This is a genomic window from Malonomonas rubra DSM 5091, from assembly GCF_900142125.1.
Taxonomy (GTDB): Bacteria; Desulfobacterota; Desulfuromonadia; order Desulfuromonadales; family Geopsychrobacteraceae; genus Malonomonas; species Malonomonas rubra.
This window is the reverse complement of the sequence record NZ_FQZT01000004.1, coordinates 1-230,686: the sequence shown is the minus strand read 5'-3', so window position 1 is coordinate 230,686 and position 230,686 is coordinate 1. Positions and strand designations below refer to the sequence as shown.

Here is a 230,686-nt window from a genome sequence, read left to right as displayed (position 1 = left end):
AAACGGCAAAAGCCTAGTCGCTGCTATCTTCACTGTCAAGCGGTGCGGGCACCTGCTCTTCGCGACGCCGATCCAACTCCTCGCCAACAGCGTGAACCAATTCTTTCAGCCCTTCGCCAGTAACTGCGGAAATCTGAAAAACCGGGTAGCCGAGCGACTCGAAATGCATCGTCATCTCCTGCGCCAGTTCTTTGGCCTCAGGAACATCCATTTTCGTCAGAACCACCATCTGCGGCTTTTGCGACAGGCTGTCATCGTAATTCGTCAGCTCGTTGTTGAGCATCTGAAAATTTTCGAAGGGATCACCTTCCTGCATGCAGGTCAGATCGACCAGATGCAGGAACAGATCGGTCCGTTCGACATGGCGCAGAAAACGCGTCCCCAAACCGTGCCCCTCACTGGCCCCCTCGATCAGGCCTGGAATGTCGGCCATGACCATGGTCTTGTAGCCGCCATAGGGAACCACGCCGAGGTTCGGCACCAGGGTAGTGAAGGGATAATCGGCCACTTTAGGCTTGGCTTTGGAAACCGAAGAGATCAGGGTCGATTTGCCCGCGTTCGGCAGTCCGACCAGGCCGACATCGGCCAGCAGCTTCAACTCAAGTCGCAGCGACTTTGCCTCCCCCTCAATTCCCGGTTGAGCATGACGCGGTGCCCGGTTGGTGCTGGTGGCGAAACGAGCGTTGCCACGACCGCCCTGACCACCAGCGAGAAACAGAATTCGTTCTCCCGGTTCAGTCAAATCGGTCAACAGTTCGTCGGTTTCATCATCATAAACCAGGGTTCCTGGCGGTACCCGCAACTCGAGCGACTCACCGTTTTTGCCATGCATGGTTTTGCCCAGCCCCGGCATACCGTTCTTGGCCTTGTAGTGATGCATGTAACGGTAATCGAGCAGGGTGCTCAGCGCGGAGTCGACAACGAAATAGACGTCACCCCCCTTGCCGCCGTCCCCCCCGTCGGGGCCGCCCTTGGGGATAAACTTTTCCCGCCGAAAGGAGACGCAACCTCGACCACCGTCGCCCGCTTTGACTTCAATTCTGACCTGATCTACGAACTTCATTTTCTCTTCTATCTGACAAGGGGGAAAAGCCCCCCTCACCCTAACCCTCCGCCCTGGGGAGAGGAAATTATTTACCACCTTAGCGCGAAACGGTTTTCCAGTTGTCGCGCTAAGGGTGTTTGTCGCCCGGATGGCGACAACAAGCTCCAGGGATGGATTTACGCGACCCTTTGCGGGATAACCGGAAAACCGTCAATCACCACCGTAGGAAACAGAAAAACCCGGCAGTCTACTGACTGTCGGGTTTCTCCGGTTGTTTCTTTGGATCCGCTTTAGTCAGCGTAAACGCTGATCTGCTTGCGACCCTTCGCCTTGGTTTCGAACTTGACGACGCCGTCAACCAGAGCGAACAGAGTGTAGTCCTTACCACAACCGACGTTGTTGCCGGGGTGGAAGGTGGTGCCACGCTGGCGAACCAGAATGGAACCGGCGGTTACTTCCTGACCGCCAAACCGCTTGACCCCGAGGCGCTTACCAGCGCTATCGCGGCCGTTCTTGGAACTACCGGCAGCTTTCTTATGAGCCATGAGAGAGCCTCCTTAAGCTTCGATTGCCGCGACTTTAAGTCGGGTAATAGGTTGACGGTGGCCGTATTTTTTACGATACCCTTGGCGCCGCTTGGATTTGAAGACAAGGATCTTCTTGTCTTTTTCCTGGGCAACGATCTGTGCCTTAACCTTGGCACCTGGTACGAGAGGTGTTCCGAGTTTTACCTCTGCGCCACCGACCATGAGGACTTGATCGATTTCGACAGTCTCACCGACTGCGCCTTCGATCTTTTCGACCTTGAGAAGGTCGCCTTCGGAAACTTTGTACTGTTTTCCTCCGGTCTTGATCACCGCATACATGTTGCTACTCCTATCAACGAATTAAACAATCTGCAGACGCACCTATAGCGCTGCGACGGAGCAATATAACCGCAGCTCGCAATACTGTCAACTGTTTTTCACCCAGAATCAATCAGTTCAGCGAATCTTCGGTTTCAACATTGGTCGCCGGATCATACTGATAGAGATCGTCAATCACATCCACAACCTGCAAAGTCACCGCTCCATCAACTTTGAATCGCGGCGACAATAAAGTCACCTTGCCGTCGGCACCAGTCGAACCGCTTGCCGAAGCGTTTACCGTTCCACTCCAGACAACCGAAACCGTCGCCCCTTCAACCGGCTGGCCGAGAGAATTCAGGATGGTCACCAAGCCGCTCACCTGATAATTACGTCCCCGCATAGTCTTGCTCAGCGTGATATCGGCCACCCCCATAGTGACACCAGCGTCATACACCGTCACATCTTTCGTCACGCTGTTGACGTCACCACCATCATCGGCCACTGTCAGTGTCACGGTATAGGTTCCGGGAAACAGATAAGCATGCACCGGGCTGTTCTCGCTGGAAACTGTGCCGTCACCGAAATTCCAACTCCAGGCAACAATTAATCCGTCCGAGTCCTGACTTTGATCGGCAAAAGCAACCTGCAGGCCATCGGCTGTAAAGCTGAAATCGGCCTGCGGTGGAAAATTGTCCGGTTCGGAACCGGCAACGGCAGCCACCGCTGCTGCAGCATCAAGCAGTCCGTTGCCGAACAGGTCATCCCGCCCGGATGTGCCGATATCCTCCGCTGTCGCCTCAAGCAGGCTGCGTAGTTCGGCATTGCCGATGGCTGGAGCGAGCCCCTTCACCAGTGCTGCCACTCCGGCGACGTGCGGCGCCGCCATCGAGGTTCCGACGAAGAAATAGTACCCTTCGGACGTTCCGCTGAAAGTGTTCTGCAGAATCATGTCGTCGTAACCGTCACCATTGTAGTCACCGCTGTCTCCACCCGGCGCAGCGATATCGATGGTCGAACCGTAATTGGAGTAAGACGCCAGGGTGTCCTGCGAGGTCGTTGCGCTGACCGACAGGCAAACATCGTAAGCAGCCGGGTAGGAAGGTGCAGAGGTTGCCTCATTCCCCGCCGCAACGACCAACAGAACCCCGTTGTTCCAGGCGTACTCACAGGCATCCTGCAAAACCTGCAGAGACACCGGGCCACCCAAACTCAGGTTGATGATATCGGCCCCCTGATCCGCCGCCCAGACAATGCCATCAGCGATATCATCGTAAGTACCGCTGCCACGATTATTCAGCACTTTGACCGGAAGAATGCTCGACTGATGGGCAATTCCAGCTACGCCGATGCCGTTATTCGTAGCCTGGGCGATGGTTCCGCAGACATGCGAACCGTGCCCCTCGTCATCAGTCGGATCGGTGTCCTGGTTGACAAAATCATAACCGGGCAGAAAAACGGTTTGAGCCAGATCCGCCAGCGATTGCCGCACACCGGTGTCGATCACCGCGACCACCGCACCGGCTCCGTCGGCAAGTTCCCACGCCGACCCCATCCCAATCCGCTGCATGTGCCACTGGTAACCATAATAGGGGTCGTTCGGCACCACTGAACTGGCATAGGCATAGGCATTCTGCTCGGCATAAACAACACCTGGAATGGCCCGCAACGACTTCAGTACCGCCTGCGGACGACCATGCTTGAACACAGAAAATGCTCCCGGGTGCAAACTGTCACGTTTCTTTTCCAACCCGAACCGCTTCTGCACCCCCTGTTTCTCAGTGATAGAGAGATCAGCTGCAAACTTGACAATGATTTCATCAGCGACCCGCTCCGGGCCACGCAGTCCTCTTTCCTGCCCTGCCGATGCAACCAGCGGCAACAGCAGTAGCAACAGCAACAACGCACGCTTCAACATAAACAACACCTCTTTTTCATTTCGATTATGACGATTCCTCGCTCGCGATCAGCAGAGAATCAGGATGGAACCTTGTGCAGAGTCCTGAGAGCTAAACATAGTTTTCCCGTCATCGCATCTTGCCAAGCCCAGTTTCATGCGACCCTGATATCGCTTTTATTCGGCCGCAAAAAAGGGACTGCCCTTTCGGCAGCCCCCTTTTGTTTGCAACATAATTTATTCCCGAGCAATGCAGACTCAACGTTATTTCAGGTTCCGCTCACCCGCCTGACGCGACTTACGCTTGCGCAACCGCTGAACTTCATGCTGCCGTTTATCCGCCAGCTTGATCAGTTTTTCCTGGCAGCCATCCTGCCCTTTGCGCGCGCTCGGGTTGACCAATTTGTACTCGCCGTCCGCATGCAACTCCCAGGCAGTGACCCGATCGTCAAATTGCAGGTCGAGAAACTCCCGGACCTGTTCGCGCAGCGGCCCTTCCGGCACCGGCACCAGGGTTTCAACCCGGTGTTCGAGGTTGCGCTTCATGGCGTCAGCAGAACCGATCAGAAACTCTTCTTCGCCGCCATTGCGGAAATAGAAGACACGTGCGTGCTCAAGGAACTGACCGACGATGGAAAGCACGCGGACATTCTCCGACAAACCGGGCAGTCCGGGCCGCACCCGGCAGCTGTCGCGGACCAGCAGCTCGACCTTCACTCCCGCCTGCGATGCCTGATAAATGGCACGCGCGATATCGATATCCTCAAGTGCGTTCATCTTCATGCGGATCAGGCCGGGCTGGCCGCCCTGATGGACAGTTATTTCCCTTTCCACCTTGTCGAGCAGAGCCCGCTTCAGAATCTTCGGCGCCGGCAGCATCTGAGAGTAGCTGCGCTTGGGGGTAAAACCGGTCGTCAGGTAATTAAACAGCTCGGTCGCATCGCGCCCTACGGCTTTGTCGTACAGGAACATCCCCAGATCGGAGTAGAGTCGCGCGGTTCCCGGGTGATAGTTACCGGTACCGACGTGCACATAGCGGCGCAAACCTTTATAATCCTGGCGTATGACCAGGATCACCTTGGCGTGAGTTTTCAGGCCGACCACGCCGTAGGTGACATGGACGCCCGCCTCTTCCATCCGGCTGGCCAGCTTGATATTGGCCTGCTCATCAAAGCTCGCCTTCAACTCGACAACAGCCGCCACCTGTTTGCCATTCTGTGCCGCGCGGATCAGGTAATCGATAATCCGGCTGTCGGGGTCGGTTCGATAGAGGGTCATCTTGATGCCGCGCACCTTCGGATCGGTGGCCGCTTCGTAAAGAAAACGTTCGACGGACGACGAGAACGACTCATACGGGTGCTGCAGCAGGATCGCTTTCTGATCACGGATGACATGGAAGATGTTGCGATCTTTGCTCAACTGTGGATGATCAATCGGATGGTGCGGTACTTCTTTCAGCTCTGGCAGCTCAAGCCGGTACAGTTCCCAGAGGTCACGCAAGCCGAGCATGCAGTGAGAAACAAAAACATCCCGCTCTTCATCCAGTCCCAGTTCTGAGGCCAGACGCCCGCGGTGCTGCGGCCCCATATCAGGCTCAATCTGAATCCGCACAATCGGCGCAAATTTGCGGTGATGCAGCGCCGTCTCGATCATCTCCATCAGATCGTCAGCGTGCTCTTCCTCTTTACTCGTGTTGGCATTCCGCGTCACGCGGAACAACTCGCAGGAGAGAATTTCCATACCGGGAAAGAGCAAGTCGAGGTTGTGCTCCATCACCTCTTCCAGCAGGACGAATCGGTGACTGTCACCGATCTGCTGAAAGCGGTTGGCTCCAGCCCCAACCGGCACCTTCACCCGAGCCAGAGCCTCTTCCTTTTCTCCCGGGTAACGTAATGACACCAACAGGTTCAGCGAAAGATTTGAAATAAAAGGGAAAGGGTGCGCCGGATCAACCGATTGTGGTGTCACCAGCGGAAAAATGTTGTCATAAAAATCGTCACGCAAAACCGACTGCTCTTCGTCGCTTAACTCAACATAGTGCAGCAGCTCGATCCCCTCTTTCACCAAATCGGCCAGAAGATCATCGAAGACCTTCTCTTTGCGACGAAAATAATTCTGTACGGCCTCACAACATTCATCAACCTGCTGCTGCGGAGTACGTCCATCGACCGTTGTTTCCTGCACATTGGCGGCAACTAGTTGCTTGAAGCCACCGATCCGCTTCATGAAAAACTCGTCCAGGTTAGAGCCGGCAATCGCCAGAAACTTGAGGCGCTCCAATAGCGGCTTACGCTTGTCCGAGGCTTGGAACAGAACCCGGTCGTTGAATTTGAGCCAGGACAGCTCCCGATTAAAGTAGAGGCTAGGGTCGTTCAAATCGATTTTCGGCACCGTCTCCTCACCAGTTCCTGCCGACGCAATTCCGGCTGCTGTCATATGCATTTCCCCATCCTGCTCAGAATCGATAAAATCAATCATTCGCCTACTCCTCAACGTCAGAACTAAAGCATAACTGAGGAATATTAATTGACAAATATGAGCAAAGGATGAGCGTTATCCAACTCGTGCAGTCAAGATTAGCTCACAAAAAAATAACTATTTTTTCTTCTTGCTGCATTTACACTTATCCGCATGCGAATTCTTTTTGCACTTTTCAACGTTGACCGGCTTGCAGACATGACCTTTTTTCTCGACCATGGCACCACATTTTTCGCACTCGAATTTCGCTTTTTTCTGTTTGACCTCGGATTTACCTTTGAGACAGCCCATCGCTGCACCTCCAAAAAAAGTTGCCCAAAATCGTATATACTTTGTTATACCAGAAATAAATACTAACCAAGCTGGTCGCATTTAACAAGGCCGGATCGCAGGACGAGTAGATGAAAGAATCAGTCAGCAGAATTCCATTGACCATCGCCGCTCCGCCGCGACTTGCGGCGATCGACATCGGTACAAACTCCTTCCGCTGCATCGTTGTAGAAGTCGACCCACAGGAAGGTTTTCGCATTCTGGATGACGAAAAAGCGCAGGTGCGCCTCGGCGAAGGTCTGAATAATAGCGGAATTATTTCACCAGAAGCACAGCAGAGGGCGATCGAGGCCCTGCAGCGGATGTGCAAAATCATCTCGGGCCTGGGCGCACAGATGGTCGAGGTTGTCGCTACCAGCGCAGTGCGCAAAGCGAACAACCGCGACCAGTTTATCCGTGCAGTAAAAGATGCAACCGGGCTCGAAATCAAAGTGATCGACGGTGATGTCGAAGCGGATCTGGCGACCCTGAGCGTGCACCACAACTTCGCCATGGAAAAGCAGCGCTTTGCCGTGGCCGACATCGGCGGCGGCAGCGTCGAGATCGTCATCGCCTCGGGGCGCCACACTGAAACTGTTACATCCTTGGAGCTGGGTGCTGTTTTTCTGACGGAAAAATTCATCCACAGCAACCCGCCGAGTGAAGAGGAGCTTAAACAGTTACGCAAATATATCCGCAAATCGCTGAAACAGGCTGGCATCGGTGACGGCCTGCCGGTCAGCTGTCTGGTGGGCTCCGGCGGCACCATGACCAACATCGGTTCGATGGTCATGGCGATGCGTGGCGAAGATTACGAATCGGTGCATCGTTACGAAGTGCTGCACTCCGAGGTCGTCCACCTGCTGGCGATGCTGACGCGAAAAAACCAGAAGGAGCGGCAGAGCATTACCGGCCTCAGCCCCGAACGGGCCGATATCATCATCGCCGGCATGGTCCTGACCGATGAACTGATGCGACGGAGCAAAACCAACCTGCTGCGGATCAACGCCAAAGGCATCCGAGAGGGTTTGATTCTGCAGAGCCTGCAAAAACGGGGGCTGCTGCCGGTCACCAGACAGCCACGCGACTGGCGCAAATCCGTGATTGACTTCGCCCGTTCCTGCCGCTTCGATGAGCAGCATTCAGAGCAGGTCTGTCGACTCGCATGCCAGATCTTCGACACCATCGCCCCGCTGTCCGGTCTGGGCAAAAGAGAGCGCGAGCTGCTTGAAGCCGCTGCCCTGCTGCACGACATCGGCTATTTCATCAGCTACCACCAACACCACAAACACAGCTACCACCTGATTCGCCACGCCAACCTGTTCGGCTTCACTCCGCGCGAGCGTGAGATCATCGCCAACCTGGCCCGCTATCACCGCAAAGCAAAACCGAAAAAAAGCCATAGCAATTTCTGCGTTCTGTCCGAAGAGGATCGGCTGTTGGTGCGACAGCTCGGGGCTGTCCTGCGACTGGCCGACGGCCTTGACCGGCGCCGCAACCGACAAATTTCTGACCTTGACTGCCAACTCGACAAGACCAGCCTATCCCTCACATTAAGCGGCAACAGCGATCTTTCAGTTGAGGCTTATGGCGCTGAAACCAAAGGAGATCTATTCAGCGATGTTTTCGGTTACCGGATAAAGGTGAAAACGGTGACCGTGCAATGAAAAAACTGACCTTGATCCGGCACGCCAAGTCGGACTGGCATTCCAGTGCAAACACCGATTTCGATCGGCCGCTCAACGAACGGGGCAAAAAAGCTGCGTCACTGATGGGCAAACGGCTGGCTGAACGTGGCTGCGCCCCCGAACTGATCATCAGCAGCCCGGCCAGACGCGCCCGGCAGACGGCCAAGCGGATCGCCAAACAGATCGGCTACGCTGCAGGCGATATCGTTTTCCGCGAGCAGATTTACGATGCCGAACTGGCAACCCTGCTCGAACTGATCCAGCAACTTGATGACAGGTACGACGACATTATCCTGATCGGCCACAATCCCGGCTTTTCCGAGCTGGGAGAGTGGTTCACCGACGATGCCCCGGAATGGCTGCCTACCTGTGGAATATTGGAGTTGGAACTCGCCTGCGACCTCTGGGCTGTGACCACGGAAGGCTGTGCCCAGTTGGTTCGATACGACTACCCCAAAAAACCATTTTGAGACGGGAACGGTAACTCTCTTGTCAGAGACATGAATGCCCTAGCAAAGGTGATTTTTATGCGAATATTCCTAATTTCAAGCGTCTTCATTCCCCTGTTGTTCAGCGGCGTTGCAATCGGCTCTGGCGTCGATGAAGGCAAACGCCTTTTTCATGACACCACTCTCGGCAGTAGTGGAAAAAGTTGCGCCAGCTGTCACAAAAACGGCAGCGGCCTGGATAGGGCCGGAGAATACTCTCCTGAAATGCTACAGGAATTTATGAACTTCTGCATTCGCGACGCCCTCAAAGGCAAACTGCTGCCACCGACCGACCCAAGATTGGCCGCGCTGGAAAAATACGTACGGACATTTTACAAGAAAAAATAATTAGCAGGCTGACAATAGCTGCATCACATCGGCCCCCGAAAAGGCTTTTCGGGGGCCGATGTGCTATCCGAAGAGCACTGCCCCGACTGTTCCAAAGACAACATCGTACAACGACCAACAAGCCGGAAATGTCAGCTTTCCTCAGAGACTGTTCTTCTTGTTTATAAGCCTTTATTTAGCACGAAAAACTTTAGCCCAACTGCTCACCCACAAATAATCTCCCTGCAAAGTTTCGTTAACACAACTCCTCAATACTTCAACACGCTATAGCATCCCGCAAGGGAAGAGTCCGGACTTTGCAAAGAAGCAGAGCAAACAGCAGCAGCCAACCCACAAATTTTAAATGACTAACGGAGGATGAAGTGAAGAAAGCAGCAATAAAGAAGATTGCCGTGGCGGCATCGATGTTCATCGCCATGGGAGCAGCCAGCGCAACGGCTGGCGAGTATCAGGCCGGTGACTTCCACCAGCACAGCCTTTACACCGATGGCAGCTACCCGTTCATGCAGGTCATGGCTGAAAATGCCAACTACGGCCTCGACTGGTGGGCCAACTCCGAGCACGGCGGCGAGCGTAACCGTGACGGCAATGGCAACTACTGGGATGATACATCTGTTTATCCGATCAATCCGATCCTCGGCGATGCCGAGTACAGCGGCGGTCACCAGGAAATGTGGCGCTGGCAAAGCCTTCGCGACTTTGTCTACCCGGACATCAAGATGACCCGCGAAAACTACCCGGACAAGACCGTTATCAGCGGTCTTGAGCAGAATGTTCCGGGCCACGAGCACTGCTCCACTGCGATCCACCAGTATGACGGCACTGCCACCGCCATCAGCGAATTCGAATATCGCTTCGACCGCAGCGATGACGACACCAGCCGTGATGGCGAAATCGGGCTTTTGGGCGACGTTCTGAGCAAAACCAACGACGACAAAGAGGATGCAATCCTCGGCGTCAAGTGGATGCAAGCAATGAAAGACCAAGGTCTCGGTGATGCCTGGGTGGTTCCAGCTCACGTCGAGCGCGCATGGTCTTACCTGATCGAAGACTTCCGCAACTGGATGGACGCCGGCCCTGACGTCGCCATCGGTTTCGAAGGAGCTCCGGGGCACCAGACTTCCGGCGATCGTGGCTTCAGCCGTGGCTCCCTCGGTGGCGGCACTTACGGCGGTACCGGTTTCTTCGTTTCCCAGGTCGGCGGTCTCTGGGACGGCCTGCTGGCTGAAGGTCGCAAATTCTACAACTTCGCCAGCTCCGACTACCACAACCACTGGTCGACCGGCGGTTCCGACTTCTGGCCGGGCGAGTACCAGAAGAACTACACTTACATCGATACCGATGCTGAAGATAAAATTCAGGCCGTATTCGACGGCAACCGCTCCGGTAACTCCTGGAACGTACAAGGTGACCTGATCGACGAATTGGAGTTCACCGCGCAAAGCAAGCACAACAAGGCAATGATGGGCGAAACTCTGGTCGTTAAAAAGGGTGACCTGATCAAGATCAAGATTAAAGTTCATGATCCGGCGGAAGCCAACAACTGCCCATTCGATTTCGAAAATCCGTCCCTGGCTCAGATCGGCATTTCGCAACCACTCAACAAGCCGGTACTCGACCACATCGACCTGATCGCTGCGACCGTTACCGGTAACGTGCCGATGAGCAACGCAGAGGACGTTGTCGCCACCGATTATCAAACCGATGCAAAAGTCATCGCCACCTTCGAGCGCCGCGGTGGCATCGACAAAGATGGTTACATGACCTTCGTCACCAAGCTGAAAGCCGACCAGCCGATGTTCGTCCGCCTGCGTGGCACCAACATGCCTGCTGGTGTTCCGTTTGAAACCGATGAAGCTGGCAACCCCCTGGCTGACTACGAAGCGAGCGATGCACTCTACGCCACCATGGACGCTGAGGAACTGGAAGCCAAGCTGATCGAAGGCACCACCATTGCCACCAACAGCAAGCTCGACGAAGTTGCTGAGGCCTATGCTGACCTTTGGTTCTACAGCAACCCGATCTTCATCGACGTTGTCGACAAAGACCGAAAGCACAAGCACCACAAACACCACAAAAAATAAGCGGTTTTATTTGCAATTTTTGAGGGGGCCACGTGCCCCCTCATTTTTCTTTCTGCAGGGAATCAGACTATGTCATACCGGGTTTTGCTCTACCTGTTGTTTTTTCTCTCCGGGGTCGCCGGCCTCGGCTATGAAATTCTCTGGACACGGATGCTCTCGGTCGGCCTCGGCCACGAGATCATCAGCATGTTGGCCGTGGTCAGCGCCTTTTTCAGCGGTATCGCCCTCGGCGCATGGGGCTTCGATCACCCAGTCAGTCGCAGTAAAAATCCGGCCCGCTGGTATGCTGCGTTTGAACTGGCAATCGGTGTTTGGGCAATCCTCCTGGTCTTCATCCTGCCCTCGGCCACCCCCGCTATCTCCAGCTTGATCGGCATTTCTCCTGCTCCTCTCTGGCACTGGTCCCTCGCGTTCGGTTACCCCTTCCTGCTCCTGCTGCCGGCCACAGCGGCCATGGGCGGGACCCTGCCGGCAATGGATCGCTTTTTCACTCGCCTACAGCAGGGAGAGCGGGTCGCCGGTCTGTACAGCGTCAATACCCTGGGAGCTATGGCAGGAACTTTCTTGGTCACCTTCTGGTTGCTGCCAGCCATGGGGATGACATCCACGTCTCTTCTGCTGGCACTGCTGAATATCTGCGGGGCGCTGGCGGTTCTCTGGGTAAAACAGAAGGCACCCACAACCAATATCGATATGACCTCGGAGCAAACGCCAACATCATCTATACGCCTTTATACTGTTCTGCTGATAACCGGCCTGCTGGGGATCGGATTCGAAGTGATCATGGTTCGAGCGCTTAGCCAGATTCTCGAAAATACAGTTTTCTCTTTTGCCGGCATGCTGCTGACGTACCTGTTCTGAACCGCTTGTGGAGCGGCCCTCTACCAACGCCGGCAGCATAAGCTCGAATTGGACAAAGGCCTGGTATTCCTGCTCACCGGTACAGCTCTGGGTTGCCTGACAAGCATCTACCTGCTGCGCTTCATACCTCGGCTTTTTTCAGCACTGCAAAGTTTTATCGGTGATGGATTCGGCAGCGCTATTTCCGCGGAACTGCTGATCGCCCTCTGTGTTTTCCTGCTACCGACTCTGTTCATGGGAGCGACCTTCAGCCACCTGGCACAGCATCTGCGCTGCGCGGATGGCGGTGTTGGCCGGGCCCTCTGCCTGAACACCCTCGGCGGTGCCCTGGCGCCACCGCTGTTCGGCGTTTTGCTACTCCCCCTGCTGGGCCTGAAAATTATCCTGCTGCTGATCGCTGTCGGTTACCTGCTCCTGTTGCCCCGCCTTTTCCGCAACCTTCTGCCTTTGACCGCAACAGCAATAGCAGCTGTCGCGCTGCTTCTGGTCAGTCCCTTCGACTACCGTTTAGTCGACATGCCGGAAGGGAACAGCATCATCTCTCATCAGGATGGAGTGATGGCCTCGGTAACGGTCGTGAAAGATCAACAGGAGGGTTTACATCTGAAAGTCAACAACCGTTTCCAGATGGGTGGTACCGGATCGATCTATTCCGATCTGCGCCAGGCCCAGATCCCGCTGATTCTGCATAAGAAGCCGCAATCAGCGCTGTTTCTCGGGCTCGGCACCGGGATGACTTTTGCCGGAGCAGCGAATTACCCTGATTTACAGGCCGACGGGGTAGAACTGATCCCTGAAGTGATCGAAGCGATCCCCTACTTCAAAAAGGCAAACGAGGAGATCAGCAAGGCTGAGAACCTGAAAATCATCGCAGCAGATGCCCGGCGCTATGTCTCTGCGAGCGAGAAAAAATACGACGTCGTGGTTGCCGACCTGTTCCATCCGGCTCGTGACGGGGCGGGCTATCTTTACACGATCGAGCATTTCGCAGCGGTGAAAAACCGGCTCAATCAGGAAGGGCTTTTCTGCCAATGGCTACCGCTCTACCAACTCGACACCGACACCCTGAAAATCATCATGCGCAGCTTCCTGGAAGTCTTTCCCAATAGTCAGGCTTACCTGGCACATTTCAGCCTGCAACAGCCGATCATCGGCCTGATCGGTGCAAATGAAAAGCTGCGATACCCGGAGCGCTGGTTCCGCGACAAAATGCAGGACCCGGCTATCAGAGAAAAAGTTTTGCCATTGCGATTTGACAGTTACTACAGTCTGTTTGGTACCTTCCTCGCCGGCAGTGAGCAGCTCAGAACCTTCTGTGCCGACAGCCCACTGAATACTGACGATCACCCCCTGGTGCTGTTCCGGGCACCGGCTTTTGTCTACTCGGAGCAAAAACCAGTGCAGGATCGTCTTGTCGCGCTGGTCGAAAAACTCTCACCCGCTGATCCCGAAGAGATCGTGGCTGAATACGTCACGGAAGAAGATTACCTGGCACCGGAAAGGCTGAGTGCCTACTGGGTGGCAAGAAACAATTTTTTGCGGGCAGGGATGGAGATCGAACAGACAACAGATGTCAGGAAACTATATGAATCGGCGCGGAAACCTTTGCTTAATGTCGTGCGCGAAAGCAGGGATTTTTCCGCCGCTTATTTCCCGCTACTGTCGATAGCTTACGAGATCTACCCAATCGATCAGGACGCGTCTTACCAGCTGCTGACAGATCTGGTGCGCGCCAACCCGATGCGCCGGGAGGCCTACATGCTGAGATCAAAACTTTTCAGCAGCACTAATTGACAGATTTTAGCCGTTTGAGTTAGCAGACAGTAAAATCGTTGCGGGTCGTAACCTTTTCCCTGCCGCACAAAATAACATATTTAACCTTAAAGAAGAGACAGTTTGCGATACAGAATTCTTGACTATAAAGCTAAATAATTATATATTGGCACTATCTTCCAACCATTTTGAGGATATTGCCGATGAAACAAATTCTGGCGACAGCCATCTTCCTCGTCACTCTTTTTCTCGCCGGTTGCGGCGGTGAAAAGTATGGCGCCGGTGTCGATCACGATGCGCAAAAGGTTCAGGTCAAGGACGTCTTCCTGCAGCCGCAGTTAATCGGCCAGAAGGTCCAGCTTGAGGGCAACATCGTCACTCAATGCCAATCGAACGGCTGCTGGTTTTTCCTTCATGACGGCAGTGGACAGATCTATATCGACCTTGCCAAAAACCAGTTCACCCTGCCATCTCTGCCGGGCAGGCAAGTCAGTGTCAGTGGCGTCGTTTCCAGAGAAAAACAGAGCCTTTACCTTGTCGCTGACGGAGTCGAAGTGAAATGAGCGGCTTTCTGAATCTTTCCTGGCAGAACCTGCTACGGCATCGCACCCGCAGTATTCTGACCATGCTTGGCATGGCCGCCTCGGTCGGCGTGCTGTTCTCGGTGCTCTCCTTCAACCAGGGCTTCAACCAGGGACTGGAAACAGAGCTCGAACGAACCGGGCTGCACTTCATGATCGTTCCTTCCGGCTGCGCTCACGAGGTCGCCTCACTGGTTCTGCACGGGGCGGTGATTCCCAAGTTTCTCGATACCAAGGTGATGCAGCATGTTCGCTCCACCAGTGGCATAAGCTTGGCGACACCGATCCTGGTCGCCCAGTTGCCCGATCCACAGCGAGGCAAGATCGACCTGATTTACGGCGTCGACATGGCTGCGCTGTCAGCGATCAAACCGGGATGGCAGATCGACGGCAAAACTCCCACGCAAGAGAACGAAGTCCTGCTCGGGTATGAAGTTGCCCAACATGAAAAATTGCAGCCTGGAGATACCCTCAGAACAACCGAAGACGGCAGAACACTGATTGTCGGCGGGATTGTCAACCTGACCGGCAGTCAGGATGACGCCTTTGTCTACCTGCCGATCGAAACCGCGCAAGCGCTGCTCGATCACCCTTCGGCAGCGACCGCTATCGGTGTCAAGGTCGATGATCCGTCCAAAATGGTTGAAATTATCGAATCGCTGTCAGCCGCTGTTCCCGGCATCCAGATCGTGACCATGGGCGAGGTGATGAACTCGATCTCCAACCTGGCCGCTTCGGCCAAAGCACTGAGCCTGTCGATTGTGCTGATCGCAATCCTGATCAGTGCCGTCGGCGTGATGAACTCGATCCTGATGGCGGTTTTCGAGCGCACCCAGGAGATCGGCATGATGCGCGCGGTCGGAGCTTCGCGCTTCGACATCTTCCGCATCATCCTCGAAGAAACGACAATCATTGCTCTGGTCGGCGGGCTGATCGGCATTTTCCTCTCGGTGCTCGGCTCGCGCCTGATCGAAACCTTTGTCCGCTCGGTGGTGCCCTATGTTCCATCTGGCGAGCTGATCAGCTTCGACCCGAAAATTGCCGCGGGCAGCGTGCTGTTCATCTTTATCATCGGTATTGCTGCCGGGGTTTACCCGGCCTGGAAAGCTGCGAAAATTAATCCTATCGAGGCGATTAAAGGATGATTGAACTCAAACAGATCGAAAAAAACTACCGCAGGGGGGCCGAGGAGGTCCACGCGTTACGCGGCGTCGATCTCAGTATTGCTGCTGGTGAGCTGCTGGCGATCACCGGTCCTTCGGGAGCGGGTAAAACCACCCTGCTGCACATCCTCGGCTGCCTCGACCAACCGAGCAAGGGAGAGGTTCTGTTCGATGGCGTAAAAGCCTCCAGTCTAGCGGAAAACAAATTGGTGAAACTGAGGCGTGAGAAAATCGGCTTTGTTTTTCAGCAATTCTATTTGATCCCGCGCCTCAGCGTGTTCGACAACATTGCACTGCCGCTGCTGTTCAGCAAAAAATCGGCAGATCGCAACAAAATTCTTGAACTGGCTGCACTGGTCGGTCTCGAGCACCGGCTCGATCATTCGCCGGCCCAACTCAGCGGCGGGGAGATGCAACGCACAGCCATCGCGCGAGGCCTGGTGAATGGGCCCGAGATCCTGCTGGCTGACGAGCCGACCGGCAACCTCGATACCGAAAACAGCGAGAAGATTTACAAGATCCTGCGCAGCCTCAGCGAAAACGGGCTGACAACAGTCATGATTACGCACAACCCGGAACTTGCTGCCCGCGCTGAAAGGGCTATCCAGATTCGAGACGGGCTGATTCATTCATAACCAACAACTTCCTAGTTCAACATAAAAACGGCCCCTGAAATCAGGGGCCGTTTTATTACTTTTTCTTCTTCTTATCAGACTTTTTATCCTTTTTATCCTTAACGGATTTTTTGACTTTTTTATCCGGCTTGTCATCTTTTTTCTTTTTCGCCGGTTTATCTGTTTTTTTCTTTTTAACTGGCTTTTCTTCCTTCTTCGCCTTCTTTTCTTTCGGCTTGTCTTTTTTCTTTTCCTTTATCTTTTCTTTCGATTTCTTTTTATCGGCTTTTTTCGCCGGTTTCGTTTCGGCTTTTTCCTTCGTTGCAGCCTTCTCCACCGTTTTCGCCGCTTCTGTAACCGGCGCCGCTTCCGCAGACAGCAGAGACTTGGCAGCATCAATCACCCGGGCAGCCCTGATTTCGCTGAAAGTCTTGATCGAGGCAACCTGGCGCAAAGTCTGTGTCGCCAGCTCTTCAGCAGTAGTGATCCCATTTTCGGCCAGAATAGTTGCGGTTGCGGGGCCGATGCCGCTAACCTCTGTAATTGGTGTCGCCATGAGTGTCCTCCTGTCGTGAATATCTATGCGTTCCCGTTAGTTTGTAAAAACTGCTTGATAAAGCGGCGGATCTCCCGCGCAGCACTGGTATCCAATTCTTCGCAGAGGTCAACGAACTGGTCACGCTGCTCACCGTTAATGCGGATCACCAGCTGACTGTCTTTTTTAGTTTTCTTGCTTTTTTTTTCTTCCATCATCCCTCCAGCTTGCTTTCGATTTCTTTCCACAAAGCGAAATAGGATTTATTCGCCAGTCGCCCGCGAGCAAAAATATCAATCGGCGCGCGGTATTTCCCCATCTTTTCGACATCAGTCGAATAAGGGATGGCGTGCTTGAGGAAATACTTATAGCGCTTGCGCATAGCTGTGGCAGTTTCCCGGTGTAGTTGTTTGCGCCCATCCGCCATGGTGAAAAACGGCAACAGCTTTTTGCGGCTGTAATCCTGCTGCTTGAAAAATTTGAGCAACTGCTCGAAGGTGCGCTCGGAAAGTGTGGTCGGAATCACCGGAACCAGCACGATATCGGACGCGTTGAAGATATTCTCCGCCAGACGACTGATGGTTGGGGGACAATCGAGAATAATCAAGTCGTACTCTTTTTTCAGTCCTTTGAGAGCCTGGCTGAGTCGATTCTTGCGCTTGCCGATTTCATCAAGGAGGATATCGAAATTACGGAACGACAGGTGCGCCGGGACCACATCGAGGTTCTTGTAATCGCTCTCTTTCACCTGCTTGAGAACTTCCCCGTAAGCTTTCAGCAGGCGCTTGCCCCAGTTCTTTTTGACCGGTGATTTAACACGAAAATAGAAGGATGACGCCCCCTGCGAGTCGAGGTCGAGCAGCAACGTACGATAACCGGATTTGGCCGCCCAGTAGGCCAGGTTGACTGCCGAGGCGGTCTTGCCGACGCCCCCTTTGATACTGTAACAGGCAAGAACTTTCATCAGGATGACTCCTCGTCACTCAGGGCAAAAATTTGTTGGAATTCGTCTCTGACCCCGGGCGCGGTAAACTTGTCGATATTGGCTACAACCAGACTGCGTTCATGCAGCTGCTTATTGAACAGCACCGCTGTCAGGCCATTGATGCTGGCCAGCTGCTCTGCAGAAATGGTTTTGCCGATTCCAAGTCCGCTCAAAAACTCGCGCTGAACGGAAAAATCGTTGAAACGGCCGAGGTTGTCCTGCAGGCCTTTAAGGTGACGAATCAGCTGTTTGACCTTTTTCTTGCCGAACAGCTCGCTGAAAAGCTCCAGCAGATAGCGCAGCTTTTTGCATTCGATGCGCAAGTCATGCACCGCTTCGTCCGGCGTCTGCTCATCAATGATATCGCCATTGGCGCAGATCCGCTGGTACTGGGCCAGTACTTTTTTAGCGACCAACTGCTGGATTGGCATCTGAGACTGCTTGCTGAGCCAATCCGGCTCGGTATCGAACAATTCAAACAGGTGATCGACTTCGGCTTGATAGGCATCGTCCTGCAGCGAGGCAACAACCTTCTTCAACGCCATCGTCCGCCGTCGTTTGATCCGGGTGAAAACCTGCGTCATGCCAGTTTGCAGTTCAGCTGGCAGCATCTCACGGTAATAATCTTCATCGAGCAGGAAAACATCAAGGTCACGCAGGTCGTTAGTGCGGCTTCCAAGGACCTTAAGTTCGGTTTTGAGAGCCTGTAACCGCTCGCTCGACAATGTCTTTTTGAACAAGCTGATCAACGACCGGCTTTTGCGGATATTAACCCGGTACTGGTGCACGAACTCGGTGTCGATATCTTCAACAATCCCCTGCTCGTACTGCCGCGCCGTCACCAGCATCCGCTTTGCCATTTTGCAGATCGCCGCTTCCGCCGGCTCTGCAGGGTTGAGAAGAAAGCTGTCTTTTTCATCAGGGGGATCAATATGCAATCCGCCGGCAAGCAGCAGGGTCCTGAGATCAAACGACTCAACCTCGACCGACGATAGCAGAGACAGCGCTTGGAGGGTGACGGTGTAATCGTCTCCATAACCGCGCAATGGAGAGATCTCGGCAAAAGTGCTGCTCGGCAAATTCTCTCCATTGAGGGTCAGAAGCTTGACCCGGGTGACGATTTTTTCGTCGGAGTTGATGATGGCAAGGGGCTCACTGATCAGGCGACATTCCGCTTTCGGGACAAAAGCATGCAGATCGAGAAGTTCACGGAGGTGGTCACTCAGAGCACCGGAAGGAAGTTGCCACCAGAAACGGTTTTCAGGCGAATAAGGAACTGTAGGGATTTCTTTTGCGATCGACAAATTCAGCAGTCCCTGCTGCGGATCGGCAGTCAGCAAACCACCTGATTGCCAGATATGCCAGTGAAAATCGTCCAGCACAATCAGTCCCCGACTGCTCTTCTCGAGAACACGGCAACGCAGTTTTTTCGGCAAAGCCTGCTCTATTTCGGCAGGGGTCACAGCTGTTGTGAATTTCCAATAAGTCGCTGAAGTCATGTGGCCTCTGAAAATTGTCGGCAGAACATCAACAAAAAGATACACAAAGATTTAGCTGCATAAACGGGAAAATACAATAAAGGCACTACGCGCTATACGTAATGCCCTTATTGATGAGGCTACAAAATTGCGACCTCCCCTGAACTGGAATCAGGCTTTTTTCAGAGCTTTCTTAAGCTTCTTCAGTTTGCCTTCCTGCTTGGCGATTTTGGCTTTTCTAGCTTTGATTTCTTTTTTCAGTGCTTTTGCTTTTGCCTTGGCCATCGTTTTTCCTCCTTTTACGGGGTGACTGCGAACCACACAGAAGTGCGTGGCTTGATATACATTGTATATACATCGGCCAGTCACAAAATCAAGGCTGCGTTAAAAAACTAATTTCACGAGGAAATAGCTCCTCACATTGTAAGTATAAAGTGTCAAATGTTTTTATTTGCACACTGCTGGAAACCTGACATAATTGCAATTTGACATTTCTAATCTGGGATAAGTTCGGGGATCATTATGAACTATAGGTCTTTTCTAGCAGCACTAGTGATTTCCTGCCTGCTGGTTTCAGCAACGGACCTGCCGGCAACTGCAGCGGATGAAAGTATCAGGGTTGCCAGTTTTCCCTTCAAACCCCTTATTTTTTCTGATGACGCTGGTGCTGTAAAAGGGGTCAACGCCGACCTGTTGATGCAGATCGGCAAATTAAACGACTGGCAGCTGGAATTTGTCCACGGCTCGTGGAACGATGGTCTCGAGCGCGCCAAAGAGAAACGTGTCGACCTGCTGACATCGGTGATGTACACCGAAAAACGTGACAGCTTTCTCGATTACACCAAAGAGCCTTTCTTCACCGTCTGGGGGGAAGTCTACGCCCTGTTCAGTTCCCGCGTCGAAAACATCTTCGACCTGCAGAACCAGACCATTGCCATCATGAAAGAAGATCTCAGTGGCAAAAATTTCCGCAAACTGGCGGACAGTTTCAGCATCGACTGCGAATACATCGAGGCGGCCTCGCACAACGAGGTCTTTACCCTGGTGCAGCAGGGTCACGCCCGCGCCGGCGTCGCCCCGAACATCTTCGGCCTGGCTAATTCCGGCCAGTACGGTGTCACCCGCACACCGATCATCTTCAGCCCGAAACCGCTCTATTTTGCCGTGCCCGAAGGACGCAACCAGGAGCTACTGAAAACCATTGACCAGACACTGCAGCGCTGGAAGCAGGACCAGAACTCCTTTTACTACCAGACACTCAATCGTTGGCTTTCCGGAGAAACCGGCAGACAGGCAAAATGGCCGAAGTGGGCGTCTGTGGTTATCGGTTGCAGCATACTGATCGCCCTGCTGGTCCTCCTCTGGAACAAAACGCTCCACGCACAGGTGAAGCAGCAGACAAAACGGCTGTCGGAAAGTGAGCGTCGTTTCCGGACACTGTTCAATGAAGCCACCATCGGCCTTGGCATGGCCGATGCGAAAACCGGGATTATGCTCGCCATCAACGCCGAACTCGCCAAAATGGTAGAACGTACGCCGGAAGAGATGGTTGGCCAACCGCAATCGCTCATCCACCCCGAAGCGGTTGAAAAGGACGGTATCACCAACCATTTCCGCCACCACCGGGACGAAGCCTCGGGTGAAGTCGTCGAAGCCATGCTGGTGACCAAAAACGGTCGGGAATTCCCCTGTGAAATTCAGGCAACGATCATCGAACTGGAAGGGCGTGAGGTCATGTTCGGTTCCTTCCGCGACATCTCCAAACGTAAAGATGCGGAAGAAAAAAAACAGGAACTGGAGATCCAGCTGCGGCAGAAGTTCAAGATGGAAGCGCTCGGGGTCATGGCTGGCGGCATGGCGCACAACTTCAACAACAACATGACCATCATCCTCGGCAATATCGACCTGGTCATGCTGCAGAACAGCGAAAACAGCGAACTGGTCCGGCAGCTGCAAAACGCCAAGATCGCCCTGATGCGCTCGCGCGACCTGGTCAGACAGATCATGGGCTACAGCCGGCAGGAAGAGACGGAGATGAAACCAGCGCAGATAGCGCAGCTGCTGGATGAAACGCTCAACCTGCTGAAATCGACCCTGCCGAGCAGCATCGAACTGCACAAGCAGATTTCACCACAGGCTGCAGAAACCACCATTATCGCTGATGAAACCCGGCTGCAGGAGGCCTTGATCAACCTCTGTACTAACGCCAGTCACGCCATGGATGAGAAAGGCGTTCTCGGAATCGATCTGAAAATTGTCGACCTGTTGCGAGACGAAATACCAGCCCAGTTCAGCTGCTCTCCCGGCCGCTATCTGCAGCTGAGCATCAGCGATACCGGGTGTGGCATTCCGGCGGAAAATGCAGAAAAAATATTTGACCCCTTCTTCACCACCAAAGACGTGGACAAGGGAAGCGGTATGGGGTTGGCCACGGTCCGCGGCACCATCGAGCAGCACCATGGTCTGATCAAACTGGAAAGCAGAATCGGCGAGGGCAGCACCTTCAAACTCTATTTCCCTGCTGTCGCTGCCGCACAAAAAGTGGAGAACAGAAACCAGGTGGAAATCATCGAAGGCTCGGAGCGGATTCTGCTGGTCGATGACGATGAAATGTTAGCCACCGTCAGCGAGACGATGCTGCGCCAGCTCGGTTACCAGGTGACAGCCTTTTCCAACGCCGTGGAAGCGCTGAATCACTTCCGCCAGGACCCTGCTGCTTTCGACCTGCTGCTGACCGACAAGACCATGCCGGAATTAAGCGGGATCGAGCTGGCACAAGAAGTCAAACGGATCAGACCGTCATTGCCGGTGATCCTTTGTACCGGCTACTCTTCGAAAGAGAGTGAAGAAAGCAACATCGACGCCATAATCGATGCTTTCTGCAACAAACCGCTGGAGATGGCCGAGCTGTCCCAGATCGTCAGAACGACCCTGGACAGTGCTAAAGAGTCCAGGTAATCGCTGTTACTGCAATCCCTGCACCAGATCTTCGGCCAGTGCTCGCAGCAGCTGAAAGTAGAGTTCTGGCCCGACGACCAGATCGGTTCCGACCGGATCGAGCTGGCCGGTTCTGGCGTTGCTTCCTTCAGTGATCGTTGCCACCAGTTTCGGTTCGAACTGGGGTTCACTGAAGACGCAGCGTGCTTCAAGTGTTTTTATCTTCTCGCGCATTGCAAGCAGACGCTTCACACCTGGTTTCCGCTCCGGATCGATAGTAATCGAGCCGACCGCGTTCAACCCGTAGGCGGCTTCGAAATAATGATAAGCGTCGTGGAAAACCACGTAAGGAACAGTTTTCACCGGTGCCAGCATTGCTGCTAAATCCCGGTCGAGCTGTTGCAACTGCTGCTGCAGCTGATCAGCATTGTGTTGGTAAATGCCGCTGTTGCCAGGGTCGATAGCAGCCAGTGCCTGCGCCGTTTCCTCTACGATCAACTGCGCCAATTTCGGGCTCAGCCAGAGGTGGGGATTGTATTTTGTCTCTTCGTCTCCATCCTGGTGATGCTCGGCATCCTCGTGATGATGCTCGGCTTCGTCGTGATGGCGCATGTGCGACTCCCAGGTTCCACCAGTGCGCACCGGCAGCAACGAACCCTCCAGCGCCTCACTTAACTCCAGCTGTCGTGCATCTTTCGCCACCGTCTCCAGTGGCTTCTCCAGGAAGCTTTCCAGGTTATGGCCGACCCAGACCACCAAGTCGGCTTCTGCCAGCAATCGTGCCTCTGAAGGACGCAGCACGTAGCCATGCGGAGACCCACCCCCCTTCACCAGCAGCTGCGGTTCGGCAACACCCTGCATTACGCCGGCAACCAGCGAATGAATCGGCCGAATACTGGCAACAACCTTGGGGGAATCAGCAGCGAAGGAGGTCACAGCCAACGGCAGCAAAGCAACAAAAAGCAGAAAAGTTTTTTTCATCATTCGGTATCTCCAGCAGAGAGTTTGACGATTCTTTATGAAACGTTATAATGTAACATCAATGAAAATCAAGCCGGCAGGAGAAAAATTATGTCAGACCCCTCGGCGACCATGCTGCGATGCGCTCAAGGAGATCATCAGCTCTGCATCAAGGCTGCGATAAATAAAGCGGAGCAGCTCTGCGCACAGCAGAACCAGCGCTTCACCGCTATTCGTCGCCGCGTTTTGGAACTGGTCTGGCGCCAGCATAAACCGATCGGTGCTTACGAAGTGCTCGACCTGCTGCAGAAAGAGAATCGCACCGCGCCACCGACTGTCTATCGCGCGCTCGACTTTCTCCAACAGATGGGACTGGTTCACCGTATTGAATCGCTCAACGCCTATGTTGGCTGCAGCCACCCGGAGCATCCGCACGACGGCCAGTTCCTGATCTGCAAACAATGCCACAGTATGGCCGAACTGGACATACCGGAGGTTGCTGACGCGATAGAAAAGAGCGCCGCTGCCTCCGGCTTCATTGCGGCCAAGAAAACGATTGAAGTCATAGGGCTCTGCTCCGCATGCCGCAACCGAACGGACAACGCATGAACAACCTGCTGGAAATAAAAGATGTCGACCTGATTATCGGCCAGCGCCAGCTGCTGCAACAGATAAACCTGCAACTGGCGGCGGGTGAAATCCTCACTATCATCGGCCCGAACGGTGCCGGCAAAACCACCCTGATCCGTGTCGCCCTTGGCTTGCTGGAACCAACCAGCGGCAGCGTTATCCGCCAAGCAAACATGAGTATCGGTTACATGCCACAGCGACTGCATCTCGACCCGACCTTTCCACTGACGGTGAAGCGTTTCCTCAGCATGGATCGAAAGCGGCCTGCTGCAGAGCTGGAAAAAGCCTTGACCGAAGTCGGTGCCGCCCATGTTCTCGCCTCACCAATGCAGGGTCTCTCCGGCGGGGAGTTGCAGCGGGTCGTGCTGGCACGGGCGCTGATGCGCAATCCCGACCTGCTGGTACTGGACGAACCGGTGCAGGGGGTCGACGTCCACGGCCAGATCGAACTCTACCAACTGATCACCAGGATCCGCGACCAACGTGGCTGCGCTGTGATGATGGTTTCCCACGACCTGCACTTGGTGATGGCGGCAACCGACCGGGTCATCTGCCTCAACCAGCATATCTGCTGCAGCGGCACACCCGATTCGGTCACCAACGATCCTGCCTATGTCGAGCTCTTCGGCCCACAAGCAGTCAAGCAGCTGGCCATCTACACCCACGATCAAAACCACCATCACGATGCCTGCAGCGACTGCTGCCATAGAGGAGAGCGCTGTGCTCGATGATTTTCTTTTCCGTGCCCTGATTGGCGGCCTCGGCGTCGCCCTGATTGCCGGCCCTTTCGGCTCTTTTGTCGTCTGGCGGCGGTTGGCCTACTTCGGTGACACCCTGGCCCATTCGGCCCTGCTCGGTGTCGCCTTCGGTTTTCTGCTCGAAATCAACTTGACCTTCGGCACCCTGATTATCTGCCAAGTGCTGGCCCTGTTGCTGTTCGTCAGCCAGAAACAGCGCCTGCTCTCCGGCGACACACTGCTCGGAATCCTCTCCCACGGAGCATTATCCCTCGGCCTGGTGGCGCTTGCTTTCATGGAAGATGTCCGGGTCGATCTGGTCGCTTACCTGTTTGGCGATATCCTCGCCATCGGCACTGCTGATCTGGGCTGGATTTTCGGTGGCGGCGGATTGGCGCTTGTCGGCCTTATCATCCTCTGGAAGCCACTGCTGGCGATCACCGTGCATGAAGACCTGGCGCAGGTCGAAGGGATCGCGGTTGACCGCATCAACTGGACCTTCCTTGCCCTGATCGCCTTGACAGTCGCCGTTATGATGAAGGTGGTCGGCTTGCTTCTGGTCACCTCACTACTGATCATCCCGGCAGCCACTGCCCGCCGCTTTGCCGGCAACCCGGAAATGATGGCGGTCGCCGCCAGTTTGATCGGCTGTATCGCCGTCGGCGGAGGACTGATCGGCTCTTTTTACTGGGACACCCCGGCCGGACCATCGATCGTCGTTGCAGCCTGCCTGATTTTTATTGCCAGCCTGCTGCTGCCGAAGCGCGTAGGTTGAGTCAACATACTAAAAGGTACGCATCAACTAAAACTCCCATCGCAACTCTCCCACAACACTATGACTGGAGAACCCATCACGAAATTCACCACTATACTGTATGGCTGGGGTAAACCCGTTATGCCCGAGATAAGTTACGCCGACCCCGACCACAACACTGGAGTTATCAACTTCACTCCCCTCGATAGTAAATGAGGTTCCTGGCTGATCCACAAATGATGATTGAATTTTGCGGTCATCAATCTCGAAATCGTATTGCAGGGCAAGACTGGCTTCTGGAATCAGCTTGCCAGGTTGCAGCTGGATGACTGGACTGATGCGCACCCCCAGCTGAGAAACCAGCGAGTTGGTTTCTCGATCAGCCAAAACCTGGCTCAATGTTCCTGCCCCCTGCTCGGTAAAACCATCCTCACTGAGAACAGCATAGGCAAGGTTGGCAAAGGGTTGCAGGATCCAGGGGCTAAAGTTGAAATTATAGCCCCCTTCGAGGAATACCGAGTAAAAATAGCCATCATGTTCGCCCCGAGCGACCTCATTGATCGCCCCAATCCGGATATTCCGCGTACTCTCGTATTCCTGCTGGCCGTAAGCCAAAACTCCATCCAGGTAACCTTTTTCGTTGAAAAAGCTGCCGTATATAGAAAGATTCAGGCTGTCGACATCAGCATCACCCTGGTTCTGATCCATATCGACCCTGGTGCTCGAATAACCGAGACTGAAACCAAGAAGAGAGTGATTATTCAGAAGGTAATCAAGGCCTATCGCGGCGCCGTAATGATTGAATTCTGAGCCGACAAAACCGTTTTCCGCATCCTGCTCCCCCCACTGCCCGTAGCTCTCCAGCCACATTCCATATTCCGCGGTCGGCTTGTTCTCAGTTGGGAAAAGTTGGGCAATGCTGTCAACCGGACCGTTGAAAGCAAGCAATATCGGCTTGTCGCCGGACGAGAAATAGCCTTGAGCACCCTGTGTTGTCGTTTCTCCCAGCAATCTGACACTGTGGATCCGCTGCAGGAGGGTCTGACTGTACTGCTGGCTGGCCACAGAAGTCGCCTGCGTCAAGCTGTCGTACTGACCAGGACTGAAGCCGAGAAAAGCTTCTGCAAATTCGTCCGAATTCAGTGTCTGGAATTCTCCTAAAGCCTGCTGTAGCTCCCCGGTTGCATTAAGCATCCAGGTATCCATCTGCCGGCCCAGAGCTATCTCCACCGGATTTCTGGCAACACTGGTATAGCTTTCAACCTGCGCTTCTACTGCAACCAATGTCGGTTGTTGTTCCAGGTTAAAGCTAACAAGTCGCGTTGCGGTCGGCAGGTTGACCTCACTGAAGGAGCTATTGATGCCGTCCGTCCCTTCGATGATGTCATACTCCGTTCCATCGATATATGGTCCTGCCGAATCGCGCAGCACAGACAGGTCACCGGCGAGGGTGGTCGTGCCTTTTACATACAGCTTACCGTGGCTACCGTCACTGTTAACCTGAGTTTGCAGAAAGCCAGCTTCGGCAAATTGGTAATTGCTGTCGGTCTGCAAAGTGCCAGCTTCGATCTCAATCCGTTGCATCGTCGGCAGGCTCGGCACCTGATAAGTTCCAGCTCTCAGCTTCTTCGCGTTTTCAAATCCATTCAATGGCCTCTCAAAAAAACCATCACCTTCGAAAATCAGTGAATCTACGCCGTCATCAACCTCCCCGAGGGAAATATCCCCCTCAACAATGGGAGTACCGATCAGATGGAGGGTATCGTCACCGGAGCCAAAATCAACATCCCCCTTAAGAGAAATGAACAGTGACTCGCCTGTCTCTGGATGTACGACATCCACCGCATCAGACAGGGTGACGGTGTCATTACCGGCACCGGTCTTGATTGCGGTGCCATTCGAACGCTCAGTGCTTCGCACGATATCGGCGATAATGGCGCCACTGTTGATGACGGTGTCATTGCCGGATCCGGTCAAAATACCGATCGCCGAAATTGACTCTTCAAAGTCTGGTGTTGATGAGTCATCGCTGGCGTTCAGTAAATTACGACAGGTATCCGTATCGCACTCCGAACTCAGGGTGTAGGCCGATACGGTCAGTATGCCGTTATTGACGACGGTGTTGCCACTTTCAGCATCACCAAGACGGATACCGTAAGCGTCTGCGCTGGAATTGACATAGAAATACTCTTTATCTTCCTTTCGTACAATTGCCGCGTAGTCAAAGTTCAGCCGATCATCAAAGCGAAGATCGGGCCGAGCACTCACATTGATTTCACCATCGTTGACGATCAAGTTGTTGCCGTTTTCCGCCTGTATCCCGGAGGCTTCTGCGGTGAAATAAGCATCCGCGGTGCCGATTCCGTCTCCACCAGCACCGCAATGCCAACCGAAGAACCAGATGCAGTAATCACCACCTGAAACATCGGTCCGCGCCTGAGCAACCGGAATGGCGCGGACATCAAGCGTGCCGAAATTATAGATGTTGTTGTTGCCAGCACCAACCTGCATACCAAGCGCCCTTGCGGTTGCCTGGGAAATCGCAATTCCCCGGGCATCACCACTGGAATCGCCGTCAGCGCCCACGTTGACAACTGCATCTGCCTGTGCCTTTACGCTGATGTTGCCGTAATTTTTGATGCTATCATCACCATCCCCCAACTGCACCCCATGACTTGTCGCCGTGGCGGTTGCCCCCGCCTCAGCATATCCGTCGCCATCCGGGAAGCCATTGCCATTGGCAAAAGCATATGACGGGAAGCCTGATTCCTCGATCAAAACCTCTTCTTCCACTATGCGGTCGGTCGGTTCCCATGAATAGACGAGGACGGGATCCGTATCACTATCATCGTCGTCATCTACAAGTTCACTGACGACAATCATATACGAACCGGTACCAACCTCATTCGGATCATCAGGGGCATCAGTCCCGTTCCAGAAAACAACAGTGTCAACTTCGTAACCTTCGGAACCGGCCTCCGGAAGCACGTCCTCGGAGATTGTCTCGACCATCGGCTCATCGCTGTTTTCATCCGTCGTTCCGATGACCCTGTAAACGGTCACCGTGGTACTGATCGTCTTGGCAGTGGTCGCAAAGGCATCAACAAAGATATCGCCATTTACGGCAACCTGGTCTCCTGCATCGCCACCTGTAATTCCAGCAGCTTCGGCAATTGATGTCGCCTCGACCCAGGCCTTGCCATCACCATCAAACGAGAATTCTGCGCCGCTTGAAGAGGAAAGACCATAACCAATACTCGTAGCATCAACATCCAGAAGGCCATCGACAAACATTGAGTTGCTACCATTGCCGCCATCAATACCGACTGCGAGCGCCGCGGCACTGGTAATTGAGCCAGCAACCGTATCACTCGTAAAGGAAATGCTGTTGTTGCCGCGGTTGAAGGCTTCGGCGGTACTTCTGGAATTCACGCTAAGTGACCCATAGCTCTCCAGAACATCATCGCCCTCGCCACCGTCCAAACCGACAGCCGTCGAACCAGCGACCGAACTGCCCGTGGCATCCGCCCCACCCGAAGCGGTAATGGTTGATTTGGCACCGCCGGTAGAGGTCAGGACCGAGTCGGCAAGCACAGATATCGTGCCTTCATTTCTCAATCGATCGTCACCCGACTCGCCTTTGAGGCCCGTGACGACAGCATTCCCGGACAACATCGTATCGGTTGCCGAACCGCCGGCAAACGAGTAGGACAAGGCTGTGACATCCACGTCCGTTTCGGCTGTAACAGTCAGCTTGCCATCTTCACCGTTTTCCACGTAATCATCTCCCGCACCACCGGAAAAGCCGGTCGCAAAGGTCCTTCCTCCAGAGGTAACACTCGCAACGCTGCCGCCGAACGAGGCGGAAGAGCCGTTTGATGACTCCATAATGGATGAGGCGATTACATCCACGGCCCCATTGCTGGCAATAAAATCATCTCCATCGCCTCCTTGAAGCGCTTCTAAAGATGTCATCGCGGCAAGAGTTCCTCCTGAGCTCGAACTGCCGGCGAAAGAGTAAGAACCACCTTCCATTCTCAGCTCGGAGGTTGCCTCCAACTTCAAATCTGCAGAGTTGTTGATCAGATCATTTCCTGCGCCACCATCAATGCCACGCGTGAAAGTTGTCGATCCTGCAATCCCCTCAGCACTGCTCGAACCGAATATTTGCACGGAGCCCGATTTGGTGACCGACAGTGAATTGGCGTTGACGGTAATGTCACCTAGATTGTTAATCGTATCTGCCTCATCCCCGCCATCGATACCGGTTGCTTCTACCGAGGCAGCAGCTGACGCCTCGGCACTTGAAGCTCCGCCCAATCCCCCGCTTTTAGCTGAACCACGTAAGACCGCCATATATCGTTCATCGCCAATCGCATCGGCCTCCGGTCCAACCCAGAGACTTCCACTGTTTTCAATATAATCGCTGCCGGTGCCACCAGCGATTCCAATCGCTGTAGACTCAACCTCGGTTCCCGCTTTCGCTGTCGTAGCGCCGAGAAAACTGACTGACGCACTGTCCGAAGTGCTCAGGGCTTGCGTCCGCACTCCGAGCAGACCTGCGTTCAGGATCATGTCATCACCCTCATCCCCCTGCATGCCGATCACATCAGCGAGCACCAGGCTGGCGGCTTCCGCGGCAGCGACCCCACCGACCGTAATCGAGACGCTCAGAGAAGAAGCATCTCCTTTGGCCAAAAGTTCAATCTCTCCCTCCTCCTGGTTTATAATGGTGTCGTCACCATCCCCCCCGGCCATCCCGCTGACCGAAACATCTGCAGTGGTATTGGCTTTTCCGACGTTATAGCCAAGCTGAGAGACGGCTATCGAGGTCGCGTCGGCATCGGTCTCCGCAGCAATTGTCACCTTACCGGAATTGAGCAATGTATCTGTACCGTCTCCACCGCTGATACCGGTTGCCACGGATCCTGCTTCAGAGTTCGCTTCCCCAAGGTTATATCCGAGCTGAGCTGCTGAAATCGAAGCGGCCTGAGCCGTAGCAAAAGTATTGATGGCCACCTCCCCGGAGTTGTCCAGCCGGTCATTCCCGCCGTCTCCGCCCAGGCCGAGGCTATCGGCCTGCGCTTCGGCGCTTGCCTTGCCGATGCTGGCACCGACCAGAGTCACCGAGACCGATTGCCCGATCGCTGAGGCCGTTGATGTCAGATCAACCGAGCCACGATTGTAAACATCATCATCCCCGTCTCCTGCGGTGAACGCCTGGCTTATCGCTTGACTGCCCGCATTGGCATTGGCGATGCTGGCCCCAAGGCCGGCAAACTGGATACTGCGGGCGATCGACTGCGCATCACTGGTTTGCACCAGGGAGCCGTTGTTTTGGAGCAGGTCATTCTCGCTGCCGCCATCGAAGCCGATGCTGGTCGCTGAGCTGCTGCTGTTAGCGTTGGCGCTGGCGATGCCGCCACCGTAAGCGATAGACACTGCCGTCTCTCTGGCGCGCGAAGTGGAATTGACAACCATCGCTCCGCCAGTTTCATTACCAAGGAAATCGCCACCGCTGCCACCTGACAGGCCAATCGCCCGCGCATCAGCGACCGTGGTGTTAATCCCGGGAGCACCCGAAACCGCCGCGCCGAATCCGGAGAAGCTGATACTCACCCCTTCGGCCTCGGCCAGCGCATTCGAGTTGACCGTTCCCATGGTCAAAATTTCATCCTCTCCGTCTGCGCCGCTGATTCCAGTCGCGGTTGCGGTAGAAGTTGACGCCGCCACGGCCCCCGCCAGCCCACCGGAGCCACTGACCGCAACAGCTGCTGACACAGTGTTGGATGCCGCGTCAGCAGATATCCCGACCAGGTTGCTGAGTTGATCGTTACCACTGCCACCATCAATCCCATAAGCGTCTGCTGTTGCTTTGGTCCCGCCATCCCAGAAAGCATCACTGGCCCCGGCACCTCCGACACCGCTCAAGGCAACGCTCACGGAATAGGCCTCGGCATTGGCCTGACCGGACAACTCACTGGCATTGATAACAGTATCGTCGCCACTGCCAGCATCAATCCCCCGACCGGCAGCACTTGCGGTACCGGTACTGACCGCGGCACTGACCCCTCCGGCGGTGACTGAAAGGCTGTTGGTCGAAACCAGCGCTTCGGCTACAGCATCAACATGGTTCACTTCTGCCGCGAGCGGAAGGCCCTGTTCATCAAAATGTCCGCTGCGAATGATATCCTCACCTTCACCGCCGCTGATCCCGCTGGCATTCGCGGTAGCAGTGGTCCCGCCATCCCACACCGAATCCCCGGCTGCTGCGACCCCGATTCCAGCAAGTGCCAGGTTCGCGCTGATCGCGTTGGCGTTAGCCATAACATCCAGATTGCCGCTGTTGTCGATCAGGTCATTTTCGTCTCCGCCATCAATTGCATCTGCGGTGGCTGAGGCCGTCGATGTCGAGACTGAAGCGCTGACACCGCCGACAGTAAAAGAGATGGCTGTTGAGGTGGATATGGCAACCGCATCGCTGTTGATATTGCTGCTGCTGATGATCTGGTCAAGACCGCTGTCGCCGGAAATACCTGACGACGCTGATGTGCTTTTGGCGCCGCCATCCCAGACGCTGTTGCCGGCAGCAGAAACACCAAATTTTGAATCCGCGTTGGTCAGCGTGTTCCCGTTGGCCAAGGACTTCACTGTTATACTGCCCGCGCTATTGATGCTGTCATCTCCGGTTCCGGCATTGATCCCCAAGGCTTTAGCATTGGCATCTGCAGACGCGATGGCAGCGGCGACACCGGCAACAGCAATTGCGACACTGCTGCCGGTGGCGCTTGAGGTCGAATCTGCATTAATTGAACCGGTATTCGTCACCGCATCATCCCCGCCACCCAGGATTATTCCCTGGGCACTGGCAGTTGAATTGGTTCCTCCTGACCAAGAAGAGTCCCCAGCCACAGCGACCCCTGCAGCGGTAAAGGATACGGCTGCTGAAGCCGTAACCGCTGAAGAAACAGCGTCAATATCGGCAGTGTTTACGACAGAGTCGTTAAAATCGCCCGTACCGACATCCAGCGCCGCCGCATCCGCGGCAACCGATGAAGACGCGATCGCCCCGGCAACCCCACTCACTGCAACACTCAGATTCGCCGATGCCGATTCGGCGATTGCCCGGCTGATGATATCTCCGGTATTTTCAATTTCGTCACCGCCCTCGCCAACTTCAATCCCCCGCGCCCGGGATTCAGCCTCCGTTCCACCATCCCAGACATCCCCGGCAGCAACGGCAACTCCTGCCGTAGTTACGCTGACCGAAGTCGTTGCGGCTAACGAATGTGCCGTTACATCAAGAGCGCCACTGTTACTGACCAAATCAGCTGACGTGTCGTCCCCGGTATCAATCGCGCTGGCGTCCGAACTGCTGGTCGCTGTCGCCACACCCGCCGCGACCCCGGAGACTGCCACAGCAACTGCCGCTTCCGCTGCGTCTGAGTTCGACCGGACAGTCATCGCTCCAGAATTGTCGATAAAGTCTGAGCCTTCACCAGCTTCGATGCCCCTCGCCTGAGCATTTGCCTTGGTACCACCGGACCAGGCGGCACCCCCGGCGACCGCGACTCCGGCGGTCGTTACTGAAACCGTGGCGGTGGCCGCCAACGCGTCTGCTTCGGCAGTCAAATCTCCACTGTTGATGACCGTGTCGTCGGCATCATCCTCCTCGCCGGCATCAATCGCCGTTGCTGAAGCTTCCCCGGTTGAGGTGGCGATGGCGCCAGCGACGCCAGTCACCGCAACGCTAACCGCCGCCTCGGCCGCCTTGGAAGTTGCTTTGGTGGTGACTGCACCGGTATTTTTGACTGTATCCTGTCCCGCCCCGGCAGCAATCCCTTTTGCTACTGATTCGGCACCGGTCCCGCCATCCCAGACTGCCCCGGCAGCGATCGATAATCCCTCATTAACCACCGAAACCGAGGCAACTGCAGCAGTAGCGTCCGACTTGGCGCACAGGGCGCCATTATTGTTCAGGGTGTCATCATCCTCTCCTTCGCTGGCGTCAATCGCTACAGCATCGGCCTTGCTGGTCGCTGTCGCGCTGGCTCCAGCCACCCCGGTCATGGTCGCCGCGAGGCTGGCTGATGCAGCTAGGGCATGGGCCAGAGCATCGATCTGACCGTCGTTGGTCAAGGTTTCGCCACCGACGCCAACGTCGATTCCGCGCGCTTCGGAGTTCGCGCTGGTCCCACCATCCCAAACGGAATCGGCAGAGAGCGCCAAACCTTGGTTGGTTACACTGACCGAAGCCGCCGCGGCGCGGGCACTCGATTCCGCCTTCAATTTGCCGGAATTATAAACTTCATCAACACTGTCATCACTGCCGGCATCAATAGCGGCTGCACGCGCTTCTGCAGTTGCGGTCGAGGTTGCAACGCCAACCCCTTTGGCGGCAACCGCAACACCGACAGAACCAGCATTGGCGTTTGCATCAGCATTGATTTCCCCACGATTATCAATTTTGTCAGAACCGCCAGCGACTACCGTTTCCTTGCGGAAACTCATATCGTCGGTACCGATCGACAGATAGGTCATCCGCGTCAGGTCACCACCATCTCCGGCAATCCCGACGGCCGACGCATCAGCCTTGGTCCCACCGTCCCAGACCGCATCTGCGGCCGCAGCCACGCCTTTGTTAACCACAGCCACGTTGGCTGAAACGGCATTCGCGTCGGCAGTGGCATTAAGCAGACCCGTATTCAGCAGCTCGTCATCCCCGTCCCCACCGCGGATTGCCGTGGTTTGCGCTTCCGCCGATGAAGTTGAAACCGCCGCGGCGAGGCCGGTTTTGTTCTCCTCGCCCAGGTTGACAGCAACATTCAACGAGGGCGCCAGGGCGAACGAACTCGCGTCGATTTGCCCGGAGTTATTCACCCGATCGTTGCCGGAGGCTGCTTGAAACTGGTCGGAATAACGGACATAGGCAATGTCCGCACTGGCCTCTGCATCGACCTGTTTGGTGGTGATACTCCCACTGTCGGCAGCGATTCCATTCGCTGTGGCCGTGGCCTTGGTCCCGCCGTCCCAAACGGCATTGGTCGCAACAGCCAACCCTTTGCCGACAACGGCGACATTCGCTAGGACGGCCGTCGCTGAAGCTTCGCTGGTCAAATTTCCATGATTGTCGATAACATCGTCGAGGTTGCCCGACTCGATGGCATTAGCGCTGGCTTCAGCTTGGGTACGCCCGATCGACAGTGCGAGTCCCTCGCCGCTGACACCTGCGGTTACCTCCGGGGCGAGCGCAGAGCTGTTCGCAATGATATCGCCGCTATTATAGATTTCATCCGTCCCGTCACCGCTGAGGCTGTCGGTGATCCCTTCATAGCTGGCCGTCACACCGATATTTTTGAAGTCGATAAAGCCTTTGACTTTCGTCGTTTTCTGATAATCCCCGCCGGAGCTGCTGATGCCGATGGCAGCGGCTTGAGCCTTGTTGCCGCCATCCATAAGCCCGGCATTGGTGACCGCATTGCCATCGCTGGTCACAGCCACATTCAAAGTGGCCGAGGTAGCATCAGCCGTGGAAAGCAGCTCTGCGCTATTATGAACCGTATCGCTACCGCTACCGGCATCCAATGCTGTCGCATTGGCGGTTGCAGTTGAGTTGATATCAGCGCGCGCCGCTCCATCGATCGAAACTGCCACCGCAAGTGCACCGCTGCTGGCTGTCGCGGCGCTGGTCACCGCCCCCGTATTGGTCAGCTCGTCATCACCGCTGACTGCAGTTGACTGATCCGTATAATCGACCAACAAACCATCGCCATCAATGGTAACAGCAAGAGTCCGCAGTTTATCTTCCAGCCCGCCGTCAGCATTGATCCCGGTCGCCTTGGCTTCGGCGACGGTCTTGGCCTCAACCTTGGTTTTTGCGCTGCTGCTGTCATTGGTTTTCTTGCCGACACCAACCGCCAGAGCGGCAGCGGTCGAAGCGGCCGAAGCTTCAATATCTGCAGCACTGAGCAGCTGATCGTTACCACCTCCGGCTTCTATTGCTGTTGCCTGACTTTTTGCGGTCGCCGTCACTTCGGCCTTTGCCACTCCGTCGATCGCCATAGATACGCCGAGTCCGCCAGCGGCCGAGGTCGCAGCGGCATCGATAGCAGCAAAGTTCTGAATCTCGTCGTCTCCCCTGGCCGCGATCTGTTCGCTCTGGTAGCTGGTCACAAGGCCATCTCCGCTTATCGACAAGGCGATATCCAGCCGCTGGTCGGCACCACTGTCACCACGGATACCGACAGCCGTAGAGTCGGCCGTTGCCCCAGCTTCAAGCTCCACCTTGGTTTTCGATTTTTCTTCCGATTTCTGCCCGAAACCCAAGGCGATAGCGCCACTGACAGCATCTGCCGTTGCATTCAATTGTCCCGCTGAAGAAACCAGATCGGCACCACCACCCGCATCCACGGCAACCGCCTGAGAACTTGACTTCGCTGTCACTTCAGCTTTAGCCGCGCCATCCAGAGAAACTGCGCCACCTCCAGCACCAGAGACACTTAAAGCATTCGCCGAGACCGACCCGGTATTGGTGATAGTATCCGCGCCCTCAGCGGCAAGCTCTTCCGAAGAATAGAGAAATGCGATTCCATCAGGGCCGATACTCAGGCTGGACACGAGGGTTTCAGCTTCACGCCCGCCATCACCACCAATTCCGGTCGCATTTGCTTCCGCCGTTGCTTTGCTGTCTACCTTCGATTTCACAGCCGGGCCGTCTGGCTGAGTAAAACTGACCGAAACCGAGCCAGCTTCAGCATCCGCCAATGTGCTGACAACTCCGGAGTTACTGATCTGATCGTCAGCGCCGCCCGTCACAATCCCTTTGGCTCCGGCTTTGGCGGTCGCGTTGCTCTCGGCAGACGCGGTGCCCTCGGTGTTGACCTTGACATCAGCGGCACCGGCAAGCGTTTGTGCGCTTGCAGAGGCATCTAAAATACCACTGTTGACAACCTGGTCATCGCCGGCAGTTGAAGAAAAATCCCGCTCAACATCGATCAGCAGCCCGTTGCTGCTGATGTTAACACTCAACTGATCAGCCTGCCGGCCAGCGTCCCCTTCGCTATCGATTCCGGAAGAATAAGCTGTTGCTTCGGCATTGGCCGCGCTATTGGCCCCGGCAAATTTTTCTTTGATTTTTTCCCAGGCGCTTGGTTTCTGGCCCGTGTTGTCAGTTGGCTGGGCGATACTCACCGAAGCCGACAAGGCCGTAGCGGTGGCAGTGGCGGCGCTGGAAAGAACACCCTGATTCTCGATCTGGTCAGAACCGCCACCGGTCAGAACCCCACCAGCGTGGGCGCTCGCCTTGGAGTTGGCCTCGGCGTCAACAGAACCATCAGCATTGATGCTGATACCGGCACTGGTCGCACCACTACTGGCAACAGAATCGGATGTAATTGCACCAGTGTTGCTGACACTGTCGACACCGGCCAGGGATTCTTTTTCCAGGCTCAGCTGGTAGGTCAGTTCACTCCCGGTGATCTCCAGTGTGTTGAGGGTGCTGCGCAGGTGGTCTTTGCCCTCTGCATCGATGCCAGTTGTGGTCGCCTGGGCGGTAACGCTACTGTCCACCTTGACATTGGTCTTGTCCTGCTTGGTAATGCCATCATCGCTGACCGTTTCACCCTCTGGTGGCTTCGTCACTGACAGGCCTAAACTGACAGAGTCCGCAACCGAAACAGCATCGACGAGCAACAGTCCACTGTTGATAACAACGTCATCTCCGGCACCGGTTGCGACCCCCTGCGATTCTGCCTCAGCGTGTGCTTTGGAGGTCGAATTGAGCGAACCGACAGCATCAATCTGAATGCTCGCGCTGGTCGAGTCGGCAGTGCTTTGACTCCCCGCTGAAATTGCCAGGGTATTGTTCACCCAGTCGTCGCCCGCAGCCAATTGACGTTTATCCAAGAGACTGAAGAAAAGCCCCCCATCGCTGATTTGCAAGGAACTGGCAAACGTGCTGTTTTCACCGGGGCCGTCGCTGTCGATTCCAAAGGCGCGTGATTTGGCGTTGACGTCGGTTTCTGTCTTGCTGGCAAGTTTACGGTCGTTTGCAGCAGGGGGATCTTCGCCCTCCGGGGTATCCGCAACCGGTTGGCCAATCGCCAAGCCGACACTGACGGCTGTTGCGCTGGCTGTTGCCTGACTGTTCAAAGCACCAAGGTTTGTTATGCTGTCGCCGCCGAAACCGGTCGAAACGGCCGCACTGTACGCATCAGCCGCAGCCTTGGCCTTGGCATCCACTGATCCACCACCACTGATATTCACCCCGATAGAATCGGTCAAAGACTTAGCTAAGGAAAAAGACTGGATGGCAAAATGATTGGTGACGCTATCGTCACCAGCCATCTGTTCAATAATTTTTTGAATTTCAAGCTGCAATATTCCGTCGTCTAAGCTCAGAGAGCCAGTGAGGGTTTCAGTCCGCGAACCGCCGTCACCACTGATGCCGACAGCCGACGCCTTTGCTGAAGAACTGGCTTCGGTGCTGCTTTTGTTCTGTCGATCTTTGGACGGAGTGGTCGTCGTATCCTCATCGGAAGCCCCAACTTCGACCGAGATCGCCAACGCACCGGACGTCGCACTGGCGGTCGACAGCAACTCGCCGGCATTGATAACCAGATCGTTGCCACCACCTGCATTGACCCCGACGACCGAAGCCTCGGCAGTCGACTTTGCTTCGGTCTGAACACTGCCATTCACCTTATTGCTGATAGCCCCTGCCCCGGCACCACTGACAGCGACTGCATCCCCGGTTAATAAAGCATTGTTGGTAATCTGATCATCGCCACTGACAGTGGTAAGCGATTTTAGAAAAGTAACACCCAGACCGTTTAAGCCGAATGGAGAGCTGTTTTCTTCACTGCTGGCATCTTCATCAGCATCAGCCTGTATACCGCTCACACTGGCTGTTGCTGATGAATTAGCCAGCAAAGAGAGATTCACCTTCTTATCTTCAGCGGCTGAATTCTCTGGTGCCACCAATCCAACAGCAAGAGCACCACTAGTTGAAGTTGCCGACGTTGTAAAACTGCCATCATTTCTAATCCGGTCTTCGCCATTACCGGCCTGCAACCCGGTCGCTGAAGCATTGCTTTTAGATTCTATTTTGACCGAGGAGGACTCTCGAATTGTCGCTGTGAGTTGGTTTGCTGTTCCACCACTGGTGGCAGCACTTTGCAGGGCCAAGAGTCCCGAATTGGTGATGCTATCAATCCCCCCACCAGTTTTTACTGCTGTCACCTCTGTAGATGCCGAGGTTGACGCATCAACTTCCTTTTTTGTGGTGCCGTCAGAATCGTTCTCCGATGGAGGCTGATCAAATTCCAAGGTGTCACCATACAGGCTAAGAGACGCCCCCAAAATATCGATAAGTGTATTGGTGGTGACCGTATCGTTCCCATCTCCCGCAACTATTCCAATACTTGTTGCGTTCGCTTCAGTGGCCTTTTCCGGAGTGTTCAAAAGCATTGCTGTGGCAGCCACCGTTGAAATCATTGGAATGCCGACTTCGATCCTGTCGTCACCAGCCAAGCTATCGATCCCGGTTGCTGATGCCTCGACCTTTTCGCTGAACTCGGTTTCAATTTCAGCAGAAAAGAGAAGGCTATCCAGAATTGTTGGCGAGATATAGTCCGAACCATCAGTTCCGGTGAGAGTGACGACCGTTTCCTGATCGTCAGCTGCCGAAAGGCAGGGAAACAACGACCAAAAACTTACTAACAGCAGGACAAATAAAGACAGAGGAGTGAGACGTTCAACAGAAGGATTCCAGAAAACTGACATAATGCCCCCTTGAAGAACAACAAACAAAAGTTAATAGAAAAAAAGGCCGGGTACTGCCGAAGATTTCATCCTTCGGCAGCCCGGCCTTCTTAAATAAAAGCCCCGTAGCTTTCCGTGCCCCCCTCTCAGAGGGTTTGGCTTTTCGGGATTCAAGATATTTTTCGTTTCGTTATTAGATAAATACCACTTATTAATGAGGATACAAGGAGCGGGGAAAAATTATTGATTAGTTGCTATCATCATAAAAACCTGAGGCCCGAAAATCTCAAACAGAAGGATAAATAATTTTTTCTGCGAAGCTACGAAGATAAAAATAACAGGGTGACACCAAGCTATTGGACGATGTTCTTTGCGGAGAGAAGGCTGCTCCATTTCCTCGACCGAACGATAACGCCTGACGGAAAATGCTCCCTGTGGGTCAACCCGCAAACCACTCTCCAGGCTGAACTTTTCAGCATGACATTAAAAACGCCCTTCTCCATCCAGGCCGCTAGCAGCGAACCCTTTTCAGCGGGAACTCCTTTCAATTTCTTCAGCGTCCGCTAGAATTCCTAGAGAGATTAACCCTTTAGCCGGGAGTATCCTGATGGGAAACAACAAGCATAAGTACCGACGCGGTAACCCGAAATCGGACAAGAAGCGTCGTGCAGCCGATCGTGAAGCGCCGAAGAGGACCATCAGCACAAAAGATTATGAAAAGGCACTGGCCAAGTTGCAGATTGAACTGGTCAAACTGCAGGAGTGGATAAGACATGAAAAGCTGAAAGTGGTGGTGATCTTCGAAGGGAGGGATGCCGCCGGCAAAGGCGGTTCGATCAAACGGATTACCGAATGTTTGAATCCACGCGTTGTCAAGGTGGCGGCGCTGCCAGCGCCGACCGAGCGGGAATCGACCCAGTGGTATTTTCAGCGTTACGTTCAACACCTGCCGGCGGCCGGCGAAATGGTGCTGTTCGACCGCAGCTGGTACAACCGCGCCGGGGTCGAGAAGGTGATGGGCTTCTGCACGGAGGAAGAGCATGCCGAGTTCCTGCGCTCCTGCCCGGAGTTCGAGCGGATGCTGGTGCGCAGCGGCATCATCCTGATCAAGTACTGGTTCTCGGTCAGCAACGAAGAGCAGGAGCGTCGTTTCCAGAAGCGGATCCATCACCCGACCAAACGCTGGAAGCTGTCGCCTATGGATCTGGAATCACGCTCGCGCTGGGTTGAATACTCGATCGCCAAAGACGAGATGTTCGCCCACACCGACATCAAGCAGGCGCCCTGGTACGTGGTCGACGGTGACGTGAAGAAGCGCGCCCGGCTCAACGTCATCAGTCACCTGCTGAGCATGATTCCCTACGAAGACCTGACCCCGGAGCCGATCGAGCTGCCACCGCGCCAGGAAGAGATCGGCTACGTTCGGCCGCCACTGTCGGAGCAGACCTTCGTACCGGAAGTCTACTGATTTACTATAGAATTGACTTGACTCTGCTGATCAACTCCTTAAAGATAACCGCACACGTTATCTTTAAGGAGTTGTGTTATGCGCCTGCTGGTCCTGCTCTGTCTGCTGCTTTTGCCCCTTTCCGCTTTTGCCGAAGCACCCCGCATCCTTTTCGATGAAGGTCACAGGCAAGCTTTTCTGATCGAAAAAGAAGGTCCACTGCAGCTGAGCAAGCTGGCCGGGCTTTTCCAGCAACACGGCTGGCAGGTCGGTGTCAGCAATGGCGTACTCACTGAGCAAACCCTGGCGGCAACCGATGCGCTGGTCATCTCGGGAGCCTTCGCCCCGCTCTCACCACAAGAGCTCGACAACCTCACGACTTTCCTGCAGAACGGTGGCAAGCTGGCGGTGATGATTCACATCGGCCAGCCGATTCTACCACTGCTGCACAAGCTCGGCGTCGATGTCGCCACCCGGGTCATCAACGACCCGCAACAACAGCCGAACGGTAAAACCATTGATTTCTCCGTAAGTAACTTTCAGCCTCACCTCTTGACTGAAGGGCTGGAGCAGTTCAACATCTACGGAGGCTGGCCGCTGCAGGTGTTCGAGCAAAGCGGCAAAGCGATCGCTCGTAGCAGTGCCAAATCCTGGGTCGATATCGACAACAACAAGCAACTGTCGCCGCCTGATGTCGTCAGTTCCTTCGATGTCATCATCTCCGGCGACTATGGCCAGGGCGGTTTTGTCATTTTTGCCGACGATGCGATCTTCCAAAATCAATTCCTGCAAGACGGCAACCGCAAGCTGGCAGAAAACCTGATAAGCTGGTTTGGCCAGGTGAAAATATAGCAGTTGTTACGCTACCAATATCATTAAAATCCTGCTATAGTGCCTCTCCAGAATTCAACCGGGAGAGGCACTTTTTTGTTCCGATTCATCCTGATATCTCTGCTGCTCTGTCTTCCTCAACAGCTGCTCGGATCCGATTTCAGCCTGCACCAGCAACAGGGGCGCCAAGCCGGCCCGACCCTGCTGGTCGTCGCCGGCATTCAGGGCGATGAACCGGGCGGGTTCAACGCCGCCGCGCTGCTGGCAACCCGCTACCAAGTCGAGCGTGGTAACCTCTGGGTGGTGCCCAATCTTAATTTCCCCAGCATCATCAAACGTACCCGCGGCCTACACGGCGATATGAACCGCAAATTCCTTCACCTGTCGCCGCGCGATCCGGAATTCCCGGCGGTCAACCGGATCAAGAAAATCATCAGCGATCCTTCCGTCGATGTGGTCCTCAACCTGCACGATGGCAGCGGCTTCTATTCGCCCCAGTACATCGACAAACTGCGCAATCCGCAGCGCTGGGGACAGAGCTGCATCATCGACCAGGTGGCTCTTCCGGGGGCTCGTTTCGGCCAGCTGGAACAGCTGAGCCAGGCAGTGATCGCTCAAATTAACCAGCAGACAATCGACCCTGAACATCTTTTTCACCTGAAAAATACCGACACGGCCGACTCCGACCCGGAGATGCAGCAGTCGCTCACCTACTACGCGCTAAACCAGAACAAACCGGCCTTCGGCATCGAGACCAGTAAAAGCTTCCCCACCCACCTGCGCGCTTTCTACCACCTGGCGGCGTTGGAAGGATACATGCAGCAGCTCGGCATCCGTTTTTCGCGCGATTTCCAGCTGACCCCACAGGGAGTCAAGCGAGCATTGAAAGAGGATATCCTGGTGTCTTTCGGCGACGGTCGCATCCGGCTGGAGCTGCACAACTTGCGCCAGACGCTGAAATACTTCCCGCTGCCGAAAGGGGATCTGCAGTTTGAATCGAACAACCCGCTGGTGGCGGTGATCCCGTACCGCAACCGTTACCGGATACATTATGGCAACAACCGGCTGAGCTTTCTCAAGCCGCAGTTTTTCGACTACGACCAGAGCCTCGATGAGGTCGAAATGCTGATCGACGACAACCTGGTGCGGGTTCCTTTCGGCTCGCGTATTGCGGTCAACAACAGCTTTCAGGTCCTGAGCCCGAAGGGCTACCGGGTCAACGTCATCGGCTTCCGCAAAGCGGGGCAGCGCGATGAAAATCGTTTGCCGATTATCCGCAGGCAGCTGAGCCCTGAGCATTCCATCGATAAAGATGGTAAAATCTTCCGCGTCGAGGTCTACCACGATAAACGTTTCAGCGGCATGGTGCTGGTCGACTTCGGCAAGCACGCTAAACAACAACTGGTTTCCCTGAGCGAACGAACGGTCAACTAAATTGAAACGCTACTGCCTCCTCCTCTTCCTGCTTCTGTTGCCGGCCTTCTGCCTTGCTGAAGACTTTACCCTGAAAACACTGAACAGCGACAAACCGGGGCCGACGCTGCTAGTCATCGGCGGTATCCACGGTGACGAACCGGGCGGATTCAATGCTGCCGCGCTTCTCGCCACCCGCTATCGTTTAAGAACGGGGCAGCTGTGGATCGTGCCCGACCTCAACCGCACCAGTATTTTGCGCCGGGCGCACGGCTGGTACGGCGACATGAACTATAAATTCAACGGCCTCGATAAATCGGACAGGGATTACGCTCTTGTCCAAAAGATCAAAAAACTGATCACCGACCCGCAGGTTGATCTGATCCTCAACCTGCACGACGGCAGTGGCTATTATTCACCGCAGCGCCAGTCGAGCAAACGCAAGCCCAGCCGCTGGGGGCAAAGCAGCGTCATCGATCAGGCGGAACTCATCGGGGCAAAGTTTGGCCAGCTTGAGATGCTCAGCGGCAAGGCAACTGAGCGGATCAACCAAATGCTGTTGCACGCCGAGCACCGTTTTCATGTCAAAAACACCCACACAGCGACCTCCGACAAGGTGATGCAGAAATCTCTCACCTACTACGCCTTGCGTAAGGGCAAACCAGCGATCGGCCTGGAAGCGAGCAAATGCCTGCCAACCCACCAGCGTGTGTACTACCTGTTGACTGCGTTAGAGGCCTATTTCGCCGAAATCGGCATCGATTTCGAGCGTGATTTCCCGCTCACCCCGAAAGCGGTGAAAAAAGCGCTGACCGAGGATATCGAACTGGATCTGGCGGACGGCAGAATCAAGCTGCAACTGACTAACATGCGGCCGGAGCTGAAACACTTCCCGCTGGAAAAAGGCATACCGCTGAGCTACAGCGCTGACAATCCGCTGGTCAGCGTGAGAAAAGACGGCGAGCGCTACCGCATCTATTTCGGCAACAACCGCTTCTCCTACCTGGATCCCTACTATGTGACATATGATGACAGCCTGCAGGAAATACAGGCGCAAATTGACAAGCGAGTAGCAGACATTGCCCTCGGTGACCACATCAAAGTTAAAGATAAGATTCTTCTGCAGCCCTCAGAAGACTATCGCGTCAACCTGATCGGTTATCAGCATCAGGAGAACACCAGAGATGACAGCGGTCAGGAGATCACTCTAGCGGCCTGCAACAGCAACTATTCTGTCGATAACGATGGTCGGATCTATCGACTCGAAGTTTATCGGCAGGATAAATTTTGCGGCATGATATTGGTGGAGTTTACCGCCAGATAAAAGGGCTGCGTAAACTTCAGCCCCTTTAATAGCGGGACCATCTTTATCTCCTGATCCGATTCATCAACTTCTGAAACCGATCTGCCGTTTTCTCATCCTTTTTCGCTTTCAGCTGCAACCGCCGGACAGCGGAACTAAGGGAGGAAACATCCCGCCCCAGCTGTTCACCGAGAGCGGTCAAGGTGTCACAACCGGTTTCGAGATAAAGCCAGGCGAGATAGGCTCGGGCTTCGGCACAGTGGCGATTTTTGCCGGGTGCAGCCAGCTCATCTTCGGTCAGTTTGTAGCGTTCCAACACGATCCTCTGCACCTTTTCCGGATTCACTTTCGGCTTGTATTTCTGCCGTGACAGTTTAAAGACGCCACGGACGAAATCGTCGCTGCCGAGAACCCGTGGATCGTAGGCGCTGCCACGCGTGAAATCCTCAGTCGCCTCCTGCTGCGAACCCTCGTTGACATAACTGTGGAATCTCATCAATGCCTTGATCCCGGTTTCTTCGATCTGCAACATCGGGCGGTCGGTCGACAGCCAGATCACTTTCTCCCGCCCGCAGTAAGCGCGGTGGCTCGACCATGCAAAACGCATCGGGTCGCTCTCTTCACCGTTGCGCACCGGGGCAAGGTGGACTTCACGCACCAGATTAAGCAGATGCACTTCCGGATCGATCAGGATTGCTTTGTAGCGCCCCTGGAACAAGTGGCCATTCTGTTGGTGATAGTCGTTGTACCAGCGGGTGTAGCGGAAACCGAGCTGTTGCATGATGCGCGAAAGGGGAGTTTCATCAACCTCTATCACAAGTTGCAAGTAGCTGGGGTGCAGGCAGTAGGCATAAACTTTATGGCCGAACTTTTCGATTCCTTCCTGGATCAGCAGCAGAAAGCGGGTGCGGTCAGTGTCGTCAGAAAAGATCTGCTGGTTGCCGTTACCGTGCAAGGTGACATGATAAACAGCGCCGGGGAAATGCAATCTTGGTTTGCGTGCCATGAAGCTTCCTCCTGAAAAGTTAAATCACAAGCCTGCCCCCACCCAGACTGATCATAACAAAACCGGTTGAGAACGCAAGCTGAAAGAGAAATGTACGTATACGGCAGCAATTCAACACAACAGAACAGATTTTTCTGGGTCGCAATGAAAAACACCCCCTTTCACATAAAAAGAAGTGCAAAGAAGAAATAAAAAGAGTATAAAGCGCCACCTTTTTTTTCTGATCGGTTATTATCTAAATAAAATGGTGAAATCTATGGAAAAATTATCAATCGGTTGGCGCGAGTGGTGTTCCCTGCCAGAGTTGAACATTCCACATATAAAGGCTAAGGTCGACACCGGCGCGAGAACTTCCGCGCTGCATGCTTTTTTTGTTGAGCCTTACGAAGAAAACGGCCTGCAGATGGTTCGCTTCGGTGTTCACCCATTACAGAAGCGCGTCGACACAGAAATTATCTGTTGCTACCCGGTCAAGGATTTCCGCGAAGTCAGTGACTCCGGCGGGCATCGTGAAATGCGCTATGTCATCGAAACGTTGGTCAATCTCGGGGATCGGAGTTGGCCGATCGAGATGACCCTGACCAACCGGGACAGCATGAAGTTCCGCATGCTCCTCGGCCGCACCGCAATGGCGGGGATGCAGGTGCTACCAGACCAGTCTTTTCTGTTCGGACGACCGGACTAAAATAATTGCATGAAAGTGAGGTACACATGAAAATTGCTGTTTTGTCACGCAACGCTGAACTCTACTCGACCCGTCGGCTGGTTGAAGCGGCAAAGCAAAAGGGGCATGACGTCCGTGTCATCGATCCCCTGCGCTGCTACATGACCATCGCTACCCAGCGCCCGACGATTCACTACAAAGGGGAAGAGTTGATCGGCTACGACGCAATCATCCCCCGCATTGGCGCTTCGATCACCTTTTACGGTACCGCGGTAGTACGCCAGTTCGAAATGATGGGGGTCTACAGCATCAACGAATCGGTGGCGATCAGTCGTTCGCGCGATAAACTGCGCAGTCTGCAGTTACTGGCTCGCAAGGGAATCGGCCTGCCAGTCACCGGTTTTTCCCACTCGACACAGTATACCGATGACTTGATCAAGCTGGCTGGCGGAGCCCCCCTTGTGATCAAACTGCTGGAAGGGACACAAGGGATCGGCGTTGTCCTGGCTGAAACCAACAAGGCGGCCGAGTCGGTCATCGAAGCCTTCCGTGGGCTGAAAGAAAATATTCTGGTGCAGGAGTTCATCAAGGAAGCTGGTGGTTCCGATATCCGCTGCTTTGTCGTCGGCGATAAGGTCGTGGCTGCAATGAAGCGGCAGGGCAAAGAGGGCGAATTCCGCTCCAACCTGCACCGGGGAGGATCAGCCAGCATCGTCCGGCTGACCCCGGAAGAACGTTCCACCGCTGTCCGCGCAGCTCGCATCATGGGCCTGAATGTCGCCGGGGTGGATCTCTTGCGCTCCAATCATGGGCCGGTGGTGATGGAAGTCAATTCCTCTCCCGGGCTGGAAGGGATCGAGGTAGCAACAGAGAAGGATGTCGCCGGGATAATTATCCAGTTCATCGAAAGGCAGGCCAAACCGGGAAAAACCCGGACCCGGGGGAAAGGATGAAAAGGACCCTAGCGCCGCCCTTTGAATTTGGCGGATCGACAATTAAGCCAGGAGAACGCCTGACTGTCGAGCTGCCTATGGCGCGTCTTTACACCAGCAACGAAATGACTCTGCCGGTGCAGGTTGTCCATGGCAAACGCCCTGGCCCGACGATCTTTGTCAGCGCAGCCGTTCACGGCGACGAAATCAACGGTGTCGAAATCATCCGCCGGCTGCTGGCCGGAAAATCGCTGAGAAATTTACGCGGCACCCTGCTGGCCGTTCCGGTCGTCAATCCTTTCGGCTTTATTCAACGCTCGCGCTACCTGCCGGATCGACGCGACCTGAACCGCTCTTTTCCGGGGACCGCCAAAGGGTCTCTGGCGGGCAGGCTGGCACACCTGTTCATGAATGAGGTTGCTTCCCGTTGCGACTTCGGCATCGATCTGCACACCGGCTCGAACTTCCGCAGCAACCTGCCGCAGATCCGCTCGAGCATGGACGATCCACTGACGCTGGAGCTGGCGAGGGCATTCGGCGCGCCGATCGTGGTTCCTTCTGAACTGCGCGAAGGCTCACTGCGCGAAGCGGTTGCATCACTCGGCAAACCGGTCCTGGTTTACGAGGGGGGCGAAGCCCTTTATTTCAGCGAGCCGGTAATCAGGGTTGGACTGCGCGGCATCATCAACGTGCTGCGCCATGTCGGCATGTTGCCGCCTGTGAAACGAACGAAGATAACCGAGCCGATCGTGACAAACCGCAGCAGCTGGATCAGGGCGATGATGAGCGGCCTGTTTTCGCGCCGGGCCAAACTGGGAGAAATGGTCAAGCGGGGTGACCTGCTCGGGGTGTTGAGCGATCCCCTTGGTGATGACCGGGAAGAGGTTTACGCGCCATTCAGAGGTGTCGTGATCGGGCAGCTCAACCTGCCGCTGGCACACGAAGGGGACGCCTTGATCCATCTGGCCCGGGTTGTGGACCCCGACGAAGCGGAAGAAGCACTCGACATTTACAGCTCCTCTTTGACGGATGAGGACTTTGGCCTCGAACGCTGAGCAACTGTTTTTTGAGAGCCTCAGGAGATTCCTCGGATGAAGATTTTCAACCCGCTGCAGACAGTCACTTCGTTGTCCCGCAACGAGCCGAAAAAAATCGGGCTGTCTCCCGGTTCGCTGGTTCACGTTGGCGAGCAGAAGGTCGAGCGCCCGATCTTCTCGTTTATCGACTACACCAGCGAAGAATTTCAACTGGCCAAGGATGTTCCTTTTGCGGAATGCCTGCGGCTGAAAGATAAGGCCAGCGTCAGCTGGATCAATCTGGACGGCGTTCACGACCCTTCACAGGTAGAGGCTTTCGGCAAAGCTTTTGACCTTCACCCATTGGCCTTGGAGGACATTCTTAACACGGGGCACCCGCCAAAGCTTGAAGAGTACGACAATTGTGTTCTCATCATCACGAAACTGTTCTTTTTTGACCAGCAGACCTGCCAGATTCAAGCTGAGCAGATCAGCCTGGTGCTGACTGTCAGCAATGTCCTCACCTTCCAGGAGCAACCGGGCGATATCTTTGACGAACTCCGTGAACGGCTCAAACGTAAAAGTGGCAGAATTCGACAGCGGGGAGCCGATTATCTTGCCTATACAATGATCGATTCGGTGGTTGACAGCTACTTCCATGTGCTGGAAAAAATAGGGGACCGGCTCGATCAGTTGGAAAATGAATTGATCAGCCAGCCGAGCCAGGAATTATTGCAGCAAATCCACCAGATGAAAAGCCAGCTGATCTTTCTGCGTAAGTCAATCTGGCCGATGCGCGAAGTCGCTGCCAAAATGCTGCAAAATGAATCTGAACTGTTTGACGAGTCCACCACAGTATTTCTACGTGACCTTTACGATCATGCCGTTCAGGTTCTGGACACGGTGGAAAGTTTTCGTGAAACTGCGTCCGGGCTTGTCGACCTTTACATGTCAAGCGTCAGTCAGCGGATGAACGAAGTGATGCGGGTGTTGACTGTCATGGCCTCGATCTTCATCCCCCTCACCTTCATCGCCGGCATTTACGGAATGAACTTCGAACTGATGCCAGAGTTAAAGTGGCGCTATGGTTACCCGATGGTCTGGGGACTGATGGTGCTCTGTGCCATGGGGTTGCTCTGGTTTTTCAAGAGGAAAAAATGGTTCTGAGAGTTATCTTTCTGATTATTGTTTTTTTCAGCCTCATTGTCCCGCCCTGCCTGCTCGCTGCCGAGCCCCCGGCAAATGCCGAGACCGCTGTTGCGGTTGAAACTCCCGGGCTCAGTGAACTGGGAGCGCGTGTCAGCGCACTGAATGATTTTATCGCCGCATCGGAAGAACGCTTGATCCAGCTGTCTGAGTTAGCCGGGCAACATGAAGCGCTCAATGAAATAGCTCAACAGTTCACCCAGGTGAACGGAGAGATGCAGCTGTTCGGCCCCCCCGAGGATTGGTATGTCGATCGTCTCAATCATTTCCTCAACCGCTTCAGCCAATTGCAGCAGAACTTAGCAAGCTTGCAGCAACGCCTGACCATGCGTCAGCAGGAAACGGAAAAGATCCGTACCCAACTGCAAAAAAATCTCGATTTCTGGTCTGGCTGGGAAAAAGATCTGAAAAAGCAGGATGTGAATCTCCCCAAACAGACAATTTCTGAAGCCAAGCAACAGCTGGCCGAATTACAAAAGAAGCTGAAAAAAACGTCCGATCTACTGCTGCTGCTACAGGAAAAAATTGGCGTTTCCCAGAGGGAGGTTATGCCTGTCATCGATCGGTTGACCACTGCTCTTAGCAAACTTCGGCAGGCCACTTTCCGCCGCAATGCATACTCCTTTTTCTCTGCCGAATATTATCAACAGTTCTCCGCTGATCTTGGTTTGCAAGTCAAGGAGGGTGCCAAAGCCGCGTTAAAGATCGACCGGCACTATCTCCAAGACAATGGCTGGCGGCTCGGCTTCCTCGCTGGCACCATGGCCCTGGTTGCCTGGGGCCTGCTCTATTTCCGGCGGCGGCATACAGCAACTGAGGACTGGCATTTTATTCTTAGGCGACCTTTGGCTGCAGCCGGGTTTGTCACCGTTTCTCTCAGCTGGCTTTGGCTACCGACACCCCCGGCTTTGTTGCATTTTGCCTTGGTCTGTTTTGCTGTTTTGACCGCAGTTGCCCTGGCCATGTCGTTGCTCGAAAATCGGCGACAGGTTCGTTTCCTGATGATGGCTGCGCTGGTTTTTTTGTTGACGAACCTTTTCCTGCTGATCTCCTTTCCACAACCCCTGTTCCGGATCTACATTCTGGCCCTGGCAGTCATCTTTGTCCCGGTTCTCTCCCGTCAGGTCGGTGAATCGAGGCAGCGCTGTGCCTCCGGCCAAGGCCGCTTCTATCGGATGTTACTCAGGATTGCCATCCTGGTTCTCTGTCTCAGTTTTTTTGGCCAACTTGCCGGCTTGATGAATTTTTCCACCTGGTTGATCCAGGCGACATTTGAAACAGGTGTAGTCGTTCTGTTCGCCCGTATGGTGGTGCGCCTGCTCAGTGGCGGGATTGAACTGACCAACGATACTCTGGCCCAATCAAAGCTGGCATTTTTTCAGGAGTATGGAGCTGAGCTTGGGGCACGGCTCAAACGCCTGATCACCTTTTTCGTGTACGGGTTTTCGGTTTTTTACCTGCTCCCGGTCTGGCGCCTGTTCGCCACCCTCAACGAGGGCTGGCAGTTTTTCAGCGATCTGTCGATCGAGATCGGAAGTTTCGCGTTGACGGCGCAAATGTTCGGTTCGGCACTGATCGCTTTTTATCTGGCGATGCAGGTTTCCTGGGTGCTGCAGGCAGCAACTGAAACACAAGTCCTGCGCAGGAAAAATGCTGACCGCGGCGTGCAGGATGCCGTCAAGAAACTGATTCACTATGCCATTGTGCTGATCGGCTTTCTGCTTGCCCTGAGCATGCTCGGGTTGGGCGTGCAGAATTTTGTCGTGCTGCTCAGTGCTTTCGGTGTCGGTATCGGTTTCGGCTTGCAGGATATTGTTAACAACTTTCTCTCCGGCCTGATTCTGCTGTTTGAGCGACCGATTAAAGTTGGAGATGGCGTCGTCATCGATGGTGAATATGGCACGGTCATGCGCATCGGTATGCGATCTACGGTTGTACAGAATCTTGATGAAGCAGAACTGATCGTTCCGAATTCGCAGATGATCTCTCAGAAGGTGACCAACTGGACGCTGACGAACCGACGGGTGCGTATCGTTGTCCCGGTCGGGGTCGCTTACGGCAGCGATCTGGAAAAGGTGCTGGCTATCCTTGAAGAGGCCGGTCAGAGCCACCCCGAAGTTCTCGGCTTCCCCAAACCAACCCCATTTTTTGTTCAGTTCGGCGCCAGTTCACTCGATTTCGAGCTACGGGTCTGGATCGCCAACGTCGACAACAGACCACGCATCAAGAATGAATTGCTGCTCTATATCGATAAGCGATTCCGCGAAGAAAAAATCGAAATTCCGTTCTCCCAGCACGATCTGCATATTCGCTCGGTTTCACCCGGAGTTTTACCAGGGGCTCCGGTCGAGGCAACAGAGGAATAAGAAAAGCTCCCAGCTATCGCTGGGAGCTTTTCTTACGATGAGATACTAAACAATAAGCCGCAGCAGGGTTATTTCTTGTCGAGCACCTGCCTCACGGTTTTCAGTAATTCCGGCAGTTCCATCGGCTTCATCAGAAAGATGTCGGCCCCGAGCTTTTCGGCTTCGGCTTCATCAACCTTGCTGCTGTAGCCAGTGCAGATAATTGTTGGGATATCTGATCGCACTTGCTTTAACTGCAGAATCAGGTCACGACCTGTCATCTCTGGCATGGTCTGATCAGTAATAACCAGGTCGAATCGGCCAGGATCATCCGTAAAAAGTTTGAGTGCCTCATGGCTATCTGTCAACGTCGTCACCTGATAGCCCATCCCTGACAGTGCACTTTGCGCCATGGAGGCGATCATCTCATCGTCATCGACGAACAAAACACTTTCTTTCCCTTTGAACGGTTCAATGTCGATAGTCCCGACCTGTTTCCCTTCGTTCTGCTCAGTGACGGGAAAGTAAAGATGAACGGTCGTCCCTTCCCCAATTTGACTTTCTACGCGAGTCACGCCGTGCAGGTGCCTCATAATGCCTTGCACCGTGGATAATCCCATGCCAGTTCCTTCATGCAAGGCCTTGGTGGTAAAGAAAGGATCGAAGATCTTGTCCAGCAGGTCCGAAGCGATGCCACACCCAGTATCCTGAACCCAGAGGTGCAAATAAGAGCCTGGCTGGCCGAGGGAATTGGCCGGGATCTGCCGCCGATCTAATTCGACGGTATCAAGACCAATGGTTAGCGTTCCCTGTTCATCCATGGCATGGACAGCATTGTTACAGAGATTGAGCAGAATCTCCTGAATCTGTGTCGCATTAGCGTGAATTGTCTGTGTGATACTAGCGGGACTTAATTTTTGCTGGATATAAACACTGCTGGGGATGGTCGACTTGAGCAGCAGCATGACCTCTTCGATTGTGACTGCAAGCTGCAGAGCCGTCTTATCCTTCTCCTCTTTGCGGCTGTAGGTCATAATCTGCTTGATCAGATCGCGGGACCGCAAAACCGCTATTTTGGCATGATCGAGAAGTTCATCGATCTCGCTCGCCCCGGTTAATTTCATTTTGGCCAGTTCCAGGTTGCCGAGAATAACGGACAGATTATTATTGAAGTTATGCGCCATGCCACCGGCCATAACCCCAATGGCTTCCATTTTGTACTTCTGTCGGAGCTGCTCTTCCATCGATTTGATATGGCTGATATCGGTAGAAATCTGCAGGTGAACAAGTTGCCCATCTAGCCACTCGATAGCCCGGTCATGGTTAATGTAATATTTGCCAGTGATCGGGTTCTGATTGTCCCAAACAGACCCATCAGTCGGTTGCCCGTTCTCATCAACCAGCAAATCATTTTTGCAGGCAGGACAAGGGCCTGACTCTCCCCGGAAAACCTTCCAGCAGATTTCACCCGTCAGATCCTGGCCAAAATCCTGAATCATGTTGTTGTTCATAAACAGGATTTCATAGCTTTCCAGGTCGGCGACATAAACATTGGCATCGATACTGTTCAATATGGTAATGAGCTGCTGCTGGTTGGCTTTGTCTTTTCGCTCTGCCATTTTGCGCGTTGTTATGTCTTGGGCGAAAGCGAAGTAGTAAGTAGGTTTTCCGTTGCTATCAAAGCCACCGGAGACCGTCATTTCAACGGGTAGAATTTTGCCATCTTTGCAGAGAAACTCTTTTTCGTACTGAACAATTCTCTTCTGCGGATTAAGCCGCTTCAGCTCTTCTTCTTCCAGAGCACGCCATTTTCCCGGGGTGAGCATGTCATTCCATCTCACTGTCTCCAGCTCTGCCGTGGAGTAGCCTGTCATCTCAGAAAAGTTGGCATTGCAGATTTCCAGGGTGCCATCAGGGTAGCCGGTCGCGATGCCGACTGGTGCGTTGCGCACGATATCAGCCAATTCCTGCTCACGACGGGAAACAAGCTGGAGTTTTTTTTCGGTGAGAAAATGTTTTTTCCGGACTCCCAGAAGATAGCCCAGCAACATTGTCCCCAGAGGGTAAATAAAAATAGCCGGGATAACGAGAACTTTGAGGGTTTTCTGGATAACTTCAGCCGGCAAAAGAAACATACACAAGAGCATGACGGCATGTACCGTAAAACCAAAAAGGTAGAGTTCTTTCAGGGAGTATAATTTATCTTCCCGGTATCTATAACGATTCCAGAGAATGCCGATTGTGCCCGAAGTGATAATTGTAGCGGCTCCAGCAATGGTTCCGATGCCACCAATATGATAGCGATAAGCGATGGCAACGAGCATTGCAATCACCGTTGTCAGAGGGCCAAAATAAAGACCGGTCACACAGAGCAAAATGGTCCGGGTATCAAAAATAATTCCAGGGGAAAATTTAGCCGGAGTTGACATCAGCACGATTGAAATAAGGCCGATGCCCAAACCAAAAACGAGCGGCATGGGAGATAACTGATTTTCCGTTTCCCTGCGGGAGGAGATATCGTAGAGCAGTCCGAGAGTAATCAGCAGAGCAACATTGTTTATGAGTTCAATCAGAAAATTCATATTCACTCAAACACGAAGAATCTATAAAGATCAATCAAACTAAATAAGGGCATAGTCTACTGAAAAACCTAAAACATCCATATGTAGTTTATCTAGCTGCCTGATATTGTCAAAAGCTTAAACCTGCCGGGCAGAAAACGCGCGAACCGACAAAGGTTAACGTCCAGCTGCTCATTTCGATAAAACTACCCTGTTCTCAACAAAAAACGGGGGCAGAGTTAAACTCTGCCCCCGTCGTGATTGCGCTGAATAGTTTCTCAACCGACCGCAATCTCGTACTGCTCGATATGGAAACCGGGTCGCGAGTTAATGCTGATGTGGCGGCCGTAGCGCTGTTCCAACTCGTCGATTCCGGCACGCTCTTCATCGACCAGCAGGCTGGCGATATCGGGATGGGCCAGCAGGGTGACATGGCCGGCGGGCAGATCGGCCAACTCCCGGTGCAGCTCACGCAATACTTCGTAAATAATGGTCAGCTGACCTTTGACATAGCCCTTGCCCTCGCAGTAAGGGCAGGGTTCGCAGAGGGTGCGGCCGATCGATTCGCGCACCCGCTTACGGGTCATCTCGACCAGGCCCAACTCGGAAATCTTCAGGATGTTGGTCTTGTTCTTGTCGCTCTTCAGCGCCTCTTCCAATGCGGCGTGGACCTTTTCGCGGTGCGCCTCTTTCTCCATATCGATAAAGTCGATGATAATCAACCCACCGATATTGCGCAGCCGCAACTGGAAAGCGATCTCTTTGAGCGCTTCAAGATTGGTTTTGAGAATCGTGTCCTCGAGGTTGTGCTTGCCAACGTAGCGTCCGGTGTTGACGTCGATGGCGGTCAGCGCTTCAGTCTGCTCGATGATGATGGAACCACCACTCTTCAGCCAGACTTTACGCCCCAGCGCACGGGAAATTTCCACCTCCAGCCCGTAGGCGTCGAAGATCGGTTCGTCGCCATCATAGAGTTCGATGCAGTAGTTCAGCTTCGGCATGAAGGTGCGAATGAAGCGAACGATCTTGTTGTACTCTTCCTGGTTGTCGACAACGATCCGCTGAATCTCTTCGGTCAGGATATCACGCAGCACCTTGCTGGTGACGTCGAGGTCGGAATGGATCAGGCTGGGTGCTTTGCGCTCATCGATATTGCTGCTCAGATCGTCCCACAGGCCGACCAGGAACTCCATATCACCGCGCAGCTCCTCCTCGCTTTTGCCTTCGGAGACAGTACGGACGATAAAGCCTGTGCCCGGCTCGCGCATCGATTCGACGACATTTTTAAGTCGTTCTCGCTCTTCTTCACATTCGATGCGGCGGGAGATACCGACATGATCGACCGTCGGCATGTAGACCAGGTGGCGGCCCGGCAGGGAAATATGCGAGGTGATGCGTGCCCCCTTGGTGCCGATCGGCTCCTTGGAAATCTGCACCAGCAATTCCTGGCCTTCTTTCAGCAGATCCTCGATCGGCGGCAGAGTGGCCAACTCGCTACCATCCGACTGCTCAAGTCCGGGGTCCTCCCCCTCGATGGTGCGTTCGACCTGCTCCATTTCATCAAGCACGTCAGCGACATACAAAAAGGCCGCTTTCTCCAGCCCAATGTCGACAAAAGCCGCCTGCATGCCAGGCAGCACACGGATAACCTTGCCCTTGTAAATATTCCCGACGATTCCCCTCTCACGCTCGCGCTCAATATAGAGCTCAGCAATGTGACCGCCTTCGAGCAAAGCCACACGGGTCTCGTGGGAGGTGGTGCTGATGACCAACTCCTTACGCATAATTTTTCTCCAGATTCTGTATATATTTCAAAGCGAAACTTTAAGTTTTTTGATCTGAAACCCTAATAAAGATCTCTGCCACCAAGGCACAAAGAGCACCAAGAAGGTCCGAACCTAATTCTAGGGTTTTCCCTAAAAAGAGCTCTTCTTGGTGTACTTGGTGGCCAACCTTGTTTTGGGTTTTTGAGAGGGAAGTCGCGTGCAACCTCAACCCCTCACATAATCCGCGAAAAACATTATTCTTCCGCAGAATTTTTAAGGATAATACCGATCTTGCGAACCTGCAAGCGCCGAATTTCTTCGATCTCCATTTCCAGCAGATAAGCGGCAACTTGCAACGGGCTGCCCTTTTTCAGCAGCAACTCCAACTCACCATCAACCAGGCTCATCTCCTGCACATCGGCGCGCAAATCAACCTGCTTTTCGCGTCCTTTTTTCATCAACACAACGGTCACCTGCTCCGCCTGCAGGAAGGCTTCGATCCGTTTTTGCAGGTCAAGTGGCAACTTCGCCGGCAAAGGCACACGGTAGCGGCTGGAAGCGACCGCAGATGAAGGAGAAAGAGACTTCCAGGGAATTTCTTTAGCTTCAATTATTTTGAACCCATCCGGAAGTTGAACATTCAAACTAGACAAAACATGATCAACATCAATTTTTTGAGTCAATTCGAGGTCGATCAACTCAGCTTCGCTAGAAACACCCATCGGCAGCGCTTCCAGATAAGAGACCTTCGGTTTCGGATGAAACCCACCGGAAAAACGCACCGGCAAGCCCGCCCGGCGCACTGCACGCTGGAACATCGCCAGGTATTCGAGATGAGCAACCATGCGTGCGCGCCCCTGCTTGGTCAGGGTCAGGCGGACGCGGGTCAATTCTTCTTCGCTTTCGCCTTCCGCTTGCTGCGCGGGCCTTTCAGCTTCTGAATCGGTCAAACGCATTCTGCGTTCTTTGAAATCGCAAACACCGCAGGCGTGGCAATCGCCGTCGCGACAATCTGGTGTGGCATCACCCTCAAGGGCTTTATCCAGTTCGCTGCGGAAAAAGCTTTTCGGCAGGCCACAATCGATATGATCCCAGGGCAGCACTTCATCAAAATCGCGCTGACGCAGATACCAGAACGGATCGATGTCGCAATCGGCGAAGGCCTGCATCCATTTTTCGAAATCAAAATGCTCACGCCAACCGTCGAAACGGCAACCGAGTTCGACGGCCCGCTCCAAAACTTTTGCCAGCCGCCGGTCGCCGCGCGCGAACACCCCTTCGAGAAACGAGAGCTCCGCTTCGTGATACTTGAAGCGCAGCTTTTTTTTGCGCAACCCTTCTTTCAGCATCTCCTGCTTCCGCCGGGTTTCTTCGATATCGATCTGCCCATGCCATTGGAACGGCGTGTGCGGTTTCGGCACGAAGGTCGACACCGCGACATTCACATCGTTGCCGCCGGTCCCCTTGCCACTTCGCTTGACCTGTGTCGCCAGTTCGATCAACTGCTGCAGGTCATCGTCGGTTTCGGTCGGCAGTCCCATCATGAAGTAGAGCTTGATCAGCCGCCAACCGAGCCGGTAAGCGTTGCCGGTAGTTTCGAGCAGATCGTCGGCACTGATCCCTTTATTGATCACTGCCCGCAACCGCTCACTGCCCGCTTCAGGCGCGAGAGTGAAGCCGGTCTTGCGCACCTTCTTCACCTCTTCCATCAGCTCTTCGGTCAGCGAACCGACCCGCAGGCTTGGCAGAGACACAGCTACCCGGTCGGCGGCATGCTCCGCCATCAAACTGCCAAGCAGGCCTTCGATACAGCTGTAGTCGCCGGTCGACAGCGAAAGCAGGGAGATCTCCTCAAAACCGGAATTTCCCAGCGACTGGTTGATCAGATTGCGTATTGTTTCCGGGCTGCGTTCACGCACCGGCCGATAGATATAACCTGCCTGGCAGAAACGGCAGCCACGGGTGCAGCCACGGGCGATCTCCATTGCCACCCGGTTGTGGACCGTCTGCATATAAGGGATGATCGGCTGGGTTGGAAAGGGTGCGGTTTCCAAGTCGTTGAGGTAACGGCGACCGACTTTTTCATAGCCATCACGCCGCGGAGAAATTTCAGCAACAGTCCCCTCGTCGTTGTAACTGACAGCGAAAAACTGCGGCAGGTAGAAGCCTTCGATCCCGGAGAGGTGCTCCAGCAATTGCAAGCGGCTCCAGTTTTCCCGTTTGCTGCGTCGCACCGCTGCGGCTAGCTCGACAATCGCTTCTTCGCCGTCACCGATCAGGGCAACATCGAAAAACTCGGCCAGAGGCTCGGGGTTGTAAGCGCAGGGGCCGCCAACAACAATCAGCGGCGCGGACTCATCTCTTTGCTCGCGCCGAAGCGGCAAGCCTGCCTGCCGCAGCATGCCAAGCAGGTTGGTGTAACTGAGCTCGTACTGGAGGGTGAAGCCGATGATGTCAAACTCGGCCAGAAGCCGGCTGCTCTCCAGTGAGCAGAGCGGCTGGTTGTTCTCCTCCAGCCACTGCGCCATATCGGGCCAGGCGGAATAAACCCGCTCGGCCGCGGCCCAGTCGAGGCTGTTGAGAATATGGTAGAGGATCGGGAAACCGATATGACTCATACCGACTTCATAGACATCGGGGAAAGCCAACGCCATCCGCACCTCGATGCCATCATCCAGCTTACAAATCGACCCCAGCTCGCCACCGAGATAGCGGGAGGGTTTGGTCACCTGCAGCAGCGCTTCTGTCTGATCAATTTTTGACAAAGGACAACCTTCTTTAGGAAAGAAGCAAAAAGGGGGCTAAATTATCACCCCCGGAAAATCAAGACAAGCGATTTAAAAGGTTTTTCTCTTGCCCGCCTACCACTGCGAGCAACCACTGAGCGTCCGCTCAATCGAATCCCGTCAACCAAGGCTGCAAAAACTCAATCTAGCCGCTAAATTATTCATCAGAAAACAATGAACATGCTATGATTGACAAAACTTTTCTATATTAGTCATCATTTCACTCTCCCCAGCAGAGACAGGGGCTCAGCTATGCCGATTCGTATTGCCTGTAATCACGTCACTGACTATAAATTTGATCGCCCGGTTTCTCTTTCGCCCCATGTTTTGCGTTTGCGACCGGCGGCACACTGTCGGACACCGATCCTTTCCTACTCTCTGAAGGTCCTCCCGGAAGAGCACTTTCTCAACTGGCAGCAGGACGCCTTCGGTAACTACCTGGCGCGTTTGGTGTTTCCGGAGAAGACCCGGCAGCTCCGCTTCGAGGTTGAAGTCATCGCCGACATGGCGGCTTACAACCCGTTCGATTTCTTCATCGAAGAATATGCCGAAAACTATCCATTTACCTACAGCAAGCAGGAAAAGACCGAACTGGCTCCCTATCTGCAGAAAGTTGTCACCGGCCCGCGCCTGGAGAAATGGCTACAGCGGATCGATCGCAGTGAAACACGAACCGTAGATTTCCTGGTTGAGGTCAACCGCCAGGTTCAGGAGTCCGTGAACTACTCGGTGCGGATGGAACCGGGGGTACAGACCTGCGAAACGACGTTAAAGCGTCAAATCGGCTCCTGCCGGGATTCGGCCTGGCTGCTGGTGCAGGTCTTCCGTCATCTCGGCCTGGCGGCGCGCTTTGTCAGCGGCTACCTGGTGCAGCTGACTGCCGATGAAAAATCACTCGACGGACCCTCCGGGCCGGAAACCGACTTTACCGACCTGCACGCCTGGACCGAGGTTTATGTTCCGGGTGCCGGCTGGATCGGCCTCGACCCGACCTCTGGCCTGTTGGCCAGCGAAGGCCACATTCCCCTCGCCTGCACGCCGCACCCGGTCAGTGCCGCTCCGGTCACCGGGGCGATGGACAAATGCGAGGTCGAGTTTGAACACAGCAACAAAGTCAGTCGAATTCACGAAGATCCTCGGGTCACCAAACCCTACAGTGACGAACAGTGGGACCTGATCAACGCCCTCGGTCAGCAGGTTGACGAGGAACTCGTCGCCGGGGATGTGCGCTTGACCATGGGCGGCGAGCCGACCTTCGTTTCCATCGACGATATGGAGAGCGCGCAGTGGAACGTCAGCGCCGATGGGGAACACAAGCGGGAACTGGCCTACGATCTGACCCTGCGCCTGCGCGATGCCTTCACCGTCGGCGGGCTGCTGCATTTCGGCCAGGGCAAATGGTACCCGGGCGAACCACTGCCACGCTGGGCCAACGGCTGCTTCTGGCGCAAAGACAAACAACCGATCTGGCAGGATCCCAAGCTGCTGGCCGATATCAACAAGGACTATCAGGTCACCCACAAGGATGCGCAAAAGTTCGCCGGGCAGCTGGTACAGGCCCTCGGCATCGGCAACGATTATCTGGTGCCCGGTTACGAGGACACCCTCTACTGGCTCTGGAAAGAAGGCTCGGTGCCGGCCAACCTGGACTCTGAGAAGGCCAGCCTGAAAGACTCCTCGGAGCGACGTACTCTGGCGCAGGTGCTGCAAAAAGGTTTGGGCGATCCGGTCGGCTACGCCCTGCCGCTGAAGTGGGATCTGGCCGAGTCCTGCTGGACCAGCAGCCCCTGGGAGTTCCGCCGCGAGCAGATGTACCTGATCCCCGGCGACTCTGCCATGGGACTGAGATTACCGCTCGATTCGCTGCCCTGGATAGCGCCGGAGAAGCGCGAGCCCTTTGTCGAGCAAAGCCAGTTCCAGCCGCTGCCGGAGTTGGACAATTACCACGGTCTCTGGGCTGGTAAACTGGTGCCGGAACCTGAGCTGCAGACCAGCGCCAGCCAAAGAGAAAAGGCAGAAAAAGAAACTGAAGAAAAGGAACCGCAGCAGGTCGAGGTGACCCATACCGCGCTCTGCGTCGAAGCCCGCAACGGCCGGCTACATATCTTCATGCCGCCGCTGGGCCGGCTGGAAGAATACCTCGACCTGATCGCGCTGATCGAAACCACTGCTGCTGAAATGGAAATTCCGGTGGTCATCGAGGGCTACGAACCACCGCACGACTGGCGCATCCAGCGGCTTTCGGTCACCCCCGACCCGGGCGTCATCGAAGTCAACATTCACCCGGCCGAAAGCTGGCAGGAGATCGTCGACAACACCGTGCGCCTTTACGAGGAAGCCCGTCAGTGCCGCCTCGGTACGGAAAAGTTCATGCTCGACGGCCGCCACACCGGCACCGGCGGCGGCAACCATATCACCCTCGGCGGGTTGACCCCGAGCGACAGCCCGATGCTGCGCCGCCCCGACCTGCTGCGCAGCCTGGTCACCTTCTGGCAGCATCATCCGGCACTCTCGTACCTCTTCTCCGGCATGTTCATGGGACCGACCAGCCAGGCACCACGGATCGACGAAGCCCGCAACGACTCGCTCTACGAGCTGGAGATCGCTTTCCAACAGGTCCCAGAGGGAGAAGTGCCGGCACCATGGCTGGTCGATCGCCTGCTGCGCAACCTGCTGATCGATGTCACCGGCAACACCCACCGCGCCGAGTTCTGCATCGACAAGCTCTATTCGCCCGACAGCGCCTCCGGCCGCTTGGGACTGCTCGAACTGCGCGCCTTCGAGATGCCACCGCACGCGCGCATGAGCCTGGTGCAGAACCTGCTGCTGCGCACCCTGATCGCCTGGTTCTGGAAGCAGCCCTACAAGCAGGACCTGGTGCGCTGGGGAACCTCCCTGCATGACCGCTTCTTGCTGCCCTATTTCGTCCGCCAAGACATGCAGGATGTCGTCGCCAGCCTGCAGGAAGCGGGTTATCCGTTCCAGCTCGACTGGTTCGATCCGTTCTTCGAGTTCCGCTTCCCCCGTTACGGCACCACCCGGATCGACGATATCGAGCTGGAGCTGCGCTTCGCCATTGAGCCCTGGCATGTGCTCGGCGAAGAGGTCGGCAGCCAGGGAACTTCACGCTATGTCGATTCTTCTGTCGAGCGTCTGCAGCTGCACGTCACCGGGCTGACCGAAGGCCGGCACGTGATCGCCTGCAACGGCCGCCGGGTTCCGCTACGCCAGACCGGGCGCAAGGATGAGTTCGTCGCCGGGGTACGTTACCGTGCCTGGCAACCACCCTCAGCGCTGCACCCGACCATCAAGCCGCACTCGCCGCTGGTGTTCGATGTCATCGACACCTGGAACGGCCGCTCGATAGGTGGCTGCAGCTATCATGTTTCGCATCCGGGCGGCCGCAACTACGAGGATTTCCCGGTCAACGCAATCACCGCTGAAGCACGTCGCGATGCCCTGTTCCACGTAACCGAGCACACCCAGGGACCACTGCAGCCGCAGCCGGAGTTCTCGAGCCTCGGCAAGTTCTTCCCGGAAGGAAACCTGCCGGGACCGATGGAGCCACCGCTTGAGGAACGCAACCCGGAATTCCCCTACACCCTCGACCTGCGCCTCGGACGGAATTAGGCCTACGATAAAATTCTCAAAGAAACGATGTTAAGTGAGAACGACGTGAATTCAGACATAAAACAGTTTCAGGAACAACGGCAACACAGCGGGGGACAATCTTTTGCCCGGGAGCTGGGCCGCTTTGACCAGACCAGTGAGCCGGGTCAGTCGCGCCCAGCGCACGATAACCAGCTGCTACAGACGCTGAATAAACTCGGCAACAAACGCTTGGACAAACGACGCAAAGAGGCCCAGCGACTGCTGCGGGAAAATGGCGCGACCTTCAACGATTTCGAAACGTCCGATACCTCCCGTTCCTGGCAGTTCGACCCGATCCCTCTGATCATAGGCCGGGAGGACTGGGCACAGGTTGAACAGGGTCTGGTGCAGCGGGCCGAACTGCTAAACCTGATCCTGCATGACATGTACGGACCACGCGAACTGCTCGCCAAAGGTTTACTGCCGCCGGAACTGGTCTACACCCACAAGGGGTTCCTCTGGCCCTGCGTCGGGCTACTCCCCCCCGAAGAGAAATATCTCAACCTTTACTCGGCGAACCTCGCCAAAGGCAAAGACGGCCGTTTCTGGGTGTTTGAAGATTTTGCCCAGCCTCCCTTCGGCTCCGGCTACGCGCTGGAAAACCGGATTGTCATGACCCGTAGTTTTGCCCGCCTGTTTCAGGATTTTCAGGTCCACCGCCTGGCCATGTATTTCCGCACTCTGCGCAACCGATTGGCGCAGTTGGCCCGCCACAACCGTGCCGAGCCAACCATTGTCGTCCTCACGCCGGGACCGGAGCACCCGCTCTATTTTGAACACAGCTACCTCGCCTCCTATCTCGGTTGCCCACTGGTGCAGGGAGCCGACCTGGTTGTCCGCAACGGCTGTGTCTGGTTAAAGACGGTCAGTGGCCTGCGGCAGGTTGATGTGATCCTGCAACGATTGGCCGATGATCTCTGTGATCCGCTTGAATTGCGTGCCGATTCGCTGTTCGGAGTTCCCGGCCTGCTCGAAGCGATTCGCCTCGGCAACTGCGCCACCGCCAACGCTATTGGCAGCGGTGCCCTGCAGAACCCTGCACTACTCTCATTCTTACCAAGCCTGGCGAAAGAACTTCTGGGGGAAGAGTTGATCCTGCCGTCGGTTGCCACCTGGTGGTGCGGCCAACCCCGGGAACGGGAATTTGTGCTGCAGCACCTCAACCAACTGATCATCCGGCCGATCCATCCACTCCCCGGACTGCCCGCGTCAATCCCGGGTCGACTGAACGAGTCACAGCTCGCAGAATGGCGCCAGCGGATCATTGCCAACCCGCATCTTTTTGTCGGCCAGGAAATTTCCAGCCTGACAACGGCCCCCTCTTTCGTCAGCGGACAAATCGAAGAGCGTCCCTGCGTTTTGAGCACCTACCTGACAGCCAAAGACGATTCTTATGTCGCCATGTCCGGCGGGCTGGCACGGGTCGATGATGACGAGGCAAAACTGCTGGTGGCACAAAGCGGCGGCTACAGCAAAGACACCTGGGTTTTGACGGCAGAACCCAAGAAAGAAGTTAATCTCTGGCGGCTGGCCCAACCAGACCAGCTGATAGAGCCACTGCTCGGTCCTCTGCCCAGCCGGGCAGCGGAAAACCTGTACTGGGCCGGGCGTTACGCCGAACGCTCTGAAGCGACGGCCAGGCTGCTGCGCTCAATTCTTATCAAGTTCCGCGAGTACAGCGAGTTCCGCGACCCGGACGATCGCCTCAGCCTGGAGCACCTGCTGCGTGCGTTAACTCATGTCACCGTGACCTATCCCGGCTTTGTCGGTGAAGGTGGCAGGAAAAAACTTGCTGATCCCCGCTCCGAGCTGATGTCGTTGGCCCGCGATGTCGATCGCCCCGGCAGCCTGCGCTCATCCCTGCGCGGCTTCGGCCAGGCGGCCTACATCGTCCGGGACCTTCTGCCGACCGATGCCTGGCGGATCGTTGATAACATTCAGCAGAACTGGAACCCACGCTTCTCGATCACCCAGATCGGCAGCGGCCGCTTGCATGACAGCATCAACCAGTTACTGGTACAACTGTCGGCATTCAGTGGCCTGAACAACGACAACATGGCGCGGGAAACCGACTGGCTGCTGCTGAAGATCGGGCGCAGCCTGGAACGAGCCCTCAACCTGATCGCCCTGCTGCGCGCGACCCTGGTTCCCTATTTCAAGCCATCGATGGAAGCACAGATGTTCGAGACGGTTCTGGCCAACAGTAACAGCCTGATCACCTACCGGCGACGCTACCGCTCTTTCATGCAGCTACCAACAATTCTGGAGCTGCTGCTCTGTGACGAAAACTATCCACGTTCGCTGGCCTACCAGCTGCGCCAGTTGGAACGGATGATTGCAGAGCTGCCAGCCGAACGGGAACAATCGCAGGCCGACCCTGACACCCTGTTAATCAGCGAGGTGCTGGCGACTCTTCGTGGTTCAGAACCGAAAGCGCTTGCCCAACTGTCGCGCAACAACGATTGCTACCCGCTGCTCGAAGAGCTTTTGACCCAGCAGAAAGATCAGCTGGAGCGGCTTTCCGAGGCGCTGATGAATCTCTACTTCAGCCCGAGCCTGGTCCCGCAACAGCTCGGTTCAGCACGCTTGGACAGAGCCTCATGAGATTCAGGGTCACGCACATAACCGCCTATGAGTACAAGGACGCGGTCGCCTTGTGCCGCAACCAGGCCTATCTGCTACCGCGCCAGACACCGTGGCAGCATTGCCTGATAAGCACCCTGGAAATCGACCCACAACCGGTCGATTTACGGGAGCGGCTTGATCCCTTCGGGAACCGCGTCAGTCATTTTGCCTTGCAGCACGCACACAAAAAGCTGACGGTAACCGCAAAGAGTGAAATCAAGATAAAAACGGATCCGGAACGCTTCGCCGCAGCCAACCGAAACAGCTGGGACCAGTTGATCCCCCAGTTGCGCAGCAACAAAAGCCCTGAAATCCTGGCGGCATTGCCATTTTTATACGATTCTCCGCTGGCAGGATCATCATCGGCGCTAAGCGACTATGCCCGGCCATCATTTCCGAACGGAAGGCCGTTGGCAGACGCGGCCATGGACCTGATGAGCCGCATTTATCAGGATTTCACCTATCAGCCGGGCGTCACCACGGTGGCGACCCCTCTTTCGCAGGTGTTGAAAACACGCCAGGGCGTCTGTCAGGATTTCGCTCACCTGGGGGTCGCCTGTCTGCGCTCACTCGGGCTGCCGGCACGATATGTCAGTGGTTACATCGAAACCCTGCCGCCACCGGGACAGCCGCGACTGGTCGGTGCCGACGCCTCGCATGCCTGGTTCTCAGTTTTTACCGGCGATGCGGGCTGGCTCGATTTCGACCCGACGAATAATCAACTGATTGCCGACCAGCATGTCACGGTCGCCTGGGGGCGTGATTTCGATGATGTATCACCCCTGCGCGGAGTCGCACTCGGCGGCGGTGAGCACAGCGTGCAGGTTTCGGTCGATGTCGAACGAGTGAGCGAAATGCCAACGTAATTTTGCCCCCATGTAGGTCTTTGCTATGCTTTGAGTGCTGGCAAAATTTTCTGTATCGGAGGAAAGTCCATGAGATTTGACGGTTATGACACTGAAGGTTTTTACGATGAGCTGTTCGACCCCGCAGGAAAACCACGGGCAGGCGCCGACCTGCTGATCGAGCGGATCAATGGTTTGCCGGAGACGGAGCTGCAGCGCCGGCAGAAAGCCGCCGAACACGCCCTGTTGAATCTGGGAATTACCTTCAACGTGTACAGTGACGAGGCGCAGACTGAGAAGATTTTTCCTTTCGATATCGTTCCACGCATTGTCCAGGCCTCTGAATGGGATGTCTTGGAAAAAGGTCTGAAACAGCGGATTAACGCGCTGAATACTTTCATCGACGATATCTACAACGCGCAGAAGATCATCAAGGATGGCGTCATCCCGAAAGATCTTGTGCTGTCGGCTGATGGCTTCCGCGAGGCCTGCATCGGTGTCGAACCACCCTGCGGGATCTGGTGTCACATCACTGGAACCGATCTGGTGCGTGACGGCTCCGGCGAGTTCTTCGTGCTGGAAGACAACCTGCGCTGCCCGTCCGGTGTCTCCTATGTGCTGGAGAACCGGCTGATCATGAAACGGACCTTCCCGATGGTCTTCGACGCCTGCAGCGTGCAGCCGGTGACCGACTATCCAAGCCGCCTGCTGGAGATGCTGCAGGAGATGGCGCCTCCCGGTGTACGCGCCCCGGTGGTGGTGGTCTGGACGCCGGGCATTTACAATTCCGCCTACTTTGAGCACAGCTTCCTGGCCCAGCAGATGGGTGTGCCGCTGGTTGAAGGAGGCGACCTGGTGGTGCATCGCGGAGAAGTGATGATGCGCACCACCAAGGGGCTTGAGCGGGTCGATGTCATCTACCGCCGGGTTGACGACGATTTCATGGATCCGAAAGCTTTCCGGCCCGACTCCCTGCTCGGGGTCCCCGGCCTGATGAAAGCCTACCGCAAAGGCAAAGTCGCGCTGGCGAATGCTCCGGGAACCGGGGTCGCTGATGATAAAGCTGTTTATGCCTATGTGCCGGAGATCATCAAGTATTACTTGGGCGAAGACCCGATCATCAACAATGTTCCGACCTACGCCTGCTGGCGCGAGGATGATCGCAAGTACGTGCTGGAGAATCTCGACAAACTGGTTGTCAAGGCGGTCAACGAATCGGGCGGTTACGGCATGCTGATCGGGCCGCACGCGACGGCCGCCGAACGGGCGGAATTCGCTACCCGGATCAAGGCCAAGCCGCGCACCTACATCGCTCAGCCGACGCTGGCGCTGTCACGGGTTCCGGTGCTGATGGACGATCATTTCGAAGGCCGGCACGTCGACCTGCGCCCCTATATTCTGTTCGGCGCCAAAAGCACTTACGTGTTGCCGGGTGGCTTGACCCGGGTCGCGCTGAAAAAAGGGTCGCTGGTGGTCAATTCATCTCAAGGTGGAGGCAGCAAAGACACTTGGGTCCTGAACCACGAGGGCGGAAGTTCGCCGGAATCGACATTGTCGGAACAGTCGCAGAGCCAGGAGGGATAACCATGTTAAGTCGTGTCGCCAATTCCATCTACTGGCTGAATCGCTATATCGAACGAGCAGAAAACGTCGCTCGTTTTATCGACGCCAACTATCACATGACCCTCGACATCCCTGACAGCGCCAGCACCCAGTGGCAACCGCTGATCAACACCACTGGTGACCACGAACTGTTTGCCGAGCTGTACGGCGAGGCCAATCAGGAGAACAGTATCGAGTTCCTAGTCTTCGACCGTAACAACCCCAACTCGATCTACTCCTGTGTCCGGGCGGCGCGGGAAAATGCCCGTTCGGTGCGTGAATACATCAGTTCAGAAATGTGGGAGCAGATCAACACCTTCTATTTGATGATCAATTCAGCAGCCAGAGACACCTCGATGGATCTGCCGCACCAATTCTTCGTCGATATCATGACCGCCAGCCACACCTTTATCGGCATCACCGATTCCACCATGGATCACGGAGAAGGCTGGCATTTCGGGCGGATGGGACGGATGCTCGAGCGGGCGGATAAAACCACCCGGATTCTAGATGTGAAATACTATATTCTGCTGCCTTCGGTCGATTATGTCGGCAGTTCCTACGACAACCTGCTTTGGGGGGCGCTGTTGCGCTCAGCCAGTGCTTTCGAGATGTATCGTAAGCGCCACGGCAGAATAAACCCTGACAAGATCGTCGAATTCCTCCTGCTCGATCCGCGCTTTCCGCGGGCAGTGCATTATTCGATCGTGACCGCCATCATCTCGATGAACAACATTACCGGCAGCCCGCGTGGCACCTTTGCCAATAAAGCGGAGCAGAAACTGGGACGGCTGCTGGCCGAATTCAATTTCGGCTCGCTGGACGAAGTTTTCGAGATCGGCCTGCACGAGTATCTCGATCAGACCCAGACCCGGATCAACGAGGTCGGCGCTGCGGTCCAGAACAATTTTTTCAGCCCCTAGTTCTTTAGAAAACAATCAGGGCCTCCCGCTTGGCAGGAGGCCCTGAAATTGCTCACCGGTGACAAGTCTAGAACCTGCCCTCGAAAACTACTCCGCTTTTTATCAAATATCGTCGCCCCAGAGTTTCTCACTCCAGAACTGCTCTCGCAACCGCTCCTCAGGATACTGATCCAGAAATTGCTCGCGGGAAAAATCGAAACGGTAATCGCCAACGTAGGTGCTGAGAATTTTGTAAGCCGCGTTTATGCGGCGGATCCTGTCCGGATCAGCCTGTTCACCTTTATCAGGATGATAACGGCGCACCAGCTCACGATGCCGTGCCTTGATTTTCTTCCAGCTCGTCTGCGACGACAGATCGAATTCATCCAGCGCAGCCTGCAGATCATCGAAAGTCATAAACCCTCCGAGGCAAATTTTCCGTGACAAGGGATCTCAACGGCAGGCAGTATACCCCAGAAAAAAATCGGACAAAAGGGGCAGCCACATCAATTGACAGTTTCAGCTTTTTCGGCATAGGATAACCGCTTGTTTTGACTTTTAGAAACCGATCTCAACGGAGCGGCAGTGGCCAGAAAAAAAACCGTTTTCAGCTGCACCCAGTGCGGCTTTCAAAGCCCGAAATGGCTCGGCAAGTGTCCCGACTGCAACCAGTGGAACACCCTGATCGAGGAGCAGCCGGTCGAGCAGACTAACCACAGCCGCGCCCTCGCTGCTCCAGGCAAGCCGCAGAAATTCTCTGAAATCACCAGCCGCGAGGAGGATCGCCTGCGCTGCGGTATCGGCGAGCTCGACCGGACCCTCGGCGGCGGCGTAGTGCCCGGTTCGCTGATCCTCGTTGGAGGCGACCCCGGCATCGGCAAATCGACCCTGCTGCTGCAAGCGACTGACCAGCTGGCAAAACAGGGCACCGCCCTCTACGTCACTGCTGAGGAATCGGCGCGGCAGGTCAAACTGCGCGGCGAACGGCTCGGCGTCAATACCGATAATCTTTACCTGCTGGCAGAAACCTCGCTGGAACAGATCAAGGCGCGGATCAAAGAGCTGAAGCCCGATTTTCTCGTCATCGACTCGATCCAGACCATCTTCACCAGCAGTATCGAGTCCGCCCCCGGCAGCGTCAGCCAGGTGCGCGAATGCACCGGTCAGTTGATGATCCAGGCCAAGGGCGACGGACTGCCGACCTTTCTCGTCGGTCACGTCACCAAGGACGGCGCCATCGCCGGACCGCGGGTGCTTGAACACATGGTCGACACGGTCCTCTACTTCGAAGGCGATCCCGGACACCCCTACCGGATTCTGCGCGCGGTGAAAAACCGCTTCGGCTCGACCAACGAGATCGGCGTCTTCGAGATGCAGGAGCAGGGTCTGCGCGAAGTGAGCAACCCCTCGGAGCTGTTTCTCGCCGAGCGGCCGGAGAAGAGCGCCGGATCAGTTGTCGTTCCTTCACTGGAAGGCAGCCGGCCGATCCTGGTCGAGTTGCAAGCGCTGGTTTCCAGCAGCTCCTTCGGCACACCGCAACGAACCGCTATCGGCCTCGATCATAAACGGGTCGGCCTGCTAGTGGCGATTCTGGAAAAAAAGGTCGAGCTATCGATCGCCGGACAGGATATCTTTCTCAACGTCGCCGGCGGCGTCCGGCTGGACGAACCGGCGGTCGATCTCGGCGCCATTGCTGCGCTGGCTTCGAGCCATTTGAATAAAGTGGTCGACCCACAAACAGTGCTGTTCGGTGAAGTCGGCCTGACCGGCGAAGTCCGTGCTGTTTCGCAACCGGAACTGCGAGTGAAAGAGGCGAGCCGGCTCGGTTTCAACCGCTGCGTTCTGCCACAGAGCAGTCTGAAAAACCTGGATGCGCCGAAAGGGATGCAGTTGATCGGCGTGCGTCACGCCAGCGAAGCGCTGGACGCGATTTTCATTTAAGAAAAGAGAGAACAGATGCCTGATGAATTGACCCATTTTGATGCCGACGGCAAAGCTATTATGGTTGATGTCGGCGATAAAGCGATCACCAAGCGGGAAGCACTGGCGGCCGGAGAAGTCAAAATGAACCCGGCCACGCTGAAAAAAATCCTCGACAACACGATGAAAAAAGGGGATGTGCTGGCGGTCGCCCGTCTCGCAGGAATCATGGGCGCTAAGCAGACCTCCAACCTGATCCCGCTGTGCCACCCGCTGCCGATTACATCGGTTGAAGTCGATTTCGAGTGCGAACCTGAAAAGGGTATTGTCCACATCGGAGCGCTGACAAAAGTTACCGGGCAAACCGGCATCGAGATGGAAGCACTGACGGCTGTTTCCATTGCCGCGTTGACCATCTACGACATGTGCAAAGCGATTGACAAGGAGATGGAAATCGGCCAGATCCGTCTGCTGAGAAAGAGCGGCGGCCGCAGCGGAACTTTCGTCCGTCCGGAGCTGAACAACTGAGCAATTAACTTGGAACAATTAACAACATCTGATAAATTTAATCCTGTTGACTTGAACAGGGAACCTTGGACAATCATTTTATGGAAACTCAAAGTTTCAGCATCCGCAAAAGCTTTCTGCTCCCGCTCGGGTTGGTGGTACTCCTTACCCTGACCCTGCTGGTTTGTTGTATCCTGCTGCAGGTGCCGCTGGCGAAAACCCTGATTCTGGCTGCATTCACCATCCCGGTGATTGCCCTGTTCATCGAAAGTTCCCTGCGCCGGGTCACGATAGATGAAAAAGGCGTACAGATCGATAAACCACTGCGCAGCAAACGGATCGACTACGGGGAGTTAACGGCGGTTGATACTGTACTGGTGCGCAAGCGGGCCTTTATCAGCCTCAGCAGCGAGGCTGATTTTATCATTATCTCCAACGGCTACGCAGACTTTGGCCGCCTGGTCAACCTCCTGTTGGAGAGGTCACCGGAAAAAACCATCAGTGACGAAACCCGGCAGATGGCAAACAATCCACCGGAAAAGAGCAGTGACGTTTTCTCGGCCTGGATTGCCGTCGCGGTACTGGTGCTGATAATTTATGTCCAACTGAGGGGCGCATTTTAATTGCCCTTTAGGTTATGATAGCGGCTGAGATACTGCCGTCAGCGAGGAAGGATATGTGTTATGGATGAAACTACTCTGGCTGAATTCAAAGAGCTGCTGCAAAAGCAGATGGACGACCTGCTGCAGAACGTAGGGGAAACGGTTTCAGAAATGACCGAGGAAAAAACCAATTTTCCCGACCCGACTGACCGGGCCTCGCTCGAGTCGGATCGCAACTTCGAGTTGCGTATCCGCGACCGCGAACGCAAGCTGATCAACAAGATCCGTGAAGCGATCGAACGCATCGATGACGGCGAGTTCGGCTTGTGCGAAAGCTGCGAAGAACCGATAAGTGTTGAGCGCCTGAGAGCCAGACCTGTCACGACCCTGTGCATCGAGTGCAAAACCGAGCAAGAGCGGCAGGAAAGAATCGGTTGATCAAATCTTTATATTCCGAAACGGGGGCGGTGAAAACTACCCCCGTTTCTTTTCTCCGGAACCTTCTGACGGCGGGACGTAACCATGGATTCGACCAATCGTCGTTTGGCTCAATTAACCCTGTTAACCCAGCTGGGGCAAGCCCTCAACGCCGCCAATAGTCTGCACTCACTCTGCACCGTCACCAGCCAGTTGCTGCTCGACTGTGAACAGGTCACGGGCGTCATCATTCGCCCACGCCTTTACGGCAACCCACCACCGAGAAATTGCTACTGCCAGCTCGAATCGACTGATCCTGCCTTGAGAATCTTCCTGCAGCAGCAGGATTGCCAGCTCAGCAACCAGGTTCTGCACCAGGGCAAGCAGCGGCTCTATTATCCGCTCTCCAATGTCCGCCATGAACAATTGCCGGCATCCATTTATTCACTGCCGTTACGAATTCACGACCGCAATTTCGGCACCCTCAGTTTTTTCGGCGGCAGCCCGAATGGTCACCTGCCATTCGATGAAGAACAGATCCAATTTTTCCAAACTTGCGCTTTCCAGATTGCCCAGGCTTTTGAACAATTGGTCACGGTCGCCCGCCTGCGTCAGGTTTCGGCATCCGATTTCAGGCGACTGCAGGACCTTTCGCTGCTCTACCGCATCACTCAACTGCTGCACAGCACCCTGTCGCCAAACGAGCTGCTGCACCTGATCCTGTCGCTGCTGGTTTCCCCGGATGGAGGCAGTTTCCATCGTGCCATGCTGTTCATGGTCAACCCCCGCAGCGGCACCATGCAGGGAATTCTCGGCGTCACCCGCGAAAGCGTCCGCTGGCTGCTGCCGGACGGACTGCCCCCCGTTGGCGAACCGGCCGTAAATATCCCGGAAGAGGCCCAACAAGCGCAGCGGGAAGATCCTTTTTCCCGCAAAGTCATGCAGCAGCGGATCGATATCGCCAATAACAATAGTTGCCTGGCTATCGCCGCGCGTGAAAAAAAAGCAATGCTGATTACCCGCGAGCAAATTCACGCCGGGCTGGTCGACCCGCTCTGCGAAAAACTGCACAGCGGCCATCACGCAACCATCCCCCTGCTCAGCCGTGGTCGCACACTCTCGGTTCTGGCAGTCGATAATGGCGACAGCGGCGAGGCAATCGATGCCGAAAGGCTGCGTTTTCTCGAGATGTTTGCCGGTCAGGCTGGTATTGCTCTCGACAACGCCCAGTTGCTTCAGCGAGTCGAAACCGCCCATCGCAATCTGCGTGAAACCCAGGAGCAGTTACTGCAGAAAGAAAAACTGGCCACCATCGGTGAAATGTCCGCATCAATCGCTCATGAGCTGAAAAATCCACTGGTTTCTGTCGGCGGCTTTGCCCGCAGGCTGACCAAATCTCTGGATGAGCAGAGCCCGTCCTATAAGTACGCTGACATTATTCAGCAGGAAAGCGAGCGGTTAGAGAAAATGCTGGACAACATCCTTTCTTTCTCCAAACAGCACCTGCTATGTATCCGTGAATATCGGCTGGAGCAGGTTCTCGATCGAACCCTGGTCATGGAAGCAGAAAAACTGCAGCGGGCGAACATTGAACTGCAGCTCGATTTGATCGATGAATTACCACAAATGCAGGGGGATGCGGAACAACTGGAACAGGTTTTCATCAACCTGATCACAAATGCCAAACAGGCAATGAATGAAGGAGGTATTCTGCAGATAAAATCATCTATGAGCCGGCTGCGTGGAGAGCCGGCCGTGCGGATTGAATTTCACGACAGCGGCGGGGGCATCCCGCCAAAATTGATGCGCAACATCTTCAATCCGTTTTTTACCACCAAGGAGGAAGGAACCGGCCTCGGCCTACCGATCAGCCACCGTATTATTGAGCATCACCAGGGGGAGATCGAAGCCATCAACACCGCATCCGGAGCCTGTTTCAGCGTTATTCTCCCGGTTCGGCTAAATCAGATTTCCGCCGACCCGGTCGGGCAGATGCTGGGTTAAAGGCCATAAAAAACAGGGTCCGACCACGCGAACCCTGTTGAGAGACTAATCTTTCCGCTGCTCCGCGTCCGGCCAGGGAGCGCGCCTTTCCGGCCCAGGGTAGGACGTCGCATTACGATAATCCCGCAAACTAGCATGGTCACGAATGATATCGACCCAACCGTCACTGCGTTTAAAGCACTTTATTTTTCCCGTTGCGATCAGCACATCGAGCACATCGTTACTGACCACCCCGGTGGTCCCATCCAGATAGACAACTTTGATTTGCGTAATTTTCACTTGATTCCCTCTGCAGCTATTGAAAATATTGGCAAGCACAAAGATTACAAGATTCAAATATTTTTTTCCACTGCAAAGGCAAAAAGGTGAATCAACAGAGACAGAAACCGTGCTGCATTTTACCGGTTCAGTCCGTTTCTCACTTGACCGATCAATATTTTTTCAGTTAGGATTTTAATCACAAAAAGGTGACTTGTTCACCTGAAAGCCCGGTGCTCCCCCCCCTCCAGCACCGGGCTTTTTTATTGATTAAATGGCTTGCAAAGATGACCGGCAAACGCTATTGATGGCTGCACCATGAGAAAACACTTAAACATCTGCATCCAGATAGAAAAGACCGTCGCTCAGATCTACCGCAAGATGGCCGAGTCTAGCAAGCTCTCACCTGCTGTTCGTACAGGCCTCTTGGAGTTGGCTCAGGAGGAAGATGATCACGCCAGTCAACTGCAATTTGCCCTGCGCTTCCCAGATGGTTCGATCGTCGACAGTCTGCCGGGAATGCTGCAGGAAGCAGAGCGGTTGTTGCAACTGGCACAAAAAGCCTTACAGCACGTGGAGCAGAATGTTGTCAGCGACCAGCAAGCCGTCAATATCGGCGTTGAACTGGAGAAAAAATTCTGCCAGGCCCACATCGGAAATTCCTTCCAGTTCAAGGAAGAACATTTAAAAAGCATGTTTTCAGCAATGGCTAAGGATGATGAACGACACTGCAAAAAACTCGAAGAGCTAAAAAAGCAATGTCAGCCATAACCAAAGATAAAAAACACCAGCAGTAACAGATTTTTTACTCTCCAACACCCTGGCCCCTGTACCCATTCAGCAAATTCGCGGCAATTGCTCTCCGGCTAACATCTCAATCGCCCTCATTCCGCCGATTGCGGTCTGCATCATCACCCGGCCGCTCGATTTTTCGACCACGTCTCCGATGATCGCAGCACCTCCACCTTCAGGCTGACTGCGCATCAACGCCAGTGCGGCATCAGCCTTTTCAGCATCGATAATTGCCAGCAGCTTGCCTTCGTTGGCGACAAAAAGCGGATCAAGGCCCAAAATTGAACAGGCTCCGGCGACTGTCTGTGTGATCGGCAGTTCAGTTTCCTGCAAACAGATATCAACCTGCGACTGCAGTGCTATTTCCTTCAGGGTCGTAGCAACGCCACCACGAGTCGGGTCGCGCAGCACGTGGACATTCTCGCCAAATTCTGCCAGAAGTTTCGTCACCAGATGATTCAACGCCATTGAATCGGTCGCAATATCGCTCTGCAGATCGAGCCCTTCGCGGCTGGCCAGCACCGCCATACCGTGATCGCCAATACTGCCGTTGATCAGAATCTTGTCACCCGGTTTGGCGGCATTCCCGAGGATTTTCAAATCGTGATCAAAAACACCGATCCCGGAGGTATTGATGAAAATCTTATCCCCCTTGCCGCGCGGCACCACCTTGGTATCGCCAGTGACAATTTTTACTTGCGCTTTATCGGCCGCAGCCTTCATCGCCTGCAGCACTTCACGCAGCTCGGCAAGCGCCAACCCTTCTTCGAGGATCAGCCCGACACTGATCGCCAGCGGGCGGGCGCCACTCATCGCCAGGTCGTTAACCGTGCCGTTGATCGCCAGGTCGCCGATGTTGCCGCCGGGGAATATGATCGGATCGACGACGTAGGAATCAGTGGTGAAAGCGAGACGGGTGCTGTCGATTCCTTCGAGAATGGCAGCATCGTTCTGGTCCGACTGAGCCACTTGCGACAGGGTCGGGATAATCAACTCGTCGAGCAATTGGTGACTCAGCTTGCCACCACTGCCGTGGCCGAGGAGGATGACGTCAGTGTTCAATTTTAATTCCTTCGCAAAGAAAACCTCCCCTCCCCTGGAGGGAGGGGATTGAGGGGAGGGGGGATTGTCGAGCATCACCCCCACCCTAGCCCTCCCCCCTCAAGGGGGAGGGAAAAGATCTCAGGATAAAATCAATCCGTTCCGTACTTATATTCCGCCGCACAAGTTCCTTCCGACGACACCATACACGCTCCGACCGGGTTTTCCGGGGTACAGGCTGTGCGAAACAGTGGGCAATCCTTCGGCGTCACTTTCCCTTTGAGGATTTCTCCACAGAGACAGCCTTCGTGCTCTTTCGGCTCTTCAACCTCGACCGGAATCTGCTTCTCGGCATCAAATTCAGCGAACTCATCCCGAATCCGCAAACCGCTGCCGGGTATCATGCCGATGCCTCGCCAACCGGTATCGCAGAGCTCGAAAACATCTGCCAGCAGCGCCTGTGCTTTAGCATTACCTTGCGGCTTGACAATGCGCTGGTATTCGTTCTCCACTTCGGCGCGGCCATCCAGCACCTGCTGCACCAACATCTGCACACCGCGCAGCATGTCGAGAGGCTCAAAACCGGTTACTACGCAGGGAACTTTGAACTGCTCGGCCAACGGCTTATAGGCTTCGGCACCAATTACCGCGCTAACGTGGGCCGGGCAGATATAGCCGTCGACCTGCAGCTCGGGGTCACTGGTCAGCGCCGCCATCGGCGTTGGCATGGTCTTGTGCGCGCAGAGGACAAAGTAATTTTTCAACCCACGCTTTTTCGCCTCAACGATGGAACCGGCAATGGTCGGTGCGGTGGTTTCGAAACCGACCCCGAGGAAGATAACAATCTTCTCCGGATTTTTTTCCGCCAGGGCGACTGCGTCGAGGGGCGAGTAGACAATCTTGATCTGGGCACCGCTCGCCTGTTCGCGCAGCAGGCTGCTGCTGGAACCGGGCACACGGACCATATCGCCGAAGGTAGCGATAACGACATCCGCCTGCCGGGCGTAAGCGACCGCTTTATCGACATATTCGATCGGCGTGACACAGACCGGGCAACCGGGGCCGGAAATCAATCTGATCTGTTTTGGCAACAGGTTGCGGATCCCATGCTGGTAGATCGACATGGTGTGGGTGCCGCAAACCTCCATTAACGTGATGACACCCGGATAATCGGCCACTTGCTTTTCGATGGTCGCCAGCATCGCTTTGGCCAGAGCGGGATCGCGGAATTCTCCAGCGTATTTCATTCCGCGCCCAATCCTGCATCCAAAGCTTCCCGGAAAACTTGCAGCGTCTTCTCCGCTTCCTCCGGATCAATCTTCTCGATGGCAAACCCGGCGTGCAGCAGCACATAATCACCGACCGCAACATCGTCGAGCATCATCAAACTGCCTTCACGACGCACCCCGTCGATTTCGCAGACTGCGGTCCCCTCTTCGATTTCGACCACCTTCATCGGTACGGCTAAACACATATTCCTACTCCGCACAAAGAGAATCAGGATACCCATGAAAGAGGTGTTTGCCGCCCGGATGGCGACAATCAAGCCCCAGGGACGGGTTTATGCGTCCTCTGGAATGGGTGCCTTGATTCGCAATTTATTTCTTCGCCGCCAACTTCTCCCGCAACCAGTCGTACCACTTATCCAACCCTTCACCGCTGTAGCAGGAGAGCTCGATAATCTCGATCTCGGGATTGACCCGCTTGGCGTACTCGCGGCACTTCTCCAGGTCGAAGCGCAGGTGCGGTATCAGATCCATTTTGTTGATCAGCATCAGCTTGCTGTTACGGAACATCTGCGGGTACTTGAGCGGCTTGTCCTCGCCCTCGGTGACCGAGAGCACAGCCACTTTGCAATCCTCACCCAGATCGAAAGAGGCCGGGCAGACCAGGTTGCCGACGTTCTCGATCATCAGCACATCGGTCTTATCCAGGTCAAAATGCTCGACACCGTGACCGACCATGTGGGCATCGAGGTGGCACCCGGCACCGGTGTTGATCTGGTGAGCCGGCACGCCGGTGGCAGCGATACGGTCGGCGTCGTTACTGGTCTGCTGATCACCTTCCAGCACGGCGAAACCGAGCTCGCTCTGCAATTCTTTCAGTGTTGTCTCGAGGATGGTGGTCTTGCCGCTACCGGGCGAGCTGACCAGGTTGAGTACCAGCAGTCCCTTCTCCTGAAACAGCGCCCGGTTGTTTCCGGCCAGGCGGTTATTCTTGGAGAGCAAATCCTCTTCGATGCTGATGGTTTTGCCCTTAACGTGATCGTGGGAATGATCATGACTGTGGTCATGGTCATGATGGTGATGATGATCGGCACTGCTGCCGCAACCGCAATCGATACACATGGTCAGTCGACCTCCATTTCCTTGATGCGCAACTCTTCGCCGGAGAGCAGTTCACTCGCGGCGCTGTCACACTCGGGACAACAGGCCAGCAGCTCTTCCAGCGGAAACTCGTAAGAACAATTCAAGCAACGTGCTCTCGCAGGGATCTGTTCAATCAGCAACGCGGCTCCTTCCAGCATCGTCCCTCTGGTGCAGGCTTCGAAGCAAAATTCCATCGCCTCCGGCACGACGCCGGAGAGGCTGCCGACCTCGACCGTCACTGATCGGATCACCTCTGCCTGCTGCTCCCTGGCAGCGCGTTCTGCTATTTCGACAATGCTCTGAGTGATTCCCAGTTCGTGCAAAAAATTTCCCTTTGACAGAAAAAGCAAAAAGTGTCTTTCTAGAGAAACGAGACAAAATGTTACATTTTGTTTACAATTTGCTCACTATAGGCAAAACCGACAAAAAAGCAAGTTGGGGCGAAGCCGTATACGGTACAAGCATTCGATACATGTTACCCACTTCCTGAATCAGTATGGGACAAAATGATGCACAGCGGCAAAATTTACATCTGTGACGGCGATAAAAACTCCCGGCGCTTCCTCGAAGAAACCCTGAAATTGCAAGGCCATCAGCTGACCAGTTACGCCCAGGGCAATCAATTGCTGCAGGCGCTGGAAGAGCAACAGGACGAAGCACCCGACCTGCTGCTGATCGACATGCACCTGCCCGACATCAGCGGCTTCGACCTGTTGCGCCGCATCAAACGCCTGCGCCCACAACTGCATGTCATCCCGATGAACGCCTTCGGCACGGTACGCGGTGCGATCGAAGCAATGAAGCAGGGCGCTTACGATTACCTCCTCAAACCTTTTACTGCCAGCGAGCTGAACAGCCTGGTAGATAAACTGATCGAACACAACCGGCTGGTCTCGGAAAACCGCTCGCTGAAAGCAGAAATCCGCCGCCGCTTCGACCCGGAGCAGGTGGTCTTTAAAAGCCCCTGTTTTGCCCAAGTGTTCGAGCTGGCGAAAAAGGTCGCCGCCGCCGATGCCAGCATCCTGATCATGGGAGAGAGCGGTGCCGGCAAAGAAATCATCGCCTCGACCATCCACTACAGCAGCGGGCGCCGCGATCAGCGCTTCCTCACCATCAACTGCGCCGCGCTGACCGACACCCTGCTGGAAAGTCAGCTGTTCGGCCACGTCAAAGGGGCCTTTACCGGCGCTGTCGGCAGCCAACGTGGCCTGATCGAAGAAGCGGACCTGGGCACCCTGTTTCTGGATGAAATCGGTGATATCAGCCCTGGCCTGCAGGCCAAGCTTTTGCGCGTGCTGCAGGAAAAGGAGTTCATCCCGGTCGGCTCGACCAAAGTCCGGCGAGCCAATGTTCGCTTCGTTGCCGCCACCAACAAAGACCTGCAGGAAGAGGTCAAAGCCGGTCGCTTCCGCGAAGACCTGTTCTATCGCCTCAACGTCGTCACCCTGCAGGTGCCAGCTCTGCGCGAACGGCCGGAAGACATTGAACCGCTGGCAAAACTGTTCATGGAGAAATTTGCCGGCCGCGGCAAACTCGAGCTGACCCGCGAAGCGGTCGCCTTACTCGCTGGTTACAGCTGGCCCGGCAACGTGCGCGAACTGGAAAACGTCATCGAGATGGCGGTTATTTTGGCCGACCAAGGTGTGATCGATGCCGCCCAGTTGCCACCCAAGTTGACCACCGACCAAGTGACGCCGATGCCGACACCGAAAGCGGGAATGACGCTGGAAGACGTGGAAAAAATGTACATTGAACAGATTTACCGCGAAACCGGCTATCATAAGCTGCGCACTTCGCAGATCCTCGACATCGCCCGCCGCACCCTCGACCGCAAGCTGCAGCAGTACGGTATTCAGAAAGATGCAAGCTGACTAAAACCAATCCGGTCAGCTTGCACGCCAAAATGACCCACCCTGTTTAATTCTGTCCGTATACGCAATTCCACAACGAAACCAATCGCTTATCCGTAAACGTATACACCTATTCATTCCAGAGCCTTAGCCCTGTTTACGTTTTTTTGGGCACAGTCCTTGCCGAATGCTACCGGCTAATGTGTCTTCCTGTCTTTCATTAACACTAGAAGCCACAGCTGCAATGCCACCTTTCAATTACACATAGGCCGGCCAGTGCAGTATTGACCGACCCATCAATTTAACAAAGGGCACTATGCCCTCACTTAGAGGAGAGAAGAGCATCATGGCAAAAATCGTCATCGATCCGATCTCGCGCGTCGAAGGCCACATGAAAGTGGAGGCCGTCGTCGAGAACGGTGTCGTCAAAGAAGCAAAAAGCTCAGGTATGATGTACCGGGGTCTGGAGAACATCCTGATTGACCGCGATCCGCGCGATGCCGCCCGCATCGTTCAGCGTATCTGCGGTGTCTGTCCGACCTCCCACGGTCTGGCCGCCTCCTTCGCCCTCGACGAAGCTTACGGTGTTAACGGTAACATCACCGATAACGGCCGCATCCTGCGTAACCTGATCCAGGGCGCCAACTTCGTCCAGTCGCATATCCTGCACTTCTATCAGTTGGCCGCCCTCGACTATGTTGATGTCGCCGCCTGCGCCGACTACACAGGTGGCGATCCTGAGCTGACCAAGATCAAAGACTTCATCGCCCGTGGCCACCTGGGTCCTTTCGTGCCCCGCTACGAAGGCGACTACCGCCTGAGCAAAGAAGAAAACATCGCTGCGGTTTCCCACTACGTCAAGGCGCTCAACATGCGTCGTCTGGCACACGAGACTGTCGCCGTTTTCGGCGGCAAGATGCCGCACAACATGTCGATCGTTGCCGGTGGCGTTACCGCCGCACCTTCCGTCGACAAGATCGCCGCCTTCATCTGGCGCATGGAGCAACTGATCGACTTCATCGACAGCTGTTACATTCCTGACGTACTGCTGGTCGCCAGCCGCTACAGCGACTACTTCGGCATCGGCGCCGGCTGCAAGCAGTTCATGTCCTTCGGTGTTTTCGATATGGACAGCGACCCGGACCTGACCAAGCGTCACCGCTACATCCCACAGGGCATTGTCAGTTCCGACCTGAAGATGACCCGCCTCGATCCGAACAAGATCACCGAGGAAGTTCAGAGCAGCTGGTTCCAGGACCACGGTGCGCAGCACCCCTACGACGGCACCACCATCCCGGATCGCGAGAAGCCTGGCGCATACAGCTGGATCAAGTCGCCACGTTACGACGGTCAGGTACTGGAAGTCGGCCCATTGGCGCGGATGCTGGCCAGCTACGTTGCCGGCGACAAACAGGTTCAAGGCATGATCAACGGTGTCCTCGGCAAATTCAACGCCGGTCCGGATGCCCTGTTCTCGGTTCTCGGCCGGCACGCCGCCCGCGCTATCGAGACCAAGATCGTTGCCGAGAAGTGCAAAGAGTGGGCACTGCAGCTGCAGCCGGGTCAGCCAAGCTTCACCGACTTCAACCTCGACGTCACCAGCCGCGGCATGGGTCTGCACGAAGCACCGCGCGGTGCCCTGGGACACTGGATCGTTGTCGAAGGTGGCAAGACCAAAAACTACCAGGCCGTGGTTCCGACCACCTGGAACGCCGGCCCGATGGACGCCAAAGGCCAGCCGGGTCCGATCGAGCAATCGATCATTGGCACCAAGGTCAAGGACGCCAAGAACCCGTTCGAACTGGTTCGTATCGTCCGCTCCTACGACCCTTGCCTCTCCTGTGCGGTTCACGTCGTCACCCCGAAGGGTGAAGACCTCGGCCGTTTCGTCGTCGGAGCGCAGTAAATGGAAGCCGCAGCCCTGTTCGCAGAAGAGCGCGCGCCGCTGCTGGTGATGGCGGTCGGTAACATCCTGAAAATGGATGATGGCTTCGCCGATGCAGTGCTTAACCATCTGGCAGAGATGGAGCTGCCAGAAGATGTCGAGCTTTTCGACGCCGGCACCAGCGCCATCGATCTGATGGAAGTGTTCGATCGGCGCGAAAAACTGATCGTCATCGACGCCGTGCGCGGTGGCCAGGAGCCAGGCACCCTCTACCGCTTCAGCCCGCAGGAAGTGGAAGATGGGGCCCTGCCGATGAACTCACTGCACCAGGTCGGCCTGCTGGAAACCCTGAAGCTGGGCGAGCTGGTCGACTGCAAACCGAAATCGACGGTGATCATCGGCTGTCAGCCGCAAGATACCGGCCTCGGCATCGGCTTAAGCGAACCGGTAAAAGCGCAGATCGAGCGGGCCAGCGAACTGGTGCTGAAAGAAATCAATCAATTTATTGAATCGAATTTATAGGAGAAATGACAATGGCTTTAACCCGACGTTCCTTTTTGAAAACGTCCGCAGCGGGCACCGCCGCACTCGGTGTCAGCCTGTTCGACAACCCGACCATGCGCAGCGCTTTTGCATCCGCTGTCCAGGAGACTCCGGTGGTCTGGCTGGCCTCCGGTTGCTGTTCCGGTTGCTCGGTTTCGCTGCTTAATTCCTTGAGCCCGCGCATCCAGGATGTCCTGCTCGACCAAGTTCTGCCCGGACATCATATCTCGCTCAACTTCCACCCAACCGTCATGGCTGCCTCCGGCGACATGGCGATGCAGGCGATGTACGACACCGAAGAGAAACCGTTCGTACTTGTGGTTGAAGGTTCGGTCATGACCGCCGACAGCGGTGTCATGTGCGAGGTGGGTGAAGACCACGGCCACGGCATTCCCGGTGTCGAGCATATCCGCCGCATGGGCAAGAAGGCGAAAGCGGTCATCGCCGCCGGTTCCTGCGCGGCTTTCGGTGGTGTCAATAAAGCCAACATGAACCCGAGCGGTTCGATTGGCGTGAAAGAATTCTTCGCCCAGGAAGGGATCACGACCCCGACCATCAGCCTGCCCGGTTGCGCCATGCATCCCGACTGGTTCGTCGGCACCTTGGCAGCTGTTCTGCTGCATGGTCCGGAAGCGATCAAGGTCGACCAGTACGGCCGTCCGGAAATGTTCTACCGTAAGCTGATCCACGACAACTGTCCGCTGCGCGGCCAGTTCGACAAAGGCGTTTTTGCCGAAAAGATGGGCGACGAAGGCTGCCTCTACAAGCTCGGCTGCAAAGGTCCTGTGACCCACTCCGACTGTGCTGAGCGCAAGTTCAACTCCGGCACCAACTGGTGTATCGACAACCGCCACCCTTGTCAGGGCTGCACCGAACCGGAATACCCCTACGAGGGCAGCATGTGGGACACCGTGCCGATCGCCGGTGTTACTCCTCCGGGACTCTATCCCCCGATCATGACCGACAACAAGACCTCGGTTGACGTCACTCCGGGCTACGCCGCACTGGCCGGCCTGGCAGCTGGTGCCGTCGGCGCCAAGGTGTTGGGGAAAAAGAGCGATTCTGATAAGGAATAATTTTCCGGGAGGATGATTTAAATGGAACTCGATCGAAGAAAATTTCTAAAAATCGGCGCTGCCGCCGGTGGAGCTGCAGCCTGCAGTCCCGCCGCACCGGCTCTGGCGCGCGATGAGCGGGAGCCGGATCCGAACTGGTACGGCATGCTCAACGACTCAACGCGCTGCATCGGCTGCAAGGCCTGCCAGGTCGCCTGTAAAACTGAAAACAAATTGCCGGCGGAAACAACCCTCGGCGACGACAAGCAGTTCGGTCAAGCAATCTACGATTCGCCGCGTGAGCTGTCGGAACACACCTACACCCTGATCAAAGCGCATCAGGATGCAGAAACCAACGAGACCACCTTCGTCAAGCAGCAGTGCATGCACTGTGTCGACCCGGCCTGCCAATCGGCCTGTATCGTTGGCGCGCTGACAAAGGAAGCTGACGGTTCTGTCAAGTACGACGCAGGCCTGTGCATGGGTTGCCGTTACTGCATGGTCGCCTGCCCGTTCAGCGTACCGCAGTTCGAGTGGTTCAAGGCGATTCCGTCGATCAAAAAATGCACCCTGTGCAGTGAGTCGCGCCTGAGCAAAGGCCAGCCGACCGCATGCTCCAGTGCCTGTCCGGCCGGCGCTATCGTCTTCGGCAAGCGCACCGACCTGATCAAGCTGGCGCGCAAGCGGATCGAACAAAACCCTGAACAGTACCTGGATCACATTTATGGCGAAAAGGAAGTCGGCGGCACCAACGTCCTCTACCTGACCAAACCGAAGGTCGCATTCGCCAGCCTCGGTCTGCAGGATTTCGATTACAAAGCAGTATCCGGCCTGACCGAAAGCATCCAGCACCGGATTTTCCAGTATTTCATTCCGCCAATCGCTGTCTACAGCATCCTGGGCGGCATCATGGCTTACAACCAGCGGCGCAAAAAAGAGGCCGGCACTTTAGGAGGTGACGATGAGTATTAAGGCGGCACCGCTGCATCAAAAATTTATTACCCCGAACTTCTGGGTCCTGATCTTCTTCATGTTGTCCGGCGCCGGGTTCGCTTATTTCCGTTTCTTCGAGGGCTTCGGCAGCGTCACCAACATGAGCAAAGCCTATCCCTTCGGCCTCTGGATTGCTTTCGACGTCGCCTGTGGCGTTGCGCTGGCAGCCGGTGGTTTTACGACGGCTGCGATTGTCGAGATCTTCGGCCGTGAGAAGTATCATGCCCTGGTGCGCCCGGCGATCCTGACCGCATTCATCGGTTACTTCCTGGTCGGGCTGGCGGTCTTTTTTGACCTCGGTAAGTACTACAACATCTGGCACGCGCTGATCTACTGGAACGGCACCTCGGTGCTGTTCGAGGTCGCCTGGTGCGTTATGCTCTACCTGACCGTTCTCGGTATCGAGAACATTCCGAACGTGGTTGAGCAGTACTCCGGCAAGGTCAACCTGCCCGGGCCGCTGGCCGGGTTCAACGGTCTCGGCAACTGGGTCCTCGGCAAGGCCGACTGGTTCACCAAGAAGACCATGGCGTTCTTCGTTATTGCCGGCGTCGTGCTCTCCTTCGGCCACCAGTCATCGCTGGGCACCATGATGCTGATCGCGCCCTACAAGCTGCACGACCTCTGGTACACCCCGATGTCGCCGCTGCTGTTTTTGACTTCGGCAGTCTGCGTCGGTCCGTCGATGGTCATCTTCGAGGGCACCTTGGCCAGCAAGTTCTTCGGCCGCAAGCCGGAAACTGAACTGCTCGGTAGTTTTGCCAAGTACATCCCGCTGTTCCTCGGCACCTACCTGCTGCTGCGCTTCATGGATCTGGCCTACCGCGGCGTTCTCGCCCAGGCCTTCGACGGCAGCGTTGCCGGATACTCCTTCCTGCTGGAGATGGCGCTGTTCATCGTGCCTTACTTCGCTTTGAAGTCGACGAATGTTCGCTACAACGGCACCAAGCTGTTCCTCTGCGCCATGTCGGTTATCTGCGGCGTAGTGCTGAACCGCTTCAACGTCTTTTTGATCGGCATGGACATGGGACCGAACTGGAACTACTTCCCGTCTGTCGGTGAGTTTTCAGTCACCTTCGCTTTCTTGGCACTCGGCGTGATGATGTACAAAATTGCCGTCAACTATCTGCCGATCCTGGAAGAAGAGCACTAGGAGATTATCCCTTCTCCCACTGGGAGAAGGTGGCCGAAGGCCGGATGAGGGGAAAACGGCTGGAGCGCCCCTCACCCCAACCCTCTCCCCGTGGGAGAGGGGGCTAAAATAAAAGCGGGCTGCCGATAACCGACAGCCCGCTTTGCTGATATCATCCCGCTCCTTGTTTAAAAAGCAACCGGGAACCGTGGCTTGAAACTATGATTGGTAATTTCGGCATCGATGATCGAAGCCAGGTCGACATTCAGACACACACAGCGCTCAACATCGAGACAGAACAAAGAAACTTTGCCGCCAAACTCCCGGGTGTTGTACGGCTCCAATTCAGCCGATTCGACTTGCTGCTCGTCCACTTTCCCGCGAAAGGTTAAACGAACGGTTCTGCGTTGCCGGCCAGCCTGTGAAATCAGCTCGGTAAAATTCATCCTGCCCTCCCTGCTCTTTTCATTTATTTTCTCATTAACAAGCCACAGCTTTTTAACATAACACCAAAAACGACTCAATACGTAAACCGGCTCATCCTGTGCTGCTGATAACACCTTTGTCCGGTTTCAGCCACGCCATTCGCCTGGTCAAATGTATACAAAATGGTTAAACTTGACCAAAAAGCATTCAACCGCTTACACTTCCGCAACCTAAACAACCTTTTTAAAATCAGGACAGCTGCAAGCAGACCACAGCATGTTGAGCGATTTTTCTCTGAAATTCCAAGCAGAAGAGCAACCGGAAAGGCCGCTCTGGCGTGCGATCCAGAGCACTGAAATTCTCCACTTCGTGCGCTCATTGCTGCTTGCCTATGATGTCATCGGTGTCCAGAAAAAGCGCGGCCGACTGGTTCTCGACAGCCTTCAGGACGCGGCCGACCTGGTGCTTGAGTTTCCCCCGGCTGTGCACTCGCCGAAAAAATTTCTCTTTCCTCACTGGGATCAGCTGTTCCGTTTTAAGCTGGATGAGAACATCCTGCTGGAAGCGGAAACCGCTGCGCCTCCTCGCATCATCTTCGGCATGCATCCCTGCGACTTGCACGCTGTGAAGATTCTTGATGACTGCCTGTTCGAAGGAGAAACCGACAGTTCATATCGTGCAAAGCGGGAAGCGACTCTGCTGATCGGCGTCGACTGCACGCCGGACGAGTTCTGCTTCTGCACCAGCCTCGGGACCGATCGTATCGCCGAAGGCTTCGACCTTTTTCTGCACAAGCGGGACGGCCATTACCTGATTCAGACCGGCAGCGAACGCGGACGCAAGCTTTTGCAGGATCATGCTCCCGAGACCTACGATGGACCGGAGGAGTCACCTTTGCCGTTGCAGGTCAAGCAGTGCGACAACAAAATCAAGTTCCCGTTCGAATCACTGCCCAACCTGCTGGAGGACGCTTACGACGATAAAATCTGGCAGGAACTGGGACATCGCTGCCTCGGTTGCGGTTCCTGCACCCTGCTTTGCCCGACCTGCTACTGCTTCAATGTTCAAGACAAGTTGGAGATCAGCATGCAGGAGGGGCAACGCATTCGCACCTGGGATTCCTGCCAGTTCGACCAGTTTGCCCAGGTCGCCAACGGCAATAATTTCCGCTCAAGCCAGGCCGACCGCCAACGCCATCGCTTCTTCCGTAAATACAAATACCTGTGGGAAAAGCATCAGCGCACAGCCTGTGTTGGCTGTGGCCGCTGCCGCCGCGAGTGCCTCTCCGAAATCGAGCCGGTTACCGTTCTCAACCAGATGTTCGCCGACTCACCGCAACCGGCAGAAACCCGGCCCGGCAGTGAATATCAACCACAGATGGCGCAGATTATCGATGTCGAGCAGCTGTCGGAAAAAGACCGGCTGTTCCGGCTGCGCCTGCCACAAAGCATCGATTTCACCCCCGGCAGTTTCATGCAGATATCGGTCTTCGGCCTCGGTGAAGCGCCCTTTTCCATCGCCTCGGCACCGGACGGCGGCAACGAGATCGAGTTGATGGTGCGCAAGGCCGGAACCCTGACCCAGGCCCTGCACCGCAGCCGCAAGGGGGACAGTATCGGCCTGCGTGGCCCCTTCGGCAGTGGCTATCCGCTTGCCAGCATGCACGGAAAAGACCTGCTGCTGGTTGCCGGCGGTCGCGGCCTGCTGGCGATCCGTTCGCTGCTGCAGGCCGCTCTGGCCGATCGACACAACTTTGGCCGCATCACCCTGCTCTGTGGCGCCCGCGATATCGAAGCGCTGGTTTTCCCGGAGGACCTGCTCGACTGGCATCGCTCGGAATTGCTCGATTGCCGCATCGCCGTCAAAGATCCGGACAATAGCTGGGGCATCCCGTCGCTCGATATCAGCTACCTGTTCAAAGACCTTGACATCGATCCGCAACGCACTATCGCCGCGGTCTCCGGCCCACCGGAAATGTATCGCCAGGTTAACCCGCTGCTGTTCCGCATGGGACTGGCGGAAGAGAACCTGTACCTCAACCTTGAACGGCACATGAAGTGCGGCCTGGGCAAATGCGGCAAATGCCAGATCAACAACATCTATGTCTGCGAATGCGGCCCCATCTTCCCCTACAGCGCCATCAAACATCTCGGCGAGGCGATCGAACGATGAAGATGAAAGTCGGACTTTTCGATTTTGCCGGTTGTGAAGGCTGCCAGTTGACGGTGATGAACCTGGAGGATCAGCTGCTGCAGGTCCTTCAACACATTGAGCTGGTGGAATTCCGCGAACTGATGACTGAAACCGCGGAACAGATCGACATCGCTTTTGTCGAGGGCAGCATCTGTCGCCCCGGCGATCGTCAAAGATTGAAACAGATCAGACAGCGCAGCAAAGTCCTCGTCGCCCTCGGCTCCTGCGCCGATAACGGCGGGGTCAACGCTTTGGGGAGCGATCGCACACCGGAGGTGCTGCGACAGCAGGTATATGCCAACGATCTTCCGCATCTCTACACGGAAACTCCACAGCCGCTGTCGGCTGTCGTCAAAGTCGATTATCGCGTTCCCGGCTGCCCCATCGACGGCCAGGAGTTTCTCGCCATCCTGCAGGCGCTACTGTTACAGCAGCAGCCGGAATTACCAGCCTTTGCCGTTTGCGTCGAATGCAAACTGGCAGAGTATCCATGCAGCTTCGATTATGGACAAGTCTGCCTTGGCCCGGTCACCCGTGCCGGCTGCCGGGCCATCTGCATCGACGGCGGCGGCCACTGTCGCGGCTGTCGCGGCCTGATTGATAACCCGCGCACATCGCCCTATCATCGTATTCTGGAGCAGCACGGATTAACCGTCGAAGAAATCCTCGACCAGTACCGCACTTTCAATGTCAGCGAGAAAGCGCCATGAAAATCGAGCTCGATTACCTCACCCGCATTGAAGGGCATGGCCACCTGATTGTAGAACGGGATGGCGATAAAATCGTCAATTGTCGCCTGCAGGTAGTTGAAACGCCACGTTTTTTCGAGGCAATGCTGCAGGGGCGACATATCAGCGATGTATCGACAATCGTCGCCCGGGTTTGCGGCGTCTGCTCCATCTCGCACACACTGGTTTCGCTGAAAACTATGGAAAAAGCGCTGCAGATCGAAGTTCCGCCGCAGGCCCAGCTCTTGCGCCGCTTGCTCAGCTACGGCGAAACGGCCCAGAGTCATCTGCTGCACCTGTATTTCATGGCTCTGCCTGATCACCTCGGAGTTCCCAGCCTGTTTAAACTTCTGGACAGCAAGCAGGAACTGGTCGCCCGGGCACTACGACTGAAGCGGACTGCGAACCGCATTTGCGAGGTGGTCGGCGGCCGTAGCATTCATCCGGTCACCACTTGCCTGGGTGGTTTTTCGGCCCGGCCGGAAGCAAGCGAATTGAAAAAATTGCGCCAGGAACTGGTCGCAACTCTTCCCGACCTGGAAGCGACGGTCGAGCTGTTTGCCAGCTTCGAATTCCCGGCCTTCAACCGCCAGCGAAATGCCCTCTGCCTGGCTCCGGAAAATGACTACCCTTTAAGTAGCGACAACCTGCTCAGCAGCAACCATGAACGCTTTCCCGTAACCAGCCACCACCAGCGGATTGAAGAATACATCTCACCCGACTCAACCGCCAAACTGGCCCGCTGTGAAGGAGACTGCTACATGGTCGGCCCCCAGGCCCGCCTGCGAAACGGCCAGCAAAAGCTTTCGCCGATGGCGGCAAAAGTTGCAACCGCGTTGAGCCTCGAGCAAACGACTCTCAACCCTTTCGAGAATCTGAAAGCCCGCCTGGTCGAGGTGATTCATTGTATCGAGGAAGCACTCCACTGTATTGACGAACTGCTTCTGCGCGGCATGGGGAGAGTGGTCACCCCCAACATCCCCTCGCTCGCCGGGGAAGCGACGGCCGCGATTGAAGCGCCACGCGGTACCCTTTTTCACAGCTACCGATTCAATACACAGGGCATCATCGAAGAGGCAAACTGCATCATCCCGACAGCTCAAAACCTTGCCTCGATCGAAGAGGACTTCAAACGCCTGCTACCACAATTGCTCGATCTTTCTGCTGCCGACATCCAGCACAAGCTGGAAATGTTGGTGCGTGCCTATGACCCCTGCCTGAGCTGCTCGACTCACTGATTGCAGCCCTCAACCAAGTCGTTCAGCCAGCAGCAGATTCCAATCAAAACGCTCAAAAAAATCCAAACAAGGTATTCAGCACAAGTTCGTGGAGAAACTCGAGAATATTAGAGCTTTTTTATTGCAATCGACAAACCATCTTGCTAATCTTAAACACTGCTAAGATTAATGTCGTTTTACGCATATATTCTCGAGGGGGCCAACAAGGAGTCGACACGGATGGCACAACCAGCACAAAGCAAGTTCCAGTTGAAGATTTTCCATAAGATGAGCCTGATTGCAGCTCTTGGACTCATCGGCATGCTTGCACTTGGCGGCATTGGCTACTGGTCAACCACCAATATCGACACAACGGCGGTCAACGCACTCGACCGTAACGGCGAGATCCGCGCCAACCTTGTCAGCAGCTACGACAAAGCCCTGGAAAGCGAGAGCCTGGCCCGCGAGCTCGGCAGCCTGAACCAGCGCCTGATCGAACTGATGGATATGGTCATTACCGGCCCCGCGCGTGGCGTCACTGAGCAGCAGATTATGACTGCTGCGAAAAAGCTCGCTAAAGATGCCGAAATGGTTCACAAGGTTCCGGGAAGCGACGCCGCTTTTGGAAAAACCAAGAACAGTATCGGCAAAGTCACCGTCAGTAATGTTGTTGATGTCGCCACCCTGCTTGAATTCGAGCTGCCTGATCTGTTCGCACTCATGGATGATCGCCAGGCCTTCAAAGCCCGCCAGGGAGAAATTGCCCTGTCGATGGCCAGCATGTACTACTTCATCGCCAAAAACCTGCAGGGTCTGGCAGAAAACAGCTTGGCAGAAGTTAAAAGCGCGAAGCAGAGTCTGAAAACAGCGCTGGCTGACGCAGATACCGAGATGGTGGCAATCAAACAAGATCTACACGACACCGCCAGCCAGGCCGGCATGAGCCTAATGGTCGTCTTTGTCATCACCATTGTCGTCCTCGGGATTATTTATGGCCTCTTCGCTCTTAGCATCACCCGCCCGCTGACTGAAACCGTCGAAATGGCCCGCTCTCTGCGCGCCGGGCGCGTCTCCGCACGCCTGAAAGGAAGTGAGCGCGGCGATGAATTCGGCAGCATGGCGCGCGCCCTCAACGAGTTCGCTGATGAGCTGGAACACGAAGTCGTCGATGCCATGCAGAGCCTGGCAAACGGTAACTTCAACATCGAAATCCACGCCAAAGACGAGCAGGACATTGTCCGCGCTGCGCTGAAGCAAACCGCCGATAAGCTTAGCGGGACCATGCATGAAATTCTCAGCGCCAGTGAACAGATTGCCAGCGGTAGCGAACAAGTTGCCGATAGCGCACAGCAGCTCTCACACGGTGCAACAACGTCTGCAGCTTCGCTGGAAGAAATCAGCGCTTCGATGAATGTGATGTCGCAACAGATCCAGGCGAGCGCAGGCAACGCAGAACAGGCTAACGGCCTTTCCACAACAGCCAAAAAGACTGCCGAATCGGGCAACCAGAAGATGCAGCAGATGGTCAATGCCATGGTCGAGATTCGCGAATCGGGCCAGGGCATCAGCAAAATCATCAAAGCGATCGACGAGATTGCCTTCCAGACCAACCTGCTGGCCCTCAATGCTGCTGTCGAAGCGGCTCGCGCCGGCCAGCACGGTAAGGGCTTTGCCGTGGTCGCCGAAGAGGTTCGCAATCTCGCTGCACGCAGCGCCAAAGCTGCAAACGAGACCACCGCACTGATTCAGGGTTCGGTCGAGAAGACTGAGAATGGTGTCCAGATTGCCGATGAAACCGCAAGTGCACTGAGTGAAATCGTCACTGCGATCACCAAGGTATCCGACCTGGTCGGGGAGATAACAACGGCAAGCAAAGACCAGGCGAACGGCATTGCCGAAGTAAACACCGGGCTTAACCAGATTGATCAAGTGATCCAGACCAACACCGCCAACTCAGAAGAGAGCGCGGCAACCAGCGAAGAGTTGTCTGCCCAGGCGGCGCGCCTGAATCAGCTACTATCCCAGTTCACCCTGCAGGGCGACATGCGTATGGCACAATCAGCGCAAGCACACAACCCTGCCGCACCTCAGGCTCTCAGCTGGGCCGACATGTAAATAGAACCTGCGCCGCTCCCGGGCCTTCCACCGGGAGCGGTTTTTTCTCTCCTCGAATCAACAAACACCGTATACAGCCTTAACTTAGATTGTTTTTTTTGCCTGACAGGTGTATCTTGTCTGTCTGGAAAATCTGACTATACGTTTTCGCTATATAAGGAGGAGAGTGATGTTTGGATTGGGTACACAAGAGCTGTTGATCATCCTGGTTCTGGTGATGATCGTCTTCGGCGCTGGCAAATTGCCGCAAGTTGGCAGCTCCCTCGGTAAAGGCCTGCGTAATTTCAAAAAAGGTATGAACGACGCGGACGAAGAAGAAATAGAAGAAGCAAAAGTTGAAGAGATCGAGAAGAAGGACGAGAAAAAAGACGCTTGATCTTGATGTCAGCGAAAATTTAAAAAAGGAGCAGCCGACATCGGCCTGCTCCTTTTTTTATTGGGCTGAACCGGGGCTTGCTAGCCGCCGATTCCCTGCATCCTGCGTTCTCCCGGCTGATAATCCTGTCCCAGGCAATGCCGCTCCGGCTTTTCCGCAACAGAACGCAGCAAAACATTCGCCACTTTTTCATCATCTGCACCAGAACGCAAAACACTGCGCAGGTCGATCTCGTGATCAGAAAGCAGGCACGGGCGAAGTTGACCGTCGGCGGTCAGGCGTAGACGGTTGCACTCGCGGCAGAAGTGGGACGAAACTGCGTGAATGATCCCGACAGTGCCGACAGCGCCCTGCAACCGATAAATCCGCGCCGGCCCTAAAATCCCCTGGCGCTGTTCGGGGACAAGCGGCGCCACCTGTTCCAGATCTTGCTTTATCTGCACGGCAGGGTAAAGTTGCCTATCGGTGTAATCCAGCCCGGAGCTGACCGGCATGAATTCGATAAAACGAACCTCCCAGTTGTGCTTGTAGCTGAGGCGGGCAAAAGCCGCGATCTCATCCTCATTGACACCACGGATCGGCACCATGTTGATTTTGATTGGAGCCAGCCCTGCCGCTTCGGCCGCACGCAAGCCGTCCAGCACGCTCTGCAACTGATCACGCCGGGTGATCTGCTTGAACCTTTCCGCCTGCAAGCTGTCAAGGCTGACATTGATTCGCGCCAACCCAGCCTGTCGCAGCGGTTCGGCATAATCGCTCAGCAGTACACCGTTAGTGGTCAGAGTCAACTCCGGCTTTTCTGGCAATGCCACCAGTGAGGCGATAAAGTCAACCACGCCCTTACGCACCAGCGGCTCACCTCCGGTCAAGCGGATTTTGCGCACACCCCGCTCGACGGCGATTCGCGCCACCCGGTAGAGCTCTTCATAACTGAGCACCGCGCCGTGACCAACCGAAGCAACCCCTTCTTCCGGCATACAATAGCGGCAACGCAAGTTGCAGCGATCAGTGATCGAGATACGTAAATAATCTATTTTCCGGGCATAAGAATCACGCAAAACAGGCTCCGAATAGTAGCGACGTAAAAAGGGCGAACACAGAGGTTCGCCCCTACAAGCGGAAATATACTCCGTATACGGAACACGGGCAAGCTATTCGGTTTCTGCATCCTGTGGCAGCTTCGCCTCGAAGGTGCGCTTTTCCACCGCGCATCGATACGCCTCTTCCGGCGTGATCCGCCCCTCATTGAGCAGCTCCATCAGGTGGCTGTCCATCAGCTGCATGCCATCTTTTCTTGCGGTCTGGATGATCGACGGAATCTGGAAGGTTTTGCCCTCGCGAATCAGGTTGCCGACAGCTGCATTACCGAGCATGATTTCCAGCGCTGCAACCCGCCCCTTTCCGTCGGCAGTGCGGCAAAGCTGCTGGCAGACCACCCCCTTCAGGCTTTCGCCAAGCATGGTCCGTACCTGCTCCTGGGCATCGGTCGGGAAAACATCGATAATCCGGTCGATGGTCTTGGGCGCCGAGTTGGTATGCAGGGTGCCGAACACCAGGTGGCCGGTTTCGGCCGCGCTCATCGCCAGCTCGATCGTCTCCAGGTCACGCATCTCGCCAACCAGGATGATGTCCGGGTCTTCTCGCAGCGCAGCCTTCAGTGCAGCAGAAAACGACTGGCTGTGGGTGCCAATCTGCCGCTGGTTGATCAGCGACATCTTGTTTTCGTGGATAAATTCGAGCGGATCTTCCAGGGTCAGGATGTGCTCTTTGCGGGTACTGTTGATCAGATCGATCATCGCTGCCAGCGTGGTCGACTTGCCGCTGCCGGTCGGCCCGGTGACCAGCACCAGGCCCTTTTTGAAGCGGGTCATCTTGCGCACACCTTCCGGCAGCTTCAACTGATCGGCGGTGAGAATCTCTCCCGGGATAATGCGGAAGACGGCAGCTACGCCCCGATGGGTATCGAGCATGTTGCCACGAAAACGGGCCATAGCGGGGAGCGCGTAAGCAAAATCAAGATCACGTTTCTCCTCGAAAGTCTGCTTCTGCTCTTCATCAAGGATTTCATACAGCAGCGCCGTAACCTGCTCGTTGGTCAGATTGGGCGACTTGATTTTGACGATCTCGCCATGCAGGCGCAGCATCGGCGGCGCCCCGGTGGAGATATGCAGATCACTCGCACCCTGCTGCTGCATCATCTTGAACAGCGCATCAATCTTCGCCATGAAAACTCCCCTTTCAGGACAATTAAAGATTGCTTATTTTGGCAGCCGATCCAGCCGCTGTCAAGCAATTGCACCGGGAAGGCTTGCCCCGCAGAATGCTGCTATGATAAATTCCAAAACTCGTATAAAGACATATTTAACTGGAGAAATTTTGATGGCAAAAGCACTCGGGCTGGTGTCTGGCGGGATCGACAGCACCTTGGCAGTTCTCGCCCTGCAAAGGCAGGGTATCGATGTCGCAGGCGTTGCCTTCGTCACCCCTTTTTTCGGGGCCGAACGGGCGAAAGCAGCAGCGAAAGCGACTGATCACAAACTGCTGGTAAGAAATATCAGTGACGTGCATCTGGAGATGCTGAAAAACCCGCGCTACGGCTACGGGCGTAACATGAACCCCTGCATTGATTGTCACGCCATGATGTTCAGGCTGGCGGGCGAAATTATGGAGCAGGAGGGATACGACTTCCTTTTTTCCGGGGAAGTTCTCGGCCAGCGCCCGATGAGTCAGAATGCCAACGCTCTGCGCTCTGTCGCCAAGCTCTCCGGTTACGCAGATAAAATCCTGCGGCCGCTTTCGGCCAAGCTGCTGCCGATCACGGCGATGGAAGAAAATGGTCTGGTCGACCGCGAACAGCTGCTCGACATCCAGGGCCGCTCGCGCAAGCGCCAGCAGCAGTTGGCGGAAGAGTGGAATTACCCGGAATATCCCTCAAGCAGCGGCGGCTGCCTGTTGACCGAAGTCGGCTTTTCCAACCAGCTTCGCGACCTGTTGAAATACAAGCCGGACGCCGATGTCAATGATGTTGAGCTGCTGAAGGTCGGCCGGCAGTTCCGCATCTCCCCTAGCGCCAAACTGGTGGTCGGGCGCAACAAAGCAGACAACGAAAAGCTGCAGCACCTCTCGGAAGGCTGCGTCCTGAAATTGCGCTGCGCCAACTTCAGCGGCCCCCTCGGCGTTTTCTGCGGGGAGCCAAAGCAGGAAGACCTGGAAACAGCCGCAGCAATCCTTGCCTCTTACGGAAAAGGCAAAGATGAACCACAACTCGACGTCCTCTTCATGGACGAAAAGAAACAGTTCTGCATCAATATCAAACCGATGCCACGTGATGAATCACGGGGAATGATTCTGTCTTGAATAAATCATCTCCCTCTCCCCTGGGGAGAGGGTTGGGGTGAGGGGGCCTTTTATCGAAATCCCCCCCCTCATCCGCCCTTCGGGCACCTTCTCCCTTGGGGAGAAGGGTTATAAAACAAACAAAAACGCCCCGCCGGATTTCTCCGACGGGGCGTTTCGTTTTACAGCGTAGCTGGGTCGGCTTACATCATGCCGCCCATACCGCCCATGCCGCCCATGCCACCCGGCATAGCAGGCATTGCATCGCCACCTTCAACAGGCTTGTCAGCAATCATCGCTTCGGTGGTCAGCATCAGACCAGCAACCGAAGCAGCGTTCTGCAGTGCGCTACGGGTGACCTTGGTCGGATCGATGATACCAGCTTCCAGCATGTCGCAGTACTCGTCGGTCGCAGCGTTGAAGCCGAAAGAGCCTTCGCCGTTCGCAACCTTGTCAGCGACGATAGCGCCTTCGAGACCAGCGTTGATAGCGATCTGACGCAGCGGAGCTTGCAGGGCGCGGACAACCAGATCACGGCCGAACTTCTGCTCGCCTTCCAGCTCGAGAGCAGCAACGTCCTTGAGGATACGCAGCAGAGCAACGCCACCACCAGGAACGATACCTTCTTCAACAGCAGCGCGGGTTGCGTGCAGAGCATCCTCAACGCGAGCTTTCTTTTCCTTCATCTCGGTCTCGGTTGCAGCACCGACCTTGACCACCGCGACACCGCCGACCAGCTTGGCCAGACGCTCCTGCAGCTTCTCACGATCGTAGTCGCTGCTGGTCTCTTCGATCTGAGCGCGGATCACTTTCACGCGGCCTTCGATGTCAGCTTCGTTACCGGCGCCGTCAACGATGGTGGTGTTGTCTTTATCGATAACGATACGCTTGGCGCTACCGAGCATGTCGACGGTTGCGTTCTCCAGGCGGAAACCAACCTCTTCGGAGACCACCTGACCACCGGTGAGAATAGCGACGTCTTCCAGCATCGCCTTGCGACGATCGCCGAAGCCCGGAGCCTTGACAGCACAAACGTTGATGGTGCCACGCAGCTTGTTGACAACCAGAGTTGCCAGCGCTTCGCCATCAACATCTTCAGCGATGATGAACAGCGGCTTGCCCTGCTTGGCGACCGGCTCGAGAACCGGCAGCAGATCCTTCATGTTGCTGATTTTCTTGTCGTAGATCAGGATCAGTGCGTCTTCCATAACCGATTCCATGCGCTCGGTGTCGGAAACGAAGTACGGGGAGAGGTAACCGCGATCGAACTGCATACCCTCGACGGTCTCGAGGCTGGTGTCCATCGACTTGGCTTCCTCAACGGTGATGACGCCTTCCTTGCCAACTTTTTCCATGGCTTCAGCGAGGATGTTACCGATGGTCTCATCCGAGTTGGCCGAGATGGTACCAACCTGGGCGATTTCCTTGTGGTCGGCAACCGGCTTGGACAGCTTCTGCAGCGACTCGACACCGACAGCAACGGCCTTGTCGATACCGCGCTTGATTTCCATCGGGTTGTGTCCGGCAGTAACCAGCTTGACACCTTCCTGGTAGATAGCCTGGGCGAGAACGGTCGCGGTGGTGGTACCGTCACCGGCAACGTCAGACGTCTTGGAAGCAACTTCCTTGACCAGTTGAGCGCCCATGTTGGCGAAGCTGTCTTCCAGTTCGATTTCCTTGGCGACGGTAACGCCATCTTTGGTGATCAGCGGAGCGCCGAAAGACTTGTCGATTACAACGTTGCGGCCTTTAGGACCGAGAGTGACCTTAACAGCATCAGCCAGAGCGTTGACACCATCCAGAATGGTGGCACGTGCTTCTTGAGAAAATTTGATCTCTTTTGCCATGATTTCTACTCCGTAAAGTAAGTATTAAATATTGGTAGCTCGTTCCAGCAGTTTCGATTTTTCGTTCCAGCAAGGCGCGAGCAGCACAGAAGCGCAGCGTAGCCTTGCGCTACGTGAGCATTCAAGCAGCACAGCAACGCCGCTGGAGCGGAAAAGCGGAGCTGCCTTACTCAACAACACCGAGGATGTCGTCTTCGCGCATAATCAGATATTCTTTACCGTCAACCTTGATCTCGCTACCGGCATACTTGCCGAACAGAACCTTGTCGCCAGTTTTAACGTCCAGCGGCAGAACTTTGCCCTCAGGAGTCACTTTGCCTTTACCAGCAGCCACGACAACGCCTTCCTGCGGCTTTTCCTTGGAAACGGTATCCGGGATGATGATGCCACCAGCAGTGGTGGTTTCTTCTTCGACGCGCTCTACGATGATGCGGTCCTGCAATGGTCTGATGTTCATTGTTGGATCTCCTTTCACAAACAATCAATGCGGGCCTTGCGGCCATTGCGGTTATGGATAAGGGACATAGGTGGCTCATAACTGATCCCTATGCAGGTCAGCCACTCATGCCTGTTAGCACTCTATGGGCCTGAGTGCTAACAACGGTCAACCATAATAATCTGCCGCCCGCTATTGTCAAGTCATTTTTTCATGCAAATCCGCAGTACTCCTCCCTCTGCAAAACAGCGCAGTAAAGAAACGCTTTCATCGACGACTTTCACTGGTCGTCATGGCAAGGCAGTTAAGATACCCGAAATGGTATATTCATCAACGAACCAAGGTCCTTTGATTAAAGTGAGCCTAAAGGCTGAGGTGGACATGAATTTTCCAGCCAAACAAAAAAAGGGGAACTTACAGCAGAAAAACAACTATTTAGACAAGACTTTAAGGAAAGTGAAAAAGATTTATCGGCACGAAACCTTTTTATTGCCAATAAATATTAATATTGACATTTTCTACCACGTCCGCTATACGGAACTCTCGATAAAACCCTTTTCTATTTTCGTACGGCATACTAAATACCATGGAATTCGATATTGGCAAAAAAATAAAGGCGTTGCGCAAGGAAAGGAAACTTACCTTGCAGGACGTTGCGACCGAAACCGGCTTCTCTCCCGCGCTGATTTCGCAGATTGAAAACAACAATGTCTCTCCGCCGATCGCCACCCTGTCTAAAATCGCGCGCTTCTTCGACGTTAAAATGAGCTTCTTCTTCGAAGAGGGCGAGGGAGCAACCCGTTACGAGATCGTTCGCAAAGATGAGCGCCGGGTGGTCAGCCGGGTTATTTCCAAAGATGGCTCCGGCCATGGCTACACCTACGAAACCCTCTCCTATCGAAAACTGAATAAAAAAATGGAGCCTTTCCTGCTCACTGTCAATGAGCGAGCCAAGGAAGAAACTCTCTACAACCATGAAGGCGAGGAATTCCTGCTGATCCTCGAGGGCCAGGCTGAAATCATTCTCGATGACGAACGCTTCATCCTCGAGGCAGGAGACGCGGCCTACTTCGACTCCACCGTAAAACATCGACTGCTTTCCAAAGATGGTTCGGCGGTTCAGGTGTTGGCCGTCGTCACACGGTAAAGCAAAACTTTTTGGCCACCAAGGCACCAAGTACACCAAGAGAGTCAAACCCGTTTTTTGATTTTAAAATCTAAAAAGGTTTTCTTGGTGCCCTTGGTGTCTTGGTGGCTGACAATATTTTCAACTGATATTCAAAGAAGGGATCCATTCTATGAGTTCGTTCGAAAAGAAAACCATCGCCGACTGGGAAGAGCAGGCGAAAAAACTGCTGAAGAAGGATGATATCTCCGACTTCAAATGGGACACCCCGGAAGGCATCAGCGTCAAGCCACTTTACACTGCCGCTGACATCGAAGGACTGGAGACCGCCGACACCATGCCTGGCCTGGCGCCTTTCGTGCGCGGACCGATGGCCACCATGTACGCCGGTCGTCCCTGGACCGTGCGCCAGTACGCCGGCTTCTCCACCGCTGAAGAGTCTAACGCTTTCTACAAGCGCAATCTGGCCGCCGGTCAGCAGGGCCTTTCGGTCGCTTTCGACCTGGCGACTCACCGTGGCTACGACTCTGACCACCCGCGCGTGGTCGGTGATGTCGGCAAAGCTGGTGTCGCCATCGACTCAGTCGAGGACATGAAAATTCTCTTCAGCGACATCCCGCTGGACAAGGTCTCGGTATCGATGACCATGAACGGTGCCGTTTTGCCGATCATGGCCAACTACATCATCGCTGCCGAGGAGCAGGGTGTCAGCGAAGACAAGCTGGCCGGAACCATCCAGAACGACATCCTTAAAGAGTTCATGGTTCGCAACACCTACATCTACCCGCCGGCCCCGTCGATGAAGATCATCGGCGATATCATCGAATACACCAGCCAGAAGATGCCGAAGTTCAACTCGATCTCGATCTCCGGCTACCATATCCAGGAAGCAGGTGCCAACAACGCGCTGGAACTGGCTTTCACCTTGGCCGACGGCCTTGAGTACGTTCGCCAGGCGGTTGCCAAAGGGCTGGATGTCGACGCTTTCGCGCCGCGCCTCTCCTTCTTCTTCGCCATCGGCATGAACTTCTTCATGGAAGCCTCCAAGCTGCGCGCCGCCCGTTTCCTCTGGGCCAAAATGATGAAGCAGTTCAACCCGAAGAACCCGAAATCTTCGATGCTGCGCACCCACTGCCAGACTAGCGGCTGGTCGCTGACCGAGCAGGATCCGTACAACAACGTCATCCGCACCACCCTGGAAGCGTTGGCTGCGGTTCTCGGTGGCACCCAGTCGCTGCACACCAACGCACTGGACGAGGCGATCGCCCTGCCGACCGACCACTCTGCCCGCATCGCCCGCAACACCCAGCTGGTGATCCAGGAAGAGTCGGGCGTCTGCAACGTCGTTGACCCCCTCGGCGGCTCCTACTACGTCGAATCTCTGACCAACTCGTTGATCGAAGAAGCGTCCAAGATTCTCGATGAAATCGAAGAGCTGGGTGGCATGACCAAGGCGATCGAGTCGGGCATGCCGAAACTGCGCATCGAGGAATCAGCTGCCAAAAAGCAGGCCTCCATCGATTCCGGCCGCGACGTCATTGTCGGCGTCAACAAATACAAGTTGGCCGAAGAAGACGAGATCGAAGTTCTCGACGTTGACAACGCCGCTGTGCGCGAGTCACAGATCGCCCGCCTCAACAAGATGCGCGCTGATCGTGATGAGGCTGCCTGCCAGCAGGCCCTTGACGCCATCACCGCTGCCTGCGAAAGTGGCGCAGGCAACCTGCTCGACCTTTCCGTCAAGGCAGCCCGCCTGCGCGCCTCAGTCGGCGAGATTTCCGACGCCATGGAAAAAGTCTTCGGCCGCCACAAGGCCGAAATCAAGCTGGTCTCAGGAGCATACGGATCTGTCGTGAACGAAGATAATGATTTCAACGAAGTGAAGAAGCGGATCGATGCCTTCGCCGCCAAGGAAGGCCGTCGCCCACGTATCCTGGTCGCCAAGATGGGCCAGGACGGTCACGACCGCGGCGCCAAAGTTGTGGCTTCTGCTTACGCCGATGCCGGTTTCGATGTCGATGTCGGACCACTGTTCCAGACCCCGGAAGAAGCCGCCAAAATGGCCGTTGAGAACGACGTCCATGTCGTCGGCGTCTCCTCGCTGGCTGCTGGCCACAAGACCTTGGTGCCACAACTGGTCGCAGAGCTGAAAAAGCTCGGCGCAGATGATATCGCCGTGGTCTGCGGTGGTGTCATACCGCGCCAGGATTACGATGCGCTTTACGAGGCCGGTGCCGCCAAGATTTTCGGCCCAGGCACCCCAATCACAGTTTCGGCCGCACAGACACTGGACGCGATTGAAGGGAAGTAACAGAACACTTCAAAACCGATAGCCACCAAGGCACCAAGATCACCAAGAGGGACAAACCAATCTTTGGATTTTAAGCCAAAAGAAAAGGTTTTCTTGGTGTCCTTGGTGCCTTGGTGGCTAATTTTTTACAGGTTCAGATTTTGACTAATATTGAAAAACTCGCAGAGGGCGTCAGGACTGGCAACATCCGCCCCCTGGCCAAAGCGATCACCCTGATCGAAAGTCGCAACCCGGACCATTCGGCCGACGCAGTCGAGCTGCTCGACAACCTCCTGCCCGATTCCGGCAATTCGATCCGCATCGGCATCTCCGGCGTTCCCGGTGCGGGCAAAAGTACCTTCATCGAAGCCCTCGGCATGCACCTGATCGCGGAGGGGCACAAAGTCGCCATCCTTGCTGTTGACCCCACTTCGCAGCTCTCCGGCGGTTCGATCCTCGGCGACAAAACCCGTATGGAAGAGCTGTCCCGCGAGCAGAACGCCTTCATCCGCCCTTCCCCCTCGGGCGACACCCTCGGCGGCGTGGCGCGCAAAACCCGGGAAACCATGCTGCTGTGCGAAGCGGCCGGCTTCGATGTGATCATCGTCGAAACGGTCGGCGTTGGCCAGTCGGAGGTTACCGTCGCTTCGATGGTCGACTTCTTCCTGCTGCTGCAATTACCGAACGCCGGCGACGAACTGCAGGGGATCAAAAAAGGCGTCATGGAAGTCGCCGACGCTATCCTCGTCAACAAAGCTGAAGGCGATAACCGTCCCAAGGCCGAACTGGCCCGCCAGCAGTATGAAAACGCCCTCCACCTGTTCAAACCAAAAAGCCAGAACTGGATCGTTCCAGCAATGCTCTGCAGCGCCCTGCACAATGAAGGGATCGAAGAACTCTGGCAGGCAGTCCAAGGGTTCAAAGTCAAGATGCAGTCCAGCGGCGAATTCGACGAGAAACGCAAACTACAGGCAAACGACTGGATGTGGTCGTTGGTTCTGGAAGAGTTGAAAGATCAGTTCATGCGCGACAAACATGTCGCCGGGATGATTGAACAGGTGCAAGCCGGCATTAATGCTGGAGTGACAACACCGGGAGCAGCAGCGCGACGGTTGCTGGAGGCGTTCAAACGGCATTGAAATCTTTTTAGCCACCAAGGCACCAAGTACACCAAGAAATTCTTTTAGGGGGGGGGAAAGATATGGGAGCTTGCGAAAAGGATGATGAAATAGGCAAGGTGGTTGTTGATGCAGCTTTTAAAGTTCATAGAGAACTTGGGCCAGGGCTTCTAGAAAAAGTCTATGAAGCCTGCCTGGAATATGAGCTTAAAAGTAGAGGGCTAAGGGTTGCGCGTCAGGTTGCAGTACCGATCCAGTACGCGGATATCAATTTCGACGAAGGGTTTCGCCTGGATCTGCTGGTTGAAAACAGAGTGATTGTAGAACTAAAAGCAACCGAAAAGGCAAACCCACTCTGGCAAGCCCAAATCATCAGCTACCTGAAACTAGCCAACAAACAGCTAGGATTCCTGATAAATTTCAATACTCCATTATTCAAACAAGGAATCCAAAGATTTTCACTTTGAAGAACTGGCCTCTCTTGGTGCCCTTGGTGCCTTGGTGGCTACCAGATTTTCAAGCCTTACACACAAACATGACTAACAGGAGCCATAACCATGACCGAAAAAATCAATCACATCGGTATCGCCGTAAAAAGCCTCGACGCGTCCATCCCTTTTTATCGTGACGGCCTGGGCATGACATTCGAAGGCACCGAGGAAGTGGCCGAGCAGAAAGTTAAAGTCGCCTTCCTGCAAGTCGGCGAAAGCCGTATCGAGCTGCTGGAGCCAACCGCAGAAGATTCACCAGTCGCCAAATTCCTGGAGAAGAACGGCGAGGGCATCCACCACATGGCCTACGAAGTAGCAGACATCGAAGCCGCGCTCGCTGACCTGAAAGAAAAAGGCGTCCGCCTGATCGATGAGACTCCGCGCCGCGGTGCCCACAACAGCCTGATTGCGTTCCTACACCCGAAAGCAACCGGTGGCGTACTGACAGAAATCTGTCAATGCGGGCATTAAAAATAACATTGTTATATTTTTTATTTAGCCTTTAAATTAAGGGCCTTATAGTGTATTAAATTTTTTTCAATTGACTTTATTTTCACGAAAAATATACTCATTTTTGATTTAATTGGTTTTGATGCTCAACCTGCATCATAGCAACACTCGGGACACTCACAGCAGCCTCCCCGCCGGCCACATTGCCTGTCGACGGGGAAAATTAAAAAGTGACCGAAACCAATAAAGAAAAAAGATTAAACTGTTGCAATCTTGCTTCCTGTGTTATAGAACCAACAATATTGTGTTGCAGTAAAACTACAATTCGGCTGGCGAAAAAAAAACAGATTGCGCCTGAGACAATCGCAATTAAAAAATTTGTTTTAATAACAACTAGTTAGAAAAAAATAAACTGCGTTAATTTTATTGGCACCCTTGGTGCAAAAAATAAAATCACTTTTCATAATTTCGCGGCCACTGAGCCGCGGGAGTAAAATTATCTCACAAAGGCCGACCTGAAAGACTTAGGAGAAACAATCCTTACAAGGCCTGGCAGGTCAAGCTTTAGAAAAGCCGAATGGTTCGGCAACCCTCAAACCTTTTTAAAGGAGGCAACACCAATGAGCAGATTTCTGAAAATCGCGGTCGCACTGCTGGCGATCGCAGCACTAGCTACCCCGGCAATCGCCGAAGACTACAAGTTCAGCGTTTACGGTCAGGCTCGTGTCAACACTTACTACACTGACGTAGACGAAGCCGACACCCAGAACCTCACCCTCGACCTGATGAACACCTCCCGCTTCGGCATGAAAGCCAGCAAAGGTGCAATCTCTGGTCAGTACGAAATTGCCCAGGACGGCAGCCTCCGTCTCCTCTATGGTGCTTATAAGTTTGATGGTGGCACCTTCAGCTTTGGTCAGCAGTACAATGCATTCACCACGGCCAGCTTCACCAAAATCAACGCAGTCAACGATGCTGGTGGTGCTGCATGGGGCCTGGTTGGCTACGCTGGTCGCGTGACATCCCTGAAAGTTGCCTTCGATAATGGTTTCATGTTCGCAGCCGTTGAAAACAGCACCGAGTCCGACACCGACGACGTTGTTCTGCCGAAACTGGAAGCTGCCTACAAAGGTAAAGCAGGCGACTTCGCCTACACCGCCGCCTTCGGCTTCAAGGACCACCAGCTCAATGCTGATGACAGCATCGACTGCTACCTGGCCTCCTTTATCGGCAACATGCCTGTTGGCAACATTGCCCTCAAGTTCAACATCAACTACGGCCAGAATGCCAAGCAATACGGCATGAGCGGCGCTACCTACAATGGTACCGCAGATGACGACGCAGAACTGCTGAGTGGTTTCGTCCAGGCATCGATGAAGGCTAACGACAGCAACCTGATCAGCGCAGGTATCGGCTATGCTGAAGAAGACATCGACTCCGGCGACAAAGAGACCCGCATGGTCTACTTCATCCAAGACCAGATCACCATCGCTCCTGGCTTCACTGTCAGCCCTGAAATTGTCTATGCTGACTACAGCGATATCGCCGGTGTAGACGGTGCCGATGACGACCGTCTCTATGTTGGCGCCAAGTGGCAGATCAACTTCTAATTCACAATTAGAAGCTTAGCTAACAAAAAAACAGGGCCCCGGGAAACCAGGGTCCTGTTTTTTATTTCCTTGCACGCATACTGTCGCTATACTTCGCAGGCCGTTTTGACAATTGACCAACCAAGTTTCGCCGGAGATCCGCTTTGCTGAAAAAAACGCTGTTAGCCCTGATCCTGCTGTTCGCAATGACGCTCCCCGCCTTCGCAAGCAACTACGCTATGCTGGCCGAGGATCTGAAAACCATCGAAGGAACCATCATCATACCGATCGGCGAGGAATTCCTGATTGACCTCGACAGCTCGAGCAACCTCAGGCTTGGCGACATTGTCACGCTCATCTCCCCGGGTGAAGCCATCATCCACCCGGTCAGCAAGGAAGTCCTTGGCACCCTTGATATCCCCAGAGGCTTTTTGAGCGTTACGCGGATCAAGTCCGGCTACTCCTACGCCAAACCCTTGAGCACAGAGACGAAACCGCAGCGCGGCGACAAGGTGGTTCGCTTCGAGCAAGCGCCTGCGCGCATCATCGCTGCAACTGCCGGTGACACGGAAACAATCAGGGACATCAAAGGCGCCCTGCCGCAACTCCACTGGCTGGCTGATAACGCCACCGAGTCGGCACTCATGACGTTTCAGCTGGAAGGCAATCAACTCAGCATTTTAGGCTCAGAGAACAACCTGCTCTACCAGTACGCAATCTACGACCAGGGGCTCAGTGCAATCCAGTCCGCACCTGTAGAGGCCGACGAAGCTTCCCCTAAAAACGTCTTCAGCATCGACGACTCTGAAACTTCAACCGGCTTCCTTGATGCGGCCCTGAAAGGCCTGATCAGCACTGTCTCAACAGGAAAACCCCTTGATGGTCCACCCCAGAATAGCACTACAAAGGCGCTCCACAGCGACTGGAACAGTCCGGCGATCCTCGGCAAAGCGATCGGTATCGCGGTCGCAGATTTTAATGGTGATGGACAGTCGGAAATCGCGGTCGCTCTGCACAACCAGCTAGTCATCAGTAAACTCACGGCAGGCAACTACCAGCAGTTGGCGAGCCTGGATACACCAAGAGGGGCGAAGCTGCTCAGCCTTGACGCGATCGACCTTGACCGCAACGGTCTGCCAGAACTCTACGTAACGGCAGCAGTCGGAGGGATCATGTCCTCCTATTCAGTCCGCTACGAAAACGGAAGCTACAATCAGCACACCCCGAAAACCCGCTGGTACCTGCGCAGCGTCGAGCTACCTGGAGAGGGCCCTGTCCTGCTGGGGCAGAACCGCGGTCTGCGCGGTGAAGCCTTCCAGGGCAAAGCGTTCAGAGTCGCACTCGCCGGCAATGAACTGGTTGCCGGGGAAACGCTTGAACTACCCGGTGGCAACCTGTATGGATTCATTCCCCTGGCAGGGATCGACAAAGAACCGGGCTTCGCCTACCTGAACGGAAGCGACAGGCTGGTTGTCAGCGATTCTCAAGGGACGGTTCTGTGGCAGTCGGAAGAGGTTTATGGCGGCTCGCTGACAATACTGGAATCGGACCTAACAGGTGACGGCCCGGCGGATGTTCTGAATTTTATGCCGTCAAAGCTGTCGGCCTCTGCTGACGGCTTGCTCCTGGTCCCACAAAACTATGGTCCGCGGATACTTTCCTACTGGCGAAGCTTCGACAACAGTCGCCTGGCGATATTTAAATGGAACGGCACAGAGATGCAGGAATCGTGGAGCAGCGGAACCATAGCAGGCTACCTGGCAGACTTTACTGTTGCCGACGTCGACAACGACCAGATCAATGAAGCGGTCCTGCTGATACAAACCGAAAGCGGCCTGATTAAAAAACAAGCAGCGACAGCGATCCGCAGCTTCAAGTTAAGTCAATAAAAGCGGAAAAACGCGGAAATCGCACCAACGGAAAAAATGAGTCGGCAGCAAAAACGGCTTTGGGCTGCCGGCAAACACCATTCCGCTTCATGAGCTGTGTTAGAAAATCAACAGGACCTATTGCAGCAAAACAACAGGCTTTGAGCAAATTTCGCACTGCACTGGGTTCCTTCCCGGAGGCAACTCCAGATAGTGCCCGAAATACAGCGGGTTAACAAACACAAACTCAAGCCTAAACCTTGGCACTGTTTCTGCATATTACAGATTTGGTTTTTTTTACACCTGCCCTGCAAAACGGCTAACGAAAACACAACGCACTTCAGTCAGAGCTCTGGCTGAAAGATGCTTTACTCGCCGAATGGTTCGGCATTTTTTCAACTCTCTTAAGGAGGAAACACCCATGAGCAAGTTTCTGAAAGTCATGATCACTCTGCTGGTGATCGCTGGTTTCGTCGCTCCGGTCGCTATGGCGGATGACCGCGTAAGCCTGTCCGGCTACTACCAACTGCGTGGTTACGCAACTGATAACGTCTACGGTACGGACGCATGCGATCCTTACGACGATGACTGCAACGATTCCGAGCAGTTCTTCTATCAGCGTCTGCGCGTACAGACCGACATCGCTGTTGCTGAAGGCGTCACCGTAACCTTCCGTGGCGACCTGCTGGAAGGCAGTGGCGATGAGCGAAATGGCAACGGCATGCCCGTCGGCGACGAAAGTGACGACAACGACTTCGATCTTGACAAGGCATTCGTCACCATCGACCAGGCTGCTTACACTCTGACCCTCGGTACCACTGGCGTTGAGTTCGGTAACTACATCCTGCTCGACCGTACTTCCGACCTGGTTGCTCAGGTTGCTCTGAAGAGCATCCCTCTGACTCTCGCTTACAGCAAGATTGAAGAAGGCACCCTCACCGAATCCGACGATCAGGACATGTACACCGCAGTCTTCGATGCCGGCTTTGCCCAGTTCTTCGCTGGTTTTGTTAACACCCAAGGCTCTGACGATGAGCGTATGGCTCTCGGTGTTACCGGTTCCTACGACCTCGATGCTGTTAAACTGAGCTACGAAATCGACTACATCGACGGCGAAACTGCTGGTACCGATGACAAAGGTCTCAACTTCTGGCTGAACGGCTCCGTAGGCGTTAGCGAAGCAGTCAGCGTTGGTGCAGTATTCACCTACGCCCCAGGCGAAGACAGCGACAACCAAGTTGTTGACCTGGCTGCCAACGACTTCTCCCCTGAGAACGACGGCTTCATGGCTACCACTTACGGCGTTTTCGGTCTGGGTGACACTTTTGATCCGTCGGGCGAGGGCGCTGGTGTTGTTGGCATCCAGCCGTACGTTGACTTCAAGATCAGCGACAGCCTGGCTGCTCATGCTCACGTCGGTTACGCCATGACTGAAGACGACGACATCGCTGACTTCGAAGCAACTACCCTGGCAGCTTCCATGCGCTACCAGTACGCTGCAAACACCACTATCGACGTTGCTGCTTCCTACACCGACGTTGACTCTGACGACACTTTTGAAGACGACGCAGCAACTACCTTTGCTTGCCGCCTGAACGTCAACTTCTAAGTTGACTTGAAAGCAAAGTCAAAAAGCCCGCTGCTTTAGCAGCGGGCTTTTTTTTCACCAGCAGGCTTCGCCCTTTCCATTTATCCTGAAAGTGGCTACTATGTTGTCCCGACTCAGCTTTTCATTCAGACAGGACTTCAGCATGAAATTCTACATCTCTATTCTAATTGCCTTGTTTCTGGTTCCCTTTTCAGCGGCCGCCGAAATTCCTGAAAAGATCGCGACCGATTTCGCCCCCGCCTACGGCTACATCATCATGCCGGTCGGGGATGAATACCTGGTCGCCATGGATGTTGTCGGCGAACTGAGAGAGGGAGATATCCTGACCCTGGTGGAAGAGGGGGAGCAGGTGATCCATCCGATCAGCAAAGAGGTTCTCGGCACCATCGAGCACCCGAAGGGTTACCTGCAGGCGACCAGAATCAAGTCGGGCTACATACACGCCAAACTGCTTTCGTCACAAGTAACGCCGGCCAAAGCGGCCAAAGTGAAACGTTATGAGCAGGTCCCGGTCATTTTCGAACAGGCCGAGCAAAATGTGGAATTTCTCGCTGAACTTAAAAATGCCCTGCCGCAACTCGAATGGCAGAATGCCAGCAGCAACACGCAACCGCTGCTGACTTTCAGCCTGGACCGAGGCGTTCTGAAAATCATCAGCAATGACGGCTTCACAGTTTACAGCTACCAGATAGACAAAGATATACAGCCGGCCTCGCCGCCGGTCGTTCAAATGCGGCAGCCAGTTGCCGCGCCTTCTACGCCAGTCGTGGAGAAAAAATCGGGGCTGGAAACTGTTGCAAACAACATCATGTCCTCCATCGGGCTGGCATCTTCGCCGAAGACAGCATCGCCATCCGGCATCATCCATAACAACGCTGCACAGAATGCAGCGGGAATCTGGCGCAGCCCCGGATTTAAAGGCACCCCGGTTTCGATGACAGTCGCAGACACCGACAATGATGGCCACCAGGAAACCCTGGTAGCCATGCAGGACGAGCTGGTCATTTATGAAGTTCAGCAGGGTCAATTGCGTGAAGAAGCGCGCATTCCTTTCCCCGGTGGAGTAACCGCCCTGGCGATCGACTGCATCGATCTGGACAGCAATGGCGTTGTCGAAATCTACCTGACCGCCGGAAAAGATCACAAACTCCGCTCCATGGTGCTGGAAAACGTCAATGGTGAATATCACTTTACCCAGAGCAACATCCCCTGGTTTCTGCGCGTCGTTGACTTCCCGGCAAGCGGCCCAACCCTGGTCGGCCAGGAAATGGGCAATCACCTGAATCCTTTCAACGGTGCCCCGTTCCGCATTTTGCTGAGTGCCGGCCAATTACAGAAAGGGAGCAACCTTGGGCTGCCCAGCAAATCCGCCATTTACAGTTTCATGCCGCTGCCAGCCGCCTCGGGCGCTCAGCTGTTCGCCAGGCTGAGCCAGGGGGACTACCTGAGCCTGACCTCTGCCGATGGCTCCAAGTTCTGGGAATCGACCGACAACTTTGGTGGCAGCGAGATCTCTTTCTACCCAACGAAAGACAACGGCAAGGACATCATCAGCCCGGTTTATATTCAGCAGCGCATTCTGCGAACCCAGTCAGGAGAGTTGCTGGTGCCACAAAACGATGGCTTCAGAACCTTTAAGCGCTACCGCTCATTCAGCAACGGCAGGATCGTGGCCCTGGCATGGGATGGTTTCACCATGCAGGAAACCTGGCGCACTTCCGATCAAAACGGTTACCTGGTCGACTTCGCCCTTGCCGATAGCGATAACGACGGCAGTGAAGAGCTGGCAATGCTGATCAACTTCAAGCACAAAGGCCTGCTGAAAAAAGGCCAATCAGCGATCTTCATCTACGAACTAAACTAACAAAACAAACTGACTGATCACCACAAAGTCCTCGTCACCCGGCGGGGACTTTTGTTATGAAACGAATTTATGAGCCTGATCTCCCTGAATAGTATTTCCATCGCTTTCGGTGGTCCGAAACTGCTTGACGGCGCTTCACTGCAGGTCGAAGCCGGTGACCGCATCTGCCTGCTCGGCCGCAACGGTGCGGGCAAATCAACGTTATTGCAAGTCATCAACGGCAACCTGCCGCAGGACGAAGGTGACATCATCCGCCAACAGGGTCTACAGACGGCGCTGGTTCCGCAGGAGTTTCCAACCGACTGGCAAGGCACAGTTCGCGAATTCTTGCAGAGCGGCAAACCGGACGCCATCACCCTGGAGCAGGTCATCAGCCAGCTGGAACTCGATCCTGAAGCGGACGTCAATGCCCTCTCCGGCGGCATCAAGCGGCGCGTGCTGCTGGCAGCTGCGCTTTCTCACGATCCCGATTTACTGCTGCTCGACGAACCGACCAACCATCTTGATATTGCTGCGATTCAATGGCTGGAAGATTTCCTGTTGCGACTGCGCAAAACCTTGATTTTTATCAGCCACGACCGCGCTTTCGTGAGCAAACTGGCAACCCGCGTGGTCGAGGTCGATCGCGGCAGACTGCAGGATTATCGCTGTACTTACAACCAGTTTATCGAACGACGCGAAGATGTACTCAACGCCGAGGAACAGGAATGGAGGCGCTTCGACCAGAAGCTGGCGGAAGAGGAGGTCTGGATCCGTAAAGGGATCAAGGCCCGCCGGACCCGCAACATGGGCCGGGTGCGCGACCTGCTGAAAATGCGCGAAGAACGGCGGCAACGTCGTGAACGCACCGGCAACGTCAAGCTGCAGCTGGAAACCGGGCAACGCAGTGGGCAAATGGTGTTGGAAGCGGAAGGGCTGAACTTCTCTTTTCCCGATGGCAAAGAGGTGATCAACAACTTTTCTCTGCGGGTGATGCGCGGCGACCGCATCGGCCTGATCGGCCCGAACGGCAGCGGCAAATCGACCCTGCTGAAAATCCTCACTGAAGAACTGCAGCCGACATCCGGCAAGTTGCGCCAGGGCACCAACCTGCAGATCGCCTATTTTGACCAGTTACGCGATCAGCTCGATGAGGAAAAGAGCGTCAAAGACAATATCGCCACCGATCATGACCAGGTGCTGATCGGCGACAAGGCGCGTCACGTTTACGGCTACCTGCAGGATTTCCTTTTCACCCCCGATCGCGCGCGCACCCCGGTCAAAGTTCTCAGCGGCGGCGAGAAGAACCGTCTTCTGCTGGCGAAACTTTTCACCCGTCCGGCCAACCTGCTGATCCTCGACGAGCCGACCAACGACCTCGATATGGAGACGCTCGACCTGCTCGAAGAGCTGCTGCTTGACTACCAGGGGACGGTGCTCTTGGTCAGCCACGACCGGAGCTTCCTCAACGATGTTGTCACCAGTTCGCTGATCTTCGACGGCAGCGGCACCATCCGGGAGATTATCGGTGGCTACGATGATTGGCAACGGGAGCAACAGCAAAGCGCCTCACCAATCGAGAAAAAAGCCGCCCCGAAACAGAAGCCGAGAAAAGAGCGCCCGCGCAAATTAAGTTTTAAAGAGAAGCGCGAACTGGAAGAGTTGCCGAAACGGATAGAAGAGCTGGAAACGGAGCAGGCTGAACTGCACGAAACGATGGCTGACCCCAATCTCTACCAGCAAGGGGACGGAGCAAAAATCAGCGCCATGCAGGAGCGCTTGACGGCGATTGAAGCTGAGCTGGAAACGGCCTATCAGCGCTGGGAAGAACTGGAACAGATTCCGGAGTAACTGCATCTAAGGGTTCAGCAGAGCCCCGCAGTCCTTGCAATGTTTGGCTCCCGGCGCATGGCCTTCAGCGCTGCACTGTGGGCAACTCTGGGTGGTGACCTGCTTCGCATGGGTCAGCTCGGCGGTCACGATTCCGGTCGGGATGGCGATGATGCCATAACCGATGATCATCACCAGTGAAGCCAACGCCTGTCCGAGGTCGGTTTGCGGCGAGATATCACCGTAGCCAACGGTCGTCATGGTCACGATAGCCCAATATACCGAGCGGGGGATGCTGGTAAAACCGTGCTCCGGCCCTTCGACGATATACATCACCGAACCGAAAATCACCATCATCAGCACCACCGACAGCAAAAACACCAGCACCTTGCGTCGGCTCGATTGCAGCGCCCGCAGCAGGTAATTGGCCTCACCGACATACTGCACCAGCTTCAGCACACGAAAGACCCGCAGCAGCCTCAGTATCCTGATAACCAGCAGGTATTTTCCACTCGGCAGAAAAAGGCTCAGGTAAGAAGGGACGATCGACAGCAGGTCGACGATCCCGAAGAAGCTGGTTGCATATTTCAGCGGCCGGCCGATACAGCTGAGGCGCAGCAGGTACTCGACGGTAAACAGCAGGGTGAATCCCCATTCGAGGACAAAAAACAGCTGGCCATAGCGCAGTTGCAGCTCGCTGACACTATCGAGCATCACCACCAGAACACTGATGATGATGCTGTAGATCAGCGCCAGGTCGAACAACTTCCCGGCAGGGGTGTCGGCCTCGAAGATGACTTCGTGCAGCCTCTGCCGAAAACTATTGTCCGATTGTGGTTTCCGCTCTGGCATTTCCCCTCCCCTGAATCAGTCGGGCAATGCGTCCGCCACCAGATCAAGGATATGCAATATTTTCTGCTTGCCGCCAGCATGGTTAATGCTGTCCTGTAGCTGCATGATACACCCCGGACAGTCTGTTGCAACCAGCTCGGCACCACTTTCATTAATGAAGTTGGCTTTTTTGGCGCCGATCTGTTTGGCGGTATCATAGTGGTAAACCGAATAGGTTCCGCCCAGACCGCAACAGCTGCCAGCGTTCTCCATCTCGACGTACTCGACCTGCGGTAGCGCCTTGAGGATTGCTCGCGGTTCCTTGGTCACGCCGTGATTCCGCAGGTGGCAGGGGTCGTGATAGGTCACCTTGATGCGCTGCGCTGCCTTCGGCAATTCGTCCAGTTTATCGGCAAAACCCTGCTCGACCAGGAAGACAAAAATATCCTTCACCTTTTCCGGGTAATCGGCAAACTCATCTCCCATCCCGGGATAGACATTTTTCAGGCCGGAATTACATGACGCGCAGGCGGTGACAATATAATCGTAGTTATGTTTGGCGAAAACTTTCTGGTTCTTTTCCGCCAGGGTTTCGACGGTCTCGGCAGCGCCAGCGGAGACGGCAGGCAGCCCGCAGCAGTTCTGATCCTTGGGGATGATGATATTAATGCCGAGGAACTTAAGCGCCCTGATCATGGCATCACCCGATTCAGGGTACATGTAGTTGATTCCGCAGCCGGTAAAGAACAGTACCGTCGGCTTATCTTTCTCGCCTTCGATAAATTCAGGATGCCGATCCCGAAACGGCTTGGCCGTAATCGGCGGCAGGGTGCGATCTTTTGTCACGAATGGCGCTGGAAAGCGCAGTTGCATGCCGCTGTCCTCCGGCAGCTTCTTGAACAGCAGGCTCGAGAGCTTGCCGCCGGCTTTGGCACCGAAATCCATCAGTCCCTGGTGCTTGAGCACCGTCGCCACCCCCTTGCCGAAGGTCGACAATCCCTTCTTCTCGGCAATCTTCAAACGGGTCGCTGCGACGATCTCTTCGGTCGGCACCTTGTTCGGGCATTGCGAATAACAGCTGCCACAGAGCAGGCACTGGGACATATCGAGCAGGAAGCGTTCTTCCATCTCGACATCCCCTTTAAGCAGGGCATCGGCCAGGGCGATCTTGCCGCGGGCGACCCGGCCTTCATGCTTGACGGCACCAAAAGCAGGGCAATGGGCACGGCAACAACCACACTTGACGCACTGATCTATCTCTTCACGATAATCTTCGAGTTGTTTCAACTTGGCCATAACTAAAATCTCTACCACCAAGACACCAAGCGCACCAAGAAAACCTGAAGACTTTTAGTTTTTTAGAAACAAAAAAGACTTTGACTTCCTTGGTGATCTTGGTGCCTTGGTGGCTATAAGGTTCTAAACATCACTTGGGAAAATCTTGCCCGGATTGAGAATATTCTTCGGGTCGAGTGCCTTTTTAATCGTCTTCATGTAATCAACTGCGACGTCCTTCAATTCCAACGGAATATATGGGGCCTTCATGATACCGACACCGTGCTCACCGCTCATGGTGCCACCCAGCTCCAACGCTCCCTTGAAAACTTCTTCGATGGCCTGATCGGCTTTTTCCTGTTCACCTTCGACTTTACTGTCGATCATCACGTTGACGTGAATGTTACCGTCTCCGGCATGACCGAAGTTGACGATGGGAATCTGGTATTTATCGGCGATCTTGTCGATCTTGCGGATCATCTCCGGCACCTTGGAGCGAGGGACACAGATGTCCTCGTTAAACTTGTCCGGGTTGACTTTGCGCAGCGATGCCGAAACCGAACGGCGGATCTGCCAGAGCGCTTCCGACTCTTCCGGCGTTTCAGCGATGCGGGTTTCAACCACACCCAGCGGCTTGGTGATCTCGGCAATGCGACTAGCCTGCTTGTCGAGGAATTCCTTGTCGCCGTCAACCTCGATAATCAACACAGCATTGGCCGTATCCGGCACTTCCAGATCGGTCGCCTGGCGGACGCAGTCGACGGTCCGACCATCCATAAATTCCAGCGTGGTCGGGATAATTTTGTTGCGGATGATATCGGAAACCGCCTGTGCCGCGCCGTCAATAGAATCGAACATCACGAGCATGGTCTTCTTCGCTTCCGGCTTCGGCAGCAGCTTGACGATGATCTTGGTGATGATCGCCAGCGTTCCCTCAGAGCCACAGATCAGCTTGGTCAGGTCGTAGCCGACGACACCCTTCATGGTCGGGCCACCGGTCTTGATGATATCACCGGTCGGGGTGACAATCTCCAGTCCGAGAATATAATCTTTGGTCACACCGTATTTAACGCAACGCGGTCCACCAGCACACTCGGCGACGTTGCCGCCCAGAGTGGAAAATTTCAGCGAAGCCGGGTCGGGGGGATAAAACAGGCCGACCTTTTCGACCGCTTTCTGGAAATCTTCAGTGACAAGTCCCGGCTCGACAGTGGCAACCAGGTTCTCTTCATCGATTTCGAGGATTTTATCCAGGCGGGTTGTCACCAGCACGATACCACCACCGACCGGCAGGCTACCGCCGGTAAAACCGCTCCCGGCACCGCGTGGGAAAACCGGGATACCGGTTTCATTCGCCAGCTTCATGATGGCGGAAATTTCTTCCACTGAGCTCGGGTGCACCACCACGTCGGGCAGAAACTGCTTCTGCGTGGCATCGTAGGAGTAGCAGATCAGGTCGGCCTGATTGGTCGAAACATTTTCAGCGCCGACGACCTGCTGTAACTTTGCGATAAATTCGGTGTTCAACATAACCTGTATCCTCTGGCAAAAATTTAGAAGGCACGAAGAGTACCATAAAATGGCGCCCCCGTGCCCGCAAATTCCAATGGCTGCCGAGCCATTATCATATAAATGACCTGATAAGTCTACTTTCTGCCGAACCAGCCGCTTTTTTCCACGAAAAGCTCAACCCGGTTGCGCCCTTTCTTTTTCGCACTGTAAAGCGCCTTGTCGGCCTGTTCGATCAGGTCCGATTTTTTCATGCGTAGCTTGCCACCATGAATGAAACTGGCGACACCGAAACTGCTGGTGACATGATACTCATCCTCGCCATAAGTGAAAGTATGCTCCTCGATCGCCGAGCGGATCTTCTCCGCGACGATCATGGCATCATCCGGGTCGGTTTCCGGCAGAACAAAAACAAACTCCTCGCCGCCGTAGCGCGCCAGCAGATCATACTCTCGAATCAGGCTGCCACAAAGCGCGGCAAACTCCTTGAGCACGTAGTCGCCGGCCTGGTGGCCATGAAAATCGTTGAACTTCTTGAAGTTGTCGATATCTGCCAAGACCAGGCTGAGCTCAGTTTCCCGGCGAACCGACCTGCTGATCTCCTTGTCGAGAAATTCCTGGAAGAAGCGGTGATTGTAAATTTCGGTCAAGCCATCGAGGTTGGCGATCCCTTCCAGGTAGGTGTTTTTCTCTTCCAGCTCTGCGGTCAGCTTTTCCAGCTGCATCTTCGCCTGCACCAGCTCCCGGTTCATCTGCTCATAACTCATGTTCAGCAGACTCAGCTCGATATTCGCCTCCTGCAGCAGTTCGGGAATTGAAGCGGTCCCGCCGATTTTCAGGCCGAAATAATCGGCCGCCTGGGCGACCTCGACGTTCGCTTTCGCCAGAATATCGTCGATCGATGGCGCATCAAGCTTGAACATTTTCTGTGCCCGCTCGCGAAAAGGAGCATGGTAATCGATCGGTTTGCCGGAATACATGATGTTCGCCAGCAGCGCTGCCAGGTGCACAACGCGAATCGACGTTTTCAACTCCGGATCGCTGCCACGATAGCTGTCAGGATCATGATGATAGACGATCGGCGCAGTCAGTGATTCGGGAAACTGCCACTGCTTAGCGGCTTCGGCACCAATGTAAGCGTGGTTCGCTCCCAGCTTTTCATCTTCCAGTTCCAGCAGCTTGCTTTCACTGCCGGCTGCTTCCTCCAGCAATTGATCGTAGGTTTCACGGAAAGCACAGGCGAGAATCAGCTTACCAAGGTTCTGCAGCAGACTGACGGTGAACACCTCCTCCGGATCGCCGTCGGAAACTTTGCTCATGATCAGCTTTGACGCCACCGCCGCCGCCAGCGACTCCTCCCAGAAACGTTCGTAATTGAAGCCCTTGCCGTGCTGCGGCCGTTCCATATTCAGAAACGAGAACGAAAGCACCAGGCTGCGCACCGCGTTGGTGCCGAGAATCGCCACCGCCTGCTGAATGGTACCGACCTCGTTGGGGAAATTGTAGAAAGAGGAATTGACCACCTTGAGGATTTTCGTCGACAGCGAAACATCTTGGGCAATCAGCTTGGTGATGTCGTAAATCGTGGTTTCCTCTTTGCCGGTGATATTGATCAGCTTCGAGGCCACCGTCGACAGGGTCGGCAGCGACCCGCTATCGATCACCTGCTGCAGCACTTCTTCTTTTGTCGGCATGGCATTTACCTCTAAAAAAACTAGAACGGTTTGATTGCTATCAACTGCTCCCTCTCCCCAGGGGAGAGGGCTGGGGTGAGGGGAAGCTGTATGGCCAAGGCCCCCTCATCCGCCCTACGGGCACCTTCTCCCCAAGGGAGAAGGTTATTCAACCATCGGCAGCACCGTACCCCCGTCCGGAATGACCACGACGTTCGGTTCCTCCGGCAGATCGGCCTTGACCAAGTCGATCGCCGCCTGCAGATCGGCCACCTTCTGCATCCCCATTTTCGCCGTCTCTTCGTCGCTGAACTCGCTGACCAGCAGCACCCGGAAACGCCGCGCCTTATGCAGAGTGGCGTGAGCGGTCTGGCCGTTGATCTGGTAATCGGCACGCAGCGCAGTCTCAAACTCATCCAGGTCCTGATACCTGAACCAGTCGAAGAAGGTCGGATGGCCGAAACCATCGCGACAGGACGCGAGCAGGATAATGGAACCGCCTTCTTTCACTGCTCGGCAACCGTAATCAAGCGCCTTCTGCGACTGGATAAAGTTGATATCCTTGGGCTCACCGCCGCAGGAGATGATCGCCAGGTCGGCGGCCTGCTCCAATGGAACCGAAAACAGATCCCGGACCAGCTCGCAGCCCTGCAGGTGCGCCTGCTCCAGGTCGCCGCAGTAAACCGCCAGCAGCTCTTTCTGTGGCGACAGCACCGTGTTGAGCAGGAAATCTGGCTCGGCAAAGCGGGCCGCCTGCAGCAGCGCCTGATGCACCGGGTTGCCATTGAGCACACCGGTCACTGCCTGCGGATGTTTGCCGCCGATCTCCGGCGGGTTGAAAACGGCAAAGTGGCTCGCCATACAGGTCTCGCGACTGGCGACCCCCGGGACCAGCCCTTTGCGACCACCACCGAAACCGGCAAAATAATGAAAGCCGATCGTTCCGGTCACGATCAGCCGATCTGCCTCGATCGCCCGCTTGTTCAGCGCAACATCAAAACCACTGTCAGTTCGCCCCAGGTTGACCAGCTGCTCCGGGTCGTCACAATCGTGATCAAACACGGCTATCCGGCCGTAAAGTGGACCGAGTATTTTTTTATGTTCTTCTTCCGTCTGTTCGCGGTGGATGCCAAGAGCAATCAGAATACTGATCTGCTCGTCGGCTACACCGATCCGGTTCAATTCCTCGACCAGAATCGGCAGATAGATTTCACTGCCGGTGTAGCGGGTGATATCGGAGGTGACAATAACAACCGACTCTCCCGGCTTGATAATTTGGTCCAGGGTTGGCGATCCGATCGGTTTCTGTAAAGCACTGCGAATCAATTTTTGCGGGTCCTGCGCGGCCACAGTTTTCGGCCCCAGGGTTTGTACGTTAAAAGGCAGCTCGGCACTTTGCTTTGCGCTGCCGTATTTCAGCTCCAGCTGTTCCATCCAGACATCTCCAATTGGCTCAAACAAATATTGATTAATCTTAAAGTTACTTGCCTGTTTCCGCAAGCGCGCCGAGTCAATCTTTTCCTGCTCATGAGAGATAATCTTGCAGCTGCCTAGCCCTTGTGATAAACAAGACTGTCAATCTTTACTCTGCCACTGCAGGAGGGACTGAAATGAACCTTGAAATTCTGCCCGTGTCCGACCTCAAACCAGCCATCGAGGACGAGAACAATCTGGCGTTCGGCAAAAGCTTCACCGACCGGATGTTCGTCATGGAATTCGATCGCGCCAAGGGCTGGCATTCGGCACGTATTCAACCCTACGCACCCTTCACCCTCGATCCGGCCGCCATGGTGCTGCACTACTCGCAGGAGATTTTCGAAGGGCTGAAGGCGTTCCGCCGCGAGGACGGTAGCATCGCTCTTTTCCGCCCAGCCGACAACGTCGCTCGCTTCAACCAGAGCGCCCGCCGCATGTGCATGCCGGAAGTCGATGAGAAATTCTTCCTCGATTCGATGCTCGAGCTGATCCGCATGGAAGAGCGCTGGGTACCGAAAGCGGAAGGGACCAGCCTTTACATCCGCCCGACTATGATCGCCACTGAGCCAATGCTCGGCGTACGTCCGGCCGATCAGTACCTCTGCTACGTTATCCTCTGCCCGGTCGGCGCCTACTACAAAGGCGGCATCGCGCCGGTCAAGATCTGGATCTCCGATCACTTCGTCCGCGCCGCCGAAGGCGGAACCGGTGAAGCGAAAACTGGTGGCAACTATGCTGCCAGTCTCTACGCCGCCCGCGAGGCTTCGCTCAAAGGTTACGACCAAGTGCTCTGGCTCGACGCCAAAGAAAAGAAGTACGTCGAGGAAGTCGGCAGCATGAACATGCTCTTCCACTACGACGATAAAATCGTCACCTCGCCGCTCAAAGGCACCGTGCTCGACGGCATCACCCGCCGTTCGGCGCTCAAATTGCTGAGCGAGATGGGCTACCAGATTGAAGAACGCGCCCTGACGGTTGATGAGGTCATGGAAGGCGCACAGAACGGTCGCCTGAAAGAAGCCTTCGGTACCGGTACAGCCGTCGTCATCTCGCCAGTCGGCTCCTTCTGCTATCAGGATGAGTGTGTTCAACTCGGCAATGGTGAGCCGGGCGAACTGACGATGAAACTGTACAATCAGCTGACCGCTATCCAGTACGGCCGTCAGCCCGATCCACACAACTGGATCACAACCCTTTAAAGTCGTTTTACTCAATTTGTTTACTGCTCAGACAGCGGTCTGAGCAGTAAACAAAAAAATCATGTACATACACTGACTACAAAAATACTCAATTCGGCGTTTTCACTGATCGCAGAATTTTGTATACAGTTTTCAAAAACCACCCCCCAATAGAAAACAACAAAAAAACTCACCTCTTACAACAGCTTAAGCAAGTACCAAAATTACTGGCACAAAACCTGCTTGATTCGGATCCAGTTAAGTTCTGCAGCCCTTACACTCACGCTATCCTCACAAAGCTGCGAAATAATCTTAATGACAACAGACACAACCTTAAGCACCAAGGAGCAAAACTTATGTGTCGTATTGGAGCGATAAAAAGCCTCGACTATATTCACCCGAGCATGGCCCTGCAGTTGATGTCATCACAGCAAAAAGGCCACGACAATTCGGGCTTTGCCATGGTCATGCAGAACCTCGGCGGCATTTTCGAGCCGTACAAGCATCTGCCAACCCTGTCGATGGCATGTACCGACGACGGCATCAAGATTGCCGAACACATCCTGCACGAAGCCGGTTTTCTGCGCGTCATGCAATGGACCCCGGAAGTCCATGACGAGCCGGGCCTCGACATCAACGCCATGCCGAACTACGTCTTCGAAACATTCAAGTACCCGAAGGCCTACAAGGGCGCCAGCCAGAAAGAGAAAGAAGAGCTGCTGCTCGACACCCGGCTGAAGCTGCGTGCTGCGTTGGAACCGAACGAAGAAGGTTTCGCCTACTCCTTCTGGCCCGACGTCATCACCCTGAAAGAGATCGGTGACCCGCGCGATATCGGCACCTATTTCAACCTCTGGGATGCCGATGACCGCTTCACCGCCAAGGTGATCACCGCCCAGTGCCGGCAGAACACCAACTACGACATCGTCCGCTACGCCGCCCACCCTTTCCACCTGCAGGGCTACACCGCACTGGCCAACGGCGAGAACACCTTCTACCTGAAGAATAAAGAATTCCAGCAGGGGCTGCACCGTGGCTACATTGGCTTCGAGTCCGATTCCCAGTGCTTCCTCTACACCCTGCACTACGTCCACCGTGAGCTCGGCTGGCCGCTGCACTACTACAAGCATGTCTGCACCCCGCTGCCGTTCGAGGATATCGAGCAGCGCGAAGATCAGAAGCAGCTGCTCGGCATCCGCCAGTCGCTGGCGCACCTCGAGATCAACGGCCCCAACACCATTATCGGCCTGCTCCCGGACAACACCATGTTCACCTGCTGTGACGCCAAGAAACTGCGCCCGGTGGTTGTTGGTCGCGACGAGAGAACCGTCGCCATTTCCTCCGAGGTCTGCGGCATCAACGAAATCCTGCCTGACCGCGACTGGGAAGCCGACATCTACCCGAACGAGCGCGAAGTCGTCGTGATCAACGATGACCTGGAGGTACAACGATGGAAACAATGAGACTGAATGATGTCACGGCCAACGATCTGCCGTGGAAGATAAAGTATGACGCCAGCCGCTGCACCATGTGCGGCTCCTGCGTCGCCACCTGCTCCTTCAAGGCGATCGTGCCGAAAGTTGAGCGCCGTCGCATGGTCTTCTCCGAGGGCAACTTCCCGGAGCCTAAGGCACGCTTCTCGGCGGTACCGGTTATCCGCCAGACCAAGTCGGTTCGCGACTACTGTCGCGGCTGTGGCATGTGCGAGAAGGTCTGCCCGAATGACGCCATCAAGCCGGAACGCAACCCGGACACCCGGCACCCGATCATCACCCGCTGCCTCGGCGGCGATTCGATCAAACGCGGTGGCCGCAAGAACCTCGAAGGCAGCACCCGGACCCTCGATACCATCCGCGTCGGCCGCATCTCGCAGATGACCGACCCGAGCCTCGATGCCCAGCGCCACACCTTCGACCTGCTGGCCCCCTTCGGCCGCATTCTGCCACCGAAGAAGCTGCCCTTTACCCCGGACGCCGATCAGCAGCTGGTGACCCAGGAGCTGACCCCACCGGTCAACTGGGTTTACCCGGTCATCATCGGTGATATGTCGATCGGTGCGCTCTCCTGGCGGATGTGGGAAGGGGTTGCCATGGCGGTGGCGTACCTCAACGAGGAATGCGGCATGCCGGTGCGCATGTGCTCTGGTGAGGGCGGCGTTCCTGTCCGTCTGTTGAAATCGAAGTACCTGAAATACATGATCCTGCAGATCGCGTCCGGCCACTTCGGCTGGAACCGGATCGCCAACGCCATGCCGCACATGGTCGAAGACCCGGCCGGCATCCTGATCAAGATCGGCCAGGGCGCCAAGCCAGGTGACGGTGGTCTGCTGATGGCGCAGAAGGTTGCCGAGCACATCCAGGCGATCCGCGGTGTGCCTAAAGCCGACCTGCTTTCGCCGCCAAACCACCAGGGCCTGTACTCGATCGAAGAGAGCGTACAGAAGATGTTCCTCTCCTTCAACTCGGCCTTCAAGTTCCGCGTGCCGGTTGCGATCAAGGTCGCTGCATCGGCGACCAGCGTTTCGGTCTTCAACAATCTGGTGCGCGACCCGTACAACATCGTCGGCGGTTTCTTCCTCGACGGTATCGACGGCGGCACCGGCGCAGCCCACGAGGTCTCCCTCGACCACACCGGTCACCCGATCGTCAGCAAGCTGCGCGACTGCTACCTTGCCGCTGTCACTCAGGGTCGCCAGGGCCAAATCCCGCTCTGGGCAGCAGGCGGCCTCGGCAAGACCGGCGACCTCGCTGCTGATGCCTTCAAGATGATCGCACTGGGCGCCAACGGAGTCTTCACCGGCAAGCTGATTCTGCAGATGGCTGGCTGTATCGGCAACGACCTCGGTCGCTGCAATGCCTGCAACACCGGCCTCTGCCCGGCGGGCATCACCACCCAGGAGCCACAGCTGGCTCACCGCCTCGACCCGGAGAAGGTGGCGCAGAACATCGTCAACTACTACTTGGCGATGGATCAGGAGCTGAAGAAGCTGATGGCTCCGATCGGCAACTCGTCCCTCCCTGTCGGCCGTTCCGACGCCCTGGTCTCCACCGACCACGCCGTCGCCGATCGCCTGCAGATTCAGCACGTTTGTTAAGGAGGCCAGAAAACAATGGCAGCACAAATCAACGGATTTGATGAAAATAATAAGCGGCTTTCGACCCAGGAACTGCTGATGCAGGTCTACGCCGCCCTCGATAAAGGGGAGACTGAGTTCGAAGTCCTCTCCAGCGGCCATCACAACATTGGCGGCCCTTTGTGGACCGAAGATGGCACCCCGCTCAAGTTCACCGTCAAGAACCCCGGTCAGCGGGTCGGCTCCTTCGGCCTCGACGGCACCAGCATCACCGTCAACGGCTCCACGTCGGCCGATGCCGGCTGGCTCAACGCCGGTGCCGAACTGATCATCAAAGGTGACTCCGGCGACACCACCGCCCACTGTGCGGCGAGCGGCAAAATTTACGTTGCCGGCCGAGTGGGAACCCGTTCCGGTTCACTGATGAAGCACGACCCGGCCTACCCGGCCCCGGAGCTGTGGGTGCTGAAGAACACCGGCTCCTTCTGCTTCGAGTTCATGGGTGGCGGAACTGCGGTCGTCTGCGGTATCGACAGCGAAGAGTTCGACTCGGTCCTCGGCGACCGCGCCTGCATGGGCATGGTCGGTGGCACCATCTACATCCGCGGCGAAGCAAAAAACCTGCCGGACGAAGTCTGGTTGCTCGACCTGGACGACGCCGACCGCGAGTTCCTCAGTCAGGGTCTGCCGACCTTCCTCGAGAAGATCGACCGCACCCAGCACCTGGAAACCCTGACCGACTTCAGCCAGTGGAAGAAAATTTCCGCCAAAACCTACGAAGAGCGGCAGAAGCACAAGCCGATGCGCCTGACCATGCGCGAGTTCCGCCTGGGCAAGTGGGTCGGCGAAGGCGGCATCTTTGCCGATGTCGTGACTGACGATTACGACTACACTGCGGGCCTGGTCAACACCGGCGACGACCGGCTGAAGATTCCGCACTGGCAGAACAAAGCATTCTGCGCGCCTTGCGAGGCAGCCTGCCCGTCCTCGATCCCGACCCAGGACCGAATTAACCTGCTGCGGGAAGGCAAGTACAAGGAAGCGGTCGAGCTGGTCCTGCACTACTCGCCCTTCCCGAGCAGCGTCTGCGGTGAAGTCTGCCCTAACCCCTGTATGGACGCCTGCACCCGCCAGTATATCGACCTGCCGGTTTCGATGCAGGCCCTCGGCAAGCTGTCACAGGATGCCGAATCGCCGATTGCCAAACCCGATTCCGGCAAGAAAGTCGCCATCATCGGTGGCGGCCCCGGCGGCCTCTCCGCAGCCTGGCACCTGCGTCTTCTCGGCCACGGTGCCACCATTATCGAGGCGGACAAGGAAGTTGGCGGCAAGCTGCGCCAGGTCATCCCGACCGATCGCCTGCCGGCCGAATCACTTAATGGTGAAATCCAGCGGATCAAGGATATGGGCGTCGCCGTCCAGACCGATACCAAGGTCGACAAGCCGATGTTTGAAAAACTACAGAAGGATTTCGATGCCGTCATCATCGCCTCCGGTGCCCACAACCCGGTGGTGATTCCTTTCCCCGGCCACGAACGTCTGGTCAAGGGCCTCGATTTCCTGAAAAAGGTCAACAACGGCGAGAACCCGCCGATCGGCGAGAAAGTTGTCGTCATCGGTGCCGGTAACGCTGGTATGGACGTTTGCCTCGGTGCTTATGCCATGGGCGCGAAGAAAGTCACCGCCATCGATATCCAGCGGCCGGCCGCTTTCAAAAAAGAGATCGAGCACTTCAAGAAGCTCGGCGGCACCATCGAGTGGCCGGTTTTCACCGAAAAGGTCAGCGAGAAGGGCCTGCACACCAAGGATGGCCGCTTGATTGAAGCCGACACCGTTATCATTTCGATCGGTGAGCGCCCCGACCTCAGCTTCATTCCGCGCGAATGGCAGAGCGAGCGCGGCATGGCCGAAGTTGACGATTGCTGGCAGCTGACCAAGGCTCCCGGTGTCTTCGCCATCGGCGACACCACGGCGCCTGGCCTGCTGACCCACGCCATCGGCCACGGCCGTGAAACTGCCGAATACATCGATGACCTGTTCGCCGGCAAGGAGCTGAAGGCAAAGAAAAAGCTGCCGCAGATTTCCCAGTCCTGCCTCAGTAAAGAACTGTTCCAGCCGCAGAACCGCAGCCGCTTCTGCGTCACCGATGCCACCCAGGAGACCAGTCGCTGTATCTCCTGCGGTACCTGCCGCGACTGCAGCATGTGCCTGGAAGCTTGCCCGGAAGGCGCCATCCGGCGCGAAGAAACAGCCGACGGCAGCTTCGAATACATCAGCGACGATCACATCTGTATCGGTTGCGGCATCTGCGCCGGTATGTGCCCCTGCGGCATCTGGGGTATGGAGCAGGTTGTCTAAAAACGAATAGCCTCAATCCTCAACATCTAAAGGGCGGTGCAAAAGCAACGTTTCACCGCCCTTTTTTTAGGCAAAAAGCACTGTCAGCTGATATTGCTCTATCATCTTTGTGCTCCTCCTTCATCCCTTTTCCTCGGCCTGAGCGGCTCTAGTTTCTTTTTTAGTGATTTTATTGTCATAAAATTAACACTTTATACATGCTGACAGTTGCCTAACAATTGCTCATGTGATAAATTTCATTTTTTTATACCAACCTAAGCTAAAAAGGAGCAGCCCAAATGTTTGATAATTTAAAAATCGGATCGAAGATGCTGGTCCTCTCAGGAGGCATTTTAGCGCTGCTGCTTTTGATTGTGATCTGGGGATTTGTCGGCCTTTCGAGCACTGCAGATAACGGTGTCGAAGTTGCTCAAGGCAGCAAACTGCGTTCCGAGCTTCAGGAGCTTGAGATCAAACATCTTGGCTGGGCGCACGCGGTACGTGACTTTATTGGCAATCCGAAGGTGAACGAGTTGAAAGTCGGCCTCGATCACACCTCCTGCGCTTTTGGCAAATGGTATTACGGCGAACGACGCAAGCAAGCAGAGGAAATTCTGCCGCAAATCAAGAGTGACCTGCAAAAAATAGAAGAACCGCACAGGTTACTGCACGCGTCCGGGAAAAAAATCAAATCGCTCTATATTCCCGGAGACAAGCTTAATACAGAGGCCAACGCTGTCTTCTATGGCGAATCTCAGCCGAACCTGAGGCAGATGCAGAAAATATTTCACTCGATTATTTCGACATCCGAAGAGCACATCATGTCGGATACAGAAATGGTTGCCGCTGCCAACAGCAGTCGAACCGGCATGGCTGTCATCGGCGCTATCGCTGCGGTGGTCGGCATCATCCTGTCGATCCTGATCACCCGCTCGCTGACCGGCCCCATGCGCCATACTGTACATATGATTGAAGCGATGGAGCAGGGTAAAATCAAAGACCGGCTGAACCTGAACCGCAAAGATGAAATTGGCCAGATGGCGGGGGTCATGGACCGCTTCGCCGACAGCCTGGAGAACGAAGTCGTCAACTCACTGCAGAAACTCGCCAGTGGCGACCTGACCTTCAAGATTTCGCCGCGCGGACCTGACGATAGTATCCGCAGCGCCATTATGCAAGTCGGCAACGATTTGAACAGCATCATCAGCCAGGTACAATCTGCAGGGATGCAGATAAACTCTGCAAGCGGCCAGGTCGCAGACTCAAGCCAGACATTGTCGCAGGGAGCAACCGAAACAGCGGCATCGCTGGAAGAAATCACCAGCTCGATGAACGAGCTGGCCTCGCAGACCACGACAAACGCAGAGAACGCCAGTACTGCCAACCAGCTGGCAGGCGATGCCAGTACCGCAGCGGAAAACGGTGGCCGCCAGATGCACAACATGGTCACGGCTATGGGCGAGATCAGCGAAGCTAGCCAGAGCATCAGCAAAATCATCAAAACAATCGACGAAATCGCTTTCCAGACCAACCTGCTGGCGCTTAATGCTGCCGTTGAAGCAGCCCGGGCAGGGCAGCACGGCAAAGGTTTCGCGGTTGTCGCCGAGGAAGTGCGTAACCTTGCCGCCCGTAGCGCTAAAGCTGCCAGTGAAACTGCGGAATTGATAGAAGGCTCGGTCGAGAAAACCAAAAACGGGACCCAGATTGCCGAAGCCACTTCGGCAGCACTGGAAGAAATTGTCGGCGGGATCACCAAGGTCACAGATCTGGTTGCCGAAATCGCCGCTGCCAGCAACGAGCAGGCGCAGGGAATCAGCCAGATCAATCAGGGCCTGGGGCAGATCGACCAGGCGGTTCAGCAGAATACCGCGACGGCAGAAGAATCAGCAGCAGCCGCAGAGGAGCTTTCCAGCCAATCCGAGCAGATGAAACATATGCTCAGCCGCTTCACCCTGGCTGGGGGGCAATTCCAGTTTGCCTCTGCCCCGGCAGTTCCGGCTTCCACTGCGCGGCCTTCGCCAGCCCCGGCTGCGAGCCTCGGCTGGGGGGAAACTCCCACGCATAAGCCAAAGCCATCGATCCAACTGGATGACGACGACTTCGGCAAATACTAAACACAAAGGGCGCTGCGTTCACGCAGCGCCCTCATTATTTAACAGCCTGCTGCAACTCTTCCAGCAGGACCAGCTGCGCGCTCTCTTCCGTCACCCCTGGATATCCTCCCCATTCAAGCAGTTCAGATACTATTTGTGCCGTTGTTTGATGCCTGCCGGCATCCAGTCGCGTCAGCAGTTGCCGTGTTCGCAAGGCATCGAACCAACTGTGAAATGCCTGCAAACGCTGTTCACGGGTACGATGATTGTTCTGTAGCCCTGACCAACTTTTAGCAAATTTGAGCTCCTGCAGAAAACCATGCAGAACCGGTGAGATATTCTCAGTGGCAGCCAACAACTGCTCAGCCGTTTTGTCCAGCGAATTTTCGACCAACTGCACCCATTGCTGCAAAAGCTGAAAGGCTTGTGCCGTAGAGAAACAAAATGACGCGACCCCTTCTTCAACCTGACCCTGAACTGCCTTTCCGGTTCCGAAGGGAACCCGCCCTGAAAACCGGGGGGATGGCCCAACAACGGTGCCACAGAGCATCTCCACTCCGCTTGTTTTTGCCAGCTGCTGCAGAAAATAAAAATCTTCCGCAGCCTGTCGTCGGTTCATTCCGCCTGCGGCAACGTAGGCATCAGCGCGGCAGGCAAAAGCACTGCCGATGCTGTGATAAGCGTAGGGCGAACCGGCCTGCTGCAGCCCAAACAGGTAGCTGCGCAGATAAAGTTCGTACTGACGGATGGCTGCTTCCTGCTGCGGATCTTCCGCTGCCTGATGGCGAAACGGCAACACAGCCGCGCCGCACTTGCTGGATGCGAAGTGACAGGAGATGGCTGGCAGGTAATCGCGGTCGACCAGGGTGTCGGCATCGAGGGAGATCAATAACGGCTCCCGGCTCCAGTCGAGCTGCTGCAGGGCGAGGTCGAAACCGATTTTACGGGCGAATCCGACACCTTCTTTGCATGGAATCTCGTAGCCGGGGGATGAAGCATCGACCCAGTTCAGGTTGAGCTGTGGGTATGGGTTGTCTTGCAGCCAGCGGAGGGTTGCCTGATTGTCGGACTTTTCTTCGTCAGTTGCCGTGGGGCGGTTGTTGATGACAATGACAATTTGTGTTTGTTGCAGCTGTTCAGGCGGGTTGGTTGCCAGTGATGCCAATGTTTTCGGCAGGGTATTTGATTCGGCCAGAGCGGGGATGATGATAGCGGCTTTGGAGTTTTTGGTTTCGCTGCCGCTGAGTTGCCAGGGGGAGGTGGTGGCTCTGGTTTTCAGGTATTTATTTAGTTTTTTGTTCAAACTCATACCTTAAAGTCGTGGGCTTGCGCGCCCACACTGCGCCTTACTTTTTGTCTATCGCAACAAAAAGTAAGCAAAAAATGCTCTTTTTATTTGTAATGACTTGAGCTGCTGTGGGGTTCATCAGCACTGCTGCTGATTAACTTGCGATATTCCCTTTCTTGTAAAACCGGCTGAATCGCAGCGAGCAAGCTCGCAATGCGCTGATGTGCGATTAGCTCTGCCCCAATTGAGGCTCGTTACAGTTCACAGCAGTTATTGAACCGATCCCCGTGTGACGAAGCCGGAGCTTCATTTCGTTTTGCAGGGTTTCGAGGGAAAACTGTCTGAGCAAAGCGAGTTTTTTTCCGAGCTGCAAAACGAAATGATGCGCAGGGAACCCGAAGGGCAAGGAGGTCGGGGTGTCTTTTCTTTGCTTACTTTCTTTGGACAGGCAAAGAAAGTAAGGCGCGTGCGGGGCGCCCCCCGCGACTTTGATCTTCAACGCTCAAAAGCAGCGCTCAACCACCTCACACAACCGAGCAAAAGGATCCTCATCCCCCTCCAACCAGAAAATATCCACCCCATTGCGCTCCATCCGGCGAAAAAAAGTCTCCTGCCGTTTGGCAAACTGCCCAATCGCGCTGCGCAGTTTCTGCACCATATCGTTACGACTCAACTTGCCCTGCAAATGCTGAGCAATCAGTCGATACTCCAATCCGTAAAATTCCAGCGATTCCCAGGCGACACCAGCATCATGTAACTGCTGAACTTCCTCGATCATCCCCTCATCGAAGCGCTGCATCAACCGCGTGGCAATCCGCTGCCGCAGCACCTCCCGCGGCCAGCGCAGTCCAAACACCAAGGGGCGTAATTCTGGAAGTGGAGCCAGATCGGCTTCGGCGGCCTGTTCACCGAGGGCAATTTCGATGGCGCGAATCAGCCTCGGGCGGTCATCCAGATCGGTACGGTTGTGCTGTTCCGGCTTCAACTGCAATAGCTTTTCGCGTAGCTGCTTATCGCTCAGCGGCTGCAATTCGCTACGCAACTGCCGGTTCTCCGGCACTTCGATCAATCGGTAACCACGCAGCACGGCATCCAGGTACATTCCGGTTCCACCGCAGATGATCGGCAATTTATCCCGCTGCCAGACATCTTCCAGCGCGGCAAAACAATCACGCTGAAACTGGAAGACATTATATTCACTGCCAGGCTCGGCAATATCGATCAAGTGGTAGGGAACATCGCCGTACTCATCCAGGTCCTTACCGGTCCCCAGGTCCATGCCACGATAAACCTGGCGGGAGTCGGCCGAGATAATTTCGCATTCGAACTTTTTCGCTGCCTGCACAGCTAAACCGGTTTTTCCCCCGGCGGTTGCCCCGAGAATCACCAGCAGATTTTTTTCCTTCGCTTGCATTCTCTCTCCTGTCTGCGGCCACAGGATAGACCAAAAGATTGCCGCTGCCTACGGCAAATCCGTTTTGTCTGGAGGCCTATCTCTGCTATAGTCCGGCAGATCATTTTCAAAAGGAAACCGATGAGCGAACAGGAACCACAACCGATCATTCTTCCCCGCGACCAGCACGGCATTTCGCGCAAGCAGATCGACGAAGACAGCCTCAAGGTCCTCTACCGCCTGCACCGCAACAAGCACCTTGCCTACCTGGTCGGCGGCAGTGTTCGCGACCTGCTGCTTGGCCGCCAACCGAAAGATTTCGATATCGGCACCGACGCCACTCCAGCGGAGGTGCGACGCCTGTTCCGCAACTGTTTCCTGGTCGGCAAACGCTTTCGCCTGGCCCATATCCGCTTCAAAGGCAACAAGCTGATCGAGGTCGCCACTTTCCGTCGCCATCCGCGCAAAGACGAGCTGCCGGAAGATCCGGACGAGCATTTCCATTTCGTGCAAAACGTCTTCGGCACGCCACGAGAAGACGCCTATCGTCGCGACTTCACCATCAACGCCCTGTTTTACAATATTGCTGATTTCTCTGTTATCGATCATGTCGGCGGGCTGGAAGATTTGCGCGCCAAACGCATTCGCATGATCGGTGACCCGCTGGTCCGTTTCGAGGAAGATCCAGTGCGGATGTTGCGTGCCTTGGAGTTCGCCGCGCGGCTCGATTTCACCCTTGATCCGGCGATTCTTGACGGCATTGAAGAGAAAAAAGAGCTGATCGCCACCGCAGCCCCAGCCCGCATTCGCGAGGAGATCCTGGAGCTTTACCGCCATAAGGTTGCCGGACCGGTGCTGAAACACTGCCGCGAACTCGGCATGCTGCCCCACCTGCTCGCCGGCTATCCCGGCACTGATGAAAGCATCGAGCTGATCAGCAAAATTGACCAGCGCACCGCTTCCGGCAAACCGATTGAAGAAGGTTTTGCCATCGCCGCCCTTTATCTGCGTCTGTTCATGGACAGCTGCCCGCCGTCACCGCAGGTACCGATCACCGAAGCGCTGCACAAAGCGAACGAAATTATAATTCCCCACTGTCGCTATTTCAGCATCGCACAGGGCATTCGCCACCAGGCCCGCGAACTTCTGGTGGGTTGTTTCCGCCTCGCGCGGGGCCGTGGCATCCGGGGCGAGCGCCGCTTTCTGCAGCACCCCTTCACCCCGCAATCTTTTGAGCTTTTCAGCCTCTGGGCTGAAGTCCGTCCCGACCTGAAGGCACTGGTAAAAGAGTGGCAGAACGCACTGCAAAAACCGACCAGCGAAAAAGAGCCAACCCGCCGCAAACCTCGCCGTCGCCGCAGACGCAAACCGGGCAATAAGCAGCCAGCCAAAGTCTGAAAAAACACCCCGCTATCCCGCCCTGAAAAGTACTTTTTTCTTGCGTGATTTTTTACGCAATGGAAAGTTAAAAAAAACACATTATGCTTGACTTAAGCTTGTGTTCTGGCTAGCCTAAGAGGCCAACATTAGTAAATAGCAACAATCAAAAACTCCCTCGGAGGAATTCCAATGTTTGACAATTTCAAAATCGGCGCAAAACTGGCTCTTCTTTCCGGCATCGTTCTGACCCTGCTGCTGATCATTCTTGTCTGGGGTGTCACTGGCCTGTCAACGACTGCGGATAACGGTCTGGAAGTCTCCTCCGGGAACAAGCTTCGTGCCGATCTCAGCGATCTCGAGATTAAACACCTGAAATGGGCTCACAAGGTTCGGGATTTTCTCAATGATTCCTCCGTGACTGAGCTGAAGGTCAAGCTCGATCATAAAACCTGTGCGTTGGGCTCCTGGTACTACGGTGAGGAAAGAAGAAAAGCAGAAGAGTTGCTGCCGGAAATTGCCGATGACCTGAGAGCCTTGGAAGAACCGCATCGCTTGCTACACGCCTCCGGCCGTAAAATCAAAGAGTCCTACAACCCCTACAGTCCAACGAATGCAGATTCCAAGGCGATCTACAAAAAGGAAACAGCACCTGCCCTGAAAGAGATCGGCCGCCTGATGGCGAGCATGGCAGAAACCTCGAAAGAGCATGTCATGACAGACACGGAGATGATCACAGCCGCCCACAGCAGCCGTACCGGCATGACCATTGTCGGTGTCATCGCCCTGGCTATTGGTATCATCCTTTCCTGGCTCATTTCTCGTTCGTTGACCGTTCCGATGCGTAAAACCGTCAGCATGATCGAAGAGCTGGAGAATGGTCACCTCGACTCCCGCCTGCAAATGCAGCGCAAGGATGAAATCGGCCAGATGGCGACAACCATGGACCGTTTCGCCGACAGCCTGCAGCATGAAGTTGTCGATTCACTGCAGAAACTTGCCAACGGCGACTTGCGTTTCGAGATCAGCCCGCGCGACGGCCGTGACTTGGTGCGCGGGAGTCTACAGAAACTGGGCGTCGACCTGAACAACATTATTACCCAGGTCCAGACCGCCAGCGATCAGATCGCCTCCGGCAGCGTTCAGGTCAGCGACTCGGCACAATCCCTGTCGGAAGGCGCAACCAGATCTGCTGCATCCCTGGAAGAAATCGGCAGCTCGATGAATGTCATCAGCACTCAAACCAACCAGAGCGCCGACAACGCGGTGCAAGCCAACCAACTGGCCAGCGACGCGGCAAAAGCAGCAACTACCGGCAACGAGCGGATGACCGAGATGATCACCGCCATGGGCGAGATCAACGATGCTGGGCAGAATATCAGCAAGATCATCAAGGTCATCGACGAGATCGCATTCCAGACCAACCTGCTGGCGCTGAATGCCGCCGTCGAAGCGGCCCGCGCCGGACAGCACGGCAAAGGCTTTGCCGTCGTCGCAGAAGAAGTCCGCAACCTTGCAGCGCGTAGTGCCAAGGCCGCCAGCGAGACCGCCGAATTGATCGAAGGGTCAGTGGAAAAAGCGAGCAACGGTACCCAGATTGCTGAACGCACGGCAGACTCACTGAAAGAAATCGTCGACGCCATTACCAAGGTTGATACCCTGCTGGAGGAAATTGCCACGTCGAGCAAGGAGCAGGCAAGTGGTGTAGGCCAGATTAATCAAGGCCTGCAGCAAATCGACCAGGTCATCCAGCAGAACACTGCCAGTGCCGAAGAAAGTGCGGCGACAAGCGAAGAACTTTCCGGTCAGGCGGCTGAACTTAAAAATCAGCTGGCGCACTTCTCTCTAAAAGGGAACCAGCAAAACTTTGCTGCGATGCCAGCCCCATCTTTTTCCGCACCTGCGACAGCGCCGGCCTCTTCGGGGTGGGGTGCATTGCCGCAACCTGCGCCGGCAGGAAAGCAAGGCGGTCTGCGGATCGACTGGTCCGACAGCCTCGCCACCGGGATCCCTATCGTCGACAGGCAACATCAGGGCCTGATCGAACTGATCAATCGCCTTTTCAAGTGTATGCAGGACGGCGGTGACCGTATGCTGCTGGGACAGATTATCGATGAACTGGTTGATTACACCGTCAACCACTTCCGCACCGAAGAAGACCTGATGCAGAAGACTCACTACAAGGATTTTCAGGCTCACAAGCAGACTCACGATAACTTTGTGGGCCAGGTTGGTGAATATATGCAGAAACTAAAAGACGGTGAACGCCTGGCTGCCGCCGATGTCTACAAGTTCCTCAAAGACTGGCTGATCAGTCATATTGAAAAGCAGGACCGCGATGGTTACGCGCCACATGTACGCAGCAGGATGTAATCTGGAGATCACGCGGCGGAAGAATTTCCGCCGCTTTTCCCACTGCTCGTACTCGAGCCGTACAATGGCTTAAAGCAAAACTTTGCCGTGAAAAAATCGGCTCTTTGGAATTGACATCAAAGAGCAATACTTTAAACTTTTTAATCAAACGAAATGAAGGCACCGACTTCCGGTGGAAATATAACAAGAAAAGTTAGGCAAAACGCCGCTTTTTCTTTGATTATATTCATTTAATCTGTATGATTAAGTGTTTCTTTCGTTCGTAGATAATTTTCAAGTAATGCGTCTGTATAGCAAGCAGCTATTTACTTTTTCGAGGATCCGCTATGGGCATGGACATCGACAACGATCAAATTGAAATAATCCAGGAATTCGTCACTGAAAGTCAGGACATGATCGAACAACTGGAACCGCAGATCATCGAGCTGGGCCAGAACAGTGACCCGGAAACGATGAACGCGATCTTCCGTCTGTTCCACTCGATGAAAGGAAGCGCCGGTTTTCTGGAGTTCGATCATATCACCCGGGTCGCTCACGCTGCGGAGAACCTGCTCGACCTGATCCGCAACGGCGAAATAGAACTGGTCCCGGATCATGTGACCCTGCTCTGCGCTTCCTGCGACTTCGCCAAGGACGCTCTGGAAAAGGTCGACAGCGACTACACTGATGATTCCATGTCCGACGCTGCCGATGAGATCTCGGCGAAGCTGCACGACGCGATAGAGGTTGCCAAAGGCGGCGGAGAGCCGGCAGCAGAACCGGTTGCCGCGGAAGCGCCTCCAGAACCAGAACCGGAACCAGAGGCTGAGCTTGAAGCCCCCAAGGAAGAAGCTGCTCCAACTCCCGCGCCCAGCTCAGCACCACCAGCCGCAAACGGCGAGCTGCCGAAACTGGAAATTACCGAGGAGATGCGCCTGAGCTTCGTCCAGGAGGGCAATGAACTGCTGCAGAACGCCGAACAGGGGCTGCTCGCCTGGGGCGAGAACCCGGAAGATACGGAATCGATTGGCGATATCTTCCGCCAGATTCACAGTTTCAAAGGCAACTGCGGATTCTTCGGTTTCTCCCACATGGAAGAGCTGAGCCACCAGATGGAGAACATCCTCGACCGCGTCAAGTCCGGCTCGAAACTGGCGGTGGAAAATCCAGCGGACCAGCTTTTAACTGCTCTTGACATCCTTCAGCAAGGGGTCAACGACATCTCCGATGGCAAAGACGGCGTGATCGAGACGCTGGAAGAGCAACTCAAGCAACTGCAGCTGCTGGTCCCCCCACTGCTCGGCGAGTTCCTGGTCGAAGAAGGGGTCGAAGAGAAAGCGGTCGCCGCCGCGGTCGAAACTCAGAAGAAGCCGGTCGGCGAGATTCTGGTTGAAAAAGGCCAGGCATCCAACGACCAGGTCGACAACGCGCTGAAAAAGCAGCAACAAAAGCTGAATGATGCGAAAAAAGAGACCAAGCCAGCGGCACGCACGAAAACTCCGGCCAAACGGCAGGATATCCGCGTCGATCTGGGCAAGCTGGACCAGCTGATCAACCTGATCGGCGAGCTGGTTATCGCCGAAAACATGCTGATCCACAACCCCGACCTGGTCGGCATGGAGCTGGAAAACTTCAACAAGGCCGGCCAACATATGTCGAAGCTGGTGCGTGAACTGCAGGAAATGGCCATGAGCATCCGGATGATCCCGGTTTCCGGCCTGTTCCGCCGCATGATCCGCCTGGTTCACGATATCTCGGTCAAAGCCGGCAAGAAGGTCGACCTTGAGCTGATCGGCGAAGAGACCGAGATCGACAAGACGGTCATCGAGACCATCACCGATCCGCTGGTTCACCTGCTGCGTAACTCCCTCGACCACGGGCTGGAAACCCCGGATGAGCGGGTTGCCAGTGGCAAAGGCGAAAAAGGTACCGTCCGCCTGCAGGCCCGTCACGAAGAAGGCGAAGTCTGGGTCACTGTCAAAGATGACGGCCGCGGCCTCAATCGCGAAAAGATTCTGGAAAAAGCGATCAGCAAAGGTTTGATCGAAGGCGACGGCTCTGACCTGACAGACAAGCAGATCTACAATATGATCTTCATGCCCGGTTTCTCGACAGCCGCCGCAATCACCGACATCTCCGGCCGCGGCGTCGGCATGGACGTGGTCAAGCGGAACCTTGAGAAGATCAAGGGCAAGATCGACGTCAGCAGCACACCGGGGAAAGGCACGCGCATCGACCTGCGCATCCCGCTGACCCTGGCGATCATCGACGGCATGCTGGTGCGCGTCGGCACCACCACCTGTATCGTGCCAACCCTGTCGATCCTGGAAGCCTTCCGCCCGACCATGGACCAGATCACCATCACCCCCGAAGGGGACGAACTGGCACGGGTCCGGGAGAACTTCTTCCCGATCATCCGGCTGCACGAAATTCTCGACAAAGAGCCCGACTCCAAAGAGCTGCCTGACGGCATCCTGATTGTTCTCGAATATCAGGGCAGCCGCTTCTGCCTGTTCGTCGACGAAATCGTTGGCCAACAGCAGACGGTTATCAAGGGTCTGTCGGAATTCATCGGTAATGTTGCCGGCGTCTCCGGCTGCACCATCCTCGGTGATGGTGGCGTCAGCCTGATCCTTGATGTCGGCAGCCTGGTTGAATCGGCCGAAAGCAAAGCTCAAGACGTTGAACTGTTTTAGCCAAACCGCCTGAAGGAGGAAGAACATGGCTGACGATAATATGCTCGACAATGAAGACACTCAGAAGGACAAGTACCTGACATTTCACCTTGCCGGTGAGGATTACGGCATTGAAATCAAATATGTCATCGAGATCATCGGCATCCAGAACATTACCGATGTTCCCGATATGCCTGCCTTTATCCGTGGCGTCATTAACTTGCGCGGCAAGGTTATCCCGGTCATGGATGTGCGCGCACGTTTCGATCTGCCCAACCGCGAGTACGATGACCGTACCTGTATCATCGTTGTTAATATTGATGGGACTGAAGTCGGCCTGGTTGTCGATGAAGTCAGCGAAGTCGCTGACATCCCCGCCAGCAGCGTCGAGCCGCCACCAAAAACCGGTAAAAGTGCCGGTGGCCAGTACATCCAGGGAATGGGCAAAATTGGCAAAGCAGTTAAAATCCTGCTTGACGTCCACAAGCTGCTGTTCAGTGACGAGATGAAGGCACTGATTGCCGAGCAGGAAGAAGGAGTCTGAGAAGACGGTTGAGCTGCAGCCAGAAAGTTTTTGCAATGATCGTTGCCAACCTGCGGGCTGGCACCATTTACCTCTGACGGTCGCGATTTGAATACAATGATGAGCATATCAGATCAGGAATTTCACGACCTGCGTGACCTGATCCACAAACGTTTCGGCATCAACCTGACTGACCAGAAGCGCTCATTGCTGGTTGGCCGGTTACAGAAGCTGATGCGCAAGCTCGGGCTCACCACCTTTGCCCAGTATTATCAATACCTGAGCGAGGATAAAACCGAGCAGGCATTGGGGGAACTGGTCGACCTGGTTTCAACCAACCATACCTACTTCAACCGGGAAAAAGATCATTTCGACTATTTCTACCAGACCGCGCTGCCGGCCATTGCCGATAAGCTACGCCGCGAAAACCGGCGCGACCTGCGGATCTGGTGCGCCGGCTGCTCGACCGGGGAAGAGCCATACACTCTTTTGATGCTGATGATGGAATACTTCGGCAACGAGTACAGCTCATGGGATGCAGGAATTCTTGCCACCGACATTTCCGACCGTGCCCTGACCATCGCCCGGGCCGGGGTTTACAGTAGCGACCGGGTTGAACAACTGCCGGGCAACCTGAGCCGGAAATACTTTCAACCTGCTGGCCCCGGGGAAATGAGAGTTGTCGACAAAATTAAAAGCGAAGCGACCTTCCGCCGCTTCAACCTGATGAACACCACCTTCCCGTTCAAAAAACAGTTTCAGATGATCTTCTGCCGCAACGTCATGATCTACTTCGATCAGCCGACCCGCGATGCCCTGGTGGGACGTTACCACCAGCACACCGAGCAGGGAGGTTATCTGTTTATCGGCCACTCAGAAACCCTGGGACGCAGCCAGACCCGCTACAACTACCTGCAGCCTGCGCTGTATCAGAAAGGAACTCTCTGATGGCCAAAGTCATTCGCGTACTCGTCGTCGATGATTCCGCGCTGGTCCGCAATATCCTCAGCCAGGGGCTGTCTCTCGACCCGAACATCGAAGTTGTTGGCACCGCGTCCGACCCCTACATCGCTCGCGACAAGATTATTGAACTGAACCCGGACGTGCTGACGCTCGATGTCGAAATGCCACGCATGGACGGCGTCGCCTTCCTGCGCAAGCTGATGCCGCAGTTCCCGATCCCGACCATCATGGTCAGCTCGCTGACTCAACGTGGCAAACAGATCACCATCGATGCCCTCGATGCCGGCGCAGTCGACTTCGTCGCCAAGCCGACCAGCAACGTCAGCGCCGGTCTCAATGCCATGCTGATGGAACTGCGCGCCAAGGTCAAAATCGCCTCAACTGCTAACGTGTCCCACTGGAAAGGCAAGCGGGTTGCACCCAAACCACAAACCGTTGCCAGCAACGCGCTGGCTGAGTCGACCGATAAAGTCATCGCCATCGGCGCGTCGACCGGCGGGACCGAAGCGATCCGCCGGGTGGTAGAAGAGTTTCCGGTACAGACTCCTGGCGTGGTCATCGTTCAGCATATGCCGGGCGGATTCACCAAGATGTTCGCTGATCGTCTCAATCAGCTCTGCCAGATGGAAGTGCGAGAGGCAAAAGATGGTGATCGCGTCCGTAGCGGTTTGATCCTGATTGCGCCGGGCGGTGTTCAGCTTAAAGTCATCCGCAGTGGTGGGTTTTACCAGGTCCGCTGCAGTGGAACGGACAAAGTCAGCGGGCACTGCCCGTCGGTCGACGTCATGATGAACTCGGTCGCCCAGAATGTTGGTAAAAACGCCATCGGCGCCATGCTGACTGGAATGGGGGCGGACGGTGCGGAAGGGATGCTGGCGATGAAAAACGCCGGTGCCCGGTGCATTGCTCAGGATGAGGCCACATCGGTGGTCTTCGGCATGCCGAAGGTCGCCTACGAAAAAGGCGGTGCCAGCAAGCTGGTTCCGCTCGAAAAAATTGCATCCTCATTGCTTGGTTTGCTTACTTAAGAGGAAAAAATGGCACAAGTCATTCTTGGAGTCGGCGATTACGGAGCCTCGAATGCGCCGGGTGACGAAGTGAAAACCTTCGCCCTCGGCTCCTGCGTCTCCGTTATCCTGCTCGACCCAAAAACCAGAACTGTCGGCATGGCTCACGTCGCCCTGCCAGATTCGTCGATCAACAAGGCGAAGGCGACGGAAAAACCAGGCTACTTTGCTGATACGGCAATCCCGGCCCTGCTGGCGGAGATGGCGAAGTTCGGTTGCCACAAAAAAGGCAAAGGGATGGTCGTCAAACTCTGCGGTGGTGCCAATGTCATGGATTCAAACGACACCTTCCAGATCGGTAAACGTAACGCCCTGGCGATCAAAAAGATCCTCTGGGCTTACGGCATGGGCGCCGTCGCTGAAGACCTGGGTAAAAACTTCAGCCGTACGGTTGCGATTTCCGTAGAAACCGGCCAAGTGACCCTCAGCTCTCCCGGTCGGCCGAACTGGAATATATAGGGGGTCACGATGGATCATAAAATCACAATGGAAAATCTACAGGAGATCATTCAGTCGATTCCGTTGCTTTCGGCCAGCGCCAGCCGTCTGCTGCAGGTGACCGCCAACCCGGACCACGAACTGGAAGAGGTGATCAGCCTGGTAAAGACTGACGCCAACCTGACAGCGCGGGTTTTGAAAGTGGTCAACTCGGCAGCGTTTGGACTGATGACAGAAATCACCTCGATCGATCGCGCCATCTCCTACCTCGGCGAACGTATTATTGTCAGCATTGCCATCGGCGACTGCGCTGGCAAGCTGTTCGAGAAAGAGCTTTCCGGTTATGAAGCTGCTGGCGGCGCGCTCTGGAAGCACGATCTGCGCACAGCGATCGCTGCCCGGGAGCTGGTCGTCCAGTCAGGTGCCGACATCAGCCCCGATCTGGCCTTTACCGCCGGGCTGCTGCACGACATCGGCAAGTCACTGATTTCCGACTACCTGAAGGACACCGCGCCGGATGCGGTCAGCCAGATCAGCTCTCAAGACAGCTACGACTACCTGGCAGCGGAAGAAAAACTGGTCGGCATTCCACACACCGTTGCCGGTTACGAACTGGCCAAAGCCTGGCAGCTGCCGAACGAGCTGTGCGAGGTCATCCTGCACCACCATAAGCCGAGCGAGGCCGCGGAAGAAGCGAGGGCTCTGACCTATGCCGTCCACCTGGGTGACAACATTGCCATGCTGGGCGGTTTCGGCACCGGCTCCGACAGCCTGCAGTATCACCTCGACTCGGGCTACAACGAATATTTGAATTTACCGCCTAAGGTGCTCGATAGCGTGATGCTGGAAGTCGACATCGAATTCCAAAAACTCGAACAATCTCTAGAAGGTATGGGGGGTTAAGGATGAAACGGATAATCGTAGCGGACGATTCTGCTACCGCCCGGATGTTCATAAAGCGATGCTTGCAAATCATCGGCCTCGGCGATGCTGAAATCATCGAAACTGAACATGGCAAGGATGCCCTGGCTGCGGCCAAGGAAGCACCGACCGACCTGCTGCTGACAGACCTCAACATGCCGGTGATGGATGGTGAAACCCTGGTTAAATGGGTCAAATCGAGCCCGAAGCTGTGCGACACGCCGATCGTGGTCATCACCAGCGCCGGCAATCCGGCCAAGGAAGCACAACTGATCGAACTCGGCGCGCACCGGGTGATCAACAAACCGGTCTCACCCCCGGTTCTCATGGAAGCGCTGGAAGCCTTCCTTGATGAGGAGTGACAAAATGATTGAACATAACCCGCTCTACCAAGCGATGAAAGATGCGGTCAGCCAGACCTTTGAAAACATGGCGTTCACCGAGGTGATAGAACATTTCGACCAGGACTACCAGATCCCTGAAGATCAGCTGGCCTGGACCTCCCTGGTGGTCAAAGATCCGGTTCCGGGTGAAATTTTCATGGCCGTCAACAAAGACGCGCTGAAAGAACTGGCTGGATCGATGTTCCTGCTGGACGAAGATGAAATTACAGCAGACAAGATGAGCGATATCCTGCATGAGCTTCTCAATACTGTCGCCGGACTGTTCATGACCAAGCTCCTGGCGGAAAACCAGGCCTTCCAGATCGGCCTTCCTGTGACCGGAGAAGGACCACTTCCGGAGTTTGATGGCGACAGCGTCAGCTGGAAACTGATTACCGGCGACGAGCAACCGGTGCAACTTTTTATCACCGGCGCGCCGCTCGTTGCTTTAAACGACTAAACTTTCGACCTCGAATCGTCGAATTATTTCAAGTAAACAAAAAGGAGAAACAGAATGGGTAAAACAGTCCTGATCGTTGATGATTCCAACACTATGCGCAAAATTGTCTCCCGTGCCCTGCGTCAGGCAGGTATCGATTTCGATGAAATCCTCGAAGCAGGCGACGGCCAGGAAGCCCTGGCGGTACTGGCGGACAACAAAGTCGACGTTGTCCTCAGCGACATCAACATGCCGAACATGACTGGCCTCGAATTCCTGAAGGCCAAATCGGAAGACGCTGCTATCGCCGACATCCCGGTGGTGATGATTTCAACTGAAACCGGCGCAGATATTATCGACGAAGCCAAGTCCTACGGTGCAAAAGGGGCCATCAAGAAACCTTTCACGCCGGACCTGATCAACGAAACTCTCGGCGCTCTGCTCTAAAGACCTCTGCCATCCCGGTCGCCAAAACGGCCGGGATGGGGCAACAAGGAGACATCAGTGGAACACGCTCAACACATTATTGAATCAACCCAGGAGATCTTCTCCAGCATGATCATGCTGGACGTCACTCCCGGGGAGCCTTACCACCGTAAAAATGAAATGCTCAACGACAGCATCTCGGGCATCATTGGCCTGGCTGGCAACACCAAAGGGATGCTTGCTATCCACCTTCCGACGCAGGTGGCTCTTTCTGTGACAACCGCTTTCCTCGGCATGGAGGTCGAAGAGGTCGATGATGATGTCCGCGATGCCATCGGCGAATTGGCCAATATGCTGGGCGGCAACCTGAAAGCACATCTCGATCCCAAAGGGAGTGAAATCCAGCTGTCGATGCCATCAACCGTTTCCGGCGAAGAATACATGATCGACTGTATCGCTGACGCTCAGGAAATCACTGTTCCCTTCACTCTGGAGGGAAATCAATTTCTGGTCGAGCTGCAGCTCTCCCCGGAATAGGTTGAGTAGAGTATCCCGCCACTGCTGAAAAGAGATGAATTGTGGATTTTGCTAAAAAAATTATCCATACAACCGAAGAGATCTTTAACACCATGATTTTCATGGAGATCTCTTCGGGACAAGTTCTCACTGAAGGTCAGGAAGTGCTCGACTGTCACGTTTCATCGATGATCGGGCTCAGTGGCGATTTTAACAGCATGCTCAGCATCCACTGCCCGGGAAACATCGGCAGGGCAATTACCAGTGAGATGCTTGGCATGGATGTTGAAGAAATCGACGAAGATGTCAAAGATACTCTCGGTGAAATCGCCAACATGGTTGCCGGGGGATTAAAGGAATCCTTTGCTGCTGAAGATATCAATCTGGAGCTGTCGATTCCAACAACGGTATCGGGGAAGTCCTACACGGTTTCTTCGCCGACCAAGAGCAATCGGGTTATAATCCCGTTCAAGCTCGAGCAGGGACGCTTTTTCGTCGAGATCAAATATTCTCTCCGCTAAAGGTCCTGCTCACACAATCTATTCTTTGTGAGAGGGTACTTTGGACCAACGGGGCATCATAGACGTCGTTTGCAGAACCGGCGTCGAAAATCTGGCAACTGAAATCGGGGCATTGCTCGGCCGAGAGCTGTCGTGCAACGATATTCAGCTGCAACTCTCCAGCAAAGACACCATTTTCAGTGACATCAGTCGCCCCACCACCGCCCTGACCCGGATGACCGTCAGCGGCGACAAGGAAGGTGACTGTTTCCTTCTGACCCCGATCAGCTCCTCCATTATGCTCGGCGGCACCTTGATCATGCTGCCGGAAGATATGATCGAGGAGCATATCCAGAGCGGCAAACTTGACGGCGAACTGAGCGATGCCTTCGGTGAAGTTGCCAATATCATTGCCGGTGTTTTCACCCAGGCGTTTGTCGACAAATACGCCAAGACCATCCGTTTCATCAAAAAAACCGTCGAAGAACTGGTCCCGACCAAGATTGATCTCGGCAGCAGCGAACCCTTTCCACCAGGGACATATTACGTTGCCAGTTGCATCCTTGCTGATGGCGATGAGGAGCTCGGACAGGTCGAGTTCATCGTTCCCGTAGATGTCTTTGAACTTGAAAGCGAAGCGGACGAAGTTCCTGCTGCCCCAGCGGCCGAAGCAGAGCCCGCCGCCGCGACTCCGTCGCCTGAGCCAGCGGCCGTAAGCGAGCAACCGGCTGCCGCAGAAGCAGAACCGGTCGCGGAAGCACCAGCAGCAGAACCCAAGCCGCTGTTCGCCGATGCCAAAAAACTGACAGACACTGTCTTCAACGCGACCATCAGTCAGATCGGTGAAGAGATAGGCGCCCTGCTCGGCCAGGACCTCAAATGCGACGATATTCAGCTGCTTATGACCTCAAAAGCTGATTTCTTCGCCAATCACTGCACCGACCGGGTCAACATGGCCTACATGAAGGTCTCCGGCGACCGCGAGGGCTGCGGCTTCATGTTTACCCAGATCCCGGACGCCATCGTCCTCGGCGGCACCTTGATCATGCTGCCTGATGACCAGATTGAAGAACAGGCCAGCCAGAAAGTGCTTGAGGGTGAAGTCGAAGATGCTTTCGGCGAAGTCGCCAATATCCTTGCCGGTGGTCTGACCCAGGTCTTCCTTGACCGCTACCCGAAACAGATTCGTTTTGTCAGAACAGAATCGACCTTGATCACCCCGACCAAGATCGATATGGCAGGCGATGAGCCCTTTCCGGAAGGCGACTATTATCTCGCGTCCTTCTCCATTAACATGGAAGGGCAGGACCTTGACCGCCTCCTGCTGCTGTTCCCGGCTCATGTTTTTGATCTTGATGGTTACAGCCAGCCCCAGGCCGCAGCAGCACCAGCCGACGCTCCGGATCCGGCCGCTGACGCGAACGCGGCCCCATCCGCAAATGCCGTACAACCTGCCGCAGCAGGAACACAACAGGCAGCACAGCCGACCGCCCAGGGAAGCGTGGCGTCACAGGCGGCTGCGGAATTCGCTGCCGCAACCACGCAACCTGCGGCAACGGCCGCAGCACCAGTAAACGGGCCGCCACTTGTCCTGGTGATCGCGGAAGACCCGAACGCAGCGCAGCCCTTTACCGATGCTCTCAATGCTGCACAATTCGATTCACGCGTTCTCAGTTTCCAGGATGACATCAAAGCACCGTTCCAGAGCAACCAGATTCTTGGCGCGGTCCTGATCATGTCACGGGTCAATGAAAAAGGCTTCGCCACCGCAATCAAGTTGCAATCTTCGGGACAGGCCCTGCCGCCACTGATTTTCGCTGGGCCGGAATGGACCCGCACCACGGTTCTGCGTGCAATCAAGTACGGTGCCCGCGATATCCTGATTACACCGACACCGCCGGAGGAAATTCAGCAAAAGATCGGTGAGCACTTCAAGCTGCGTCAGGCCAGTTAAAAAGCCCCACCAATCGGCGGGGCTTTTCTTTTTAAGGAGTGGATTGCTTGAATTAAACCGGCAGGTTTTTCTTTTTGATTTTCTCGATCAAGGTGGTGCGCTTCAGGTTGAGCAACCGCGCAGCTTCTTTTTTATTCCCCTCGGTACGGCTGAGCGCCAACAGAATCAGCTTGTCCTCGAACTCGCTGATCAACGCGTTGAAATCGATCCCTTCATCACTCCAGACCACTTCCGGGGCCTCAATATCCGATGTCGCCACCGCAACGGTTCCAGCGGGCTGCGCCTCGATTTCACTGACCAGGCTTTCCACCGGCAGGCTCAACGGCAGCTCTTCTTCAGGAATCGGCTCGCAGCGATACTTCTCCGGCAACTCCTTCATGGTCACAAATTTGCCACGATGCAGGATCACCAATCGCTGGATCAGGTTCTCCAGTTCACGGACGTTGCCGGGCCAGGCATAACCCTGCAGGCTGCGCATCGCCAATGGATCGATGCGGGTCGGCTGATCGCTTTTGCGCCGGCTGAACTGGACGATGAACTTCTCTACCAGAACCGGGATATCTTCTTTGCGATCGCGTAGTGGTGGTGCCTGCAGCGGGATGACTGCAAGGCGGTAATAGAGGTCTTCGCGGAAGGTTCCTTCCTCGACCAGCTTTTCCAGGTTCTGATGGGTCGCGGCAATGACGCGTACATCGACCTTGCTCGGCTTGACACCGCCGACCTGCTCAACTTCACGCTCCTGCAGTACGCGCAGCAGTTTGGCCTGCAGGTTTGGCTTCATATCCCCGATTTCGTCGAGGAACAGGGTACCGCCGTCGGCAAACTGGACCCGGCCGATCTTCGACTGCTGGGCGCCGGTGAAGGCCCCCTTAACATAGCCGAACAACTCACTCTCCAGCAGTTCATCAGGAATTGCCGCACAATTGACAGGCACAAAATGACCGTTTTTGCGCGGGCTATTCTCGTGAATGGCACGAGCAATCAGCTCTTTCCCGGTGCCGCTCTCGCCCTGCACCAGAACGGTACTCTCACCCTCTTCGGCAACGCAGGAGATCAGCTCGAAGAGCTCCAGCATCTGCGATGAGCGGCCAATCATGGAACCGAAGCCTGAGCGCGCAGCAGCATTTGTTGTCATAATCTCATTTCCAGTAAATAACGCTTTGAAATCAGCGGCAAAATCAGTTACCGCACAGAAGATGAGACAACAATAATATATGCTCTGTAATGTGTCAATATTTGGACACGTTATTTTTGATGAATTCTCTGGAGGTGTTCAGATCAACCGTAAGGACTGCTCTCACGTTGCAGTGATTGCGGGCGGCGCGTCTCGATTTCATTAATCACGCGGATAGCGCTGACACCATCGAGGGGGCACTTGGTTTCGCAGATGCCACAGCCGATACAGAGTTCAGTCACCACCCGTGGCACCTTCAGGGTTCGCATTTCTCCACCGAAATCAACCGACTTCTCATCGAAGACAATCGCCTTCTCCGGTGTCGGGCAATGCTCCTCACAAACCAGGCATTCCTCACCACGAGCGAACGGGAGGCAGCGGTTCCTGTCGAACACCGCGAGCCCGATAATGGTTTTCCGTTTCAGTTCAACCGGCAACAGCTTGATCGCCCCGGTCGGGCAGACCTGCCCGCAGAGGGTGCAATTGAACTCGCAGTAACCGAGACGGGCAACCAGCAGAGGCGTCCAGAGTCCTGTCGCCCCCGCCTCCAGTAGCGCCGGGTGCAACGCTTGACCGATACAAACCTTCATGCACTCGCCGCAGCGCACGCAGCGACGCAGAAACTCGTCTTCGGCAACAGCTCCGGGCGGTCGCAGCAGGTAGGGGTTCAATTTGTAGCTGTCGGGTGCGATCCGGCCGACCGGAGCGATCATCGCTCCGGCTGAAACCGATAGCAGCAAGTCACGGCGACCGATATCGACATGTGCCTGTCGTCGAGTTCCCCCCTTGAAAACAAACCTCGCCCTTTCCTGCGGGCAATAATCGGTGCAATCGAGACAGGCGATACACTCGCCGTTACGCTGCCCTTCTTTCGCCACCACATCCATCCGGCACTCGCTTGCGCATATGCTGCAATCCACACACAAACCGTCCGGTACCCGCTTCAGCAGAGCATGGCTGCTGCAGAGTCCGAGCAGCGCACCGAGGGGGCAGAGATTTTTACACCAGAAACGCCGCTCAACCCGCTCCAGCAACAGAATCGTCAGAAAAACAAAGAGGGTGAACAGGCCCAAAGTGTAGCTCGGCTGGAAAAACGCCATCAGGTTATCGCGAAACAGGGGATAAAGACTGCTCAGCAGCGGTAGATCATGCTGATAGCCCCAATCGAACAGCCCGTTCAGAAGCAGGTTGTAGGCCGGGTAAATCGACAGGGTCAGCGAGCGCAGGAAGATTGCCAGCGGATCGAACAGGCCGAGCAGCTGAACACCACCAAGAGCGGCAGCAGTCATGCCGAACAACAACAAATATTTCAACTTGCGCCAGTTGCGGTTGGTAAGATGGGACCCACGACCGGTCAACTTGCCGCAGCCGTCGAGAGTGGTGCCAAGCGGGCAGATCCAACCGCAGAAGAAACGGCCGAAAAAAGCTGTCAGCACCAGCAACAGCAATGCTGGCCAGAGCGACCAGCTGAACGGGCCGGGCGCCAGGAGATCGGCCAGAGCCGCCAGCGGATCGAGGCGGAACAGCAGGCTGACCGGATAAGGCAGCTCATCCAGGCCGCGATACTCGGTCTGCAGAAACAGCCAGACAAAACCGCCGAGGCAGAACAGCTGCACCGTTCGACGCAGAAGAAGATTGCGACGTCCCCGATTCAAACCCGCTGCACCTTGCCCAGGTCCATCACGCCCAAACCACGCCGGGCACCGGCAACGACGGTCGAGATATCATCCGGCTGCAGGTTGAAAAGCCCGGCAGCCATGCTGTCGGCAGCAACAATGTCGGCAGAAGCAATCAACGTATCGCGGCGTTCGACATCTTCCAGCCGCCCGCCCTGTGGCCCGTTGCGCAGCAAAATCCGGGTGGCGTCGATGATGCTCAGGTCGGAGTGCACCACCAGATTGATATCGGCCACAGCTTCATCGATACGCCGGTGCAAACGGCCACGATTGCCGCCGATCACCCCCATGATATTCTTCATCGCCAGCGACAGGGTGGTACTGGAATGATCTTTGGCTACCGGGATGTTGATGAACTTATCGGCATCAAGCGCCGGCTGATAAAACTTCCAGCGGTCAAGTTCTCGGCCCTGTTCGATGGCAATGTCCTGGTAACCGTAACGATCCATGTGTCCGATCTTCGCCCGGTCGCTGCGCAGGCTTTTAACCGCATCCTGAATGCCGCTCTGGACATAGCAACGGCGCGGGTCGTTACAGGTGTTATCGAAAACCTGCACCTGTTTCGCCCCGGCCTGCAGGCAATGCTCGATCACCGCCTTGACCACTTCGGGGTGGGTGTTGGCCGCCTGCTCCGGGGTGCGGTCCCAGCCGATATTCGGTTTTACCACCACCCGGTCACCACGGCCGACGAAGTTTTCGATACCACCAAGCGCCGAGAGTGTCTGCTCGACCAGCAATGAATAGTCTTTGCCTGTACGCAGTGCGACCTGCGGTGCTGTTGCCGCATGGGCCGGCAGCGCCAGCAGATCGACTACCGGCAAAGTGCCGACAGCCAGAGCGCTATGCAGGGCGCTGCGGATAAATTGTCGTCGATTGAGATCGGTCATGTTTTACCCCCGTTTACCGGGGCAGGTTATGATTCCTCACCACCCCAGAATTTCCACCACTTCTTCCGTTTTTCGCGAGAGTTCTGGCCCTGCTCGGAACCTTTGCCCAGCTCCTTTTGCTCCTGCTCCATTTTTTTCTCGCGTTGTTTCTCCTGACCCTTCGGGCCTTTGCCGTCTTTTAACTGTTTCTGCTCTTTATTTTTGAACTTCTTTTCTTTTTCCTGCTCCCGGTTACGTTGCCGCTCGTCATCCTGGCCACCGTGACGATACTGTCTCACCTCATCTTCATCGTCGGCGTATTTTTTCTCCTGATAGGTTTTCTGGTATTCTTTCTTCTCCGCTTTAGCGGCGCCACCCTGCCCGGCCCAGTCCGGCTTGGCGAAGAGAGGATTGACAAACACCAGCCCTGAACAAATCAACAGCAACAATAACGTTTTCATAATGCCCCCTTTGCAATAGATAGTGATCAAACAAGTATAACCAATTTTGCCGATTTATCCCCGCAGTGCCAGCTCTCGTTTTTCCAGTTCCAACATCTGGTCACGCAACTCGGCGGCGCGTTCAAAATCAAGATCAGCAGCCGCTTCCAGCATTTGCTCTTTGAGGGTCGCGACCTGTTTTTTCAGCTCGTCCGGGTCGCTGTAAGCGGCTTCCCCTTCGGCTGCAATCGGCACATCAGTGTAATCCTTCGAGGAGATATCCTCCAGGATCGAACGCAGCGATTTCTTCACCGACTGCGGAGTGATGTTGTGCTCTTCGTTGTAGGCGAGTTGCTTGGCGCGCCGGCGCTCGGTTTCGTCGAGACAGGCCTGCATCGAGCGAGTCACCTTGTCGCCGTACATGATCACCCGGCCGTCGACGTTGCGCGCTGCACGGCCACAGGTCTGGATCAGCGAGCGCTCGCTGCGCAGGAAGCCTTCCTTGTCGGCATCGAGGATCGCCACCAGCGAGACCTCGGGGATATCGAGGCCTTCGCGCAGCAGGTTGATGCCGACCAGCACGTCGAACTCCCCTTCGCGCAGGGCGCGGATGATCTGCATCCGCTCGACGGTGTCGATGTCGGAGTGCAGGTAGTTGACCTTGATGCTGAGCTCCTGCAGGTAGCCGGTCAGGTCCTCGGCCATCCGCTTGGTCAGGGTGGTGACCAGCACCCGCGCACCGCTGCCGACGGTGCTGCGGATTTCATCGATCAGGTCGTCGACCTGCTCTGTGGCCGGACGTACCTCGATCGGCGGATCGACCAGCCCGGTCGGCCGAATCACCTGCTCGACGAAAACGCCCTCTGCCTTCTCCATCTCGTAGTCGGCCGGGGTCGCGGAAACATAAACCGTTTGCGGTTGACGTTCGACAAACTCCTCGAACATCAGCGGCCGATTGTCGAGCGCCGAAGGCAGCCGGAAACCGTAGTTGGTCAGGGTCTCCTTGCGTGAACGGTCGCCGCGGTACATGGCGCCGACCTGACTGACGCTGACATGGCTCTCGTCGATGAACATCAGCGCATCGTCCGGCAGGTAGGAAAGCAGGGTCGCCGGTGGATCTCCGGTCTGGCGGCCGTCAAGGAAGCGGGAGTAGTTCTCGATCCCCTGACAGTAGCCCATCTCTTCGATCATCTCGATGTCGAACAGGGTGCGCTGCTCGATCCGCTGCGCTTCCAGCAGCATGTTGCGCTCCTGGAAATACTGGATGCGCTGCTGCAGCTCGTCCTGAATCTCTTTAATTGCCCGCTCCAGGGTCGGCTTGGTAGCGACGTAGTGGCTGGCGGGGAAGATGCCTGTCCGGTCGAGCCGGTCGATCACCTGGCCGCGCAAGGGGTCGATCTCGCTGATGGCGTCAATCTCGTCGCCGAAGAACTCGATGCGCAGCGCACGCTTTTCTTCGTAGGCGGGGAACACCTCGACGCTGTCACCACGCACGCGGAAGGTGCCGCGGTGGAAGTCTATGTCGTTGCGTTCGTACTGGATTTCGACCAAGTGTTTGAGGAACTGGTTGCGGTCCATTTCCTGGCCGACCTGCAGGTTGACCAGCATGCCGTAATAGGCCTCCGGCGAACCGAGGCCGTAGATACAACTGACCGAAGCGACGATCAGCACATCGCGCCGGGTCAACAAACTGCGGGTGGCGCTGTGGCGCAGCTTGTCGATTTCTTCGTTGATTGAGCTATCCTTCTCAATGAAGGTGTCGGTCGAGGGAACGTAAGCTTCGGGCTGGTAGTAGTCGTAGTAGCTGACAAAGTACTCGATGGCGTTGTTCGGAAACAGCTCCTTGAACTCACCGTAGAGCTGCGCCGCCAGTGTCTTGTTGTGGGCCAGTACCAGGGTCGGTCGCTGCAGTTGGTTGACCACGTTGGCCATGGTGAAGGTCTTGCCAGAGCCGGTGACGCCGAGCAGTACCTGGTGCTTATCGCCGCGCTCGATGCCTTCGACCAATTCTTGAATCGCCTGCGGCTGGTCGCCGCGTGGCTGGTAATCGGATGTCAGTTCGAATTGTGCCATGTGGTTTTAATCCGAAAAATTAGCAGTTTAGGTGGAAAAACAGATTGACATGTCAAATTTTAGAGTGCAGACTCCGGCCCGTTTTTATTCTGCTCTGTCGACACACCAAAAGGATACGGTATGACCGAAGAGAAAAGCAAATTCGTCTACTCGATTTTCTGGAACTGTGGACTGATCGCCATCGGCTCGTTGATCCAGGCGATCGCCCTCAAGTCGATCGCCATCCCGCACAATTTCGTTCCGGGAGGCCTGTTCGGGGTCGGCTCCCTGATCTTCTACAACACCGACTGGCTCAACCCGGGCCTGCTGTACGTGCTGCTCAACGTGCCGATGTTCGTCCTCGGTTATATCTTCATCTCCCGCCGCTTCCTCTGGTACAGCGCTCTGGCGATGGGTCTGATTTCACTCTATTACCAGTTGATCGATTTTCAGATTCATATCAGCAGCCAGCTGTATGCGGCGCTGGTGTTCGGCGTGCTACTCGGGCTTGGGGCCGGCATGGTGCTGCGTTCTCTCGGCTCCAACGGCGGGCTGGATGTGGCTGCCGTGATCCTCAACCAGAAATACAACATCGGCGTCGGCAAGGTCTATTTTGCTTTCAATGTCCTGCTGTTTTCACTGAGTTTCGCCAGCCTCGACAACGACCTGGTCATCGCTTCGATGATTGCCGTGTTTGTCTGCTCATGGGCGGTCGACTATTGCCTGTCGCTGTTCAACCAGCGCAAACTGACCTTCATCATTTCAGAGAAACCGGAAGAGATTGCCGAGCAGGTGATGACCCACCTGAAAATCGGCACGACCATGCTGCCAGCAGTCGGCGCCTATCACAAGCAGCAGAGAACCGTGTTGATGGTGGTCACCAACAATATCCAGTTGAAAAGATTGGAGGAGATCGTCTTTACCACGGATAATTACGCTCTGTTTATCGTCGAGAACACCTTCAGCGTACTGGGTTCGACCTTTTCACGGCGGAAAATTTACTGATCGGCAGGCTCAGGCGGAACTCAGCTCACTGTTGAACTGGGATGCGAACAGACTCTCCGCAAACTCGTCCGGCGGCACCGGTCGGCTGAAGTAGAACCCCTGCGCGCGGTCACAGCCGAGCTCGCGCAGGTAGGCGAGTTGTTCATAGGTTTCGACACCCTCCGCGACCACGGTCAGTTTGAGATGCTGCGCCATTGAGAGGATGGTCTTGACCAGCACAGTGTCGTCGTTGTTCTGGTTGATCCCCTTGATGAACGATTTGTCGATCTTGACCTGGTCGAAGGGGTAACGCTTCAGGTAGCTGAGAGACGAATAGCCGGTGCCAAAATCATCCATCGCCAGCGCAAAACCCCGCAGCTTGAGATGATTGAGCAACTCGAGAGCTTTTTCCGTGTCCCTCAGCATGCCGCTCTCAGTCAGTTCCAGTTCGATCTGCTGCGGGTTGATATTGTTGAGCAGGAGAATCTTTTCCACTTTGCTTAAAAAGTCGGAATGCTCCAGACGGTGAGCAGAGAGGTTGATCGCCAGCTTGAAATCGTCCAGCCCCTGGTTCAGCCAGATCTTCAGCTGCTTGCATGCGGTTTTGAAAATCCACTCACCTAACTGCTGGATCTGACCGGTTTCCTCGGCAATTTCAATGAAATTACCGGGCATGATCAGCCCTTTCTGCGGGTGCTTCCAACGCACCAGCGCCTCGGCGCCAACGATCTTTTCACTGACAATATCGACCTGAGGCTGGTAATGCAGAACAAAATCTTCATTCTGCAGTGCCACCCGCAACTCATCGGCGATCCGGTGCCGCTCAACGATTCTACGGTGCATCTCGTTGGAGAAAAGATGATAACGGGAGCGCCCCTGCTCCTTCGCCGCGTACATAGCGACATCGGCGTGCTTCATCAATTCTTCGGCATCCTTGCCGTTCTCCGGGTAAAAAGCGATGCCGATACTCGCCGAGGTGAACAGTTGCGTCAGGTCGAGTTGAAATTCCTTCTGCATCTGCTGCAGAATTTTATCCGCCACGGTCACAACAGCGTTGGTTCCGAGGATATCGGGCAGCAGGATGATAAACTCGTCACCGCCAAGCCGGGCCAGGGTATCTCCCATGCGCAAGCAGCCACGTAAGCGATTGGCGACCGCTTTCAACAGCTGATCACCGCAGGCATGACCATAGGTGTCGTTGATTGCTTTAAAGTTATCCAGATCGAGGAACAGCAGGGCGAAGCGGTTGTGAGAGCGATCCGCCAAAGCCAGCGCCTGCTGCAAGCGGTCGTAAAACAACGAGCGATTCGGTAATCCGCTCAGGGTATCGTAATAGGCCAGCTGCATGATCTGCTGCTTGGCTCTCTTTCCTTCCCTGGCCTGTTCCCTCAGGTAGACCGCTACCAGCAGAAAAATCCCCAGCAGATAGGCTCCGTGGCTGATCGGGGTGTAAATATGTTCGTAAAGCTCGGCAAATGCCATATCCGGAATTTTCAGAAAGACGGCAAAGAAAAAACAGCCGAGTGCTGATAGCACCAAGGGGCGTGAGCTACATTGCCGGCCGCGCCAGGCAAAAAACAGTGCGATCAACAGCCAGAAAGTTGCTGTCCCGTGGAACAACCAGTCGCACCAGGTTTGGCCAAACCTGGAACTTGGGTTGGCGTAGATATAGCTTCCCCACCACCAGAAGGTCGCGGCATAGCAAACCGCCAGGCTAAGGAAACTGCCCAAAAGATAGCGGCGGGCCAGTTTGATATCCCGGCGCAGAAACTGTAGAAACGCTCCGGCAACAGCAAAAATGGCCGCATACTGCAAACTGTGCTCAAGAGGCGGAAAGACGACATGTAACAGCTGATGTTCAACCAGGCCCAGCGCCAGGATAAAAGCCATACCGAGCATGAAAAGTTCACGCACCAGGCCGAAACTGAAAGCGAAGATCAGCAGCCGTTCGCGTTCCGGGTTATCCTCTTTGCGCCGGGCCCGAGCATAAGTCAGCAGAGTCCCCCAAAGGATCGCTGCCAGGCCGAACTGCACCACGTTGTGGTCAATACCACCGCGCCCCCCGGAAAACTGGGTCATGAAATCGAGAATAACGTTGAAAAACTCAGGCATTCTGTTCTCTGAAAAACAGGGTGGAATGCGTGCAAAAGACGAGAAAACCTAAAGGGCAGTTATAGCGAAATGAAGAGAAAATTGCAAATTTCTAATTTTGGCTCATCGGCGGCACCAGCATCGCCGGGTCGAGACGAACATCGAACCAGTTGATGCGCCAGTCGAGGTGGGGTCCGGTCACTCTGCCGCTGGCACCGACCGCGGCAATCCTTTCTCCTTTTGCAACTTTCTGCCCCTCTTGCACATAAATTTGACTCAGATGCAGGAAGCTGGAAGAAAGTCCATGACCGTGATCGAGGATCAGAGTCTTGCCGGAGAAAAACATGCCTTTGTGGCCAAGCCGCACAATCCCGGCCGCCGGAGCTACAACCGGGGTTCCGGTCGGCGCAGCGATATCGATCCCGAAATGAGGGCGCCGCGGCTCACCGTTGAAAATCCGCTGGCTGCCATATACCCCGCTGATTCGTCCAGTCAGCGGCCAGATGAAAGCATCGGTAAAAAAGACCTGTTCGCTGTCGTAGCTGCGGGCCGACTTAACCAGTGCCGCCTCTTGACGGATACGGCGGAGGTCGGCTTCACTCGGTGACATCATTTTTTTGCTGATGCCGTTGATCCGCTCAACCCGGTATTCGCGCGGAGTAACCTGCAACTCGCGCGTCGTCACCTGGCCGTCAGCTGCGATCAGGGTCAAGCTGTGCTGCGCTGCGGCATCCCGGCCAAAACCGAGAATGAATTCACCGGCGGCGGTCTGCTTCAGCAGCTGCTCACCGTAATAGACCCGGGTGCCCGGCTCCGCCCGCCCGCGCAGCAAACCGCCCTGAGTCAAATCGCCGGTCAGCTGCAGATCGGCCTGTACCGAGAACGGCAGCAGCAAAAGAAAAAACAGCAGAGACCGAATCATTTGGTTTTAATACTGAATTCAACCCGGCTCGCCGATCCTTTTTCCGGCGCCAGGAAGGGGTCAACAGTCTTCAGGAAGATGCGCGGTTTGAGTTCTTCATGCTTGTTGACCAGCGCATCGCGCACCACTTGGGCGCGCTCCTGTGCCAGCCCCTTCAGCACCTCATCATCCGCCCGGATATTGGCCAGCAGCAGTTTCTCCATCTCCTCGTCCGGCAGGCTTTTCAGCAGGCCGACGAAATTCCGCGGTCGGGGGAACTCTGCAGCCTTGTAAACTTTCAACAGGTAATCCGGATATTCCTCGGCACTGATTGCAAGCGGCTCCGGAGCGTCCGCCAACTCCTGCCGCTTCACGGCCAGCATCTGCTGGTTTAATTGATCCTTGCGGAAGGCTTCCGGATCTTTCTGCTGATCGGCAAAGGCGCTCAGCTCAAGAATCAGCGACGGCCGCTTTTCCAGCATTCCGGCCAGCTTGTCGAGGGTCACCAGCTGTCTTTCATCCAACCGGGCGATCCCGCTGGCGAAAGTCAGATTGGTAAAATCCTCGTCACCGCCACCTAGCATTCCGGCCAGAAGCGAGAAGGGTGCTGTCGCCGCCTTCACCACCAGGTTTTTCAACACCGTGAAGACTGTCCCCATAATGCTGAAGCTGGGGTCGTTCAGGTCGCCGGAGATCGGCACATCGAGATGGATCTCGTCGTTGCTGTCTTTGAGCAGGGCGATCGCCAGTCCAACCGGAAGCGAGGTTGCTTTATCGCTCTCGACCGAATCACCAAAGGTAAACTGGTCGATCATGATCTTGTTGTCCGCTTTGATTTTCTGATGCTCGATGTGATAGCTCAGGTCGAGATAAAGCTTGCCCTTGTCGATCACCTTGCCGAGGTAAGTGCCGGAGTAAGGCGTCATCGGCGCCAGGTCGATATCCTTGAACTTGATGGTCAGATCGGCGAACAGGTCTTTACTTAGAGGATTCAGCTTGCCGCTGATCGTCAGCGGTGAGTGGTTCTCCAGTTCGCCGCGCAGGTCAACGTCGGCCTGCATGTTTTCATCCGATGCCATACCGGTGACCCGGCCACCGAGTTTGTACATGGTGGCGCTGAAGGTGTTCGGCAGGGAACGGTCGGTAAAAGAAACGGTTCCGCCCTGCAGGGTAAGGGCATCGACGCGGATGTCAGCCGGCGGAGCAGAGTCCTCATCCACGCTGGCGACAACCTCTTCCGCTTCCGACTCGGCTGCTGTTGCAGTCTCCGGCGGTTCAGTTTCCTCTGTGCCCTGTTCTTCAGCTGCAGTAACATTTGCCAGGTTGATCTGCCCGTTTTGATCGATGAGGATTTTAGCCAGATATTTACTCAGCGCCACCTCTTCGATCAGCAGTTTGAACGGTGAGATCTCGCCCTTGATGCCAGCGACATTCAGGCTCTCCCACGCCAGCAATTCTCCTTCTCCGAGCGGGTCGCGCAGGTTGAAATTATCCAGAGATATTTTACCTGCGAAGCTACCGGTCATTGCTTCCGGCTGTTCGGTCAATTTCACCGCCAGATTGGTAAACAGCTTGCCGTCACGCAGGCTGACGTTAACATTATCGGGGATGAACCCGTTGAAGTCGGCCAAAGCCAGTGCGTTCACCTGGGTTTGCGCCTGCAACCGCAAAGGGCTGTGGGCAACCTTGCCGTTCAGATCGATTTTACCTTTTTCCCCCAAACGGGCGCTGATGGAAAACGGGCTGTCAGCCGACTCGGGATACACCAGATCGGCAAGGCTGACAGTCAGCTGTTTGACCTCCAGTTGCGGTTTTTTACTCAAGCTGGCATCAGTGAATTTCAGGTTGAAATCGCTCAGGTCAAACTTGCCGACAGTAACGGCAAATCCATCCTCTGTCTGTTCTCCGACTAACGCGTCCTCCGCTATTTCAACAACTTCTTCCTCTACTTCTTCGACGACTGGTTCCTCTTCTGCTTGCAGTGTCAGCAGCTTATGTGGGGACAGGCTGCCATCAGCCAGACGACTGGCTCGCAGATCTCCTCCGCTGAGCTGCACGGAGGCAGCACCGACCTGCTCCTGCTGCAGGTCAAAAGTCACCCCGGTCAGCAGCAAATCCTGCAGGCGAAAACCGTCGTCATCGATAAAGGGCACCTCTAGTTGATGCAGCGCCAGCTGGCCATGCTGCAATCGAACATTGCCGTTAACATCGTAATTGATGCTGCCCGCAAGGTTGAGCGAGCCCTGAACAGGGGCGGTCAGAAAGTCGACAAGATAGGGATTGTAAGGCGCGAAAGGCACCCCATTCACAACCATATCGAGGGTGGCCGTCGGCGGATTGATGCCAACATCGCCCTTCACCGATGTCGTCACTTCTCGCGCCGTCGCCAAGCGGAAATCGATGCCGGTTTTCTGGTCGTATATCGTCGACAGGTCTGTCAGCAGCAGGTTGATGCCATGCAGTTCTTCTACAATTCCGCCTGGCGGCAGCTGGTCATTGAAATACACTTTGCCGTCAAACAAGGCGACCTGCTCGACTTTCACCAGCGGCAGCGCACTCTTCTGCGTTGTCTCTTCCTCCACCACCGGTTGCTCTTCCACCGCCTCTGTCGCAGAAGGCATCAGCTGCTGAAAATTCCAGAGACCATCGCTAGTACGGCTGACAAACAGCTCCGGCTCGTAGATATCGAGGGAGAGCAGGTTGAAATCCTGCTGCATCAGATCAGCCCAGTCGAGGTCGAGGATCAGGGTCGGCATACGGAAAAGCTCGCTGCCGTCATTCTGGCGGATGTCGATATCGGAAAGCGCCATTTCGCCACTGAGCAGAACCTTCGGCTGGGCGGTGGAGGAAACTCGGTAGGTCAGATCGATCTGGGTGTCGAGCGAGCCCGATTCGACTTCGACCGGTAATGGCACCGGCGAATGGAAGGCGTAAAAGGCCAGGTCAATATCGTTCAGCGACAGCGACAACGAAGTTTCCAGCGACTCATGGAACGGCTTCAGCTGACCTGTGGCATCGATGAGCGAACCATTCAGCAGCAAACGCAGCTGCGGTTCAACATACTCGTCGGTCAGGTAGGAGACGTTGCCGACAAAAGGGACTGCCAGCGCCAGCTCCCGGACCTGGTGCTGTGATTTTTTCGGCGAGGTGTGGTCGGTAAAATCGAGGCTGCCGCCATTGATGATGATATTGTTGAATGAAAAATGGAACTCACCCGCGTCTTTCTGCGGCTCAGGATCTGCCGGCGGCTGGTCGCCTCCAAGCCGGGTGAAATCGGAGAAATTGAATTCCTGCTTGCCGAGCAACTCAATGTTGGCGTAAGGAGCATCCAGCTCGATCCGGTCGAGGATCAAAGCGAAGTCGAGGAGGGATCGGCTGCTGGCGGAAACCATCAAGCGGTCGAGAGAAACAAAAGTTTTCTCGCTCTGCTGTTCGGTCAGTGTCACCCCCTTGACTTCGACGGTCAACGCGAAGGGGTTGAAGAAAGCCTTCTCGATAGTCAATATCCGGGTCGTATTTTCAGCAAACCATTTGCTCCCCTGCACCTTGATCTGCCAGGGGACAATCAGCATTGAGAGCAGCAGCAAACCGAGAATGCTTGCCGCCACGATCAGTAGATATTTTTTCCAGCGTGGCATGTGATGGCTCCAGATTGTGGACGTGACGCGATGTTCGCAAAAGAAAAAGTTTAGCATATCCGGCAAAGGTCTGCCCGGCTGACTTGCGAGATGGCTGCTTTAAGAAAGAAGAAACTCTTGCTGGAGATATTGGCGGAGTTGACCCTAATCCCGATCATCGTAAAAAATGGATTGTGCGATCCGCAATGTGATAAAAAACATGCCCTTGGAGTGGGCCCCGTAAGCCCACTCCAAGGGGAAAGCTATTTCAGCTGGAAAAGGGCATTGTTCAACGCTGCCTTCATCACCTCTTCCAAGGAGGGATGATAAACCGGCATCTGCAGGATTTCTGCGACCGTCATACCATGTTCGATCGCCAACACCAGCGTCTGGGCCATATGCTCGGCGCCGCGACCAAAAATTTCGGCACCCAGCAGCACGCCACTGGCTTTGTCGACATAAACCTGCATCAGACCGCGGTGGTCGTGATAGATTTCATGCCGTGGCCCGCTGCCCATCCTGGCACGGCCGACAACCAGAGCTTCCCCGTCAAGGGAGCTGAAGTCGGCGCCAACTGAAGCCATCTGCGGATCGGTGTAATAGATCGCCATCCCCGGCATCCGCATCCCTTCTTTGCGCTGCGGATAGCTGATGGCACTATCGGCTGCGATCCGGCCCTCCAGGTAGGCTTCGTGCCAGAGCGGCAGGTCTTCTGTGGCATCGCCGGCAATGAAAACCTTGCTGTCGCCACACTGCATGGTCAGCGGATCGTAACGCGGCAGCCCCCGATCATCGAGAACCAGTCCGGAATTTTCCAGCTTCATCGTGCGCAGGTTCGAAGCTCTCCCGCTGGCAACCAGCACCCGCTCAAAATTGCGAACGATCTCCTCTCCCTGCTCGGTACGATAAGTCAGCTCAAAACCATCAGCCACCTTCTTCGCTTGAGTAAAATGACCCCGCGGAATGATATCAAGTTCCTGTTGCAGGGTTTTCATCACCTCCTGCTGCAGCATCGGGTGGGTGAAGGAGCCAATCCGACCGCTGCGGCCGAAGAGAGTCGTCTCGACACCCAAACGGTGAAACGCCTGACCCAGTTCCAGAGCAATCACACCGAGGCCGACCACCGCCAGCGACTTTGGCAGATCCTCCAGTTCGAAGATCGTATCACTGGTGTCCAGCTCGTCGCGCAGAGGTTCGAAGACCGGCGAGAGGTACGGCGTGGAGCCACAGGCGAGAATGATTTTTTCCGCTTTGACCCGCAATCTGCCATCAACCTCGATAGTCTGCGGATCGACAAAGGTCGCCTTGCCTTCAACTTTGTACTTATCCGGGATGCTGTTGACATATTTCAGCACACCACCGACGAAAGTCTGGGCCCGGTCCTGCTTGATCCGCTCGAAAACGCGCGGACCGTTCACCCGGTACTGCCCGTCGATTCCAAAGAAGCTGCCGTGGTCAATATTGTGAGCCAGTTCCGCTGCTGCAATCAACATCTTGCTCGGCATGCAACCGACCCGCGCGCAGGTCGTCCCGTAAGGGCCATGCTGAATCAGCAACACGCTGTCAGTCTGCTTGCGCACTTTACTGAAAGCTCCCAGGCCGGCGGTACCGACGCCGATAATCACATACTCTAATTCACGAATCTCCATCTCTCTCTCCAGACATCTCAGCTTTTTTCAGTCACATTTACTGCAATCGCAAAGTCCAGCTATCCATCGTAATACTGCGGCCGCTTTTTGCCTACCAAAATGCGAAAATCATAAAATGAGGGCAGGCCCTGCACAAAAAGAGACAAAAAAAGTCCCCTTTTTGACCCAGGTCATGTTTTTTGCTTTTTCCCTGCCATATTCTTTCACCATCAATTGAGACATTTCGGTTCAGGTTGAACTTTTACAGCACAAATTAAACAACGGAGTTGGAAATGGGCATTTTCGATTTTCTGTTCGGGAAAAAAGAAACTGAAACTCTACCTCAAGCAAAGGAGACAAAGGATATGTCGATGTTCTGTTACCAGTGTGAGCAGGCAGCCAACGGCGGCTGCTCGGTGGTCGGTGTCTGCGGTAAGCAGCCGGATGTGGCAGCGCTGCAGGATCTGCTGATCTATTCCCTGAAAGGGATCGCCTTCTGGGCCAACAAGGCACGTGAAGCTGGCAAGAAAGATCAGGAGATCGATCGTTTCATGATCGACGGCCTGTTCGCCACGGTCACTAATGTCGATTTCGACGCCAACGAAATCTCCAAGCTGGTCAACGAAGCCGTTCGTCTGCGCGGCAAAGCCAAAGCGCTGGCCGGCGATGTTGACGGTGAGATCCCTCAGGCGGCCCAGGATTGGGCGCTGCCGGCATCGATCGACGAGCAGGTCAAGCTCGGCGAGCTGCACGGCGTCAAAGACTACAGCGTCGATGACGATATCCACTCGGTGCGCGAAATCATCACTTACGGCATCAAGGGTTACGCCGCTTATGCCGATCACGCCAAAATCCTCGGTAGCGAATCGGACGAGATCTACGCTTTCACCCACAAAGCGCTGGCCGCGCAACTGGACGACAGCCTCGACCTGATGGCCAACGTCAACTTGGCACTTGAGGCCGGTAAGATCAACTACGCCACCATGGAACTGCTCAATAAAGCCCACACCGACGCCTACGGTCACCCGGAACCGACCCCGGTTCAGCTTGGCACCAAGGCGGGTAAAGCGATCCTCGTTTCCGGTCACGACCTCAAGTTCCTCGAAGAACTGCTCAAGCAAACCGAGGGGACCGGCGTCAACATCTATACCCACGGAGAGATGCTCCCCGCCCACGGCTACCCCGGCCTGAAGAAATATGCTCACCTGGTCGGTAACTTTGGCGGTGCCTGGCAGGATCAGCACAAGGAATTCCAGCAATTCCCGGGCGCGATCATCTTCAACACCAACTGCATTCAGAAGCCGGCTGAAAGCTATAAAGATCGCCTCTTCACCTGGGGACTGGTGCAGTGGCCGGGCGTCAAACATGTCGATGGCTGGGACTTCTCCGAGGTGATCAAAAAGGCGCAGGAATGTGACGGCTTCGAAGATGCACCGGGACAGGAGATCCTCACCGGTTTCGGCCACAACGCTATCCTCGGTGTCGCTGACAAGGTCATCGAAGCGGTCAAGGGTGGTGCCATCAAGCACTTCTTCTTGGTCGGCGGCTGCGACGGCGCCAAGCCGGGCCGGAACTACTACACCGAGTTTGTCGAGCAGGCTCCCGCTGACACCGTCATCCTGACCCTGGCCTGCGGCAAGTTCCGCTTCAACAAGATGGATCTGGGCGATATCGGCGGCATCCCGCGCCTGCTCGACGTCGGTCAGTGTAACGACGCCTACAGCGCGATCCAGGTCGCTGTGGCTCTAGCCAACGCCTTCGAGTGCGAAGTCAACGACCTGCCGTTGTCGATGGTGCTCTCCTGGTACGAGCAAAAAGCGGTGGCGATTCTGCTGACCCTGCTTTACCTGGGCATCAAAGACATCAAGATCGGCCCGAGCCTGCCAGCCTTCATCACCCCGAACGTGCTGAACTTCCTGGTTGAGAATTACAACATCGGCCCGATCAGCACCGCCGAAGAAGACCTCAAGCAGATTCTCGGCGCATAATCTGCAGCACATCAAAAAAGGGGCTACCAACATTCTGGTAGCCCCTTTTCATCAGCTTGCCCCGCCCTAAAATTTACAACCCGTATGGCTGCAGTATTCTGGCATAAGCCTCAGTCGCCTTGAACTCACGCAAAGCATCCGAAAAGCGCGCCACGAACGCTGGATCAATCTTTTCTTTGGAAAACCCGATAAACAGCGGATCCGCGGTTACCGGGGGAGAAAGAAACCTGATCTGGTCCGCTTTGGCCATCAAATGAGCCGTATAATTGATAACTTTCGAGTTACCGATGGCAAGATCAACCCGTTGATAGGCAACCAGCCGGATCAGTTGCTCCAGCGTTTCGCTGACAATCTTATGCTCGAGTTCTATTTGATCGAATTGCGAACCGTAGCTGAAGCCATCAACGACACCGATACTGTAATCCGTAACATCGCTCAGTTGACCGGAATAGGTCACTGAACTGCCAGCCGAAGTGAAGAAGCGATTCTCTTCAATGACCAGTGCTTCTGCCGGAAACAGCAGGAACTGTTCCCGCTCTCGGGTCTGGAAAAGTGGCAAGACCGCATCAACTTCACCCGTCCTGCCATATTCCAGCATCCGCTTCCAGGGATAACTGACATACTCGACTTTTATTCCCATTTTTTCAGCGACTTGATCGATGATATCGATGCAAATCCCGGCAGGCTGGTCATCTTCGGTGAAAAAATAAAAGGGGGGATAACCGGTGCTGATACTGATCTGCAGTTGACGAACCTCTGCCGAAGCACTTGAAACCAGCGTCAACAAACATAAAATGCTGCTAAAAAGCCATTTTCTCATCGATCAGCATCTCCAAAACATTGTTCCATTATGACCTGCCTCCTGACAGGTTACAAGAATCGATAGCTTTCGATTCTTTAAGAAGTGTTAAGCGCGACCATGGGCATAAAAAAAGGGCTGCCTGCACGGCAGCCCTCTGCATCTATTTTAGCTAACGTTGCCTTAGAAGCGCCCCAGCAACTCTTTTTGCTCCTGAACAGCTTTGGCATTATAGAACCAGATGTGGAGCTGATCGAGGGCATAAAGGCTGAGTCCAACCAGAACGACGGGAACGAAGTGCGCAGCGATGGAACCGGAAAAGCTGTAGAAAAGGAAAAAAGCAGCGCGGTAGCCGAGGTGCTTCCAGCTGGAAGCCGGAGCATGTTCGTTGGCGATGGAGGTCAATGTCAGGACAGTCGCCGAAAAACCGTAGACCGCCAGAGCGATGCTGACCAGGTAAGGTGCCGGAGGATACCCGAGCAGTTCACGGACCGGTTCGGAAACAGAGGTGAACAGGTTAAAATCTTTGAACTGGAAAGCAATGATGCTGACAATCAAAAAAGTCGCCAATGCACACAGGTTGTTGTGGGTTCTCATGTTCCGTGTACAGGCACGTTCCCAAATCTGACGACCGTTGATGGTTTTGCTGCGATTGTTGTTTGATTTTTGATATTTGCTCATCATCGTCTCCGCCTTTTCGATTTTTTGTTTCTGTTGCTATTTCTCTAAGGCAGGACTTGTGCCAATTTTTGCTATTTTTTTTGCCTAGTAAAAACAGACAGTTATCGATTTCCATCGATTTTTCTTCAACTTTGCGAAACAGGAAAATTCTTGCCGGGCAGGAATTTTCCTGATTGGCGAGACGAAAAATCCTGTCGTCCGTGCGGGGAAAACTGCCCCTCTTGAATTTACTCGACAGATGGATAATAGTTTCAGCCGAGAGATCACATCCCATAAGAACAGGTGTCAGCATGAAATACAAAATTACGGCAACCCAGAACATCTCCAAAAACTGCATGGTTTGCGGCGTTGAAAACGACTTCGGCTTGAAGACCCGCTTTCACGAAACCACATCACAGGAGTTGATCGCCCTCTTCACTCCGCAGGATTTTCACCAGAGCTACCCCAACATCACCCACGGCGGGATCTCGGCGACCATCCTCGATGAAACAATCGGCCGCGCGATCATGATTTTCCACGATCGCAACACCTTCGGCGTCACCCTGGAGCTGAACGTGAAATATAAGAAGCCGGTTCCCTACGGTGTCGAACTGAAAGTGGTTGGCCGCATCACCCGCGATGCCGGGCGCATCTTCGAAGGCAGCGGGGAGCTCTACCTGCCGGACGGCACACTGGCAGCAACTGCGACCGGCAAATACATGAAAAGGAACCTTGAACAGATCACTGACAAGAGTTTTTCCGAAGAGGAGTGGTTTGTTCCGAATGATTTCCCGGATGAAATTGAGCTTTGAACAACAGCCACAAAAAAGCCTCGCTGCATAACTGCAACGAGGCTTTTCAGGTTAAAAAAAACGACTACCAGCTCGACGGCAAGTTCCGCTCAGCCCACTTGGCCGCTTTCATCCGGTTGCTGACGTCGATTTTTTTGAAGATGTTGTACAGGTGGGTTTTTACCGTATGCCGGCTTATGCACAGGTTCTCGGCGATAGACTCGTTACTTGAGCCATCGGAAATCATCCGCAGAATCTGGCATTCCCGCGGCGTCAAGCGGCCAGGCAGGCTCTCTTCCTGTTTTTTCTCTGCATACAGACCATTATCGATCCGTAAGCTCGCCATCGCCTGCTGCTCGCTCCAGAACTGGCCATTAAGCACTTTCTCAATCGCCTGCAGTAACCTCTGCGGCGACTCGTCGCGGCTGACCACTCCATTGACTCCCTGCTTCAGCAACTTGCGTTCCAGCCCCTGATCTTCCACCAGGTTATAAAACAGACTGTAGGTCTGGTTGCTGTGGCGCATGAAATAAATCTGCAGGCGATTGATGAAATAATCGGGTGGGTAACTCTTACAATCACAAAGCAGCAGGGTCTTTTCCGTTTGCCCGGTTTCCGGCGGATGATGAAAATTGTCCAACTGAGTCAAGGTCCGGACTCGGCAATCAGGTAATTTCTGTGCGAGAAAATGGCTTAGCAATTCATTGGCAAGATAGTCTCTGCCAACAACAATAACTTCAACCCCCATAAACGCTACCCCCAGATGCAAATATAGACAATAGTCTTGGACAACTCTTTCCAGAGTAAACTACAAACTTTCTGCGACATTCGCTCATTAAGATCATAACAAGCAAAACACCGCTGTCAATCGCATTCAATTATCGCCGCTTCTTGCCCGCTTCACGAGAAGGCGATATAGTGTTTCAGCCTGAATCGTTGCAAGGAGAATTATGATGCATCCTGTTTTTCAACCTTCGGTCATCCCGACCTACAGCAGCACACCGATGCCGGAATACCGTCATTTGCCGTTTAAAACACCACATCCCTACATGGATGAAGGGGGCCATTCATACAAACAGGAACTGCCGAAAGTCGACAGTTTCGACGAGCAGAGCTGGCAACAGTGCGATACCTACCTGCACGCCATCGATCTGTTCAACCAGGGCTACTGGTGGGAAGCTCATGAACTGCTGAAACAGGTCTGCTACTGCGTCGGTCGCGAGTCGCAGATCGGCAGTTTTCTTGAAGCGGTCATCCAGATCGCAGCCGGTGAACTGAAGTCCTTTATGCAGGAAAAGCAAGGCGCGCAGGCACTGATCGAACGTGGCCTGAGCGGACTGAAAGCGCCTCAGCCGGTTTTCCTCGGGATCGATGTCGAAGCTTTTCGCAACGCTGTCAGCAGCTGCCACAATGCTGCAGAAAACGTTTTTCCCCGCATCAAACTGGTGCTCTGATTTTTTTGCAAAGAGACAATGACAGCAACCTGCAGCCCGTCCGACATTCCCCGTTATTGTGATGAGCCTTTTCCGGCCTATCGCTACCTGCCGTTTCGTCCGGACATTCCACATCCAAAGGTTGACCCGGCCGGGCATTCCTACGGCAGGGAAGATGATGATCTGGCTGGATTTTCCCCTGCCGACTGGCGCCAGTGCCAACCCTTTCTCTACGGAGTCGACCTGTTCAACAACGGCTACTGGTGGGAAGCACACGAAGCCTGGGAAACAATCTGGTTGGCCGCCGGGCAGAAGACGCCGACCGGGCAGTTTATTCAAGGACTGATCCTGCTGTCGGCCGGACAGCTGAAGCGGGTGATGCAGGAAACCCGGGGGGCAGAGACGCTGACCGCGAGCGGTGTGGCAAAGTTACAGCAAACAGCAGGCTGCTTCCTCGGCATCGAGGTCGCGCCATTGCTTGCAGCAGCAAAAAACAGCCTGCATCAGGAAGGTGTTGTTCCCCGCATCAGGCTGATCTTTTAAGCGGCACTCAGCCGATTGGCAAACAGATCTGGAAACAGCTGCCTTCGCCTGGTGTTGATTGCACCGACAACTCACCTTTGTGACTTTCGACAATAATGAAATAAGAGACCGAGAGACCGAGGCCGGTTCCGCTGCCAACAGGTTTGGTAGTAAAAAAAGGTTCAAAAATCCGCTTGCAGGTCTCTTCATCCATACCACTGCCGTTATCTTCAATCTGCACACAGACCTGCTTCTTCGCTTTATCCAGATGGGTACGCAGTACAAAACAGGACTCTCGATCCGGAACTTCCCACATCGCCTCAGCGCCATTGCGTAAAATATTCAGGAGCACTTGCTGAATCATGCTGCTGCTGCAGGGAACCAGGGGCAGGCCCTCGCCGTATTCCCGCACAATCCGGGCCTGGCGGAAATCAAATTTTTTCTTCAGATCAAAATCGTTCTGCGCCAACTCCACTGTTTTTTCGAGCAATTTGTTGATGTCCTGCGAGGAATGAGTCCCTCCTTTGACGGCAAACTTCAGCATATTGTGAACAATCTCCGCCGCCCTCGCACCGGACGTTTTGATGCTGCCAAGCATATTGGGGATATCCCGCGCCTGCATATAATCACGCAGCGCCGTCATTGAGGTTCCTGCGGCCTTAGCCGCTTTTTCATTGGCGGGAAGGGGGCCGAGCAGGCGGTTATCAAGGACACTGACGGTCTGTAAAATACCCGCCAGTGGATTGTTGATCTCGTGCGCCATCCCGGCCGCCAGACCACCTATCGACAGCATCTTTTCGCTATGCACCATCGCTTCTTCCAGCCGCACGCGTTCAGTGATATCGTCCACACGGATGACGGCCCCTTCAATACCTTCATCTATAAGTGGATAAATAGAAATATCTTCGAAACAAAGGTCCTTCTGCTTCAACCGCGCCCGCTTCGGGATCAATTGCTGTTCTTTGCGCTCGAAGGCGAGGCCGATCCATTCGGCCTCTGTTGCCAGATGCGGGCAAACCTCAGCCAAGGGCTTGCCAATCACCTCCTCTGCACTAACATCGAACGCCTGTTCCGCAGACAGGTTCCATTGGGTAATAGTTTGCTGAGAATCGATCCCGATCAATACTGAAGGCATTGAATCGATAACGCTGGCCAAATAGTTGCGCAACTTACGCAACTGCGTATCCTGCTCCTGCAGTTGCTGGAGAAAATGAATACGCCGCTGCTCGTGATTTTTCAGCAGAAAAGTCAGAAAAGCGCCGGTCGCCCCGATGCCAAGAATCAGCAGAACCTGGACCGTACGAAAACGGGAGAGTCGCTTCGCCATCTCCTGACGCAGGGCAGTTTCCACATCATTAGCCGACTGCAGAAGGTTACTGAATATCCCATCGAATTGCTGATCGATCTCGGTTCCGATCCCCGAACTATGCTGTTGCAGCCAGCGCTCACTGGCAATCTGTCTGAACTGCTGCAGGTCAAGCAGGGTCTTTTCGATCTGTTCCCGCAATTCCGCAACGTCCAGGGGGATAATGCGCCCGTTGACGCCTTCGCCACCAGACAGCATTGTCCGTGCGTACCATTCTGCCCGATCAAAATGTCGTGAAATCTCTTCGGGGTTGATATAACGGTCACCGCTGATCGCCTCTTCATACCAGAGATGGCCAAGGGTCACTTCGTACTTGAATTCCATCACTGCAGTTGTCAGGGGGGCGTAGCGCTCTACCATGCTGCGTCCGAGAAACAGCGAAACAAGCATTCCAACCACAGCCAGAAGGGTCAGGGCGAGCACTGTGTAGGCAGAGAGTAGTTTGATCCGGTCGGTCGTCATTTCCTTCATTCCGACAAAACAGGTGATAGGCAAAACAGCAGCAACAGGCTACTTCAACCTGTATAACAGCCGCCAACGGCCTGTCAAACAGGCTAATTAAGTTTTCTCCCTTTGCCGCTGTGTTTTCACGGCATCGACGATTTCCCTCAACATCACTTCTTAGGGTCGATATCCGACCACATAACACCCGTATACAGCCACTTGGCATAAAGCCGCTTTTCGAAAAGAAATGTCTAATCTAGGCTGAAATCGACGGCACTTAGAATATTCAGTTTTCCACTCATAACGGCTTTCAAATTTATAACGCGGAGGTTTCCATGTCGGTTCGCATCATCATTGTTCGGCACGTGCCGAAAGAAAAAGCCCAGGACCTTAAACCCTTGTTACTGCAGATGCGCTCACTGGCCAACGCCCAGACCGGCTACATCTCCGGCGAAACCCTGGTCAACTACGACGATCCCAGTGAACACCTGGTCATCAGCACCTGGAAAACCCTGGCTGACTGGAACACCTGGCTTGATGACCCGCAACGACGCAAATTACAGAGCAAGGTCGATGAGATCACCGGTTCGGAGACCATGTACTCGGTCTACTACAACGGCTGAAAAGGACTCAGAAAATGATGGAAGAAAAAATCAATCAACTTCTCGATATGCGTCAGCATGCCCTTGAAGGCGGGGGAGCCGAGAAGATCAAAAAACGCCACGCCAAGGGACTGCTGACTGCCCGCGAACGGATCGAACTGCTGGTCGATGAAGGCAGCTTCGAAGAATTCGATATGTTCAAAACCCACCGCTGCCACCACTTCGGCATGGCAAAACATCAGGCCCTGGGCGACGGCGTGGTCACCGGTTACGGCACCATCGACGGCCGGCTGGTCTACCTGTTTTCGATGGACTTCACCGTGCTCGGCGGTTCGCTGTCGGAGACCTTCGCCGAGAAGATCTGTAAGGTGATGGACATGGCGGTGAAAAACGGCGCCCCGGTCATCGGCCTCAACGATTCGGGCGGCGCACGGATTCAGGAAGGGATCGAAAGCCTCGCCGGCTACACCGACATCTTCCTGCGCAACGTCACCAGCTCCGGCGTGGTGCCACAGCTCTCCGGCATCTTCGGACCCTGCGCCGGCGGCTCGGTCTACTCCCCGGCGCTGACCGACTTCACCGTCATGGTTCGCAACAACAGTTACATGTTCCTGACCGGGCCAAAGGTGGTCAAGGCGGTCACCCACGAGGATGTCGATGTCGAAACCCTCGGCGGCGCCAGCGTCCACACCACCAAGAGCGGCGTCGCTCACCTGGCCGCCGACAGCGAGGAACAGGCAATCGCCTACCTGCGCGAACTGTTCTCCTATATCCCGCAGAACAACATGGAACCGGCCCCGCAGGTGGAAACCAGCGATCCGGTATCGCGCGAGGATGAAGGTCTCTGCCGCCTGATCCCGGACAACCCCAACCACCCTTACGACATCAAGGCGGTCATCAGCAGCACCGTCGACGACAACCGCTTCTTCGAAATCCAACCCGACTTCGCTCCCAACCTGGTGATCGGCTTCGGCCGCTACGGGGGTCAATCAGTAGGGATCGTCGCCAACCAGCCACAACATTTAGCTGGCGTGCTCGACAACGACGCCTCGATCAAAGGCGCACGCTTCGTCCGTTTCTGCGATGCCTTCAATATTCCCGTCGTCACCTTCGTCGACGTCCCTGGCTTCCTGCCCGGCACTACCCAGGAGTACGGAGGCATCATCCGCAACGGTGCCAAGCTTCTCTATGCCTACGCCGAAGCGACCGTGCCGAAAGTCACCGTCACCGTGCGCAAGTCCTACGGTGGCGCCTACTGCGTGATGAGCTCCAAACACCTGCGCGGCGACGTCAACTACGCCTGGCCGACCGCGGAGATCGCCGTCATGGGCGCCAAGGGCGCGGCGGAAATCCTCTTCGCCAAAGAAGTGAAAAAGGATCCTGAGAACGCGGCGACGATCCTGCAGGAGCGAAGTGACGAATACCAGGAGAAGTTCGCCAACCCGTACGAAGCGGCCCGGCGCGGCTACGTCGACGCGGTTATTCTGCCGCAGCGCACCCGCTTCCGTATCTGCAACGCTCTGGCGATGCTCGAAGGCAAGCAGGATAGCAATCCGCGCAAGAAGCACGGCAACATTCCACTCTAAGCTGAAAGGTCATTGGTATGAATTTCAGTTGGCAAAACGTCATCGACGGCAACGGCATAGGCATTACCCTAACCGGTATGCTGATCGTCTTCTCCGGCCTGCTGCTGATCAGCCTGTTCATCACCGCCCTGCCGCGGGTGCTGGCACTGGGAGAAGCGAAAAAGCAGGCCCCTGTGCAATCAAAAACGGCCGCAGCCGATACCGGCTCGACGGAGCCGACAGAAGACGAAATTATGGCCGTCATCTCACTGGTGTTGCACCTGGAGACCGAGCGCAGCCTCGGTGAAGGCTCCAAGCTGACAATCTCCCGGCAGAAACGTGGCTCGATCTGGGCCTCGGCAGGCAAGATGCGTTCCCTCTCCGAAGGTGGTTCCCATGCGTAAATATCAACTTAAACTCAACGATAAAGATTTTAACGTCCATCTGCGCGACCTCAGCGGTGAAGAGGCCACGCTGGAAATCAACGGCAAAGAATACCAGGTCGAGATTTCCTCGGTCTCCGAGGTTATACCGGAAGGGGTCGCCCCGAGCGCCGCACCACCCCCGAGTGGTCCGGTCGCTTCCCCCGCCTCGGTCGCCAAAGCAAAAAGCGGCGACACTGCCGCTGGTAGCGTACAGGCACCAATCCCCGGCTCGATCATGGAAGTCTATGTCCAGGTCGGCGACAGCGTCAAAGCCGGACAGCCGCTGTTCAAAATGGAGGCGATGAAGATGGAGAACGAGATCAACTCTCGCCTCGACGGCACCGTCTCGGCTGTCAACATCAGCGCCGGCGACAGCGTCAACCAGGGTGACGAACTGATGGTAATCAATCCCTGATTTCTGCGGAGAACACTGATGGACATGCTTTACAACTTTATTCAGAACACCGGCTTCGCAGGCATGACCTGGGGCAACTTTGCCATGATCATCATCGGCATCGTTTTTATCACCCTGGCGATCACCAAGGATTACGAACCGCTGCTGCTGGTGCCGATCGGCTTCGGCGTGGTGGTCGGCAACATCCCCGCTGTCGCCGGCATGGCTTTAAGCGTTTATGACGAAGGCAGCGTGCTGCAGTACATCTACTTCGGCGTCAGTCAAGGCCTGTTTCCCCCGCTGATTTTCCTCGGCATCGGCGCCATGACAGACTTCTCGACCATGCTCAGCAACCCCAAGCTGGTGCTGCTCGGCGCGGCGGCGCAGGTCGGCATCTTTCTCACCCTGATCGGTGCCCTCTACCTCGGCTTCACCCCGGCGGAAGCGGGCGCTATCGGCATCATCGGCGGCGCCGACGGCCCGACCGCGATATTCCTCTCGTCGAAGCTGGCGCCGCACCTGCTCGGCTCCATCGCCATCGCTGCCTATTCCTACATGGCGCTGGTACCGGTGATACAGCCGCCGATCATGAAGCTGCTGACCAGCAGAGAAGAACGCCTGATCCGGATGAAGACTCCGCGCCAGGTCAGCCGCAAAGAGAAGATCATCTTTCCGATCGCCGCTTTTCTCATCTGCGGCCTGATCGCGCCCGGCTCAATGGTGCTGATCGGCATGCTGTTCTTCGGTAACCTGCTGAAGGAATGCCTGGTCACCGACCGGCTGGCCAACACTGCGCGCAACGCCATGATCGACATCGTCACCATCCTGCTCGGCTTCTCCGTCGGTGCCAGTACCGCTGCGAAATATTTCCTTACAGCACAATCGCTGTTGATCTTCGGGCTGGGCGCGCTGTCGTTCTGCATTGCGACCGCCGGCGGCATTCTCTTCGCCAAGTTCATGAACCTGTTTCTGAAAGACAAGATCAACCCGCTGGTCGGCGCCGCCGGAGTGTCCGCAGTGCCCGACTCTGCACGGGTGGTTCATACCGTTGGTCTGCAGGAAGACCCGGGCAACTATCTGCTGATGCACGCCATGGCGCCGAACGTCGCCGGGGTCATCGGTTCCGCCATCGGCGCTGGTATTTTGTGGACAGTTCTGGTGCTGTAGACGGGTTCACACCAGCTGTTCGAAGGATAATTGTGGTGAAAGCAACAAGGTAAACACGTATACGGAAAATAGAATTTCTGTATACAATTTCAGCCTGTTAGAGTGTGCCGGAGAGTTATTTTTCTCCGGCATATTCACTTTGAGAAGCAAATGGTTGCACCAGTTATCGGCCAGCTCGACCGCGAGCAGGCAAAGGCATTAATCGAGCAGCAGGGGCTGCGTTTTGAAGAGAATTTCGACGCCCAGTTCGGGGCTTTCGAAGATGGCCGCCTGGTTGCGACCGCCAGCCGCGACCGTAACGTTTTCAAGATGTTCGCCATCACGCCGGAATACCAGGGCGGCAGCGTCCTCGGTGAGCTGATCTCGGCGCTGCTGCAGAATGGCCACCAAGCCGGCTACAAGTCGTTCTTTGTCTTCACCCCACCGACCTCGAGTGCATCCTTTCAGGCCTGTAATTTCCGCCCGCTGGTAACCCACCACAAAGCATGCCTGCTGGAGTTCGGCAACGGCCTGAAACAGTACCTGAACAGCCGCAAAACGTTGGTGCGTCCCGGCCACAACGGCGCCGTGGTGGTCAACTGCAACCCCTTTACCCTGGGGCACCAGTACCTGATCGAGTCCGCCGCTGCGCGCGTCGACCATCTCTACATTTTCGTCGTCCGTGAAGACCGCTCTTTTTTCCCTTTCGATGTCCGCTATCGGCTGGTCGAGGAGGGTGTCGCCCATCTGGATAACGTCACCATCCTCGACAGCGGTGATTACGCCGTCAGCGGGGTGACCTTTCCCAGCTATTTTTTGAAAGCGGATGACGATCTGCAGTCGCTGCAGATGGAGCTCGACCTGCTGCTGTTCGCCAAGCACCTGGCACCCTTTTTCAATATCAGCACCCGGTTCATCGGCACCGAGCCCTACTGCCGCACCACCCGCACCTACAGCGAATTCATGCAGACCATGCTCCCCCCCTTCGGCATGGAGGCGGTCCAGCTTGAGCGCTGCCAAGCTGAAGGCGGAGTGATCAGCGCTTTCCGCGTCCGCCAGGCGCTGCGCAAGGAAGCTTATGAAACCGTCCGCCAGCTGGTGCCGGAAACCACATTCAGGTTTCTGCGCTCGGAAGACGGGCTGGAACTACAGAAAAAACTGGTCAACTACCAGAGGAGGCACTGATGAAAATCACCAAGTCTGCCCAGTCAGGCACCATGCAATCGAGCGATCTGATGATCTTTCTCGAACCGGCGGACGAGCTGATCATCGAGATCGAATCGACGGTCAAGCAGCAATTCGAGCACCTGATCCGCGCCAAAGTAGAAGAGGTTCTAACCCAACATCAGGTGAGCTGCGGCGAAATCCGTATCAACGACCGCGGCGCCCTCGATTACGCCATCGTCGCGCGTTTGGAAGCCGGCCTCAAGCGGGCCTGCGAAAAGGAGTAGAGTCATGATTGGTGGCTGGTACAAGGAGTGGCAGCAGGGTCGTCGCTTTATCATCAAAGTCGAGCCGGGCGAAAAAATCCGCGAAAAGCTGATCGCCTTCGCCAAGGAGACCGGGGTTAAAAACGCGGTTGTGGTTTCCGCCGTCGGTTCAGTGCTCAACGTGCATTACCGCGGCATCAAGACCGGCGCCAAACGACCGATCACGCCACCACGCATGCATCAGCACGAAGCCAAGGGGCCTTTTGAGCTGCTCGGGCTGGAAGGCAACCTGATCTGCAACGAAAACGGCGAGGTCGACAGTCACCTGCACATCATGCTGGCGAAAAGCTCCGGTGAAGTGATCGGTGGCCACCTGTTCGAAGCCGAGGTGTTCGCCAGCTGCGAACTGCTGCTGACCGAGATGCTGGTCGAGGGCATCGAGCGCCATGCCTCCAAGAGCGGTGGCACCCAGACCATCTTTATCGACGAGGAGGTGTAATCATGTCGGTTTTTCAGCTACGCCGCTCACTGCTTTACGTGCCGGGCAACATGCCCTCGATGCTGCAGAATATCCCGATTTTTGAAAGCGACGGGGTGATGATCGACCTGGAGGACGCGGTCCCTCTGAGCGAAAAGGACGCCGCCCGTATTCTGGTACGCAGATTCCTGGAAAACTACCAGGACCGCAACAAGGAGATTATCGTGCGGATCAACGCCCTCGACACCAAGTGGGGCGAAGACGACCTGCGTGCGGTGCTACCGGCCCTGCCGGACGGTATCAGGCTGCCGAAGGCCGACACCCCCGAGATCGTCGAGACCCTCGACACCATGCTGACCGAGTTCGAAGAAGAACTGGGCCTTGAGATCGGCCGCTTCAAGATTCTGCCGTCGATCGAAAGTGCCGAGGGCGTGATCAACTGCATCCGCACGGCAAAGAGCACAAAACGTCTTATCGGTCTCGCTTTCGGCGCCGAGGACTACACAGCCAGCCTGGAAATCGAACGAACCAAGAAAGGCGAGGAGTTGTTTGCCGCCCGCACCCGCGTCGTCTGGGCCTGCAAAGCGGCCGGCATCCAGGCGATCGACACCATCTTCGCCGACGCGGGCGATATGGAAGGGCTGCACCGCGAGACCCAGCTGATAAAAACCCTCGGCTTCTCCGGCAAGTCGCTGGTCAACCCGCGCCAGATTGACGTCATCCACGAGGTCTTCGCGCCCAAGCAGGAGGATGTCGATTACGCCCTGCAGGTGGTCGATGCCATCCAGAAAGCCCGCGAGATGGGCACCGGGGTTATCTCCCTGCACGGCAAAATGGTCGACGCCCCGGTGGTCAAACGGGCCGTCAACACCCTCAAAACCGCGCAAGCGCACGGCATGATCGATATCGAACTGGATGAAGAGGTGATCTATGGTCAGGAATAGTCTCGGCCGCGAGCTGCCGGAAAGTTTCAACGGACGTCAGGTTGTCCCCTACCAGGATCCCTACAGTCTACAACCGGACTGCAACCAGGCCACCCGCCCGCTGCGCCGGATCAACCCGGACCAAGAGAAGGTGCTGCCGAATTTGCGCGAAGCGATCATCGCCGCCGGGCTGAAGGACGGCATGTGCATCGCCACACACCACCACCTACGCAACGGCGACGCCCTGCTCGGTGCCGTGGTGCGGGAACTGGATGCCCTCGGTTTGCGCGACATCACCATCGCCTCCAGCTCGATCCACCCGGTTCACGCCGAGCTGATTCCTTACATCGAAAAAGGCGTGATCAGCGGATTCGAGTGCGGCGTCAACGGCCCGATCGGTGAGATGGTCTCGAGAGGTGAGCTGAACTGCCCGATTATCGTCCGCACCCACGGTGGCCGCGCCCGCGCGGTGATGTCCGGCCAGGTGCAGATCGACGCCGCTTTCATCGCCGCACCGAGCTGCGACAGCTACGGCAACATGACCGGCGCGTTCGGCCCATCCGCCTGCGGCAGCCTCGGCTACGCCCACACCGACGCCCGCTACGCGAAAAAAGTGATCGCCGTCACCGACAACCTGGTGCCCTACCCGGCACGCTCCTTCGCTATCCAGCAGACGCTGGTCGACTACGTGGTGCCGGTTGAATCCCTGGGCGATCCCTCGAAAATCGTCTCCACCACCACCCGCATCACCCGCGACCCAGTCGGCCTGCAGATCGCCAAGTACGCTGCCCAGGTGATCGAAACCTCCGGTCTGCTGCAGGATGGATTCTCTTTCCAGACCGGCAGTGGCGGTATCTCGCTGGCAGTCGCCGACCAGGTACGACAGAAGATGCAGGCAGGCAATATCAAGGGAAGCTTTGGCTGCGGCGGTATTACCGGCTACTTCGTCGACATGCTCGAGGAAGGTCTGTTCCAGACCCTGTTCGACGTCCAGTGCTTTGACCTGAAAGCGGTCGAATCAATCGGCAAAAATGCCGGTCACCAGGAGATCAGCGCCGACATGTACGCCAACCCGTTCAACGCCGGGGCGGTAGTCAACCAGCTCGACTGCGTCATCCTCGGCGCCACCGAGGTCGACGTCAACTTCAACGTCAACGTCAACACCGAATCGAACGGCCTGCTGCTGCACAACACCGGCGGTCACAGCGACACCGCCGCCGGCGCCAAGCTGTCGATCATCACCGCGCCCTCAATCCGCGGCCGGTTGCCGATCGTGCGCGATGAGGTGACTACGGTCACCACACCGGGAGCGACCATCGATGTCATCATCACCGAGCGTGGCATCGCGGTGAACGAACAGCACGCTGACCTGAAACAGGAACTGCAGAAACGCAAACTGCCGGTCAAGGATATCCGTGAGCTGCAGCAGGAGATCTACAGCGTCACCGGAAAACCACGGCCGCTGGAATTTACCGATGATGTCGTTGCCCTGATCGAATACCGCGATGGAAGTATTATCGATGCCGTACGAAAAATTAAGACTTGAGCTGCTGCAGGCCCGCCAGCAGCGGGAAGAGCGTCGCCTGCAGACCTGTCAGCATATCGACCGGACCCTGATCCAGCTGAGCCTGAACATTCCCGGCCCGGACAAAGTTCCGCCCGGCGCCGAGCGGCTGTTCGGCTGGGGGCTGCGCCAGGTGCTTGAGCTGCTGCCGCTGGTCGAAAGCTGCTCCCACGGCCACGACAAGCTCGGCCCCTGGGCGCTGCTCGGCACCGGTCAGAACGCCAGCCAGATGAAGCGGCAGGCGGTGGCGCTGGAAAAAGCGACGGCCGCCGGCCGGCTGCTCGATATCGATGTTTACGATCACAGGGGACGTCAGCTTGGCCGCAGGGAGCTGGGACTGCCTGCCCGCAGCTGCCTGATCTGCGATTGCCCGGCGGTCGACTGCATGCGCGAACAGCGCCACAGTGAAAAACAGCTGAAAGTCAAAATTGATGAACTGCTTAGCACTTTCCGATCTTGAACAATTCGCCGCAGCGCTGGCCGACGGTATCAGGGCCGAACTTTACCTGACACCGAAGCCGGGCCTGGTCGACCTCTGCGATAACGGCTCGCACGACGATTTGACTCTGGAGCTGATGAATCGTTCCGCGGGAATGATGCGGGAATACTTGGCCGAACTGGCGGTCGCTATCTACCGGCAGCAGCCTTTTCCTGAGTTGCAGCAGATCGGCCTGAAAGCAGAGCAGAGGATGCTGGCAGAACTGCAGAGCAACTGCCACCGGGGCGGGATTTTTCTTAGTGGCCTGCTGCTGAGTGCTTACGGTGAATGCCGCAGCGATAACCCGGAAGCTCTCTCTAACGCTGTTGCCCGGTTAGCTCAACGCCACTTCCTGCAGGCCCGACTGACCGGCAGCCACGGCCAACAGGCGCGCGCCCGTTACCACACCGGTGGCATCATCGCCGAGTGCCTGAACGGGTTGCCGGGACTGTTTCAGATTGCTCTGCCGAGTCTGATCGGCAACCTCAACGATCTGGCCGGCAGTTGCTACCTGGCTATGGCCCGACTGATGCAGCATTGCGACGATACCACCTGTCTGCACCGTGGTGGCCAGACCGGACTGGCGCGCCTGCGAAAAGCCGGCCAGGAACTGGAACTCTGCCTGCTGCGCGGTGCCGATCCGGTACCGCTGCTGCGTCGCCAGAATCAGGAGTTCAAAACCGCCAACCTGACCATGGGCGGTGTTGCCGATCTGCTCGGCCTGACTTTCGGTTATCTCGACTTCACTAACTCCCGACACGGCATTTCCAGCCTTTCTCTGCATCACAAACAGCCATCCTCTTGTCCTGCCTGAACAGCGGCGCTATATTGGTGTGCTGTTTACCATGCACCAGCAGAGGAAACCGCTCCATGCAGAAAACCCTGATTATTCTCGGCGTCGCCATCGTTCTTGCCGGCCTGTTCTGGCCCTGGCTGAGCAAGGTTCCTTTCGGCCGCCTGCCAGGCGATATCGTCATCGACAAACCCGGCTTCAAAATGTTTTTCCCGATCACCAGCATGCTGCTGGTCAGCGGCCTGATTTCGCTGATCATGTGGCTTTTCAGAAAATAAGGATTCAATCATGCGCAGGAGCGAAAAACAAATAACCAACCGGCAACAGCTGGAAGAGCTGCTGAAGAACGGCCGCGAGATGCAGCTGGCAATGCATAACGGCGACTTTCCGTATGTGCTGCCGCTCAACTACGGCTACGCCGATAACTGCCTTTACTTCCACTGCGCGCTGCAGGGGAAAAAGCTCGATTGCCTGCGCACCAACCCGAAGGTCGGCTTCTGTGTCGGTGAGGTGGTCAAGCGGATCGACGGCGACAAACCCTGCGACTGGAGCACCCGCTTTCGCAGCGTCGTCGGTAGCGGCACTGCGGAAATCATCGAAGACCGGGACGGCAAAATCGCCGGTTACGACATCATTATGCGGCAGTTTGGTGGTCCGGTCGGCAACTATGAGGAAAAGAACCTCAAAGGCAGCCTGCTGGTGAAAATCGGTATCGAGAGCATGACCGGCAAACAGAGTCTCTAGGGTTGCTGATGACGCAGAAACAGGAAGGTTTACCACAGCACCTGTTGGCGACGAGCAGAAGACTGCTGCTCGATGCCCTGGCCACCAGCGGCATGCTGTTCAAGATCATCATTCCGATCAGCATTGTCACCCGCCTGCTGCAGCAGTGGGGTGTGGTCGATCAGGTCGGTATCCTGCTTGCGCCGGTGATGAAACTTGTCGGCCTGCCGGGTGAGATCGGCCTGGTCTGGGCGACGGCGATGGTGACCAACCTTTACGGCGGCATGGTGGTGTTCGCCTCGGTCGCACCCGAGCTTGATTTTACCGTTGCCCAGGCGACCATCATGACCACCATGATGCTGGTCGCCCACGCTCTGCCGGTCGAGTTGAAGATCGCGCAGAAAGCCGGGACCCGCTTCCGCACCATGCTGCTGTTACGGGTCGGCGGCGCGCTGGTGCTCGGCTGGTTGCTGAACATCGGCTACCAGCTGACCGGCACCCTGCAGCAGCCGAACCAGGCGCTCTGGAACCCGCCACCGGTCGATCCGGGCTGGATCAGCTGGATGCTGGCCGAAGCGCGCAACATGGTCTCCATCTTCCTGATTATTCTCGCACTGATGGTCCTGCTGGAAGTGCTCAAAGCGGTCGGCATCACCGCGCTGATGACCAAGCTGCTGGAGCCGATCCTGAACCTGCTCGGCATGGGCAAGGAAGCAGCACCGCTGACCATCATCGGCATGACCCTGGGCCTCGGTTACGGCGGCGCCCTGCTGATCCGCGAAGCGCAAAGCGGCAGTTTGAGCAAGCAGGATGTTTTCGCCGCCTTCGCCCTGCTCGGCATCTGCCACAGTTTGATTGAAGACACCCTGCTGATGGCCCTGCTCGGCGGGCATGCCTCCGGTATTCTCTGGGCCCGTTTGTTCTTCGCCCTGCTGATCACCTACCTGTTCAGCCTGCTGATTCCGCGTTTGCCGCATGGGATATTCGAGCGCTACCTGGTGCGCAGCACAATCGCTGATAAAACTAACGCTAAGGAGGCAGGCTGTTGCTGATTTCGATCATCGTCGCCATGGCGCAGAACCGGGTGATCGGTCGCGACGGCGATATGCCCTGGCATCTGCCCGCCGACTTGCAGCGTTTCAAGCAGATCACCATGGGCCAGACCCTGTTGATGGGGCGCAAGACCTACCAATCGATCGGACGTCCGCTACCGGGGCGGAAAACCATTATTCTCAGCCGTAATCCGGGCTTTTCAGTTGCCGGTTGCCGCGTGGTTTCAACTCTGGTGGAGGGGATCTCCGCCTGCCAAACGGAGCAGTTGTTTATCTGCGGTGGAGAAGAGGTTTTCCGCCAAGCGCTGCAACTGGCGGAAAAAATTTACCTGACAGAACTGTTACAGGAGGTCGAAGGCGACACCTTTTTCCCGCAACTTCCCACCGGTCATTTTCACGCTAGTCATAGCGAAGAGCTGGTCGATAACGACCAGCCCTGTCGCTACAGCATTCTGGAAAAAATCACCACTCGCGCTTAATGGTATCTCAGTTTCAGCTCGGGCACCGTTTCTTGCCGGCCTGCCCTGGTTTGCGGGATGTCTGTGTCCCAAAAGTGTCGTTGCGCTTCCTGGGCAGCCTCTGCCCGACTGATGCCGATGTCTTTGAGCAGCTCATCGCTCATTCTGCCCAGCTCTTCCCGTTGCACCGCGATCCGCCTCCAGAGCAGAAGCTTGGCAACAATTTTGTCAGCGAGTCCCAACCGCATCATGGTTCAATCTCCTTTTCCTGGTCAGCAAACGTTATGGACTCCTCTGCAGCAAGCAATAAATAACAGGCTGAAGGCGGTTACAGATAGTAATCGCCAGTGGCTTCAGGTTGATAAAGAACTTCTTCAATGCGAATTGTTTTTGCTCCATCAAAGGTTTTCCAGGTAACCAGATCCCCTTCAGAGTGACCGAGGATCGCAGCTCCTAGCGGAACAGCGATCGATATCCGTCCCGTGGAAAGGTCGGCGTTGCTCGGAAAAACCAAGGTGACAACGCGCACCTTGTTGCTGTCGAGATCGAGATACCTGACCGTTGAGTGCAGGGTCACGATATTGGGTGGCATTTCATCCGGCGCAACGATGTGGCAGGTCGCCAGATCATCCTCTAATTGGCTCAAATCCTCCCGGCGATTTTGCGGAACCCGGTTCATGTTATCCAGCAACAACTCCAGGCGTTCATAGTCATAATCAGTCAGGTAAAGCGCTCTTTCCATCATGCTCGATCCTCTGCCTGCCGCGGCATAAGAGACACAACCCTGCTGGCCTCTGAAAATTCCTTATGAGATGTTAGAGTCATGGCTGCGCCGGTAGGCGCAGAGGATTCTGCCATTTCATCTGTTCTGCTCAGTAATCGAAACTGCGCATTTTCTGTCAGGTCCGCGATCCAGCCAGCATCGAACATTTCACCTGCGGTCCGATAGTTGGTTGCAAGCTGTGTTTCCGAGTCGTAAAGGATGATCTGTCCATTACGCAGGTCCGCCTGCTTTAAATACGCTGAGAAGTTGCTGATGTTTTTCATCCGTAGAATACCTGCTCCCGGAAAAGGATCGATGCCATCCAGAATCTTTCTGGTTTTCAATCTGAGCGCCGCCGGCCAACGACTCATTCACGTCCTCCTTGATTCTTGAGGTTTCCAAGAGCTGCTTGACAATGCGTCACCCTCAGGCATTGACGGCTTCAGGCTGTGGTAACGGGCTGTCAATGTAGAAATGGTTGTTAATTTCATGGAGATAATAAAAGGTATAGAGCTCCATGCAGTTCAAATTGAGCTGGTACAGGTCGGACAGCGAACGGCTGGTTTCTTCCCACGACAACTCTGATTCCCCACAAAATAAAATATCATCGACAACCTCCTGTTGGTTCAGCTTAAGCAGCATGATTCTGTAGGCAGATTTGGCAAGTTCAAGGTGCTGGTCGTAAGCAGGCAGGTCACCATCATCACGCAGTTTGAGATGGAAGCGATTAGAATCGCTCAGGATTTGTTGACGCACGGCTTTCGACAAGGACTCATGACTGAAATATTGGCAGAAATATCCCAATAGCCTATTGATATGAGCTGATACGACGATGAAATCGTTCATAAATTGTCATCCACCTTGCCGCGGCTGAGGGCAGCCGTAGATTGCTATGATAAAGCTTTATGTTCCCATACTAGGGGGTTGTATAGTAGGCGTAAATATAGATATATTACACAAATATCACACATGATATATGTGTGATTTATGGCTCTGGCAGAGGAAAGAAAATGAGTGCGCAAAAAAATTATGTCGCAACTGAAAACAGTCTGGAAAAACAGTTAAATGAACGTATCAAGGAACTTAACTGTCTCTACAGCTTGACCAGGTTGATAGAAGAAAATGAGAATTCAATCGACACACTGCTGCAACAAGCGGTCGATCTTCTTCCAAGCTCCTGGCAGTATCCTGAACTGGCGTGCGCCAGGATTGTCTTTAAAAAGGCGAGCTTTCAATCGAAGAACTTTAAAATGACTTCGCAGCAGCAGCAGGCACCACTGCTGGTATTTGGCGAACCTGTTGGTTTGGTTGAGGTTTACTATCGCAAAAAGATGCCAACTCTCGACGAGGGGCCGTTTCTCAAGGAAGAACGATTGTTGATCGATGCCGTCAGCGATCATATCGCTAAGGCCATCCAGCGGATTACTGCCCAGAGGCAATTGCTGGTCGAGCGCCAGGCACTCCAGGACGCTAATGTGGCCCTGCACGACTCCCTGGTCCAGAGTAAGCAAGAAAAAAAGATGGTCGGTGCTTCGATACAAGCCAAAATTGACAAAATCATCACACCCATTTTCTACGCTTTGGAAGCAGATATGGATGAACGCCAGAAAAAATATCTGGGTCTGCTGAAGAAAAATTTCCTCGATATCGTTTCGCCTTTTGTCGAAGGAAAACAGGATATTTTAACCCGCCTCAGCCCTGTCGAAGTGATGATTTGCGATATGATCAAGCACGGTTTGTCTTCCAAAGAAATCGCCAAGCTGCGTGGAACCACTCCCGGAACGGTAGGTCGTCACCGGGAAAACATCCGCCATAAGCTTGGACTGGCAAACCGCAAGATAAATCTTGTGTCCTATCTCAATAACACGCTGGAGGAATAAAATTCCCGGTGGAACGAAAAAGTGCCTCAATAAGCAAAAGCTTGAGCAAAAAACTTAAAACATCTCCACTCCAAAAACCTGTGAAGACAACAGCGCAGACAGTCCACCATGCTATAATTTAACCAGTAACCTTTCTGGCTCACGACCCCCGTGAATCAGGCTGAACAGGCCATTAGATAGAACTGGCTCAAGAAAGTGGAGGTTTCCATGGAAAAGAAAAACTTCATCCCCATGTTTATCAGCATTCTGATGATTGGCCTGTTGAGTGGCCCGGCTATCGGTGAAGACACCAATATTGTTTTCAAGCATGATCAAACCGGCATCGCCGATGAAGTCAATAAAATGAAGGATTTTGATTTTGAGTTGCAGCGGCGGGACCGGGAGCGGATGAAAGAATGGAGGATTGAAGACTCAACCGACGCCATGAAGGTTGGTGATACCTACTTTGCCAAAGGTGAAATTGAGGATGCCATCTCTTTTTATCAGCTGGCCATCAAAATCGATCCTGCCAATAGCGAAGCCCATGAAAAATACATTACCGCCAGAAACAGGGAAAAAGAAACGGCCTCCGCCCACTATCATCAGGCGATGGAATATGACCGCAAGGGGATGAAAGACAAAGCCATCGACGAGCTGATCCTGGAAATCAAAGAGAATCCGGACAATGAGCAGGCGCGTATCAAGCTGAACGAAATCGAAAGCCGATAAGGAACAGAAAAAAGGCTGCGTTTCAACATTGTCGAAACGCAGCCCCTATCACTGATCCATTTTCAATCGCGATTACTTCAGGTCAAAACGATCCAGATTCATCACCTTATCCCAAGCGGCAACAAAATCCTTGACGAATTTTTCCTGCGAGTCTTCGCAGCCGTAAACCTCGGCCAGAGCACGCAGCTGGGAGTTTGAACCGAAGACCAGGTCGATACGAGAACCAGTCCACTTGAGCTCTCCGGTTTTCCGGTCGCGACCCTCAAAAACATTCGCGTCGCCCGTCGGTTTCCAGGCTGTGCTCATGTCGAGCAGATTGACAAAGAAGTCATTGGTTAAAACGCCTGTCTGCTTGGTGAACACGCCGTGCGCAGCCTGGCCATGGTTTGCACCCAGCACACGCAGACCACCGACCAGTGCGGTCATTTCAGGAGCGGTCAGGGTCAGCAGCTGCGCCTTGTCAATCAACAGTTCCTCGGCTGTGACCGAGAAGTTTCTCTGCAGATAGTTGCGGAAACCGTCTGCAACCGGTTCAAGAACGCTGAAGGACTCAACGTCAGTCTGCTCCAGCGTTGCATCGGTCCGCCCCGGTGCGAAGGGAACTGTCACCGAAACACCGGCATCTTTGGCTGCCTGCTCGACAGCAGCACAACCACCGAGCACGATCAGATCGGCAAGGGAGACTTTTTTGCCGCCGGCATTGAATTCCTGCTGGACTTTTTCCAACGCCTGCAGTGCTTTCGCCAACTGCGCAGGCTGGTTCACGTCCCAATCCTTCTGCGGTGCCAGGCGAATCCGTGCACCGTTGGCGCCGCCACGCATATCGGAGCCGCGGAAGGTCGACGCGGAAGCCCAGGCAGTCGTTACCAGCTCGGCAATCGATAAGCCGGAAGCGAGCAGCTTGCCCTTGAGGGCAGAGATATCCTGGTCGTTGATCAGTTCATGATCGACCGCCGGTACCGGGTCTTGCCAGATCAGTTCCTCTGCCGGGGCCTCCGGACCGAGGTAGCGTGAACGCGGCCCCATGTCGCGGTGGGTCAGCTTGAACCAGGCGCGGGCGAAAGCGTCAGCAAACTTGTCCGGGTTGGCCAGGAAATCGCGCGCGATCGGCTCGTAGATCGGGTCGAACCGCAAGGAAAGGTCAGCGGTAGTCATCATTGGCCGGTGTTTTTTATTCGGGTCGAAGGCATCGACCACCATGTCTTCTTCCTCAACATCTTTTGCCAGCCACTGCTGAGCGCCAGCCGGACTCTTGACCAGTTCCCACTCGTATTTAAACAGGACCTTCAGGTAGCCCATGTCCCACTGGGTCGGGTTTGGCTTCCAGGCTCCTTCGATACCGCTGGTGATAGTGTCGCCAGCCTTGCCGCTGCCAAAACTGCTGGCCCAACCGAATCCTTGCTCTTCAATCGGTGCCGCTTCAGGCTCCGGGCCGACGTGAGAGGCATCGCCAGCACCGTGGCACTTGCCGAAAGTGTGTCCTCCCGCCACAAGGGCAACGGTCTCTTCGTCGTTCATCGCCATGCGGGCAAAGGTTTCGCGCACGTCGTGCCCTGATGCAACCGGGTCCGGGTTGCCGTCCGGGCCTTCCGGGTTGACGTAAATCAGCCCCATCTGCACCGCAGCCAGCGGGTTGTCAAGATCCCGCTCGCCAGAGTAGCGGCTGTCATCTTGGTCGCTGGTCGCCAGCCATTCCTTTTCGGCGCCCCAGTAAATATCCTTCTCCGGCTCCCAGATGTCGGCACGACCACCAGCGAAACCGAAGGTCTTGAAGCCCATCGTTTCGAGGGCCACGTTGCCGGCCAGGATCATCAGGTCAGCCCAGGAAATTTTCCGACCGTACTTCTGCTTGATCGGCCAGAGCAGCCGACGCGCTTTATCCAGGCTGACGTTGTCCGGCCAGCTGTTCAGCGGGGCGAAGCGCTGGTTGCCGGTCCCGCCGCCGCCACGGCCATCGCCCATGCGGTAGGTGCCGGCACTGTGCCAGGCCATGCGGATCATCAGTCCACCGTAGTGTCCGTAATCGGCCGGCCACCAGTCCTGCGAATCTGTCATCAGCTTGGCCAGATCCTCTTTCACTGCTTTCAGGTCAAGGGTCTTGAATTCTTCCGCATAGTCAAAATCCCCATCCATCGGGTTGGATTTGGTCGATTGTTGATGGAGAATATCCAGGTTCAGCTGGTTCGGCCACCAATCCTGGTTTGAGGTGCCACCACCGGCAACCATCCTGCTGCTTTTTCCCGTCACCGGGCACTTACTCATGTCACTCATCAATGACCTCCTTTTAGGTTTGAAACTCTTTTGTGTCGCTAGAACTAATCTCTCTTCACCAAATCTTTCTCAAATAGGAATAGTTATTATAAAAGAACATTTCAAGCACATGTCAAGGGATGGCAGAACAAAAACAAGTATATGTGAAAAATTTTCAGCTGCAGAAAATCTCGCATTTTTTGCTAGACTTTACGCATGACAGCAACAGAAAAAATTAAAACCGATGCGCTCGGACCAGCAAAGGTCCTGCAGCTTTACGACCCGCAATCGGGACTGCAGGCGATTCTTGTTGTCGACAACGTCACTCTCGGCCCCGCTATTGGCGGAGTGCGGATTTCGCCAACGGTTTCTCCACTGGAAGTCTTCCGGCTGGCGCGGGCGATGACGCTGAAAAACGCCAGTGCCGGGCTCAATCACGGCGGTGGCAAAGCGGGCATCATTGCCGATCCGCACAAAGTCGACCTGGAAAAAACCTTCCGCACTTTCGGCCGCATGATTGCCGAAATTACTGACTATATCCCCGGTCCCGACATGGGTTGCGACGAACAGGCGATGGTCTGGCTGCAGGAAGAGATCGGCCGCGCGGTCGGTTTGCCGGCCGAACTGGGCGGGCTCCCACTCGATGTTTTGGGAGCAACCGGGTTCGGTGTTGCCTGCTGCGCCGAGGTTGCCGCAGCGGAAATCAACATGTCGCTGAGCGGGGCACGGGTCGCAATTCAGGGTTTCGGTAACGTCGGCCTGGCCGCGGCACGTTTTCTGGCCGAAAAAGGGGCTGTCATTGTCGCTGTAAACGACAGCCGCGGCACCCGTTACGATGCGAAGGGGATGAATATCGACAAACTGATTGCGGTGAAGAAAAAGCAGGGGTCGGTGATCGAATACGACGGCGGCAAAAAAATGAGGCGTGAGGATATCCTTGGTCTCGAGTGCGACATTCTCGTTCCAGCTGCCAACCCGGATGTCATCAACATGATGAATTTCGATAACATTAAGGCCAGGCTGATTCTGCAGGGAGCCAACATCCCAATAACAGCGGAAGCAGAGACCGAGTTACACCGTCGCGGTGTGCTGATCATCCCCGACTTCATCGCCAATGCCGGTGGCGTGATCATGGCAGCGATGGAGTACCAGCGTAAAAACGAATCGGAGGCGTTCGCTTACATCAAAGAAAAAATTCAAGACAACACTGTGCAGATGCTTGAACGGATGAACAGCGATAACCTGCTGCCGCGAACAGCCGCCGAAGAGCTGGCGAAAAGGCGATTGAAAACTGCGATGAGCTACCGTAGCTGGAGCCATAAATGGGGTTAAGCCCCGAACCTTCTACCCCATGACCTGCCGTACTTTTTCCGATAGTGCTTGCAGAGTAAAGGGTTTTTCAATCAAATCGACCCCCTCTTCCAGGATCCCATGCTGGGCAATGACATTTGCCGTATAGCCGGACATAAACAAAACCTTCATTTCAGAGCGATATTTTAACAGTTGCTTGGAGAGCGCCAGCCCGTTGCTCTCCGGCATGACCACATCTGTCAGCAGGAGATGAATCGGTTCGCTGTAATTTGCCGCAAGCTCCAGAACCTGCTTCGGGCTAGACGCTGACAGGACCTTGTAGCCGAGCTCTTTCAACATCTCTTCGGTTAAAGAAAGAACGGCTTGTTCATCTTCGACCAGAAGGATTGTCCCCTGTCCATGAGACAGGCGTTTTTCCAGAGCGCTTCCCCGCCCGTCTTCACTCTCTTTCGTTCTCGGTAAATATATTTTAAATATGCTGCCCTGCCCCGGGCGGCTAACAACATCAATATAGCCCTGGTTCTGTGTTACGATGCCATAAACTGTTGCCAGGCCAAGACCTGTTCCTTCGCCCTGCCGTTTGGTGGTGAAAAAGGGCTCAAAAATCTGCTCAATCGTTTCCCGGTCAATCCCCCGACCATCATCACTGACCGAAATTGCCACATATTCTCCGGGCGGCAATTGCCCATGTGCGGCGCACCATGCTTCATCGAGCAAAACGTTCTGGGTTTCAATAATGATCTGGCCATGACCATCGATGGCATCCCTGGCATTGACACAGAGGTTCGTCAAAATCTGATCGACCTGTCCTGAATCCATTTTGACTTTCCACAAATCCGGGCCAAGAACAAGTTTCAGATCGATATCTTCGCCGATCACCCGCCGCAGCATTTTCACCATGCCAGAAACCCTGGCATTCAAATCCATAACCTTCGGCACAATCGCCTGCTTGCGAGCAAATGCCAGCAGCTGTTGGGTGAGGTCAGATGACCGCTTGGCGGCATTTTTGATTTCAGCAATTGCTTTTGCGACACGCTCCTGATTTCCCAGCTTCAGCTCTGCCAAATCTGCCTGGCCGAGAATAATTGCCAGCATATTGTTGAAATCGTGGGCGATTCCACCTGCCAGTTGACCGACAGACTCGATTTTCTGCGCCTGGGCCAATTGCGCCTGCAGCAGTTCTCGCTCTTGCTCCGCCCGTTTGGTTTCAGTGATGTCACGGGCAATTCCGGCAACCCCGTAGAGCGTCCCATTCAATCCACGAAAAACCGCCTTGTGGGTGCTCATAAAACGTTCACGCTGTCCCGGAAACTGAACCCGTTCCTCTTTGTCGACAGGCTTTCCACTGCTGAGAATCTCCTGTTCTTCCTGTCTGAGCTTCTCCACCACCTCTTCACTGAAAAAATCCTGGTCCGTCTTGCCGATCACATCTTTTTCTGAAACGCCCAGCTGTTGTGCAAATGCCTTGTTGCATTCGACATATTCCCCAGCTGTATTTTTGACAAAGATGAGGTCGGGAATTGCGTTGAGCAGGCTGCGCAGCAACCCTCTTTCACGATCGAGCAAGTGGCGATGTTCTTCCAGCGCAACCTCGGCCACCCGACGTTCGCGCTGGCGACAAAGAATCATACCGAGAAGCAGGCTGCAGATTGGAAAAACCGACAGAACAGGCAGGGTGACAGCGGCAAGGATCTTGTAACGGACATTTTCCGGCATCAAAAGCATGCAGGCGAGAAAATCGAGCTCCACCAGAATGCCGAAAATATAGAGATTCCACTAGGTCAGTTTCCAGTTGAACCTTGCGACCAAAAGACGCCACAGCAGACCGACACCGGCAGTCGTAATAATCACCAGCGAGCCAACGTACATGCCACCGCCGCCCTGAAACAGGCGCAAGGCAACAGTCATGACGACTGCAACGAACGTCGGTACCGGGCCAAAGAACAGGCCACACAGGCTAAGCAGAATCCAGCGGGTATCAAAAAATATCCCGGGCACCAGCTCCCAGGGAGTCAGCATAACGGCCATGCCGACCAGGCCGATAAGAATCCCGGAAAGGATGTCTCGCTGCAGCCTGTTGCGCATTTTGTAGAGCCCCAAGGTGTCGTAAATGATCCCCAGGGCCAGCAACAAGACGGCATTATGGAGTAAACCGGAAAAGCTGCTCATCCCCTAACCTTTGGCAAAAACAATTTGAATCTCAGTCCATATCGGCACAATCAATTTCGCTGTCGGTAATTTTTGACAGCTTCATCAGCTTTCTGCCGGCCGATCTCGATCAGCTCGACCGCCCGGTCAAATTCATAAATAGTGCAACAGTCCTTTGGAATCTCGATCAGGATGTCGGGACTGTAGGCTGCCAGCATAAAACGGGCAATGCTGTTCTGCATGGCGTCGATGCTGCGGGAAATCACTTCGAAGAAGCCAGTGTCTTCCTGCTTGTGATTGTTCTTCTTCTGCAACCCATCGATAAACTCCACCACCAGTTGATGATACTTGTCAGTCAGTGAAGAGGGTTCCGGCTTCGGCTGCACAGGAACCGGCTTTTCACTGCGTTTGCCGCTCAGGCTGACGGCAATGGTCAAATCGGTCATGTCGCGCAGGGTCGGTGCAATTGGAATCGGGTTGGTCAGCCCCCCGTCAACCAGTTTTCGCCCCCTGTGTTCCACCGCGGAGAAGATCGTCGGAAAGGCGATCGAGGCGCGGATAGCATTGAACAGGGGCCCCTTGGAAAACCAGAGTTCCTTGCCGCGATCCAGTTCAGTGGCGACAGCGGTAAAAGAAATCGGCAAATCTTCAATATTCCACGAGCCAATCAAGTCGCGCAGGGTATTGATGATCCTCTCCCCTTTAAAGATCGCCGAGCCGCTGAAAGAAACATCAAGCAGCCGCAACATATCGAAGGTTTCCAGCGCCGTGACCCATTTACGGTATTGTTCCAGCTCACCAGCAGCATAGATTCCACCGACCAGAGCCCCCATCGAAGAGCCAGAAATCGACTCGATCTTGAAGCCCTGCTCTTCCAGCACCTCGATAATCCCGATATGCGCCAGCCCGCGCGCTCCGCCACTGCCGAGCACCAATGAAACAGTTGGATTTTTCTTAATATCTTTAGTCATCTGAAAAGTTTATCCGGTTTTCGTCGCAGGTCAATTACGAGGATTGCGAAGAACCCGGCCACGGGGTATTGTTTTCAGTAAATGAACCAAGAAAGGACTTTTCCCATGAAGAAATATCTCGCGTTACTCTTTGTTTTCATCCTGCTGGCCGGATGTGGGCCACAGCGGATTACCACCGGCACCGCCACAACCGACCTGCCACTACTGACAGTGGATGCAGAAGGCCAGGTCGAAGTGAACCCGGATCAACTGCAGCTGCGACTGGCGGTGGTAACCGAAGCGCAGGAGGCAGGCATGGCGCTGGAGCAGAACAACCTGCGGATGACAGCAGTGATGCAGATGCTGCAGGGGATCGGTATCAGCGCCGACGAGCTGGCGACCGGCCAGTTTCGCATAACCCCCCAGTGGAGCCGCCCACCGCGGCCGACACCGGCCAATTGGCAGCGGGAAATTATTGGTTACCGGGTCGACAACGAACTGCTGGTAACGACCGGGCAGGTCGAGCTTGCAGGAAAACTGCTCGGCCTGGCGCAACAAGCGGGAGCCAACCAGATCGGCGGCCTGCAGTTCGGACTGGCTGATCCAACCGCAGCGCAGCAGGAGGCAATCAGAATAGCGACACAAAAAGCGATGCGTAAAGCACAGGCGATGGCCGAAGCGGCCGGGGTCAAGTTGGCGACAGTGCAATCTATGCGGCTGAACGGTGGTGGCGGAAGCATGCAACCCCGGTTAATGCTGGCCGAAGCCCGCTCGGCGAGCGCGGATACAGTCCCGGTCGCCAGCGGCAAAGTCGAAATAGCAGCAACAGTATCGCTAACCTATCGGATCGAACCGACCAACTGATTCAGTTCATGATCACGCAGTTGCGGCCGCTCTCTTTCGCCTGATAGAGGCGGCCGTCCGCCTCCCGCACCATCTCGTCGAGCGAGTCGGCGAGGGTTTCAGTGACGCCGATGGAGATGGTCACCGGAATCGTCTCTCCATCGACAACAATCAGCAGGTCCTCGATTTTCTGCCGCAGATCGTCAAAATGGCCGAAACGGGCATCTTTTTCCATGTTGCTGGCGATAACAACGAACTCCTCGCCGCCAATGCGCGCCACCAGATCCGATTTGCGGAAACTGTTCTGCAGTGTTTGCGCCACCTCTTTGATCACCAGGTCGCCAGTTGCATGGCCGTAAGTGTCGTTGACATGCTTGAAGTGGTCGATGTCGAGCATCGCCACGCAGATATCGATATTCTCCCGCTGGGCGTTGGCAAACAGATTTGCTCCCGCCTCGAAGAAGTGACGGCGATTGTACAGCCCGGTCATGGCGTCCTTGATCGAGGCGTCGCGCAGTTGGGCAATACGATCGAGGATCTCGACGTTCTGGTTCACCCGCCAGACCAACTCCTCTTCAAAGTAAGGCTTATTGATGAAATCATTGGCCCCACGTTTGAGAAACTGGGCCGAGAGCATCGGGTTGCCCTGCGCCGACATGCCAATGACCGCCATCTGGTCCATCGGGAAACTTTTGCGGATTTCCGCCGTCAACTTAAAGCCATCCATGTTCGGCATATTGTAATCGGTCAGCACCACCTTGATCGAACGGTCCGCTCTCAACTGCTCCAGCGCAGCCAGGCCATCCTTCGCTTCCAGGACATTAAAATGCTGGGTCTGCAGAATTTGACGTGTCGCCTCACGGATCAGGTTGGAATCCTCCACCACCAGAACGCTGATCTCGTTATTCCGCAACACCCGGGCGATGGTGCTGGAGAGCAGATCGAGAGCATGCGGCCCCTTCATGATGTAATCAAGCACCTGTCTTTCGAGGATTTTGGCCCGGGTCTGGTCATCCATGCGACCCGTCACGACGATGACCGAAAGCCCCTTTTCGACGACCAGGTCGACGATCTCGCCGTCGGGAGAGCCGGGCAGGGTCAGATCGAGAACGGCCAGCGAATAGCGATCGGCATGCTCCTGAAGATGCTCCTCCGCCTCGCGGTAGCTCTCCTTGATCGTGCTGCTGATCATAAAATCCTTCGCGATCCGTTTCTGCAGCAAACCGGAAAACAGCCTGCTGTCCTCGACAATCAGAACATCTTTCATCATGGTCACCTTATTAGAAAAATTAACAAGAGCTAACGATTATACTCTGTCGGCCTGTTTTTGCAACTGCCCCTTGGCGTTTTTTCTCGATCTTGCTAGGCTGTCGGTTCAGGCTTTGCCTTTGTTATGTCATTCTCCTTGCCCTCACCGGAGACAGGAGGCTTAAAATGATTCACGTCCACCAGCAGTCCACCGCCAGCTTCGACATCGACCCGCAGCGCGGCTTCACCCCCCTTTGCCCTGACGAACTTCCGGTCGTCGACGGCGATAAAATTGCCGATGAACTGAACGCCCAGGCAGGCTTTGCCAGCGTCCGGCTGGTCAGCAAAGACTGTCACCCGGCCGCAGCCCCCTGGGTTGCACAGAGCCCGGAAGAAATCATGACGCCGGTCGAAGGCAACTATCCCGGACTCGACATCAAGTGGCCGCCACACTGCGTTGTCGGTACTGAAGGCAACAGGCTGATTCCAGGACTACCGGAAGAGAGCGCTTACGATCTGGTGATCGAAAAGGGCAAGGATCCGGTCAAACATCCTTACGGCGCCTGTTTTCAGGATCTGGCCGAGAGCGAGAGTACCGGTGCCATCGAATGGCTGCGCAAGCGCAACATTGAAACCGTCATTGTCGGCGGGCTGGCGACCGATTACTGTGTGAAAACCTCGGTCATGCAACTGCTTAAAGCAGGCTTCAAAGTGATCGTCAATCTTGCCGGCTGCCGCGGGGTCGCCGAAGAGACCAGCGCAGCCGCGGTCGATGAAATGCGCGCCGCCGGTGCAACACTGATCGACGGCAGTGCACAACTGGCAACGGCATGACACACCAGCCGCTGGAGCGTTGGCTGATCAACAGCCTGCTCGACACCGACCTTTACAAGATCACCATGCTGCAAGCCTTCTACCACGCGCCGGAGTTCCGCACCGTCGATGTCGAGTGGAAGTTCGCCTGCCGCAACCGCAACGGCTTCGACCTTTCAGCGTTGATCCCGGAGATCCTTCGCCAGCTCGGTCATGTCTGCAGCCTGAAATTCAGCAACGAAGAGCTCGACTACCTTGCCGGATTCCCTTTCATCAAGCCTGATTTCATCGAGTTTCTACGCGTCTTTCATCTCGATATGCGTTTTGTCCACATCCAGGCGAAGGGTGAAGATCTCGATCTGCGCTTTCGTGGCCCGCTGATTCACATCACCCTGTTTGAAATCTACGCCCTGGCAATCATCAGCGAACTGCACAGCTTGTTGCACTGCGGTGGTATCAACCTCGACATCGCCCGCAGCAAGTTGATGCAGAAGATTGAACTGCTCCGCTCGCAGGAGGAGATGCCCGGGTTCTCTTTTGCCGATTTCGGCACCCGACGGCGTGCCAGCAAAGCCTGGCAGGAAGAGGTGCTGATCACCTTGAAACGCCAGTTACCGCAGTATTTCTCCGGCACCAGCAGCCTGCATTTTGCACGCACCCTCGGCCTGAAACCGATCGGCACCATGGCGCACGAATGGCTGCAGAGCTGGCAGGCGGTGACCCGGCTGGCCGATGCGCAGAAGGAAGCGCTGGAGGGCTGGGTGCGGGAGTACCGCGGTCGGCTCGGGATCGCTCTGACCGATTGTTATTCGATGGATTCTTTTATCCGCGACTTTTCCGACCCCTATTTCGGCAAGCTCTACGACGGACTGCGTCACGACAGTGGCTGCCCGCTGAAATGGGGAGAGAAAGCGATCGAAATGTACCGGCAGATGGGCATCAATCCGCAGACAAAAACACTGGTCTTCAGCGACAGTCTCAATTTCCCGCGCATGCTGGAGATCTACAAGCACTTCAAAGGCCGGATCAATATATCCTTCGGCATCGGCACCAACCTGATGAACGATGTCGGCAACGTACCGCTTGATATTGTCATCAAGATGGTCGCAGCCGGCGGCAAGCCGGTGGCGAAAATCTCCGACGAGCCTGGCAAGAGCATGTGCGAAGATATCGACTATCTGCGCTACCTCGCATCGCAGTATGGCATCGATCCGGCGTCGGTGAACATCAGAGAATAAAGCGCGCCGCGCCCCTGTTTTTCGTCGGCAACCGGTAGCAGATCGATATCGGGAAAATTCACAGCGGGGGTGTCGCACCCCCCTCCTTCCTCATGAGTTTTCGCAGATGTAAATCTGCCAATATCCTTGACCTGCCCAACCACCCGTGAGATGATATTTTCTTAATTTTTCATCTTAGGGTGCGGCGGGTTTGATGCAAAGCGAGCCACAAAAGAACGAACGCCAACAGGGTTTTACCCTTATTGAGCTGCTGCTGGTCATTGCCATTCTGGCAACGCTGGCCGCTATCAGCGTTCCGATCTATTCCACCTATATTCAAAACATCAGAATCAAACTTCTGCATCAGACCCTCCGAAACATGGAACAGACGATCCTGCTGTACGAGCAAGAGCATGGCCAGTTGCCGGAGACCCTTGAAGAAATTGGCCTCAACTTGCTGGACCCTTGGGGGAACCCGTTTCAGTATATTTCCATTCGCGGCAAGCCGTTGACCGGAAAGGGCAAAGTTACGCCGCGCAAAGATAAATCGCTTCACCCACTGAATTCCGACTTTGACCTCTGGAGTATGGGGCCGGACGGGAAAACCGCTTTGCCGCTCACTGCCAAAGCGAGCCATGACGATATTATCCGGGCCGGAGACGGCAGCTTTATAGGAACCGCTGAGGATTACTGATGAAATATTTGCCGCAACTGAAAAGTCGTGTTTCCAGGCGTATATTTCTGGCGGTTCTGCTTTGCGCACTGGTGCCAATCAGCGGGTTGATTCTGTTAACCCTGCAGAGCGTTCGCGCCAACCTGGAAGCAGATACCGCAAGACGCCTGCATCACGCCGGGAAAAATATCGGCATGGCGGTAGTCACCGAGTTTGTTTCCGTTGAGAGCGCGTTAAAAAAAATCGCCAGCCTCTATGATGTTCCGGGCAATGGCCTGGAGCTGGAAGAAAACTTCGGCGAAGCCCTGCTGGAAAAGTTCTGGTTGCAGCCAGCGGGGGCCCATTTCCCAATCGCTGGTTTGAATTTTTCGGAAGAATATAAGGATCGCCTTGCCTCGGGGTCATCGCAGCTGGTTTTGGCACGGGTGAACCAAGCCATCACGCTCTATCTTTGCATCCCTACAACCGATGCTCACAGTAAGCCGGTCATTGCTGTCGGAAAAATCAGCCTGCCCGCCCTTGAAGAATATGCCTTGAATTTTTTGCCGCTGAACGCCCAGTTAATATTGCTGGACGCTGATTGGCAGCCGCTGACTGGCAATCTCTCCAACATGCTTGCCCCGGACCAGTTTCACAAAAAAGGGGAAAGTGGCCACAGCTATGCGGAAATTCATCAGGCGGGGGAAACCTGGCTGGCCGGGCGCTGGAGCCTGTTTTTAAAGGCGGCTTTCAACACCTCGAACTGGAATATTCTGGTCCTTGAGCCGAAAGCCGAAATTTTTTCCAGCCTTGCCCATTTCGGCAGAAATGCCTGGCTGACAAGCGCCATGGCTTTCTGGGTCATCCTGCTGACCAGCAGTATTCTGGTCCGTAAAACGCTCCAACCGCTGCAGCAGCTAAAAGAGGCCACCCGCGAAATCGGCCAGGGACACTTCAATTGCCAGGTTCGGCTGGACAGTCGTGATGAGTTTGAAGAGTTATCGACCTCGTTCAACCAGATGACCACGAAAATCCAGCAGCAGGTTCAGCAGCAACAGGATATGGGACAGGCGGTCCGACAGATTCTCGGCGCTATCGACATGGAAGCGATTATTGTCAATTTTCTACGCAATATCAGGGTATTTGAGTCGATCAGCACGCTGAGCCTGACGCTGTACAATGAAATGGAGCAAAACTCTTCAGCAACCTGGTTGTCGAGTCGCACGGAGAAAAGTGGCATTGAACTCCTATCAAACGCTGTGATCGCTGCAGATGAGGTTGAACTGTTGCTGCACGAAAAAGAAGCCTGTTCCGTACCACAGTGGCGCTTCCCGACCCTGCTCCAACCCCTGGCGGAACGGGGTGGCAAACTTTTCTCGTTACTTCTGATCGAGTACAAACCCTCAATGCATGCCATCGTTGGACTCTCTCATGCGAGCGAGCAGGCAGAGCAGAGTGATCTGCTGATTGCCAGGCAACTGGCCGACCAGCTGAGAGTCGCCCTGTCACGGGCCGAGATGGTCAAAGAACTGGATGACCTGAACCTCGGTATCCTGACAGCTCTTGCCCGAACGGTCGATGCCAACAGTCAGTGGACCCACGGTCACTCGGAACGGGTCACCGAATACGCTTTCCAGATTGCAAAGGCCATGGGACAGGATGAATCGGCGTGCCTGGACCTTCATCAGGCCGGGCTGCTGCATGACTTGGGGAAGGTTGCCGTTCCTGCAGAAATTTTGAACAAACCGGGCAAGCTGACCGACGAGGAGTTCGAGATCATCAAGCGGCATCCGGTCGAAGCCGTCCGTATAATCGAACCGATCCAGGTTTTCGGGAAAATCCTGCCGATTGTCAGGCAGCACCATGAACGTTGGGATGGCACTGGTTACCCGGACGGCTTAAAAGGCACGGAGATCCATCTTGGCGCCCGCATTCTGGCAGTTGCCGATGTCTACGACGCACTCTATTCCGAACGCCCTTACCGAGCCAGCTGGAACCAGGAAAAAGTTCTTGCCTACTTGCAGGGGCAGGCGGGGAAAGCCTTCGATCCGGAGGTTGTCAACGCATTCTGTACACTGGTTCAGCAGGATGATCGCTGGCGCAACTGCAGCTGACACCCCCAGATTAAATACTTTTCCAGACTTTCAGCAGAGATCTCGAAAGGGCCTGAATCAGACCGATTCTTTTTCTTCCGTGCTGTTATTTTGCCAAAGTTTTCTGAACGGCAGCTGTAGGAAATCGATACTTAGCCTTTTATCCTGCTCGTGCAAACGGAAACCTTTACCCAGAATCGCACGCTCCAGTCCGGGCATGTGCAGTGCCCCCCAGGGGATGACAACGGTATCGTACTTGTTCAAAGCTTTCGGCAGGTAGCTGAGTACGGCCTTGTTCCGTCTTTCAATCAAATCGTGCATGACGATCTGGTTGGTTTCGCTATTGGTATGCTGCCTGCTCCAGTCGTTGAACCGGCGGAAACCCTCGGCTAAAGAATCGGCATCGAGAAGATAATGACCAAGCGCGTTCAATACCTTGATCGTGCGCGAATCAAACTCCGACAGATCGATATCGGCCTGCAGCACATCGATCTTTTCAGGCGACTTATCCTCCAATCGATCGAGGCTGGCACTGTCGACCAACCGCCCCTCAACCAGCATCCGTTCCTGCGACGCCAACCCGAGCAGATCAGCAATTTTCTGGTAGCTGAAGTCACTCTTTAACAGCCCCAGATTGTCACTCACCCCCTCTGCCAGCAAAATCGCCTGTTTTCCCCGCAGCGACGCACTCAGGTCATCGTAGTAACTCTGCTGGCCGAGATGAATCATACCGTTGAGCAGAATCTGTTTCTCCCCCTTGCGGTAAGTCTTCTCGACCATGTAGAGGCCGTTCGGTTTCAGGCACATGAAACCTGCCCCTTGCTGATCGACAAGATCGCTGACGGAGGAGAAAAACAGCAGGAAAATAACCAGCGGGAAGATCGGGATATTGATCAGCATGAAACGAAGCATGTTCTTCAGGCTGAAACAGGGTTCCGGAAACTGGCTGCTCACAAACAGGCGGCTTTTCTTGTTCAACTTAAAATTCAGCTGCAGGGCCAGCAACCCGATCAACAGCTGGCCAAGCAGCACGATTGCCATGTAATAGGAGCCGGCGCATTTTTCCAGCGGGTAGAAATGGACCATCTGCCAGCAGATAAAAAGCAGCGGCGGCAGCAGCACCCGCTTCGGCAGATACTTATTGAATGCCATGCCGAGGTAGAGCACGAAAGCGAAAAAAGTCAGAAAACTGCCGATAAATCCATAGAGCGGGGACAGCCAGAGGAAGTGCGGAGTCTTGCCAATCAAGGTGTCGGCAATCCCGAGAGCGGCGGCATTGAGAAACAGGATAAGGAAGATATTGCCGATAATGCGCATGTTTTTTCTTTCGCGTAAAGATGCCGAGCAAGCATCGCGGTTACGCCGGGGAATTTTGAAGCTTTTGAATTATGCCATAAAATCGAGCAATCAGCAGGAGTCGGCCAGGCTGAACTTCCAGGCACAGAACCAGCCTTCCGGGTGTTCGTCTGGTGGGCAGGCTATACAGTCGGTTTTTATCCGCGAATCAATTGTTTCGGCAAACGTCGGATACTCCGCCATCCCTCCGGATTTGCAGGGATAGTCAGCCAGCCCCTTACGCTTGCGGGCAAGCTGGACCCGACATTCATTCATACGAAAGACAAAGCTGGAATCGGTCTCTTCAACGATTTCCTGCTTGTTGACCGTTGCGTACAAGCGAAAAGCCAAAGCCCGCTTCAAGCCGTCGAGACCGGGCCGTTCCGGCAAACCGAGAAAGCTTTTGATCATCTTCGCTTCCAGGGGGGAAAAATTAGACCAGCAGGAATCGTTGCAACGTTTCGCATCGGTCATTCCGCGACTGTTCTCCAGAGCCTGAAACCAGACACCGTCATTGGCCAGCCAGTTGACGGCAACACTCTCCTTGAGCATCTCCAGCCGCTCTTCCGGCAGATCGGTGAAAGGAGCGGGAACACCATCCTTCACCTCAAAACCGAGCGTTTTGCCGAGACGCTGAAAAATAATCCCGCTGCTGCGCTCGGTGACTTCGGCCAGCATTTCGTATGCCCGCTCGCGACCCAGTTGATGAGACACTTCGGAGAACCAGAGGGCATGATGCATCATTGCTCGATGCAGAAAATCGAGGACCAGACGGGCATTTTCTTCGTGATTGAGATCGTGCTGCGTGTTTGCGTTAACAGGCATCTGCTCCCTCCAAGCCAAACAAAACATGAAAATTCAAACAGTTAGTCGGAACCACCAGGCGAAACGATTATGCCACAAAATCAACCAATGATCAGCAACGCGAGGTAAGGAACCAGGTTAAAAACGAGGAAAAAGATTTTGAACAGGCCAAGAAAACCGTAAAGGACAGGCACGAACACCTCGCGCGGCATGGGGAAGAAACGGTTTTGCAGCTTGTAAATCAGATCGGGGGCGAGCATGCAGATCAGAAACCAGTAAATCATCAAGCCACCGTTGATAATGCTGCACCACATGAAAAAATCGGTCAGTTTCGTCATATCCACAGGCAACTCCCGAGAAAAGGTCAGGTCGCGGAGGATTCTTGCTTTTCCTCATCCCGCAACCGCATGAAAGGCAGCCGGCCGAAAAATCCTGCAACCAGGCTGACGGCGATCGATAGCAAAAAAAGCAGACTGATGATCTCCATCGGCAATTCTTCATAGCCAAAGATCAGGGTCGCAATGAGAAATGCGGCAAAGTAGGAGAGGATATAAAGTGCCAACCACCAGTAAATGATAAAACCGGTTTTTCGCAGCCAGCCGCGCTTGAAGGTCTGCAGCAAAGGAATTCCCCAGAACCCGACCACGGTGACGGTAATGACGAAAGCCGCGCCGGCAAGGATATCCAGGGCGCTGCCTTCCGCAGAGTCATTGAGTCCCTGCAGCTCCAGCACAGTCAGCAGGACAACCAGGATAACCAGCGGAATAGCGACAAACTTCTGCGCTGGGGTAAAAGGCTTGCCACGCTCCCCTTGCAGGCGAGACTGCATTTCTGTTTCGAGCTTTTCCAACAGGTCAGAGTCGAGACCCGATTTCTGCTTCAGCTCCTCAATTTCGATACGTAATTTCAGCAGCTGGTAATTCTTTTCAACCCGGTTCAGGTCGTATTTGCGGTTCCGTGACAGGCCGAGGCCATCTTTGATTTTCGGCCAGTAGATCAGAACGTAGTAAAGAATAACGATCAAACCAACGATCGCGTTGCTTTCGAAAGCCTCTATCGCTTTAAAGATATCCTGAGTATTCATCCCGCCTCTCTCTGGCCGAGATTAATAGCCGGTATGGGTGAAATCATTATACCAATTACGGGAATTAAAGTCTTACTGCCCACAAATTTCCACGTATCTGATCCACCCCGCCTCCCAAGAAAAGCATTGAAGTGCTGGAAAAATAGATTTTTTTGCAGCTTGACTTGCCGACAAGCGCATTTAGAATTAATGAGAAAAAAGGATTGAAGGGAGAGCGAAATGTATCGAACATCGATTTTGTCAGCCTGCCTTCTTCTATTTCTGGCCTGCCCGGTCAGTGCCGCGGAAATCTACGGCCAGCTCCGCGACAGTCACGGGAAGGTCCCTGCCGGGGCGCAGGTTACCGCAAGTTGCGGCGGCGAACAGATCACGGTCGATAGCTACGGTCGTTATCGCATCACCGACCTGCCGTTGCGCACAAACTGCGAGCTGATCATTAGCTACCAGAAACTGTCAGCCACCCCGGTCAGAATCTACACCAGCAAAAACCGCAACAGCGCCAATATCACTCTCAAACGAGCAGGCAGCCGCCTGCTTGCTATCCGCAGGTGAAGCCATGAGTGGTCCTGAACAGAACAACGAGAAGGCTCTTCCAGAGCGGCGCCAAAAGAAAAGCGGGTGGGAGATTTTCGATATCGTCGCCAAACCGACCGCCAGCCTGCTGACCGCTTTGGCCATCGCATTACTCGGTTACTGGGGCCAGCGCACCATCAGTTCTATCGCCGCCATGGATCAGAACGCCCGCCTCTACACCGAACTGCTGAGCAAACGGGAGCAGTCGGAGAGCAGCCTGCGCAAAGACATGTTCACGCTGATTCTAAAAGATTTCTTTGGCGCCGATAATGGCGGTTCGCCGTCCGCTCCGGCGAGCAGCGCAGAGATTTCACAAAAACTGCTTAAGCTGGAGATGCTGGCCCTCAACTTCGGCGACTCCCTCAGCCTGGCACCGCTGTTTCTAGAAGTCAGTCGTGATATCGATAAAGCCAAGCCCGCCCCGGACGAACGGATGGGCTGGAAAGTCAAAAAAGGGGAACTGACAGGTCGTCTGCACCGGCTAGCAAAGCGGGTGGCGGGTTCACAGCTGGCAGCGCTGAAGCCTCGCGGCAAACCGTTGCATATCGAAATCCCACTGGAAACAGTGAAAAAAACCGAAACCGCCCAGCAAGGCTTCTACACCTGGCCAGAAGATGAAGTCGCACAGATTGCGGTCGGCGACGCCGAGCTGGCCGAGGATTTGAAAATGGAACTGGCGCAGCTGACCCAGGGAGGCATCACCCGGATTCTGACTTTCCAGTTCAGCACCGCAGATTACAAGCAAAAAACCATCGAGGTGGCCCTGACGGTTGAAACCATAAATGCCGACGGAAGCCTCGATAACCAACCGACGGAAATGAGCTTCAACCTAGACTACTACAACTTCCCGCTGATCGATAATACCCGTCTTTCCGACAACCAGCGCTTCGCCCTGGTCCTCTCCGGTTTTGACGAAAACACCGTCAAGGTGGAAGGCGTCCTCTTCCCCGGTGAATTTTCCAGCCAACGTGACAAACCTTACCTGATGGACGCGATAAAGGCGCTTGAAGTCCGTGCAACCCAGCGGGAGCAGGGAAAATGAAAGCACTCGCGCTTATCCTGCTATTGCTTATCCCTCTGCGAATATCGGCAGCAGAATTGCCAGTAGGACAGTGGAACGGCAGCTACACCTTTGCCGATGACGATTCCCTCTGGGTGAAGTATCGCGTTGAGCGGGTTGAAAGCGGAGAAACCTCAGAGCTGCAGATCACCATGCTGGTCGCCGGCGTCGAGATTCCGTTCCAGCAGATACAACTGAATGACTCTCAACTGACATTTCGGATGGATCCGGGGGAGGAAGTCTCTTGCACCCTGTTTATGGATGAAGATGGCGTCTATAGAGGCGAATGCCTTTCAACGACTTCGCCGGATTCAGAACAGAAAATCATGCTTTTCATGCGTCCGCCGCAAACAGATGAAGTAGACGCTGAGCAGCCGGATACAAGTGAAGGAATGGACGAGGGAGACGGCGAAGAGGAAGAATCTGAGGATTCGAACGAAGATCAGGCTGCAGCAGATCAACCGACCTGACAGCTCGGCACCTCTTCTCCGCTGCTGACTTCCAGATACTCTTTGCCCCACTGGCACATCAGTTCAAGGATCGGCACCACACTCTGCCCCAACTCGGTCAGCGAATATTCCACCCGTGGCGGCACTTCGGCGTAGACTTCACGGTGAACCAGACCATCGGCTTCCAGTTCGCGCAACTGCTGGGTCAGCATTTTCTGCGTCACCTTCGCCAGGCGTCTCTGCAGCTGGCTGAAACGCAAGGTCTTGAAACTGAGGTGCCAGAGGATCAAAGACTTCCACTTGCCGCCGATCACGTCCAAAGTGACAGCGACAGTACAGCGATAGTTCTCAATATCAGGCATAACCGCTCCGAATTACTCAATAGTATCTTTTTAGATACTACGATACAAAAAAGTAGGTACTTGCTTTTACCATAGCGACTGGTTAACTTTTACTCGATTTACTCACGAAAAGCAACGCCCCAAAAAATAGAGATAAAGGAGAAAAACATGGCCCAGGAATTCAAGGCTCTGCTGGTTGAGCAGCCGGAGAAGAAGGTTTTCACCCGCAACATCGTCACCCGCTCTGTCGATGATCTGCCGGAAGGCGATCTGCTGGTCAGGGTGCACTACTCATCCCTCAACTTCAAAGATGCCCTCTCGGCGGTCGGCAATCCCGGTGTTACCCGCAACTTCCCGCACACCCCCGGGATCGACGCCGCCGGTGAAGTAGTCGAGTGCAGCGACGGCAGCTTCACTCCCGGCGATAAAGTGATCGTCACCAGCTATGACCTTGGCATGGAGACCGATGGCGGCTTCGGCCAGATGATCCGGGTGCCAAGCAAATGGGCCATCAAATTGCCTGCAGGCCTGAGCCTGAAAGAGAGCATGATGCTCGGAACAGCCGGCCTGACTGCCGCGATGTCGGTACAGGAGCTGATCGAAAATGGCGTAACACCCGAGTCGGGCCCGATCCTGGTTACCGGCGCCACCGGCGGCGTCGGCAGTATCGCTGTCAGCATCCTGGCCAAAGCCGGCTTCTCCGTCACCGCTGCCACCGGCAAGCTGGACGAAACGGATTACCTGAAAGGACTGGGTGCAACTGACGTCATTGAACGTGCAGCCGTCACTGAAGGCAGCGAAAAACCGATGATGAAAACCAAGTGGGCCGGAGTAGTCGACTGCGTCGGCGGCGAAACCCTGGCGGCAGTGCTGAAATCGACCAACTACTGCGGCACTGTCACCTGCTGCGGCCTGGTCGGTTCGCCCGAGCTGGCAGTCAACGTCTTCCCCTTTATCCTGCGCGGCGTGCGGCTGATCGGTATCGACTCGGTCGAAGCGCCGATGGAACCCCGTCTGAAAGTTTGGCAGAAACTGGCGAGCGAGTGGAAACTGGATAACCTGGCAGCGATGGTCGATGAGATCACTCTCGGCGGACTGGAAGAAAAAATCCAGGCCATTCTCAAGGGCGGTCTGAAGCGGCGAGCACTGGTCAACCTGCTCGACAGTTAACCCGCGCCGCCAGAAAAATAAAAAGGCGATCTCACACCGAGATCGCCTTTTTTTGTCCGCGATCGTTGCCAGCAGCCCATTTAACGGTAAAATTTCGATAAATACTGTTTAACCGGGAGGGTGGAAATGACGGCAACAACCTTTATTGAGGACTATTTCAGCAACCTGCATAACGGCGGCCGGCTACAGGATCGGCTGTCAGCAGCTCACCAGATGTTCAACCGTCAATGCCCCGGCATCGCCCGTGTCGGCATCGCCCTGTTCGACGGCGCGACGCGAAAAGTCAAAACCTTTCTCGCTAGCCCGGCCGATTCCAATCCGTTGAAAAACTATCAACACCCACTCGACGATGCCGAGTCGCTGGCGTCGACTGCAGTACCGGGACAGGTCCGCATCGTTAATGATTTGGGCGTTTTTTCCTCCGGCACACGCGAACATACCCTGAAAATCAACGATCTCGGTATGCGTTCCAGCTACACTCTGCCGATCTTTGAGCAGGAGCATTTGCGTGGATTCGTTTTTCTCAATTCACAGCAGAAAGATTTCTTTCAGGGGAAAGCTGTTCTCGGCCAGGTACCGCTGTTCGCCCACTGCCTGGTGCAGATGGTGCTGGAACACCAGGGCACTTTGCGCACATTGATTTCTGCCCTGCGCGTTTCCAGCCGGATGATGCACTACAAAGACCCTGAAACCAGTAACCACCTGGAACGGATGGCTGCGTTCTCCCAGCTTATCGCCCAGGAAATGATCGCTCAGCAGAAGCTTGCACTGGACGATGAAGAGGTCGAGCACATCTACCGCTTTGCCCCCTTGCATGATATCGGCAAAGTCGGTATTCCGGATAAAATCCTGCAAAAAGCAGGCGATCTCGACAGCAGCGAGTGGTCTGTGATGAAAACCCACTCCGGCATCGGCCGAGCTATCGTCGATCAACTGATCAGCGAATTCGGTTTTGCCAACCTGCCCGATATCGATATTCTGCGTCACATTACCGAGCTGCACCACGAAAAGATCGACGGTAGCGGCTACCCTCACGGCTACAGCGGCGACCAGGTTCCCTTTGCTGCCCGCATTGTCAGTGTCAGTGACATCTTCGATGCGCTCACATCTTCCCGCCCATACAAGCAAGCCTGGAGCAACCAGCGGGCGCTGGATGAACTGGAGCAGATGGTGCAGAGAAACCAGCTTGACGCCGACTGTGTAGCAGCCCTGCAGAGCAGACTCGATTCCGTCGAGCAGATCCAGAAGCTGTTCGCTGACAGCTGAAAGTTTACGGATATTTCCTTCCCGTAAATTTAACTCTTTTGCTACCATACCGGGATGTCTTTGCTAATCGACACCCACGCCCACATTGATGCCCCAGAACTGAACGGAACTGGTCTCGACTTGCTTCAACCAGCACAGGAGAAGGGGATCGGAGCCTTGGTTGTTCCGGGCGTGCGCGTCAGTGGCTGGCAAAACCTGCTACAACTGGCTGAGCAGTTCCCGGCACTGTTTGCTGCACCCGGCCTGCACCCAGTTTATGCCCAACAGTGGAATGATGCAGCTGCCGAGCAACTGCAACAGTTGTGCACCCATCCCAAGGCGATTGCCATGGGCGAAATCGGTCTCGATGGTGTCAGTGGTCCGGACATGATGTTGCAGGAGCGGGTACTGAGAGCCCAGCTCGAGATCGCTTTGCAAGCCGAACGGCCGGTGCTGCTGCATGGCCGAAAAGCAACCGGACGTCTGCTCGACATTCTGCGGCAAAAAGAGATCGGCAAAAAAATCGGTGGCATCTGGCACGGCTTTTCCGGCAGCCTGCAAGTCGCCGAAGAGCTGGTGCGTCTTGGTTTTAAAATCGGTGTGGGCCCGATCATCCTGCGCGACTCGGCCCGTAAACTCCCGCAGGCGGTACAGCAGCTGCCACTTGCAGCGCTGGTCTTGGAAACCGACCTGCCCGACATGGCAGAAACACCCGAAGCCCTGATCGCTGTTGCCGAGAAAGTTGCTGAACTGCGCGGGATCAGCCTGGCCGAGGTCGCACAATCGACCAGCGAAAATGCCCGTAAACTCTTTAAAATCGATATCTAAAACCTGGAGTGATAGATGAAAAACATCGCCAATTTCCTCTTCGAGGTCGGCATGCTCAAACGCACGCCGCGCACCGGTTTCCAGTTTCTCGGCTCTGGTGCCGAATCAGTTGCCGAACACAGCTTCCGCACCGCCATGATCGGCTACAGCCTGGCACAGATGGACGGCAACGCCGATGTCGGCCGGGTATTGCAACTCTGCCTGTTTCACGATATTCCGGAGGCGCGCATCGGCGACCTGAATTACGTCAATAAAAAATATGTCAAAGCGGATGAAGAAAAAGCAGTCGAAGATCTGGCCCGTCAGTTGCCCTTCGGCGCTGATTACCGCGCCACCTTGAGCGAATTTATGGCGAAGGAAACTCACGAAGCAAAGCTCGCCCACGACGCCGACCAACTGGAAATGATCCTTGCACTGAAAGAGCACAAAGACCTCGGCAACCGCTACGCCGACGAATGGTATCCCTTCGTACTGGGGCGATTAGCCACCGATGTCGCCAAAGAACTATCAGCGGTAATCTGGGAAACTGATTCATCGAAATGGTGGTTCGATAGCGACGCCGAATGGTGGGTGAGGGGTGAAAAATAGATTTTCCAACAGCCTGCAATCCTTGACCCTCCAAGGCATAAGTGTTATCAAGCTGTGTCTATTTTGAATAAATCGCATGGAGGAGTAAATCATGCTCGATATCAGATATTTACGTGAAAATTTCGACGCTGCAGAGAAAGCTCTGGCCAACCGTGGCGGTGGCATCGATCTGTCAGGCTTCACCGCTCTCGACCAGCAGCGTCGTGAGCTGCTCGGTGAAGGTGAAGCGCTGAAAGCCGAAAAGAACAAGGTTTCGGCGCTGATCGGCAAAACCAAGGACAAGAGCCAGGTTCAGGACGAGATCAAGCGGATGAAGGAAGTCTCCGCCCGCATCAAAGAGCTGGACGATCAGCTGCGTGCTGTTGAAGAGCAGCTCAGCGAAATTCTCATGGGCGTGCCCAACATCCCGCACGCTGCAACCCCGGTCGGCGCTTCGGAAGATGACAACGTTGAGGTTCGTGTTTGGGGTGACAAGCCGCAGTTTGATTTCGACGCCAAGGCCCACTGGGACATCGGTGAGGATCTCGGCGTTCTCGATTTCGAGCGTGCCAGCAAGCTCTCCGGCGCACGCTTTGCACTTTACACCGGCGCCGGTGCGCGGCTGGAGAGGGCACTCATCAACTTCATGCTCGACCTGCACACCGGCGAGCACGGCTACACCGAAACCCTGCCGCCGTTCCTAGTCAACCGCGCGTCGATGACCGGCACCGGTCAGCTACCGAAATTTGAGGAAGACCTGTTCCACACAGAAGATGTCGACCTCTTCCTGATACCGACCGCCGAGGTTCCGGTGACCAACATCCACCGTGACGAAATTCTCAGCGAAAAAGATCTGCCGCTCTGCTACACCGCCTACACCCCCTGCTTCCGCAAAGAGGCGGGCTCCCACGGACGCGACACCCGCGGCCTGATCCGTCAGCATCAGTTCAACAAGGTCGAACTGGTCAAGTTCGTCAAGCCGGAAGATTCCGACGCCGAGCTGGAAAAGCTGCTGAACAACGCCGAAACAGTGCTGCAACTGCTGAAGCTGCCTTACCGGGTGGTCGACCTGTGCACCGGCGACATCGGTTTCTCCGCCGCCCGCACCTTCGACATCGAAGTCTGGCTGCCGGGTCAGGAGTGCTACCGCGAGATTTCCTCCTGTTCCACCTTCACCGACTTCCAGTCCCGCCGCGCTGCCATCCGCTTCCGCCGCGAAGGGGCCAAGAAACCTGAGTTGGTCCATACCCTGAACGGTTCGGGGCTGGCAATCGGCCGCACCTGGCTGGCAATTCTGGAGAATTATCAGCAGGCCGATGGTTCGGTCATCATCCCGGAAGTGCTGCGCCCTTACATGGGCGGGCTGGAAAAGATAGAAAAGTAGCGCCATTCAGGACCGAAGGCTGTTTTAGTCTTGCAATTGGTCCGGATTTTCGCTACAAAGAACGCCGCGTTTTTCGAAACGTACAGCTTAACGGCTACGGAGGAGTGGCCGAGTGGTTTAAGGCGGCGGTCTTGAAAACCGTTGTACGAAAGTACCGTGGGTTCGAATCCTACCTCCTCCGCCACTTTAAGTTGTTCGAAAATTGAATAGTTTTACCACAGCGGAGAGGTGACCGAGAGGCCGATGGTGCTCGCCTGCTAAGCGAGTGTAGTGTATGCTACCGGGGGTTCGAATCCCCCCCTCTCCGCCAGTTATTAAAGAAAAAAGAGTTGACAATCGCTGCAGTTTGAGCGATAACTCTGCCTTCTTGTGCGCCGCTAGCTCAGCTGGATAGAGCGTCTGACTACGGATCAGAAGGTCGGGAGTTCGAATCTTCCGCGGCGCGCCATTTAAAAATCAACGGCTACAAGCTTTCGCTTGTAGCCGTTTTTTGTTTAAAGCTTTTCTTTTTCAGCAGCATCAGAGGGAGTCCTTCAGCTCATTCAAAATGAGGCAATCTGTCGGGAATGCCATTTCCGGCGGATCATCCAGATCGAACCAGGCCACCTCGTCTACGTCAGAACCGGCCTTGATTTCACCACCGACCATCTGCCCGAGAAACCAGATACCGACGGTCTGGCTTCCTTTGTCATGAAAATTTGAATGCACATTAAACACCCGGTCGATGGTGGCTTCCAGGCCTGTCTCCTCTGCGAACTCGCGAATCGCGGCGTTGCGGACATCTTCGTCCCACTCGACATAGCCGCAGGGGATGCACCATTTCCCGGCATAGGAATTATTCCGCCTTGCCAACAGAATTTTGCCTGCCTGCATAATAATGATGGCAACTCCCACGATAGGGTTTCGGTAGTGAATTCTTTCGCACTGTTCGCAGTAGTGGCGGATCAAGGTATCGAATTCCTTGTGCGTAATGCGACCGCCACAGCAGGGGCAATAATTGAATTCCATTGACATTCCTTATGCTGGCAGACACCTGCACAGCTTCAAAGCTCGTCACCACCGATCAGACTGAGCACTTTCTCAACCTTGAAGTAGACAAGAAATTTCGGCCCCTTGGCTTTATCTTCCTCGGCCGTCAACCAACGTCTGGTCAGCTGAGAAATCAGTTCGGGGTCATCATCTTCGCGCTCTTTTTTCAGGAAGAGCCGCACCCCCCTGTAGCCAGGAGAGTCTTCTCTGAACAGGTAAGCGGCGTAGGGGTTTTCCTGCAGATTTTTATGGCTCAGGCGATCGCGCATGATCATCGCCACAGTTCCGTCCTCCATGATGTGAGGACGGGCGTAAATCGCCGCATCAACTCGTCCCTGGCCATCGGCGGTAGAAAGAACACCGCTCCCCGCGGTTTCGGAAAAGTAGGCCTTCAGGTTCATGATTTATCCTTTCTGCCCGAAGAGGGCTGGAAATAGCGCTTAGCTAACAGGTCAACTTGCTTCAGGTCATTACAGATCAGCAGGTTCGGCAGGCTGGTAAACTGGCGTACAGCATGGCCGCCGGCGATTATTTTGATGGCCGGGTCGAGACTTTTACGCAGACTGCTCAAATTCTGCTTGGCCTGGCGTGCCGAGTAGTGACCGCTGAAGGAAAGGGCCACGGCGACAACTTCCAGCTCCTGCGCCAAAGCAGGCACTTCAGACAGCGGCAGCTCCTCACTCAGCCAGATTGCCGGCAACCCGGCCTGCTCGAACAGAACGGCCGCCAGCAGCAGGCCGAGTTTGTGGCGTTCACCGCTGAGGGTCAGAAACAGAATCGATGGATCTGAACCTGTGCTGCTACCGCTTAGTCTTGTCCGCAGCAGGGCTTCCAACTGGTCGGAGATGAGGTGCTCGCGGGCGATGCTCAGCTGGCCACTGTTCCAGCCGTGATCGAGCAGTTGCAGCAGCGGCACCGCATACTGGTGGATGAAGTTGACTAGGTCGAGAGCGTCCAGCTGTCTCGACATCTCCGAACCGATCTCGCCCGGCCGCATCTGGTAAACCAGCTTTTGCAGCCCCCTGTCCTGAGGGAAGCCCTGGGCGGAGAGTTCAGAAAGCAATTCCCGCCGTTGGGCTGGCGTGAGAGAAAAAATCTTCCCCGGCCTCTGGCCCAAACTCTGCAGTGTTTTCACCACGCGTAACTCTTCGACCTGCTGCAACGAGTAGCTACGGTGACCACGGGCATCACGATCTGGAACCGGAAAACCGTAGCGGCGTTCCCAGATGCGTAAAGTATCGATGCCGATACCGATTTCCTGGCTGAGTTGTTGAATTGTCATTTTTTGTCCTAGACAAATTTGTATTTGCTGTAATAATATACAAAAAAACATGACGAATCAAGTCATATTTCGGAATCAAGGAGATGAACATGGACAAAAAACTGGAGCAGTTGTTTTACGCAGTATTGGGCGGTGCCCTCGCCGTGAAGGAGAAGATCGAAGCCAACAATGAGGAGCTGAAGGCGTGGCAGGAAAAGAGTGAAGAAAACGCCCGTACCTTCTTCGATGAAATGGCTCAGCGCGGCGAGAAGGAGAAAGAGCAGTTCAAGGGAATGTTTAAAGACATCCTTAAAGAGGTCATCGACGAACTCGATCTCGTCACTAAACAGGATATTGAGAAACTGCGCAAAGACCTGGAGAAATAAGTGATTCGCCGTACCCTGATCGCCATATATTATTGTCGCCCGCAACGCAGCTATGCGGTGTTCCGGTTTCTGGTCACCGTATTCCTGCTGTTCCGGCGACGCCAACGCTGGCTGCTCTGGACGCCCCTGGCTCCCGAAGCGCTGGTGGCGAACATCCGCGCGCTCGGAGCCAGCTTTCTCAAGCTGGCCCAGGTGCTGGCGACACGGGCAGACTTTTTCGACCAAACTTACCTGCAGGCATTGCGACAGCTGCACGACAAAATGCCGGCCATGCGCGAAAAGCATCGCCGGCGCGCTTACAAACGCGCATTTCCCGACTCGCGGATTTTCAGCAAATTTGATGATGAACCGGTCGCCAGCGCTTCGATCGGCCAGGTACACAAAGCAACCCTGCAGGATTCCGGCGAAACTGTCGCGGTCAAGCTGCTGCGGGAAAATATCCAGTTCCAGGTAAGGGTCGATATCTTCCTGCTCAATTTCTTCCTGCGCCTGTTCAGACCTCTGTTCACCGATCAGACCCGGCATTCGATCGAATCGGTGCTGCGCGCTTTTTCCCAAGTGATCCTGCAGGAAGTCAGCATGCTGCAGGAGCTGGCGAACATGGAACACTTCAGCCAGGTCTACGCCGACTCCGGGGTGCGCTTCCCGCAGCCTTATCCTGAATACTGCTCCGACACCGCGCTGGTGATGAGTTTTGAGCAGGGAGCCCGCTTCGACGATGTCGCCGCGGTTGCGAAGCTCAATGTCTCTTTCGAAGAGCTGATGAAACAGCTGGTGCTGTTCTACACCGAGCAGATGCTGATCAAAGGCTACTTCCATGCCGACCCGCACCCCGGCAACCTGCTGGTCAGCCCGCAGGGTGAGTTGATCCTGCTCGATTTCGGCATGGTCAGCCGAATTCCGCAGCAGATGCGCCAGGCGATGATTTACGCGGTCAAGGCAGCTTACGAGCGCGATTTCGAAATGCTGGTCAACGCCACCCGCAAGATGGGCATTCTCACAGAAGAGTCAGACTTCAGCGCACTGAGCAGCGTCGCCGAGAGCCTGTTCGAAGTTTTCGACAGCGACCATCTCGATGCCTCCAGCATGCAGGAACTGGCCTTCGGTATCCTCGAAGTGCTCAACGACCAACCCTTCAAGCTGCCGCAGGATATCATCTACGTGATGCGGGTCAGTTCACTGGTCGAGGGCCTCGGTACCCAGTACATCGAAAATTTCAACGGCATCAAGGATATCCTGCCGATCCTCAAGGAAAGCCTGCCGCGCGCCCTTGGCGAAGACCGGCTGCCGCTGGAGAAAATGAAGCACGAACTGTTGCAGCTGCCAATGACGGCAACCAAGGCACGACGGGTGGTCGAACTGGCAGAACAGGGTGAACTGGTGGTGCGGATGGCGACAGCAGACCGGCAATTCCTTCTGGGGCGGCTGGAGAGATATCTCGCCACCCTGGGCTGGCTGATTTTTTACCTGGCCCTCGGTTTTTACTTTCAACGATTTCAGCAGCAATGGCTGCAGTACGCATCTTATAGCTGTTTGCTGCTGGCGCTACTTGTTCTATTGAAGAGAAAGGAAAAGGGATGAATTTTTTACAAGAGCAATCCGCCAATATTGTCACCGATGTACTCGCTTATTTTGCCCCGCGTATCGATGAAGAACCGGCCCTGCTTCTGCGCCAGGTTGAAAGCGAACTGGATTCACTCTACATCCGTTACGGCAACGACTGGACCGGACGCGGTTATGTTGGGGATTCCCAGCAGGAAGCCACAATCGCTGCACTCGAAGCAGTCCGCGCGGAATGTCTGAGCCGCTTGCATAAAAGGAGCTACGGATGAAAGCTGCAATCATTGGTGCCGGAATGGCTGGGCTGACGGTCGCCAGCATTTTACGAGCGGCAGGCTACGAAGCCACGGTTTTCGATAAAAGCAAAGGCACGGGCGGTCGACTCTCCAGCCGCTCCTACGGCTCGGGCTGGATCGATCACGGGGCCCCCTATTTTTCTGCCAACCTGCCCTACCTGACCGATTTCCTCAGCGAGAATCTGCCCGCTGGCAAACTGCAGCACTGGCAGGGCCTGATTTCCGGGCAACTGCGCAGCGACGAACAGCTGCAGGCGGTCGGGGTGCCGCGCAACAGCGCCATAACCCGTGGCCTGCTCGGCGACCAGCCGTTTCAGCCGTCAACCCGCATCGCCCGTATCGAACCGGGCGCAGAAGGCTGGCAGCTGTACAACGATGGGGACAGCCTGCTTGGTCACTGGCCACTGGTCATCGTTGCGGTGCCGGCGCCACAGGCCCTGATGCTACTGAAAGATCAGCAGCGTTTTGCCGAACAGATCAGAGGTGTGCGCATGGAACCGGCCTGGGTTGCAGCCATCAGCGCCGGCGAGCGCCGCTATCGCCTGCCTGAAGTTGCTGTTTTTCAGCACCCGGTGATCCGTCGCATCGTCGACAATAGCGCCAAACCGCAACGCGGCAACGACAATGTCTACCTGGTACAGGCACAGAAAGACTGGTCTCAGCAGCATCTGGAAGATCCGCCCGAACAGGTCGGCCAGCAGCTGCTGCACAGTTTCAGAGCCCTGGCAGGTCACAGCGACGACGATCGGCTGCTGTTCGTCCATCGCTGGCGCTACGCTTTCACGGAAAAACCTCTGGGCCATCCGTTTCTCTGGGACAAGCAGCTGAAGCTTGGTGTCTGTGGCGACTGGTGCTTGGGTCGAAGGGTCGAAGATGCCTGGCAGAGTGGCGCCGATCTGGCCGTGCGGATTCTTGCCCAACTGGACAGGGAGATCTGAATGCAGGTGAGCCGACGGATAAATGCTCCGCCGCAACGCGTCTGGGAGATTCTCATCGACACCGAACAGTGGCCGGTCTGGGGCCCCTCTGTGACTGCCGTCGATTTCCCCAAGCGCTGGATCGAAGCCGGCTCAGCAGGACGGATAAAAACCGCCATCGGCTTATGGTCAGAATTCGAGATCACTGATTTTGAGCTGATGCAGTATTGGGGCTGGAAGGTGGCCGGACTGACAGCAACGGGACACCGGCTGATCGCCCATGGGGATGAGCACTGCGAGCTGGTATTTGAGCTGCCGTTTATCGCCTTGCCCTATGCCCTTATTTGCCGCCAGGCGGCGAACCGCATCGCTCGCATGGCAGAGGGAGAAAAGGAGCAGGAGAATGGCTGAAATTATTCAACAAAAACGTGCTGAAGCCGCATTGAAGAATATGTTCATTGCCGACGCCCTGGCGATGCCGGTGCACTGGTTTTACAACCCGCTCGACATCGAAAAAGCCTTCCCAGGCGGGATTTTCCGCTTCGAAGCGGCCCCGGACTTCCACCCCTCTTCGATCATGTCGCTGCACTCGACAGTTAAAGGCGGGCGCGGCAGTCAACAGGCGAAGCACCAACAGCGACAGATTGTCGGCGATGTTATCCTCAAGGGCCGGCGCAAATACTGGGGCGTTGCCAACCAGCACTACCACCAGGGCATGCAGGCCGGGGAGAATACCCTCAACGCGCATTGCGCGCGGGTTGTTCTGCGCTCCCTGGCGGCAAATGGTGGCCTCTATCACAAAGAAGTTTTTCTCGATAACTACATTGACTTCATGACCAGTGACCCGCCGCAACATCCAGACACCTATGCGGAGTCCTACCACCGTGGCTTTTTCGCCAATCTTGAAGTGGGCAAAGCGAAAGACCGTTGTGCTGCAGTCACCCACGACACCCCATCGATCGGCGGGCTGGTGACCATCGCCCCAATCCTGCTGTCGGAACGGCTGCGCGGTCGCCCATTGATCGAAGCTCAGGGACATTGCCTGAAGCACCTGTTCCTGACCCATCCGGATAAAAACCTCGGCCATATCTGCGCAATTTATGTCGAGCTGCTCGACGCCCTGCTGTTCCGCGATGACAACCAGTCTGCCCTTGACCTGCTGGCGCGTGCGGCGAAAAGCAGCATCGGCCTCGACCTGCCGGCGCTGGTCGAAAACACCAGCGATGACATGCATGTCGTCGGCGGTCTGTTTTCTTCCGCCTGCTACATCCAGGGAGCTTGGCCGAGCCTGCTCTACCTGGCCTACAAATATTCCAGCGCCCCGCGGCAGGCGCTTCTGGTCAACACCAATCTTGGTGGTGACAATGTTCATCGCGGAATCGTACTGGGAACCCTGTTAGGCCTTATGAATGCTGCTACAGTTAATGAGTGGTTCGAGCAGCTGATCGACAAAGAACTGCTCAGCGGAGAAATCGACACCCTGCTGACCCTCTCGCACTCTGAAGGCTGAAGAGGAGATTACGATGATTGGCTACTATCTGAAACTTTACCTGCTGACGATCCCGGTTTTCTTCGCCATCGATCTTCTCTGGCTTGGGGTTGTGGCGAAAAATTTCTATCAGAACAACCTTGCCCACCTGCTCAGTCCGGCGGTCAACTGGCCGGCAGCGCTGGCTTTCTACTTTATGTACATCGCCGGTATCATCCTGTTCGCGGTCAAACCCGGGCTGGATGCCGGATCCCTGGCCAAAGCGGCAGTCTGGGGAGCGCTGTTCGGATTTTTTACCTACGCCACCTACGATCTGACCAACCTGGCAACCCTGCGTGACTGGCCGCTCAAGGTGGTCTTTGTCGATATTGCCTGGGGTACTGTCCTCTGCACACTGGTTGCTTCCGGCAGCTACCTTATCGGGCGCTGGTTAAATTAACAGGAGGACATCGCATGAAAACAGCTTTGCAGATATTCTTCCTATTTTTTATCAGTCTGTTTCTGACAACCACAGCTGCCGCTCACAGCGTCAACCTGAACAGCGGAGAGGTGGTCCACCTGAAACAGTTAACCGCCGACCTCGCGCAGATGCAGGTGGTGTTTGTCGGCGAAAGTCACGACCAGAAAGCGCACCACGATGCCCAGCTGCAGATCATCCGTGAGCTGCACGCCGCCGGTGCCGAGGTCGCCATCGGCCTGGAGATGTTCCGCTACGATGGCCAGGATGAGCTCGATCGCTGGGTCGCCGGCAAGATCGACGAAGCGGACTTTGCGAAAATCTTCGCTGGCCACTGGAACCGCTGGGACCTTTACCGGGGTATCTTTGTGTTTGCACGGGATAACGGCATCCCGATGGTCGGTCTCAACATTCCGCGCAAATATGTTCGCAAGGTGGCCCGCAACGGTTTTAATTCGCTGACTGACGAAGAGCGCGCCAAGCTGCCGCTGGCAACCTGTAATGTCAGCAACAAGTACCGCGACTTCATCCGCCGCACTCTGGACGGTCACCCCCTCGATGGCACCGCCTTCGATTATTTCTGCCAGGCACAAATTCTCTGGGATGCCAGCATGGCAGAGCAACTGGCCGCTTACCAGAATGACAACCCGCAGCGAACGGTCGTCGTGCTGGCCGGGATCGGTCATGCCTGGCGACACGGCATGCCGGAGCAGCTGGAACGTTTTGGTGACTTCAGCTACCGGGTGCTGCTGCCGGAAATTCCGGGGCGCCTCGACCTCAACCACACCTCGGCTGACGATGGTGACTACCTGTTGCAGGGCCTGGAAGCGGGTCCACTGCACTGACGGGATGAGATGATGCTGCGACTCGGACTCTGTTGCCTGTTCCGCCAGGCGCCGATAAAATTCCGCAGCAGCACGGCAAAAAGCCTGCTGCGGCTGCCGCGTGACGAGCAACTGGCACGGCTCGACCAGCTCTGCCTGGAGAACAGCCGCGCCCTGCTCGCCGCCGTCGACGAAGTTCGCCATCTCGGCATCGGCGCCTTCCGCGTGCTTTCGCCACTGTTCCCACTCTTCACCCACCCGGAAGTCGGCTACCAGCTCGACCAGCTGGCGAGCGCGGACGAAATCAGGGCGATCCTCCACGAGGTGAAGCAGCGGAAAACAGCCGCCCGGCTGCGGCTCAGCTTTCACCCCGACCAGTTCGTGCTACTCTCCAGTCCGCGTCCAGAGGTAACCGAATCTTCGCTGCGCGAGCTCGCTTACCAGGCGGAGCTGGCAGAGTTGATCGGCGCCGATGTCATCAACATCCATGCAGGTGGGGTTTACGGTGACAAACCGGCGGCATTGCGTCGCCTCGGCAAAGAGATCGAGAAGCTGCCGGAGGCCATCCGCAGCCGGCTGACTCTGGAAAACGACGATGTCAGCTACAGCGTCGCCGATCTTCGGCCTTTTTGCGCCGACTATGCCATCCCGCTGGTTTACGACGTGCATCACCACCGCTGCAACCCGGACGGCTTGAGCATCGCCGCAGCGACCGAAATCTGCCTTGAGAGCTGGCAGCGGGTCGACCGAGAGCCTTACCTGCATATCTCCTCGCCGAAACAGGGCTGGGATGGCAATCCGAAACCGCACGCTGATTTTATCGATCCTGCCGATTTTCCTGTGGAATGGCTGGCTCTCGACGCAACCCTCGATGTCGAAGCCAAGGCCAAGGAACCGGCGGTGCTGCAGTTGAAAGAGCAATTGGCCCTGCCAGATTGGCCGGGGGAAGGAGCAAGTCATGGCTAGAGTCGCGGTCATCGGTGGTGGATATGCCGGGCTGGCGTGCCTGATCGAGCTGGCGAAGAAAGCGCCGAAACTGGAACTGCATCTTGTCGACGCAGGCGCGGAGCACTGCAAAGTGACCAACCTGCACAAGACCTTCAGCAAGCCGGCCAGCGATTTCAAGCTGCCCTATGCCGAACTGGCGGAACGCTTCAATTTCCATTTTCACCAGCAGCGGATCGATTTCGATGCCACTGAACTGCAGCGCTGGCAGCAGGAGAAAAGCATCGAGCTGAAGGATGGCCCGCTCGGCTTTGACTGGTTGCTGATCAGTACCGGCGCAACAGCAGCGCTGAAACCGGCCGGCGAAAATGTCTACGGCCTGAAGCATCTGCTGGCGGGACAGGGACCGGAACTGCTCGACCAATGGCGGCAGCAGGCGGAAACAGATCAGCTCGACATTTCCCTGGTCGGCGGTGGCGCGACCGGCCTGCAGGTACTCTTCGAACTGCAGGCGCTGCTGCGCAAACAGCGGATCGCGGCTGCGCTGCGGCTGATCGACCTCAACCCGCGCACTCTGCCTGGGCTGCCAGAGAGGGCTCATCGCTACGTCGTCCGTAAACTGAAAAGGGATGGCATCGACTACCTGCCGGACACCGAGTACCGCGGCCAACAAGACGGCAAGGTGCTGCTGACGGAATGCCAGACCAGCCGCGAATATACTCTGCCGTCGACAGGAACACTGCTGTTTCCAGGCGTGCAGCGTTCCCCCTTCGCGATAACCAGCAACGCTTACGGCCAGGTCGAGATTGATGGCCAGCTGCTGCCGGATATCTTCAGCGCCGGTGATTGCGCCGATTTTGCCGGTAACGGCCTCAACCTGCTGACCGCGCAGGCGGCGGTGCGCAAGGGCAAGCTGGTAGCGCACAACATCCGCAACTTGAACGCCGGACGCGGACTGCGCCGCTACCGTTACCAGGAGAAGGGCTACCTGCTCAGCCTCGGCCCGATCGACGCCGTCGGCTGGCTCGGCCTGCGCTGCAACCTGTTCACCGGCTTTGCCGCCAACACCTTGAAAGAAGCGATGGAAAGCCAGTACGACCTGTTCCTCGACGGGGTCGACACCTACACCGGGTTTCCCTAGCGGAGTGAACCATGAACCTGTTCCTGCTGACCGCGTTTATATTGCTCTGTTTTATGACGGCTGTCTTCCTGCTGGCGCTCAAACTGGAGGACAACAGCATCGTCGATATCGCCTACGGGCTGGGCTTCGTGCTGGTCGGCTGGAGTGGCTCACTGGTTTATGGCACTGGCGACAGTCGCCAACTGTTAGTGCTGGCGTTGATCAGTATCTGGGGATTGCGCCTGGCGATTCACATCGCTGCGCGCAAACGCAACGAAGAGGGAGAGGATCCCCGCTACCGCCAGTGGCGAGAGAGCTGGGGCAAAACCTTCGTCTGGCGCAGCTACCTGCAGATTTACCTGTTGCAGGGCACTGTCATCTACCTGGTCGCTCTGCCGATGCTGCTGGTGCTCCGCGCTCCCGGCGGCCCGCTCGGCTGGCTCGACCTGTTCGGCGTGCTGATCTGGCTGATCGGTTTTGGCTTTGAGGCGATCGGCGACTGGCAGCTGCTGCAGTTCAAAAACAATGCGGAGAACCGCGGCCGGATCATGCGCTTCGGGCTCTGGCGTTTCACCCGCCACCCCAACTATTTCGGCGAGGCGACTCTCTGGTGGGGCATCTTCCTCATCACTCTCGGCGCCCCGCTCGGCTGGCTGGCTATCATCAGTCCGCTGCTGATCGATTTCCTGCTGCTGAAAGTCTCCGGCATCCCGATGCTGGAAGAGCGCTACGCCGGCAACCCGGAATTCGAAGTTTACAAACAACGCACCAATGCATTTTTTCCATGGATACCTAAATCCTGAAGAGGTGGGAATATGTCGCATGCAATGTCGGATAAGATGAAGATTGCCGTGGTCGGCGGAGGCGTGGCCGGGATCGTCAGTGCCTACCTGCTGCAACAGAAACACCAGGTGACGCTGCTGGAGCAGAACCATTATCTCGGTGGCCACACCAACACGGTTGAAATCGACCAGGGACCGGACGCCGGATTGGCGGTCGATACCGGTTTTATCGTACTGAACGATGCCACCTATCCGCTGTTCCAGAAATTTCTCGCCCGGCTCGGTGTGGCCACCCGCGACGCCGAGATGTCCTTCGGCTTTCAGTGCCTGCAGAGCGGGCTGGTCTATGCCGGCAACGACCTGAACGGCCTGTTCGCCCAGCGCCGCAACCTGGTCAGCCCGAGTTTTTTCCAGTTTCTGCTCGAGATCGGTCGCTTCAGCAAACAGGCGCGCGAGGACCTGACGGCAGGCAAGATCCCGGACATCACCCTCGGCCAGTACCTGAAATGCGGCAATTATTCCCGCTTTATGATCGACAACTACCTGCTGCCGATGGCGGCGGCGATCTGGTCGACTCCGGCACTGCGTGCCGCAGATTTCCCGGCCGAGGCGTTCCTGCGTTTCTTCAAGAACCACGGCCTGCTCTCATTCCGCAAGCGGCCACAGTGGAAAACAGTTGTCGGCGGCAGCTTCAGCTACGTCAAAGCCTTCCGCGAAAGCTTCGGCGGCGAAATCCGCCTGAATGCCGGGGTGGAAAAAGTCTTCCGCGAAAATGGGACTGTGCGGCTGCAATTTGCCGACGGCCACAGCAAACGCTTCGACCGGGTGATCATCGCCACCCACGCCGACCAGGCGCTGCAGCTGCTCGGTGATCCGAGCACTGATGAAGAACGTCTGCTCGCTCCCTGGGAGTATCAGCTCAACCACACGGTGCTGCACACAGACGCCTCACTGCTGCCGCCACAGCGCTCAGCCTGGTCGGCCTGGAACTTCACCCGCGAATCTTCCAGCAGCGATGAAAAGCCGGTCTACGTCAGCTATTACATGAACCTGCTGCAGGGCTTTTCAGCGCAGCAGCACTACTGCGTAACCCTGAACCGGCGACAGGGTTTTGATCCGGAGACGGTGATCGCCGAGTTCGACTATCATCACCCCCAGTACAGCTTCGCTTCGCTGGCAACGCAAAAGAATCTGCCGAGCCTCAACGGCCAGAACAACAGCTGGTTCTGCGGCAGTTACTTCGGTTACGGCTTCCATGAAGACGCGGTCCGCTCGGCAGTCGCGGTCGGCAAGGATTTCGGGGTGGAGCTATGAACTCGCTGATCTACCAGGGCGAGGTCAGCCACGCCCGGCTGACCCCGGTCAAACACAGCTTCCGCTACCCGGTCTATTTTTACGCCTTCGATATCGATGAGCTTGCCGAACTGGCGCAACAGAATCCACTGTTTGGCTACAACCAGCTGCGGCCGGTCGCGATTCACGATAAGGATTACCTGCAGCAGGGCGATCAACCGCTGCGGCAGAAACTGGAACAATCGCTGACCGATTTCGGTGTCGAGCAAACCCTCGGCCGGGTCATGCTGATCACCGCGGCGCGCTACTTCAACTACGTCTTCAACCCGATCAGCTATTTCTACTGCTACGATCGTGACGATCAGCTGCGCTACGTGCTGGCCCAGGTCAACAACACCTTCGGCGAGATGCACCTCTACCTGCTTGATATCAGCTCCGTGGAAGAGCGCGACGGCCAGCTGCAGGTCAGCAACGCCAAGCAGTTTCACGTCTCGCCCTTTTTCACCCGCGACGGCCACTACGAATTTCACATCAGCAGACCGCAGCAGCAGATCGATAACCAGATTCACTTCTACCAGTCGCGGCAGCTCGCGCTGATCGCCCGCATTCAGGGGCAGGCACAACCTTTGACGACAAACAACCTGCTGAAGACGATCGTACGACATCCATTGACCGCCGCCCTGACCATGCCGAGAATCCTCTGGCAGGCGGCGCGGCTTTACTGGCAAAGGAGGCTTCCCGTGTTTACCAAGCCAGTTCCTGACCACCAGATGACCATCCGCCCGGTGCCGCCGACCCTGCTCGACCGGATCGGCCGGGCCTTCGCCCATAAACACTTCTCTCGCCTTCAGCATGGTTCCCTCGCCCTGCAGCTGCCGGAAGGCGGCCGCTTGCATTACGGCGAGAGAAGTGACGAACCGCAGCTGCTGAAGATACGGGAAAACAGCTTTTTCCGCCGGATCATGCTAGCCAGCGAAATCGGTTTCGGCGAAGCCTACACCGACGGCGAATGGACCAGTGACGACCTGCCGGGGCTGCTGACGCTGCTGGCCGGAAACGCCGAGCTGATCGATGACCGCAACGTCGCCACTGCCTTGCTCGGCCGCTGGCTGAACATCATCCGTCACCAGCTGCGCGCCAATACCATCAGCGGCAGCTCGCGCAACATCCGCGAACATTACGATCTGAGCAACCAGTTCTTTGCCACCTTCCTCGATCCGAGCATGACCTACTCGGCGGCGCTGTTTCGGGATGAAACCAACAGTCTCGAACAGGCCCAGCGCAACAAACTGCAGACGATTATTGAGAAAGCGCAGATCAGCAGCGACGATCATGTGCTGGAGATCGGCTGCGGCTGGGGCAGCTTTGCCATCGAAGCAGTGCGTCAGACCGGCTGCCGGCTGACCGGCATCACCCTGTCGCACGAGCAATTGTCGCTGGCTCGCGAGCGGGTCCGTGAGGCCGGGCTGGAAGAACAGATCGAGTTGAAAATCTGCGACTACCGGCATATCGAAGGGCAATACGATAAAATCGTCTCGATCGAGATGCTGGAAGCGGTCGGTCACGCCGGGCTCAAACCCTATTTTCAAGCCTGCGACAAAGCATTACGGCCTAGCGGGCGGGCGGTGATCCAGGTGATCACCATCCCCGATCGCAAATATGACGCCTACCGCTTCAGCTCTGACTGGATCCGCAAGCATATCTTTCCAGGTGGCCATCTGCCGTCGCTCGGCGCCATGGCCAAGGCGCTGGCGAGCAGCAGCCTGACCATGTCCCGGCTGGAAAATTACGCGGCCGATTACGCGCGCACCCTCGATATCTGGCGGCGGACCCTGCTGCAGAAGCGCGAAGAAATTATGGCGCTCGGCTACGACGAAAAGTTCCTGCGCAAGTGGGAGTATTACTTCGCCTACTGCCAGGCCGGCTTCGCCAACCGGATCATCGACCTGGCGCAGCTCGAACTGGATAAGCCGGGGAAAGGCTGAAAAGGAGCGGAGCATGTCAGCAGGTGCCAGTAAAATCGTCAACGCCGTTCTCTACGAGCTGGGCTGGGCCTGCTGCGTGTTCGGTGCCGCCTGGGGTTACCCCTTGCTCGGCGGTGGGCTGGCACTCCTACTGGTGCTGGTGCACCTTTGGCTGGCACAAGAACGGCGGACTGAAGTCCGCCTGATCGCTTTGGCAATAGCACTCGGCATTCTCGTCGACAGCAGCCAGCAGGCTTTCGGTCTGCTCAGCTTCAAACCGGACGCGCTCGGGCTCTGGTTGCCACTCTGGGTATTTGTCATCTGGGCACAGTTTGCCACCCTGTTTCACTACGCGCTCTCCTGGCTGGTCGATCGCCCGCTAGTGGCGATGCTGTTCGGCCTGGTCGGTGGGCCGCTGGCCTACGGCGGCGGGATTCGCCTCGGCGCTGCAGAATTCGGCCCCAACCCAACCCTGAGCCTGATTGTTCTCGCCGTTATCTGGTCCCTTGTGGTACCGCTGATGGCCTGGCTGAGTACTCGCATCGGTTACCCCAGTGGGCAGTATCGGGGAGTCTTCGAAAGGTCGAATTATGCGTAAAGTTCTCGTTCTGTTTATTTTGCTGATCCTCCCTGCTGCCGGTTTCTCCAAGGTCGAGATAGAAGGAGTGAATTTTGAGCAGCAGCGCAAGGTGGTCGACACCGAGTTGCAACTAACCGGCACGGCGCTGCTGACCTGGGCGGTTTTTTTCGATGTCTATGTCGGTGCTTTTTACCTGCCGGAGGGGCAAGCCACCTCGCGCTGGGAGGAAGACGTGCCAAAATTGCTGGAAATTTCCTACCTGCGTAACTTTAAAGCAGACGATTTTTCCAGCTCTTCAGATGAGTTGCTGCGGAATAATCTGCAGCCAAGCAAGTACCAGGCTCTCGCCGAACGGCTGGACCGGTTCTACCAATTTTTCCGCGATATCAGCCCTGGCGACCGCTATAGTTTGGTTTATCACCCGGGCATCGGCACAGAGTTGAGACTCAACGGCGAGCGACTCGGTAGCGTTGCCGGGCATGACTTTGCTGTCGCATATTTCGGCCTCTGGATCGGCCCATCCCCCATCAGCGAGAGTTTCCGCGATCGAATCCTGGGAGGCTGATCAGCTACGCCGCTGGGCTGCAGATTCAGTATCTATTTCTTCAGCAAATATTCAGCAACGGCCTGGTAGGCCGGTAGCGAGGTCGGATCGATTTTTGCGTTTTTTGCCGATGGGTAAGAAGCGAACCTGACGATCACCATCTCGGCCGTTGGGTCGATATAGATCGTCTGCCCGTGCACACCGCGCGCGGCATAGGAGCCGTGCTGGTTGTGAAATACCCACCACATGCTGCGATAGCTGCCTCCGGGCAGGGTTTTGTAACCGGCCTTGGCGAAGGCGTTCTTATCGCCACCAGCCCGAATCCTGGTCACGACCTCTTTTGGAAACAGTCGCGTTCCGTTGATTACGCCATCATTAAGCAACAGCAGGCCGATACGCCCGAGATCACGCAGCCCGGCTGACAGTCCGCCACCCGCGAAGGCTGTACCTTTGGCGTCGACCGTCAGGTATGCATCCTGCTCAGCGCCGAGATGACTCCAGATCCGCTCTGAAAACAGTTCGGCAAGATTTTTACCGGTGATGCGCGAAATGATCCAGCCGAGGGCGTCGGTGTTGATGGTTTTATAACCGAACTTTTCTCCGTGTTCCCCCTGTTGCTTAACAGTCTGCAGGTACTCGAAATAGCCGTTCGGGCCGCTGTATCCCAAAGGCTTAGGCAGCGGGTTGGCTGCCTTGGAATAGGCCCAGATATCAGCCTGTGGGTCAGCGTAGTCTTCGCTGTAGTCTAGGGCCGTGGTCATATCCATCACCTGGCGCACCGTCGCGCTACCGAAAGCGCTGCTGGCCAACTCCGGAACAATCGAAGCGGCCTTGGCCTGCTCATCGAGCACCCCCTCAACGACCAGAATTTCAGCCAGCAGCCCGGTCATCGATTTAGTCATCGACATTGCCGCATGTTTTCCGTCCTCGTTAAGGCAGCCGAAATAGCGTTCGTAGACAATCTTCCCCTTATGGATGATGAGCATGCCGTCGGTATAATTTTCGGCCAGCGACTCCGCCCAGGTCATCGGCTCGCTGGCCCCGAGCGGCAGGAAGCTGAGGATATCGATGCCCGCATCGTATTTGTATGGCAGGGGAATCACCGGACCAATGCCACGGCTGACCTGCTTGGTCGGCATCAGCTCGCGAATATGGCAAACCGTCCAACGCAATTTGGGGAAGCTGAAGAAATTGGAATCCGGCTGCATGACCAGTTTATCGGCCGCTGGCGGCGAGCCAGTCATCCAACCAAGCTTTCGGGGGTCGGAATCTTCAGCGCTCAACGGTGCTGACGGCGTCGCCCAGGCAAAACCGTAAAGCAGCAGCCCGATTAAGAGCAGCAGGGAAATTCTTGTTTTCAAGGTCAACATGCTCAGCTCTCCTTTAGACGCTCGACCAAACCGGGATTGGCGATATAGGGTCAGGCGAAAACGCTCAGGCCATCGGCACCATGACAAGTCGCTCTCTCCAAGCGGCTAACTGCCGAATAATTTCATGATAGACTCCTTGTGACAGTGCCATGGCAAGTTTAAATTCTAACAATTTCTGTTCGATTTTCATCATCAAGAGATTTTGCTCCATCTGACACGGAACCTGACGCTGAAAATGCCTAACTGAAAGGTGGAAAAGATGAGTGATCTGATCGCCAACGAAACTTCGTGCAAACAATGTCCTTTGCCCGATTGCACAGCGATAAAACAGTTGCTGGAACCGGTTGAGCGTGATCTCGGCGGCTTCTCCGTGCGCCGCTTCCTACCGAGTAAAGAACTGGCAAACGTTGGGCCTTTCATCTTTTTCGACCACCTCGGCCCCGCTCTGTTTCCCCCCGGAGAAGGGATCGATGTCCGCCCTCACCCGCATATCGGCCTGGCAACCGTGACCTATGTTTTCACCGGTGAAATTCTGCACCGCGACAGCCTCGGCCATGTGCAGCCGATCAGGCCGAACCAGATCAACTGGATGACGGCCGGACGGGGGATCGTTCATTCGGAACGGACTGCTCCTGAATTACGCCTGAGTGGACATACCCTGGAAGCACTGCAATTGTGGCTGGCCCTGCCGGAAGAAAATGAGGAGTGTAGACCCTTCTTCACCCATTACAGCCAACGTTCTCTACCGCAGGTTGAGCTGGAAAAAGCCAAGATCCGGGTGATGATCGGTGAAGCGTTCGGGGTCAAATCGGCGGTAAAAACCCACTCACCGACCTTGTATGTCGAGGTGCAGATGGAACAGGGAGGAATCGTTTCTCTGCCGGACGATATCGAAGAGCGGGCTGTTTACATTGTCTCCGGCCAGGTGAAAGAAGCGGGAAGCTGTATCAAGCAACATGAAATGGCACTTTTTGATCAGACAGGTAACGTTGAGTTGCGGGCGCTCGAGGCGACCCGGCTGGTGATCATCGGTGGCACACCGCTCGGCAAACGTACTGTCTGGTGGAACTTGGTGTCCAGCCGCAAAGAGCTGATCGAGAAGGCCAAGCAGGACTGGACGGAAAAGCACTTCCCTGAAGTACCGGGCGAGACCGAGTTTATTCCATTACCGGAGTAAAGACACACCCAGAGGGATCAGGCAGCCGGTTGCAGATGGGCAGGCAGCTGCTCGCTATCTGCGGCAAGAATACGATGGTAGATGGTGAGCGCTTCAGCGACGATTTTAGGCCAGTTTTTTTCGACCAACTCGGCAAGCTCACCTGCACTCATGCTGACTTGGTTTGCCTTGAGACGTTCCGCGTACCTTATCGCGACCTGATCGAGAGCATGTTCGTAGAGGGCGACTTTCATTTTGAACCTCCTTTGCTTCTGGAGGGATTAAACAGCAAAGTTGGGGCCAACTCTGTAGATAACCTGCAGCGTATTTCTACAGCTCAGTATTTCAAGGAAGTTAGACTGGAAAATGGTAAAACGGATAGGATGATGAAAAGCTTGCAGGCGGCAAATTTTTATTCAGTTGTCTGGAAAATAACCACCCTTTACAGTTCTCTGCCCAATTCCTGACGCTGAACTTTCGCCCGCTTCTCTCTGATTAGTCCTCAGCATTATCAGGCAGCAACCACTCTTCGATCTTGGACAGTGAGAAAGGTTTTTTGATCGGGGTATGCCCCATATCCTGAATTTTTTCTTTTTGATAATCGGTAAAAGAGGAGCTCAGAACAGCTATTTTCTGCTCAAACAATTTACAGCCCTTCGCTTTTTGAATGTTGATTTTCTTTATGACTTCAAGGATGGGCGGTGACATGTCGATAATGACCGCATCAGCACATGTCTCACCGGGAGGACATGTACAGCCACCATCAATACTGAGAGTGCAACAGTTATAGTGTTCTTCGAAGACTTCGACATCATGCCCTCGACGTTCCAAAATTATTCTGATAAGCCTCAGCAGTGCAGGGTCTCTTTCATAAAGTTTTATTCTCATCCCCATAGGTGCCCCCCACTTGGAACATTTGACCAAATATGGTCTTAAGCTAACAGAAATACCACAGCAGTCAAGTAGAGAAGTATTTATTAATAGCATACTCTGCATAGGTGTTTTTTCTCAGTCGATAGGGGAAACACCCAAATAAGAGGCGGGAAGAGCTGTGATTTTTAGGAAGAACCAGATCGAGATAGCCAGCAAAGACGATCTGATCACCAGTTTTGATCATATTGCCTCTGCAGGTGTCAAACTATCTCGTCAATGTCTGAACAATCTCCAAATCTTGACACTTTCACTTTGACATACAAAGCCAACGCGCAAAAGACACACAGCACTAAAATAATATTTTTCTTGTCAATTCCCTACGACCGCACTAAACTACAAAACAAACATCGTTCTATTTTCGGGAGGCGTGCATGAAAGATATTGTCTGGATGTTCTCAGTCTTCTTCGGCCTGATCTACGTTCCCCCAGTCCTGATGCTGATGATGGTGCTCACAGTGACCGATATCCCTCTTTACTACGCGGCCACTGTCTGGCTGCCATTCTCAGTTGTCGGTACCCTGTTGTTGTCGTTCTGGTACCAGCGGCAGGGAAATCTTCAAGGCTAGAAGTCGCTTCAAGCTTCTGCAAGCGATAGCGCTTGTCGGCACTATCAAAGTCTTTGCTAGCTGTGATCAGGTTTTGCGGGGGCACTGTCTGCGACATCTAAAGCTGCCGCATTCAAATTGGCGAAAAGCTGGAGCTGACCATCCTGTGTCTTAACACCGCCATATTTTCTCAGGTAGCCCTTTACTGAAAACTTGCGTGCCGTATTCTCTGAGCTCATATAACGGATCTTGCCAAAGATCGGACGTTCAGGTCCCCAGGCCCGATCATAGCGCCCGAAACACCAGAAAATACCGCTGACCGAGTTCGGGTCACGGCCATCGAGGGCATATTTATCGTTAAGGTAAAGCATGGTTTGCAAAGCGGTTTCGGCATCCGGGCTCCATTCGAGAATCTTTTTTCCCCACAGCATGCGCAGGTAGTTCTGGATTTTCCCTTCCTGCAGCAACTGGTTTTGCGCAGCGTTCCAGAGTGGATCATGGGTCTGTGCCCGCTCAAACTGATCCAGACTGTAAAGGGAAGCACGCGGATCCTTACGGTGCTTGGCAAGAGAGACTCGCGCCCACTCAGGCAAAGATGAATAACGGTCGTAATCCGGAAGATAAACGGCGCCGTTAAAGCCGACTTCCCGCCAGGTGACCAGCTCATCAAGGAAGCTCTCGGCGGATTCACTCAACCCCCACCAGCCGCTCTTTTTGCCCTTGGTTTCAGGGCCAAGTTTGGCGATCGACCAGTCTTCCTGCGCAAACAGCTCCGCCGTGACCTGATGGCTGGAAATATGGCCGAAGTGCAGGTAGGCAGAGAGTTCGCTGGAAACCTGTCGGTCCGGTTCGCTGCGTTGCAGGTAGTGTGGCAGACGCTCGTCAAGAAATCGCCGGAGGTAAAATTCCGCCTCCTGCCAACCACCAGACTCATCACAGACGGTGACGCTGTGATCGATCGGCAGTTGGCTGAGCTGCTGATTTTCTGCAAGCAGATTTTGACCTGCTTCCGGCCAGCGGAATAACATTTCCGTCGGAATAATCGGCGCAGACGGGAGCTCGATCTCCTGCACCGGGTCGCGAAGTGGAAACTCGAACAAGTGACCAGGCAGGTTTTTTTGCAGGAAACGGCGAAACGCATACGCGGTTGGATAGGCCTTGTCTGCCGCTCGAAGCGGCAAAAGTCCGTTGCTGTCGACCACGTCGAACTGGACAGATAGCTTTTCCGCGGCAGCGCTCAGCATTTGTGGATAGAAAAACCCGGGATGATCATCACCGACAACCAGACAGGCCTTTTCTGCCAGCGCTTTAAGTAAACCTTTCCCGGCACCTTTCGCGGTTTCAACGTAGGGGTAGTAGCCAGCCGGCGTGGCCGAAAAATGTTCGGCGTTGTCGGCCATCCCCTGCAGAACGAAACGATGCAGCCGGTCACTGGCATAGGGATAATCGCAGCGCAGAGCTTCGAGGATCAGCAGAGGCTTCCGTAGATTTTGACTCCATTCACAGGCCCGCTGCAGGGCAAAGTTGTAAAACGGACGACGAAAAGCGGTCATCCAATAAAGCACGAACTCGCCGTTCTGATTCAGCGGAGCATCATTGAGCTGGCGGAGACGGATTGCCGGGGTTTCAGACATGGTTGCGCAGCTTCAACTCGATTGGATGCGGGTTGAGATAGACCTGCTCGAGCAAATAAGGTTGCTCATATTTGCGAACGAAATGGTTCAGCAAGGTCATCGGAACGACGAGAGGAACCTGGCTGGCACGATATCTTTCGATGATTTCCAGTGCCTCCTGCTTTTCATCGGCGCTGAGCGGTTTCTTGAAATAACCAAGAATATGGTGCAACACGTTCACCTGTTTCGGTACCGTGGTTTTCAGCTTCAGGGCTTTTTGCAGCAACTCCAGGTAAAGGCGGTACAGCTCTTCCAATTCCTGCGTGCCGGCCTGCGCCACCAGTTTACCGAGTTGGCGGTAGATCTCGGTGCTGTGGCTCATGATCAGCAGCTTGTGCCGGCTATGAAACGCCACCAGGTTGCCAGCACTTTTCCCTTCGCTCAAGGATTCGCGCCAGCGTTTCAGGGTGAAAATCGCCTCGATAAAGTTCTCTCGCAGCCCGGGATCGTGCAGGCGGCCCTCTTCCTCGACCGGCAGCAGGGGGAAGTGCTCCATGAAGGCTTTGGCGAACAGGCCGATGCCGACATTTTTCGGCACCTTGTTGTGATCGTAGAGCTTGACCCGCTCCATCCCGCTGCTGGGTGACTTCGATTTAAAGATAAAACCACAGAGGTCTTCCTTCTCCAGGTCGGCCACGCGCCTTTTGGCCCAGGTCGTCATCCGCTCGGTGATATCTTCACCACTTTTGGCAAACACCAGTCGCTGGTTGGCAGGGGTACCGACCAGTCGCAGGGCATCGCGCGGCGTGGGCAGACCGACCTCAACCTCGGGGCAGACAGGAACATACTCCACGTAGTTGCCGAGGGTGTCGGTGAGAAAGCGATCCCGCTTATGGCTGCCGTCGAAGCGGACTTCATGACCCAGCAGGCAAGAGCTGATTCCCAAGCGGATTTTTTCATCATTCATGACAGCGCTCCTCGCTGTTAAAATTAAACCTATCTGTCTTTGCGGTTACCTGTCCAAAACAGTTATAATTATACACATTACTTCGCCTGCAAGGAGAAACCATCATGCATTTTCTCGAAAAGGAGATTATCCTCAATGTCAGTCAGGAAAAGCTCTGGGATTTCATGGCAACCCCGGCCAACCTGAATGAACTGACTCCACCGGAGCTATATTTTCAGATCGTCAGTGACCTGCCCGACAGAATGTACAACGGTTTAATGATCGAGTACCGCATCCGTATTCCGTTATTCGGAAACTGGCGCTGGCTGACCGAGATCAAGCATATCCGCGACGGCGAATATTTTGTCGACGAACAGCGGATTGGCCCCTATCGGCTCTGGCATCACCAGCACCTGCTGGAACCGGCTGGAGAAAAACAGACCCGGATGATCGACAGGGTCAGCTACCGTTTGCCGTTCGGCCCATTCGGCCTGCTGGTTCACGAGTTGCGAGTCAAACAGATGCTGGAGGAAATCTTCGACTATCGCTCAAAAAGGCTGCAAGAACTGTTCAGCTGAATGCAGCACAACGCGAAAAGGGCAACCGTTCTGGTTGCCCTTTTCGCATTCGAATGCAGCGAGAGGTTTTCGCTTACTTCTGCAGGCTCGATGCCTCAACCGACTTCTTCGAATCCTGCATCGCCTTCTTGGTCAAACCAACCAGGTTCAT

At 55.2% G+C, this 230,686-nt stretch carries 201 protein-coding genes, 3 tRNA genes, 1 pseudogene and 1 riboswitch; of the genes and pseudogenes, 133 read left to right on the top strand and 72 right to left on the bottom strand.

The window, feature by feature from the left end; translation table 11 throughout:
- Positions 1-13: 13 nt before the first annotated feature.
- From obgE to BUB13_RS18915, 6 genes are all read right to left on the bottom strand, one after another.
- Complete coding sequence (obgE, locus tag BUB13_RS07775) at positions 14-1,063, bottom strand: GTPase ObgE (RefSeq protein ID WP_072907550.1); 1,050 nt, start codon at positions 1,061-1,063, stop codon at positions 14-16.
- Positions 1,064-1,335: 272 nt separating this feature from the next.
- On the bottom strand, positions 1,336-1,590 hold the full coding sequence (rpmA, locus tag BUB13_RS07770; protein WP_072907548.1) for a 50S ribosomal protein L27: 255 nt from the start codon (positions 1,588-1,590) through the stop codon (positions 1,336-1,338).
- Positions 1,591-1,602: 12 nt separating this feature from the next.
- On the bottom strand, positions 1,603-1,911 hold the full coding sequence (gene rplU / locus BUB13_RS07765; protein WP_072907546.1) for a 50S ribosomal protein L21: 309 nt from the start codon (positions 1,909-1,911) through the stop codon (positions 1,603-1,605).
- 112 nt (positions 1,912-2,023) lie between these two features.
- On the bottom strand, positions 2,024-3,808 hold the full coding sequence (locus tag BUB13_RS07760; RefSeq protein WP_072907544.1) for a S8 family serine peptidase: 1,785 nt from the start codon (positions 3,806-3,808) through the stop codon (positions 2,024-2,026).
- A 243-nt stretch (positions 3,809-4,051) separates the two neighbouring features.
- Positions 4,052-6,223: a polyphosphate kinase 1 gene (gene ppk1, locus BUB13_RS07755; RefSeq protein ID WP_425269182.1), complete on the bottom strand. Its 2,172-nt coding sequence runs from the start codon at positions 6,221-6,223 to the stop codon at positions 4,052-4,054.
- 159 nt (positions 6,224-6,382) lie between these two features.
- The gene (locus BUB13_RS18915; RefSeq protein ID WP_153305033.1) at positions 6,383-6,556 is read right to left on the bottom strand and encodes a hypothetical protein; all 174 of its coding nucleotides are present in this window, start codon (positions 6,554-6,556) and stop codon (positions 6,383-6,385) included.
- Between the two features lie 110 nt (positions 6,557-6,666).
- Here BUB13_RS18915 and BUB13_RS07750 point away from each other — a divergent pair, with 110 nt between their 5' ends.
- The 9 genes from BUB13_RS07750 (at position 6,667) to BUB13_RS07715 (ending at position 16,195) form a co-directional block, all read left to right on the top strand.
- Positions 6,667-8,241, top strand: a complete 1,575-nt coding sequence (locus tag BUB13_RS07750) for a Ppx/GppA phosphatase family protein (protein WP_072907542.1) — start codon at positions 6,667-6,669, stop codon at positions 8,239-8,241.
- Entirely contained in the window at positions 8,238-8,732 is a 495-nt protein-coding gene (locus BUB13_RS07745) for a SixA phosphatase family protein (protein ID WP_072907540.1), read from the top strand. The genes BUB13_RS07750 and BUB13_RS07745 overlap by 4 nt, the downstream gene beginning before the upstream one ends.
- A gap of 57 nt (positions 8,733-8,789) precedes the next feature.
- Entirely contained in the window at positions 8,790-9,098 is a 309-nt protein-coding gene (locus tag BUB13_RS07740; RefSeq protein ID WP_084091864.1) for a hypothetical protein, read from the top strand.
- A gap of 362 nt (positions 9,099-9,460) precedes the next feature.
- Positions 9,461-11,182, top strand: a complete 1,722-nt coding sequence (locus tag BUB13_RS07735; RefSeq protein ID WP_084091862.1) for a CehA/McbA family metallohydrolase domain-containing protein — start codon at positions 9,461-9,463, stop codon at positions 11,180-11,182.
- 69 nt (positions 11,183-11,251) lie between these two features.
- Positions 11,252-12,043: a spermidine synthase family protein gene (locus BUB13_RS18520; protein WP_084091860.1), complete on the top strand. Its 792-nt coding sequence runs from the start codon at positions 11,252-11,254 to the stop codon at positions 12,041-12,043.
- Positions 12,044-12,091: 48 nt separating this feature from the next.
- Positions 12,092-13,837 carry a spermine/spermidine synthase domain-containing protein gene (locus BUB13_RS07730; RefSeq protein WP_084091858.1) on the top strand — a complete coding sequence of 582 codons (1,746 nt, stop codon included), beginning with the start codon at positions 12,092-12,094 and terminating at the stop codon, positions 13,835-13,837.
- Positions 13,838-14,019: 182 nt separating this feature from the next.
- The gene (locus BUB13_RS07725; RefSeq protein ID WP_072907538.1) at positions 14,020-14,379 is read left to right on the top strand and encodes a hypothetical protein; all 360 of its coding nucleotides are present in this window, start codon (positions 14,020-14,022) and stop codon (positions 14,377-14,379) included.
- Entirely contained in the window at positions 14,376-15,542 is a 1,167-nt protein-coding gene (locus BUB13_RS07720) for an ABC transporter permease (protein ID WP_072907536.1), read from the top strand. The genes BUB13_RS07725 and BUB13_RS07720 overlap by 4 nt, the downstream gene beginning before the upstream one ends.
- Positions 15,539-16,195 (top strand): ABC transporter ATP-binding protein, encoded by a 657-nt coding sequence (locus BUB13_RS07715; protein ID WP_072907534.1) that lies wholly within the window; start codon positions 15,539-15,541, stop codon positions 16,193-16,195. Before BUB13_RS07720 ends, BUB13_RS07715 begins: the two co-directional genes overlap by 4 nt.
- Before the next feature lie 55 nt (positions 16,196-16,250).
- On the opposite strand, the gene BUB13_RS07710 is transcribed toward BUB13_RS07715, so the two are convergent.
- The 5 genes and pseudogenes from BUB13_RS07710 to BUB13_RS07700 form a co-directional block, all read right to left on the bottom strand.
- Positions 16,251-16,577, bottom strand: a complete 327-nt coding sequence (locus BUB13_RS07710) for a hypothetical protein (RefSeq protein WP_244151848.1) — start codon at positions 16,575-16,577, stop codon at positions 16,251-16,253.
- A 42-nt stretch (positions 16,578-16,619) separates the two neighbouring features.
- Positions 16,620-16,730, bottom strand: a pseudogene (locus tag BUB13_RS19505) (helix-hairpin-helix domain-containing protein); the annotation flags it as partial.
- Between the two features lie 23 nt (positions 16,731-16,753).
- On the bottom strand, positions 16,754-16,924 hold the full coding sequence (locus BUB13_RS19045; RefSeq protein WP_167366808.1) for a hypothetical protein: 171 nt from the start codon (positions 16,922-16,924) through the stop codon (positions 16,754-16,756).
- Positions 16,924-17,673 (bottom strand): ParA family protein, encoded by a 750-nt coding sequence (locus BUB13_RS07705; protein ID WP_072907530.1) that lies wholly within the window; start codon positions 17,671-17,673, stop codon positions 16,924-16,926. The genes BUB13_RS19045 and BUB13_RS07705 overlap by 1 nt, the downstream gene beginning before the upstream one ends.
- Positions 17,673-19,193 carry a CHAD domain-containing protein gene (locus BUB13_RS07700; RefSeq protein ID WP_139249330.1) on the bottom strand — a complete coding sequence of 507 codons (1,521 nt, stop codon included), beginning with the start codon at positions 19,191-19,193 and terminating at the stop codon, positions 17,673-17,675. The genes BUB13_RS07705 and BUB13_RS07700 overlap by 1 nt, the downstream gene beginning before the upstream one ends.
- A 501-nt stretch (positions 19,194-19,694) precedes the next feature.
- On the opposite strand from BUB13_RS07700, the gene BUB13_RS07695 reads away from it, so the two are divergent.
- Complete coding sequence (locus BUB13_RS07695; protein WP_084091856.1) at positions 19,695-22,130, top strand: response regulator; 2,436 nt, start codon at positions 19,695-19,697, stop codon at positions 22,128-22,130.
- A gap of 6 nt (positions 22,131-22,136) precedes the next feature.
- On the opposite strand, the gene znuA is transcribed toward BUB13_RS07695, so the two are convergent.
- Positions 22,137-23,093, bottom strand: a complete 957-nt coding sequence (gene znuA / locus BUB13_RS07690; protein ID WP_072907524.1) for a zinc ABC transporter substrate-binding protein ZnuA — start codon at positions 23,091-23,093, stop codon at positions 22,137-22,139.
- Positions 23,094-23,180: 87 nt separating this feature from the next.
- Between znuA and BUB13_RS07685 the strand changes: the two genes are divergently transcribed.
- From BUB13_RS07685 to BUB13_RS07675, 3 genes are read left to right on the top strand one after another with little or no spacing between them, the layout of a single operon-like run.
- Positions 23,181-23,678, top strand: coding sequence for a Fur family transcriptional regulator (locus BUB13_RS07685; RefSeq protein WP_072907521.1), 498 nt, complete (start codon positions 23,181-23,183; stop codon positions 23,676-23,678).
- The gene (gene znuC / locus BUB13_RS07680; RefSeq protein ID WP_072907519.1) at positions 23,675-24,430 is read left to right on the top strand and encodes a zinc ABC transporter ATP-binding protein ZnuC; all 756 of its coding nucleotides are present in this window, start codon (positions 23,675-23,677) and stop codon (positions 24,428-24,430) included. The genes BUB13_RS07685 and znuC overlap by 4 nt, the downstream gene beginning before the upstream one ends.
- A complete protein-coding gene (locus BUB13_RS07675; protein WP_072907517.1) occupies positions 24,384-25,211 on the top strand; it encodes a metal ABC transporter permease in 828 nt (275 codons plus the stop codon). Before znuC ends, BUB13_RS07675 begins: the two co-directional genes overlap by 47 nt.
- Positions 25,212-25,238: 27 nt before the next feature.
- Here the strand turns inward: BUB13_RS07675 and BUB13_RS07670 are convergent, their stop codons facing one another.
- Positions 25,239-38,972, bottom strand: coding sequence for an autotransporter outer membrane beta-barrel domain-containing protein (locus tag BUB13_RS07670; RefSeq protein ID WP_072907515.1), 13,734 nt, complete (start codon positions 38,970-38,972; stop codon positions 25,239-25,241).
- Positions 38,973-39,043: 71 nt separating this feature from the next.
- A riboswitch (cyclic di-GMP riboswitch) is annotated at positions 39,044-39,121 on the bottom strand.
- Between the two features lie 437 nt (positions 39,122-39,558).
- On the opposite strand from BUB13_RS07670, the gene ppk2 reads away from it, so the two are divergent.
- The 4 genes from ppk2 to BUB13_RS07645 all read left to right on the top strand — a co-directional run bounded on the left by ppk2 (position 39,559) and on the right by BUB13_RS07645 (position 43,966).
- Positions 39,559-40,419 carry a polyphosphate kinase 2 gene (gene ppk2, locus BUB13_RS07660; protein WP_072907511.1) on the top strand — a complete coding sequence of 287 codons (861 nt, stop codon included), beginning with the start codon at positions 39,559-39,561 and terminating at the stop codon, positions 40,417-40,419.
- Between the two features lie 78 nt (positions 40,420-40,497).
- Positions 40,498-41,250 (top strand): DUF4350 domain-containing protein, encoded by a 753-nt coding sequence (locus tag BUB13_RS07655; protein ID WP_072907509.1) that lies wholly within the window; start codon positions 40,498-40,500, stop codon positions 41,248-41,250.
- Positions 41,251-41,325: 75 nt separating this feature from the next.
- Complete coding sequence (locus tag BUB13_RS07650; protein ID WP_072907507.1) at positions 41,326-42,663, top strand: M14 family metallopeptidase; 1,338 nt, start codon at positions 41,326-41,328, stop codon at positions 42,661-42,663.
- A gap of 1 nt (position 42,664) precedes the next feature.
- A complete protein-coding gene (locus BUB13_RS07645; protein ID WP_072907505.1) occupies positions 42,665-43,966 on the top strand; it encodes a M14 family metallopeptidase in 1,302 nt (433 codons plus the stop codon).
- 43 nt (positions 43,967-44,009) lie between these two features.
- On the opposite strand, the gene BUB13_RS07640 is transcribed toward BUB13_RS07645, so the two are convergent.
- Positions 44,010-44,951, bottom strand: a complete 942-nt coding sequence (locus BUB13_RS07640) for a transposase (RefSeq protein WP_072907503.1) — start codon at positions 44,949-44,951, stop codon at positions 44,010-44,012.
- A 256-nt stretch (positions 44,952-45,207) separates the two neighbouring features.
- Between BUB13_RS07640 and BUB13_RS07635 the strand changes: the two genes are divergently transcribed.
- Genes BUB13_RS07635 through BUB13_RS07615 form a run of 5 tightly spaced genes read left to right on the top strand, consistent with a single transcriptional unit; the run spans position 45,208 to position 51,135 of the window.
- A complete protein-coding gene (locus tag BUB13_RS07635) occupies positions 45,208-45,636 on the top strand; it encodes an ATP-dependent zinc protease family protein (protein ID WP_084091853.1) in 429 nt (142 codons plus the stop codon).
- A gap of 26 nt (positions 45,637-45,662) precedes the next feature.
- Positions 45,663-46,568, top strand: a complete 906-nt coding sequence (rimK, locus tag BUB13_RS07630; RefSeq protein ID WP_072907501.1) for a 30S ribosomal protein S6--L-glutamate ligase — start codon at positions 45,663-45,665, stop codon at positions 46,566-46,568.
- Positions 46,565-47,602: a succinylglutamate desuccinylase/aspartoacylase family protein gene (locus BUB13_RS07625; protein WP_072907499.1), complete on the top strand. Its 1,038-nt coding sequence runs from the start codon at positions 46,565-46,567 to the stop codon at positions 47,600-47,602. Before rimK ends, BUB13_RS07625 begins: the two co-directional genes overlap by 4 nt.
- Positions 47,603-47,638: 36 nt before the next feature.
- On the top strand, positions 47,639-48,730 hold the full coding sequence (gene corA, locus BUB13_RS07620; protein ID WP_072907497.1) for a magnesium/cobalt transporter CorA: 1,092 nt from the start codon (positions 47,639-47,641) through the stop codon (positions 48,728-48,730).
- Positions 48,721-51,135 (top strand): mechanosensitive ion channel domain-containing protein, encoded by a 2,415-nt coding sequence (locus tag BUB13_RS07615; protein ID WP_072907495.1) that lies wholly within the window; start codon positions 48,721-48,723, stop codon positions 51,133-51,135. Before corA ends, BUB13_RS07615 begins: the two co-directional genes overlap by 10 nt.
- A 68-nt stretch (positions 51,136-51,203) precedes the next feature.
- Here BUB13_RS07615 and BUB13_RS07610 read toward each other — a convergent pair whose 3' ends face one another.
- The 3 genes from BUB13_RS07610 to BUB13_RS07600 form a co-directional block, all read right to left on the bottom strand.
- Positions 51,204-53,696, bottom strand: a complete 2,493-nt coding sequence (locus BUB13_RS07610; RefSeq protein ID WP_072907493.1) for a LytS/YhcK type 5TM receptor domain-containing protein — start codon at positions 53,694-53,696, stop codon at positions 51,204-51,206.
- 257 nt (positions 53,697-53,953) lie between these two features.
- A complete protein-coding gene (locus BUB13_RS07605; protein ID WP_072907491.1) occupies positions 53,954-55,459 on the bottom strand; it encodes an Rne/Rng family ribonuclease in 1,506 nt (501 codons plus the stop codon).
- Positions 55,460-55,695: 236 nt separating this feature from the next.
- A complete protein-coding gene (locus BUB13_RS07600) occupies positions 55,696-58,206 on the bottom strand; it encodes a TIGR03960 family B12-binding radical SAM protein (RefSeq protein ID WP_244151846.1) in 2,511 nt (836 codons plus the stop codon).
- A gap of 273 nt (positions 58,207-58,479) precedes the next feature.
- On the opposite strand from BUB13_RS07600, the gene BUB13_RS07595 reads away from it, so the two are divergent.
- From BUB13_RS07595 to BUB13_RS07575, 5 genes are all read left to right on the top strand, one after another.
- A complete protein-coding gene (locus BUB13_RS07595; RefSeq protein ID WP_072907489.1) occupies positions 58,480-61,857 on the top strand; it encodes a transglutaminase family protein in 3,378 nt (1,125 codons plus the stop codon).
- Between the two features lie 45 nt (positions 61,858-61,902).
- Complete coding sequence (locus BUB13_RS07590) at positions 61,903-64,482, top strand: circularly permuted type 2 ATP-grasp protein (protein ID WP_244151845.1); 2,580 nt, start codon at positions 61,903-61,905, stop codon at positions 64,480-64,482.
- Positions 64,479-65,369: a transglutaminase family protein gene (locus BUB13_RS07585; protein ID WP_072907487.1), complete on the top strand. Its 891-nt coding sequence runs from the start codon at positions 64,479-64,481 to the stop codon at positions 65,367-65,369. Before BUB13_RS07590 ends, BUB13_RS07585 begins: the two co-directional genes overlap by 4 nt.
- A gap of 69 nt (positions 65,370-65,438) precedes the next feature.
- Positions 65,439-66,932 (top strand): circularly permuted type 2 ATP-grasp protein, encoded by a 1,494-nt coding sequence (locus tag BUB13_RS07580; protein WP_072907485.1) that lies wholly within the window; start codon positions 65,439-65,441, stop codon positions 66,930-66,932.
- 2 nt (positions 66,933-66,934) lie between these two features.
- A complete protein-coding gene (locus BUB13_RS07575) occupies positions 66,935-67,873 on the top strand; it encodes an alpha-E domain-containing protein (protein ID WP_072907483.1) in 939 nt (312 codons plus the stop codon).
- A gap of 102 nt (positions 67,874-67,975) precedes the next feature.
- On the opposite strand, the gene BUB13_RS07570 is transcribed toward BUB13_RS07575, so the two are convergent.
- Positions 67,976-68,269, bottom strand: coding sequence for a J domain-containing protein (locus tag BUB13_RS07570; protein WP_072907481.1), 294 nt, complete (start codon positions 68,267-68,269; stop codon positions 67,976-67,978).
- A 168-nt stretch (positions 68,270-68,437) separates the two neighbouring features.
- Between BUB13_RS07570 and radA the strand changes: the two genes are divergently transcribed.
- From radA to BUB13_RS07545, 5 genes are all read left to right on the top strand, one after another.
- A complete protein-coding gene (radA, locus tag BUB13_RS07565; RefSeq protein ID WP_072907479.1) occupies positions 68,438-69,793 on the top strand; it encodes a DNA repair protein RadA in 1,356 nt (451 codons plus the stop codon).
- A 15-nt stretch (positions 69,794-69,808) separates the two neighbouring features.
- The gene (moaC, locus tag BUB13_RS07560) at positions 69,809-70,300 is read left to right on the top strand and encodes a cyclic pyranopterin monophosphate synthase MoaC (RefSeq protein WP_072907477.1); all 492 of its coding nucleotides are present in this window, start codon (positions 69,809-69,811) and stop codon (positions 70,298-70,300) included.
- Between the two features lie 80 nt (positions 70,301-70,380).
- Entirely contained in the window at positions 70,381-70,902 is a 522-nt protein-coding gene (locus BUB13_RS07555) for a hypothetical protein (protein ID WP_072907475.1), read from the top strand.
- A gap of 60 nt (positions 70,903-70,962) precedes the next feature.
- Positions 70,963-71,319 carry an RNA polymerase-binding protein DksA gene (gene dksA, locus BUB13_RS07550; RefSeq protein WP_072907474.1) on the top strand — a complete coding sequence of 119 codons (357 nt, stop codon included), beginning with the start codon at positions 70,963-70,965 and terminating at the stop codon, positions 71,317-71,319.
- Positions 71,320-71,403: 84 nt separating this feature from the next.
- Positions 71,404-73,302 carry an ATP-binding protein gene (locus BUB13_RS07545; protein ID WP_072907472.1) on the top strand — a complete coding sequence of 633 codons (1,899 nt, stop codon included), beginning with the start codon at positions 71,404-71,406 and terminating at the stop codon, positions 73,300-73,302.
- A 45-nt stretch (positions 73,303-73,347) separates the two neighbouring features.
- Here the strand turns inward: BUB13_RS07545 and BUB13_RS18760 are convergent, their stop codons facing one another.
- Positions 73,348-73,581 (bottom strand): GSU3473 family protein, encoded by a 234-nt coding sequence (locus tag BUB13_RS18760; RefSeq protein ID WP_139249329.1) that lies wholly within the window; start codon positions 73,579-73,581, stop codon positions 73,348-73,350.
- 297 nt (positions 73,582-73,878) lie between these two features.
- Between BUB13_RS18760 and BUB13_RS07535 the strand changes: the two genes are divergently transcribed.
- The gene (locus BUB13_RS07535) at positions 73,879-74,331 is read left to right on the top strand and encodes a hypothetical protein (protein ID WP_072907468.1); all 453 of its coding nucleotides are present in this window, start codon (positions 73,879-73,881) and stop codon (positions 74,329-74,331) included.
- A 66-nt stretch (positions 74,332-74,397) separates the two neighbouring features.
- Here BUB13_RS07535 and hypE read toward each other — a convergent pair whose 3' ends face one another.
- The 5 genes from hypE to hypA form a co-directional block, all read right to left on the bottom strand.
- The gene (gene hypE / locus BUB13_RS07530) at positions 74,398-75,414 is read right to left on the bottom strand and encodes a hydrogenase expression/formation protein HypE (RefSeq protein WP_072907466.1); all 1,017 of its coding nucleotides are present in this window, start codon (positions 75,412-75,414) and stop codon (positions 74,398-74,400) included.
- Between the two features lie 131 nt (positions 75,415-75,545).
- A complete protein-coding gene (gene hypD / locus BUB13_RS07525; protein WP_072907464.1) occupies positions 75,546-76,640 on the bottom strand; it encodes a hydrogenase formation protein HypD in 1,095 nt (364 codons plus the stop codon).
- Entirely contained in the window at positions 76,637-76,867 is a 231-nt protein-coding gene (locus BUB13_RS07520; RefSeq protein WP_072907462.1) for a HypC/HybG/HupF family hydrogenase formation chaperone, read from the bottom strand. The genes hypD and BUB13_RS07520 overlap by 4 nt, the downstream gene beginning before the upstream one ends.
- A 124-nt stretch (positions 76,868-76,991) precedes the next feature.
- A complete protein-coding gene (hypB, locus tag BUB13_RS07515; protein WP_072907460.1) occupies positions 76,992-77,741 on the bottom strand; it encodes a hydrogenase nickel incorporation protein HypB in 750 nt (249 codons plus the stop codon).
- A gap of 2 nt (positions 77,742-77,743) precedes the next feature.
- The gene (gene hypA / locus BUB13_RS07510) at positions 77,744-78,085 is read right to left on the bottom strand and encodes a hydrogenase maturation nickel metallochaperone HypA (RefSeq protein WP_072907458.1); all 342 of its coding nucleotides are present in this window, start codon (positions 78,083-78,085) and stop codon (positions 77,744-77,746) included.
- A gap of 186 nt (positions 78,086-78,271) precedes the next feature.
- On the opposite strand from hypA, the gene BUB13_RS07505 reads away from it, so the two are divergent.
- From BUB13_RS07505 to nrfD, 6 genes are all read left to right on the top strand, one after another.
- Complete coding sequence (locus BUB13_RS07505; protein WP_072907456.1) at positions 78,272-79,633, top strand: sigma-54-dependent transcriptional regulator; 1,362 nt, start codon at positions 78,272-78,274, stop codon at positions 79,631-79,633.
- Between the two features lie 325 nt (positions 79,634-79,958).
- The gene (locus BUB13_RS07500; RefSeq protein ID WP_072907454.1) at positions 79,959-81,518 is read left to right on the top strand and encodes a nickel-dependent hydrogenase large subunit; all 1,560 of its coding nucleotides are present in this window, start codon (positions 79,959-79,961) and stop codon (positions 81,516-81,518) included.
- A complete protein-coding gene (locus tag BUB13_RS07495; protein ID WP_072907452.1) occupies positions 81,519-82,019 on the top strand; it encodes a HyaD/HybD family hydrogenase maturation endopeptidase in 501 nt (166 codons plus the stop codon).
- An 11-nt stretch (positions 82,020-82,030) separates the two neighbouring features.
- Positions 82,031-83,116, top strand: a complete 1,086-nt coding sequence (locus BUB13_RS07490; protein ID WP_161947630.1) for a hydrogenase small subunit — start codon at positions 82,031-82,033, stop codon at positions 83,114-83,116.
- Positions 83,117-83,137: 21 nt separating this feature from the next.
- On the top strand, positions 83,138-84,067 hold the full coding sequence (gene hybA, locus BUB13_RS07485; protein WP_072907448.1) for a hydrogenase 2 operon protein HybA: 930 nt from the start codon (positions 83,138-83,140) through the stop codon (positions 84,065-84,067).
- The gene (nrfD, locus tag BUB13_RS07480; RefSeq protein WP_072907446.1) at positions 84,057-85,241 is read left to right on the top strand and encodes an NrfD/PsrC family molybdoenzyme membrane anchor subunit; all 1,185 of its coding nucleotides are present in this window, start codon (positions 84,057-84,059) and stop codon (positions 85,239-85,241) included. Before hybA ends, nrfD begins: the two co-directional genes overlap by 11 nt.
- A gap of 167 nt (positions 85,242-85,408) precedes the next feature.
- Here nrfD and BUB13_RS07475 read toward each other — a convergent pair whose 3' ends face one another.
- Positions 85,409-85,666 (bottom strand): hypothetical protein, encoded by a 258-nt coding sequence (locus BUB13_RS07475; protein ID WP_072907444.1) that lies wholly within the window; start codon positions 85,664-85,666, stop codon positions 85,409-85,411.
- 256 nt (positions 85,667-85,922) lie between these two features.
- Here BUB13_RS07475 and BUB13_RS18515 point away from each other — a divergent pair, with 256 nt between their 5' ends.
- The 5 genes from BUB13_RS18515 (at position 85,923) to BUB13_RS07445 (ending at position 92,275) form a co-directional block, all read left to right on the top strand.
- Positions 85,923-87,818, top strand: a complete 1,896-nt coding sequence (locus BUB13_RS18515) for a 4Fe-4S dicluster domain-containing protein (RefSeq protein ID WP_084091849.1) — start codon at positions 85,923-85,925, stop codon at positions 87,816-87,818.
- Positions 87,815-88,549 carry an NADH-quinone oxidoreductase subunit B family protein gene (locus BUB13_RS07460; RefSeq protein ID WP_072907442.1) on the top strand — a complete coding sequence of 245 codons (735 nt, stop codon included), beginning with the start codon at positions 87,815-87,817 and terminating at the stop codon, positions 88,547-88,549. Before BUB13_RS18515 ends, BUB13_RS07460 begins: the two co-directional genes overlap by 4 nt.
- Positions 88,546-89,805, top strand: coding sequence for a Ni/Fe hydrogenase subunit alpha (locus tag BUB13_RS07455; protein ID WP_072907440.1), 1,260 nt, complete (start codon positions 88,546-88,548; stop codon positions 89,803-89,805). Before BUB13_RS07460 ends, BUB13_RS07455 begins: the two co-directional genes overlap by 4 nt.
- Before the next feature lie 219 nt (positions 89,806-90,024).
- Entirely contained in the window at positions 90,025-91,899 is a 1,875-nt protein-coding gene (locus tag BUB13_RS07450) for a methyl-accepting chemotaxis protein (protein ID WP_072907438.1), read from the top strand.
- 169 nt (positions 91,900-92,068) lie between these two features.
- Positions 92,069-92,275 (top strand): twin-arginine translocase TatA/TatE family subunit, encoded by a 207-nt coding sequence (locus BUB13_RS07445; protein WP_072907436.1) that lies wholly within the window; start codon positions 92,069-92,071, stop codon positions 92,273-92,275.
- 80 nt (positions 92,276-92,355) lie between these two features.
- Here BUB13_RS07445 and moaA read toward each other — a convergent pair whose 3' ends face one another.
- Both moaA and BUB13_RS07435 read right to left on the bottom strand, forming a co-directional pair.
- Entirely contained in the window at positions 92,356-93,333 is a 978-nt protein-coding gene (moaA, locus tag BUB13_RS07440; protein WP_072907434.1) for a GTP 3',8-cyclase MoaA, read from the bottom strand.
- Between the two features lie 93 nt (positions 93,334-93,426).
- Positions 93,427-94,500 (bottom strand): type IV pilus twitching motility protein PilT, encoded by a 1,074-nt coding sequence (locus BUB13_RS07435; RefSeq protein WP_072907432.1) that lies wholly within the window; start codon positions 94,498-94,500, stop codon positions 93,427-93,429.
- Positions 94,501-94,654: 154 nt separating this feature from the next.
- On the opposite strand from BUB13_RS07435, the gene BUB13_RS07430 reads away from it, so the two are divergent.
- Complete coding sequence (locus BUB13_RS07430; RefSeq protein WP_072907430.1) at positions 94,655-95,632, top strand: thiamine biosynthesis protein; 978 nt, start codon at positions 94,655-94,657, stop codon at positions 95,630-95,632.
- A gap of 182 nt (positions 95,633-95,814) precedes the next feature.
- Here BUB13_RS07430 and groL read toward each other — a convergent pair whose 3' ends face one another.
- Positions 95,815-97,458, bottom strand: a complete 1,644-nt coding sequence (gene groL / locus BUB13_RS07425) for a chaperonin GroEL (RefSeq protein WP_072907428.1) — start codon at positions 97,456-97,458, stop codon at positions 95,815-95,817.
- A gap of 166 nt (positions 97,459-97,624) precedes the next feature.
- A complete protein-coding gene (groES, locus tag BUB13_RS07420) occupies positions 97,625-97,915 on the bottom strand; it encodes a co-chaperone GroES (protein WP_072907427.1) in 291 nt (96 codons plus the stop codon).
- A 192-nt stretch (positions 97,916-98,107) separates the two neighbouring features.
- Between groES and BUB13_RS19040 the strand changes: the two genes are divergently transcribed.
- The 11 genes from BUB13_RS19040 to BUB13_RS07370 all read left to right on the top strand — a co-directional run bounded on the left by BUB13_RS19040 (position 98,108) and on the right by BUB13_RS07370 (position 112,129).
- Positions 98,108-98,593, top strand: a complete 486-nt coding sequence (locus tag BUB13_RS19040; protein ID WP_167366807.1) for a hypothetical protein — start codon at positions 98,108-98,110, stop codon at positions 98,591-98,593.
- Positions 98,481-99,041 (top strand): helix-turn-helix domain-containing protein, encoded by a 561-nt coding sequence (locus tag BUB13_RS07415; RefSeq protein ID WP_072907425.1) that lies wholly within the window; start codon positions 98,481-98,483, stop codon positions 99,039-99,041. Before BUB13_RS19040 ends, BUB13_RS07415 begins: the two co-directional genes overlap by 113 nt.
- A 151-nt stretch (positions 99,042-99,192) precedes the next feature.
- Positions 99,193-101,331, top strand: coding sequence for a methylmalonyl-CoA mutase (gene scpA / locus BUB13_RS07410; protein WP_072907423.1), 2,139 nt, complete (start codon positions 99,193-99,195; stop codon positions 101,329-101,331).
- Positions 101,332-101,444: 113 nt separating this feature from the next.
- Positions 101,445-102,449, top strand: a complete 1,005-nt coding sequence (meaB, locus tag BUB13_RS07405; RefSeq protein ID WP_244151844.1) for a methylmalonyl Co-A mutase-associated GTPase MeaB — start codon at positions 101,445-101,447, stop codon at positions 102,447-102,449.
- Positions 102,450-102,511: 62 nt separating this feature from the next.
- On the top strand, positions 102,512-102,895 hold the full coding sequence (locus BUB13_RS07400; RefSeq protein WP_072907421.1) for a GxxExxY protein: 384 nt from the start codon (positions 102,512-102,514) through the stop codon (positions 102,893-102,895).
- Between the two features lie 90 nt (positions 102,896-102,985).
- Entirely contained in the window at positions 102,986-103,390 is a 405-nt protein-coding gene (mce, locus tag BUB13_RS07395; RefSeq protein ID WP_072907419.1) for a methylmalonyl-CoA epimerase, read from the top strand.
- 599 nt (positions 103,391-103,989) lie between these two features.
- The gene (locus BUB13_RS07390; protein ID WP_072907417.1) at positions 103,990-104,979 is read left to right on the top strand and encodes a hypothetical protein; all 990 of its coding nucleotides are present in this window, start codon (positions 103,990-103,992) and stop codon (positions 104,977-104,979) included.
- A gap of 143 nt (positions 104,980-105,122) precedes the next feature.
- Entirely contained in the window at positions 105,123-106,847 is a 1,725-nt protein-coding gene (locus BUB13_RS07385; protein WP_072907415.1) for an FG-GAP repeat domain-containing protein, read from the top strand.
- A gap of 400 nt (positions 106,848-107,247) precedes the next feature.
- The gene (locus tag BUB13_RS07380; protein WP_072907413.1) at positions 107,248-108,435 is read left to right on the top strand and encodes a hypothetical protein; all 1,188 of its coding nucleotides are present in this window, start codon (positions 107,248-107,250) and stop codon (positions 108,433-108,435) included.
- A gap of 142 nt (positions 108,436-108,577) precedes the next feature.
- On the top strand, positions 108,578-110,299 hold the full coding sequence (locus tag BUB13_RS07375; protein ID WP_072907411.1) for an FG-GAP-like repeat-containing protein: 1,722 nt from the start codon (positions 108,578-108,580) through the stop codon (positions 110,297-110,299).
- A gap of 69 nt (positions 110,300-110,368) precedes the next feature.
- Positions 110,369-112,129 (top strand): ATP-binding cassette domain-containing protein, encoded by a 1,761-nt coding sequence (locus BUB13_RS07370; protein WP_072907410.1) that lies wholly within the window; start codon positions 110,369-110,371, stop codon positions 112,127-112,129.
- A gap of 6 nt (positions 112,130-112,135) precedes the next feature.
- Here BUB13_RS07370 and BUB13_RS07365 read toward each other — a convergent pair whose 3' ends face one another.
- From BUB13_RS07365 to BUB13_RS07345, 5 genes are all read right to left on the bottom strand, one after another.
- A complete protein-coding gene (locus BUB13_RS07365; protein ID WP_072907408.1) occupies positions 112,136-112,960 on the bottom strand; it encodes an ion transporter in 825 nt (274 codons plus the stop codon).
- Between the two features lie 15 nt (positions 112,961-112,975).
- Positions 112,976-114,235, bottom strand: coding sequence for a (Fe-S)-binding protein (locus BUB13_RS07360; protein ID WP_072907406.1), 1,260 nt, complete (start codon positions 114,233-114,235; stop codon positions 112,976-112,978).
- 123 nt (positions 114,236-114,358) lie between these two features.
- Complete coding sequence (locus BUB13_RS07355) at positions 114,359-115,744, bottom strand: FAD-binding oxidoreductase (protein WP_072907404.1); 1,386 nt, start codon at positions 115,742-115,744, stop codon at positions 114,359-114,361.
- A gap of 116 nt (positions 115,745-115,860) precedes the next feature.
- Entirely contained in the window at positions 115,861-117,417 is a 1,557-nt protein-coding gene (locus tag BUB13_RS07350; RefSeq protein ID WP_072907402.1) for a sensor domain-containing diguanylate cyclase, read from the bottom strand.
- 144 nt (positions 117,418-117,561) lie between these two features.
- A complete protein-coding gene (locus BUB13_RS07345; RefSeq protein ID WP_072907400.1) occupies positions 117,562-118,830 on the bottom strand; it encodes a nickel-dependent lactate racemase family protein in 1,269 nt (422 codons plus the stop codon).
- Positions 118,831-119,006: 176 nt separating this feature from the next.
- Here BUB13_RS07345 and BUB13_RS07340 point away from each other — a divergent pair, with 176 nt between their 5' ends.
- From BUB13_RS07340 to BUB13_RS07320, 5 genes are all read left to right on the top strand, one after another.
- Positions 119,007-120,071, top strand: a complete 1,065-nt coding sequence (locus BUB13_RS07340; protein ID WP_072907398.1) for a branched-chain amino acid aminotransferase — start codon at positions 119,007-119,009, stop codon at positions 120,069-120,071.
- A 335-nt stretch (positions 120,072-120,406) separates the two neighbouring features.
- Positions 120,407-121,513: a class II glutamine amidotransferase gene (locus BUB13_RS07335; protein ID WP_072907396.1), complete on the top strand. Its 1,107-nt coding sequence runs from the start codon at positions 120,407-120,409 to the stop codon at positions 121,511-121,513.
- A complete protein-coding gene (locus tag BUB13_RS07330; RefSeq protein ID WP_072907394.1) occupies positions 121,501-123,144 on the top strand; it encodes a glutamate synthase-related protein in 1,644 nt (547 codons plus the stop codon). The genes BUB13_RS07335 and BUB13_RS07330 overlap by 13 nt, the downstream gene beginning before the upstream one ends.
- A gap of 15 nt (positions 123,145-123,159) precedes the next feature.
- The gene (locus BUB13_RS07325; RefSeq protein WP_072907392.1) at positions 123,160-125,481 is read left to right on the top strand and encodes an FAD-dependent oxidoreductase; all 2,322 of its coding nucleotides are present in this window, start codon (positions 123,160-123,162) and stop codon (positions 125,479-125,481) included.
- Positions 125,482-125,759: 278 nt separating this feature from the next.
- Positions 125,760-127,574 carry a methyl-accepting chemotaxis protein gene (locus BUB13_RS07320; protein WP_072907390.1) on the top strand — a complete coding sequence of 605 codons (1,815 nt, stop codon included), beginning with the start codon at positions 125,760-125,762 and terminating at the stop codon, positions 127,572-127,574.
- A gap of 34 nt (positions 127,575-127,608) precedes the next feature.
- Here BUB13_RS07320 and BUB13_RS07315 read toward each other — a convergent pair whose 3' ends face one another.
- Together BUB13_RS07315 and miaA are read right to left on the bottom strand one after the other, a co-directional pair.
- Complete coding sequence (locus BUB13_RS07315) at positions 127,609-128,862, bottom strand: glycosyltransferase family 2 protein (RefSeq protein ID WP_072907388.1); 1,254 nt, start codon at positions 128,860-128,862, stop codon at positions 127,609-127,611.
- 481 nt (positions 128,863-129,343) lie between these two features.
- Entirely contained in the window at positions 129,344-130,255 is a 912-nt protein-coding gene (gene miaA / locus BUB13_RS07305) for a tRNA (adenosine(37)-N6)-dimethylallyltransferase MiaA (RefSeq protein ID WP_072907384.1), read from the bottom strand.
- 120 nt (positions 130,256-130,375) lie between these two features.
- Here miaA and BUB13_RS07300 point away from each other — a divergent pair, with 120 nt between their 5' ends.
- The 14 genes from BUB13_RS07300 (at position 130,376) to BUB13_RS07235 (ending at position 144,768) form a co-directional block, all read left to right on the top strand.
- Positions 130,376-131,632 carry a tRNA nucleotidyltransferase/poly(A) polymerase-related protein gene (locus tag BUB13_RS07300; RefSeq protein WP_072907382.1) on the top strand — a complete coding sequence of 419 codons (1,257 nt, stop codon included), beginning with the start codon at positions 130,376-130,378 and terminating at the stop codon, positions 131,630-131,632.
- A 171-nt stretch (positions 131,633-131,803) separates the two neighbouring features.
- The gene (locus tag BUB13_RS07295) at positions 131,804-133,984 is read left to right on the top strand and encodes a bacteriohemerythrin (protein WP_072907380.1); all 2,181 of its coding nucleotides are present in this window, start codon (positions 131,804-131,806) and stop codon (positions 133,982-133,984) included.
- A gap of 326 nt (positions 133,985-134,310) precedes the next feature.
- Entirely contained in the window at positions 134,311-136,659 is a 2,349-nt protein-coding gene (locus BUB13_RS07290) for a chemotaxis protein CheA (RefSeq protein ID WP_072907378.1), read from the top strand.
- Positions 136,660-136,684: 25 nt separating this feature from the next.
- Positions 136,685-137,182 carry a chemotaxis protein CheW gene (locus BUB13_RS07285; RefSeq protein ID WP_072907376.1) on the top strand — a complete coding sequence of 166 codons (498 nt, stop codon included), beginning with the start codon at positions 136,685-136,687 and terminating at the stop codon, positions 137,180-137,182.
- A 99-nt stretch (positions 137,183-137,281) separates the two neighbouring features.
- Positions 137,282-138,109 carry a CheR family methyltransferase gene (locus tag BUB13_RS07280; protein WP_244151843.1) on the top strand — a complete coding sequence of 276 codons (828 nt, stop codon included), beginning with the start codon at positions 137,282-137,284 and terminating at the stop codon, positions 138,107-138,109.
- A complete protein-coding gene (locus tag BUB13_RS07275) occupies positions 138,109-139,152 on the top strand; it encodes a protein-glutamate methylesterase/protein-glutamine glutaminase (RefSeq protein ID WP_167366809.1) in 1,044 nt (347 codons plus the stop codon). The genes BUB13_RS07280 and BUB13_RS07275 overlap by 1 nt, the downstream gene beginning before the upstream one ends.
- A gap of 9 nt (positions 139,153-139,161) precedes the next feature.
- Positions 139,162-139,650, top strand: a complete 489-nt coding sequence (locus tag BUB13_RS07270) for a chemotaxis protein CheD (RefSeq protein ID WP_072907372.1) — start codon at positions 139,162-139,164, stop codon at positions 139,648-139,650.
- Between the two features lie 9 nt (positions 139,651-139,659).
- Complete coding sequence (locus BUB13_RS07265; RefSeq protein ID WP_084091842.1) at positions 139,660-140,532, top strand: HDOD domain-containing protein; 873 nt, start codon at positions 139,660-139,662, stop codon at positions 140,530-140,532.
- A gap of 2 nt (positions 140,533-140,534) precedes the next feature.
- On the top strand, positions 140,535-140,912 hold the full coding sequence (locus BUB13_RS07260) for a response regulator (protein ID WP_072907370.1): 378 nt from the start codon (positions 140,535-140,537) through the stop codon (positions 140,910-140,912).
- 4 nt (positions 140,913-140,916) lie between these two features.
- The gene (locus BUB13_RS07255; protein WP_072907368.1) at positions 140,917-141,393 is read left to right on the top strand and encodes a chemotaxis protein CheX; all 477 of its coding nucleotides are present in this window, start codon (positions 140,917-140,919) and stop codon (positions 141,391-141,393) included.
- Positions 141,394-141,447: 54 nt separating this feature from the next.
- On the top strand, positions 141,448-141,819 hold the full coding sequence (locus BUB13_RS07250) for a response regulator (protein ID WP_072907366.1): 372 nt from the start codon (positions 141,448-141,450) through the stop codon (positions 141,817-141,819).
- A 57-nt stretch (positions 141,820-141,876) separates the two neighbouring features.
- Positions 141,877-142,335, top strand: a complete 459-nt coding sequence (locus BUB13_RS07245; RefSeq protein WP_084091838.1) for a chemotaxis protein CheX — start codon at positions 141,877-141,879, stop codon at positions 142,333-142,335.
- Positions 142,336-142,376: 41 nt separating this feature from the next.
- The gene (locus BUB13_RS07240) at positions 142,377-142,835 is read left to right on the top strand and encodes a chemotaxis protein CheX (protein WP_072907363.1); all 459 of its coding nucleotides are present in this window, start codon (positions 142,377-142,379) and stop codon (positions 142,833-142,835) included.
- Between the two features lie 40 nt (positions 142,836-142,875).
- Positions 142,876-144,768: a hypothetical protein gene (locus BUB13_RS07235; RefSeq protein WP_072907361.1), complete on the top strand. Its 1,893-nt coding sequence runs from the start codon at positions 142,876-142,878 to the stop codon at positions 144,766-144,768.
- A 52-nt stretch (positions 144,769-144,820) separates the two neighbouring features.
- Here the strand turns inward: BUB13_RS07235 and BUB13_RS07230 are convergent, their stop codons facing one another.
- From BUB13_RS07230 to uvrB, 5 genes are all read right to left on the bottom strand, one after another.
- Entirely contained in the window at positions 144,821-145,903 is a 1,083-nt protein-coding gene (locus BUB13_RS07230; protein WP_072907359.1) for a sigma-54 interaction domain-containing protein, read from the bottom strand.
- A 143-nt stretch (positions 145,904-146,046) separates the two neighbouring features.
- Positions 146,047-147,597, bottom strand: coding sequence for a 4Fe-4S binding protein (locus tag BUB13_RS07225; protein WP_072907357.1), 1,551 nt, complete (start codon positions 147,595-147,597; stop codon positions 146,047-146,049).
- Positions 147,594-148,505: a DUF362 domain-containing protein gene (locus BUB13_RS07220; protein ID WP_072907355.1), complete on the bottom strand. Its 912-nt coding sequence runs from the start codon at positions 148,503-148,505 to the stop codon at positions 147,594-147,596. Before BUB13_RS07220 ends, BUB13_RS07225 begins: the two co-directional genes overlap by 4 nt.
- Positions 148,506-148,531: 26 nt before the next feature.
- Positions 148,532-148,945, bottom strand: a complete 414-nt coding sequence (locus BUB13_RS07215) for a hypothetical protein (protein ID WP_072907353.1) — start codon at positions 148,943-148,945, stop codon at positions 148,532-148,534.
- A gap of 54 nt (positions 148,946-148,999) precedes the next feature.
- Positions 149,000-150,997 carry an excinuclease ABC subunit UvrB gene (gene uvrB / locus BUB13_RS07210; RefSeq protein WP_072907351.1) on the bottom strand — a complete coding sequence of 666 codons (1,998 nt, stop codon included), beginning with the start codon at positions 150,995-150,997 and terminating at the stop codon, positions 149,000-149,002.
- 120 nt (positions 150,998-151,117) lie between these two features.
- On the opposite strand from uvrB, the gene BUB13_RS07205 reads away from it, so the two are divergent.
- Positions 151,118-151,981, top strand: coding sequence for a YitT family protein (locus tag BUB13_RS07205; protein WP_072907349.1), 864 nt, complete (start codon positions 151,118-151,120; stop codon positions 151,979-151,981).
- 9 nt (positions 151,982-151,990) lie between these two features.
- Here BUB13_RS07205 and BUB13_RS07200 read toward each other — a convergent pair whose 3' ends face one another.
- From BUB13_RS07200 to BUB13_RS07185, 4 genes are all read right to left on the bottom strand, one after another.
- Positions 151,991-154,072, bottom strand: a complete 2,082-nt coding sequence (locus BUB13_RS07200) for a putative bifunctional diguanylate cyclase/phosphodiesterase (protein ID WP_072907347.1) — start codon at positions 154,070-154,072, stop codon at positions 151,991-151,993.
- A gap of 91 nt (positions 154,073-154,163) precedes the next feature.
- Positions 154,164-154,973, bottom strand: coding sequence for a M23 family metallopeptidase (locus BUB13_RS07195; RefSeq protein WP_072907345.1), 810 nt, complete (start codon positions 154,971-154,973; stop codon positions 154,164-154,166).
- A complete protein-coding gene (locus BUB13_RS07190) occupies positions 154,970-158,590 on the bottom strand; it encodes a DUF748 domain-containing protein (protein WP_072907343.1) in 3,621 nt (1,206 codons plus the stop codon). The genes BUB13_RS07195 and BUB13_RS07190 overlap by 4 nt, the downstream gene beginning before the upstream one ends.
- A gap of 242 nt (positions 158,591-158,832) precedes the next feature.
- A complete protein-coding gene (locus BUB13_RS07185; protein ID WP_072907341.1) occupies positions 158,833-160,218 on the bottom strand; it encodes a dihydrolipoyl dehydrogenase in 1,386 nt (461 codons plus the stop codon).
- Positions 160,219-160,568: 350 nt separating this feature from the next.
- Here BUB13_RS07185 and hcp point away from each other — a divergent pair, with 350 nt between their 5' ends.
- Entirely contained in the window at positions 160,569-162,185 is a 1,617-nt protein-coding gene (gene hcp, locus BUB13_RS07180) for a hydroxylamine reductase (RefSeq protein WP_425269181.1), read from the top strand.
- A 73-nt stretch (positions 162,186-162,258) separates the two neighbouring features.
- Here hcp and BUB13_RS07175 read toward each other — a convergent pair whose 3' ends face one another.
- Together BUB13_RS07175 and BUB13_RS07170 are read right to left on the bottom strand one after the other, a co-directional pair.
- Positions 162,259-163,005, bottom strand: coding sequence for a substrate-binding periplasmic protein (locus tag BUB13_RS07175; protein ID WP_072907339.1), 747 nt, complete (start codon positions 163,003-163,005; stop codon positions 162,259-162,261).
- A gap of 162 nt (positions 163,006-163,167) precedes the next feature.
- Complete coding sequence (locus tag BUB13_RS07170; protein WP_072907337.1) at positions 163,168-163,665, bottom strand: hypothetical protein; 498 nt, start codon at positions 163,663-163,665, stop codon at positions 163,168-163,170.
- Between the two features lie 290 nt (positions 163,666-163,955).
- Between BUB13_RS07170 and BUB13_RS07165 the strand changes: the two genes are divergently transcribed.
- Positions 163,956-164,456: a PaaI family thioesterase gene (locus tag BUB13_RS07165; RefSeq protein ID WP_072907323.1), complete on the top strand. Its 501-nt coding sequence runs from the start codon at positions 163,956-163,958 to the stop codon at positions 164,454-164,456.
- A gap of 64 nt (positions 164,457-164,520) precedes the next feature.
- Here the strand turns inward: BUB13_RS07165 and BUB13_RS07160 are convergent, their stop codons facing one another.
- On the bottom strand, positions 164,521-165,183 hold the full coding sequence (locus BUB13_RS07160; protein WP_072907311.1) for a response regulator transcription factor: 663 nt from the start codon (positions 165,181-165,183) through the stop codon (positions 164,521-164,523).
- Positions 165,184-165,388: 205 nt separating this feature from the next.
- Here BUB13_RS07160 and BUB13_RS07155 point away from each other — a divergent pair, with 205 nt between their 5' ends.
- Positions 165,389-165,889: a DUF309 domain-containing protein gene (locus BUB13_RS07155; RefSeq protein WP_072907298.1), complete on the top strand. Its 501-nt coding sequence runs from the start codon at positions 165,389-165,391 to the stop codon at positions 165,887-165,889.
- Positions 165,890-165,907: 18 nt separating this feature from the next.
- Positions 165,908-166,411, top strand: coding sequence for a DUF309 domain-containing protein (locus BUB13_RS07150; protein WP_072907296.1), 504 nt, complete (start codon positions 165,908-165,910; stop codon positions 166,409-166,411).
- Positions 166,412-166,418: 7 nt separating this feature from the next.
- Here BUB13_RS07150 and BUB13_RS07145 read toward each other — a convergent pair whose 3' ends face one another.
- On the bottom strand, positions 166,419-168,218 hold the full coding sequence (locus BUB13_RS07145) for a two-component system sensor histidine kinase NtrB (RefSeq protein ID WP_072907294.1): 1,800 nt from the start codon (positions 168,216-168,218) through the stop codon (positions 166,419-166,421).
- Positions 168,219-168,535: 317 nt separating this feature from the next.
- On the opposite strand from BUB13_RS07145, the gene BUB13_RS07140 reads away from it, so the two are divergent.
- The 16 genes from BUB13_RS07140 (at position 168,536) to BUB13_RS07065 (ending at position 180,252) form a co-directional block, all read left to right on the top strand.
- The gene (locus BUB13_RS07140) at positions 168,536-168,823 is read left to right on the top strand and encodes an antibiotic biosynthesis monooxygenase family protein (protein WP_072907292.1); all 288 of its coding nucleotides are present in this window, start codon (positions 168,536-168,538) and stop codon (positions 168,821-168,823) included.
- A gap of 17 nt (positions 168,824-168,840) precedes the next feature.
- A complete protein-coding gene (locus BUB13_RS07135) occupies positions 168,841-170,388 on the top strand; it encodes an acyl-CoA carboxylase subunit beta (RefSeq protein WP_072907702.1) in 1,548 nt (515 codons plus the stop codon).
- A 17-nt stretch (positions 170,389-170,405) separates the two neighbouring features.
- Positions 170,406-170,771, top strand: coding sequence for an OadG family protein (locus BUB13_RS07130; RefSeq protein WP_072907279.1), 366 nt, complete (start codon positions 170,406-170,408; stop codon positions 170,769-170,771).
- Positions 170,764-171,207 carry a biotin/lipoyl-containing protein gene (locus tag BUB13_RS07125; protein ID WP_072907277.1) on the top strand — a complete coding sequence of 148 codons (444 nt, stop codon included), beginning with the start codon at positions 170,764-170,766 and terminating at the stop codon, positions 171,205-171,207. Before BUB13_RS07130 ends, BUB13_RS07125 begins: the two co-directional genes overlap by 8 nt.
- Before the next feature lie 18 nt (positions 171,208-171,225).
- A complete protein-coding gene (locus BUB13_RS07120; protein ID WP_072907275.1) occupies positions 171,226-172,353 on the top strand; it encodes a sodium ion-translocating decarboxylase subunit beta in 1,128 nt (375 codons plus the stop codon).
- 150 nt (positions 172,354-172,503) lie between these two features.
- Positions 172,504-173,517 carry a [citrate (pro-3S)-lyase] ligase gene (locus BUB13_RS07115; protein WP_072907273.1) on the top strand — a complete coding sequence of 338 codons (1,014 nt, stop codon included), beginning with the start codon at positions 172,504-172,506 and terminating at the stop codon, positions 173,515-173,517.
- The gene (gene citD / locus BUB13_RS07110) at positions 173,517-173,783 is read left to right on the top strand and encodes a citrate lyase acyl carrier protein (RefSeq protein WP_072907271.1); all 267 of its coding nucleotides are present in this window, start codon (positions 173,517-173,519) and stop codon (positions 173,781-173,783) included. The genes BUB13_RS07115 and citD overlap by 1 nt, the downstream gene beginning before the upstream one ends.
- 4 nt (positions 173,784-173,787) lie before the next feature.
- Entirely contained in the window at positions 173,788-174,261 is a 474-nt protein-coding gene (locus tag BUB13_RS07105) for a PPC domain-containing DNA-binding protein (RefSeq protein WP_072907269.1), read from the top strand.
- Positions 174,262-174,263: 2 nt separating this feature from the next.
- A complete protein-coding gene (locus tag BUB13_RS07100) occupies positions 174,264-175,184 on the top strand; it encodes an HpcH/HpaI aldolase/citrate lyase family protein (protein WP_072907267.1) in 921 nt (306 codons plus the stop codon).
- A complete protein-coding gene (gene citF, locus BUB13_RS07095) occupies positions 175,171-176,709 on the top strand; it encodes a citrate lyase subunit alpha (RefSeq protein ID WP_072907265.1) in 1,539 nt (512 codons plus the stop codon). The genes BUB13_RS07100 and citF overlap by 14 nt, the downstream gene beginning before the upstream one ends.
- Positions 176,684-177,187 (top strand): citrate lyase holo-[acyl-carrier protein] synthase, encoded by a 504-nt coding sequence (gene citX, locus BUB13_RS07090; protein WP_072907263.1) that lies wholly within the window; start codon positions 176,684-176,686, stop codon positions 177,185-177,187. The genes citF and citX overlap by 26 nt, the downstream gene beginning before the upstream one ends.
- Entirely contained in the window at positions 177,159-178,019 is an 861-nt protein-coding gene (locus BUB13_RS07085; RefSeq protein WP_072907261.1) for a triphosphoribosyl-dephospho-CoA synthase, read from the top strand. Before citX ends, BUB13_RS07085 begins: the two co-directional genes overlap by 29 nt.
- Before the next feature lie 56 nt (positions 178,020-178,075).
- Positions 178,076-178,276 (top strand): DUF2905 domain-containing protein, encoded by a 201-nt coding sequence (locus BUB13_RS07080; protein ID WP_072907247.1) that lies wholly within the window; start codon positions 178,076-178,078, stop codon positions 178,274-178,276.
- Positions 178,277-178,286: 10 nt separating this feature from the next.
- Positions 178,287-178,742, top strand: a complete 456-nt coding sequence (locus tag BUB13_RS07075) for a pyridoxamine 5'-phosphate oxidase family protein (RefSeq protein WP_072907245.1) — start codon at positions 178,287-178,289, stop codon at positions 178,740-178,742.
- Positions 178,743-178,750: 8 nt separating this feature from the next.
- Positions 178,751-179,773 (top strand): nucleoside recognition domain-containing protein, encoded by a 1,023-nt coding sequence (locus BUB13_RS07070; RefSeq protein WP_072907700.1) that lies wholly within the window; start codon positions 178,751-178,753, stop codon positions 179,771-179,773.
- On the top strand, positions 179,767-180,252 hold the full coding sequence (locus tag BUB13_RS07065; RefSeq protein ID WP_072907244.1) for a dihydrofolate reductase: 486 nt from the start codon (positions 179,767-179,769) through the stop codon (positions 180,250-180,252). The genes BUB13_RS07070 and BUB13_RS07065 overlap by 7 nt, the downstream gene beginning before the upstream one ends.
- On the opposite strand, the gene BUB13_RS07060 is transcribed toward BUB13_RS07065, so the two are convergent.
- The 4 genes from BUB13_RS07060 to BUB13_RS07045 form a co-directional block, all read right to left on the bottom strand.
- Positions 180,249-180,482, bottom strand: a complete 234-nt coding sequence (locus tag BUB13_RS07060) for a DUF1127 domain-containing protein (protein WP_084091830.1) — start codon at positions 180,480-180,482, stop codon at positions 180,249-180,251. The two genes, BUB13_RS07065 and BUB13_RS07060, sit on opposite strands and share 4 nt — an antisense overlap.
- 77 nt (positions 180,483-180,559) lie before the next feature.
- Positions 180,560-180,976, bottom strand: coding sequence for a GreA/GreB family elongation factor (locus tag BUB13_RS07055; protein WP_072907243.1), 417 nt, complete (start codon positions 180,974-180,976; stop codon positions 180,560-180,562).
- Positions 180,973-181,365: a hypothetical protein gene (locus BUB13_RS07050; RefSeq protein ID WP_072907242.1), complete on the bottom strand. Its 393-nt coding sequence runs from the start codon at positions 181,363-181,365 to the stop codon at positions 180,973-180,975. The genes BUB13_RS07055 and BUB13_RS07050 overlap by 4 nt, the downstream gene beginning before the upstream one ends.
- Positions 181,366-181,420: 55 nt before the next feature.
- On the bottom strand, positions 181,421-181,840 hold the full coding sequence (locus BUB13_RS07045; protein ID WP_072907240.1) for a hypothetical protein: 420 nt from the start codon (positions 181,838-181,840) through the stop codon (positions 181,421-181,423).
- Positions 181,841-182,004: 164 nt separating this feature from the next.
- On the opposite strand from BUB13_RS07045, the gene BUB13_RS07040 reads away from it, so the two are divergent.
- Both BUB13_RS07040 and BUB13_RS07035 read left to right on the top strand, forming a co-directional pair.
- On the top strand, positions 182,005-182,874 hold the full coding sequence (locus BUB13_RS07040) for a helix-turn-helix transcriptional regulator (RefSeq protein WP_072907239.1): 870 nt from the start codon (positions 182,005-182,007) through the stop codon (positions 182,872-182,874).
- Positions 182,875-183,081: 207 nt separating this feature from the next.
- Positions 183,082-183,582: a tetratricopeptide repeat protein gene (locus BUB13_RS07035; RefSeq protein WP_072907237.1), complete on the top strand. Its 501-nt coding sequence runs from the start codon at positions 183,082-183,084 to the stop codon at positions 183,580-183,582.
- A 72-nt stretch (positions 183,583-183,654) separates the two neighbouring features.
- On the opposite strand, the gene katG is transcribed toward BUB13_RS07035, so the two are convergent.
- A complete protein-coding gene (gene katG / locus BUB13_RS07030) occupies positions 183,655-185,853 on the bottom strand; it encodes a catalase/peroxidase HPI (RefSeq protein WP_072907235.1) in 2,199 nt (732 codons plus the stop codon).
- Between the two features lie 195 nt (positions 185,854-186,048).
- Between katG and BUB13_RS07025 the strand changes: the two genes are divergently transcribed.
- The gene (locus BUB13_RS07025; protein ID WP_072907233.1) at positions 186,049-187,164 is read left to right on the top strand and encodes a Glu/Leu/Phe/Val family dehydrogenase; all 1,116 of its coding nucleotides are present in this window, start codon (positions 186,049-186,051) and stop codon (positions 187,162-187,164) included.
- A 12-nt stretch (positions 187,165-187,176) separates the two neighbouring features.
- Here BUB13_RS07025 and BUB13_RS07020 read toward each other — a convergent pair whose 3' ends face one another.
- Genes BUB13_RS07020 through BUB13_RS07010 form a run of 3 tightly spaced genes read right to left on the bottom strand, consistent with a single transcriptional unit; the run spans position 187,177 to position 190,262 of the window.
- Positions 187,177-188,859: a hybrid sensor histidine kinase/response regulator gene (locus tag BUB13_RS07020; RefSeq protein WP_161947629.1), complete on the bottom strand. Its 1,683-nt coding sequence runs from the start codon at positions 188,857-188,859 to the stop codon at positions 187,177-187,179.
- 60 nt (positions 188,860-188,919) lie between these two features.
- Positions 188,920-189,312 (bottom strand): LytS/YhcK type 5TM receptor domain-containing protein, encoded by a 393-nt coding sequence (locus tag BUB13_RS07015; RefSeq protein WP_072907229.1) that lies wholly within the window; start codon positions 189,310-189,312, stop codon positions 188,920-188,922.
- Between the two features lie 50 nt (positions 189,313-189,362).
- Positions 189,363-190,262 (bottom strand): patatin-like phospholipase family protein, encoded by a 900-nt coding sequence (locus BUB13_RS07010; RefSeq protein ID WP_072907227.1) that lies wholly within the window; start codon positions 190,260-190,262, stop codon positions 189,363-189,365.
- A gap of 105 nt (positions 190,263-190,367) precedes the next feature.
- Here BUB13_RS07010 and BUB13_RS07005 point away from each other — a divergent pair, with 105 nt between their 5' ends.
- The gene (locus BUB13_RS07005) at positions 190,368-191,105 is read left to right on the top strand and encodes an SIMPL domain-containing protein (RefSeq protein ID WP_072907225.1); all 738 of its coding nucleotides are present in this window, start codon (positions 190,368-190,370) and stop codon (positions 191,103-191,105) included.
- Between the two features lies 1 nt (position 191,106).
- Here BUB13_RS07005 and BUB13_RS07000 read toward each other — a convergent pair whose 3' ends face one another.
- Positions 191,107-192,351, bottom strand: a complete 1,245-nt coding sequence (locus tag BUB13_RS07000; protein WP_072907223.1) for a GGDEF domain-containing response regulator — start codon at positions 192,349-192,351, stop codon at positions 191,107-191,109.
- 167 nt (positions 192,352-192,518) lie between these two features.
- On the opposite strand from BUB13_RS07000, the gene BUB13_RS06995 reads away from it, so the two are divergent.
- The 4 genes from BUB13_RS06995 (at position 192,519) to BUB13_RS06980 (ending at position 197,128) form a co-directional block, all read left to right on the top strand.
- The gene (locus BUB13_RS06995; RefSeq protein WP_072907221.1) at positions 192,519-193,166 is read left to right on the top strand and encodes an isochorismatase family protein; all 648 of its coding nucleotides are present in this window, start codon (positions 192,519-192,521) and stop codon (positions 193,164-193,166) included.
- Positions 193,163-194,383, top strand: coding sequence for a nicotinate phosphoribosyltransferase (gene pncB / locus BUB13_RS06990; protein ID WP_072907219.1), 1,221 nt, complete (start codon positions 193,163-193,165; stop codon positions 194,381-194,383). The genes BUB13_RS06995 and pncB overlap by 4 nt, the downstream gene beginning before the upstream one ends.
- A 193-nt stretch (positions 194,384-194,576) precedes the next feature.
- On the top strand, positions 194,577-195,056 hold the full coding sequence (locus BUB13_RS19355; RefSeq protein WP_072907217.1) for a type IV pilin protein: 480 nt from the start codon (positions 194,577-194,579) through the stop codon (positions 195,054-195,056).
- Positions 195,056-197,128, top strand: a complete 2,073-nt coding sequence (locus BUB13_RS06980; protein ID WP_072907215.1) for an HD domain-containing phosphohydrolase — start codon at positions 195,056-195,058, stop codon at positions 197,126-197,128. Before BUB13_RS19355 ends, BUB13_RS06980 begins: the two co-directional genes overlap by 1 nt.
- Before the next feature lie 57 nt (positions 197,129-197,185).
- On the opposite strand, the gene BUB13_RS06975 is transcribed toward BUB13_RS06980, so the two are convergent.
- From BUB13_RS06975 to BUB13_RS06960, 4 genes are all read right to left on the bottom strand, one after another.
- Positions 197,186-198,424 (bottom strand): hypothetical protein, encoded by a 1,239-nt coding sequence (locus BUB13_RS06975; protein ID WP_072907213.1) that lies wholly within the window; start codon positions 198,422-198,424, stop codon positions 197,186-197,188.
- A 90-nt stretch (positions 198,425-198,514) separates the two neighbouring features.
- Positions 198,515-199,267, bottom strand: coding sequence for a DUF6125 family protein (locus BUB13_RS06970; RefSeq protein ID WP_072907211.1), 753 nt, complete (start codon positions 199,265-199,267; stop codon positions 198,515-198,517).
- 80 nt (positions 199,268-199,347) lie between these two features.
- Entirely contained in the window at positions 199,348-199,584 is a 237-nt protein-coding gene (locus tag BUB13_RS06965) for a DUF6868 family protein (RefSeq protein ID WP_244151852.1), read from the bottom strand.
- Between the two features lie 26 nt (positions 199,585-199,610).
- Positions 199,611-200,330 carry a hypothetical protein gene (locus tag BUB13_RS06960; RefSeq protein WP_072907207.1) on the bottom strand — a complete coding sequence of 240 codons (720 nt, stop codon included), beginning with the start codon at positions 200,328-200,330 and terminating at the stop codon, positions 199,611-199,613.
- Between the two features lie 219 nt (positions 200,331-200,549).
- Here BUB13_RS06960 and BUB13_RS06955 point away from each other — a divergent pair, with 219 nt between their 5' ends.
- Genes BUB13_RS06955 through BUB13_RS06945 form a run of 3 tightly spaced genes read left to right on the top strand, consistent with a single transcriptional unit; the run spans position 200,550 to position 202,433 of the window.
- Positions 200,550-200,882: a carboxypeptidase-like regulatory domain-containing protein gene (locus BUB13_RS06955; RefSeq protein WP_072907206.1), complete on the top strand. Its 333-nt coding sequence runs from the start codon at positions 200,550-200,552 to the stop codon at positions 200,880-200,882.
- Positions 200,883-200,886: 4 nt separating this feature from the next.
- On the top strand, positions 200,887-201,945 hold the full coding sequence (locus BUB13_RS06950) for a hypothetical protein (RefSeq protein ID WP_072907204.1): 1,059 nt from the start codon (positions 200,887-200,889) through the stop codon (positions 201,943-201,945).
- Positions 201,942-202,433, top strand: a complete 492-nt coding sequence (locus BUB13_RS06945; RefSeq protein WP_072907202.1) for a hypothetical protein — start codon at positions 201,942-201,944, stop codon at positions 202,431-202,433. Before BUB13_RS06950 ends, BUB13_RS06945 begins: the two co-directional genes overlap by 4 nt.
- Here BUB13_RS06945 and BUB13_RS06940 read toward each other — a convergent pair.
- On the bottom strand, positions 202,421-202,774 hold the full coding sequence (locus BUB13_RS06940) for a winged helix-turn-helix transcriptional regulator (protein WP_072907200.1): 354 nt from the start codon (positions 202,772-202,774) through the stop codon (positions 202,421-202,423). The two genes, BUB13_RS06945 and BUB13_RS06940, sit on opposite strands and share 13 nt — an antisense overlap.
- Positions 202,775-202,921: 147 nt before the next feature.
- Here BUB13_RS06940 and BUB13_RS06935 point away from each other — a divergent pair, with 147 nt between their 5' ends.
- From BUB13_RS06935 to BUB13_RS06900, 8 genes are all read left to right on the top strand, one after another.
- Positions 202,922-203,923, top strand: a complete 1,002-nt coding sequence (locus BUB13_RS06935; RefSeq protein ID WP_072907198.1) for a YhdH/YhfP family quinone oxidoreductase — start codon at positions 202,922-202,924, stop codon at positions 203,921-203,923.
- Positions 203,924-204,049: 126 nt separating this feature from the next.
- Complete coding sequence (locus BUB13_RS06930) at positions 204,050-205,189, top strand: HD-GYP domain-containing protein (RefSeq protein ID WP_072907196.1); 1,140 nt, start codon at positions 204,050-204,052, stop codon at positions 205,187-205,189.
- A 54-nt stretch (positions 205,190-205,243) separates the two neighbouring features.
- Positions 205,244-205,996, top strand: coding sequence for a TatD family hydrolase (locus BUB13_RS06925; RefSeq protein WP_084091827.1), 753 nt, complete (start codon positions 205,244-205,246; stop codon positions 205,994-205,996).
- A 15-nt stretch (positions 205,997-206,011) separates the two neighbouring features.
- Positions 206,012-206,584, top strand: a complete 573-nt coding sequence (locus BUB13_RS06920) for an HD domain-containing protein (RefSeq protein ID WP_072907192.1) — start codon at positions 206,012-206,014, stop codon at positions 206,582-206,584.
- Positions 206,585-206,675: 91 nt separating this feature from the next.
- The gene (gene serS, locus BUB13_RS06915) at positions 206,676-207,947 is read left to right on the top strand and encodes a serine--tRNA ligase (RefSeq protein WP_072907190.1); all 1,272 of its coding nucleotides are present in this window, start codon (positions 206,676-206,678) and stop codon (positions 207,945-207,947) included.
- A 98-nt stretch (positions 207,948-208,045) separates the two neighbouring features.
- A tRNA-Ser gene (locus BUB13_RS06910) sits at positions 208,046-208,131 on the top strand.
- Positions 208,132-208,169: 38 nt separating this feature from the next.
- Positions 208,170-208,257: transfer RNA gene (locus BUB13_RS06905), tRNA-Ser, on the top strand.
- Positions 208,258-208,318: 61 nt separating this feature from the next.
- Positions 208,319-208,395, top strand: a tRNA-Arg gene (locus BUB13_RS06900).
- Positions 208,396-208,466: 71 nt separating this feature from the next.
- On the opposite strand, the gene BUB13_RS06895 is transcribed toward BUB13_RS06900, so the two are convergent.
- Genes BUB13_RS06895 through BUB13_RS06885 form a run of 3 tightly spaced genes read right to left on the bottom strand, consistent with a single transcriptional unit; the run spans position 208,467 to position 210,258 of the window.
- Positions 208,467-208,955 (bottom strand): NUDIX hydrolase, encoded by a 489-nt coding sequence (locus BUB13_RS06895; protein ID WP_208610135.1) that lies wholly within the window; start codon positions 208,953-208,955, stop codon positions 208,467-208,469.
- A gap of 35 nt (positions 208,956-208,990) precedes the next feature.
- Positions 208,991-209,377 carry a pyridoxamine 5'-phosphate oxidase family protein gene (locus BUB13_RS06890; protein ID WP_072907186.1) on the bottom strand — a complete coding sequence of 129 codons (387 nt, stop codon included), beginning with the start codon at positions 209,375-209,377 and terminating at the stop codon, positions 208,991-208,993.
- A complete protein-coding gene (locus BUB13_RS06885) occupies positions 209,374-210,258 on the bottom strand; it encodes a MerR family transcriptional regulator (RefSeq protein WP_072907184.1) in 885 nt (294 codons plus the stop codon). Before BUB13_RS06885 ends, BUB13_RS06890 begins: the two co-directional genes overlap by 4 nt.
- Positions 210,259-210,347: 89 nt before the next feature.
- On the opposite strand from BUB13_RS06885, the gene BUB13_RS06880 reads away from it, so the two are divergent.
- From BUB13_RS06880 to BUB13_RS06810, 15 genes are read left to right on the top strand one after another with little or no spacing between them, the layout of a single operon-like run.
- Positions 210,348-210,623 (top strand): hypothetical protein, encoded by a 276-nt coding sequence (locus BUB13_RS06880; RefSeq protein ID WP_072907182.1) that lies wholly within the window; start codon positions 210,348-210,350, stop codon positions 210,621-210,623.
- Positions 210,624-212,204: an ABC1 kinase family protein gene (locus BUB13_RS06875; RefSeq protein WP_072907180.1), complete on the top strand. Its 1,581-nt coding sequence runs from the start codon at positions 210,624-210,626 to the stop codon at positions 212,202-212,204.
- Positions 212,201-212,455 (top strand): hypothetical protein, encoded by a 255-nt coding sequence (locus BUB13_RS06870; RefSeq protein ID WP_139249325.1) that lies wholly within the window; start codon positions 212,201-212,203, stop codon positions 212,453-212,455. Before BUB13_RS06875 ends, BUB13_RS06870 begins: the two co-directional genes overlap by 4 nt.
- On the top strand, positions 212,452-213,417 hold the full coding sequence (locus tag BUB13_RS06865) for an NAD(P)/FAD-dependent oxidoreductase (protein WP_072907176.1): 966 nt from the start codon (positions 212,452-212,454) through the stop codon (positions 213,415-213,417). The genes BUB13_RS06870 and BUB13_RS06865 overlap by 4 nt, the downstream gene beginning before the upstream one ends.
- A complete protein-coding gene (locus BUB13_RS06860; protein WP_072907174.1) occupies positions 213,418-213,807 on the top strand; it encodes an SRPBCC family protein in 390 nt (129 codons plus the stop codon).
- Positions 213,800-214,906, top strand: a complete 1,107-nt coding sequence (locus tag BUB13_RS06855) for an ADP-ribosylglycohydrolase family protein (protein ID WP_072907172.1) — start codon at positions 213,800-213,802, stop codon at positions 214,904-214,906. The genes BUB13_RS06860 and BUB13_RS06855 overlap by 8 nt, the downstream gene beginning before the upstream one ends.
- Positions 214,907-214,919: 13 nt before the next feature.
- On the top strand, positions 214,920-215,324 hold the full coding sequence (locus BUB13_RS06850) for a DUF2177 family protein (RefSeq protein WP_072907170.1): 405 nt from the start codon (positions 214,920-214,922) through the stop codon (positions 215,322-215,324).
- A gap of 14 nt (positions 215,325-215,338) precedes the next feature.
- Positions 215,339-216,187, top strand: a complete 849-nt coding sequence (locus tag BUB13_RS06845; protein ID WP_072907168.1) for a ChaN family lipoprotein — start codon at positions 215,339-215,341, stop codon at positions 216,185-216,187.
- Positions 216,188-216,199: 12 nt separating this feature from the next.
- Positions 216,200-217,132 carry a UV DNA damage repair endonuclease UvsE gene (uvsE, locus tag BUB13_RS06840; protein WP_072907166.1) on the top strand — a complete coding sequence of 311 codons (933 nt, stop codon included), beginning with the start codon at positions 216,200-216,202 and terminating at the stop codon, positions 217,130-217,132.
- Entirely contained in the window at positions 217,125-218,252 is a 1,128-nt protein-coding gene (locus BUB13_RS06835; protein ID WP_072907164.1) for an NAD(P)/FAD-dependent oxidoreductase, read from the top strand. The genes uvsE and BUB13_RS06835 overlap by 8 nt, the downstream gene beginning before the upstream one ends.
- 11 nt (positions 218,253-218,263) lie before the next feature.
- Complete coding sequence (locus BUB13_RS06830; RefSeq protein WP_072907162.1) at positions 218,264-219,034, top strand: DUF1295 domain-containing protein; 771 nt, start codon at positions 218,264-218,266, stop codon at positions 219,032-219,034.
- 12 nt (positions 219,035-219,046) lie between these two features.
- Positions 219,047-220,327 (top strand): NAD(P)/FAD-dependent oxidoreductase, encoded by a 1,281-nt coding sequence (locus tag BUB13_RS06825; RefSeq protein WP_084091825.1) that lies wholly within the window; start codon positions 219,047-219,049, stop codon positions 220,325-220,327.
- Complete coding sequence (locus BUB13_RS06820) at positions 220,324-222,291, top strand: DUF1365 family protein (protein WP_072907160.1); 1,968 nt, start codon at positions 220,324-220,326, stop codon at positions 222,289-222,291. The genes BUB13_RS06825 and BUB13_RS06820 overlap by 4 nt, the downstream gene beginning before the upstream one ends.
- Before the next feature lie 13 nt (positions 222,292-222,304).
- The gene (locus tag BUB13_RS06815) at positions 222,305-222,868 is read left to right on the top strand and encodes a DUF2878 domain-containing protein (protein ID WP_072907158.1); all 564 of its coding nucleotides are present in this window, start codon (positions 222,305-222,307) and stop codon (positions 222,866-222,868) included.
- Positions 222,861-223,415 (top strand): chalcone isomerase family protein, encoded by a 555-nt coding sequence (locus BUB13_RS06810; RefSeq protein ID WP_072907156.1) that lies wholly within the window; start codon positions 222,861-222,863, stop codon positions 223,413-223,415. Before BUB13_RS06815 ends, BUB13_RS06810 begins: the two co-directional genes overlap by 8 nt.
- Before the next feature lie 32 nt (positions 223,416-223,447).
- Here BUB13_RS06810 and BUB13_RS06805 read toward each other — a convergent pair whose 3' ends face one another.
- Positions 223,448-224,764 (bottom strand): serine hydrolase domain-containing protein, encoded by a 1,317-nt coding sequence (locus BUB13_RS06805; protein ID WP_072907143.1) that lies wholly within the window; start codon positions 224,762-224,764, stop codon positions 223,448-223,450.
- Between the two features lie 64 nt (positions 224,765-224,828).
- Positions 224,829-224,957 carry a hypothetical protein gene (locus tag BUB13_RS19350; RefSeq protein WP_279625973.1) on the bottom strand — a complete coding sequence of 43 codons (129 nt, stop codon included), beginning with the start codon at positions 224,955-224,957 and terminating at the stop codon, positions 224,829-224,831.
- Positions 224,958-225,023: 66 nt separating this feature from the next.
- On the opposite strand from BUB13_RS19350, the gene BUB13_RS06800 reads away from it, so the two are divergent.
- A complete protein-coding gene (locus tag BUB13_RS06800) occupies positions 225,024-225,941 on the top strand; it encodes a pirin family protein (protein WP_072907142.1) in 918 nt (305 codons plus the stop codon).
- Between the two features lie 17 nt (positions 225,942-225,958).
- On the opposite strand, the gene BUB13_RS06795 is transcribed toward BUB13_RS06800, so the two are convergent.
- Entirely contained in the window at positions 225,959-226,174 is a 216-nt protein-coding gene (locus BUB13_RS06795) for a hypothetical protein (RefSeq protein ID WP_072907141.1), read from the bottom strand.
- Positions 226,175-226,415: 241 nt separating this feature from the next.
- Positions 226,416-226,814: a hypothetical protein gene (locus BUB13_RS06790; RefSeq protein WP_139249324.1), complete on the bottom strand. Its 399-nt coding sequence runs from the start codon at positions 226,812-226,814 to the stop codon at positions 226,416-226,418.
- 410 nt (positions 226,815-227,224) lie between these two features.
- Between BUB13_RS06790 and BUB13_RS06785 the strand changes: the two genes are divergently transcribed.
- A complete protein-coding gene (locus BUB13_RS06785) occupies positions 227,225-227,419 on the top strand; it encodes a hypothetical protein (RefSeq protein ID WP_072907126.1) in 195 nt (64 codons plus the stop codon).
- A 56-nt stretch (positions 227,420-227,475) separates the two neighbouring features.
- On the opposite strand, the gene BUB13_RS06780 is transcribed toward BUB13_RS06785, so the two are convergent.
- Positions 227,476-229,032: a cryptochrome/DNA photolyase family protein gene (locus tag BUB13_RS06780; protein WP_208610133.1), complete on the bottom strand. Its 1,557-nt coding sequence runs from the start codon at positions 229,030-229,032 to the stop codon at positions 227,476-227,478.
- The gene (locus tag BUB13_RS06775) at positions 229,025-229,978 is read right to left on the bottom strand and encodes a YbgA family protein (RefSeq protein ID WP_072907124.1); all 954 of its coding nucleotides are present in this window, start codon (positions 229,976-229,978) and stop codon (positions 229,025-229,027) included. Before BUB13_RS06775 ends, BUB13_RS06780 begins: the two co-directional genes overlap by 8 nt.
- A 104-nt stretch (positions 229,979-230,082) precedes the next feature.
- Between BUB13_RS06775 and BUB13_RS06770 the strand changes: the two genes are divergently transcribed.
- Positions 230,083-230,535: an SRPBCC family protein gene (locus tag BUB13_RS06770; RefSeq protein ID WP_072907122.1), complete on the top strand. Its 453-nt coding sequence runs from the start codon at positions 230,083-230,085 to the stop codon at positions 230,533-230,535.
- Positions 230,536-230,686: the final 151 nt, after the last annotated feature.

What these genes read in the sequence shown, in the direction of transcription:
- obgE (WP_072907550.1), bottom strand. Translation starts at nt 1,063, where the DNA reads ATGAAGTTCGTAGATCAGGTCAGAATTGAAGTCAAAGCGGGCGACGGT.
- rpmA (WP_072907548.1), bottom strand. Translation starts at nt 1,590, where the DNA reads ATGGCTCATAAGAAAGCTGCCGGTAGTTCCAAGAACGGCCGCGATAGC.
- rplU (WP_072907546.1), bottom strand. Translation starts at nt 1,911, where the DNA reads ATGTATGCGGTGATCAAGACCGGAGGAAAACAGTACAAAGTTTCCGAA.
- BUB13_RS07760 (WP_072907544.1), bottom strand. Translation starts at nt 3,808, where the DNA reads ATGTTGAAGCGTGCGTTGTTGCTGTTGCTACTGCTGTTGCCGCTGGTT.
- ppk1 (WP_425269182.1), bottom strand. Translation starts at nt 6,223, where the DNA reads ATGACAGCAGCCGGAATTGCGTCGGCAGGAACTGGTGAGGAGACGGTG.
- BUB13_RS18915 (WP_153305033.1), bottom strand. Translation starts at nt 6,556, where the DNA reads ATGGGCTGTCTCAAAGGTAAATCCGAGGTCAAACAGAAAAAAGCGAAA.
- BUB13_RS07750 (WP_072907542.1), top strand. Translation starts at nt 6,667, where the DNA reads ATGAAAGAATCAGTCAGCAGAATTCCATTGACCATCGCCGCTCCGCCG.
- BUB13_RS07745 (WP_072907540.1), top strand. Translation starts at nt 8,238, where the DNA reads ATGAAAAAACTGACCTTGATCCGGCACGCCAAGTCGGACTGGCATTCC.
- BUB13_RS07740 (WP_084091864.1), top strand. Translation starts at nt 8,790, where the DNA reads ATGCGAATATTCCTAATTTCAAGCGTCTTCATTCCCCTGTTGTTCAGC.
- BUB13_RS18520 (WP_084091860.1), top strand. Translation starts at nt 11,252, where the DNA reads ATGTCATACCGGGTTTTGCTCTACCTGTTGTTTTTTCTCTCCGGGGTC.
- BUB13_RS07725 (WP_072907538.1), top strand. Translation starts at nt 14,020, where the DNA reads ATGAAACAAATTCTGGCGACAGCCATCTTCCTCGTCACTCTTTTTCTC.
- BUB13_RS07720 (WP_072907536.1), top strand. Translation starts at nt 14,376, where the DNA reads ATGAGCGGCTTTCTGAATCTTTCCTGGCAGAACCTGCTACGGCATCGC.
- BUB13_RS07715 (WP_072907534.1), top strand. Translation starts at nt 15,539, where the DNA reads ATGATTGAACTCAAACAGATCGAAAAAAACTACCGCAGGGGGGCCGAG.
- BUB13_RS19045 (WP_167366808.1), bottom strand. Translation starts at nt 16,924, where the DNA reads ATGGAAGAAAAAAAAAGCAAGAAAACTAAAAAAGACAGTCAGCTGGTG.
- BUB13_RS07705 (WP_072907530.1), bottom strand. Translation starts at nt 17,673, where the DNA reads ATGAAAGTTCTTGCCTGTTACAGTATCAAAGGGGGCGTCGGCAAGACC.
- BUB13_RS07700 (WP_139249330.1), bottom strand. Translation starts at nt 19,193, where the DNA reads ATGACTTCAGCGACTTATTGGAAATTCACAACAGCTGTGACCCCTGCC.
- BUB13_RS07695 (WP_084091856.1), top strand. Translation starts at nt 19,695, where the DNA reads ATGAACTATAGGTCTTTTCTAGCAGCACTAGTGATTTCCTGCCTGCTG.
- znuA (WP_072907524.1), bottom strand. Translation starts at nt 23,093, where the DNA reads ATGATGAAAAAAACTTTTCTGCTTTTTGTTGCTTTGCTGCCGTTGGCT.
- BUB13_RS07685 (WP_072907521.1), top strand. Translation starts at nt 23,181, where the DNA reads ATGTCAGACCCCTCGGCGACCATGCTGCGATGCGCTCAAGGAGATCAT.
- znuC (WP_072907519.1), top strand. Translation starts at nt 23,675, where the DNA reads ATGAACAACCTGCTGGAAATAAAAGATGTCGACCTGATTATCGGCCAG.
- BUB13_RS07675 (WP_072907517.1), top strand. Translation starts at nt 24,384, where the DNA reads ATGCCTGCAGCGACTGCTGCCATAGAGGAGAGCGCTGTGCTCGATGAT.
- BUB13_RS07670 (WP_072907515.1), bottom strand. Translation starts at nt 38,972, where the DNA reads ATGTCAGTTTTCTGGAATCCTTCTGTTGAACGTCTCACTCCTCTGTCT.
- ppk2 (WP_072907511.1), top strand. Translation starts at nt 39,559, where the DNA reads ATGGGAAACAACAAGCATAAGTACCGACGCGGTAACCCGAAATCGGAC.
- BUB13_RS07655 (WP_072907509.1), top strand. Translation starts at nt 40,498, where the DNA reads ATGCGCCTGCTGGTCCTGCTCTGTCTGCTGCTTTTGCCCCTTTCCGCT.
- BUB13_RS07640 (WP_072907503.1), bottom strand. Translation starts at nt 44,951, where the DNA reads ATGGCACGCAAACCAAGATTGCATTTCCCCGGCGCTGTTTATCATGTC.
- BUB13_RS07635 (WP_084091853.1), top strand. Translation starts at nt 45,208, where the DNA reads ATGGAAAAATTATCAATCGGTTGGCGCGAGTGGTGTTCCCTGCCAGAG.
- rimK (WP_072907501.1), top strand. Translation starts at nt 45,663, where the DNA reads ATGAAAATTGCTGTTTTGTCACGCAACGCTGAACTCTACTCGACCCGT.
- BUB13_RS07625 (WP_072907499.1), top strand. Translation starts at nt 46,565, where the DNA reads ATGAAAAGGACCCTAGCGCCGCCCTTTGAATTTGGCGGATCGACAATT.
- corA (WP_072907497.1), top strand. Translation starts at nt 47,639, where the DNA reads ATGAAGATTTTCAACCCGCTGCAGACAGTCACTTCGTTGTCCCGCAAC.
- BUB13_RS07615 (WP_072907495.1), top strand. Translation starts at nt 48,721, where the DNA reads ATGGTTCTGAGAGTTATCTTTCTGATTATTGTTTTTTTCAGCCTCATT.
- BUB13_RS07610 (WP_072907493.1), bottom strand. Translation starts at nt 53,696, where the DNA reads ATGAATTTTCTGATTGAACTCATAAACAATGTTGCTCTGCTGATTACT.
- BUB13_RS07605 (WP_072907491.1), bottom strand. Translation starts at nt 55,459, where the DNA reads ATGCGTAAGGAGTTGGTCATCAGCACCACCTCCCACGAGACCCGTGTG.
- BUB13_RS07595 (WP_072907489.1), top strand. Translation starts at nt 58,480, where the DNA reads ATGCCGATTCGTATTGCCTGTAATCACGTCACTGACTATAAATTTGAT.
- BUB13_RS07585 (WP_072907487.1), top strand. Translation starts at nt 64,479, where the DNA reads ATGAGATTCAGGGTCACGCACATAACCGCCTATGAGTACAAGGACGCG.
- BUB13_RS07580 (WP_072907485.1), top strand. Translation starts at nt 65,439, where the DNA reads ATGAGATTTGACGGTTATGACACTGAAGGTTTTTACGATGAGCTGTTC.
- BUB13_RS07575 (WP_072907483.1), top strand. Translation starts at nt 66,935, where the DNA reads ATGTTAAGTCGTGTCGCCAATTCCATCTACTGGCTGAATCGCTATATC.
- BUB13_RS07570 (WP_072907481.1), bottom strand. Translation starts at nt 68,269, where the DNA reads ATGACTTTCGATGATCTGCAGGCTGCGCTGGATGAATTCGATCTGTCG.
- moaC (WP_072907477.1), top strand. Translation starts at nt 69,809, where the DNA reads ATGCCTGATGAATTGACCCATTTTGATGCCGACGGCAAAGCTATTATG.
- BUB13_RS07555 (WP_072907475.1), top strand. Translation starts at nt 70,381, where the DNA reads ATGGAAACTCAAAGTTTCAGCATCCGCAAAAGCTTTCTGCTCCCGCTC.
- dksA (WP_072907474.1), top strand. Translation starts at nt 70,963, where the DNA reads ATGGATGAAACTACTCTGGCTGAATTCAAAGAGCTGCTGCAAAAGCAG.
- BUB13_RS07545 (WP_072907472.1), top strand. Translation starts at nt 71,404, where the DNA reads ATGGATTCGACCAATCGTCGTTTGGCTCAATTAACCCTGTTAACCCAG.
- BUB13_RS07535 (WP_072907468.1), top strand. Translation starts at nt 73,879, where the DNA reads ATGAGAAAACACTTAAACATCTGCATCCAGATAGAAAAGACCGTCGCT.
- hypD (WP_072907464.1), bottom strand. Translation starts at nt 76,640, where the DNA reads ATGAAATACGCTGGAGAATTCCGCGATCCCGCTCTGGCCAAAGCGATG.
- BUB13_RS07520 (WP_072907462.1), bottom strand. Translation starts at nt 76,867, where the DNA reads ATGTGTTTAGCCGTACCGATGAAGGTGGTCGAAATCGAAGAGGGGACC.
- hypB (WP_072907460.1), bottom strand. Translation starts at nt 77,741, where the DNA reads ATGTGTATCGATTGCGGTTGCGGCAGCAGTGCCGATCATCATCACCAT.
- BUB13_RS07505 (WP_072907456.1), top strand. Translation starts at nt 78,272, where the DNA reads ATGCACAGCGGCAAAATTTACATCTGTGACGGCGATAAAAACTCCCGG.
- BUB13_RS07500 (WP_072907454.1), top strand. Translation starts at nt 79,959, where the DNA reads ATGGCAAAAATCGTCATCGATCCGATCTCGCGCGTCGAAGGCCACATG.
- BUB13_RS07495 (WP_072907452.1), top strand. Translation starts at nt 81,519, where the DNA reads ATGGAAGCCGCAGCCCTGTTCGCAGAAGAGCGCGCGCCGCTGCTGGTG.
- BUB13_RS07490 (WP_161947630.1), top strand. Translation starts at nt 82,031, where the DNA reads ATGGCTTTAACCCGACGTTCCTTTTTGAAAACGTCCGCAGCGGGCACC.
- hybA (WP_072907448.1), top strand. Translation starts at nt 83,138, where the DNA reads ATGGAACTCGATCGAAGAAAATTTCTAAAAATCGGCGCTGCCGCCGGT.
- nrfD (WP_072907446.1), top strand. Translation starts at nt 84,057, where the DNA reads ATGAGTATTAAGGCGGCACCGCTGCATCAAAAATTTATTACCCCGAAC.
- BUB13_RS07475 (WP_072907444.1), bottom strand. Translation starts at nt 85,666, where the DNA reads ATGAATTTTACCGAGCTGATTTCACAGGCTGGCCGGCAACGCAGAACC.
- BUB13_RS18515 (WP_084091849.1), top strand. Translation starts at nt 85,923, where the DNA reads ATGTTGAGCGATTTTTCTCTGAAATTCCAAGCAGAAGAGCAACCGGAA.
- BUB13_RS07460 (WP_072907442.1), top strand. Translation starts at nt 87,815, where the DNA reads ATGAAGATGAAAGTCGGACTTTTCGATTTTGCCGGTTGTGAAGGCTGC.
- BUB13_RS07455 (WP_072907440.1), top strand. Translation starts at nt 88,546, where the DNA reads ATGAAAATCGAGCTCGATTACCTCACCCGCATTGAAGGGCATGGCCAC.
- BUB13_RS07450 (WP_072907438.1), top strand. Translation starts at nt 90,025, where the DNA reads ATGGCACAACCAGCACAAAGCAAGTTCCAGTTGAAGATTTTCCATAAG.
- BUB13_RS07445 (WP_072907436.1), top strand. Translation starts at nt 92,069, where the DNA reads ATGTTTGGATTGGGTACACAAGAGCTGTTGATCATCCTGGTTCTGGTG.
- BUB13_RS07435 (WP_072907432.1), bottom strand. Translation starts at nt 94,500, where the DNA reads ATGGCGAAGATTGATGCGCTGTTCAAGATGATGCAGCAGCAGGGTGCG.
- BUB13_RS07430 (WP_072907430.1), top strand. Translation starts at nt 94,655, where the DNA reads ATGGCAAAAGCACTCGGGCTGGTGTCTGGCGGGATCGACAGCACCTTG.
- groL (WP_072907428.1), bottom strand. Translation starts at nt 97,458, where the DNA reads ATGGCAAAAGAGATCAAATTTTCTCAAGAAGCACGTGCCACCATTCTG.
- groES (WP_072907427.1), bottom strand. Translation starts at nt 97,915, where the DNA reads ATGAACATCAGACCATTGCAGGACCGCATCATCGTAGAGCGCGTCGAA.
- BUB13_RS19040 (WP_167366807.1), top strand. Translation starts at nt 98,108, where the DNA reads ATGCAAATCCGCAGTACTCCTCCCTCTGCAAAACAGCGCAGTAAAGAA.
- BUB13_RS07415 (WP_072907425.1), top strand. Translation starts at nt 98,481, where the DNA reads ATGGAATTCGATATTGGCAAAAAAATAAAGGCGTTGCGCAAGGAAAGG.
- scpA (WP_072907423.1), top strand. Translation starts at nt 99,193, where the DNA reads ATGAGTTCGTTCGAAAAGAAAACCATCGCCGACTGGGAAGAGCAGGCG.
- BUB13_RS07400 (WP_072907421.1), top strand. Translation starts at nt 102,512, where the DNA reads ATGGGAGCTTGCGAAAAGGATGATGAAATAGGCAAGGTGGTTGTTGAT.
- mce (WP_072907419.1), top strand. Translation starts at nt 102,986, where the DNA reads ATGACCGAAAAAATCAATCACATCGGTATCGCCGTAAAAAGCCTCGAC.
- BUB13_RS07390 (WP_072907417.1), top strand. Translation starts at nt 103,990, where the DNA reads ATGAGCAGATTTCTGAAAATCGCGGTCGCACTGCTGGCGATCGCAGCA.
- BUB13_RS07380 (WP_072907413.1), top strand. Translation starts at nt 107,248, where the DNA reads ATGAGCAAGTTTCTGAAAGTCATGATCACTCTGCTGGTGATCGCTGGT.
- BUB13_RS07375 (WP_072907411.1), top strand. Translation starts at nt 108,578, where the DNA reads ATGAAATTCTACATCTCTATTCTAATTGCCTTGTTTCTGGTTCCCTTT.
- BUB13_RS07370 (WP_072907410.1), top strand. Translation starts at nt 110,369, where the DNA reads ATGAGCCTGATCTCCCTGAATAGTATTTCCATCGCTTTCGGTGGTCCG.
- BUB13_RS07365 (WP_072907408.1), bottom strand. Translation starts at nt 112,960, where the DNA reads ATGCCAGAGCGGAAACCACAATCGGACAATAGTTTTCGGCAGAGGCTG.
- BUB13_RS07360 (WP_072907406.1), bottom strand. Translation starts at nt 114,235, where the DNA reads ATGGCCAAGTTGAAACAACTCGAAGATTATCGTGAAGAGATAGATCAG.
- BUB13_RS07355 (WP_072907404.1), bottom strand. Translation starts at nt 115,744, where the DNA reads ATGTTGAACACCGAATTTATCGCAAAGTTACAGCAGGTCGTCGGCGCT.
- BUB13_RS07350 (WP_072907402.1), bottom strand. Translation starts at nt 117,417, where the DNA reads ATGCCGACAAAAGAAGAAGTGCTGCAGCAGGTGATCGATAGCGGGTCG.
- BUB13_RS07345 (WP_072907400.1), bottom strand. Translation starts at nt 118,830, where the DNA reads ATGGAACAGCTGGAGCTGAAATACGGCAGCGCAAAGCAAAGTGCCGAG.
- BUB13_RS07340 (WP_072907398.1), top strand. Translation starts at nt 119,007, where the DNA reads ATGAACCTTGAAATTCTGCCCGTGTCCGACCTCAAACCAGCCATCGAG.
- BUB13_RS07335 (WP_072907396.1), top strand. Translation starts at nt 120,407, where the DNA reads ATGTGTCGTATTGGAGCGATAAAAAGCCTCGACTATATTCACCCGAGC.
- BUB13_RS07330 (WP_072907394.1), top strand. Translation starts at nt 121,501, where the DNA reads ATGGAAACAATGAGACTGAATGATGTCACGGCCAACGATCTGCCGTGG.
- BUB13_RS07325 (WP_072907392.1), top strand. Translation starts at nt 123,160, where the DNA reads ATGGCAGCACAAATCAACGGATTTGATGAAAATAATAAGCGGCTTTCG.
- BUB13_RS07320 (WP_072907390.1), top strand. Translation starts at nt 125,760, where the DNA reads ATGTTTGATAATTTAAAAATCGGATCGAAGATGCTGGTCCTCTCAGGA.
- BUB13_RS07315 (WP_072907388.1), bottom strand. Translation starts at nt 128,862, where the DNA reads ATGAGTTTGAACAAAAAACTAAATAAATACCTGAAAACCAGAGCCACC.
- miaA (WP_072907384.1), bottom strand. Translation starts at nt 130,255, where the DNA reads ATGCAAGCGAAGGAAAAAAATCTGCTGGTGATTCTCGGGGCAACCGCC.
- BUB13_RS07300 (WP_072907382.1), top strand. Translation starts at nt 130,376, where the DNA reads ATGAGCGAACAGGAACCACAACCGATCATTCTTCCCCGCGACCAGCAC.
- BUB13_RS07295 (WP_072907380.1), top strand. Translation starts at nt 131,804, where the DNA reads ATGTTTGACAATTTCAAAATCGGCGCAAAACTGGCTCTTCTTTCCGGC.
- BUB13_RS07290 (WP_072907378.1), top strand. Translation starts at nt 134,311, where the DNA reads ATGGGCATGGACATCGACAACGATCAAATTGAAATAATCCAGGAATTC.
- BUB13_RS07285 (WP_072907376.1), top strand. Translation starts at nt 136,685, where the DNA reads ATGGCTGACGATAATATGCTCGACAATGAAGACACTCAGAAGGACAAG.
- BUB13_RS07280 (WP_244151843.1), top strand. Translation starts at nt 137,282, where the DNA reads ATGAGCATATCAGATCAGGAATTTCACGACCTGCGTGACCTGATCCAC.
- BUB13_RS07275 (WP_167366809.1), top strand. Translation starts at nt 138,109, where the DNA reads ATGGCCAAAGTCATTCGCGTACTCGTCGTCGATGATTCCGCGCTGGTC.
- BUB13_RS07270 (WP_072907372.1), top strand. Translation starts at nt 139,162, where the DNA reads ATGGCACAAGTCATTCTTGGAGTCGGCGATTACGGAGCCTCGAATGCG.
- BUB13_RS07265 (WP_084091842.1), top strand. Translation starts at nt 139,660, where the DNA reads ATGGATCATAAAATCACAATGGAAAATCTACAGGAGATCATTCAGTCG.
- BUB13_RS07260 (WP_072907370.1), top strand. Translation starts at nt 140,535, where the DNA reads ATGAAACGGATAATCGTAGCGGACGATTCTGCTACCGCCCGGATGTTC.
- BUB13_RS07255 (WP_072907368.1), top strand. Translation starts at nt 140,917, where the DNA reads ATGATTGAACATAACCCGCTCTACCAAGCGATGAAAGATGCGGTCAGC.
- BUB13_RS07250 (WP_072907366.1), top strand. Translation starts at nt 141,448, where the DNA reads ATGGGTAAAACAGTCCTGATCGTTGATGATTCCAACACTATGCGCAAA.
- BUB13_RS07230 (WP_072907359.1), bottom strand. Translation starts at nt 145,903, where the DNA reads ATGACAACAAATGCTGCTGCGCGCTCAGGCTTCGGTTCCATGATTGGC.
- BUB13_RS07220 (WP_072907355.1), bottom strand. Translation starts at nt 148,505, where the DNA reads ATGACCGATCTCAATCGACGACAATTTATCCGCAGCGCCCTGCATAGC.
- BUB13_RS07215 (WP_072907353.1), bottom strand. Translation starts at nt 148,945, where the DNA reads ATGAAAACGTTATTGTTGCTGTTGATTTGTTCAGGGCTGGTGTTTGTC.
- uvrB (WP_072907351.1), bottom strand. Translation starts at nt 150,997, where the DNA reads ATGGCACAATTCGAACTGACATCCGATTACCAGCCACGCGGCGACCAG.
- BUB13_RS07205 (WP_072907349.1), top strand. Translation starts at nt 151,118, where the DNA reads ATGACCGAAGAGAAAAGCAAATTCGTCTACTCGATTTTCTGGAACTGT.
- BUB13_RS07200 (WP_072907347.1), bottom strand. Translation starts at nt 154,072, where the DNA reads ATGCCTGAGTTTTTCAACGTTATTCTCGATTTCATGACCCAGTTTTCC.
- BUB13_RS07195 (WP_072907345.1), bottom strand. Translation starts at nt 154,973, where the DNA reads ATGATTCGGTCTCTGCTGTTTTTTCTTTTGCTGCTGCCGTTCTCGGTA.
- BUB13_RS07190 (WP_072907343.1), bottom strand. Translation starts at nt 158,590, where the DNA reads ATGCCACGCTGGAAAAAATATCTACTGATCGTGGCGGCAAGCATTCTC.
- BUB13_RS07185 (WP_072907341.1), bottom strand. Translation starts at nt 160,218, where the DNA reads ATGGAGATTCGTGAATTAGAGTATGTGATTATCGGCGTCGGTACCGCC.
- hcp (WP_425269181.1), top strand. Translation starts at nt 160,569, where the DNA reads ATGTTCTGTTACCAGTGTGAGCAGGCAGCCAACGGCGGCTGCTCGGTG.
- BUB13_RS07175 (WP_072907339.1), bottom strand. Translation starts at nt 163,005, where the DNA reads ATGAGAAAATGGCTTTTTAGCAGCATTTTATGTTTGTTGACGCTGGTT.
- BUB13_RS07170 (WP_072907337.1), bottom strand. Translation starts at nt 163,665, where the DNA reads ATGAGCAAATATCAAAAATCAAACAACAATCGCAGCAAAACCATCAAC.
- BUB13_RS07165 (WP_072907323.1), top strand. Translation starts at nt 163,956, where the DNA reads ATGAAATACAAAATTACGGCAACCCAGAACATCTCCAAAAACTGCATG.
- BUB13_RS07160 (WP_072907311.1), bottom strand. Translation starts at nt 165,183, where the DNA reads ATGGGGGTTGAAGTTATTGTTGTTGGCAGAGACTATCTTGCCAATGAA.
- BUB13_RS07155 (WP_072907298.1), top strand. Translation starts at nt 165,389, where the DNA reads ATGCATCCTGTTTTTCAACCTTCGGTCATCCCGACCTACAGCAGCACA.
- BUB13_RS07150 (WP_072907296.1), top strand. Translation starts at nt 165,908, where the DNA reads ATGACAGCAACCTGCAGCCCGTCCGACATTCCCCGTTATTGTGATGAG.
- BUB13_RS07145 (WP_072907294.1), bottom strand. Translation starts at nt 168,218, where the DNA reads ATGACGACCGACCGGATCAAACTACTCTCTGCCTACACAGTGCTCGCC.
- BUB13_RS07140 (WP_072907292.1), top strand. Translation starts at nt 168,536, where the DNA reads ATGTCGGTTCGCATCATCATTGTTCGGCACGTGCCGAAAGAAAAAGCC.
- BUB13_RS07135 (WP_072907702.1), top strand. Translation starts at nt 168,841, where the DNA reads ATGGAAGAAAAAATCAATCAACTTCTCGATATGCGTCAGCATGCCCTT.
- BUB13_RS07130 (WP_072907279.1), top strand. Translation starts at nt 170,406, where the DNA reads ATGAATTTCAGTTGGCAAAACGTCATCGACGGCAACGGCATAGGCATT.
- BUB13_RS07125 (WP_072907277.1), top strand. Translation starts at nt 170,764, where the DNA reads ATGCGTAAATATCAACTTAAACTCAACGATAAAGATTTTAACGTCCAT.
- BUB13_RS07120 (WP_072907275.1), top strand. Translation starts at nt 171,226, where the DNA reads ATGGACATGCTTTACAACTTTATTCAGAACACCGGCTTCGCAGGCATG.
- BUB13_RS07115 (WP_072907273.1), top strand. Translation starts at nt 172,504, where the DNA reads ATGGTTGCACCAGTTATCGGCCAGCTCGACCGCGAGCAGGCAAAGGCA.
- citD (WP_072907271.1), top strand. Translation starts at nt 173,517, where the DNA reads ATGAAAATCACCAAGTCTGCCCAGTCAGGCACCATGCAATCGAGCGAT.
- BUB13_RS07105 (WP_072907269.1), top strand. Translation starts at nt 173,788, where the DNA reads ATGATTGGTGGCTGGTACAAGGAGTGGCAGCAGGGTCGTCGCTTTATC.
- BUB13_RS07100 (WP_072907267.1), top strand. Translation starts at nt 174,264, where the DNA reads ATGTCGGTTTTTCAGCTACGCCGCTCACTGCTTTACGTGCCGGGCAAC.
- citF (WP_072907265.1), top strand. Translation starts at nt 175,171, where the DNA reads ATGGTCAGGAATAGTCTCGGCCGCGAGCTGCCGGAAAGTTTCAACGGA.
- citX (WP_072907263.1), top strand. Translation starts at nt 176,684, where the DNA reads ATGCCGTACGAAAAATTAAGACTTGAGCTGCTGCAGGCCCGCCAGCAG.
- BUB13_RS07085 (WP_072907261.1), top strand. Translation starts at nt 177,159, where the DNA reads ATGAACTGCTTAGCACTTTCCGATCTTGAACAATTCGCCGCAGCGCTG.
- BUB13_RS07080 (WP_072907247.1), top strand. Translation starts at nt 178,076, where the DNA reads ATGCAGAAAACCCTGATTATTCTCGGCGTCGCCATCGTTCTTGCCGGC.
- BUB13_RS07075 (WP_072907245.1), top strand. Translation starts at nt 178,287, where the DNA reads ATGCGCAGGAGCGAAAAACAAATAACCAACCGGCAACAGCTGGAAGAG.
- BUB13_RS07070 (WP_072907700.1), top strand. Translation starts at nt 178,751, where the DNA reads ATGACGCAGAAACAGGAAGGTTTACCACAGCACCTGTTGGCGACGAGC.
- BUB13_RS07060 (WP_084091830.1), bottom strand. Translation starts at nt 180,482, where the DNA reads ATGATGCGGTTGGGACTCGCTGACAAAATTGTTGCCAAGCTTCTGCTC.
- BUB13_RS07055 (WP_072907243.1), bottom strand. Translation starts at nt 180,976, where the DNA reads ATGATGGAAAGAGCGCTTTACCTGACTGATTATGACTATGAACGCCTG.
- BUB13_RS07050 (WP_072907242.1), bottom strand. Translation starts at nt 181,365, where the DNA reads ATGAGTCGTTGGCCGGCGGCGCTCAGATTGAAAACCAGAAAGATTCTG.
- BUB13_RS07045 (WP_072907240.1), bottom strand. Translation starts at nt 181,840, where the DNA reads ATGAACGATTTCATCGTCGTATCAGCTCATATCAATAGGCTATTGGGA.
- BUB13_RS07040 (WP_072907239.1), top strand. Translation starts at nt 182,005, where the DNA reads ATGAGTGCGCAAAAAAATTATGTCGCAACTGAAAACAGTCTGGAAAAA.
- BUB13_RS07035 (WP_072907237.1), top strand. Translation starts at nt 183,082, where the DNA reads ATGGAAAAGAAAAACTTCATCCCCATGTTTATCAGCATTCTGATGATT.
- katG (WP_072907235.1), bottom strand. Translation starts at nt 185,853, where the DNA reads ATGAGTGACATGAGTAAGTGCCCGGTGACGGGAAAAAGCAGCAGGATG.
- BUB13_RS07025 (WP_072907233.1), top strand. Translation starts at nt 186,049, where the DNA reads ATGACAGCAACAGAAAAAATTAAAACCGATGCGCTCGGACCAGCAAAG.
- BUB13_RS07020 (WP_161947629.1), bottom strand. Translation starts at nt 188,859, where the DNA reads ATGCCGGAAAATGTCCGTTACAAGATCCTTGCCGCTGTCACCCTGCCT.
- BUB13_RS07015 (WP_072907229.1), bottom strand. Translation starts at nt 189,312, where the DNA reads ATGAGCAGCTTTTCCGGTTTACTCCATAATGCCGTCTTGTTGCTGGCC.
- BUB13_RS07010 (WP_072907227.1), bottom strand. Translation starts at nt 190,262, where the DNA reads ATGACTAAAGATATTAAGAAAAATCCAACTGTTTCATTGGTGCTCGGC.
- BUB13_RS07005 (WP_072907225.1), top strand. Translation starts at nt 190,368, where the DNA reads ATGAAGAAATATCTCGCGTTACTCTTTGTTTTCATCCTGCTGGCCGGA.
- BUB13_RS07000 (WP_072907223.1), bottom strand. Translation starts at nt 192,351, where the DNA reads ATGAAAGATGTTCTGATTGTCGAGGACAGCAGGCTGTTTTCCGGTTTG.
- BUB13_RS06995 (WP_072907221.1), top strand. Translation starts at nt 192,519, where the DNA reads ATGATTCACGTCCACCAGCAGTCCACCGCCAGCTTCGACATCGACCCG.
- pncB (WP_072907219.1), top strand. Translation starts at nt 193,163, where the DNA reads ATGACACACCAGCCGCTGGAGCGTTGGCTGATCAACAGCCTGCTCGAC.
- BUB13_RS19355 (WP_072907217.1), top strand. Translation starts at nt 194,577, where the DNA reads ATGCAAAGCGAGCCACAAAAGAACGAACGCCAACAGGGTTTTACCCTT.
- BUB13_RS06980 (WP_072907215.1), top strand. Translation starts at nt 195,056, where the DNA reads ATGAAATATTTGCCGCAACTGAAAAGTCGTGTTTCCAGGCGTATATTT.
- BUB13_RS06975 (WP_072907213.1), bottom strand. Translation starts at nt 198,424, where the DNA reads ATGCGCATTATCGGCAATATCTTCCTTATCCTGTTTCTCAATGCCGCC.
- BUB13_RS06970 (WP_072907211.1), bottom strand. Translation starts at nt 199,267, where the DNA reads ATGCCTGTTAACGCAAACACGCAGCACGATCTCAATCACGAAGAAAAT.
- BUB13_RS06965 (WP_244151852.1), bottom strand. Translation starts at nt 199,584, where the DNA reads ATGACGAAACTGACCGATTTTTTCATGTGGTGCAGCATTATCAACGGT.
- BUB13_RS06960 (WP_072907207.1), bottom strand. Translation starts at nt 200,330, where the DNA reads ATGAATACTCAGGATATCTTTAAAGCGATAGAGGCTTTCGAAAGCAAC.
- BUB13_RS06955 (WP_072907206.1), top strand. Translation starts at nt 200,550, where the DNA reads ATGTATCGAACATCGATTTTGTCAGCCTGCCTTCTTCTATTTCTGGCC.
- BUB13_RS06950 (WP_072907204.1), top strand. Translation starts at nt 200,887, where the DNA reads ATGAGTGGTCCTGAACAGAACAACGAGAAGGCTCTTCCAGAGCGGCGC.
- BUB13_RS06945 (WP_072907202.1), top strand. Translation starts at nt 201,942, where the DNA reads ATGAAAGCACTCGCGCTTATCCTGCTATTGCTTATCCCTCTGCGAATA.
- BUB13_RS06940 (WP_072907200.1), bottom strand. Translation starts at nt 202,774, where the DNA reads ATGCCTGATATTGAGAACTATCGCTGTACTGTCGCTGTCACTTTGGAC.
- BUB13_RS06935 (WP_072907198.1), top strand. Translation starts at nt 202,922, where the DNA reads ATGGCCCAGGAATTCAAGGCTCTGCTGGTTGAGCAGCCGGAGAAGAAG.
- BUB13_RS06930 (WP_072907196.1), top strand. Translation starts at nt 204,050, where the DNA reads ATGACGGCAACAACCTTTATTGAGGACTATTTCAGCAACCTGCATAAC.
- BUB13_RS06925 (WP_084091827.1), top strand. Translation starts at nt 205,244, where the DNA reads ATGTCTTTGCTAATCGACACCCACGCCCACATTGATGCCCCAGAACTG.
- BUB13_RS06920 (WP_072907192.1), top strand. Translation starts at nt 206,012, where the DNA reads ATGAAAAACATCGCCAATTTCCTCTTCGAGGTCGGCATGCTCAAACGC.
- serS (WP_072907190.1), top strand. Translation starts at nt 206,676, where the DNA reads ATGCTCGATATCAGATATTTACGTGAAAATTTCGACGCTGCAGAGAAA.
- BUB13_RS06895 (WP_208610135.1), bottom strand. Translation starts at nt 208,955, where the DNA reads ATGGAATTCAATTATTGCCCCTGCTGTGGCGGTCGCATTACGCACAAG.
- BUB13_RS06890 (WP_072907186.1), bottom strand. Translation starts at nt 209,377, where the DNA reads ATGAACCTGAAGGCCTACTTTTCCGAAACCGCGGGGAGCGGTGTTCTT.
- BUB13_RS06885 (WP_072907184.1), bottom strand. Translation starts at nt 210,258, where the DNA reads ATGACAATTCAACAACTCAGCCAGGAAATCGGTATCGGCATCGATACT.
- BUB13_RS06880 (WP_072907182.1), top strand. Translation starts at nt 210,348, where the DNA reads ATGGACAAAAAACTGGAGCAGTTGTTTTACGCAGTATTGGGCGGTGCC.
- BUB13_RS06870 (WP_139249325.1), top strand. Translation starts at nt 212,201, where the DNA reads ATGAATTTTTTACAAGAGCAATCCGCCAATATTGTCACCGATGTACTC.
- BUB13_RS06865 (WP_072907176.1), top strand. Translation starts at nt 212,452, where the DNA reads ATGAAAGCTGCAATCATTGGTGCCGGAATGGCTGGGCTGACGGTCGCC.
- BUB13_RS06860 (WP_072907174.1), top strand. Translation starts at nt 213,418, where the DNA reads ATGCAGGTGAGCCGACGGATAAATGCTCCGCCGCAACGCGTCTGGGAG.
- BUB13_RS06855 (WP_072907172.1), top strand. Translation starts at nt 213,800, where the DNA reads ATGGCTGAAATTATTCAACAAAAACGTGCTGAAGCCGCATTGAAGAAT.
- BUB13_RS06850 (WP_072907170.1), top strand. Translation starts at nt 214,920, where the DNA reads ATGATTGGCTACTATCTGAAACTTTACCTGCTGACGATCCCGGTTTTC.
- BUB13_RS06845 (WP_072907168.1), top strand. Translation starts at nt 215,339, where the DNA reads ATGAAAACAGCTTTGCAGATATTCTTCCTATTTTTTATCAGTCTGTTT.
- uvsE (WP_072907166.1), top strand. Translation starts at nt 216,200, where the DNA reads ATGCTGCGACTCGGACTCTGTTGCCTGTTCCGCCAGGCGCCGATAAAA.
- BUB13_RS06835 (WP_072907164.1), top strand. Translation starts at nt 217,125, where the DNA reads ATGGCTAGAGTCGCGGTCATCGGTGGTGGATATGCCGGGCTGGCGTGC.
- BUB13_RS06830 (WP_072907162.1), top strand. Translation starts at nt 218,264, where the DNA reads ATGAACCTGTTCCTGCTGACCGCGTTTATATTGCTCTGTTTTATGACG.
- BUB13_RS06825 (WP_084091825.1), top strand. Translation starts at nt 219,047, where the DNA reads ATGTCGCATGCAATGTCGGATAAGATGAAGATTGCCGTGGTCGGCGGA.
- BUB13_RS06820 (WP_072907160.1), top strand. Translation starts at nt 220,324, where the DNA reads ATGAACTCGCTGATCTACCAGGGCGAGGTCAGCCACGCCCGGCTGACC.
- BUB13_RS06815 (WP_072907158.1), top strand. Translation starts at nt 222,305, where the DNA reads ATGTCAGCAGGTGCCAGTAAAATCGTCAACGCCGTTCTCTACGAGCTG.
- BUB13_RS06810 (WP_072907156.1), top strand. Translation starts at nt 222,861, where the DNA reads ATGCGTAAAGTTCTCGTTCTGTTTATTTTGCTGATCCTCCCTGCTGCC.
- BUB13_RS06805 (WP_072907143.1), bottom strand. Translation starts at nt 224,764, where the DNA reads ATGTTGACCTTGAAAACAAGAATTTCCCTGCTGCTCTTAATCGGGCTG.
- BUB13_RS19350 (WP_279625973.1), bottom strand. Translation starts at nt 224,957, where the DNA reads ATGATGAAAATCGAACAGAAATTGTTAGAATTTAAACTTGCCATGGCA.
- BUB13_RS06800 (WP_072907142.1), top strand. Translation starts at nt 225,024, where the DNA reads ATGAGTGATCTGATCGCCAACGAAACTTCGTGCAAACAATGTCCTTTG.
- BUB13_RS06795 (WP_072907141.1), bottom strand. Translation starts at nt 226,174, where the DNA reads ATGAAAGTCGCCCTCTACGAACATGCTCTCGATCAGGTCGCGATAAGG.
- BUB13_RS06790 (WP_139249324.1), bottom strand. Translation starts at nt 226,814, where the DNA reads ATGGGGATGAGAATAAAACTTTATGAAAGAGACCCTGCACTGCTGAGG.
- BUB13_RS06785 (WP_072907126.1), top strand. Translation starts at nt 227,225, where the DNA reads ATGAAAGATATTGTCTGGATGTTCTCAGTCTTCTTCGGCCTGATCTAC.
- BUB13_RS06780 (WP_208610133.1), bottom strand. Translation starts at nt 229,032, where the DNA reads ATGTCTGAAACCCCGGCAATCCGTCTCCGCCAGCTCAATGATGCTCCG.
- BUB13_RS06775 (WP_072907124.1), bottom strand. Translation starts at nt 229,978, where the DNA reads ATGAATGATGAAAAAATCCGCTTGGGAATCAGCTCTTGCCTGCTGGGT.
- BUB13_RS06770 (WP_072907122.1), top strand. Translation starts at nt 230,083, where the DNA reads ATGCATTTTCTCGAAAAGGAGATTATCCTCAATGTCAGTCAGGAAAAG.